Annotated in this window: 171 protein-coding genes, 1 tRNA gene and 4 pseudogenes (1 of these 176 only partly in view); 84 read left to right on the forward strand and 92 right to left on the reverse strand. The window is 61.9% G+C overall.

The features are described 5' to 3' along the window. The 8 genes from NKJ78_RS03445 to NKJ78_RS03480 all read left to right on the forward strand — a co-directional run. Nucleotides 1-824 carry the 3' portion of an ABC transporter ATP-binding protein gene (locus NKJ78_RS03445; RefSeq protein ID WP_352459380.1) on the forward strand. It extends 256 nt beyond the left edge of the window, so the window shows 824 of its 1,080 coding nt (coding positions 257-1,080); its start codon lies off the left edge, out of view; its stop codon occupies nt 822-824. Nucleotides 825-834: 10 nt separating this feature from the next. Next, nucleotides 835-1,926: an ABC transporter ATP-binding protein gene (locus tag NKJ78_RS03450; protein ID WP_023826986.1), complete on the forward strand. Its 1,092-nt coding sequence runs from the start codon at nt 835-837 to the stop codon at nt 1,924-1,926. Then, nucleotides 1,927-2,793, forward strand: a complete 867-nt coding sequence (locus NKJ78_RS03455; RefSeq protein WP_023670975.1) for a carbohydrate ABC transporter permease — start codon at nt 1,927-1,929, stop codon at nt 2,791-2,793. It begins immediately after the preceding gene. Between the two features lies 1 nt (nt 2,794). Continuing rightward, a complete protein-coding gene (locus NKJ78_RS03460) occupies nt 2,795-3,709 on the forward strand; it encodes a carbohydrate ABC transporter permease (RefSeq protein WP_352459379.1) in 915 nt (304 codons plus the stop codon). A gap of 67 nt (nt 3,710-3,776) precedes the next feature. Further along, nucleotides 3,777-4,064 carry a DUF2160 domain-containing protein gene (locus NKJ78_RS03465; RefSeq protein ID WP_023670977.1) on the forward strand — a complete coding sequence of 96 codons (288 nt, stop codon included), beginning with the start codon at nt 3,777-3,779 and terminating at the stop codon, nt 4,062-4,064. Nucleotides 4,065-4,141: 77 nt separating this feature from the next. Beyond that, nucleotides 4,142-5,869 (forward strand): ABC transporter substrate-binding protein, encoded by a 1,728-nt coding sequence (locus NKJ78_RS03470; protein ID WP_023670978.1) that lies wholly within the window; start codon nt 4,142-4,144, stop codon nt 5,867-5,869. Nucleotides 5,870-5,958: 89 nt separating this feature from the next. Further along, complete coding sequence (glpK, locus tag NKJ78_RS03475; protein ID WP_352459378.1) at nt 5,959-7,452, forward strand: glycerol kinase GlpK; 1,494 nt, start codon at nt 5,959-5,961, stop codon at nt 7,450-7,452. 22 nt (nt 7,453-7,474) lie between these two features. Next, nucleotides 7,475-7,951, forward strand: a complete 477-nt coding sequence (locus NKJ78_RS03480) for a DUF6882 domain-containing protein (protein WP_352459377.1) — start codon at nt 7,475-7,477, stop codon at nt 7,949-7,951. A gap of 90 nt (nt 7,952-8,041) precedes the next feature. On the opposite strand, the gene NKJ78_RS03485 is transcribed toward NKJ78_RS03480, so the two are convergent. Next, nucleotides 8,042-8,533, reverse strand: a complete 492-nt coding sequence (locus NKJ78_RS03485) for a BA14K family protein (protein ID WP_023684657.1) — start codon at nt 8,531-8,533, stop codon at nt 8,042-8,044. Between the two features lie 322 nt (nt 8,534-8,855). Between NKJ78_RS03485 and NKJ78_RS03490 the strand changes: the two genes are divergently transcribed. From NKJ78_RS03490 to NKJ78_RS03500, 3 genes are all read left to right on the forward strand, one after another. Continuing rightward, nucleotides 8,856-8,931, forward strand: a tRNA-Lys gene (locus tag NKJ78_RS03490). A gap of 74 nt (nt 8,932-9,005) precedes the next feature. Further along, complete coding sequence (locus NKJ78_RS03495; protein WP_352562340.1) at nt 9,006-9,374, forward strand: hypothetical protein; 369 nt, start codon at nt 9,006-9,008, stop codon at nt 9,372-9,374. 279 nt (nt 9,375-9,653) lie between these two features. Further along, a complete protein-coding gene (locus NKJ78_RS03500; RefSeq protein WP_023700773.1) occupies nt 9,654-10,310 on the forward strand; it encodes an outer membrane protein in 657 nt (218 codons plus the stop codon). 188 nt (nt 10,311-10,498) lie between these two features. Here the strand turns inward: NKJ78_RS03500 and NKJ78_RS03505 are convergent, their stop codons facing one another. Together NKJ78_RS03505 and NKJ78_RS03510 are read right to left on the reverse strand one after the other, a co-directional pair. After that, nucleotides 10,499-10,888: a hypothetical protein gene (locus NKJ78_RS03505; protein WP_155929693.1), complete on the reverse strand. Its 390-nt coding sequence runs from the start codon at nt 10,886-10,888 to the stop codon at nt 10,499-10,501. Next, nucleotides 10,885-11,325 (reverse strand): hypothetical protein, encoded by a 441-nt coding sequence (locus NKJ78_RS03510; RefSeq protein ID WP_352562341.1) that lies wholly within the window; start codon nt 11,323-11,325, stop codon nt 10,885-10,887. Before NKJ78_RS03510 ends, NKJ78_RS03505 begins: the two co-directional genes overlap by 4 nt. A gap of 93 nt (nt 11,326-11,418) precedes the next feature. On the opposite strand from NKJ78_RS03510, the gene NKJ78_RS03515 reads away from it, so the two are divergent. Further along, on the forward strand, nt 11,419-11,649 hold the full coding sequence (locus NKJ78_RS03515) for a helix-turn-helix transcriptional regulator (protein WP_352562342.1): 231 nt from the start codon (nt 11,419-11,421) through the stop codon (nt 11,647-11,649). Between the two features lie 265 nt (nt 11,650-11,914). Then, entirely contained in the window at nt 11,915-12,436 is a 522-nt protein-coding gene (locus tag NKJ78_RS03520; protein WP_352562343.1) for a hypothetical protein, read from the forward strand. Nucleotides 12,437-12,695: 259 nt separating this feature from the next. Here NKJ78_RS03520 and NKJ78_RS03525 read toward each other — a convergent pair whose 3' ends face one another. The 3 genes from NKJ78_RS03525 to NKJ78_RS03535 form a co-directional block, all read right to left on the reverse strand. Next, complete coding sequence (locus tag NKJ78_RS03525; RefSeq protein WP_352562344.1) at nt 12,696-12,995, reverse strand: type II toxin-antitoxin system HicB family antitoxin; 300 nt, start codon at nt 12,993-12,995, stop codon at nt 12,696-12,698. 34 nt (nt 12,996-13,029) lie between these two features. Further along, nucleotides 13,030-14,085, reverse strand: a complete 1,056-nt coding sequence (locus NKJ78_RS03530) for an eCIS core domain-containing protein (RefSeq protein WP_352562345.1) — start codon at nt 14,083-14,085, stop codon at nt 13,030-13,032. 465 nt (nt 14,086-14,550) lie between these two features. Beyond that, nucleotides 14,551-15,147, reverse strand: a complete 597-nt coding sequence (locus NKJ78_RS03535; protein WP_352562346.1) for a hypothetical protein — start codon at nt 15,145-15,147, stop codon at nt 14,551-14,553. Nucleotides 15,148-15,583: 436 nt separating this feature from the next. Here NKJ78_RS03535 and NKJ78_RS03540 point away from each other — a divergent pair, with 436 nt between their 5' ends. The 5 genes from NKJ78_RS03540 to NKJ78_RS03560 all read left to right on the forward strand — a co-directional run bounded on the left by NKJ78_RS03540 (nt 15,584) and on the right by NKJ78_RS03560 (nt 17,958). Continuing rightward, on the forward strand, nt 15,584-16,237 hold the full coding sequence (locus tag NKJ78_RS03540) for a hypothetical protein (protein WP_352562347.1): 654 nt from the start codon (nt 15,584-15,586) through the stop codon (nt 16,235-16,237). A gap of 9 nt (nt 16,238-16,246) precedes the next feature. Further along, nucleotides 16,247-16,582 carry a hypothetical protein gene (locus NKJ78_RS03545; protein WP_352562348.1) on the forward strand — a complete coding sequence of 112 codons (336 nt, stop codon included), beginning with the start codon at nt 16,247-16,249 and terminating at the stop codon, nt 16,580-16,582. Further along, nucleotides 16,582-16,908, forward strand: a complete 327-nt coding sequence (locus NKJ78_RS03550; protein ID WP_352562349.1) for a DUF4236 domain-containing protein — start codon at nt 16,582-16,584, stop codon at nt 16,906-16,908. Before NKJ78_RS03545 ends, NKJ78_RS03550 begins: the two co-directional genes overlap by 1 nt. Before the next feature lie 122 nt (nt 16,909-17,030). Beyond that, nucleotides 17,031-17,747 carry a thermonuclease family protein gene (locus NKJ78_RS03555; protein WP_352562375.1) on the forward strand — a complete coding sequence of 239 codons (717 nt, stop codon included), beginning with the start codon at nt 17,031-17,033 and terminating at the stop codon, nt 17,745-17,747. A 52-nt stretch (nt 17,748-17,799) separates the two neighbouring features. Then, nucleotides 17,800-17,958 carry a hypothetical protein gene (locus tag NKJ78_RS03560; RefSeq protein ID WP_352562350.1) on the forward strand — a complete coding sequence of 53 codons (159 nt, stop codon included), beginning with the start codon at nt 17,800-17,802 and terminating at the stop codon, nt 17,956-17,958. Nucleotides 17,959-17,962: 4 nt separating this feature from the next. Here the strand turns inward: NKJ78_RS03560 and NKJ78_RS03565 are convergent, their stop codons facing one another. The 7 genes from NKJ78_RS03565 to NKJ78_RS03595 form a co-directional block, all read right to left on the reverse strand. Continuing rightward, on the reverse strand, nt 17,963-18,616 hold the full coding sequence (locus tag NKJ78_RS03565; RefSeq protein ID WP_352562351.1) for a hypothetical protein: 654 nt from the start codon (nt 18,614-18,616) through the stop codon (nt 17,963-17,965). Nucleotides 18,617-18,693: 77 nt separating this feature from the next. After that, entirely contained in the window at nt 18,694-18,996 is a 303-nt protein-coding gene (locus tag NKJ78_RS03570; RefSeq protein WP_352562352.1) for a hypothetical protein, read from the reverse strand. Then, nucleotides 18,993-21,896, reverse strand: coding sequence for a phage tail tape measure protein (locus NKJ78_RS03575; protein ID WP_352562353.1), 2,904 nt, complete (start codon nt 21,894-21,896; stop codon nt 18,993-18,995). Before NKJ78_RS03575 ends, NKJ78_RS03570 begins: the two co-directional genes overlap by 4 nt. A gap of 54 nt (nt 21,897-21,950) precedes the next feature. Continuing rightward, on the reverse strand, nt 21,951-22,334 hold the full coding sequence (locus NKJ78_RS03580) for a hypothetical protein (protein ID WP_352562354.1): 384 nt from the start codon (nt 22,332-22,334) through the stop codon (nt 21,951-21,953). A gap of 55 nt (nt 22,335-22,389) precedes the next feature. Next, a complete protein-coding gene (locus NKJ78_RS03585) occupies nt 22,390-22,989 on the reverse strand; it encodes a hypothetical protein (RefSeq protein WP_352562355.1) in 600 nt (199 codons plus the stop codon). 444 nt (nt 22,990-23,433) lie between these two features. Beyond that, a complete protein-coding gene (locus NKJ78_RS03590) occupies nt 23,434-24,321 on the reverse strand; it encodes a hypothetical protein (protein WP_352562356.1) in 888 nt (295 codons plus the stop codon). Between the two features lie 99 nt (nt 24,322-24,420). Next, nucleotides 24,421-24,750, reverse strand: a complete 330-nt coding sequence (locus NKJ78_RS03595; protein WP_352562357.1) for a hypothetical protein — start codon at nt 24,748-24,750, stop codon at nt 24,421-24,423. Nucleotides 24,751-24,818: 68 nt separating this feature from the next. Here NKJ78_RS03595 and NKJ78_RS03600 point away from each other — a divergent pair, with 68 nt between their 5' ends. Next, complete coding sequence (locus NKJ78_RS03600) at nt 24,819-25,022, forward strand: hypothetical protein (RefSeq protein ID WP_352562358.1); 204 nt, start codon at nt 24,819-24,821, stop codon at nt 25,020-25,022. Between the two features lie 191 nt (nt 25,023-25,213). Here the strand turns inward: NKJ78_RS03600 and NKJ78_RS03605 are convergent, their stop codons facing one another. The 12 genes and pseudogenes from NKJ78_RS03605 to NKJ78_RS03660 all read right to left on the reverse strand — a co-directional run bounded on the left by NKJ78_RS03605 (nt 25,214) and on the right by NKJ78_RS03660 (nt 34,832). Next, nucleotides 25,214-25,621, reverse strand: coding sequence for a hypothetical protein (locus NKJ78_RS03605; RefSeq protein ID WP_352562359.1), 408 nt, complete (start codon nt 25,619-25,621; stop codon nt 25,214-25,216). Nucleotides 25,622-25,701: 80 nt separating this feature from the next. Continuing rightward, nucleotides 25,702-26,010 carry a hypothetical protein gene (locus tag NKJ78_RS03610; protein ID WP_352562360.1) on the reverse strand — a complete coding sequence of 103 codons (309 nt, stop codon included), beginning with the start codon at nt 26,008-26,010 and terminating at the stop codon, nt 25,702-25,704. A gap of 53 nt (nt 26,011-26,063) precedes the next feature. Continuing rightward, the gene (locus NKJ78_RS03615) at nt 26,064-26,252 is read right to left on the reverse strand and encodes a hypothetical protein (protein WP_352562361.1); all 189 of its coding nucleotides are present in this window, start codon (nt 26,250-26,252) and stop codon (nt 26,064-26,066) included. Beyond that, nucleotides 26,249-26,455: a DNA-binding protein gene (locus NKJ78_RS03620; RefSeq protein ID WP_156933961.1), complete on the reverse strand. Its 207-nt coding sequence runs from the start codon at nt 26,453-26,455 to the stop codon at nt 26,249-26,251. The genes NKJ78_RS03615 and NKJ78_RS03620 overlap by 4 nt, the downstream gene beginning before the upstream one ends. Nucleotides 26,456-26,532: 77 nt before the next feature. After that, complete coding sequence (locus NKJ78_RS03625) at nt 26,533-27,513, reverse strand: hypothetical protein (protein ID WP_352562362.1); 981 nt, start codon at nt 27,511-27,513, stop codon at nt 26,533-26,535. Then, nucleotides 27,510-28,733, reverse strand: coding sequence for a tyrosine-type recombinase/integrase (locus NKJ78_RS03630; RefSeq protein ID WP_352562363.1), 1,224 nt, complete (start codon nt 28,731-28,733; stop codon nt 27,510-27,512). The genes NKJ78_RS03625 and NKJ78_RS03630 overlap by 4 nt, the downstream gene beginning before the upstream one ends. Before the next feature lie 268 nt (nt 28,734-29,001). After that, nucleotides 29,002-30,063, reverse strand: a complete 1,062-nt coding sequence (locus NKJ78_RS03635; RefSeq protein ID WP_352459356.1) for an ABC transporter ATP-binding protein — start codon at nt 30,061-30,063, stop codon at nt 29,002-29,004. 38 nt (nt 30,064-30,101) lie between these two features. Next, nucleotides 30,102-30,923, reverse strand: coding sequence for a carbohydrate ABC transporter permease (locus tag NKJ78_RS03640; RefSeq protein ID WP_352562364.1), 822 nt, complete (start codon nt 30,921-30,923; stop codon nt 30,102-30,104). After that, the gene (locus tag NKJ78_RS03645; protein ID WP_023742463.1) at nt 30,924-31,862 is read right to left on the reverse strand and encodes a carbohydrate ABC transporter permease; all 939 of its coding nucleotides are present in this window, start codon (nt 31,860-31,862) and stop codon (nt 30,924-30,926) included. After that, a complete protein-coding gene (locus NKJ78_RS03650; protein ID WP_352459353.1) occupies nt 31,862-33,199 on the reverse strand; it encodes an ABC transporter substrate-binding protein in 1,338 nt (445 codons plus the stop codon). The genes NKJ78_RS03645 and NKJ78_RS03650 overlap by 1 nt, the downstream gene beginning before the upstream one ends. 66 nt (nt 33,200-33,265) lie before the next feature. Continuing rightward, nucleotides 33,266-33,925, reverse strand: coding sequence for a GntR family transcriptional regulator (locus NKJ78_RS03655; protein ID WP_352459352.1), 660 nt, complete (start codon nt 33,923-33,925; stop codon nt 33,266-33,268). A 23-nt stretch (nt 33,926-33,948) separates the two neighbouring features. Next, nucleotides 33,949-34,832 (reverse strand): annotated as a pseudogene (locus NKJ78_RS03660) (dihydrodipicolinate synthase family protein). A gap of 258 nt (nt 34,833-35,090) precedes the next feature. On the opposite strand from NKJ78_RS03660, the gene NKJ78_RS03665 reads away from it, so the two are divergent. The 4 genes from NKJ78_RS03665 to NKJ78_RS03680 all read left to right on the forward strand — a co-directional run bounded on the left by NKJ78_RS03665 (nt 35,091) and on the right by NKJ78_RS03680 (nt 38,351). Continuing rightward, nucleotides 35,091-36,233 carry a hypothetical protein gene (locus NKJ78_RS03665; protein WP_352459351.1) on the forward strand — a complete coding sequence of 381 codons (1,143 nt, stop codon included), beginning with the start codon at nt 35,091-35,093 and terminating at the stop codon, nt 36,231-36,233. 177 nt (nt 36,234-36,410) lie between these two features. Continuing rightward, nucleotides 36,411-36,644, forward strand: coding sequence for a hypothetical protein (locus tag NKJ78_RS03670; protein ID WP_352459350.1), 234 nt, complete (start codon nt 36,411-36,413; stop codon nt 36,642-36,644). Between the two features lie 250 nt (nt 36,645-36,894). Next, nucleotides 36,895-37,677, forward strand: a complete 783-nt coding sequence (locus NKJ78_RS03675) for a glycosyltransferase family 2 protein (protein WP_196813777.1) — start codon at nt 36,895-36,897, stop codon at nt 37,675-37,677. A gap of 17 nt (nt 37,678-37,694) precedes the next feature. Further along, nucleotides 37,695-38,351, forward strand: a complete 657-nt coding sequence (locus tag NKJ78_RS03680; protein WP_352459349.1) for a TVP38/TMEM64 family protein — start codon at nt 37,695-37,697, stop codon at nt 38,349-38,351. Between the two features lie 8 nt (nt 38,352-38,359). On the opposite strand, the gene NKJ78_RS03685 is transcribed toward NKJ78_RS03680, so the two are convergent. From NKJ78_RS03685 to NKJ78_RS03695, 3 genes are all read right to left on the reverse strand, one after another. After that, complete coding sequence (locus NKJ78_RS03685; protein ID WP_023688605.1) at nt 38,360-39,685, reverse strand: hypothetical protein; 1,326 nt, start codon at nt 39,683-39,685, stop codon at nt 38,360-38,362. Between the two features lie 134 nt (nt 39,686-39,819). Further along, on the reverse strand, nt 39,820-40,539 hold the full coding sequence (locus tag NKJ78_RS03690) for a Stf0 family sulfotransferase (protein WP_352459348.1): 720 nt from the start codon (nt 40,537-40,539) through the stop codon (nt 39,820-39,822). After that, nucleotides 40,536-41,849, reverse strand: a complete 1,314-nt coding sequence (locus NKJ78_RS03695) for a glycosyltransferase (protein ID WP_352562365.1) — start codon at nt 41,847-41,849, stop codon at nt 40,536-40,538. The genes NKJ78_RS03690 and NKJ78_RS03695 overlap by 4 nt, the downstream gene beginning before the upstream one ends. Nucleotides 41,850-41,897: 48 nt before the next feature. On the opposite strand from NKJ78_RS03695, the gene NKJ78_RS03700 reads away from it, so the two are divergent. Beyond that, a complete protein-coding gene (locus NKJ78_RS03700; RefSeq protein ID WP_352459346.1) occupies nt 41,898-42,806 on the forward strand; it encodes a hypothetical protein in 909 nt (302 codons plus the stop codon). An 11-nt stretch (nt 42,807-42,817) separates the two neighbouring features. Here NKJ78_RS03700 and dprA read toward each other — a convergent pair whose 3' ends face one another. From dprA to NKJ78_RS03720, 4 genes are read right to left on the reverse strand one after another with little or no spacing between them, the layout of a single operon-like run. Continuing rightward, complete coding sequence (gene dprA / locus NKJ78_RS03705) at nt 42,818-43,945, reverse strand: DNA-processing protein DprA (protein ID WP_352459345.1); 1,128 nt, start codon at nt 43,943-43,945, stop codon at nt 42,818-42,820. Next, nucleotides 43,942-44,547 carry a glycerol-3-phosphate 1-O-acyltransferase PlsY gene (plsY, locus tag NKJ78_RS03710; protein ID WP_352459344.1) on the reverse strand — a complete coding sequence of 202 codons (606 nt, stop codon included), beginning with the start codon at nt 44,545-44,547 and terminating at the stop codon, nt 43,942-43,944. Before plsY ends, dprA begins: the two co-directional genes overlap by 4 nt. A 56-nt stretch (nt 44,548-44,603) precedes the next feature. Continuing rightward, entirely contained in the window at nt 44,604-45,890 is a 1,287-nt protein-coding gene (locus tag NKJ78_RS03715) for a dihydroorotase (RefSeq protein WP_352459343.1), read from the reverse strand. Further along, entirely contained in the window at nt 45,887-46,849 is a 963-nt protein-coding gene (locus NKJ78_RS03720) for an aspartate carbamoyltransferase catalytic subunit (protein WP_352459342.1), read from the reverse strand. The genes NKJ78_RS03715 and NKJ78_RS03720 overlap by 4 nt, the downstream gene beginning before the upstream one ends. A gap of 142 nt (nt 46,850-46,991) precedes the next feature. On the opposite strand from NKJ78_RS03720, the gene NKJ78_RS03725 reads away from it, so the two are divergent. The 3 genes from NKJ78_RS03725 (at nt 46,992) to NKJ78_RS03735 (ending at nt 49,727) form a co-directional block, all read left to right on the forward strand. After that, entirely contained in the window at nt 46,992-48,674 is a 1,683-nt protein-coding gene (locus NKJ78_RS03725; RefSeq protein ID WP_502896836.1) for a DNA alkylation response protein, read from the forward strand. Between the two features lie 124 nt (nt 48,675-48,798). Beyond that, nucleotides 48,799-49,386: a hypothetical protein gene (locus NKJ78_RS03730; protein ID WP_352562366.1), complete on the forward strand. Its 588-nt coding sequence runs from the start codon at nt 48,799-48,801 to the stop codon at nt 49,384-49,386. Then, nucleotides 49,386-49,727 (forward strand): DUF6105 family protein, encoded by a 342-nt coding sequence (locus NKJ78_RS03735; protein WP_023738703.1) that lies wholly within the window; start codon nt 49,386-49,388, stop codon nt 49,725-49,727. Before NKJ78_RS03730 ends, NKJ78_RS03735 begins: the two co-directional genes overlap by 1 nt. Here the strand turns inward: NKJ78_RS03735 and ruvX are convergent. Continuing rightward, on the reverse strand, nt 49,645-50,151 hold the full coding sequence (gene ruvX / locus NKJ78_RS03740; RefSeq protein WP_023724364.1) for a Holliday junction resolvase RuvX: 507 nt from the start codon (nt 50,149-50,151) through the stop codon (nt 49,645-49,647). The genes NKJ78_RS03735 and ruvX overlap by 83 nt on opposite strands. 165 nt (nt 50,152-50,316) lie before the next feature. On the opposite strand from ruvX, the gene NKJ78_RS03745 reads away from it, so the two are divergent. The 7 genes and pseudogenes from NKJ78_RS03745 to NKJ78_RS03775 all read left to right on the forward strand — a co-directional run bounded on the left by NKJ78_RS03745 (nt 50,317) and on the right by NKJ78_RS03775 (nt 55,247). Then, nucleotides 50,317-51,024, forward strand: a complete 708-nt coding sequence (locus NKJ78_RS03745; RefSeq protein ID WP_023684673.1) for a metal-dependent hydrolase — start codon at nt 50,317-50,319, stop codon at nt 51,022-51,024. 44 nt (nt 51,025-51,068) lie between these two features. Further along, on the forward strand, nt 51,069-51,485 hold the full coding sequence (locus NKJ78_RS03750; protein WP_023670998.1) for a hypothetical protein: 417 nt from the start codon (nt 51,069-51,071) through the stop codon (nt 51,483-51,485). Between the two features lie 110 nt (nt 51,486-51,595). Continuing rightward, on the forward strand, nt 51,596-51,883 hold the full coding sequence (gene gatC, locus NKJ78_RS03755; RefSeq protein WP_023670999.1) for an Asp-tRNA(Asn)/Glu-tRNA(Gln) amidotransferase subunit GatC: 288 nt from the start codon (nt 51,596-51,598) through the stop codon (nt 51,881-51,883). A gap of 7 nt (nt 51,884-51,890) precedes the next feature. Continuing rightward, nucleotides 51,891-52,346, forward strand: a complete 456-nt coding sequence (locus NKJ78_RS03760; protein ID WP_023706217.1) for a GNAT family N-acetyltransferase — start codon at nt 51,891-51,893, stop codon at nt 52,344-52,346. Next, the gene (locus NKJ78_RS03765) at nt 52,346-53,911 is read left to right on the forward strand and encodes an amidase (protein WP_023738704.1); all 1,566 of its coding nucleotides are present in this window, start codon (nt 52,346-52,348) and stop codon (nt 53,909-53,911) included. Before NKJ78_RS03760 ends, NKJ78_RS03765 begins: the two co-directional genes overlap by 1 nt. 1 nt (nt 53,912) lies before the next feature. After that, a complete protein-coding gene (locus NKJ78_RS03770) occupies nt 53,913-54,443 on the forward strand; it encodes a hypothetical protein (protein ID WP_023671002.1) in 531 nt (176 codons plus the stop codon). Between the two features lie 7 nt (nt 54,444-54,450). Then, nucleotides 54,451-55,247 (forward strand): annotated as a pseudogene (locus NKJ78_RS03775) (YdcF family protein). Here NKJ78_RS03775 and NKJ78_RS03780 read toward each other — a convergent pair. Then, nucleotides 55,196-55,939: a DUF599 domain-containing protein gene (locus NKJ78_RS03780; RefSeq protein WP_023671004.1), complete on the reverse strand. Its 744-nt coding sequence runs from the start codon at nt 55,937-55,939 to the stop codon at nt 55,196-55,198. The pseudogene NKJ78_RS03775 and the gene NKJ78_RS03780 overlap by 52 nt on opposite strands. A gap of 272 nt (nt 55,940-56,211) precedes the next feature. Here NKJ78_RS03780 and NKJ78_RS03785 point away from each other — a divergent pair, with 272 nt between their 5' ends. The 4 genes from NKJ78_RS03785 to NKJ78_RS03800 all read left to right on the forward strand — a co-directional run bounded on the left by NKJ78_RS03785 (nt 56,212) and on the right by NKJ78_RS03800 (nt 59,663). Next, complete coding sequence (locus NKJ78_RS03785) at nt 56,212-57,615, forward strand: L-serine ammonia-lyase (RefSeq protein ID WP_023738706.1); 1,404 nt, start codon at nt 56,212-56,214, stop codon at nt 57,613-57,615. A gap of 78 nt (nt 57,616-57,693) precedes the next feature. Continuing rightward, nucleotides 57,694-58,131: a DUF1489 family protein gene (locus NKJ78_RS03790; protein WP_023671006.1), complete on the forward strand. Its 438-nt coding sequence runs from the start codon at nt 57,694-57,696 to the stop codon at nt 58,129-58,131. Between the two features lie 102 nt (nt 58,132-58,233). Then, complete coding sequence (locus NKJ78_RS03795; protein WP_352459341.1) at nt 58,234-58,965, forward strand: VWA domain-containing protein; 732 nt, start codon at nt 58,234-58,236, stop codon at nt 58,963-58,965. Then, nucleotides 58,965-59,663 carry a DnaJ domain-containing protein gene (locus tag NKJ78_RS03800; RefSeq protein WP_023730128.1) on the forward strand — a complete coding sequence of 233 codons (699 nt, stop codon included), beginning with the start codon at nt 58,965-58,967 and terminating at the stop codon, nt 59,661-59,663. Before NKJ78_RS03795 ends, NKJ78_RS03800 begins: the two co-directional genes overlap by 1 nt. Nucleotides 59,664-59,709: 46 nt before the next feature. Here the strand turns inward: NKJ78_RS03800 and NKJ78_RS03805 are convergent, their stop codons facing one another. Next, nucleotides 59,710-61,104 (reverse strand): SPOR domain-containing protein, encoded by a 1,395-nt coding sequence (locus tag NKJ78_RS03805; protein WP_373420149.1) that lies wholly within the window; start codon nt 61,102-61,104, stop codon nt 59,710-59,712. Nucleotides 61,105-61,172: 68 nt separating this feature from the next. On the opposite strand from NKJ78_RS03805, the gene NKJ78_RS03810 reads away from it, so the two are divergent. The 4 genes from NKJ78_RS03810 to clpA all read left to right on the forward strand — a co-directional run bounded on the left by NKJ78_RS03810 (nt 61,173) and on the right by clpA (nt 64,874). Further along, nucleotides 61,173-61,448, forward strand: a complete 276-nt coding sequence (locus NKJ78_RS03810; RefSeq protein ID WP_156929783.1) for a hypothetical protein — start codon at nt 61,173-61,175, stop codon at nt 61,446-61,448. Further along, nucleotides 61,445-61,774: a phasin family protein gene (locus NKJ78_RS03815; RefSeq protein ID WP_023671011.1), complete on the forward strand. Its 330-nt coding sequence runs from the start codon at nt 61,445-61,447 to the stop codon at nt 61,772-61,774. The genes NKJ78_RS03810 and NKJ78_RS03815 overlap by 4 nt, the downstream gene beginning before the upstream one ends. Before the next feature lie 277 nt (nt 61,775-62,051). Further along, nucleotides 62,052-62,378, forward strand: a complete 327-nt coding sequence (gene clpS / locus NKJ78_RS03820) for an ATP-dependent Clp protease adapter ClpS (protein WP_023671012.1) — start codon at nt 62,052-62,054, stop codon at nt 62,376-62,378. Nucleotides 62,379-62,384: 6 nt separating this feature from the next. Beyond that, nucleotides 62,385-64,874 (forward strand): ATP-dependent Clp protease ATP-binding subunit ClpA, encoded by a 2,490-nt coding sequence (gene clpA, locus NKJ78_RS03825; protein WP_023684681.1) that lies wholly within the window; start codon nt 62,385-62,387, stop codon nt 64,872-64,874. A 99-nt stretch (nt 64,875-64,973) separates the two neighbouring features. Here the strand turns inward: clpA and NKJ78_RS03830 are convergent, their stop codons facing one another. The 5 genes from NKJ78_RS03830 to NKJ78_RS03850 all read right to left on the reverse strand — a co-directional run bounded on the left by NKJ78_RS03830 (nt 64,974) and on the right by NKJ78_RS03850 (nt 69,192). Further along, nucleotides 64,974-66,116 (reverse strand): phosphatase PAP2 family protein, encoded by a 1,143-nt coding sequence (locus NKJ78_RS03830; RefSeq protein ID WP_352459340.1) that lies wholly within the window; start codon nt 66,114-66,116, stop codon nt 64,974-64,976. A 73-nt stretch (nt 66,117-66,189) separates the two neighbouring features. Then, nucleotides 66,190-66,618, reverse strand: coding sequence for an HIT family protein (locus tag NKJ78_RS03835; protein ID WP_023684683.1), 429 nt, complete (start codon nt 66,616-66,618; stop codon nt 66,190-66,192). A 96-nt stretch (nt 66,619-66,714) separates the two neighbouring features. Beyond that, the gene (locus NKJ78_RS03840; RefSeq protein WP_023738708.1) at nt 66,715-67,929 is read right to left on the reverse strand and encodes a GNAT family N-acetyltransferase; all 1,215 of its coding nucleotides are present in this window, start codon (nt 67,927-67,929) and stop codon (nt 66,715-66,717) included. Nucleotides 67,930-67,984: 55 nt separating this feature from the next. Beyond that, nucleotides 67,985-68,713, reverse strand: a complete 729-nt coding sequence (locus NKJ78_RS03845; protein WP_023738709.1) for a glycerophosphodiester phosphodiesterase — start codon at nt 68,711-68,713, stop codon at nt 67,985-67,987. A gap of 14 nt (nt 68,714-68,727) precedes the next feature. Beyond that, nucleotides 68,728-69,192: a RidA family protein gene (locus NKJ78_RS03850; RefSeq protein WP_023693441.1), complete on the reverse strand. Its 465-nt coding sequence runs from the start codon at nt 69,190-69,192 to the stop codon at nt 68,728-68,730. A 138-nt stretch (nt 69,193-69,330) separates the two neighbouring features. On the opposite strand from NKJ78_RS03850, the gene NKJ78_RS03855 reads away from it, so the two are divergent. From NKJ78_RS03855 to tsf, 6 genes are all read left to right on the forward strand, one after another. Next, nucleotides 69,331-70,161 (forward strand): cell envelope integrity EipB family protein, encoded by an 831-nt coding sequence (locus NKJ78_RS03855; RefSeq protein ID WP_023724373.1) that lies wholly within the window; start codon nt 69,331-69,333, stop codon nt 70,159-70,161. Nucleotides 70,162-70,205: 44 nt separating this feature from the next. Then, nucleotides 70,206-70,484, forward strand: coding sequence for a DUF4031 domain-containing protein (locus NKJ78_RS03860; RefSeq protein WP_023671020.1), 279 nt, complete (start codon nt 70,206-70,208; stop codon nt 70,482-70,484). 68 nt (nt 70,485-70,552) lie between these two features. Beyond that, nucleotides 70,553-70,885 carry a LysE family translocator gene (locus NKJ78_RS03865; protein WP_280790901.1) on the forward strand — a complete coding sequence of 111 codons (333 nt, stop codon included), beginning with the start codon at nt 70,553-70,555 and terminating at the stop codon, nt 70,883-70,885. Next, entirely contained in the window at nt 70,831-71,091 is a 261-nt protein-coding gene (locus tag NKJ78_RS03870; RefSeq protein ID WP_280790902.1) for a LysE family transporter, read from the forward strand. Before NKJ78_RS03865 ends, NKJ78_RS03870 begins: the two co-directional genes overlap by 55 nt. A 177-nt stretch (nt 71,092-71,268) precedes the next feature. Continuing rightward, nucleotides 71,269-72,057: a 30S ribosomal protein S2 gene (gene rpsB / locus NKJ78_RS03875; RefSeq protein ID WP_023671022.1), complete on the forward strand. Its 789-nt coding sequence runs from the start codon at nt 71,269-71,271 to the stop codon at nt 72,055-72,057. Between the two features lie 108 nt (nt 72,058-72,165). After that, entirely contained in the window at nt 72,166-73,086 is a 921-nt protein-coding gene (tsf, locus tag NKJ78_RS03880) for a translation elongation factor Ts (RefSeq protein ID WP_023684688.1), read from the forward strand. 33 nt (nt 73,087-73,119) lie between these two features. Here the strand turns inward: tsf and NKJ78_RS03885 are convergent, their stop codons facing one another. Beyond that, nucleotides 73,120-74,046 (reverse strand): LysR family transcriptional regulator, encoded by a 927-nt coding sequence (locus NKJ78_RS03885; RefSeq protein WP_023671024.1) that lies wholly within the window; start codon nt 74,044-74,046, stop codon nt 73,120-73,122. 99 nt (nt 74,047-74,145) lie between these two features. Between NKJ78_RS03885 and NKJ78_RS03890 the strand changes: the two genes are divergently transcribed. The 13 genes from NKJ78_RS03890 (at nt 74,146) to lpxB (ending at nt 87,251) form a co-directional block, all read left to right on the forward strand. Further along, nucleotides 74,146-74,673 carry a nuclear transport factor 2 family protein gene (locus NKJ78_RS03890; protein WP_023671025.1) on the forward strand — a complete coding sequence of 176 codons (528 nt, stop codon included), beginning with the start codon at nt 74,146-74,148 and terminating at the stop codon, nt 74,671-74,673. Between the two features lie 34 nt (nt 74,674-74,707). Further along, nucleotides 74,708-75,817, forward strand: a complete 1,110-nt coding sequence (locus NKJ78_RS03895) for an aldo/keto reductase (RefSeq protein ID WP_023745113.1) — start codon at nt 74,708-74,710, stop codon at nt 75,815-75,817. A 150-nt stretch (nt 75,818-75,967) separates the two neighbouring features. Beyond that, nucleotides 75,968-76,690 (forward strand): UMP kinase, encoded by a 723-nt coding sequence (pyrH, locus tag NKJ78_RS03900; protein ID WP_023671026.1) that lies wholly within the window; start codon nt 75,968-75,970, stop codon nt 76,688-76,690. A gap of 99 nt (nt 76,691-76,789) precedes the next feature. Further along, nucleotides 76,790-77,344, forward strand: a complete 555-nt coding sequence (gene frr, locus NKJ78_RS03905; RefSeq protein ID WP_023671027.1) for a ribosome recycling factor — start codon at nt 76,790-76,792, stop codon at nt 77,342-77,344. Between the two features lie 31 nt (nt 77,345-77,375). Next, nucleotides 77,376-78,098: an isoprenyl transferase gene (locus NKJ78_RS03910; RefSeq protein WP_023748403.1), complete on the forward strand. Its 723-nt coding sequence runs from the start codon at nt 77,376-77,378 to the stop codon at nt 78,096-78,098. A gap of 11 nt (nt 78,099-78,109) precedes the next feature. After that, a complete protein-coding gene (locus NKJ78_RS03915) occupies nt 78,110-78,925 on the forward strand; it encodes a phosphatidate cytidylyltransferase (protein ID WP_352459339.1) in 816 nt (271 codons plus the stop codon). 103 nt (nt 78,926-79,028) lie between these two features. Beyond that, nucleotides 79,029-80,171 carry an RIP metalloprotease RseP gene (gene rseP / locus NKJ78_RS03920; protein ID WP_023688578.1) on the forward strand — a complete coding sequence of 381 codons (1,143 nt, stop codon included), beginning with the start codon at nt 79,029-79,031 and terminating at the stop codon, nt 80,169-80,171. 217 nt (nt 80,172-80,388) lie between these two features. Further along, nucleotides 80,389-82,755 carry an outer membrane protein assembly factor BamA gene (gene bamA, locus NKJ78_RS03925; RefSeq protein WP_352459338.1) on the forward strand — a complete coding sequence of 789 codons (2,367 nt, stop codon included), beginning with the start codon at nt 80,389-80,391 and terminating at the stop codon, nt 82,753-82,755. 77 nt (nt 82,756-82,832) lie between these two features. Further along, nucleotides 82,833-83,891, forward strand: coding sequence for a UDP-3-O-(3-hydroxymyristoyl)glucosamine N-acyltransferase (gene lpxD, locus NKJ78_RS03930; protein ID WP_023684695.1), 1,059 nt, complete (start codon nt 82,833-82,835; stop codon nt 83,889-83,891). A 1-nt stretch (nt 83,892) separates the two neighbouring features. Then, on the forward strand, nt 83,893-84,345 hold the full coding sequence (gene fabZ / locus NKJ78_RS03935; RefSeq protein WP_352459337.1) for a 3-hydroxyacyl-ACP dehydratase FabZ: 453 nt from the start codon (nt 83,893-83,895) through the stop codon (nt 84,343-84,345). 15 nt (nt 84,346-84,360) lie between these two features. Beyond that, nucleotides 84,361-85,194, forward strand: a complete 834-nt coding sequence (lpxA, locus tag NKJ78_RS03940) for an acyl-ACP--UDP-N-acetylglucosamine O-acyltransferase (RefSeq protein WP_352459336.1) — start codon at nt 84,361-84,363, stop codon at nt 85,192-85,194. Further along, nucleotides 85,181-86,083: an LpxI family protein gene (locus NKJ78_RS03945; protein WP_023824869.1), complete on the forward strand. Its 903-nt coding sequence runs from the start codon at nt 85,181-85,183 to the stop codon at nt 86,081-86,083. The genes lpxA and NKJ78_RS03945 overlap by 14 nt, the downstream gene beginning before the upstream one ends. Then, complete coding sequence (gene lpxB, locus NKJ78_RS03950) at nt 86,073-87,251, forward strand: lipid-A-disaccharide synthase (RefSeq protein ID WP_352459335.1); 1,179 nt, start codon at nt 86,073-86,075, stop codon at nt 87,249-87,251. Before NKJ78_RS03945 ends, lpxB begins: the two co-directional genes overlap by 11 nt. A 129-nt stretch (nt 87,252-87,380) precedes the next feature. Here lpxB and gltA read toward each other — a convergent pair whose 3' ends face one another. Next, entirely contained in the window at nt 87,381-88,712 is a 1,332-nt protein-coding gene (gene gltA / locus NKJ78_RS03955; RefSeq protein WP_023671037.1) for a citrate synthase, read from the reverse strand. A 181-nt stretch (nt 88,713-88,893) separates the two neighbouring features. Next, complete coding sequence (gene gltX, locus NKJ78_RS03960; protein ID WP_352459334.1) at nt 88,894-90,315, reverse strand: glutamate--tRNA ligase; 1,422 nt, start codon at nt 90,313-90,315, stop codon at nt 88,894-88,896. 462 nt (nt 90,316-90,777) lie between these two features. Between gltX and arr the strand changes: the two genes are divergently transcribed. After that, nucleotides 90,778-91,194 carry an NAD(+)--rifampin ADP-ribosyltransferase gene (gene arr / locus NKJ78_RS03965; RefSeq protein WP_023696562.1) on the forward strand — a complete coding sequence of 139 codons (417 nt, stop codon included), beginning with the start codon at nt 90,778-90,780 and terminating at the stop codon, nt 91,192-91,194. Between the two features lie 106 nt (nt 91,195-91,300). Beyond that, nucleotides 91,301-93,756: pseudogene (locus NKJ78_RS03970) on the forward strand (ComEC/Rec2 family competence protein). On the opposite strand, the gene lexA reads toward NKJ78_RS03970, so the two are convergent. Together lexA and NKJ78_RS03980 are read right to left on the reverse strand one after the other, a co-directional pair. After that, nucleotides 93,750-94,532, reverse strand: a complete 783-nt coding sequence (gene lexA, locus NKJ78_RS03975) for a transcriptional repressor LexA (RefSeq protein WP_023671041.1) — start codon at nt 94,530-94,532, stop codon at nt 93,750-93,752. The pseudogene NKJ78_RS03970 and the gene lexA sit on opposite strands and share 7 nt — an antisense overlap. Before the next feature lie 205 nt (nt 94,533-94,737). Beyond that, on the reverse strand, nt 94,738-95,502 hold the full coding sequence (locus tag NKJ78_RS03980) for a GntR family transcriptional regulator (protein ID WP_023684704.1): 765 nt from the start codon (nt 95,500-95,502) through the stop codon (nt 94,738-94,740). A 168-nt stretch (nt 95,503-95,670) separates the two neighbouring features. Here NKJ78_RS03980 and kynU point away from each other — a divergent pair, with 168 nt between their 5' ends. Continuing rightward, on the forward strand, nt 95,671-96,918 hold the full coding sequence (kynU, locus tag NKJ78_RS03985; protein ID WP_023684705.1) for a kynureninase: 1,248 nt from the start codon (nt 95,671-95,673) through the stop codon (nt 96,916-96,918). Nucleotides 96,919-97,023: 105 nt separating this feature from the next. Here kynU and kynA read toward each other — a convergent pair whose 3' ends face one another. Together kynA and NKJ78_RS03995 are read right to left on the reverse strand one after the other, a co-directional pair. Further along, entirely contained in the window at nt 97,024-97,860 is an 837-nt protein-coding gene (kynA, locus tag NKJ78_RS03990; protein ID WP_031204220.1) for a tryptophan 2,3-dioxygenase, read from the reverse strand. Then, nucleotides 97,857-99,482: an AMP-binding protein gene (locus tag NKJ78_RS03995; protein ID WP_352562367.1), complete on the reverse strand. Its 1,626-nt coding sequence runs from the start codon at nt 99,480-99,482 to the stop codon at nt 97,857-97,859. The genes kynA and NKJ78_RS03995 overlap by 4 nt, the downstream gene beginning before the upstream one ends. 166 nt (nt 99,483-99,648) lie before the next feature. Here NKJ78_RS03995 and NKJ78_RS04000 point away from each other — a divergent pair, with 166 nt between their 5' ends. Beyond that, the gene (locus NKJ78_RS04000) at nt 99,649-100,479 is read left to right on the forward strand and encodes a hormone-sensitive lipase (protein ID WP_023693453.1); all 831 of its coding nucleotides are present in this window, start codon (nt 99,649-99,651) and stop codon (nt 100,477-100,479) included. 45 nt (nt 100,480-100,524) lie between these two features. On the opposite strand, the gene NKJ78_RS04005 is transcribed toward NKJ78_RS04000, so the two are convergent. From NKJ78_RS04005 to NKJ78_RS04025, 5 genes are read right to left on the reverse strand one after another with little or no spacing between them, the layout of a single operon-like run. Beyond that, a complete protein-coding gene (locus NKJ78_RS04005; protein ID WP_023693454.1) occupies nt 100,525-101,730 on the reverse strand; it encodes a molybdopterin molybdotransferase MoeA in 1,206 nt (401 codons plus the stop codon). Beyond that, nucleotides 101,731-102,213 (reverse strand): cyclic pyranopterin monophosphate synthase MoaC, encoded by a 483-nt coding sequence (gene moaC, locus NKJ78_RS04010; protein WP_023684710.1) that lies wholly within the window; start codon nt 102,211-102,213, stop codon nt 101,731-101,733. A 2-nt stretch (nt 102,214-102,215) separates the two neighbouring features. Next, nucleotides 102,216-103,028, reverse strand: coding sequence for an indole-3-glycerol phosphate synthase TrpC (gene trpC, locus NKJ78_RS04015; RefSeq protein WP_023684711.1), 813 nt, complete (start codon nt 103,026-103,028; stop codon nt 102,216-102,218). Nucleotides 103,029-103,031: 3 nt separating this feature from the next. Next, on the reverse strand, nt 103,032-104,042 hold the full coding sequence (trpD, locus tag NKJ78_RS04020) for an anthranilate phosphoribosyltransferase (protein WP_023706241.1): 1,011 nt from the start codon (nt 104,040-104,042) through the stop codon (nt 103,032-103,034). Between the two features lie 31 nt (nt 104,043-104,073). After that, entirely contained in the window at nt 104,074-105,969 is a 1,896-nt protein-coding gene (locus NKJ78_RS04025; protein ID WP_023688560.1) for a peptidylprolyl isomerase, read from the reverse strand. 147 nt (nt 105,970-106,116) lie between these two features. On the opposite strand from NKJ78_RS04025, the gene tpiA reads away from it, so the two are divergent. The 5 genes from tpiA (at nt 106,117) to NKJ78_RS04050 (ending at nt 111,254) form a co-directional block, all read left to right on the forward strand. Continuing rightward, on the forward strand, nt 106,117-106,887 hold the full coding sequence (gene tpiA / locus NKJ78_RS04030; protein WP_352459332.1) for a triose-phosphate isomerase: 771 nt from the start codon (nt 106,117-106,119) through the stop codon (nt 106,885-106,887). A 196-nt stretch (nt 106,888-107,083) separates the two neighbouring features. After that, nucleotides 107,084-107,572: a preprotein translocase subunit SecG gene (gene secG / locus NKJ78_RS04035; protein ID WP_023738726.1), complete on the forward strand. Its 489-nt coding sequence runs from the start codon at nt 107,084-107,086 to the stop codon at nt 107,570-107,572. 201 nt (nt 107,573-107,773) lie between these two features. Further along, entirely contained in the window at nt 107,774-108,892 is a 1,119-nt protein-coding gene (locus NKJ78_RS04040; RefSeq protein WP_023738727.1) for a L,D-transpeptidase, read from the forward strand. A gap of 154 nt (nt 108,893-109,046) precedes the next feature. Continuing rightward, nucleotides 109,047-110,684, forward strand: coding sequence for a CTP synthase (gene pyrG / locus NKJ78_RS04045; RefSeq protein WP_084014310.1), 1,638 nt, complete (start codon nt 109,047-109,049; stop codon nt 110,682-110,684). Between the two features lie 24 nt (nt 110,685-110,708). After that, nucleotides 110,709-111,254 (forward strand): DUF1697 domain-containing protein, encoded by a 546-nt coding sequence (locus NKJ78_RS04050; protein WP_023738729.1) that lies wholly within the window; start codon nt 110,709-110,711, stop codon nt 111,252-111,254. Nucleotides 111,255-111,378: 124 nt separating this feature from the next. Here the strand turns inward: NKJ78_RS04050 and NKJ78_RS04055 are convergent, their stop codons facing one another. From NKJ78_RS04055 to NKJ78_RS04075, 5 genes are all read right to left on the reverse strand, one after another. After that, entirely contained in the window at nt 111,379-112,836 is a 1,458-nt protein-coding gene (locus NKJ78_RS04055) for an NCS1 family nucleobase:cation symporter-1 (RefSeq protein WP_023688556.1), read from the reverse strand. Nucleotides 112,837-113,036: 200 nt separating this feature from the next. Further along, on the reverse strand, nt 113,037-113,825 hold the full coding sequence (gene otsB / locus NKJ78_RS04060) for a trehalose-phosphatase (RefSeq protein ID WP_031253400.1): 789 nt from the start codon (nt 113,823-113,825) through the stop codon (nt 113,037-113,039). After that, a complete protein-coding gene (locus tag NKJ78_RS04065) occupies nt 113,822-115,603 on the reverse strand; it encodes an alpha,alpha-trehalose-phosphate synthase (UDP-forming) (protein WP_352459331.1) in 1,782 nt (593 codons plus the stop codon). Before NKJ78_RS04065 ends, otsB begins: the two co-directional genes overlap by 4 nt. A gap of 144 nt (nt 115,604-115,747) precedes the next feature. Then, nucleotides 115,748-117,910 carry an amylo-alpha-1,6-glucosidase gene (locus tag NKJ78_RS04070; protein ID WP_023738732.1) on the reverse strand — a complete coding sequence of 721 codons (2,163 nt, stop codon included), beginning with the start codon at nt 117,908-117,910 and terminating at the stop codon, nt 115,748-115,750. A gap of 43 nt (nt 117,911-117,953) precedes the next feature. Beyond that, on the reverse strand, nt 117,954-119,015 hold the full coding sequence (locus NKJ78_RS04075; RefSeq protein WP_023738733.1) for a glycosyltransferase family 4 protein: 1,062 nt from the start codon (nt 119,013-119,015) through the stop codon (nt 117,954-117,956). On the opposite strand from NKJ78_RS04075, the gene NKJ78_RS30785 reads away from it, so the two are divergent. Together NKJ78_RS30785 and NKJ78_RS04085 are read left to right on the forward strand one after the other, a co-directional pair. Further along, nucleotides 119,001-119,507 (forward strand): DUF982 domain-containing protein, encoded by a 507-nt coding sequence (locus tag NKJ78_RS30785; RefSeq protein ID WP_373432840.1) that lies wholly within the window; start codon nt 119,001-119,003, stop codon nt 119,505-119,507. The two genes, NKJ78_RS04075 and NKJ78_RS30785, sit on opposite strands and share 15 nt — an antisense overlap. A gap of 185 nt (nt 119,508-119,692) precedes the next feature. After that, nucleotides 119,693-119,851 carry a hypothetical protein gene (locus NKJ78_RS04085; RefSeq protein ID WP_023672685.1) on the forward strand — a complete coding sequence of 53 codons (159 nt, stop codon included), beginning with the start codon at nt 119,693-119,695 and terminating at the stop codon, nt 119,849-119,851. A gap of 601 nt (nt 119,852-120,452) precedes the next feature. Here the strand turns inward: NKJ78_RS04085 and NKJ78_RS04090 are convergent. The 5 genes from NKJ78_RS04090 to NKJ78_RS04110 all read right to left on the reverse strand — a co-directional run bounded on the left by NKJ78_RS04090 (nt 120,453) and on the right by NKJ78_RS04110 (nt 125,520). After that, the gene (locus tag NKJ78_RS04090; protein WP_081726098.1) at nt 120,453-120,653 is read right to left on the reverse strand and encodes a hypothetical protein; all 201 of its coding nucleotides are present in this window, start codon (nt 120,651-120,653) and stop codon (nt 120,453-120,455) included. Between the two features lie 2 nt (nt 120,654-120,655). Then, the gene (locus NKJ78_RS04095; protein WP_023682450.1) at nt 120,656-120,841 is read right to left on the reverse strand and encodes a hypothetical protein; all 186 of its coding nucleotides are present in this window, start codon (nt 120,839-120,841) and stop codon (nt 120,656-120,658) included. Between the two features lie 685 nt (nt 120,842-121,526). Continuing rightward, a complete protein-coding gene (locus NKJ78_RS04100) occupies nt 121,527-123,041 on the reverse strand; it encodes a protein adenylyltransferase SelO (protein WP_023738734.1) in 1,515 nt (504 codons plus the stop codon). A gap of 244 nt (nt 123,042-123,285) precedes the next feature. Then, nucleotides 123,286-124,662, reverse strand: a complete 1,377-nt coding sequence (locus tag NKJ78_RS04105) for an NAD(P)/FAD-dependent oxidoreductase (RefSeq protein WP_023738735.1) — start codon at nt 124,660-124,662, stop codon at nt 123,286-123,288. A gap of 30 nt (nt 124,663-124,692) precedes the next feature. Further along, a complete protein-coding gene (locus NKJ78_RS04110; RefSeq protein WP_023738736.1) occupies nt 124,693-125,520 on the reverse strand; it encodes a DUF2243 domain-containing protein in 828 nt (275 codons plus the stop codon). Nucleotides 125,521-125,832: 312 nt separating this feature from the next. Between NKJ78_RS04110 and ctaD the strand changes: the two genes are divergently transcribed. Next, nucleotides 125,833-127,491 carry a cytochrome c oxidase subunit I gene (gene ctaD, locus NKJ78_RS04115; protein WP_023710466.1) on the forward strand — a complete coding sequence of 553 codons (1,659 nt, stop codon included), beginning with the start codon at nt 125,833-125,835 and terminating at the stop codon, nt 127,489-127,491. 103 nt (nt 127,492-127,594) lie between these two features. Here the strand turns inward: ctaD and sdhD are convergent, their stop codons facing one another. Beyond that, complete coding sequence (gene sdhD / locus NKJ78_RS04120) at nt 127,595-127,984, reverse strand: succinate dehydrogenase, hydrophobic membrane anchor protein (protein ID WP_027050929.1); 390 nt, start codon at nt 127,982-127,984, stop codon at nt 127,595-127,597. 550 nt (nt 127,985-128,534) lie between these two features. On the opposite strand from sdhD, the gene cphA reads away from it, so the two are divergent. The 3 genes from cphA to NKJ78_RS04135 are packed head-to-tail and all read left to right on the forward strand — an operon-like array spanning nt 128,535 to nt 133,140. After that, a complete protein-coding gene (gene cphA, locus NKJ78_RS04125) occupies nt 128,535-131,420 on the forward strand; it encodes a cyanophycin synthetase (protein WP_352562368.1) in 2,886 nt (961 codons plus the stop codon). Further along, nucleotides 131,420-132,319 (forward strand): isoaspartyl peptidase/L-asparaginase family protein, encoded by a 900-nt coding sequence (locus NKJ78_RS04130; protein WP_352562369.1) that lies wholly within the window; start codon nt 131,420-131,422, stop codon nt 132,317-132,319. Before cphA ends, NKJ78_RS04130 begins: the two co-directional genes overlap by 1 nt. Beyond that, the gene (locus NKJ78_RS04135) at nt 132,316-133,140 is read left to right on the forward strand and encodes a cyanophycinase (RefSeq protein ID WP_023682457.1); all 825 of its coding nucleotides are present in this window, start codon (nt 132,316-132,318) and stop codon (nt 133,138-133,140) included. Before NKJ78_RS04130 ends, NKJ78_RS04135 begins: the two co-directional genes overlap by 4 nt. A gap of 197 nt (nt 133,141-133,337) precedes the next feature. Here the strand turns inward: NKJ78_RS04135 and NKJ78_RS04140 are convergent, their stop codons facing one another. Both NKJ78_RS04140 and NKJ78_RS04145 read right to left on the reverse strand, forming a co-directional pair. After that, a complete protein-coding gene (locus tag NKJ78_RS04140) occupies nt 133,338-133,835 on the reverse strand; it encodes a hydrolase (protein WP_023682458.1) in 498 nt (165 codons plus the stop codon). A gap of 39 nt (nt 133,836-133,874) precedes the next feature. Next, nucleotides 133,875-134,045, reverse strand: a complete 171-nt coding sequence (locus NKJ78_RS04145) for a hypothetical protein (RefSeq protein WP_023672674.1) — start codon at nt 134,043-134,045, stop codon at nt 133,875-133,877. 935 nt (nt 134,046-134,980) lie between these two features. Between NKJ78_RS04145 and NKJ78_RS04150 the strand changes: the two genes are divergently transcribed. Continuing rightward, a complete protein-coding gene (locus NKJ78_RS04150; RefSeq protein WP_023682459.1) occupies nt 134,981-135,805 on the forward strand; it encodes an SIR2 family NAD-dependent protein deacylase in 825 nt (274 codons plus the stop codon). A 129-nt stretch (nt 135,806-135,934) separates the two neighbouring features. Here the strand turns inward: NKJ78_RS04150 and NKJ78_RS04155 are convergent, their stop codons facing one another. From NKJ78_RS04155 to NKJ78_RS04165, 3 genes are all read right to left on the reverse strand, one after another. Further along, nucleotides 135,935-137,002 (reverse strand): M42 family metallopeptidase, encoded by a 1,068-nt coding sequence (locus NKJ78_RS04155; protein ID WP_352459457.1) that lies wholly within the window; start codon nt 137,000-137,002, stop codon nt 135,935-135,937. Nucleotides 137,003-137,049: 47 nt separating this feature from the next. Then, nucleotides 137,050-137,478, reverse strand: coding sequence for a GFA family protein (locus NKJ78_RS04160; RefSeq protein WP_050588073.1), 429 nt, complete (start codon nt 137,476-137,478; stop codon nt 137,050-137,052). 69 nt (nt 137,479-137,547) lie between these two features. Beyond that, nucleotides 137,548-138,159, reverse strand: a complete 612-nt coding sequence (locus NKJ78_RS04165) for an ATP-dependent Clp protease proteolytic subunit (protein ID WP_023672669.1) — start codon at nt 138,157-138,159, stop codon at nt 137,548-137,550. Nucleotides 138,160-138,640: 481 nt separating this feature from the next. Between NKJ78_RS04165 and NKJ78_RS04170 the strand changes: the two genes are divergently transcribed. Then, nucleotides 138,641-140,005: a Do family serine endopeptidase gene (locus NKJ78_RS04170; protein ID WP_023706876.1), complete on the forward strand. Its 1,365-nt coding sequence runs from the start codon at nt 138,641-138,643 to the stop codon at nt 140,003-140,005. A 201-nt stretch (nt 140,006-140,206) separates the two neighbouring features. Here NKJ78_RS04170 and NKJ78_RS04175 read toward each other — a convergent pair whose 3' ends face one another. From NKJ78_RS04175 to NKJ78_RS04200, 6 genes are all read right to left on the reverse strand, one after another. After that, on the reverse strand, nt 140,207-141,172 hold the full coding sequence (locus NKJ78_RS04175) for an ABC transporter permease (protein ID WP_352459327.1): 966 nt from the start codon (nt 141,170-141,172) through the stop codon (nt 140,207-140,209). A 3-nt stretch (nt 141,173-141,175) separates the two neighbouring features. Continuing rightward, the gene (locus NKJ78_RS04180) at nt 141,176-142,180 is read right to left on the reverse strand and encodes an ABC transporter permease (RefSeq protein WP_023738744.1); all 1,005 of its coding nucleotides are present in this window, start codon (nt 142,178-142,180) and stop codon (nt 141,176-141,178) included. Next, nucleotides 142,177-143,721, reverse strand: coding sequence for a sugar ABC transporter ATP-binding protein (locus NKJ78_RS04185; protein ID WP_023738745.1), 1,545 nt, complete (start codon nt 143,719-143,721; stop codon nt 142,177-142,179). Before NKJ78_RS04185 ends, NKJ78_RS04180 begins: the two co-directional genes overlap by 4 nt. Nucleotides 143,722-143,781: 60 nt before the next feature. Next, entirely contained in the window at nt 143,782-144,762 is a 981-nt protein-coding gene (locus tag NKJ78_RS04190; RefSeq protein WP_023672664.1) for an ABC transporter substrate-binding protein, read from the reverse strand. A 103-nt stretch (nt 144,763-144,865) separates the two neighbouring features. Next, nucleotides 144,866-146,485 carry a GMC family oxidoreductase gene (locus tag NKJ78_RS04195; protein WP_023738746.1) on the reverse strand — a complete coding sequence of 540 codons (1,620 nt, stop codon included), beginning with the start codon at nt 146,483-146,485 and terminating at the stop codon, nt 144,866-144,868. Then, nucleotides 146,482-147,231, reverse strand: coding sequence for an FCD domain-containing protein (locus NKJ78_RS04200; RefSeq protein ID WP_023682469.1), 750 nt, complete (start codon nt 147,229-147,231; stop codon nt 146,482-146,484). Before NKJ78_RS04200 ends, NKJ78_RS04195 begins: the two co-directional genes overlap by 4 nt. Nucleotides 147,232-147,441: 210 nt before the next feature. On the opposite strand from NKJ78_RS04200, the gene NKJ78_RS04205 reads away from it, so the two are divergent. Together NKJ78_RS04205 and NKJ78_RS04210 are read left to right on the forward strand one after the other, a co-directional pair. Next, the gene (locus NKJ78_RS04205; RefSeq protein WP_023738747.1) at nt 147,442-148,536 is read left to right on the forward strand and encodes a mandelate racemase/muconate lactonizing enzyme family protein; all 1,095 of its coding nucleotides are present in this window, start codon (nt 147,442-147,444) and stop codon (nt 148,534-148,536) included. Between the two features lie 293 nt (nt 148,537-148,829). Then, nucleotides 148,830-149,240, forward strand: coding sequence for a hypothetical protein (locus tag NKJ78_RS04210; protein WP_023738748.1), 411 nt, complete (start codon nt 148,830-148,832; stop codon nt 149,238-149,240). A gap of 661 nt (nt 149,241-149,901) precedes the next feature. Here the strand turns inward: NKJ78_RS04210 and NKJ78_RS04215 are convergent. The 7 genes from NKJ78_RS04215 to NKJ78_RS04245 form a co-directional block, all read right to left on the reverse strand. Further along, nucleotides 149,902-150,639 carry an SDR family oxidoreductase gene (locus tag NKJ78_RS04215; protein ID WP_245260417.1) on the reverse strand — a complete coding sequence of 246 codons (738 nt, stop codon included), beginning with the start codon at nt 150,637-150,639 and terminating at the stop codon, nt 149,902-149,904. A gap of 70 nt (nt 150,640-150,709) precedes the next feature. Next, on the reverse strand, nt 150,710-151,207 hold the full coding sequence (locus tag NKJ78_RS04220) for a 2,4'-dihydroxyacetophenone dioxygenase family protein (RefSeq protein ID WP_031253402.1): 498 nt from the start codon (nt 151,205-151,207) through the stop codon (nt 150,710-150,712). Between the two features lie 203 nt (nt 151,208-151,410). Next, nucleotides 151,411-152,067 (reverse strand): NADH dehydrogenase ubiquinone Fe-S protein 4, encoded by a 657-nt coding sequence (locus tag NKJ78_RS04225; protein WP_245260418.1) that lies wholly within the window; start codon nt 152,065-152,067, stop codon nt 151,411-151,413. Between the two features lie 181 nt (nt 152,068-152,248). Next, on the reverse strand, nt 152,249-152,758 hold the full coding sequence (locus NKJ78_RS04230) for an Hsp20/alpha crystallin family protein (protein WP_352562370.1): 510 nt from the start codon (nt 152,756-152,758) through the stop codon (nt 152,249-152,251). A 74-nt stretch (nt 152,759-152,832) separates the two neighbouring features. Next, nucleotides 152,833-153,309 (reverse strand): Hsp20 family protein, encoded by a 477-nt coding sequence (locus NKJ78_RS04235; protein ID WP_023738754.1) that lies wholly within the window; start codon nt 153,307-153,309, stop codon nt 152,833-152,835. Between the two features lie 240 nt (nt 153,310-153,549). Continuing rightward, the gene (locus NKJ78_RS04240; RefSeq protein ID WP_352459325.1) at nt 153,550-153,903 is read right to left on the reverse strand and encodes a hypothetical protein; all 354 of its coding nucleotides are present in this window, start codon (nt 153,901-153,903) and stop codon (nt 153,550-153,552) included. Between the two features lie 1,281 nt (nt 153,904-155,184). Further along, nucleotides 155,185-155,361: a hypothetical protein gene (locus NKJ78_RS04245; protein ID WP_352459324.1), complete on the reverse strand. Its 177-nt coding sequence runs from the start codon at nt 155,359-155,361 to the stop codon at nt 155,185-155,187. A gap of 333 nt (nt 155,362-155,694) precedes the next feature. Here NKJ78_RS04245 and NKJ78_RS04250 point away from each other — a divergent pair, with 333 nt between their 5' ends. Next, nucleotides 155,695-155,868, forward strand: a complete 174-nt coding sequence (locus tag NKJ78_RS04250) for a hypothetical protein (protein ID WP_023672650.1) — start codon at nt 155,695-155,697, stop codon at nt 155,866-155,868. Nucleotides 155,869-156,203: 335 nt separating this feature from the next. Here the strand turns inward: NKJ78_RS04250 and NKJ78_RS04255 are convergent, their stop codons facing one another. From NKJ78_RS04255 to NKJ78_RS04270, 4 genes are all read right to left on the reverse strand, one after another. Further along, nucleotides 156,204-156,593 (reverse strand): hypothetical protein, encoded by a 390-nt coding sequence (locus NKJ78_RS04255; RefSeq protein WP_352459323.1) that lies wholly within the window; start codon nt 156,591-156,593, stop codon nt 156,204-156,206. 373 nt (nt 156,594-156,966) lie between these two features. Beyond that, complete coding sequence (locus tag NKJ78_RS04260; protein WP_023672647.1) at nt 156,967-157,215, reverse strand: hypothetical protein; 249 nt, start codon at nt 157,213-157,215, stop codon at nt 156,967-156,969. A 242-nt stretch (nt 157,216-157,457) separates the two neighbouring features. Further along, a complete protein-coding gene (locus tag NKJ78_RS04265) occupies nt 157,458-157,991 on the reverse strand; it encodes a J domain-containing protein (RefSeq protein WP_023672646.1) in 534 nt (177 codons plus the stop codon). A gap of 284 nt (nt 157,992-158,275) precedes the next feature. After that, nucleotides 158,276-158,509, reverse strand: coding sequence for a hypothetical protein (locus NKJ78_RS04270; protein WP_032894393.1), 234 nt, complete (start codon nt 158,507-158,509; stop codon nt 158,276-158,278). An 80-nt stretch (nt 158,510-158,589) separates the two neighbouring features. Here NKJ78_RS04270 and NKJ78_RS04275 point away from each other — a divergent pair, with 80 nt between their 5' ends. Further along, on the forward strand, nt 158,590-158,802 hold the full coding sequence (locus NKJ78_RS04275; protein ID WP_023672644.1) for a hypothetical protein: 213 nt from the start codon (nt 158,590-158,592) through the stop codon (nt 158,800-158,802). Nucleotides 158,803-158,813: 11 nt separating this feature from the next. Here NKJ78_RS04275 and NKJ78_RS04280 read toward each other — a convergent pair whose 3' ends face one another. Next, nucleotides 158,814-159,077 (reverse strand): hypothetical protein, encoded by a 264-nt coding sequence (locus NKJ78_RS04280; RefSeq protein WP_023822658.1) that lies wholly within the window; start codon nt 159,075-159,077, stop codon nt 158,814-158,816. Between the two features lie 73 nt (nt 159,078-159,150). Here NKJ78_RS04280 and NKJ78_RS04285 point away from each other — a divergent pair, with 73 nt between their 5' ends. Then, nucleotides 159,151-159,372 carry a DUF768 domain-containing protein gene (locus NKJ78_RS04285; protein ID WP_023673978.1) on the forward strand — a complete coding sequence of 74 codons (222 nt, stop codon included), beginning with the start codon at nt 159,151-159,153 and terminating at the stop codon, nt 159,370-159,372. Between the two features lie 360 nt (nt 159,373-159,732). On the opposite strand, the gene NKJ78_RS04290 is transcribed toward NKJ78_RS04285, so the two are convergent. Beyond that, the gene (locus tag NKJ78_RS04290; protein ID WP_352459322.1) at nt 159,733-160,038 is read right to left on the reverse strand and encodes a hypothetical protein; all 306 of its coding nucleotides are present in this window, start codon (nt 160,036-160,038) and stop codon (nt 159,733-159,735) included. Between the two features lie 283 nt (nt 160,039-160,321). Between NKJ78_RS04290 and NKJ78_RS04295 the strand changes: the two genes are divergently transcribed. Next, nucleotides 160,322-160,528, forward strand: coding sequence for a hypothetical protein (locus tag NKJ78_RS04295; protein WP_352562371.1), 207 nt, complete (start codon nt 160,322-160,324; stop codon nt 160,526-160,528). Nucleotides 160,529-160,724: 196 nt separating this feature from the next. Here NKJ78_RS04295 and NKJ78_RS04300 read toward each other — a convergent pair whose 3' ends face one another. The 5 genes and pseudogenes from NKJ78_RS04300 to NKJ78_RS04320 form a co-directional block, all read right to left on the reverse strand. Continuing rightward, on the reverse strand, nt 160,725-160,907 hold the full coding sequence (locus tag NKJ78_RS04300) for a DUF3606 domain-containing protein (protein WP_023734668.1): 183 nt from the start codon (nt 160,905-160,907) through the stop codon (nt 160,725-160,727). Between the two features lie 704 nt (nt 160,908-161,611). Further along, a complete protein-coding gene (locus tag NKJ78_RS04305) occupies nt 161,612-163,345 on the reverse strand; it encodes an SEL1-like repeat protein (protein WP_352459320.1) in 1,734 nt (577 codons plus the stop codon). A gap of 29 nt (nt 163,346-163,374) precedes the next feature. Next, nucleotides 163,375-164,781 carry an HlyD family type I secretion periplasmic adaptor subunit gene (locus tag NKJ78_RS04310; protein ID WP_352459319.1) on the reverse strand — a complete coding sequence of 469 codons (1,407 nt, stop codon included), beginning with the start codon at nt 164,779-164,781 and terminating at the stop codon, nt 163,375-163,377. Between the two features lie 40 nt (nt 164,782-164,821). Further along, nucleotides 164,822-167,116, reverse strand: a complete 2,295-nt coding sequence (locus NKJ78_RS04315; protein WP_352459318.1) for a peptidase domain-containing ABC transporter — start codon at nt 167,114-167,116, stop codon at nt 164,822-164,824. Between the two features lie 214 nt (nt 167,117-167,330). After that, nucleotides 167,331-168,526, reverse strand: a pseudogene (locus NKJ78_RS04320) (collagen-like protein); the annotation flags it as partial.

Here is a 168,526-nt window from a genome sequence, read left to right on the forward strand (position 1 = left end):
CCGCGATGACCGTCTACGAGAACATCGCCTCGCCGTTGCGCGTCGCCGGCACCGACCAGGCCAAGATCGACAAGGAAGTCCGCAACGCGGCAGGGCTTTTGAAGCTCACACCCTATCTCGACCGCACGCCGCTCAGCCTGTCCGGCGGCCAGCAGCAGCGTACGGCGCTGGCCCGCGCCATCGTCAAGAATGCCAGTCTGGTGCTGCTCGACGAGCCGCTCGCCAACCTCGACTACAAATTGCGCGAGGAGCTGCGCGCCGAACTGCCCAAGATATTTGCCGCCGCCGGCACTATTTTCGTCTACGCCACGACCGAGCCGCATGAAGCCTTGCTGCTCGGCGGCAATACGGCGACGCTGTCCGAGGGGCGGATCACCCAATTCGGGCCGACCATCGACGTCTTCCGCAAGCCGATCGACCTGGTGACGGCGAAAACCTTTGCCGATCCGCCGCTCAACACCATCGTGCTGGCCAAGAAAGGTCCCGATTTCCTGCTCGAGGGCGGCGTCAAGCTGCCGGTACCGGCCGAACTCGCCGGCATTTCCGACGCCAACTACACGATCGGCTTCCAGCCGCATCATCTGTCGCTCGAGCGGCCCAACGCTGCCGCCGTGCCGGTGCGCGCCAAGGTGACGATCACCGAGATTACCGGCTCGGAAAGCTTCATCCATCTCGATTTTGCCGATGCGCGCTGGGTCATGCTGACCCACGGCATCCGCGATTTCGAGCCCGACGCCGAGATCGAGGTGTTTATCGATCCGCGCCACATCATTGTCTTCGACAGCAACGGCAGCGCCGTCGCCGCGCCGAAGCTTGCGGCCTGAGGGGGAAGAGATGGCGCGCATCGACGTCAACCATGTCAGGCACTCCTACCTGCCCAACCCGCAGAAGGATGCCGATTTTGCGCTGCGGGAAGTGCACCACACATTCGAGGATGGCGGCGCCTATGCGCTGCTTGGGCCCTCGGGTTGCGGCAAGACCACGCTGCTCAACATCATTTCGGGACTTCTGCACCCCTCGCACGGTGAGTTGCTGTTCAACGGCAAGGACGTCACCAATCTGTCGACGCAGGAGCGCAATATTGCGCAGGTGTTCCAGTTCCCGGTCATCTACGACACCATGACCGTTTACGACAATCTTGCCTTCCCGCTGCGCAACCGCGGCGTGCCGGAGGCCGATGTCGACCGCAAGGTGCGCGAGACGCTGGAGATGATCGACCTGGCGTCGTGGGCGAAGAAGAAGGCGAGGGGCCTGACCGCCGACCAGAAGCAGAAGATCTCGCTCGGCCGCGGCCTGGTGCGCTCGGATGTCAATGCCATCCTGTTCGACGAACCGCTGACGGTCATCGATCCGCATATGAAGTGGGTGCTGCGCTCGCAATTGAAGCAACTTCACCGCCGCTTCGGCTACACCATGGTCTATGTCACCCATGACCAGACTGAAGCGCTGACCTTCGCCGACCAGGTCGTCGTCATGTATGATGGCGGTATCGTCCAGATCGGCACGCCGGCCGAATTGTTCGAGCGCCCGCGCCACACTTTCGTCGGTTATTTCATCGGCTCGCCCGGCATGAACGTCATGCCGGTGGCGATCGACGGCAAGACTGCGACCATTGGCAGCCAGCGCATCGAGCTGCCCGGCGCGCCAAAGACCGCCGCTGGGAACGCCGGCGCGATCGAACTCGGCATCCGCCCCGAATATGTCAGGCTCGGCCGCGAGGGCATGGCGGTTAAAATAAGCAAGGTCGAGGATCTCGGCCGCCACAAGGTGGTGCGCGCCAGCCTCGAAGGCCGCGAGATCGCTGCCGTCATCGGCGAGGACGAGAGCGTGCCGGCCGACCCAAAGGTTCGCTTCGATCCGGCCGGCATCAACATCTATGCCGATTCCTGGCTGGTTGAGATGGGGCGTGTCGAGATGGGGGCATAGATGGAAAAGACCTGGAACAACAAGGCCTGGTTCCTGGTGCTGCCGGTGCTGGTGCTGGTGGCGTTCTCGGCCGTCATTCCGCTGATGACGGTCGTCAACTATTCGGTGCAGGACACCTTCGGCAACAACGTCTTCTTCTGGGCAGGCACCCAGTGGTTCGAGGAACTGCTGTCGTCCAGCCGCTTCTGGGAAGCCATGGTGCGCAACCTGATCTTCTCCTTCATCATCCTGGCCATCGAAGTGCCGCTCGGCATATTCATCGCGCTCAACATGCCGAAGAAGGGCTGGGGCGTGCCGGTCTGCCTGGTGCTTATGTCGTTGCCGCTGCTCATTCCGTGGAACGTCGTCGGCACCATCTGGCAGGTCTTCGGCCGCAACGACATCGGCCTGCTCGGCTACTACGTCAACGCGCTCGGCATCGACTACAATTACGTTCAGGATCCGTTCGACGCCTGGGTCACCATCATCATCATGGACGTCTGGCACTGGACCAGCCTTGTCGTGCTGCTCTGCTATGCCGGCCTGGTTTCGATCCCGGATGCCTTCTACCAGGCGGCCAAGATCGACGGCGCCTCGCGCTGGGCGGTGTTCCGTTATATCCAGCTGCCGAAGATGCAGCGTGTGCTTTTGATCGCCGTGCTGTTGCGCTTCATGGATAGCTTCATGATCTACACCGAGCCCTTCGTCGTCACCGGCGGCGGCCCCGGCAACTCGACGACCTTCCTGTCGATCGACCTCGTCAAGACCGCGCTCGGCCAGTTCGACCTCGGTCCGGCAGCCGCCATGTCGCTGGTCTACTTCCTGATCATCCTGTTGTTGTCGTGGGTGTTCTACACAGTCATGACCAACTACGACGCGGAGCGCTGAGATGGCCGGCGCCAACGAAAGAGTCGACAGAGTGAGCGAAACCACAGCTTCGGGAAAATTGGCGAGCACGCTTTCGCAGGATCAGGTCGCCCGGCTGATGCGCAAGCGCGGCGAGGAATCGCGCTGGTGGTGGATCGTGCCGACGATCTACATCATTGTGCTTCTGCTGCCGATCTACTGGCTCATCAACATGAGCTTCAAGACCAATGCCGAGATCGTCTCCTCGCTGACGCTCTATCCGCATCAGCCTACGATCGCCAACTACGTCACCATCTTTACCGACGCCTCCTGGTATTCGGGCTACATCAATTCGATCACCTATGTGGTGATGAACATGGTGATTTCCGTGGCCGCAGCGCTGCCGGCGGCCTACGCCTTTTCGCGCTACCGCTTCCTCGGCGACAAGCATCTGTTCTTCTGGCTGTTGACCAACCGCATGGCACCGCCGGCAGTGTTCGCGCTACCGTTCTTTCAGCTCTATTCGGCCTTCGGCCTGATCGACACCCATATCGCGGTGGCTCTGGCGCACTGCCTGTTCAACGTGCCGCTGGCGGTATGGATCCTCGAAGGCTTCATGTCGGGCGTGCCCAAGGAGATCGACGAAACAGCCTATATCGACGGCTACTCGTTCCCGCGCTTCTTCGTCAGGATATTCATGCCACTGATCGCCAGCGGCATCGGTGTCGCCTGCTTCTTCTGCTTCATGTTCTCATGGGTCGAACTTTTGATCGCTCGCACGCTGACGACCACCGATGCCAAGCCCATCGCCGCCACCATGACCCGCACCGTTTCGGCCGCCGGCATGGATTGGGGCCTGCTCGCCGCAGCCGGTGTGCTGACGCTGATCCCCGGCGCGCTCGTCATCTGGTTTGTCCGCAACTACATCGCCAAGGGCTTCGCCCTGGGGAGGGTGTGATGAAACAAACGCACGGGTTCATCCTCACCACCACCGCCAAGGGCTTTGCCCTGGGGAGGGTGTCACCATGAATCTCGACCTCACCTGGATGGCGTGGACGTGGCCGACGGCGGCGTTCTTCGGCACCATTCTTCTGCTGCTGTGCGGCATGGCGTTTTGGGAATTTGCCTCGCCGGGCGGCAATCCGCGCGTCGGCATCCTGCGCTTCGAGACGACGCGCGGCGACCGTCTTTTTCTGTCGCTGCTTGGCAGCGCCTTTATCCATCTCGCTTGGCTGGGTCTTGTCGGATCCAACCTGTGGTGGGCTCTCGCTCTCTCCGTGGTCTACGCCGTCGGCGTGTTCCGCTACGTATAGAGGGGGAAACTGTTGGATCGACCGCGTGCCGGCGGCCGTTCCAGATCGCACTTGAAACCTAAATGTGGAGGAAACCTATGCGACGGCAATTTTTAACATCAACAACTGCCCTTGTCCTGTTGCTCGGGGTAGGCAACGCCTACGCCGGAATGGATGAGGCCAAGGCGTTTCTGGACAAGGAAATCGGCCCGCTGTCGACGCTCGACCGCGCCGGCCAGGAAGCAGAAATGCAGTGGTTCATCGATGCCGCGAAGCCTTTCGCCGGCATGGACATCAAGGTCGTGTCCGAAACCATCGCCACCCACCAGTATGAATCGCAGGTGCTGGCGCCGGCCTTTACCGCCATCACTGGCATCAAGATCACGCATGACGTCATCCAGGAAGGCGACGTCGTCGAGAAGATCCAGACCCAGATGCAGACCGGCCAGAACCTTTATGACGGCTGGGTCAACGATTCCGACCTGATCGGCACCCACTGGCGCTACCAGCAGGTCCGCAACCTGACCGACTGGATGGCGGGCGAGGGCAAGGACGTTACCAATCCGAACCTCGACCTGAAGGATTTTATCGGCACCTCCTTCACCACCGCGCCGGACAAGAAGCTCTATCAGCTGCCCGACCAGCAGTTCGCCAACCTCTACTGGTTCCGTTACGACTGGTTCAACGACGAGAAGAACAAGGCCGACTTCAAGGCGAAATACGGCTACGACCTCGGCGTTCCCGTCAACTGGTCGGCCTATGAGGACATCGCCGAGTTCTTCACCGGCCGCGAGATCGACGGCAAGAAGGTCTATGGCCACATGGACTACGGCAAGAAGGACCCGTCGCTCGGCTGGCGGTTCACTGATGCCTGGCTGTCGATGGCCGGCAACGGCGACAAGGGCCTGCCGAACGGCCTGCCGGTCGACGAATGGGGCATCAAGGTCAACGAGAAATCACAGCCGGTCGGCTCCTGCACGGCGCGCGGCGGCGACACCAACGGCCCGGCTGCCGTCTACTCGATCCAGAAATACCTCGACTGGCTGAAGGCCTACGCTCCGGCCGAAGCCCAAGGCATGACCTTCTCCGAATCCGGCCCGGTGCCGGCACAGGGTGCGGTCGCGCAGCAGATATTCTGGTACACCGCCTTCACCGCTTCGATGGTCGACGCCGGCGCCAAGGCGGTGCTGAACGACGACGGTACGCCGAAGTGGCGCATGGCCCCGTCGCCGCATGGCGTCTACTGGAAGGACGGCATGAAGCTCGGCTATCAGGACGTGGGTTCCTGGACGCTGATGAAGTCGACGCCGACCGACCGCGCCAAGGCCGCCTGGCTCTACGCGCAGTTCGTGACCTCGAAGACAGTCGACGTGAAGAAGAGCCATGTCGGCTTGACCTTCATCCGCGAAAGCACGATCCACGACAAGAGCTTCACCGAACGTGCGCCGAAGCTCGGTGGTCTGATCGAGTTCTACCGCTCACCGGCCCGCGTTCAGTGGTCGCCGACGGGCACCAACGTGCCCGATTATCCGAAGCTGGCACAGCTCTGGTGGCAGGCGATCGGCGATGCCTCGTCCGGCGCCAAGACGGCGCAGGAAGCCATGGACTCGCTCTGCGCCGAGCAGGAAAAAGTCATGACCCGCATCGAGAAGTCGGGCGTCCAGGGCGATATCGGCCCGAAGATGGCCGAAGAGCATGACCTCGCCTACTGGAACGCCGACGCGGTCAAGAACGGCAATCTCGCGCCTCAGCTGAAGATCGAGAACGAGAAGGAAAAGCCGATCACCATCAACTACGACGAACTGGTGAAGAGCTGGCAGAAGTAATCTTGGCGTACGCGCCAGGATCATAGTGAACGGGGAGGCGGCATCTTGCCGTCTCCCCTGTTTGTATAGGCGAGCTACCGGGAGGACTAATGACCGGATACATCCTTGCAATCGACCAGGGTACGACATCGACCAGGGCGATCCTGTTCGACGGCGCGATGAAGGTCGCCGCCAGCAAGCAGCTGGAATTCACGCAGCATTATCCTGCCTCCGGCTGGGTGGAGCATGATCCGGAAGAGATCTGGGCAAGCGTCGTCGCGACGGTCAAAGGCGCGCTGAAGGCCGCCGACCGCGAGGCCTCGGATGTGGCGGCGATCGGCATCACCAACCAGCGCGAAACCGTCGTTATCTGGGACAAGGCGACCGGCGAGCCGATCCACAATGCCATCGTCTGGCAGGACCGCCGCACCGCGCCGCTGTGCCAGAAGCTGAAGAAACACGGCCTGGAGAAAAAGTTCACCAAAAAGACCGGCCTGCTGCTCGATCCCTATTTCTCCGGCACCAAGATCGCCTGGATGCTGGACAAGGTGAACGGTGCGAGAAAGCGCGCCGAAAAGGGCGAACTGCTCGCCGGCACCATCGACAGTTTTTTGATCTGGCGGCTGACCGGCGGCAAGGTGCATGCGACAGATGCCACCAACGCCTCGCGCACGCTGGTCTACAACATCGAGAAAAATGTCTGGGACGACGAGCTGCTCTCCATCCTGCGCATCCCGGTGGCGATGCTGCCTGAGGTCAAGGATTGCGCCGACGACTACGGCGTGACGGAAAAAAGCCTGTTTGGCGCCGAAATCAAAATCCTTGGCGTGGCCGGCGATCAGCACGCAGCGACCATCGGCCAGGCCTGTTTCGAGCCAGGCATGATGAAATCGACCTATGGCACCGGCTGCTTTGCGCTGCTCAACACCGGCGCCGATCTGGTGCGCTCGAAGAACCGGCTGTTGACCACCATCGCCTATCGGCTGAACGGCAAGACTACCTATGCCTTGGAAGGCTCGATCTTCATCGCGGGTGCCGCCGTGCAATGGCTGCGCGACGGCATCAAGGTGATCGGCAAGGCCGAGCATAGCGGCGTTTTGGCGGCAACCGCCGACCCCACGCAGAACGTCTATCTGGTGCCGGCTTTCGTCGGTCTCGGCGCGCCGCATTGGGACGCCGAGGCGCGTGGCGCGATCTTCGGGCTGACCCGCAACTCTGGCCCGGCGGAGTTCGCCCGCGCGGCGCTGGAATCCGTCGCCTACCAGACGCGCGATCTCCTCGACGCCATGCGCAAGGACTGGAAGGGGGCGTCGGCCAAAACCGTGCTTCGCGTCGACGGCGGCATGGTGGCCTCCGACTGGACCATGCAGCGGCTGGCCGATATCCTCGATGCGCCGGTCGATCGCCCGACCATTCTGGAGACGACGGCGCTGGGTGCGGCGTGGCTTGCCGGCTCGAAAGCAGGCGTGTGGCCGAAGGCGAAGGATTTTGCCAGGAGCTGGGCGCTCGAGCGCCGCTTCAAGCCGGACATGGATGCCACGGTGCGCTCGGCAAAGCTCGCGGGCTGGCGCAATGCGGTGCGCCGGACGCTGAGCGCGCGGTAGTAAATCATGGCGGGGGAAGGGGATGAATCCACACTGGTATGGGGCCTGGCGCGACGAGGCTGTCGAACAATTGGATGCAAAGAATGCACGCTTGCAGCAGGAGTTCCGACTCGGCAGTTGGCCTCGCTATGACTATGATCTGACAGAAGGAAAGCTTCTGTTCTCGGACAACGGCATCACCAAGGTCGTCGCCGAAATCCAAATCGCCGGATCGACGAGTGCCAAGGCCAGCAACTGGCTCTGGGCTTGGGCAAATTCAAACCTGCCTGGCGACCTGCTTGCCGACGCAGAGCTGGTTCGGTCTTTCGGACAGGAGCATTCCGTTGATGAGCTGGCTCAACCCTATGCGATAGATTTGAACAACGACCTGGAAGTGCTCGGCTGGAAAATGACCGCAGCTGCGGTTCGAATCTGCAACGGCCTCGGCGCATACCGTTCTCCGCGTGGTGAAGGCGGAGCCCTGTATCTGATCTTCAAGAGCGTCAATTGGGCCAGCTAATCCGCCGCGCCCGTACCCAAGCAACCTACGGAAAAGCCCGCGCCGTTGCCGGCGCAGGCTTTTCTACTCAACACTTGGTACCAACTCAGCTCAATAGGGCGAATTGCACTGTTGACGCGGGCCGTAATTGGGCTGGAATGTGTTGTCCGAAGCGCGGTACGACCGATAGCGGTCGTAGCACCACTGCACATGGGCATCGCCGCGGTTGTTCTCGCTGTTGACGATCGCACCGGTGATCAAGGCGCCGGTGGCGAAGGCAGCCAGCGGGAACCAGTAGTCGCCGTGACGGCGATAGCCGCGGTGATATTCGCGATAGCCGCGATGGCCATTCCAATAGCTGCCGCCATCATTGTTGCGCGAGAACTGGCGGCCTACGCGGAAATCGCGATTGCCGGAATTGCGGTTGCCATGGCGCATCCACCGCCAGTTGTCATGACGAGAATCGCCCACATTCACGATGTCGGACGAAGTTGCTGATGACTGGGGCACGAACATCTGGGCGGCATTGGCCGGCATAGCGGCGGCCGCGGCAAACGAAATTGACAGGGTGGTCGCCAGTAGACCCGTTGCGATCTTGTTCATGATCTTCTCCTTGAAGGGTGGTTGACGTCCCTTGTGAGACGAAAACGGCCCGCTCGTGCGATGGTTCCCACCAAAACAGTAAGTTGCTGATTTGTAATGTTTCTCGAATTTGGCGCGTGAGAAAAGGCGCGTTTCGCGCGCCAACAGATCGAAGCGGCGACCACGTTGCGGGAGCGGCTCACCGGGCTGGTGACGACGCAATTTGCGGCGCGTCGGGCGATGGCCGAAACCCCGGTGGAACGGCCATCTTTTTCCGGTTGACCGGTCGCGGCACTCTCCCTATGTTCCGCGCAATTTCGAGGGCGGCCTTTAGAGCCCGCGGGAGCGCGTAGCTCAGCCGGTAGAGCAACTGACTTTTAATCAGTAGGTCTCGGGTTCGAACCCCGACGCGCTCACCAGAAACTTCAGAAAATCAAGGCTTTGCGGGAGGTGAGGGTGGTCTTTTGTGTCCGCTGAAATGCGTGTCCGCACTATGTCCGGAAAACTGGCCATTGTTTTCGTCTCTGACAGTGCCACACTCGCCTTGGTTGATGCGACATCACGAGGGGCGATCATGGGTGTGATTGAGGACGTTCGAAAAGCTCTGGCCGATATCCCTCTGTGGCGGGAACTCGGCAAGATGCCAGACCGAATGGCAGCGATGGAAGCTCGCATGGCCGCTATGGAAGATCGTCTGAAAACTCGACCAGGCGAGACCTGCCCGAAGTGCGGTGAACATACCATGCGGCTCTCGACTCTTGGCCGGGTGATCGGTGGGATCGGCAAGCAGCAGCGAACCGACCATTGGGCATGCTCAAACCCGACCTGTGACCACATGGAAGCGCGCCTTGTAAAGCTTTAGCCCGCCACCGTGAGGCAGCGGGCTTTGTGAGGACGCCGAGTTTGCCACAACCAGTGAAGCGCGCCTCTAGACGCGCGCAGTGCCACTCTCCCGGTGGCCGAAATGCCGTGGCGCTGAGGCTCCCAGCGAGCAAACCTTCATAGTCGACTGGCCGGCGATCCCTCAATTCACGTCGACGGACTCAACGGCGGCAACTTAGCCGACAGGTGTGGCTTACTAGCTACATACAAGGTTGCAGGTTTATGGCACTAAGTTCCTGACATTGTGCTGGGGATTCCGATGAAAGCCTTTCTTTTCGCTTCACTTATCGCGCTTTCGGTGACCGCGCCGGCGATCGCCGCCGACACCATTACTGCTCCTGTGGACACCCCTGAATGGACCTGGCAAGGACCTTACGCTGGTATCTTCGGCGCGGGGACGCTGGAACACTACAAGATACATGAGCCGAACATTGGTGCCGGTGCTACCCACAGCCCAGGCTCGGCAACAATCGGCGGCTTTGCGGGCTATAACTTCCAGTCCGGCACGATTGTCTACGGCCTCGAAGGCGAGCTTGGGTATCGCTTCAAAAAGAACACCTTCAACGACATTCCAGGACCAGGCGTCCTCGACGCATCCACCGGGTTGTTCGGCTCTGTAAAGGGTCGAGTCGGCATGGACATGGGCGCGTACATGCCGTTCGTCACTGCGGGTGTAACCGCGGCGAAGTTGAAGACGTTCTATCCAGGTGGTGACGCGGAGCGCGATGCCACCTTGGTAGGCGGCATCGTTGGAGCAGGTTTAGACGTCGCACTCACCCACAACGTGTTTTTGCGCGGAGAGTATGATTTCTCCTTCTTTGGCAAGAAATCGCTAGAATATTGCGGTGGCGGGTGCACACTCGAACACACGGTTCAGACGCACGACTTCCGCGTCGGCGTCGCGATGAAATTCTAGCAGTAGAGAGATCGCCCGCCAGCGTGAGCCGGCGGGCTTTTCGGGAGGCACTCTCTGGCCACAAGAAACCCGCCGCTGTGAGGGGGGCCCAGGGCGGCGGGTTCTGCACCTTGAATAGAGCGGCCATATTCCTGAGAAAGCCGCTGCACGACATAAACCCGCAGAGGCGGCTTTTGTTCCGGACAATTTTAAGAACCGGCCAGCACTTCCTGCGATTTCAGATCATCGCCCCACATCACCGTTTCGCCGTAGGTGTCTGGACAAGGCTCGGCGTCCGCGCCTTCCTCGTCGTCGGCGTTGTCTAGCTCCAGATCGCATGTGTCGCCGGCCGGCAGGTTGGGAGCGGTGCCGGACAGGAATGACTGTCCGCCATTATGCGCCCAGCCAAGCGACGGCTCCTCGTCGCCGGTTTCCTCATCGTCGCAAAAGTCGGCTTCCATCAGATCCAATGCCGTCACCAGCGACATCGCCCGGTCTAGAAGGTCGTTGAGGCGTTTCTCGACTGACTGCCTCCAAACACGCGGGTTCGTCCCCTTGGGCATGCCGTAGGGGCGTAGCGTCCTAACCAGGGCGGTCATGACACGCGCTCCTGATCGAGGAACGCCAGCGCCGATATCAGGATGGCTTCTGCCACCCGATCGATCAGCGAATGCTCTTTCAGGGCATATCGGATCGCTTCTGCAACACCCCGATTGCTCGTTGCCGGCGGTGTTGCGTGCCACAGCTTGTCATCCAGCGGCCCATAGGTTGCCGCAACGAGAGCATCCTCGTTTTCGCTCGTGATCTCGCCGTTCGGAATTGCCATGAACTCTGCCATCTTGGCATAGTATTGGGCGATGGTGTCGGCGAGCGGGTCAGGTGCCCTCGCGGGCAGCGCCAGCGCTACGGCGCCTCCTATCAATGGAAGCAAGGCAAAGGTGCCAAGCATGGTACGGCGGGAAAATCTCCCGACGATCGGCACTACGTCGGTAGCAGGCATGGCTTCGCCGGCTGCCGGAACATGGGTGTTCGGCATGGTGGTTGCTCCTTGAGCGACGTTGATGTAACGTCATGCAAATTAAATGACTTCGTGGCCAAGTCAATACAATTTGAATGAAGTTGGAGCGGGATGACGATTACTGTGGGACAGCTTAGGGCGGCGCGCGGCTTGATAGGATGGTCGCAACAGGATCTTGCCGAGAAGGCTGAGGTTGGTCGAGCGACAATCGCCGACTTCGAAGCCGGTAAGCGAACGCCCTATGCGACGACGCTCGCGCGATTGCGGGAAACGCTAATTGCTGCTGGAGTCGAGTTCATCGCCGAAAATGGCGGAGGCGCTGGCGTGAGGCTGAGGAAATGATCAAGGCGGCGTTATCTGTCGATTGCCATGTCGACGCCCATCAGTGTCTCCGACGCCGGTACCTCACAGCACATCTACGAGAGTTGCATCGGTGATGCTACGAAAGAGTTCCAGGACTTTGTTGGCCTGCAGACCGCATAGAAAGGGCTATACTTTTCGAGTGCCGCGCCCAGCTCTTGGCCCTCTTGCGCTCAATGCCACCGGCTGTCGACAAAGCCGAACTCGCCGAGAGACGTCGCCTGGACAAACGTCCGGAAAAGGGACCATGACCAGTCTGCTGGAATATCAGCGCCGGCACCGAACTTGCCTAATAAGTCCGACGCCTTCGTATTCAACGCGTTGCTGGAAAAGCACCGACGCAGCTTTGCTGAAAGCGGCGAAGGGCTCCCTTCCTCCGGGAGCCGGCTTGCGCGCGCCTGCGAGTTGCGCGATGCTGAAGCAGGGAAATAACGGGAGGGGTTTTACTGTGCCGCATAGGATGAAAACGTCTATACTCGCAGCAATTCTGATTGCCGCTTCGGGCGTATCTGCCGCCGCCGCACAGACCGATACCTCGATATGTGAAGTCCTCGCTGGACCATCGGACGAGGCGGCTGGAGGTAGCCGCAAATTTGTTCAAGCGCTCGAAGGCGTGGACTACGCCTCTGCCCGGCCACAGTTGCACGGCAGAGAGCTTGAAGCTTTCGACGCGATGGTGGCCGCCAAAGATCAGGCGCTCGGGCCGTTGAAAGAATTCACAGAACGGTTCGAGGATTTCGCGTACCTTATGCGGCGATGTGCTCGTTAAAGGTGCTCTATCGCCGTTGACGGCAACTACATGAGCCCGTGACCATATAGGTCGTCAGCGGTCCTTCGACGTTACCTCAACCCCGGCGCGAGGCCGGGGGAATCAAGTCAGCAAACATGTTTGGAAGGACGACCTGTAACGGGCGGAGAAGTGATATCGGCGAACCTTGCCCACACATCTTCATGATCGAAGCGATCTACCATTTCCCGACCACGCGCGCTCCAATTCCTGAATGCGGCTTTCGATGTGGTCGACGCTTTTAAGGCGCTGACCAGATGCGCCTTTTCACTGCGCTCGCGTGCTGCGGCCGAACTTGGCGCCGGATTTCCATGCCGCGGCGCTTCTCAATCCATTCGGCGATGGCTTCCCTGGTGTTAGCAAGCGCCTCTTCGTGCGTCTCGCCATCGGCGGCAGCCGAAGCGCTGCACAAGAACATCGCCGGGCCGCTCCTGGCGTACACAGTGAGCACTACCAAGGGGCGCTTCGTGAGGTCCATCGACCCCTGCTGAAGTCGATAAAGACCATCGGCAAGAGGGGCGCCGTTCATCCAGCCGAACATGACAGGACCGGTGAAGCCGGCGGCGTTGGTCTCATCATCCCTTTAGCCCAAGCCTATTGCAAACAAATACCTTGCGAGCCTCGGCAGAACCCTCCAGGCTTCCGACGTTTTTAGGATTGTAGTTTCCGCGCTTGGCCGGCTGCACGTAGCGTTGTGCGAAACCGTCAACATCTAAGCGGCGATATTGGATCACGTGTTCTAGCTCGTGAGCCCAGAGGCAGACATCAATCGCGTCATTTTGGCTGTCAAACACTATCACGTTGTCAAGCGTTACGGCTGCCGCACCGGAATCGAAAGCGAATTGCTGAACGTCTAGAGCTCCCCGGCTGCCGACGCGAAAACGAACGCTGTCAAGCACCGCCTTGGGATAAAAGAATTGCAGACTTTCGCGGATGCTAGCGGGGATATCTTTAACACCGGCTCTTACTGCTGACTTCTTGCTTTCGTGAATCGCAAACTCCAACGGTTCGGCTTGAAGCATCTCTGTCTGCTTCAGGCGCTCGCAGTCAGCCTTTCGCAAGACCTTCCGAGCCTCACAGAACGGATCATTCCCGTGCTGAATGCAATGCCCTGTCAACGGAGCTCGCAGAATGCATGCACGGCAACTTGCTCGTTGACGACACTCGCGATGTTTGCCTACGCCGCCAGAGAGCCTGCGAAAGAAAAAATCTTCTGGGAGCGTCCCCAACTCGACTTCCTGAGGGTCGAGACTATTGACGGGATTGAATTGCGCCTGTCCTCCGCGTACACGCGCGCACAAGTATTCTGTTTTGCCGGCTTTTTGAACAGTTCCAACCTTGAAACCTGCCGCGCCTTTCCATGCGCACAGAGAACCATTACTAACGCACAATTTTGTCTTTCCGGCTCCTGGCGTTGCACCTGGTCCCAATGAGCACTTGCTTGACTTGCAATCAGTATCAACGCTGCATGCCTTGCCATCACCGCTGAGGGCCGCCGCAGCGGTGGATTGAGCAGTCGCGGTGACCAAAGCGCAGAAGAAAAGCATCAGGAAGAAGCGCTGCATTCGACGAACACTCGGTATTCTGAAGTCGTGATATGCGCTGGATTGCAAATTCTGTTTGGCGGTCATTTGAGTGCCCCATATTTGCAGGCGTTCTCATTAACACAAATTAGTCACCGCTAAAATAAAAAATTGGGGGCGTGGAAGTCGCTGGCATGTTACTCATCCCCCCGGTGTCTCGCAGCACTCTCGATGGAGTTGCCTTCTGCTAATTGGGAGAAGGGGCCATGGATAAACTAAACATAGGGCTGATGAGGCTAAAACACTGGCGAGACAAGGCGCTGCGTGGTCGCCGCCGTCGCCTTTCGCGCAACGTTGTGTGATGGGCGCTGATCCAACGGCGATCTATGCTGAAGGCATGGGAGCGATCTTCAATGATAACGCCAACGCCCTCACAGAGCCCCGCTAGGACGTGGGGCGCGCCCTTGGGCGCCGTGCCTGAGTGCTCCTGATATCAAGGAGTGAATAGAAAGGCCCGCTGCGAGAGGAACAAGCAGCGGGCTCCTCAATGTGAGCGGCTACGATGCGTACCGCTCAGCGCCGTGAGATCAACAGGCAGAGTTCCCGAAGGTCGCGATCATAGGTGCCAGAGCTGCTAAGCACGTCTGCGCAGCGCTTCTTCATACGAGAGATCTGGCTGCTCGACATATCGGCAACAACACCCGGAAGTCCTGGTGTGCCAGGGACACCCGGCGTGCCAGGCGTGCCAGGCGTGCCCGGGACGCCGCCGATGCCAACACCGACACCGACACCACTCGTGCCGCCAACGGTCGCGCCCAGCCCAGCCGTAACGCCGCCAGTGCCGCCTACGTTGGCTCCGGCCCCGGCAGCAACACCACTGGTGCCGCCGATTGTTGCACCGGCACCTGCCTTAACGCCACTGGCGCCGCCGATTGATGCGCCAAGACCGGTATTCACGCCGCTCGCTCCACCGACTGAGGCCCCCGCGCCCGCCTTGACACCGCCACTGCCACCAATCGATGCACCGGCGCCGGCATTGATGCCCCCACCACCGCCGACCGATGCCCCGGCGCCGACACTGATTCCGCCGGCACTCGCGGGCATGCTAAGAACTGCAATCATTGCCCCATTCGCCAATGTGTTGGCGGTTCTCTTGAAAAAACTAGCCATGTCACTCTCCTTGTGGTTGCGAGCGTCCAACAGGCATTCTGCTGGTTGCTCCTACATTAAGCTCGGAGAGAGACTTCTTGATCCCCAATGCTGGGATCATCTTGGCTGACGTGGTTCCTAGTTCCCACAATAAGGAAGGACCATTTATATCAATTTTTCCTAATGTTTTATCTTATAATGTAGCCTGAGCTAATTACCCTCTTGGAACAAGCTCCGAGGACGCGGCAGGCAGTTGGCGCAGTTCAGCTTAGAACTCGCCGGGCGAAGACCCCCACGACCTCAAGCCAGGCGAGCCTACAACCTGATCAGAGTACGCGATCAGGACCGGGGATCAGCCGGCAAAAGCTTCCAGTGCAATATCGATGCCGGCAATTTCTGTCTCAGAATGGGGCGTTCGCCATGACGCTCGGTCAATTCGCTGTCTCGCATTTCGATCATGTGGATGGATAATAACGGGGTATATCTGGCGTACTGGCAAGTCTATGACCTGGAGCAGGCCGAATTTAGCAACCTTTACCAGATTTGTTCTTCACGCTTGCGCCAATTTCAACTTTCAGAGATGCTAACTCAGCCTTGGGAGGGCTGGGGGATGAAAATAAAAGCATTTTGGGCACTTTGTGCCACGGCAGCGCTGTTCGGCTGCCAAACAAGCAATCAAGCCGACTACATGCAAATAGGCTACGGGCCAAGTTTCGAGGTCGCCCATGCTCAGTGCGAAATGCATAAGGGGTCGGTCGATCAAGGCTATATTGCTATCGGTTCTCCGGGCTTTGTTGCGGGCGCCGGGATCGGCAACGCCTTGGGCAACCTGGCTGCCGAAGAACAATATATGAAGAACTGCCTCATCCTAAGCGGGTGGAAGCGCGTCCCGCATGGCCAGGGTGCCACGGCTGCAGCCGCCGTTACTGCCGGTGCGCCACTGACGCCTTATGGAATACAGCGTGCACCTGGCAGCTGGATCAACACGGCGTTGCTTGATTGGTCGGACGCAAGTCGGAAATGCGTCGCCGGCGACAAGGCCGCGTGTGGAACTCGGGCGAAGCTCGGTGCGCAACTGAGAGCCGCCGGCGTAAGCCCGGCGCCGCTCTAGGAGGGGTCAATGGAGCGGAACCTAGCGATCTGCCTTGGCATCGTTATGGCACTGAGCGGATGCGCAGCGGACTATCTCAATCACTACGACAGCGTGACGCTAGCTGCCGGAGACAGCAATCGCGCCAATAGCCTTGCCCAGACCATCGATCCGTTCAATCCGAACAGTCAGAACACGCACATTGAGGGCGACGGCGCGCGCATTGCTGGTATCGTCCAACAATATCGGGGACCGGCCAATGCCGCCCCAGCCGGGGGGAACTGTCCGAAGGATGGCAGCATAGCCGCCGATGGTTCGCGATGCGGCGGGCGCTCCGCCGAAAGCCGTCCAGGGGGAGCAATGTGATGAGCTTCCGCTTTCGTCGCAGCTTCAAGATCGCCCCAGGACTCAGGCTAAACGTTGGCAGAAAAGGCTCGAGTGTCCGGACCGGAATCAAAGGCTTTGGGTTGACGTCGGGAACAGCCGGCAGTCGTATCAGCGGCGGGATTCCCGGCACGGGGCTTAGCTTCACGAAAAGCATCAAAGGCCAAGGTTCTGTACCGGCGTTGGACGAGGATGCGGCCGAGACACCTAAACCCCGAAGTATTTTGGTCCGCTTGGTTATAGGGGCGTTCGAGGTGGTGGCAGGCATATTGCTTCTCGGCGTCCTCGCAAGATTATTGGGATACTGACGAGGTCGCAAGCGTTGGACAAATACCGATATGACAATCGATCTGATCGCTGGCTAAAGAGGACCGGTGCCAAGCATAGCCGTGCGCGCCGATGGGCGAGTGTGCCACGGCGCCTGATCTTGGTGACTGTGGTTGCCGCTGGCGCTCTGGTCGCGCAGACCGCAATCCAGCGCAGCGAAAGCTTACCGCAGATCAACGCATTCAACTGGTTCGGCTCGAAGCCGGCGCCGATCGCCGGCGTTGCATCAGTCATCGATGGCGACACGATCGAGATCCACGGGCAGCGCATTCGCTTCAATGGCATCGACGCTCCCGAGAGCAAGCAATATTGCGATGACGCCAAAGGGTTCGAATATCCTTGCGGCCGCCGGGCAGCTGAAGCGCTGGACATTTTCCTTGCGACCTCCAAGCCCGTGCAGTGCTCCTTTGTTTCCTGGGACCGCTATGGCCGCTTCGTAGGCGATTGCAGGCGTGCAGACGGCACCAGCGTGGCATCATGGATGGTCGAGCACGGCCACGCGCTGGATTGGCCCCGCTACAGCCGCGGAGCCTATGCACAGCAGCAGGCGAAGGCCGAGGCAGCTAAGATCGGGCTATGGGTCGGAAAGTTTCGGGCGCCTTGGGATTGGCGTGCTGGGCATGCTGACAAGGCACCAGCGATCAGCCAGCCTCTCGGGATCATCAATAACCAGGTGGCGCAGAGCTATTCCTGCCAGCCGCGTCGGACATGCCCGCAAATCAGTTCGTGCGAGGAAGCGAACTGGTATCTGGCCAACTGCTCTTGGGGCGGTAAGCTCGATCGCGACAAGGATGGCATCCCTTGCGAGGGCATGTGTTGAGCTCACCAAATCGGGGATTCACAGACTCCGGGTCTCGATCTAGAATCGAACCATGGAAACGATCTTCGATGACCTTTCCGCCGGCCTCAGAGCGCCCCGCCAGGACGTGTGGCGCCCTGTCCGCGCCTTCGCCCTCGATCTTTCCGGCAAGCTGTTCCTGGGCCTCGCAATCGGCCTAGGCGTTGGCATTGGAATGGCGCTGGCCGGGTAAGATCTCAAGCCGGCCTGATAGCAATGGTGAAAGCCATGCCATTGGTAGCCTTGCAGATGAACGCTTTCGGATCGCTTTTTGCAGCGGCGAGTTTTCTGCGCACCGTCGCCATGCTTACGCTGCTGGTGCTACCGCCGCTGCCGATTTGCTGCAAATCGCCGTCGTTGGCCGGAGCTCTGATCACTTGGGTGTCGGCGTTCTGACCAGATGATGAGATTCCTGCAATGAAAAGTGTCTGTGCCGACCCCCACGATGGCGCGACGGCGGGCGGGTCCTTTGAACTTGCGGCAACGAAAAGCCCCTCCGGAATGCCCCTGTAACCGGTAATACGAAACGCGACATGAGCGCTGTCTCCAGTTGTGCTCGATACGACGCTTAGCGTAGATCCTTCGGACCCATCGGCCACACGATAGTAGATGGCACCGGCACCGGCAGACGACCGGCTGTCAAGCAACGTCCACCCGGACGGTGTCGTCAGCGCGTTATTCGAATTGTGGCATCTGAAGCAAACGAGCAGCAAATCTCCGGATTGAATGCCGGCCGGGAGATCAACCGTTTTTGTCGTCGTCCCACCGGTGTAGACACTGACTGCCGTCGCGGCTGTCACTGGGAAACCGGCAGCGCCGGGACCGCCATCGGTGAGCATGTGAACAAACATCGGGTTCTCCTAAAAAGGCCACCAGGCCAACACGAGGATGGCGGTGCTTGCGGCAGTGAATGCGAGGTGATCGGCGGTCATGCGTTGCCGTCCAGTTCCTTAGCTGCAAGCTGGCGCTGCCCCATCTCTTCGATGCAGCCGGCAAGCTCGGCAAAGAACTGCTCCACCATCTGATCGGACAGCGCGAACTTGTGCGTTGAGCCGTCCGGCCGCTGGAATTGGAAAGCGAGGTGCTTCCCGTCCATCGACGTGCCGAGCCAGTAGGAATCGAATTCGACGGCTTCGAAGCTGCCGAACTGCGCCTTGAATTTGAGGCGATTCTGTTCGGCCCGGCCTTCGTGTTCCGGCGGCGGGCGCCACCATGCGAGCTTGTCGGTCATTTGCCGCGCCCCGGCTTTCGTCCTGTGCTCAGCAATCCGGCTTTGATCGCAACGCGGGTCAGGCCGGCAGCAACGGCATCGTCAGCCATTACCTCGAAGCTCCCGAAACCGGGGAAATTGAGATTGATCGATGTCTTGCCTCTGCTGCTGCCTGACGATGCGCCGCCGGCCGGAATCGGAACCATGCCGCCGGTAGCCATTCGAGGCATCGCGAGTGACCGACTGAAGCCGTCGACAACGCCGCCCATATTGAATCCGCGCACCGCTTTGAAGAAATCGCGCGGAATTGCCATCTGATTGAGCGCGTGCATGAAGCCAGGGCCATAATAGGCCGTGGCCTTGGCTTGCATGATGAATTCCTTGACGCTGGCCCATATCGGAATGCTGTCGCTGGTCGGCGTGCCAGGCCCGTTGGCGAGATACCCGCCTGCAGCGAAGCCGCCATGGGAGCCGCCGCTATCGGAAGATGAACTGGAGCCGGCAGCCGCGCGGAGAGACTGTGCGGCAGCCGCCGCTGCCCTGAGCGAGGCCAGGATGCGGGCGATTGCCGCCTCGACCTGTGCCGCCAGGGTGTTGACGATGCCGGCGAGACCGGAGAAGCCGCTTTGAAGCAAGGCACGCATTCCAGACAGGATTGCCGAGAGCTTGCCCGGAAGGGTCTCAAATGGCGCCACGATGGCTTCTGCGGCGGCTTGGGCTGCACCGGAGTCGAGATTGCCGAGCGAGCTATTGAAGCCGCTAGCGGCCTCCTGTGCGGCAGGAGCAATGGTGCTGATGGAATGGGTGATTTCGTTGCTGACGCCATCCACGGCGCCGCTGGTGCCGTCAACGCTGCTCTTCAAGCCGTCGAGAGCCTGCTTGCCATCATCGGCCGCGCGGGCCACACCGTCGACGACATTGAAAACTTGCTTCGTCAGTTCCCCACCACCGCCGCGAATAACCGTGATCTGGTGGCCGAGGTTTTCCACCTGGCCGGCGGTCGTAGCGGAAGCAGCACCGACAGCAGCAACACCTTTTGCTGCGCCGTCAGCGTTCTCACGAAGATCGATGATGTTGCCGACGACCTTGCCGGCAATCGTGTTCTGGATGTCTTCGAGTTGGCGCTCAGTCTGCGCAAGTCGGATATTCGCCCTGACAAGCGCGTCCATCGCCGGATCTATGTCGACGCCGAGGCGCTTTTCCATCGGGCCAAGCGCGCTCTGATCAGCAGAGAGCTTGGTCGCATCGAACACCGCCTGCTGATGCGCGAGCTGCGCCTTGGCGTCCGCAATTGCCGCCTTGGCGGCGTCGATATGAGCTTGGCCGAGACGCTTCAGCGCGCCCTCCGCACCCGGAACGCCGTTCTTGACCGCGGCAACTGCGGCATTCAGGTCGGCCAGGGCTTTCTGGTGGGCTGCCGTTGCGGTTGCAGCGTCGAACTGCTTGTTGCGCACCAGACCGAGTGCCAGGCGCAGCCCCTCGAATGCGGCGGCGACGATGACGATAGCGCGGCCCCATGGCGTCAAGAACAGGAAAGCATTTTTCAGTGCGAGGGCAATCCTGATCAGGTTGGCCACGCCGCCGAACACAAACCCTAAGCCCCGCCCGAGCAAGCCAAGTGCAATCAGCGCCGGGCCAATGGCCGCCGCCACCGCGCCGATCTCCGTGCCGAGCTTCAGCGTCTCCGGATTGAGCTTCGAAAGCGACGTGGTGAAGTCGGTGAGTTTGACGACCATCTTGGTGACGGATTCGAGCAATCCGGAATCGCCTATGGCAATCGACAGGGTTTCCACCGCGCTGTTGAACTTGTTCACTTCGCCGGTCAAACCCTGGACGCGGACTTCGGCCAGCTTGTTCGCGCCGACACCATTGATACTTGCGGCAAGCTCCTTGAAGCCCTTGGAACCGAGCTTCATCAGCGCGATCGCGGTGCGCAGCGCGTCCGTGCCGAAGATGGTCGAGCCCTTGTCGTTGAGGTCTTCCTGCGAGAGCTTGCCGAGCTTTGTCTGAAGCTCCTGGGCGATCTCGGCCATCGACCGCATCTTCCCCGCAGAGTCGAAGAACCGCAAATTCAATTCCTTGAAGACGCCGGCCGCTTCCTTGGATTGCGGCACCAGTCTTTGCAGGAAGGTCTTGAACGAGGTTCCGGCATCAGAGCCGCTGAAGAACAGGTTAGACGTTCCAGCTAATGCGGTGTTCATATCCTCCAGCGAAACACCTAGCGCCGACGCCACGCCGCCGGTCTGGCCGATCGCCAGCCTGTAGTCATCAAAGCCGAGCTTTGATTTGATCAGCGTGCCGGTGACGTTGTCGACAACGCCGGGAAGCTGTTTGACCTGTAGGTTGAACTGCTTGATCAAATCGCCAGCGATGCCGGCCGCTGGCACCAGTTGCCCGCCATTCGCGGCGGCGAGGTCAAGCGTCGCCTGTGCCGCGCCGCCCATAATCTGGGAATAGTCGAGGCCGATCTTCGCCAGTTCCGTCATCGCGTTGGCCGATTCGGTCGCCGAGAAGACGGACGCGTTGCCGAGTTCAATCGCCTTGGCCTTGGCCTGGTCGAATGCGTCGCCTGCCGCTCCGGTGTTGGCAACGAAGCTGTTCATCGCCGTCTGGAAATCGGCGGCCTGTTTCAGGATGCCGACACCAGCGCCGACGATCGGCAGCGTCAATGCGGTCGAAAACCCCCGGCCAACGCTCTGGATTTGTTTGCCAGCGTCCTGAAAGGATTTGGCCAGCGATTTGATCTGGACTTCGGCCTGCTTCAGGGAGCTGAAGAAACCGGGACTGAGCCCCTTGGTCTGGGCGGCAGCTGTCTGCAAGTCCTTGAACGCCTTGCGGCCGGCTGCGCCAAATTCCGCCAACTCGCGCTTGAGTTCCTTGCCGCCGTCGAGGGCGATACGCTGTTTGATTGTTGAGGCCATGCTGGCTTCCTTCTAGGGACAGGCGCGCCATCACGGCGGGCCGAATTGATGTAGCTATTTGTTGCGGCGAGCGTAGATGCCTGCAGCCAGGTCGTTGAAGCCCTCGTTCGTTTTTGCGATGGCCTTATCCCACGCCTTCGAAATGGTCGTGGCTGGTTTGCCCGGTTCGGCAGCATCGAAGGGCGCCCGCTTCATGGCTTCGGACGTTTCGAACTTGGCCCGATCTTCGGCCCGAGCCTGAGCCAGGGCAGCGGCGTATTGCTCTGGATGACGGTCTGCCAGGTCGAGATAGTGCTTCTCTTCCTGGGAAAAGAGGGCGGTGACGAAGCGTGCCTTGTAGAAAAAGCTCACCATATCGCCGGCGGTGCGAAAGCCGGTGGCGGCACCCGTGGCGAGCGCGGTTTTCCAGTGGTCGGGAAAGTGGCTTGGGATGGTCATTGGGTGTTTCTCCTTCGAATGGGACGCGGTGTCGTCACGACGCTGCGGGTTGGTTTTAAGGCTTGGCTCCCCAGCACGCCGACATTGAGCGTTCCGCCCAATCGGCGCCGCCGGGCAGGCCTTCGATGTCGTCCGATGTCCATTGACCGCCTGACCCGTCATTGCCGGTTTTGTCGACGAATTCTTTCACGTCGTCGGACCAGTCCAGGACAGGCCGAGCCGGCAACGGCAAACGAAAATCATGAGTGCGTGAGCGGTTGATATCTTGATGCACCGCGCAGGCCAGCGTCGCGGTAAGATCCTCCACCGCTATCACGGCCCTAGCCTGGTCGCGTTCTGAGGCTCCCAAGATTTTCATCGCCTCTCGGATCAAAGACGGCCATTCGGCTGTCATGACCGCCAGGCACGCTTTCACGGCCGGGTCGTATCCATCGGTGGATTTTGCCGTCCAAGTTGAGCGCCGACGTTCAGCCCGATCTGGTCGGCCGCCATGGCCGTTCTTGATGTTGGAATTCTGGCGCCGCGCCGCGTCGGCAGCCTGCCGGTCGATCATACGCCGGCCATCAGCCAGAACGACCACAGGCAATGAACCGCGCACCACAGCCCGGCTGATGGTTGACGGGTTGACGCCGATGGTGGCGGCATATGCCGACATTGTGAGGAGAGCTGCTGACATCAGATTATTTTCAACAGGTCAGAATTGCGCGGGAAGATGATTCCAGACCTTGCGCCATAAGGGGCCAGCAAATTTGCATGGTGACCATGCCCATGTTTTGGAAGGCTGTGGCTAGGGACAGTTTGGGCTGTCGCCATTCCCTCATACGTCAGCCGCCCACTGGGACCCGTTGACTTGCTGGGCATCGGTGCGGGCCGAGCAGTCGGCATACCGCCCGACCCGCGACGCAAGACCATGCTCTCTGAGGACATGGCCGCGCCTTTCGTTGAACTGCCGAGCCGGACAGTAACCGCTGTGAAACTGCCCGGCTCTTTGCCATACCCAGACTGACAGGAAGGGGCAGGCAATAGGTTGAGGCCGGGCAGCCGAAACCGTCCGGTCTCTTTGTCGTCAAGGCGAAGGATCATCTCCATGATCATAAATTCAGAAGGGGAGATATTCGGTCTTTGGCTCCCGCTGTTGCGGGTTGCCGGCCTTCATGCTGGCGATCTCGGCCAAGCGAGAGAGGATGAAACGGGACTCCATCGCGTATCCCTTGGGGGACCAGAACGGGGGATCTCCGTCCATAAGCCCCGGCAATGCAATCTCAGAGAGGGGCTGCGGCCTTGAGGCGTTGACGCGAGGCAGAGTGGTTCTGCGGATGAACCGGCGCTTCACGGCGGCATAGCCATGCATCGGGACTTGGACGATACCGTTGTCGTCTGCGCGGCAGCCTGCGAGCTTTTGCTGCATGTCATCGCTTAGGATTGAGTTGCTGCCGCTACCGTTGGCGTGGCACCATAGCTCTACCTCGTTCTCCTCAAGGATCTGCTCCGGAAGCTCAGGCAGGCAGCGCGCCATAGGCTCTGGAGGAGTGAGTGGAGCGGCATCGGCGGGCAGGTGTTCATTCGCGGCGTGGACCGTCATGTCAGCCTCAGCGACAAGGCGAAGGAGATCGGCAAAGCGGCGCCCGAGTTCGGGGTATTCCTTCCTCAGCATCTTGGCTGCGGCGTCGGCCTTGGCCTTGGCGATCCTGTAAGCGTCTGCACGTTCCGTCTCGCTCGCGTTGGCAGCGGCCTCTTCCATGCGTTTGGTCAGTTCGACCTTCGCAGCATAGGCGCGCTCGATGTCGCGGTTCGCCGAGGCAATCTTGGCCTCGATCGCCTCGACATCCTTGTCGGTTCCGTCGAGCAGGACGCGCCGGCGGTCAGCTTCTAACTGTTCAGCGGTCTTTTCGAGCCCGTCTATGTCGATGCCGTCAAGCGCTTGTCGAAGCTGGTCGACAGAATTTGGCTGACCGCGAAGCTGCTTGATGATGGTCTGCATGTTCATTGGTTCGAACCTTCATGGCTGACTGATGCAGGGAAGATCGCAAACCAAAACCGACAGACGAAGCCATTGAAAACCGACAAAACCGCCAAAGCTGACATCCTACCCAATGTTGAGCTTTGCCCGCACTTTCGTGATTGAGACGAGCCAGCGACCACCGTACTTCCAGCCGAAAGTGCGATCGCGATCACACCAGCGCCAAATCGAATCTTTGGACCGTTGAAAACGGGTTGCGGCCACTCCGATGTCGACCCACTCGATGCCTATTAAGTCGACCCGCCTCTCTGGTTCGACGATGATCGGAGCGGCGGGTTGAGGAGGCGCTGGCAAAGGAACATCCTCTCCTTGCAGGCCTCGAACATCCGCCAAGGCGCGGTCAACGTCCTGGGCGATCGCCGTGAGCCGAACAATGATGCTGGCAAGGTCGCTCATGCCGTCTCCACGAATCTTGCGAGGCTGGGGACGGTGGGAACAAACATCGCCGGCCGCCGTTTGTTGGCATGTCGATGCTGTTCCAACCTTTGGATTCGGACGGTCGCAAGCGCAGCGAGCTTTACCATGCGGCACGGTTGTCGATGCTCGAGTGTCGTGTGCTGATGCGCTTCGATAGGGTGGAAGAGGCTGCCGACAAGGTCCAGGCAGCGGCCGAGTTGTTCGCCGAGGCGGCTCGACCCGTAGGAAGCACTCAAACGTTGGGCATGTAAGCCGCTTTCTATGGAAAGTTCTTGGCCTGAAAATTTCTGAATCTTCCTTCTTTCCAAAGCGGACGGGTTTAAATTCTGTTTTTTGTTCTGTTTAGATTCAGGTCTATGTCTCAGGTCTATGTCTCGGTTTCTGTCTCTGTCTCTGTCTCTGTGTGTGTACAGGGCTGGTGACAGGGCTGTGTGCAGGGGTGTCATGATCCACCTCGCATAACTCTGGTTTGCAGGAGCCTTTCGCCAGGATTGACGCTGACGACGTTCGCGGGCTGGTCGGTGGCGAAGGTCCGCTTAGCCCATTCTGTCGCCATCAAATCGGCCTCGGCAGCTTCCCTGATATCGTCGCTGTCGATGTGGTCGATGATCTTCATTGTCCCCTTGGCGTGATCCTTGTTCGTCGGGATGTTGCCTTTGTGCTGGAACCACTTCTTGACGTAGGTTTCGGCGGTGGCCGGATCGTGCATGACGAGATCAGCCTGCACGACATCGGCCAGCGCGCGCCGGTATTGTTCGGCCTGCCAATTGAGATCGGCCAGGGCATAGCCTTCTCGGATTCGGCAGCAGCCGGCGCTGTTCTGGTGGGGACCGCAGATCAGGTAGAGCATCAAGACGCGCCCATCGCTGCTAAGCGACAGGAAGGCCTTGGAACCCCAGATGGCGGGTGAGACGGGGGCGAAGTCGCGGCTCATTCGGTGCCGCCGCTCTGCCGACGAAGACGGCCATGTTCATGGCGATGATGAAGCCGGCATAGCCAGCGCACATCCATCGGCTTGTCGTAGTCATCGTGGTGCGCCTCGGCCACCAAGTCGCCGCACTGCTCGCACGGCATCTGGATGACGAGCCCGCGCTTCAATGCCGATCGGAGGCACTGGTGCGCCCAGACCTTTTGCGGGTTGGCTTCCTTCCACCGGGCTTGTGGGCTGCCTTTGCCGTTGCTTTTACGTGCCGGTTTGCTATGGTCCGAACCGTCACTTGCCGGGAAGCTTGTTGACATTTCGGAGCCGGTTCGCGTGTCCAGCGCGGCCGGCTTTTCGCATTTCTGGTCCATCAGCCTGCCCTCGCCAGTCGAATGGCCTGGGCGATCCTGATCGCCTCGATGGCGTCTGCGGCCGAAAGACCGAAGCGGGACCGGAGTTCTGGAACAGCAGCGCGACCGCCTTGGCGTTCATACGGGCCGGCCAGGAATTCGGCGGCCTGCTGGACCGTCATGTCGGGTTCGAGATCGTTCTGCATCATGCCGCCCTCCGGCGAGGGTTCGGCTTGCGCTCCAGCGCTTCAATCCACGCCTTCACCGAAGGGACGCGGTAGAGAATGCGGCCACCGAGTTCGACATATGGAAGGCCGTCCGGCAAACGTTGCCACCGGATCAGGGTACGCTCGCTGACATGTAGCTGTGCGGCCAGGGCAGGGCGGTCGAGATAGTCATCAAGTAGGCTCATTCGCTGACACTCCTTTCGTTGAGTTGACAGCGACAACCTACGGACGGACACGCATTGGGTCGTCCGAACAACCCGTCCTAATTCTTGCCGGTTGGTCGGATTTTCTTCCTCCGCTCAAATCGCGGGATTGCGAGGCGGTTCTGCAACCGATCTGCACGTTTGGCCATGAAGTCGGCCTTGGCGAGATTGCCGGCGGCGCCGAGTTCCAGCGATCTGCGCAAATGCTCGGAAGCTCTGTCCGTAATTCGTTCCCTGAGCTTAATGGCGTTGACGGCCAATCCAATGTCATCCTTTAGGGCCGCCTTCTCAGCGTCCTCACCGGTGGCGAGTGTATAGGCAAGCCGTACAAATGCGGAGAACGGACCTGTGTCCGTGCTCGTGATCGGCTTGCCCGCCTCGACGTGCCAGAGGAAGGCCAGATGCCGGATGAACTTCTGCTTTGGGGAGCCGTAAAGCATCGCATGAAGCCCGCGCCCGCCTCCAGAGCCCTTGTCGGGTAGGTCTGGATCGCCGGTGCCGTATGTCTTGACCACTGCGCCTCTCGCAGCACCGGCGGATAGGGAAATCCGGTGCAGCAACTCCTCGATCTCGCTCTGGAGGGCCAGCACGACAAATTCATCAAGCGGCTCGCCTGATTTTTTTCCAATTGCGTCAAGCTGCTCAACTACGGTTCGGATCAATGGTGCGAGCAGACTTGCTCCTTCTGAAATATTGTCGAGGGCCGTCGCCATCTGCGCCACCCGGAAATCCGGACGAGCGGAGCCCTCAACGAAATGGTCCACGATTTCAAGAAATTTCGCCATGAATATGAGCGAGGATCCATCGTCCGCGCTACCAACTAGCATGCCTAAAATTTGGTTGAGGCGTTTGTCGTCGTCCGTCGGTTCGGAGGGCGAACTGGAACCGTGGATCTTCGCTATGGATGGATCGCGGATGAACATTGCTCGTTGCTGATCGATCGGAGCGTCGGGCTCCACGGTGATATTTCGGACATGCTCGCGCCACCTTGCGTAAATATCAGCCGCCGAAAAGCTTCCACTCGGAAAGGGCGGCTTCATTGTGCGCCGCCCTTCATGTTCACGACTTCTGCGCCGGTTCCAGTGGCCATGACGATCGAGCCAGCGCGTTCCGTGGCCGCCCGCAGGGGATCGTCCATCAAATGGCTGTAGCGTGCCGTGGTGGCCGGCTGCGAGTGCCCGAGTAAGGCGCCGATGATTGGCAGGGACAGGCCAGCGCTGGCCAGCACAGAGGCATAGGTGTGGCGGAGATCGTGAATGCGGGCTGATGGCGCAACCACAATCTTTTCACCTACGGTTTCGGCAGTGACGATGCCGGCGGCAATGCAGACCTCTTTCCACTCCGCCTTGATCTCGACGCGATGATCGGCGCCACGCCCGGGGAACACGTAAACGGCATCCTCCTTGGCTTTCTCGCGAAGCTGGGTGAGTAGCAGGCGGGCAGGGGCGGACAGCGGGACGCGGTGCATGGTCTTCTGCTTCGTGGTCGAACCCGGCTTCGTCCAGACGCCAGCGGTGAGATCGAACTGGTCCCACTTCGCCGCTTGAACCTCACCACGACGCGCGCCAGTGAGCAGCAGAAGGCGGAAGATGTTGGCGGCCTGCTGATCCTCCAGCGCGGTCAACGCCTCAGTAAGCTTCGCCAGTTCGGCCGGGGACAGGTAGCGATGGCGCTTCTGCTCATCGTTGCGCTCGATCCCCTTGGCCGGGTTGTCGGCGCGCCACCGCCATTTGATAGCGAGCCCGAACATCTTCGAGAGAACGGCCACGGTCCTGTTTGCCAGATAGGGCGCGGTCTTCGAGATCTTGCGGTGCAGGCCGTCGATGTCGGTGAACTCGACCTCGGCCACCTTCTTGTTTTTCAGCGCCGGCAAGATGTGGTTCTTGATCAGCGCCTTGTAGTCGCGGGCGGTCGAGTCCCTCTTCTTGGTGAGGTGTTCCTTTTCGAAGCGGTCGCAGAGATCGCCAACGGTCTTTGCGTCGCGGGCGGCAGCGACCTGGCCCATGGGGTCGGCGCCCACGTCGATCTGCTTCTTAAGGTTCTTTGCTTCCTCGCGGGCAGGACCGCTTTTCCAATCAGGGAAAGAGCCGATCGTGTACCGACGCTCCAGGCCGGAGCGAGTGCGATAGTTCAGGATGAACGCCCGGGCGCCGGCCTTGGTGACGCGGATGCCAAAGCCCTTCACCTCATCGTCATAGGTGATCTTGTTCCCGCCGGCAGGCGCCGGAAGGGCTTTGATGATGGCGTCAGAGAGTTTCACGTCAGGGCTCCTGTGTCCGCACTGTGTCCGTCCACTCGACGGCTCGGCATGTGCGGATATTGTCTCACAGTGTCCTGATTTGTCAAAGAGTGTCCCTTATGAATCAACAGCTTATGTGCGGACACGGCAATAGTCGAACGAAAGCAATGGCTTGATAAAACGGTAGGAAATGAACTTTTAATCAGTAGGTCTCGGGTTCGAACCCCGACGCGCTCACCAGAAATATTTCGTGCGAAAGTTGCTCCCTGTCAGCAGCCCCCGTCGCCGCCTACAATCGCCGCCCGGTCTTGACGTCGAACAGATGAGCACAGGCGCGGTCGATCTCGATGCGCATCTGCTCGCCCTGTTTCAGTGCCAGCCGCTCGCGGAAAAGGCAGGAGATTTCTTCTCCGGCGCAGTCGACCCTGGCAAAGATTTCCGAACCCGTTGCTTCCAGAAGCACGATCGTGCCGGGGATTCCTTTGGCGGTCGTCGCTCGGATGTGTTCAGGCCGGATGCCGTAGATGAGGTCGCCGCCGGGAATATCGGTCAGGTCGATGCCTTCCGGCAGCGGCAAGATCAGTCCACCGGCGCTGCGGAAAACGCCTTCCTCGACATGGCCGCGAATGAAATTCATCGCCGGCGAGCCGATGAAGCCGGCAACGAAGAGGTTGGCCGGGCGATCGTAGAGATCGAGCGGCGCGCCGATCTGCTCGACAAGGCCGTCATGCAGCACGACGATCTTGTCGGCCATGGTCATGGCCTCGATCTGGTCGTGGGTGACGTAGATGGTGGTGGTTCCCAGCCGCTGGTGCAGCGCCTTGATCTCGCCGCGCATCTGCACTCGCAATTTGGCGTCGAGATTGGACAGCGGCTCGTCGAACAGGAACACCTGCGGGTCGCGCACGATGGCGCGGCCCATGGCGACGCGCTGGCGCTGGCCGCCGGAAAGCTGACGCGGATAGCGGTCGAGCAGCTTGTCCAGGCCGAGAATGCTGGCGGCCCTGCCGACGCGACCGGCGGTGTCGGCCGGATCGGCTTTCTTGATCTTCAGGGCAAAGCCCATGTTGTCGGCCACCGTCATATGCGGATAGAGCGCGTAGTTCTGGAACACCATGGCGATGTTTCGGTCGCGCGCCCTGAGATTGTTGACGACGCGATCGCCAATGGCGATCCTGCCGCCCGAGATCGTTTCCAGTCCGGCAATCATGCGCAGCAGCGTCGACTTTCCGCAGCCCGACGGCCCGACCAGGATGACGAATTCGCCATCGGAGATGTCGACGCTGACATCGTGGATGATCTTGGCGGCTCCGAAAGCCTTCTGGACGTTGTTGATTGTTACCGATGCCATTGGATTTCTCCCGGAAATGAGTGATGTCGGGCCGTGCCTCAGCCGCCCTTGACGGCGCCTGCGGTCAGCGCTGCGACGATCTGCCTTTGCGCGAACAGGGTCAGCACCAGCACCGGCAGCGTGACCACAAGTGCTGCGGCGGCGAGCGGACCCCAGCTCACCTGCTCGTACGAAAGCATGTTGTAGACGGCGACCGGCAGCGTGCGGGTCTCGCGGCTGGCGAGCACAATGCCGAAGACGAAATTGTTCCATGAGAAGATGATCGACAGGATGAAGGCGACGACAATGCCCGGCTTGGCGATGGGCAAGGCGACCAGCCGGAACACCTGCCAGGAACTGGCGCCATCGATGTTGGCCGCTTTTTCCAGCTCCATCGGCGTGGTCTCGAAATAGCCGATCATCACCCAGACCACGATCGGCACCGTCACCACCAGATGGATGATGATCTGCGGCCACAGCGTGCCGAGAATGCCGACCCACTGGAACAGCAGGAACAGCGGAATGAGATAGGAAAGCCCCGGCGTCATGCGGGCGATCATGATGACCACCGCCGAGCGCTCGGCCTTGAGTCGCGCGATGCCATAGCCCGCCGGCACGCCGATCAGCAGCGCCAGCAACGTTGCCGTGCCCGTCACCAGAACCGAATTCCAGAAATAGAGCAGGAAATTGTTCTCCTCGAATACCTTCACATAGTTCGACCAGGCGAGATGTTCCGGGATCAGGATCGGCGGGTATGCACCGTTGTCGATCTCGAATTTCAGCGACAGCGAGATCATCCAGAGGAAGAACAGGATCGCCGGCGAGACGAAGACCAGAGCCGCGAAGAACAGCCCGATTCGGTTGAGCAGCCGTGAACTCATCTATTTGCCCTCCACCCCGATCCAATGGGAGCGCTGGCGCAGCATCAGCAGGATGAAGGACAGCGCGACGATGACGATGAAGAACACCACGGCCATGGCCGAGCCATAGCCGATGTCGTAGTAGGAGAAGGCGGTGTTGTAGAGATAGATGTTGATGGTTTCCGAGGCCGTGCCCGGTCCGCCCTGGGTCATGGCGTAGATGATGTCAAAACTCTTCAACGCATCGATGGTGCGGATGATCATCGCGATCATCAGGAACGGCGCGATCATCGGCAAGGTGAGATAGCGGAATTGCTGCCAGGCGTTGGCGCCGTCGATCTCGGCGCTCTCGAAGGGCTCGCGCGGCACGGAGGCCAAGCCGCCCAGCACGATCAGCATCACCAGCGGCGTCCACTGCCAGGTCTCGACCGCAACCAGCGACGGGATGACTGTCCTGGCGTTAAAGATCCATTCCTGCGCCGGAATGCCGACCAGCGACAACAGATAGTTGAGCACGCCGAGCTGGGGATGGAACATCATCGTCCAGACCAGCGCCACGGCGACCGGGGTCGCCATCATCGGCATGACGAAGACGCCACGCAACAGCCCGCGCAGCGGAAATTTGGCGTCGAAGATCAGCGCGGCAAGAGTGCCGAGGAACATCGGCGCCGCGACCGAAAGCGCCGTGTAGGTCAGCGTATGGAAAAGCGATTCCCAGAAGCGTTGGTCGACTGCCAGCCGCAGGTAGTTTTCCATCCCGGCAAAGCTTCGCGCCTGGCCGAGGGTCCAGCGGTTGACGCTCATCCACAGTGTGAAGGCCCAAGGAAAGACGATCACGGCGCCGACGACGACGAGCGCCGGGACGACGAAAGGCCAGTAGTTGGGAGCCAGCCGGATGGTCTGGCTCCCTTCGATGGCTTGCGTCGTCACCCCGGTGCGTTCTGGGGTGATGGCGGACATCAGCCTTGCTCGCTCCGGTCGAGCACCGGCTGGAACTGCTCGGTGGCCTTCTTCAGTTCCTCCGCCGGATCGGCGCCGGCGATCAGATTGGTCAGCGCCACGCCATAGATGTCGCGGAACTCGGTGACCGGAATGATGACCGGCAGCGACAGCCGGCTGACATTGCCCGAGCCGACCACGGCATCGAGCCAACTCGCCGGCATGGTGACGCCTTCGCGCACCTTGGGATCTTCCAGCACCGACTTGCGGAACGGCACGCCGGCACCCGCCTGCAGCAGGCGCGCGCCCATGGCGGGCGAAATCGCCCACTGGCAGAAGAGGTAGGCGGCCTCCTTCTTCTCGCTGGTGGCCGTCACGCCGAGGCCGTCGCCAAAGGTGCCGGCGGCATGCGCCTTGGGCCCTTTGGGCATGACGCCGTAGCCAACCTTGCCGACCACTCGTGACTTTTCCGGATTTTCCATTGGCGGGGCAAAGCCGACGCCATCGAACCACATCCCGATCTTGCCTTGCAGGAAGGCGGACTGGGCTTCGGCCCAGTTGAATCCGGTGACGCCTGGAGGCGCCGACTTGGTCATCAGCCGCTGGTAGAGGCTGGCCGCCTCGACCGCCTCGGGCGAGGTCGTGCGCAGCTTGCCCTTGTCGTCGAGCGGCGTCATGTCGTAGCCTAGCATAAGCGACGTCCACACCGGCGTGTTGGCGTTCTTGAGGCCGCGGGCGACAAATCCATAGGTGTTGGTCGACGGGTCGGTCAGCGCTTCGGCGGCCACCACCAATTGCTCGAAGGTTTCAGGGTATTTGAGGCCCTTGGCCTCGAACAATTCCTTGTTCCAGTAGACGATCCAGTAGTCGACTGAGAACGGTAGCGAGCGCAGCACGCCCTGGCCGTCCTTGGCAAACAGCATGCCGGCATCGGCGAAATCGGTTTCCACCAGCGCAGGATCGGTCAGGGTCGAGTCAGCGAGATAGCATGATATGTCGGCCAGCCAGCCGCCCTTTTCGAACTGCCGCTTCTGCACGTGGTAGCTCAGATGCACGACATCGAAGCTCGGCTTGCCGGAGCTGAGTTCGATCACCGTCTTCTGGCGCTGCTGCTGTTCCGGCGTCGCTTCGGCATTGACCTTGATCCCGGTCAGTTCCTCGAACTCGGCGATGTATTTTATCAGCGTGTCGCTGCGCGGGCTTTTCACCAGATTGACGTCAAGCGTCGTTCCCGCAAAGCGCTTCCAGTCGACACCGGCGGCAAAGCTTGGGCGAACACCGGCAAAGCCGGCGGCGGCAAGGGCGGCGGTTCCCTGGAGGAGTTGCCTCCTGGTTGGGTTGAACAGATTGGACGACATTTTCTTCCTCCCGGTTGTTGTCGTTGTCGATTGCGCCGCAGCGACCGCGGCGCGGCTCATGCTTCCTCAGATTTGCAGCGCCAGCCGGCGCGCCTTATCGATATGCTGGCTAATGGCCTCGACCGCCTTGCCAGGGTCGCGGCTCTGCATCGCATCGATCACCGCCAGGTGCTCGCGCATGACCGGCACGACGCGCCCGTCGATACGGAACCGTTCCTGGTGGATCAGGCGGATCTTCACCGAATTGACCAGATAGGCCTTGGCGATGATCTCGTTGCCCAGCGCATCGATGAACGTGTCGTGCATGGCCCAGTCGATGGTCTGCGCCTTGGCCTCCATCTCCGGCGTCGGGGTCTGCTCCAGCGCCCGGGCAAGCATGTCCTCATGCTCGCGCCGCAAGCGGGCAAGCTCGGCGTCGGAGGCGCTGACCGTAAACAGCGCCACCGCTTCACGCTCCATGAACAGGCGGAACTGAAAGGCCTCGCGGATCAGCCTGATGTCTATATGGGCGATCTGCATGCCGCGCTGCGGAATGGTCGTCAGCAGTCCTTCCGCCTCGAGACGCGGCACGATCTCGCGAATGGCGCCGAGCGGCAGTCCGGTGAAGGCAACCAGCTCACGCTGCGACACGAACTGGCCTGGCTTGAAGTCGCGCGCCAGCAAATGCCGCGTGAAGCTGGCATAGGCCTTCTCCCTGAGGGTGGTCGGTTCGTTGCCGTCTTCCATATCGGCGCGCTTCTCTTTGCCGGTCAGGCCGGTTCCCTGGCAAACAAGCTGTCATAGGCTGCGGCAAGCTGCTGCTGCCCTTGCAACGCGATCGGCTCCAGCGGCGGACGGACCGCCAGCCAGCGCTCGTCGCCGGTCTTGCGCGCCACCATCACCTTTACCGCCGGGGTGACCGGATGTTTGAGCAATTCGAGCACAAAACTCTCGACGCGAGGATCGTCGCGCCCGTCCTCGGCCATGGCGCGGATTTCGCCCGGGACGAAATTGGCCATGCCCGAGATTGCGCCTTGAGCACCCATTCGCACCGCACGCGCCAGATGCCTTCATCGCCGATCAGGATCACCAGATCGCCATGGGCGGCAAGCAGCGCCTCGCTGTAGCTCCAATTTCCACCGGAATCCTTCACTCCGGCGACCACGTCGGGAAAAGCAGTGCGCAACCGGCCGATCAGGCCAAGCGAAAGCTGCACCATGGTAACCGAAGGGATGTTGTAGAGCAGCACGTCACGGGCGAGGGGGTCGAGCGCGGCAAAGACGGCGGAAAACCAGCCGAAAAGGCCGTCGTCGCCGACATTCTTGAAGTAGCTTGGCGGGGCCAGCAGAATGTTTCGGGCGCCGCGCTGCAAGGCATGCTGTGCCTGTTCGGCGGCGTCTTCGGCGGCGTCGACCAGCACGCCGGCAACGAGTTGATGCGGCAGGATTCCAGCAGCCAGCATGGCTTCGGTCACCGACCGCCGCTCCGTCGTGCCCACCGATGCGCCTTCCCCTGTGGTGCCGAAAAGCGTCACGCTGCCGCAACCCTGCGCCAGGCAACTTTCGGCCTGAGCGATCATGGGGGCGGTGGCGATCTGCCCGCGGGCATCGAAAGGCGTGGCGAGAGCGGCCGAAAGGCCAAAGCGTGATGTCACCGGAAGGTCTCCGAAGCGGGTATGGATGCTGTGCTAGCACACTAACATGTTAGTCGTAAATTGGGGCGGTGCGCTTTTTTAACAGCGGAGGGCCCCCACCTTTTTTATCGAGAGGTTCACGGGTTCAAGCCATGGCGGATCGAGACCATTGGCGAAACAGCAGGATGGCCCAGTGTTCGGGCGCGGAGCGGCAGCTCCAACCTTGTCCCCATCCCAGTCGATGGCTAAACTCAGCCTTTCCCAGGGGAGGGTTCTGACATGACACTTCAGCTTTCGGCGGATGCTGTCGCTCCTAAGGCGGCGGCGCCTCAAAAGTACCTCTTCGGCCCGGTCGCCGATTTCCTCATGCTGGGCGGCAGCGCCTTTCTCATCCTGCCGGTGCTGTTTCTCGTTCCGCTCGAATATGAAGGTCCGGTGGCCGCAACGATGGTCTTCGTGGCCTATCTCGTGAACTATCCCCACTTCGCCCACTCCTACCAGCTCTTCTACCGCACTTTCGGGCGCAAGGTGACGGGCGACGGCTACGACAGGAGCTTGCAGCTCCGCTACATCTTCGCGGGCATTGTCGTGCCCCTGGTCATGGCCGGGTTCTTTGCCTATGGGGCCGCGGCGGCGAACACGCGCCTGCTCGGCTATGCCACCAACGCCATGTTCTTTTTTGTCGGTTGGCACTACGTCAAGCAGGGCTACGGCATGCTGATGGTGGATGCGGTGCTGAAGCGCAAATTCTTCGACGACCGCGACAAGAAGGTGCTGCTGGTCAACTCCTATGCCGTGTGGATTCTGGCATGGCTGCAGACGAATACGGCGGTCACCCAGGGCAAATATTATGGCCTGGACTATTACACATTCGCGGCCCCTTCCTGGGTCACCAACATCGCCATGCTGGCGGCCGTTGCGTCGACGACGGCCACGCTCTTGATGCTGGTCAATCGTTGGCGGAAGAACGGCGGCGGCCTGCCCTATAACGGTTTGGTGGCCTATGTGGCGTCGCTCTATCTCTGGATCTTGATTGCGCGCGTAAACCCGCTTTGGCTGCTGATCGTGCCCGCGCTCCACTCGCTGCAGTATCTCGCCGTGGTCTGGCGCTACCAGACGAACGTCGAGCGAGACAGTTCCGATGCCGAAGGCGATCCGCAGCCGAAAATCCTGTCCTTTCTTGGCCCCCTCTACAGGTTTCGGCTCCTCGGCTTCATCGTCGGCGGCACGGCCCTTGGCTATCTCGGCTTCTGGCTGATCCCATCCGCGCTGACGGCTTTGATTCCCTATGACAGGCAAGTGCTGGGGTCATCGCTGTTCTTCTTCATCGTGCTCATCTTCATCAATGTGCACCATTATTTTCTGGACAATGTGATGTGGCGCCGTGGCAATCCGGAGGTATCGAAGTATCTGTTCCGCTGACTGATGCGCAGACTGTCGAGCCCGGTTTTCGTCAGCTGTCGAGTATGCCATTGCGAGCGTGATCGTCAGTGCAACGGAGAGCCCTGGAATGGCGGAGTGCTTTTCCGAGAGCCGCCTGGAAAAATACCCTGCGGTGGCATCTGTACCGGCGTTGGCGCCGCCGGCGTGCCATCGATCATGAAGATGGACATTGAGAGCAGCGAAGCCGAATGCCTCGAAGCATCCCGCGAAGCTGGGCTGCAAGATGCTATCGGCGCCATTCTGGTTGAAACGCACGACCGGGTGTCGCCAGACATAGCGCGTCGGGTGGAGCGCATTCGCCAGCGCATCGCGCAGGAAACATCCGAAACATCAAATGGATCTGACTGCGCGCCGTCGTTGCCCGGCAACCGACGGCCCCAGTTTGCTTGATCGGCTAACTTTAGGACAACCCGGCTAGGGAAAGCGCCTTGCGCCGGACCCGCTTTGCCAGCAGGCGCGCGAGTTCTGCCGTCGACTGGATTGGCGGCTCGACATAAACCGGGACCTCAACGGGGACCTCGACCACCACGGTCTCTCGTTCCGGCGTCGTTTGGTGCGGACGGAAACATTGCGTGGCGTTTTTGCCGCACGTGGATCGGGAAATGCTAGGCCGGCTTGCGCTATAGGACGTTTTCCGGCAATGGAAACGCAACATCGGGGCGTTAGCGTAGAAATGATTGATGGATTGCGTGTGGCGGTGATCATGCCCGCCTATAATGCGTCGGCTACACTGGAGAAGACCTACTTCGCCTTGCCGATGCAATTGATCGACGACGTTATTCTCACGGACGATCTCTCGAAGGACGATACTGTCGGCATTTCGCGACAGCTCGGCATTCACACAATCGAGCATTCGATCAACAAGGGCTACGGTGGCAATCAGAAGACTTGTTACGATGCGGCGCTGCAGCGCGATGCCGATATCGTCGTGATGCTTCATCCCGATTATCAATATTCGCCCAGGTTGGTGCCGGCCATTGCCTCGATGGTCGCCTCTGGCGAGTATGATTACGTCTTTGGTTCGCGCATCTTGGGCAAGGGTGCCCTGCGCGGCGGCATGCCGGTCTATAAATATATCGCCAATCGCTTTCTGACCCTGGTTCAAAACATTCTGATCGGTCAGAAAATGTCGGAGTTTCACACTGGCTTTCGGTGCTGGAGCCGGAAAGCGTTGACCGAGATTCCTTATCACCGGTGCTCGGACGACTTTGTGTTCGACAATGAGATGGTCTGCCAGGCCGTCTATCTCGGCCTGCGTGGTGGCGAGATGTCCTGTCCGACGAGATACTTCCCGGAGGCGTCGTCGATCAACTTTCGGCGTAGCGTCGTCTATGGCCTGGGTGTCTTGAAAACCGCGGCGAAGTTTCGCCTCAGCAAACTGGGCATTCGACAAGATCCGTTATTCGTCGGGAGCAATATCTGATGAGGCGCCGGACACGAATGGCCCTCGGTGTGGCGGGCCTTGCGATGGTTCTCGTCCCCGCGGCGCTGTCGGGCTATCTCGACGATATCTTGCGGATCGCCAAAGCGAGCGTTCAGCAGACAGGGTTGTTTGGTTTCGTTGCGCTGGTCGTGATGCAGTTTCTAGTGGCCGCCACCGGCATATTGCCGGCGTCCCTGCTCGGCATCGCAGGCGGAGCGGTTTACGGATTCGCCGGTGGCTCGGCAATGGCGCTCGTCGGGACTTTGGCCGGCGGCATCGTCGGCTACTACATAGGCCGAAAGGGTCTCCAAAACGTTCCTTTTACCAACACGAAAATTGTTGGCGGCCTCGACAAGGTCAAACAGTTCCTTGCCGCTGACGGCTGGCGATCGGTTTTTCTGATCCGCCTGTCACCGGTCGTTCCCTTTGCCGCCACAAGCATTGCGCTGGGCGCGAGTGGAATTCGCCTCGCCGACTACGTGATAGGAACCGCAGCGTCGCTTCCCGCCCTTTTTGGTTATGTCTATGTCGGTTCATTGCTCGGCAATGCGGCGTCTCTCGAATCGCCTGAGTTTCACCAGGTCTTTTTGCTGATGCTGGCGGGAGGTGTTATTGCTGGCGCGACTTTGGTCGGCAGGTTCGTCATGTACCATCACAATTCCGAAACAACCTGATGTGCTTGTTAGCAGTGGTATTCTCCACAGTCCGGTAGCTGTACTCCGCCTGCTCCGGGGTAATTTACAAGCGTTTGCGACGGTGACGTGAGATGGGTCGTTGCCTGCGAGGACCAACTGGTGTGGGACGGTGTGAAGAACAAGCCGTCGACCATGGCGTTGTAGTCTCGATTTGCGAGGACCGCGCATAGGCAAATAGCAACCGCCGCGACCCTTGTAACCAACCTCCACGAAGACGCCCAAATCGCCAGAACGATTAGAAGTGTTGCGACTGGCGCGAAGTAATACCTGAAGCCAGATCCTGATTGGAGCAGTGACTCGGCACCTCCGACGGCGAGAATCGCAGTAGCCGAAAATTGCAGCGCAACGATCGGGACGAGCAGCAGGATGGGCTGGCGGCGGGCGAGGAAAACTGCAGCTCCAAGCACGCCAAGGAACACGATGGCAGCTGCTATCAGTTCAAGCGTACCCGGTGTCAAGTTGCTGAAAAACAAGGCCGGCCAAAGGATCGCACCACCCACCTTGAGCAGGAACAGGTCTGGCAAGCTTGCAAAACCGAGGAACGTGAACGGCCGTACGGCCAAGCCGGTATTCGTTGCCGGCAACAGTGCGCAGCCGATCTGCGTCGCCAATCCAGGAATAGACCAAACCAGAGGTCGGACAAGATAAGGCTGCCGTAGCACAAAGCCGGCAGCCGCCCATATGATCAGCGCGAAAGCTGCGGGGGTTCCTGTGAACGGCAGCACTAGAAGAAGACCGATATGAACGCGATTGAGCGGCTGTTTGAACGCCAACGACCCAAAAACAAGCGCGGCATAAACAGGTCCCCAGCCTTTGATGTGCAGTGCCGTTCCGAATGTTTCCGATGCGGTGACGCAATAGAGCGCGGTCGCAACCGCCAACAGGATTCCGGTTCGCCACGATATCGATTGCGTTGTGCCGGCGACAACAAATGGAAACAGCAAAGCCACCAGAAGACCGGAGCCGGTGTCAACGACCGGCCACCACTGAAGTCCGGCCGACACCGCAACGGCTGAAGATAGGTTTGCCGCTAGATCGTAGTAATTGCTTGCCGGGTTGAACAGAGCGGCTAACGGACCGTTCGCATAGGCATAGCCGAAGTACAGAGGGCCAATTTCAGCCCAAACCCTGTAGAAGGTAAGCAACGCCGGGGCTCTTGCCGCGACCAGGATCGCAAACAGTATCCCTGCGACGATGGTACACTCGGTCTTGCCCCTGGGGGATAACGAATCGTCTGCCCGGACATAAAGGAAGCTCAACCCTGCAAAGGCGAGAAACTCAACCAAAGTAAATGCATTGAACGGTGTCGACATCTGCCCCCCGGCTGGATGGCGTGGCGCCCCACGCGGTCTGGGGCGGTGATACAGACGGGATGGCGAAGAGTAAATGGCTACTTTTGCTACCCGCTCAGCGGCGCTCCAGACAGCCCGAAACGAATTCTGCGGAGCTAGATCAAGTCCAGGATGTTCGGGTCGCCGCGCTCTGCCCGGAAGCGGTCTGCCCGTTCGAGGTTTGATGCATCCCTTTGCAGCTCAACGGTCACGTTGCCGGGGTCCAGCCTGGAGGGCGGCTTCAGGCCCATCAGCTCGGCGACCTGACTGACGGCGTGGCGAGGGTCCTCGATCATTGTCTCGTATTCGAACCGCAAGGGCTCGATACCGGTGCGCGCAAAGAACATCTCCCAGCGGGCTCGTTCACGAGCAAGGGCGTTGAGCTGGCTCTGGATCAGTCCAGCGTCGAAGACCGGCTTCTGGGCCATCGGTTGGCTCGATCGGTATTGTCCCGTCTGCAGCGCGCGTGCCCAGGAAATCGCTTGGCCAAGCAAGTCGCGTCTGGTGAGCAGCACGAAGCGAAGATTGGGAAGGGCATCGACCCAGTTCACCTCGCCCGAAATCCAGTCGTGCTGGTGGGCAAATAACTTCAAGCCGTAGATGCCGTTGGGAGTGGCGCCCATGGTAAGGATCTTCCAGACCTGGCCGGCGATATCCTTGGGGTAGTCCGGGTCATCGAAATAGCGCCGCCCGCCCCAATTGAAATATTCCAGCGGATGTCCGAGCAGGCCCGTGCCGCTCAGATGCTGGCACAGGAAATTGCTGCCGGATCGTGGCGAGGTGCAGATGCTGTAGCCACTCAATTTATCGCGGTCCAAGCCGTCGAGCCCTGTCAATGTCCGACCCCTTTACGCGCCCGAAGGAGAAGCTTTCTGATGAACAGGGGGATCATACCGTTGTACAGCCGCTTTATCTCGTCCACAAAATTTGAAAGGTTCGAAAGCTGTTCCTCCACCCGGCTCAGCACAGCCGGGTTGTCGCCCAGCGCGGCGGCGCGCGAGACAGCCTCGTCCAGAACAAGCTGCTGGGTTCTGGCGATCTGTTCGCCAAGCTTCTCCAAAACTCGCGAGTTTGCGTGGGACTGAGCCAGAAGCGTCGCCAATTCGGGCGCATCCGGCCAGCCGTGCAATTCTTTCACGATGTGAAACCATCTTCGGCGTGGATGCGAGACCCCGATCTCTTCGATCCACACGGCGGTCGCAAGCGCGCGCTCATCGGGATTCAGCCCCCTGTCGGATCGCAGCACCTGATCATAGATGCGCACATGTTCCTCGACAAAATACGCGTCGCCGGCCGCCTTCCGAAAATAGGTGGACACCGCCGCGGCATCGTTCGCATCGAAACCGGATATCGCGCCCAGAAGATTTTCGACCGTGGTCGGCTTGGTCAAAAGCCCAACGCCCAGATTGAAGCGACGCCATGCCTCCATGTTTGCGCTGCTGAGCAATCCCGCAAAACCGCGCGCGTCGCAAACCACGACGGAACAGCCGACCGCAGCTGCCTCGATGGCCATCCGGGCGGTTGCGAACACGAGGTCGTAACCAAGCAGATCCTGTTCCAGCTGCTGCGAAAACCGCCCGGTGGCTGGACCTAGCTCATCCAGCTGGATGCCACTTCTCGCACAGGCCTCACGAACCGCCGCCTGGTGCTCGAAATTCTTGGTCAGCAGCAGGCCTCGCGCGGGTCTGGCGGGGAGCGGTGGGCGCTGTTTGAAGCGATTGAGATCGACCGCGTTGTAGACAAGGCTCATCTGGTCGGCCGGTATGCCCCTCGACAGGCATTTGGCTCGGCACGCCTCGTCGACCGCAATCCAATGGCGTATCTGGGGATGCAGCATCGGCGCTTCGACTTCAAAGAAGGCGCTGTGACAGGAAAATACCGCTGGCACGTCGGGAAACCTGGCGAGCGCAGTCAGGCAGGGCGTCAGATGCTGGGCGTGAATGACATCGGGCCTTTCGACGATCTCGGCAATCCGATCGACGACATGATGCCCGCGCCGACGCATTCTATCGGCCATGTCGCCCAGAGTGGGAGCCAGCAGCATGGTCTGATGGCCGGCGCCGCGAAGCCCGTCGGCCAACAGTTCGACGACCGCTTCCGATCCGCTGTTTCGCGACAGGGAGAGATTGGTGATAAGAATTCGCAACGGGCGATTCCTTGCTTGCGCACTACATCTGATATGAGAGAAAGGCGCATGAGTTTCTGGCAGCGTCTTAAGTTGAAGCCGCTGACCAAACAAGCTTCGTCAGCATTGTCGCGGCCAAGGTTTGCGCCTGAATTTGTCCCCAGGCCATTCGGCTCGATCGGACCAGAAACTGGATTGGAGCCATTGTTGCCTGAAAAGTCAGGAGAAAAACTGGAAAACGTGCTGATTCTCGCTCACCCCGGGCACGAACTCAGGATCCACCATTGGCTCGAGATCGCCAAACCAAGGGTCTATCTTCTGACCGACGGATCAGGCGGCAAGGAAACATCGCGAACCCGCTATTCGCGCGATCTGGTCGAAGCTGCGGGCGCGACACGCGGCGCGGTGTTTGGGGAAATTCCGGATGGCGCCTGGTACGAAGCGCTGCTGGCCGGGAACCATGATTTCCTGATCGACATGTTTTCGAGAGTGCGCGCCGATCTAACGACCGCAAAGAGTGTCCAGATCGTATCGGATGCGGTCGACGGCTATAATCCCATACATGATCTTGCCTTTGCGTTTGGCCAGGCCCTCTGCCGAGGACTGCGAAAGACGGCACAGGTCGGCAAACAGCTTTGTTCCGCTGCGGTTCCAAATGTGGCGGGACGTGTCGAATCGGCAATTCAGCTTTCCCCGGCCGCGCGGGCGCGGAAGATAGCGGCTGTTGAAAACTATAGTCCCCTCGCCGATGAAGCGCGTCGGATACTCGAGAGGGATCCGCAATGCTTCGACAGGGAAAATCTGATGTCCCAGGATTTTGACTGGAATTCCTCCTGGACACCGGAGTGGGAGCGCATTGGTAAACAGCGCGTTGCCGATGGCCGCTACCGCCAATGCATTACATACAGGGATAATGTCCAGCCCGCCGCGCGGCGCCTCATGTCTGAAAGTGCTGCGGTATTTGCGGCCGCAAACTAAGTCTCAGGCTTTCACGAAACCAGTGAGACATTGCCGCCGGCATGGCGCTCGATGCGGCCGGCAAGGTCGAGTTCCAGCAGCACCATGGAGACTTGCGCGGCGTTGAGGCCGGTGTGGCGGATGATCTCGTCCACGCCCACCGGCGTTGGGCCCAGCATCTCGAGCACGCCGCTGCGTTCGTCCTCACCGGGCGGGGGTGTTGCCGAAAAATCGGGTGCCTTTTCTGGCGGCGCAATGCTTCGCGTTCGCGTGCCGGCCAAGGGTGCAATCGCACCGGAAACATCGGCCGCCTCGGTGACCAGGGTGGCGCCGTCCTTGAGCAGCCCGTTGGAGCCGGCGCAGCGCGGATCGAGCGGCGAACCCGGCACGGCAAAGACCAGCCGGCCCATCTCGCCGGCCAGGCGCGCGCTGATCAGCGAGCCGGAGCGTTGCGCCGCTTCGATCACCACCAGTCCGAGGGCGGCGCCCGCGACAAGCCGGTTGCGGCGCGGAAAATCCTGCGCCCGCGGCTGCCAGCCGAACGGCATTTCCGAAATAACGGCGCCGCCACGCTCGGCAATGTCTTCGCACAAGCTGATATTTTCGGGCGGGTAGGGGACATCGAGCCCACCGGCCAGCACGCCGACTGTGCCAGTGGAAAGACTGCCTTGGTGTGCGGCCGTGTCGATGCCGCGCGCCAGGCCGGAAACGATGACGTAGCCGTCGCGGCCAAGATCCGCCGCCAGCATGCGCGCCATCTTGATGCCGGCGAGCGACGCGTTGCGGGCGCCGACGATGGCCACCGCCGGCAGGCGAAAGACGGCTGCCTCGCCCTTCACGGCAATCAGTGGCGGCGGATTGTCCATGTTTTTCAGCATCGGCGGGTAGTCGGCCTCGCCGATGCCGACGAAGCGGGCGCCGTTTTCACTGGCTGCGTCGAGTTCCGCTTCGGCTTCCTCCACGGAAGGAATGCGCATGATCCTTTTGGCTCCGCCCGAAATCATCAGCTCGGGCAGCATCTCCAACGCCGCCTCCGCCGAACCAAAGCGGTTGATCAATTCGCGAAACGAGGCCGGGCCGACATTTTGTGTGCGGATCAGCCGCAGCCAGCTCAGCCGCTGCCGGTCGCTGAGGCGCGGCCCGGCGGCGGGCTTGCTCAACCCTTGGCTCCGATCTTGCCTTCGGTGCCGGCAAGAAGGCGCGAAATGTTGGCGCGATGTTTGAAGATGACAATCAGGCTCATCACCAGGAACAGCCCGGCGGTCTCAGGTGTGCTCCAGAAATAAAGCGCGATCGGCACGATGACCGCCGCCGTCAGCGCTGCCAGCGAGGAATAGCGAAACAGAAAAGCCATCGCCAGCCAGACGACGATAAAAATCAGCGCCACATGCCAGCCGAGCGCGATCAGCACGCCGAGATAGGTCGCCACGCCCTTGCCGCCCTTGAAACCGAGCCAGACCGGAAACAGATGGCCAAGGAAGGCGCCAAGGCCCCCCCAGAGTCCAAGGCCGGCCCACAGTCCGTAGTCGTGTCCAAAATGGCGCGCGATCATCACCGCCGCCGTACCCTTCAACGCGTCGAGCACCAGCGTCGCGGCGGCGAGGCCCTTGTTGCCGGTGCGCAGAACGTTGGTAGCGCCGATATTGCCGGAGCCGATTTTGCGCACATCGCCGAGGCCGGCCGCGCGGGTGATCAAGAGGCCGAAGGGAATCGAGCCGAGGAGATAGCCGAACAGCAATGCCAGGATAACGTTATAACTCATTGTTTGTCCCCGCATTTCCCCAGCAACATATCGGTCTGCGACGTGGCGCGATCGCTCTAGCTCGAAAACACTGTGCGGCCCGCCACCAGCGTTTGCAAGACCATGCCTTGCAGCCGCGCACCTTCGAAGCAGGTGTTTTTCGAGCGCGAGCGGATGCCGCTTTCACTCACGATCCAGGGTTCTTCAAGGTCGATCAGCGCAAGATCGGCCGGCGCTCCCGGCTTCAGCGTGCCGCCCGGCAGGCCGAACAGCCTTGCTGGTGCGGTGGACAGTGTTTCGACCAGCCGAAGTAGCGGCACGTCGCCATTGTGGTAGAGCCGAAGCGCTGCTCCAAGCAGCGTCTCCAACCCGATCGCGCCGGCAGCTGCATCGGCGAAGGGAAGGCGCTTGGTGTCGACATCCTGCGGGTCGTGCGAGGAGACGATGATGTCGATCGTGCCGTCCTTGACCGCCTCGATCATGGCCAGCCGGTCTTCCTCCGCGCGCAAAGGCGGCGTCAGCCGGAAGAAGGTGCGGTATTCCCCGACATCGTTCTCGTTCAGCGACAGATTGTGGATCGCTACGCCCGCCGTGACATTGGCCTTGTCGGCTTTCGCGCGCGTCATCGCTTGCGCTGCCATCGCCGTCGAGATCTTGGCCGCGTGGTAGGCGCCGCGCGTCAGCCGTGCCAGCGCCAGGTCGCGCTCCAGGGGGATGGACTCGGCCTCGCGCGGAATGCCGGCAAGGCCGAGCCAGCTAGCATACAGGCCTTCATTCATCACGCCTGCCGAAGCGAGGTCGCCATCCTGTGTCTCATGTGCGATGACGCCACCGAAATCGCGGGCATAGGTGAGAGCCCGGCGCATCACCAGTGCGCTGGATATTGTGTGCCGCCCATCGGTGAAGGCGACCGCACCGGCCTCGCGCAACAGGCCGAATTCGGTCATCTCGCGACCGGCGAGGCCTTTGGTGATCGCCGCCGCCGGAAAGATGTTGACGCTTGCCGTGTCCCGGGCGGTGCGCAGCACGAATTCGACCAGCGCGACATTGTCGATCACCGGGTCGGTGTCGGGCATCATAACGACGGAGGTGACGCCGCCGGCCGCCGCCGCAACGCTGGCCGAAGCGATGGTCTCGCGATGTTCGCCGCCCGGTTCGCCGATGAAGACGCGCGCGTCGATCAGGCCGGGAATGATCGCCTTGCCGGAGAAGTCGACCACGGTGGCTCCCGCCGGCAGGCCCTGGTTCAGGGCAGCCTTGCCGGCGGCAACGATCTTTTTCCCTTCGACGATGACGGTGCCGACCTCGTCGATGCCGCGTGACGGGTCGACGATGCGGGCGCGCTCAAAGACCGTCGTGCTCATGCGCTCCGGCCCTCGTTGCGGCGCGGGTCGAGCAGCGCTTCCATCACCGCCATACGCACGGCGACACCCATCTCGACCTGTTCCTGGATGACGCTTTGCGGCCCGTCGGCGATTTCGGACGCAATCTCGACGCCGCGGTTCATCGGCCCGGGATGCATGACCAGCGCGCCGTCCTTGGCGGCCTTCAGTTTTTCGGCATCGAGGCCGAAATAGCGGAAATATTCGCGCACCGAAGGCACGAAGGCGCCTTCCATCCGCTCACGCTGCAGGCGCAGCATCATCACCACGTCGGCGCCCTTGAGGCCCTCGGCCATCGAGCGCGAGACGATGACGCCCATTTTCTCGATGCCGGACGGCAGCAGCGTCGACGGCGCCACGACCCGCACCTGCGCGCCAAGCGCGTTCAAGAGCATGATGTTGGAACGCGCGACGCGCGAATGCAGGATGTCGCCGCAGATCGCTACGATCAGTTTCGACAGCGGCCCCTTGGCGCGGCGGATGGTCAGCGCGTCGAGCAGCGCCTGCGTCGGGTGTTCATGCGCGCCGTCGCCGGCATTGACCACCGAGCAGCCGACCTTCTGCGCCAAAAGGGCGGCGGCGCCCGCAGACTGGTGGCGGATGATCAGGATGTCGGGCCGCATGGCGTTCAGCGTCATCGCCGTGTCGATCAGCGTCTCGCCCTTCTTCACCGAAGAGCTCGCCACCGACATGTTCATGACGTCGGCGCCGAGCCGTTTCCCGGCCAGTTCGAACGACGACTGCGTGCGCGTCGAGGCTTCGTAGAAGAGGTTGATCTGGGTGCGGCCGCGCAGCGTCGAGGTCTTCTTTTCGGACTGCCGCGAAATGGCAACGGCGCGATTGGCCCGGTCGAGCAGGAGCTCGATATCACCGGGGGAAAGATCGCGGATGCCCAGAAGATGGCGGTGAGGATAAAGCGGCAGGGACGAAGCGTCGGTCATCTCAAGGCGCTGCTATAGGGGGGAGAATTCCTTGCCGCAAGCGCCAGCTTGGGATTGCGGCCTTTCTCCCCGGTATTTTCGTCGCGCGCGCCGCCTGGCTTGGGCTATATCTAGCCGATTGCTTCGGATTCGAAGCCTTGTGATGATAAGGCCTTTCTACCGTTGGAAGGCCCTTCTACTTTCAGAAGGATTGGGCGTGACCGACGACGTGACCAACCAGCCGCCGCCGCTGACGGGCGGCAACGCCTGGCGGGGCGATCCGTTGCTGATCCAGCTTGCCGAGCGTTTTTCCGATCCGGTGCGCAAGGACCTCGATGGGCTTGGCCGGTTCGTCCTGACGCAGGAGGCGCAGGAGCTGGCGCGCCTCGCCAATGTCGAGACGCCGAAGCTCCGCACGCATGACCGTCAGGGCCGGCGCATCGACCTCGTCGAATTCCATCCGGCCTATCATGCGCTGATGCGCCGCTCGGTTGCCGGCGGCCTGCATTCCTCGATCTGGGAAAACGGCGATAGCGAGATCGGCCGTCGCCATCAGGTGCGCGCCGCGCGTTTCTACCTGACCGCCGAACTCGAGACCGGGCATCTCTGCCCCATCACCATGACCAGCGCTTCGCTGGCCGCCCTGATGGCCAGCCCAAAGCTGTTTCGCGAATGGGCGCCGCGCGTGACGACGCGCAAATACGACCAGAGCCAGAAGCCGCCGGTCGACAAGGCCGGGCTGACGCTCGGCATGGGCATGACCGAAAAGCAGGGCGGCACCGACGTGCGCGCCAACACCACACGGGCCGAACGCGCCGGCAGCGGCTTTTATCGCCTCACCGGCCACAAATGGTTCATGTCGGCGCCGATGTCGGACGCTTTTCTCGTGCTTGGACAGGCACCGGAAGGGCTTTCCTGTTTTCTCGTCCCGCGCATCCTCGGCGACGGTTCCGGCAACGGCTTCCGCTTTCAGCGGCTGAAGGACAAGCTCGGCAACCGCTCCAACGCCTCATCGGAGGTAGAGTTCGTCAACGCCATCGGCGAGATGGTCGGCGAGCCCGGCGCCGGCATAAAGACGATCATGGACATGGTCACGCTGACCCGGCTCGACTGCGCCGTCGCCTCGTCGGCAATCATGCGAGCGGGTCTGGCTGAGGCCGTGCATCACGCCCGTCACCGCCAGGTGGCCGGCTCGACGCTGATCGAACAGCCGCTGATGCAGCGCGTGCTGGCGGACATGGCGCTCGATGTCGCCGCCGCCACGGCACTCTCGTTCCGACTGGCGCGCTCCTTCGACGAGGCTGCCGGCGACCGCGGCGAGGCTGCTTTTGCCCGCGCCATGACCCCGGTGGTCAAATACTGGGTCTGCAAGATCGCGCCGCCACTGCTCTATGAGGCGATGGAGTGCCTCGGCGGCAATGGCTATGTCGAGGAAGCGCCGCTCGCCCGCTACTACCGCGAAGCCCCGGTCAATGCGATCTGGGAGGGCTCAGGCAATGTCATGGCGCTCGACGTGCTGCGCGTGCTCGGCCGCGCGCCCGGCCTGTTCGAGGAGGTGCTGGCCGGCATCGACCGCGATCTCGGCGCCGGCGGACGCGGAACCATTGGCGTGCTCAAGGCGGCCATGCAGGTCGCCGGCACCGATGAGGGGTCGGCCCGCCTGCTGACCGAACAACTGGCGCTGTCGGCGGCAGCTGCGGAATTGCGCCGGCTGGGGGCAGGGCGGATTGCGGACGCCTTCGTCGAGACGCGGCTCGCCGGCCAGTGGCGCAACACCTATGGCATGCTCGATTCGCGCCACGATGCGCGCATGATCATCGACACGCTCTATCCGCCGGTGAATTGAGGGCCTTCCGCCAGGCCTTGAACGAATTTGCCTGCCTGTGGACAGCCGTTAACCTTAACGAATGGTTTCCGTTGCAGCCGCAGGCCGCAGACCCCACTGTCTTTGTCACCAAAGCAGGAATGCCATGCGGCACATTTTGACGTCCTTTCTGGCCTTGCACTGGGCGCTGGTTTTCGCCCTGCTGGCGTTCATCTGTGTCGATGGAAACCGCGGCGTTGCGGGCGCTCTGGGCGTGCTCGGCGTCGTCGTGGAAAACACTCGTCTGGCCGATCTCGACAATGCTGCCGTCGTGGCGCCGCTGGCCATCGCCTTGCTGGTCGTGGCGGTGCTGTTTTGCTGGGTCTTCGTCGAGAGCCTAGTTAACGCCGCAGCGAGCCCGGACGGAGCCGACAGTGTGGCGCGGACCGCCTTCATTTCGGCATCCGCGGTGTTGTCGCTGATCCTGATCGGCGGCGCAGCGCGAGGCCTCAACGGCCTGTTTTTGGTTGTCGCCGTGCAATTGGCGGCACTTCTGGCCTCCTATGTCGCCATGCTGGCAGAGCGGAGGTCGGTCTTCGCCGTCATGGTTTCGCGGGAGGCAGAGAGCCGCGCCACCGCCCATGCCATGGCCAAGGGTGCCGCGCACGGCTCCTTGCTGTCGCGCATTTCCGGCCGTCCGGACATTGGTCCCAGCGGTCCCAGAGGCGGTTCCAGCCGCAGGGACGGTCACTGATGCGCACGCTGTTCGCATTGTGGGCCGCGCCACTCGCTCTGTTCTGGGGCTGGTTCTTCCTGTCGCTCAACGACATCAATTTCGGCTACGTCATGCTCAGCCGGCAGCTGCATGATTTCGTGTTCCAGCTCTACGGGCAGATGCTGGGCATCGATCCGGCGATCATTCCGGGCATGGTGGCAAGGGCCTGCGTCTTTGACGGCTTCCTGCTGATGGCATTGTGGGCGTTTCGCCGCCGCCGCAACATCACGGCCTGGGTCAGGCGGCAGGCGGGGAATCCGGCTCCGTCCGATCGCGTGGGTCAAGCGACTGGAGCCGGTCCAGAACTCCCTGCAGAATAAAGGCCGCAGCCGCCGAATCGATCTTGCCGGCGCGCTTTCGGCGCGAGAAATCCATCTCGATCAGCGTCCGCTCCGCCGCCACCGTCGACAGCCGCTCGTCCCACAGCACGAAGGGCAGGTCGGTTATGCCTGCCATGTTGCGCACGAAGGCGCGCGACTTCTGGGCGCGGGGACCTTCCGAGCCGTCCATGTTGATAGGAAGGCCGAGTACAAACGCGCCGACATTATCCTTCTGCAGCTGGGCGAGCAGCGCTGCCGCATCCAGCGAAAACTTTTTACGCAGGATGACAGGGCGCGGATGGGCAAAGGACAGGCCGCGGTCGGAAACGGCGACACCGATCGTCTTGTCGCCGAGGTCGAGTCCGGCCAGCGTCCTGCCGCCCTCCAGCCGTGCCGGCAGATCCTCGATTGCTATGATGCCCAACGGCTTTCCCCAACCAGTTTTACCGTGACCCAGTCTAACCGTGACCCAGACTTGCCGTCACAAAGAGCGCGACACGTTCTTTTGAACCGCGAGCACACTATGTCACTTTAATTTTGCTGCCGGCGTTCTATCTTCCGGCGCAACCAAAATCGAGGAACACGATCGATGAAATTGACCTGGTACGGACATTCCGCCTTCCGCGTCGAGACATCAGGCGCGACCATCCTGATCGACCCCTATCTCGTCGGCAACCCATCATGGACGAGCGGCTGGGAGGGGCCGGCGGAAGGCGTCACCCATGTGCTTCTGACCCACGGCCACAGTGACCATGTCAGCGGCGCGGTGGAGGTGCTGAAGAAGAGCGGCGCCCAGCTGGTCGCCAATTACGAGATCTGCATGTACCTGGTCGGCAAGGGCGTCGACGGCAAGAAGATCAATCCCGGCAATCATGGCGGCACCGTCGATTGCGGTGCCTTCACCACCACATTCGTGCAGGCACTGCATTCCTCGTCGTTTGGGCTCGATGGCGGCCAGAACGTCTACCTCGGCAATCCCAACGGGCTGGTCCTGCATTTCCCGGAGGACAAGACGCTCTACCATATGGGCGACACCGACATCTTCTCCGATATGGCGCTGATCGAGGAATTGCATGAGCCGAAGATCGGCCTCGTGCCGGTCGGCGACCGCTTCACCATGGGCGGCGCGGTGGCGGCCCTGGCCTGCCGGCGCTTCTTCCACTTCGACACCGTCGTGCCATGCCACTTCGGCACCTTCCCGATCATCGACGCGACGGCGGAGAAGTTCGTGGCCGGCCTCGAAGGATCAGGTGTCGACGTAGCCTTGCCAGCCATCGGCCAAACGATCACACTATAGAGCGATCGTTGAAACGATCCCTTGTCGCAAAGGGGAATTAAACCATGGGTTTGAGAGAGACTCTTTGCGTTTCGATGCTGGTCGCTGCGTCGCCCGCATCCGCCGCCGAGGACTTCATCAAGGGCGTTTACCTCCAGACCCAGGAGCTTTGCGCGCAAGCCAAAAAGGACACGCTGCAGACGCTGATCGACACCGGCAATGTCATCTTGTCGGCGGACGGCCTGCAAAGCGTCGAGTATAATTGCGAGTTCGTCCAGGTCACCAAGGCGACGCGCTCGCCGAGCTGGGCGGTCACTGCCATCTGCCAGGAGCCGGGCTTTCTCTTTCCCGATATACTGTCGATCACGCAGATGAACGCGACCCAAATCGACATCGTCTCGGTGCGCCCGACCGCCGACGAAGGCGAGCAGGCCGGCAATGGCGGCAGCTATTATCTGTGCGAGGGTGTATCGCTGCCCTAGGCTGAAATGCCGCCCTGGCATGAACGGGCTTTATCCCCAAGCACGATCGATGTTGCGCGGCACGCGCCACGCCGCTATAGCGCCATCTGGTTTTCCCAAAGGCTAAAGACATGTCCGTTGATCTGCAAACTGTGAAGCGCGTCGCGCGTCTCGCCCGCATTGCGGTGAGCGAGGAGGATGCCGAGCGCATGACCGGCGAGCTGAACGCCATTCTGGGCTTTGTCGAGCAGCTGAACGAGGTTGATGTCTCCGGCGTCGAGCCGATGACATCGGTGACGCCGATGGAGATGAAGAAGCGCCAAGACATCGTCACCGACGGCAACAAGGCCGCCGATATCGTCGCCAATGCGCCGGCCACTGACGAGAATTTCTTCCTCGTGCCGAAGGTCGTGGAGTAGGCGGCCGATGGCAATCGAGATCGCGATCGAAACGCCGCTGCAGGACGATGTCCGCGCTTTGGTCGAGGAGCTCAACGCGACGCTGCTCGAACTGACGCCGCCGGAGCATTGCTACCATCTGACGGTCGAGCAGATGGCTGGCGACGACACCACCGTGTTCATCGCCCGCGACGACGGGCAAGCCATCGGTTGCGGCGCGCTGAAGCGCCATGACGCCCGCGTCGGTGAGGTCAAGCGCATGTACACGCGGCCCTCGCATCGCGGCAGGAAGATCGGCGCCAAGATCGTCGAGCATGTCGAAACGCTGGCGCGCAGCGAAGGGCTGAAGCGCCTGGTGCTTGAAACCGGCGACCGCCATCCCGCCGCCTGGACCGTCTATGAACGCGCCGGCTTCTCGCGCTGCGGGCCGGTGCTGGATTATCCCGATTCCGAGTGGTCGGTGTTTTACGAAAAGAGCCTTTGATGAGCGAACTGACCCATCTGACAATTTCGCAGGCGCGCGCCAAGCTGCGCGCCAAGGAGATTTCGGCCGTCGAAATCACCGAGGCCTATCTCGGTGCCATCGAGCGCGCCAATCCGGTGCTCAATGCCTACATCGTCGTCACCGGCGACAAGGCGCGCGATATGGCCAAAGCTTCCGACGCCAGGCTCGCCAAGGGCCAGGGCGGTGCGCTGGAAGGCGTCCCGCTCGGCATCAAGGACCTGTTCGGCACCGAAGGTATCCACACCCAGGCCTGCAGCCATGTGCTGGACGGCTTCAAGCCGCGCTACGAATCGACCGTCACCGCCAATCTGTGGGCAGACGGCGCCGTCATGCTGGGCAAGCTTAACATGGACGAGTTCGCCATGGGCTCGTCCAACGAGACCTCCTATTACGGCCCTGTCGTCAATCCGTGGCGGCGTTCGCGCCTCGACACGGTGGTGATGCCGACCACGCATCAGGGCGATGGCGGTTTCGTTTCGGCCGGCGGCACCAAGACCGCGCGCACGCTGGACAATGCCCAACTGGTGCCGGGGGGCTCGTCGGGGGGCTCGGCTTCCGCCGTCTCGGCTTTCCTGTGCGCCGGCGCCACCGCCACCGACACCGGCGGCTCGATCCGCCAGCCAGCCGCCTTCACCGGCACCGTCGGCATCAAGCCGACCTATGGCCGCTGCTCGCGCTGGGGCATCGTCGCCTTCGCTTCGTCGCTCGATCAGGCGGGCCCGATCGCCCGGGACGTGCGCGATGCCGCGATCATGCTGAAGTCCATGGCCTCGGTCGACGCCAAGGACACCACTTCCGTCGACCGGCCGGTGCCGGATTACGAGGCGGCGATCGGCAAACCGATCAGGGGCATGAAGGTCGGCATTCCCCGGGAATACCGCGTCGACGGCATGCCGGAAGAGATCGAGGCGCTGTGGCAGAAGGGCATTGCCTGGCTCAGGGATGCCGGCGCCGAGATCGTCGACATCTCGCTGCCGCACACCAAATACGCTTTGCCGGCTTATTATATCGTTGCGCCCGCCGAAGCGTCATCCAATCTGGCGCGCTATGACGGCGTCCGCTACGGCCTGCGCGTGCCGGGCCAGGACATTGTCGACATGTACGAAAAGACCCGAGCCGCCGGGTTCGGTCGGGAGGTCAAGCGTCGCATCATGATCGGCACCTATGTGCTGTCGGCAGGCTATTACGATGCCTACTATCTGCAGGCGCAGAAGGTGCGCAATTTGATCAAGCGTGACTTCGAGACGGTTTTTGCCGACGGCGTCGACGTCATCCTGACGCCGGCGACGCCGTCGGCCGCCTTCGGCATCGCTGACGAGGACATGGCCGCCGATCCGGTGAAAATGTACCTCAACGACATTTTCACGGTGACCGTGAACATGGCCGGACTGCCGGGCATTGCCGTGCCTGCCGGCCTCGATGCCAAGGGCCTGCCGCTCGGCCTGCAGCTGATTGGCCGTCCCTTCGACGAGGAAACCCTGTTCCAGACAGCCGCCGCCATCGAGCAGGCGGCGGGAACCTTCCAGCCGGAGAAGTGGTGGTAGCATGCCGCCTCCGTCTCGCATTTCCATCGTCGAGACGGGAAACGAACTGCTGATCACGAACCCGCCACGCACCTCGGATTTCAGGACAGTCTTTGTCCTGATCGGGGCCGCGATCGTCGCCTACACCGGCTACATGGGATTGACGGATATGTCGTCCGCAACGCTCACCAGCGGGACGCTCGGCCTGCTGTCCTTCGTGGCGGTCATTGCCCTCTTCACCTATTTCCTGGGCAAGGATTTCATCTGGCGGGTGTTCGGCAGGGAAACCCTGCGGCTGACCGACACCGCAGCCGTTCGCTCGGTGAGGGGTTCTTTGCGAAATCGGTGGTCACTGCCTTTGAAAGGGCATCTTAGGGTCGAAATCCTCGACCATACCTATCCCACGGACGAAGTGGGACTGTCGGAAGTCATCAGCTTGACCAACGCGAACGGCGTCCTTGTTTTCGGCAGGGAGTTAAGCCGCCTCGAAGCGGAAGCGGTAGCGAGTGCGGTCGAGCACTTCACCGGCCGTCACAATTTGAGCTGGAGATAGGCAGGCAATGTTCTTCTATCTCTCCAAGGTATTCTGGTTCTTCGTCCAACCACTCAACCTGGCGACCTTCCTGCTGCTTGCCGGCTTGCTCGCGGCGCTGATCGGCCGCCGGCGATTGGCGGCGACGGGCAGTGTGTTCGCCTTCCTGATTCTGGCGCTGTCGGCCTGGACGTCGCTTGGCGCCATGATGCTCAATCCGCTCGAAGAGCGCTTCCCAAAGCCGCCGCTGCCGCGGAAGGTCGACGGCATTGTCGTGCTCGGCGGCGGCTTCGAGGGCGCCATCAACTTGGCGCGCGGCGGCTATGAGCTGAATTCCGGCGGCGACCGCATGGTCGAGGCGGCGATCCTTGCCCGGCGCTTTCCCGAGGCGAAAGTGGTTATCTCGGGCGGCACCGGTGAACTGTTCATCGATGGCGAGGGCGATGCGGCCACCGCGCCGCGCCTGCTCGGTGCGCTTGGCGTCGACGCGGATCGCCTGATGCTCGAGAACAAATCCCGCAACACCTATGAGAATGCCGTCTTCACCAAGGAACTAGTAACGCCGAAACCGGGCGAGACCTGGCTGCTGGTGACCTCCGCCTTCCACATGCCGCGCGCCAAGGCACTGTTCGACAAGGCCGGCTTTCAGCCGGTCCCGTGGCTGTCGACTATCGCACCTCGGGCAATGAAGGCTTTGGCCTGTTTCGCGACAACGCACCCGATTCGCTGCAGACCACGACCATGGCGATCCGCGAATGGATCGGGCTCGCCGCCTATTGGCTATCGGGCCGGATCGACCAGCTTTTCCCCGGCCCGGGCGGCTGACCGATCACCGCTTGCCTTGCGGCGGAAAAGAACTGACGCCGCACCAGCACCGCCAGAAGCAGCAGAGTCGACAGCACGAACACGATCGGGTCGACGAACCAGCCGAGATAGCCGATCGAGAAGAACACCGCGCGCAGCCCTGAATTGAAGTGCTTGCCGGCAAGCATGTTCATGCGCGCCGCGCGCCACACCGCCGTTTCGCTGACCGGGTTGCGTGACGCCTCGCCATAGGGGATCGGCACCGCGCCGATCAGGATCGTGCAGTAGTTGAAGAGACGGTAGGCCCAGCCGAACTTGAAGAAGGCGAAGGCCAGGATCAGCACCAGGCCAAAGACCTTGATCTGGAAGGCGGAGCGCGATGAGGTCGCGTTCAACGGCAGGTCGTTCAGCACGGCAAGGACCTGATCCGAGGCGCCAAGCAGCGCGAAACAGCCACCGAGCGCAATCAGCGAACTGGAGGCGAAAAAGGCGGTGCCTTGCTGCAGGCCGCTCATGATGGCGGTGTCGACGATGCGGATTTCGCGCTCGGCCATGGTGCGCATCCAGGCCTCGCGCTGCACGTTCATGGCCATCGTCAACGACACCCGGCTGACCAGTCTGCCGTCGGACGCCAGCGTATGCAGCAACCATGCGAGCAGGAAAAAAGCCAGCGCCGCCAGATCAGCCGTCGACAGATGGAAGGAATCGCCCATGCCCCCTTTTACCACAGGCAAAGCGGTCAGTTCGATGCTCCAATGCATGCCGCCCAGAGGTGAGCTGCGGTTCTGGGACAACGACATGCATTGAAACAAGAACTTAAAGCGCGTCGCATGAATCCGTTTCAGCGCGACGCGCTTTCAGCCGGTGATGTCGCTGCCGGAGCAAACAAGGTCGGCAGGTGCAGCGCCGCAATCCGCAAAACAGCACAAACATCATGGAAAGTCCTATATGTAGGTCTTGATCCCATTCCCGGAGACGGCGCAGCGTGTTTCTTTCGGTTTTCGACCTGTTCAAGATCGGCATCGGACCGTCGAGTTCGCACACGATGGGACCGATGACAGCGGCGCGGCGGTTTCTCGACGAGATCGCCGGAGACGACTGGCCGCGCCCGGCCGGCGCGAAAGTTGATCGTCTGGGCGCCAGCCTGCACGGTTCGCTCGCCTATACCGGTATCGGCCATGGCTCGGATCGCGCCGTTGTCCTCGGCCTTGCTGGCCTGACACCGCAGACGGTCGATCCCGATCAGGCCGAAGGCATCGCCACGCGCATCGCCGCCGAGAAGCGGATATCGCCACACGGCCATCCCTCCTATCGCTTCGACCCGGCGACGGATCTGGTGCTCGACCGCAAGACGCCGCTCACCGGCCACGCCAACGGCATGGCCTTCTACGCTTACGATGCCGGCGACCGGCTGCTGCTCAAGCGCATCTACTATTCCATCGGCGGCGGCTTCGTGGTGTCCGAGGAAGAGCTGCAGCGGATGAAGGTGAAGGGCTCGGTGACCACAGAAGGCAAGAAGGTGCCCTATCCCTTCAAGAATGCCGTCGAGATGCTGAAGATGGCAGGCAAAAGCGGCCTGTCTATCGCCGACATGAAGCGCATCAATGAAGAGACGCATATGTCGCGCGAGGAGCTCGACAGCGGCCTTGATGCGATCTGGGGCGCCATGAAGGGCTGCATCGACCGCGGCCTGTCGCAGGACGGCATCATGCCGGGCGGGCTGAAAGTGCGCCGTCGTGCCCGCATGCTGCACGACAAGCTGCAGGAGCAATGGCAGCAGAACAAGCCCAACCCTTTGCTGGCCAATGACTGGCTGTCGATCTACGCCATGGCGGTGAACGAAGAGAACGCGGCCGGTGGACGCGTCGTCACCGCGCCCACCAATGGTGCGGCCGGCACATTGCCGGCGGTGCTGCGTTACTGGCTGCATTTCCACCCCGAGGCCGACCAGCCGAGCATCCGCGACTTCCTGCTCACGGCCGCCGCCGTCGGCGGCATCATCAAGACCAATGCCTCGATCTCCGGCGCCGAGGTCGGCTGCCAGGGCGAGGTCGGTTCGGCCTCGGCGATGGCTGCCGCGGGTCTCTGCGCCGTCATGGGCGGCACGCCCGAGCAGGTCGAGAACGCCGCCGAAATCGCGCTCGAACATCATCTCGGCATGACTTGCGATCCAGTCGGCGGTCTGGTCCAGGTGCCTTGCATCGAGCGCAACGCGCTCGGCGCCGTCAAGGCGGTCACCGCCGCCTCTCTGGCGATCAAAGGCGACGGCGTCCATTTCGTGCCGCTCGACGCCGCGATCGAAACAATGCGCCAGACGGGCCTCGACATGAACGAGAAGTACAAGGAAACCAGCCTTGGTGGGCTCGCCGTCAATGTCGTGGAATGCTGACCGTGCAACGCCACTGGCACTGTGGAGAAGTCGGGCAGGGCCGTTGACGCAATCGCGCGCCGGACTAAACCTTAAGCGATGGCACTCAATCTCCTAAAACTGTGCGTCGGTTGCGACAGCGTCGAGGACCTCGAAGAATGGATCGCCTTCCGCCTCGATGAGCGCCGCCGCGCCGGCGAACCCGCCGAGCACTGGCACACCACCCGCATGGTGCCGACGCGCGGCGCCGAGGTCACCGATGGCGGTTCGCTTTATTGGGTGATCAAGGGCAGCGTGCAATGCCGCCAGTTGATCACTGATATCAGGCCCTTTACCGACGACGAAGGCATCGGCCGTTGCCGCCTGATGCTCGACCTCGACGTCGTCCGCACCGACTGGCAGCCGCGCCGCGCCTTCCAGGGCTGGCGTTATCTCAAACCGTCGGATGCGCCCGCCGATATCGGCAAGGGCAAGGCCGGAATGGTCGAGATGCCGCCGAAACTGAAGCGCGAGCTCGCCGATCTGGGCTTGTTGTAAGGCCACGGCGCGGCCGCTTCTCCCAGAGCGTCGAGCGCTGGCCCTCCATCTTGTCCAAGGCTGGACTTGCAAGGGGCCCGACAACGCCACATCTTGATTCTTATGAGCGACAAGAAGCAGCGCGTGCCCGCAAGGGCCGATCCTGCGCCGGTCAAGCCTCAATCCAATGCCGGCGAGATCGACGCCTTCATCCGTCAGGCCCGGACGCTTGCCGCGTCCGCGACCGGCTGCGGGCGGCTGATCCTTGCGCTCGACGCAACGATGAGCCGCCAGCCGACCTGGGATGTCGCCGCCAAGCTGCAGGGCGAGATGTTCGACGCCGTCGGCAAGGCCGGCACCCTCAGTGTCCAACTGGCCTATTTTCGCGGGTTGGGCGAGTGCCGCTCGTCGGCTTTTGTCGCCGACACCAATGCCCTGAAGCAGCTGATGACGCGGATCGACTGCCGTGCCGGCCACACCCAGATCGGCAAGGTGCTGGCGCATGCGCTGAAGGAAACGGCGGCGGCCAAGGTCAATGCTCTGGTCTATATCGGCGACGCCATGGAAGAGGATATCGACGACCTGGCGCAGAAGGCCGGCAGCCTCGGTCTGCACGGCGTTCCCGTCTTCGTCTTCCAGGAAGGCCATGATCCCGGCGCAGAAAAGGCGTTCAAGGAGATTGCGCGGCTGTCCAAAGGGGCTTGGTTCCGATTTGATCGGCGGGCTGCCGCGACCTTGGCCGGGCTGCTTTCGGCGGTTGCCGTCTATGCGACGGGTGGATTGAAGGCGCTCGAGGCAAGGGACAGGCCGGGAGATCGGCTGCTGATCGAGCATCTCAGGGGCGGCGGGAATTGATGGGCGCTATCATTGCACTTGTTGCACTGTTTCTGGTGCTGCTCGGCGCGGCGACGATCTTTGTCCGTGCCGATGCGCAAAAACTGGCAAGCGGCATGCGCACGCTCGGGCCGGTGCTTCTGGCGCTGGTTGGCCTTGCCGTGCTGGTGGTCGGGCGCGAAGGCATTGCCGGCCTCATCCTGGCCGCGGCCCTTGCCTGGTACGGTTCGATGCGAATGAAGCGGCCGTCGGTCGGGCCGGCGCCCGGCAAGCGCTCGACGGTGCGGACCGCCGCACTGGAAATGGAGCTTGATCACGATACGGGCGGGCTTGAAGGCCTGGTTCTGGCCGGCCGCCATGAAGGCAAGATGCTGGGCGCGATGGGCTTGGCCGAGCTGCAGCAGCTTTACCGCGAACTCCCCGGCGACCCGGAGAGCCGCCAGCTCCTAGAGACGTATCTTGACGGCCGTTTTCCCGTCTGGCGCAACGACGCTGAGGCGAACGGTGGCGAAGGGCTGGGTGTTGCGCCAGGTGCGGGCGCCATGACTAAGGAGGAGGCCTACAAGATCCTTGGTCTTGAAGCGGGGGCCGCCGCGGCGGATGTCCGCAAGGCGCACCGCCGCCTGATGCAGCGCCTGCACCCCGACATCGGCGGCACGTCTTTCCTGGCGGCGCGGATCAACGAAGCCAAGGACGTCTTGCTCTCCAATCACAACTAGTCTCCTTCGACGCAGTAAATTTCCGGGAGATGGTTCCGACGCCGCCCTACTGTTGGACGGCGTAGCAGGCGATTTTCTTTTTCTTCAGGGCATTGCAGGCATTCCAGGCCGCGTCCTTCGAGCGGAAGCCGCCGAACCGGGCGCGGTAATAGGTCTCGCCATCCTTTTCGAAGGCGACGGTGAAACCGGAAGCAGCCCCAAGAACTTTGGGCGCCAGCTTGGCGGTCTTGTCGAGGAAAGCCTGGGCTTCGGACTGCTTGGGCGACGACGCCACCTGCACCGCCCAACCAGCCGGCACCGAGGCCGTGTTGACCGGGTCGACCGCCTGTGGGGATACAGGCGTGGGTTCGGCATAGGCAGCCACAATCTGCGCAGTTTCGACCTTCGGCGCCGTCACGATGACGGTCTTGACCTTCCTGGTCTTGACGACGGGGGCGGGCTCTTCGACCGCGGCCACCGTCTGTTCGTCGGCAGACTGGCCTTCAGCAGACTGCTCGTCAGCGGATGTCGGATCGTCATTGGACGCTACGGCATCGTCTTCAACGATCGGCTTGCCATCCGGCGTCGGCGCGTCATGCTTGGGCAGGAAGACCTTGGCCAGCGCCTTGACCGGATTGTCGCCGCCGGCCTTGGCGACCAGGGCGCCGCCGCCGCGGGTCGATGCGCGCGGCATGTAGGCGTTGATCAGGCCGGCCATCTGGTTGTCGCGGCTGCGCCCCGAAGTGCCGCCCATGACGACGGCGACGAGGCGGCGGTTGCCATCCGAAACCGACGAGACGAGGTTGAAGCCGGAGGCGCGGGTATAGCCGGTCTTGATGCCGTCGACGCCCTTGATGCGGCCGAGCAGACGGTTGTGGCCATTGATGCGCTGGCGGCCGTAAAGGAAGGAGCGCTGCGAGAAATAGCCGTAATACTGCGGATAATGTTCCCTGAGCGCTATGCCAAGCATCGCCATGTCGTGGGCGGTTGTGAACTGGCCTGGATCGGGCAGGCCGTTGGCATTGCGAAACACGGTGCCGTCCATGCCGAGCGCGCGCGCCTTGGCGGTCATCATGCGGGCGAAATTGCTTTCGCTGCCGCCGAGCAGTTCGCCGAGCGCGGTCGCCGAATCATTGGCCGACTTGGTCACCATCGACAGGATGGCGGTCTCGACCGAAACCGCTCCGCCCGCCTTGACGCCGAGCTTGGTCGGCGGTTCGGCCGCCGCTTTGGCCGAGAACGGCACGGGCGTGTTCCTGCTGATCCGGCCCTTCGCCATGGCCTCGAAGGTCAGATAGAGCGTCATCATCTTGGTCAGCGACGCCGGGTAGCGCCGGCCGTTGGCATCGGACGAATAAAGCACCTTGCCGGTCTTGGCGTCGACGACGATCGCCGAAGACCTGGCGGCCATCGAGGACGCGGCATCCGCAACGACAAATGACATCGCCAAAGCGAGGATCATGATCGTTTTGAGGGAAGATGCGGATTTTGAACCGAAGACCGACAACGCCTGACGCACTGATAGTTCCTTTGAAACTCATTGCCATGGAGGCGGCAAAGGGATCCGACCTCACTTGTCGTCAAACTATCGCGGCCAGCGTTACCAATCCGTTTATGGTAACCGGCGCGTTCACCATTTTCCTCGGGCTTGAGCTTTTCTTTATTCGAATTTTAGCTGTTGCCGGCGCAGCGCGGCCTGATGCCGCTGAAATCTTGACTTTTGTGCAGCGCACAATATATTCTCGTGCATTGCACAACCGCGCTCAGGCAAGGGCGCTTCAAAACGCCAAGGGAAACGTCAAATGACCCAGACCTACGAGGACTTCTCGAAATACGGCAAGGAGTTTGCCGATACCGGATTGAAGAGCTTCACCTCGCTCTCCAAGGGCGCGCAGGCGATCGCCACTGAAGCTGGCGAATACACCAAGAAGAGCTTCGAAGCCGGCAGCGCCGCGGTCGAAAAGCTGTTCTCCGCCAAGTCGCTGGAAAAGGCGGTCGAGATCCAGTCCGACTTCGCCAAGCAGAGCTATGAGAGCTTCGTTGCCGAGGCGACCAAGTTCGGCGATCTCTATGCCGATCTCGCCAAGGAGGCTTACAAGCCCTTCGAATCGATTGTCGCCAAGGCGAAGTAATTTCGCTCGAGAATACCAGGCACGGCCTTTCGGGCTTGCAAAACAGACCCGGTCGCGGATGCGCGGCCGGGTTTTTTCATGCCGGTTTCAATTCCGGGGCTTTGGCGGTTCACGATTTTGAAAATCGCCTCGGTTTGCCCACCTAGCCATATTGTCAGCTAACAAGAAGGGCTTAAAATCGTCCATCGAACACCTACATATCGAACTCGCCATGGGGATTCGAAAGAGGCAGGATTACGTGACTTCAGGTTTGACTGCCACGACAAGCGTGGTGCGGATGCAAAGTGACGGCGACGGCAATGAGGCCGGTCGCGGCACAGCCGTCATTACGCGCACCAAGACCAAGACCAAGAAGCCCAGCCTTTACAGGGTCCTCATCCTCAACGACGACTATACGCCCATGGAGTTCGTGGTTCACGTCCTGGAGCGTTTTTTTCAAAAGGACCGCGAAGCCGCCACACGCATCATGCTTCATGTTCACAATCATGGGGTGGGCGAGTGCGGGGTCTATACATTCGAGGTGGCCGAGACCAAAGTGTCTCAGGTCATGGATTTCGCCCGACAGAATCAGCATCCGCTGCAATGCGTGATGGAGAAGAAGTGAGGTAACATGCCGGCTTTCTCCCAAGGCCTGGAAAAGGCGCTTCACCAGGCGCTGACGCTCGCCAATGAGCGGCACCATGAATATGCAACCCTAGAACATCTGCTGCTCGCCCTCATCGACGACACCGAGGCGGCCGCCGTTATGCGCGCCTGCAACGTCGATCTCGACGAGCTGAAGCACACCGTTCTGACCTATATCGACACCGAACTCGACAATCTGGTCACCGGTTACGATGAGGATTCCAAGCCGACCGCCGGCTTCCAGCGCGTCATCCAGCGCGCCGTGATCCATGTGCAGTCATCCGGCCGCGAGGAAGTGTCCGGCGCCAACGTGCTCGTCGCCATCTTTGCCGAGCGCGAGAGCCATGCCGCTTATTTCCTGCAGGAACAGCAGATGACCCGCTACGACGCGGTCAACTACATCTCGCACGGCATCGCCAAGCGCCCCGGCGCATCGGAGACGCGCTCGCCGCGCGGCGCCGATGACGAGCAGGGCGGCCAGAACGGCGCCGAGCCGCAGGAGGAAGGCGGCAAGAAGAAGCAGCAGCAGGATGCGCTGACTGCCTATTGCGTCAACCTCAACAACAAAGCCAAGGCCGGCAAGATCGATCCGCTGATCGGCCGCGAGAGCGAAATCAACCGCACCATCCAGGTGCTGTGCCGCCGCTCCAAGAACAACCCGCTCTATGTCGGCGATCCCGGCGTCGGCAAGACGGCGATTGCCGAAGGTCTGGCCAAGCGCATCGTCGAAGGCGATGTGCCCGAAGTGCTGCAGGACGCCACCATTTTCGCGCTCGACATGGGCACGCTTCTGGCCGGCACGCGCTACCGTGGCGATTTCGAAGAGCGGCTGAAGCAGGTCGTCAAGGAGCTCGAGGATTATCCGGGCGCCGTGCTGTTCATCGACGAGATCCACACCGTCATCGGCGCCGGTGCGACGTCCGGCGGCGCGATGGATGCGTCGAACCTGTTGAAGCCGGCGCTGTCTTCGGGTGCCATCCGCTGCATCGGCTCGACCACTTACAAGGAGTTCCGCCAGTTCTTCGAGAAGGACCGCGCTCTGGTGCGGCGCTTCCAGAAGATCGACGTCAACGAGCCGACCATCGAGGACGCCATCGAGATCATGAAGGGCCTCAAGCCCTATTATGAGGAATTCCACAAGGTGAAGTTCACCAACGAGGCGATCAAGGCTTCGGTGGAACTGTCGGCCCGCTACATCAACGACCGCAAGCTGCCGGACAAGGCGATCGACGTGATCGACGAGACCGGCGCCTCGCAGATGCTGGTGCCGGAAGCCAAGCGCAAGAAGACGATCGGCATCAAGGAGATCGAAGCCACGATCGCCACGATGGCCCGCATCCCGCCGAAGACGGTTTCGGCCGACGACGAGAAGGTGCTGCAAGGCCTCGACATCGAGCTGAAGCGCGTCGTCTATGGCCAGGACACCGCCATCACCGCGCTGACCTCGGCGATCAAGCTGGCGCGTGCCGGCCTGCGCGAACCGGAAAAGCCGATCGGCTCCTACCTGTTCTCAGGCCCGACCGGCGTCGGCAAGACCGAAGTCGCCAAGCAGTTGGCTGCCTCGCTCGGCGTCGAGCTGATCCGCTTCGACATGTCGGAATATATGGAACGCCACACCGTCTCGCGGTTGATCGGCGCGCCTCCCGGCTATGTCGGCTTCGACCAGGGCGGCTTGTTGACCGACGGGGTCGACCAGCATCCGCACTGCGTGCTCTTGCTGGATGAAGTCGAGAAGGCGCATCCGGACCTGTTCAACATCCTGTTGCAGGTCATGGACCACGGCAAGCTGACCGACCACAACGGCAAGCAGATCGACTTCCGCAATGTCATCCTTATCATGACCACCAATGCAGGCGCATCCGATGCGCAGCGCGCGGCGATCGGTTTCGGATCGACCAAGCGCGAAGGCGACGATGTCGAGGCCATCAACCGGTTGTTCACGCCGGAGTTCCGCAACCGTCTCGATGCGATCATCCCGTTCGGTTCGCTGCCGGTGCCGGTCATCCATCAGGTGGTGCAGAAGTTCGTCATGCAGCTCGAGGCCCAGCTCTCCGAGCGGGGCGTCACCTTCGACCTGTCGTCCGACGCGATCGCCTGGCTGGCCGACAAGGGCTATGATGAGCGCATGGGTGCGCGGCCGCTCGGCCGGGTCATCCAGGAGCACATCAAGAAGCCGTTGGCCGACGAGGTGCTGTTCGGCAAGCTCAAGAAGGGCGGCACGGTGCGCGTCACCGTCGAGAAGAAGGAAACCGGCGAAACCGGCCTGAAGCTCGAATCACTGGCCGACGAAGCCCCGGTGCAGCCGAAGCAGGAGCCGGAAGAGACGCCGAAAGCCCGCAAGGCGGTGGCCAAGAAGCCCGTCGCCAAGAAGGCGGTGGCGCAGAAGCCTCAGCCCAAGGGCAAGGACGAGCCTGAGCCCAAGGGCAAGGATGGCGGCAAGCGCAGCCTGGTGCCGCAACTGCCGCGCAAGAGCTGAAAGGTTCGCCTATGAAGGGCCCGGTGACGGGCCCTTTTTTCATTGGCTGGCCGGTTTGCCGACACAGCGCCCCTGCTTTTCAGGGCAGATGTTGTTAGGTCAGGCGGCGACGCCCTCGGGTGCAAACTTGCCCAGGAAGTACCCGCACGCCTTCCAGATGGCGATCGAAATCAGAACGCTCGCATAGCCATCCACGGCATAATGCCAGCCAAGGACGACCGAGCCGACCATGATGATTGCGGCGAATGCCCACATCAAAAGGCCGGCCAACCGTGAGCGGCGTGTTGCATAAAGCGCGAAAAGCACCGCCATCGCTACATGCATGGACGGGAAGGCGGATATGCCGAGACTGCCTGGCGTCGCCCCGATATAGCCGCTCCACACAATGTCCTGCGTGCTGAGCGCCCAGATCGGATAGATGCGATCGGCGGCGGCGAGTGCTTGCATCAGGGAATGATAGTCGCTGCCCAGCCCCAGTCGCTCGTAAAAGCACGGCCCTGCCGAAGACAGGCCCATCGCCAGGAAAAAACCCGCCAGTATCCACACGAGCATGAAGCTCATCAGGAACTGGTGACGCAGCTTCGTGTCCCTGCGCGTGATGCAAGCGATGAAGACCGAGGCGATAAGGACGACGAACCAGGAATTGTAAGCCAGGTTGAACGATCTTACGGCGAGCGGCGACTGGACGATAAACCATAGCCATTCATGGGGCGCTCGGCCGAAATGCAGCACCCGGTCGGCCTGAGCCAATGCGTGATCCCATGCGAATGGCGAAAGGATCGCGACCGCGCCTTTCAACACACCGAAAGCGGATATGAGCGCAATGCACGCGGCCAGACCATTCAGGCTGTTGGCGTTGCGCTCGGCGTCGCCGAAGACGCCGCCGATCGATCGCAGGAAAGTGCCGAGCGGCTCAGGATCCCGCTTGATGAGTGCAAGGTGAAAAAAGCTGCCGAGTGCGAAGGCGCAGCCACCGATCCAGAAAGCGAAAAGAAGGTATTGGGAATAGTCTTCCAGCACGCCGAAATCCGGCATGTTTCCGGTGCGCAGGCCGACCGCGGCTGCCAAAGGCAGGGCAGCGATGGCCATCGCGTGCAGCAGGCGGTGTCGCCGGTACGCGTCCGCCAAGGTGCGCAGAAAGGCCCGCCCGGCAGCTGCTTTTACCAACGGCTCTGATGTCGCAACCGAATGTTCCACGATTTTGAAAACCCAAACGCATCCCGGTACGGAGCACGTTATCACGGCGTGGTTTGATATTTTCCTAACCGACGTGGTGGATTGTGGCTGAGCGCATCGCCCTGAGGCGCGCGCCACCTCAACCGTTCAGCGCTGCTCGGATCTTCGCCGCGTTCTCCGTCAGCACTTCGGGCTTCTCCATCTGCCCCGTATGCGGCTTGAGCGCGATGCCTTCGAACCGCGGGATGACATGGACATGTAGGTGGTAGACGGTCTGGCCGGACGCCGGTTCGTTGAACTGCAGGATGGTGACCCCGTCAGCGCCGAAAGCCTTTTTGACCGCCAGCGCGACCGTTTGGACCGTGGTGAACAGCCGGCCGAGCGTCGCGGGATCGGCATCGAGCAGATTGCGCGACGGTGCTTTGGGCACCACCAGCGTGTGACCGGGGCCTTGCGGCATCACATCCATGAAGGCGACCACGGCATCATCCTCGTAGATGCGGTGCGAGGGGATTTCGCCGCGCAGGATCTTTGCGAAGATATTGCTGGGGTCGTAGGCCTCGGTCATGGCGGCGCTCCGGGAGTATGCTCCCGGTGTAGCGAAGCTGTCCCGGACCGGCAAGATGGTCAGGTAAGATGGTCAGGCGAGGGCAGGCGCGGATCGCTATTCCTCAAGATCCTTGCGGAACGGCGTATGCTCTTCCAGAATTTCGCCCATCCGCTCGACCTCGCGCCGCTCACGCCGGAGATAATCGGCCACAGCATTGCGCAGGCCGGCATGTGCGATGTAGTGCGCCGAATGCATGGTCACGGGACGATAGCCGCGCGCCAGTTTGTGCTCACCCTGCGCGCCGGCCTCGATCACCTTCAGCTTGCGCTCGATGGCGAAGTCGATGGCCTGATGGTAGCAGACTTCGAAATGCAGGAACGGGTGGTCCTCGATGCAGCCCCAATTGCGGCCGTAGAGCGCATCGGAGCCGATGAAGTTGATGGCGCCGGCGACATAGCGGCCATTGCGCTTGGCCATGACCAACAGGATGTCCTGGGACATGCGCTCCCCGATCAGCGAGAAGAACTTGCGGTTGAGATAGGGCCGGCCCCATTTGCGGCTGCCGGTATCCATGTAGAAGGCGAAGAAATCGTCCCAGGCCTTTTCGGTCAGGTCCTTGCCGGTGAGCCGGTCGATCGAGATATTGTTGGCGAGCGCCTCGCGGCGCTCCTTCTTCATCGCCTTGCGCTTGCGCGATGCCAGCGTGGCGAGAAAGTCGTCATAGGTCGAAAAGCCTTCGTTGAAGAAATGGAACTGCTGGTCGGTGCGGTGCAGGAAGCCGGCTGCTTCCAGCGTTGCAACGTCGCTTTCATTGGCGAAGGTGACATGCGCGGAGGACACGCCGAGCTTTTCCGTCACCGCCTTCAGGCCCGCTGCGAGACCGGCCTTCACAATGGCGCTGTCCTCGCCCTTGCTGACCAGCAGGCGAGGGCCGGTGACCGGAGAGAACGGCACGGCGCATTGCAGTTTCGGATAGTAGTTGCCGCCGGCGCGTTCGAACGCATCGGACCAGCCGTGGTCGAAGACATATTCGCCCTGGCTGTGCGATTTGAGATAGCAGGGCACGGCGCCCAGCAATCTGCCTTGGGCATTTTCCAGTCTGAGATGATGACCTTGCCAGCCGGTACGCCGCACGGCGCAGCCGGAATCTTCAAGCGCGCTCAGAAAAGCATATGAAACGAGAGGGTTATAGCCATTTTCTGTGTCGCTGCGGGTTGTGCCGGTAAAGCCGTTCCACTCGTCGCAGGTGAAGGCATTGATGCCGGCGGCGACGCGGATGGAAAACTCCGCATTCGCCGTTTGCCCGTCGCCTTCATCACCCTGATCCATGGGGCTTATTTAAGCTCTGTCGGGGCCGCTACAAGTCACGTTTCAGGCACTTCCATCAGGCGACATTGACCAGATCGGGTTCGAACCCTTCGAACGTCATCTGGTCGGCGTATTTGAAAGTGAGATCCACCGCCGGCTGGTCATGCACCGTCCAGGTGATGACAGGCATTTTAAGCCTTTCGCGCACGAAGCTGACGAACGGGTTCGGCAGATCGCCCGCGGCATAGGAGGTGAAGGCGAGGTCATGCGCCAGCATGGCGAAATGCGCCTCGATCAACTGGTTGTCCTTGCCATAGGCCGTGAGCCCGCCCGGAATTCCTGGCGCATCCCTGGGGAAATCGCGGACCAGCCAGTGGTCGAACGACATGATCGCCGCCTTGGCCTTGTAGCGCTCCAGCATCTTGCCGACGCTTGCCACCAAGCCCTCGTCGTAACCGGGCACACCCTTCAGTTCGACAACCATCGGCACACGGCCGTCGACCAAGTCGAGCGCTTCTTGCAGTGTCGGCACATGGTCCTTGGTGCCGCCGATCCTGAGCGCCGCCAGTTCCGCTGCCGTGCGCTGCCAGACGAAGCCGTCCTGGCCGGTCAACCGCCTGAGATCGCCGTCATGAATGATGACGGGGACGCGGTCGGACGACAAATGCACGTCGCATTCGATCGCATAGCCGCGCTCGGCGGCAGCAGCGAAGGCCGACAGCGTGTTTTCCCAGCGCGTCTTGTTCATGTCGTGAAAGCCGCGATGCGCCACCGGGCGGGCGGTCAGCCAGGAAAGGTCGGTCATTGTCTTGGTCCTGCTCATGCGACCTCGAAGACGGCTTCGATTTCCACTGCGGCATTAAGCGGCAGACAGGCGGTGCCGACGGCGGAGCGGGCATGCTTGCCGCGCTCGCCAAGGGCTGCGACCAGGAAATCGGAGGCGCCGTTGGCGACCAGATGCTGCTCGACGAAATCCGGCACTGATGCAACAAAGACGGTGATCTTGACCAGCCGCTGGATTTTTTCGAGATCGCCAAGTGCTGCTTTTGCCTGCGCCAAGATGTTGATTGCACAGTACTTTGCGCCTTCCTTGCCGGTTGCGGTATCGACGTCGCGGCCGAGCAGGCCGCTTGCCTGCAGCTTGCCGTCCTTGAGCGGCAACTGCCCGGCGGTGAACAAAAGATTGCCGGACCTGCAATAGGGCACATAGTTCGCGGCGGGCGCTGCGGCGGCAGGTATCGTCACGCCGAGATCGCTTAGCCGCTTTTCGATTGTTTCACTCATGGTATTTCCCTATTGCTTGGAGACGCCGCGCTGGCCGAGCCGAAATTGCTATTTTTGCCTCGCTTCCGCCACGACTTTTTTTAAGCTGGACCATCTTTACCTGCGGCCTGCCATCAGCTGCGACGATCGGAGCCCCTTATGCGCGCAACGCGCCTTGCCTTCCACGCCGTTCTCTTTCCGGTGCTGTTCTCGATGGCTCCAGCCTTTGCCGTGCCGGCGCTGCAGGCGCATCGCGCCGTCTACGATCTTACCCTCGACAAGGCGTCGGACCGCTCGGGTATCACCGGCATTTCCGGCCGCATGGTCTATGAGTTCAACGGCTCGCCCTGCGAGGGCTATACGGTAAAATTCCGTTTCGTCACCCAGATCGCCACCGGCGACAACACCAGGCTGACCGACCAGCAGACGACCACGTTCGAGGACGCCGAAGGCAAGACCTTCTCGTTCGTGACCAAATCCTTCGTCGACCAGAACCTCGACAAGGAGGTCAAGGGCACCGCCACGAAAGAGACCAAGGGCCTCAAAGTCGACATTGACAAGCCCGAGAAGAACAGCCTGGAACTTGCCACCACCCAGTTCCCGACCCAGCATCTGGTCGAACTGATCGGCAAGGCCGAGAAGGGCGAGAATTTCTACGAAACCAGCCTGTTCGACGGTTCGGAGGATGCCAACAAGGTGATGACCACCACCGTCATCGTCGGCAAGAAGGCCGAGGGCGACAAGGCCGACCCCGAAGCGCCGGCGCTGGCCAAGCTTGCCGGCGACAAATACTGGCCGGTCGACATCGCCTATTTCGACGAGACCGACAAATCGGGCGAAGAGGTGCCGGAATACCGCATCAGCTTCAAGCTGCACGAGAACGGCATCACCCGCGACCTCACAATGGACTATGGCGAGTTCTCGATGACCGGAAAGCTGGTCAACCTGTCGCTGTTCGATCAGACCAAGCCTTGCCCCGTCTCGAAATAGCAACAATGCGGCGCTGGCCACGGCAGGCTTGATGGCAGTTCCCGATGGCGGTCTATGTCGATGCGGCAATCTGGAAATGGGCCGGCCATCGCTGGTGCCACCTGATGGCCGACGATACGGACGAACTGCATCGTTTCGCCGCCGAACTTGGCGTCAAGCGTTCGTCCTACCAAGGGCCGCCCAGGACATCGGCGCCGCACTATGACATAACCGGCTTCGAGCGCGACCGGGCGGTGCGGCTCGGCGCCATCGAATGCAGCCGCGAGGAGATCGTTGCGATCTTCAGGCGCGTACGGGTACCCAACGGAAAGGGCCGGTCGTGACGCTAACGGCATTCCTGGCTTATTGCCTTGCCATCACACTTGCCGCCGCCACGCCGGGACGACCGGCGATGTTCACGGTGATCACCAACGGCGTGGCACGCGGCTTCCTGCGTGCGTTCGTCGCCGGAATGGGCATTGCCGCCGGTGATGCCGTGCTGGTCACCTTGGCACTGCTCGGGCTGGTGGCGCTGGCCCAGACCTTCGAATGGGTGTTTCTCCTGTTGAAATACGCCGGTGCGGCCTACCTGATTTTCCTCGGCATCAAGATGTGGCGGGCCGCGGCCGCGCAATCGGCCGCGCAAGGAATCCCCCAAACCGGATTGTCGCGTTCCTGCTTGGCGCCTCCGTGGCGCTCGGCAACCCGAAGGCGATCCTGTTCCACGCCTCGATCATGCCGCTGATCCTCAACCTCGACACCATGACGTTTGCCGACGGCCTGCTGGTGGTGGCAGTCGTCGTCGGCGCCAATATTCTCACCATGGGCATCTACGCCGCGCTGGCGGGCAGGGCATCCGGCTGGTTCAGGACGCCCGGACGCATGCGGCTGATGAACCGGTTCGCCGGCAGCGCCATGATCGGGACCGGAGCGCTGATTGCCGCGCGCTGAGCGATGAAGCACCTCACCGCTTGCGTTTGCAGCGCTTCCCCTCTATATGCGCGCTCATTCCACACACGGACTTTGGTGTCTGCCCGGGAGAAATCCGGCTGAAACCTCCGGTGGCGTTCGAGGACAAAGTCCAAAAATGCCTGTGTCCGTGGAGGCTAACCGGAAAAGGAACTAAGAATGGCACTGCCTGATTTCAGCATGCGCCAGCTTTTGGAAGCTGGCATTCACTTCGGCCACCAGACCCACCGCTGGAACCCGAAGATGGCGCCTTACATCTACGGCGCCCGCAACAACATCCACATCATCGACCTGTCGCAGACGGTGCCTTTGCTGCACCAGGCTCTGAAGCAGGTTTCCGACACCGTTGCCAAGGGCGGTCGCGTGCTGTTCGTCGGCACCAAGCGCCAGGCTTCGGATATCGTCGCTGACGCGGCGCAGCGTTCGGCCCAGTATTATGTCAATTCGCGTTGGCTCGGCGGCATGCTGACCAACTGGAAGACGATCTCGAATTCGATCCAGCGCCTGCGCAAGCTCGACGAGATGCTGGCCGGTGAGGCCCAGGGCCTGACCAAGAAGGAACGCCTGAACCTCGACCGCGAGCGCGAGAAGCTCGACAAGGCGCTCGGCGGTATCAAGGACATGGGCTCGACCCCCGACCTGATGTTCGTCATCGACACCAACAAGGAAGCGATCGCCATTCTCGAGGCCAAGCGCCTCGGCATTCCGGTCGTTGCCATCATCGATTCGAACTGCGATCCGGACAAGATCGACTTCCCGATCCCCGGTAATGACGACGCGGCGCGCGCCATCCAGCTCTATTGCGACCTGATCGCCAAGGCTGCCATCGACGGCATCGCCCGCCAGCAGGGCGCGCTCGGCGTCGACATCGGCGCCTCGGTCGAAGCTCCGGTCGAACCGGCGCTTGATCCGGCTCCGGCCCCGGCTGCGGACGCTCCGGAAGCTTGACAATCGAAGGTCGGTTGCGGCCTTCATCATTCTCATATTTGGCACGCTAGACGGACGCATCACCGAGTACCGGTGGTGCGTCGGTGCATTTAAAACAAAGAGGCGACAATGAGCATTTCGGCTGCACAGGTCAAAGAACTCCGCGACTTGACCGGCGCGGGCATGATGGACTGCAAGGCGGCGTTGACCGAGACCAACGGCAACATCGAAGAGGCCGTCGACTGGCTGCGCAAGAAGGGCATTTCCAAGGCCGACAAGAAGGCTGGCCGTACTGCCGCCGAAGGCCTGATCGGCGTCGACTCCGGCGTCCGCGAGGCCGCCATCGTCGAGGTTAACTCCGAGACCGATTTCGTGGCCCGCAACGAGCAGTTCCAGGAGATCGTTCGCAATGTCGCCAAGGTCGCGCTTGCTTATGGCACGACGGAGGCTGTCTCTGCCGCAAAGTATCCTGGTTCGGACAAGTCGGTCACTGACACCATCAAGGACGCCGTTGGCACCATTGGCGAGAACATGAGCTTCCGCCGTTCGGCCAAGCTCACCGTCCCGCACGGTGCTGTCGCAACCTACGTGCACAATGCGGTTGCCGATGGTCTTGGCAAGCTCGGCGTTCTGGTCGCGATCGAGACCACGGGCAATGAGCATGCCGCCAACGCCTTTGGCCGCCAGGTCGCCATGCATGTCGCCGCCACCAACCCGCTGGCTTTGACCGCCGAGCAGATCGATCCGGCAGCGGTCGAGCGCGAGAAGGCGATCTTCGCCGACCAGGCGCGCCAGTCCGGCAAGCCGGAAGCGATCATCGAAAAGATGGTCGAAGGCCGCCTGCGCAAGTTCTACGAGGAAGTCGTGCTCCTCAAGCAGGCCTTCGTGCTCAATCCCGACATCACTGTCGAGCAGGCGCTGAAGGATGCCGAGAAGGACATCGGCGCTCCGGCCAAGATCTCCGCCTATCTGCGCTTTGCGCTGGGCGAAGGCATCGAAAAGGAAGAGACCGATTTCGCGGCGGAAGTCGCGGCGGCGGTGAAGAAGTAGTTTTAAAAATAGCCCCGAAAAGGGCTTCTCAGCTCAGGCAACTCGGCCGGGCGTCCGCAAGGATGCTCGGCCAATTTCTTGTGCGGTGTCGATGAAGGCCCTGAGCTTTGGCGCCATCGACGCCCTGCGCGGGAAGTAGAGGAAGAGGCCGGGCTCCTCGATCGCCGTTTGCGGCAGGATCTGAACGAGGCGGCCGGCGGCCAATTCCGCGCGCACCAGCGGCTCGAACACATAGGTCAGCCCGACGCCGGCAAGCGCAAGGTCGATCGCGGCCAGCGAATCGGTGACGATGACCGTACCCTTCGTCTCGGCCACGACATCCTTGCCGTCCTCAGTCAGGTCCCAGCGATAGAGTGCGCCGGAGCGCACAAGCCGGTAGCCGATGCAATTGTGGTCCGAAAGATCCGCCACACCGCGCGGACGGCCATGCCGGCCGACATAGGCGGGGGAGGCGACGATCACGGCGTTGAATGGCGGCGTCAGCCGGACCGTGACCATGTCCTGTGCGATCATCTCGCCCAGCCGGATGCCGGCATCAAAACCCTCGCCGACAATGTCCACCAGCCCCTGGTCGGTGAGCAATTCGATGGTCACATCAGGATAGCGTTCAGCCATCGCGGCGGCCACGGGAGTGACGGCAAGTGGAACGGCGATGTTGGGAACGTTCAACCTGAGCAAGCCGGAGGGCCGGCCCTTGATGGCTCGGATGCGGTCCATCCGGTCGGCGATATCCTGGAGGGCAGGGGCTGCTGTGTCCACCAGCGCCTTGCCGGCTTCCGTCAGCGAGACGCTGCGCGTGGTGCGCGCAAACAGCGGCTGGCCGATCCGCTCCTCCACGAGGCGCACCGCATGGCTGACGGCGGATGGGGACATGCCCAGTTCGGCCGCAGCTAGCGCAAAGCCGCCGCGTCGGGCAACGGCGACGATGACAGGCAAATGACTGAGCAGATCCCGGTCCATTCATGCATGATATCGCATAGTCCTTGCGAACACTTCAATCTTCTCGATGCCGACAGGCTGACCCATATTGCCATCACCGATGCACAAAGGAGAAGAGAGATGGATGCCTTGAAACACGCTACCTTCGCCGCAGGCCTTGCCCTAGCGCCGGTCGATGCCGGCGGCGCCGAGCCGTCCGGTTGGCGCGCGCTCGCCGACGAACGCGCCGTCATCCGCATCGCCGATGCCATCGACCGTGCCGTCGATGCGCAGGACTGGAAGCTTGCCCGCTCCTATTTCGCCGACCGTGTCACCGTCGACTTCAGCAGCCTGTCAGGACAGCCTGCCGCCACCATCCCCTCCGACAATCTGATCGGTACCTGGGCCGGCAACCTCAGGGGCAGCAAGACCAGCCTGCATCTGCGCACCAATCACCAGGTGATCTTTGAGGCGGACGCGGCGACCGTCTCTTCGAACGGCTATGCCTGGAACCGGATGGAAGGCAATGGCGACCCGCTGTGGGAAGTCTGGGGCACCTACGAGCACCATCTGGTTCGCTCCGGGACCGGCTGGAAAGTCGACGGCTTCGTTTTCCGCGCCACGCATGAGCGCGGCAATCCCTGGGTCAAGATGACGCCTGGCCAGTGAGCCGGCGTCAAGAAATCAGGATAGGAAAAACACCATGACCATGAGCTATTACACACTGGGCAACAGCGGCCTGCGCGTCAGCCGGCTGGCACTGGGCACCATGACCTTTGGCACCGAATGGGGCTGGGGCGCGGACAGGGAAACCGCGCGCGCCATGGCCGACGCCTATGTCGAGGCCGGCGGCAATTTCTTCGACACCGCCGACCTCTACACCGGCGGCACAGCCGAAACCTGGCTCGGCGAATTCATCGCCGAGCGAGGCTTGCGCGACAGAGCGGTGATCGCCACGAAATTCACCTTCAACGCGGAGCCCGGCAATCCGAACGCCGGTGGCAATGGCCGCAAGAACATCTTGCGCGCCGTGGACGCCTCGCTGAAGCGGTTGGGCACTGACTATATCGACCTCTACCTCCTCCATGTCTGGGACGGGCTGACGCCGGCCGAGGAGGTCATGCGCACGATGGATGATCTCGTGCGTGCGGGCAAAATTCGCCATGTCGGCCTGTCCGATGTGCCGGCCTGGTATGCTGCCCGCGCGCAGACGATCGCCGAGTGGCGCGGCTACGAGCCGGTGTCGGCCCTGCAGCTTGAATATTCGCTGGCGGAGCGTTCGATCGAAAATGAGTTCGTGCCCTTCGGCACCCGCCATGGCGCAGGAATCATGGTGTGGAGCCCGCTGGCTAGCGGGCTGCTCAGCGGCAAGTACCGGCCGACGCAGGAAGGCCATGCCGGCCGGCTCGACGGCTTTCGCAACACCACTCATCCGGGGTTCCAGAAGTTCACCGAGCGCAACTGGGCGATCGTGGCGGAGCTCGAAAAAGTTGCCGCCGAACTCGGACGCAGCATGGCGCAGGTCGCGCTCAACTGGGTGGCAACGCAACCGGGCATCGCCACCGTGATTCTTGGCGCCACCAAGCTGGCGCAGTTGCAGGACAATCTGGCGGCGTTGGATTTCACTTTACCCGCCGAGCTTCGCGCGCGGCTGGATACGGTCAGCAAGACACCGCCGCCATTCCCGTACGCCTATTTCGGTTCCGACATACAAGCCCGGGTTACCGGCGGCGCCGTGACCGGCGACAAGCCGTTGGGTTATGCGCCGCCGCTGCTGGTCGAGGGCGACGCCGTCAGCATCACCAGCAACTGACGGGCCGCGACGGGAAGGCGCAATTGGGCGAGGGGCGCCGCCGGTGCACCCGGCGGCCGTGGGGTATCGGTACGGGGGCTCGCGCCCCCGGCGGCGCCCGCGCGAGGGGGGGCTGCCCAGGCTGCCACACGCAACAATGACGAGGTCCAGATGACGGCAAAGCCCCTCTATCGACGTGTCCTGCTGAAAGCGTCGGGCGAAGCGTTGATGGGCGAGCAGCATTTCGGCATCGATGTCTCGGTGGTCGACCGAATCGCCGCCGACATCGCCGAAGCCCGCGCACTTGGCATCGAGGTCGGCGTCGTCATTGGCGGCGGCAATATCTTTCGCGGCGTGGCGGTGGCATCCAAGGGCGGCGACCGCGTCACCGGCGACCACATGGGCATGCTGGCCACCGTCATCAACTCGCTGGCGCTGCGCACCTCGCTGAACAAGATCGGCGTCGATGCCGTCGTGCTGTCGGCCATCGCCATGCCCGAACTTTGCGAGAGTTTTTCCCAGCGCCAGGCCACCGCCTATATGAACCAGGGCAAGGTCGTCATTTTCGCCGGCGGCACCGGCAATCCGTTCTTCACCACCGATTCGGCCGCGGCCTTGCGCGCCGCCGAGATCGGCGCCGACGCGTTGTTCAAGGGCACCCAGGTCGACGGCGTCTATTCGGCCGATCCCAAGAAGGATCCGAATGCGACCCGCTTCGAGCGCATCAGCCATGCCGAAGTCATCAACAAGGGCCTTTCGATCATGGATACCGCCGCAATTGCACTTGCGCGCGAAAACAACATCCCGATAATCGTCTATTCGATCCACGAAAAAGGTGGTTTCGGCGATATTCTGCGGGGCGGCGGCCGTTGCACGATCGTCGCCGACGAGTAATCCGGAGTATACTCTCCTAAAAAGGGATCAGTTTTCGAAAGAGGGTCCGTTATAGGCCCTAAGCAGTGAACCCGGATCAAACGGGTCGAGGAGACTAAGATGAGTGGTGAGTTCGACGACCTCAAGCGGCGCATGGATGGCGCGATCGCCGCCTTCAAGCACGATCTGGCTTCGCTGCGCACCGGCCGTGCCTCCAGCAATCTGCTCGACGCCATCCAGGTCCAGGCCTACGGCACCACCATGCCCATCAACCAGGTAGCGAACGTGTCGGTGCCGGAGCCGCGCATGATTTCGGTTTCGGTCTGGGACAAGTCGATGGTCGGCGCGGTCGATCGTGCCATCAGAGAATCCAATCTCGGCTTTAATCCGATCGTCGACGGCACCAATCTCAGGATTCCGCTGCCCGAGCTCAACGAGCAGCGCCGCAAGGAACTGGTCAAGATCTCGCATGGCTACGCCGAGAACGCCCGCGTTGCGGTGCGCCATGTCCGTCGCGACGGCATGGACTTCTTGAAGAAGGCGGAAAAGGACGGCGATATCAGCGAGGACGATCAGCGCAAGCGCTCCGATCAGGTCCAGAAGCTGACTGACGAAACGATCAGCACCATCGATCACCTGCTTTCCGATAAGGAAGCTGAAATCATGCAGGTTTAGGGTCGGCCCACACCGGCCCGAAAGCGAGACAATGGCAACGCCCGCGCATGTCGCGATCATCATGGATGGAAACGGACGCTGGGCCAAGGCGCGCGGCATGCCGCGGCTTGCCGGCCATCGCGCCGGCGTCGAAGCGCTGCGCAAGACGGTGCGCGCCGCGCCCGGTCTCGGCATTTCCTTCCTGACCGTCTACGCCTTTTCATCGGAAAACTGGTCGCGGCCCAAGGCCGAAGTCAGCGACCTGATGGGGCTTTTGAAGCTGTTCATCCGCCGCGATCTGGCCGAACTGCACCAGAACGGCGTGCGCGTCAGGATCATCGGTGACAGGGCGGGGCTGCAGCCGGACATCAGGGGCCTGCTCGAAGAGGCCGAATCGCTGACTGCGCGCAATGAATCGCTGACCTTGGTCATCGCCTTCAACTATGGCGGGCGCGACGAGATCGTGCGCACGGCACGCAAGCTCGCAGCCGCAGTGGCGCGCGGCGAGATCGACGCAGAGGCGATCACGGCAGACACTTTTGCCGGCGCCCTGGACACCGCAGGCATTCCCGATCCGGAGCTGGTCATCCGCACCAGTGGCGAGCTTCGGCTGTCGAACTTCCTTCTGTGGCAGGCAGCCTACAGCGAACTGGTTTTTCTGCCTTGCTACTGGCCTGACTTCAGCCGCGAACACCTGGCCGACGCATTGCGCGATTTTGCTGGCCGCGAGCGCCGTTTTGGCGGGCTTGCCGCTCAAGATGTCGCTGCCTCGTGATCGGCGGCGGGATGAACAATCTTCAGCTTCGCATCGTCTCGGCGCTGGTGCTGGCCGCAATAGCGCTTGGCCTGACCTGGTTGGGAGGGCTGTGGTTCCGCCTGCTTTGCGCCGGGATATCGGCGGTCATCTTCTATGAATGGGCGCGCATGTCGCGCCCCTTGGCCGGTGCGACCCTCGGCTTCATTCCCGAAGCGCTGCTTCTGGTTTTCGTCGTCGCCCTGGTTGCAGGCGTGCCGGCATCGTGGCTTCTGTCTCTTGTCCTGGCCATGGTTGTGGTCGCTGCTGTCGGCGCCCGTATGCGTGGAGCGGCGCAATGGGATGCAGCCGGTCTTGCCTACGCGGCTTTGTCCGGCTTATCGCTGGCGCTGCTGCGCGGCGGCGACCATCCCGGCCTGCTCGCAATCTTGTTTCTGTTCGCCGTGGTCTGGGCGACCGACATCTTTGCCTATTTCGTCGGCCGCTCCGTCGGTGGGCCCAAGCTCGCGCCATCGATATCCCCCGGCAAGACGCAGAGCGGCGCACTTGGCGGCGCTGTCGGCGGCGTGGCCGCCGGCGTGCTTCTGGCTGCCGCCGCCGGGGCCGGCAATCTTGGCGTCCTCGCCTTGGTTGCGCTGGTGCTGTCGATTGTTGCCCAGGCTGGCGATCTCTTCGAATCCTGGGTCAAGCGCCGCCACGGCCGCAAGGATTCAAGCGCGTTGATACCCGGGCATGGCGGTGTCATGGACAGGGTGGACGGGCTTGTCGCGGCGGCTTTTGCCCTATACGTGATCGGCTGGATTTCGGCGGGCGCCGATCATCCGGCGCAGGGGCTGTTTCCGGCTTGAGTGATATTTCACGGCGAAGAAATGGCGCACGCCACGGATTCGCCTGGATTGATGTCACAGTCGCGGCGACACCTTTCGCCGCGGGTGAATTTGAGGGCATGACTTGAACGAAATTCTTCACGCGTTTTTCAGCACGGAAGGCTTTGTCCTCGGCACGCTGGTGCCGTTTCTGTTCGTGCTGACCGTGGTCGTCTTCATTCACGAAATGGGCCATTACCTGGTCGGCCGCTGGTGCGGCATTGGCGTGAAGGCCTTTTCGATCGGCTTCGGCCCCGAACTTCTCGGCTTCAACGACAGCCACGGCACGCGCTGGAAGCTCTGCGCCATACCGCTCGGCGGTTATGTCAAATTCGTCGGCGACATGAGCGCCACGTCGAGCCAGCCGAGTTCGGAAGATCTGGAAACGCTGACTGACGCTGAACGCAAGGTCGCCTTCCACACGCAACCCATCTGGAAACGCGCCGCCACGGTGGTGGCCGGACCGCTGTTCAACTTCCTTTTGACCATTGCCGTCTTTGCCGTGCTGTTTTCCCTCTACGGCCGCCCTGTGTTTGAGCCGATGGTGGCGGCGGTCACCGCCGGCAGTCCAGCCGAAAGGGCCGGCATTTTGCCAGGCGACCGATTCGTCGCCGTCGACGGCAGCAAGGTTGAGACCTTCGCCGACGTCCAACGCCTGGTCTCAGGCCGCGGCGGCGACGCCATCACCTTCACCATGTTGCGCGACGGCAAGGAGGTCACCGTCGTCGCGACGCCGGAGCCGATGGAGCAGCTGGACGCACTGGGCAACAAGGTCAAGGTGGCCGTCATCGGCGTCGTCAACAACAAGGATGTCGGCCAGCCCAGGCTGATCACCTACAGCCCTGTCGGAGCAGTCGGCGCCGCGGTCGAGGAGACGGGGCACGTCATTCAGCGCACCGGCCAGTTCCTGCAGCGATTCGTTGTCGGCCGCGAAGACAAATGCCAGCTGGGCGGCCCGATCAAGATCGCCAAGATGTCGGGGCAGGCGGCAAAGCTGGGCTTCCTATGGCTGGTGCAACTCGTCGCCGGGCTGTCGGTCGGGATCGGAATTCTGAACCTTTTGCCGATTCCCCCCCTCGACGGCGGCCACCTCCTGTTCTACGCACTCGAAGCCGTTTTCCGGCGTCCGGTATCGGAGCGGATGATGGAAATGGGATACCGGGCCGGCCTATTTCTGGTGCTGGGATTTATGGGCTTCGTCTTCTGGAACGATCTGTTTGGGTGCTGAAATCATGAAGAAATTTGGCTTCAGCACCGGCAATGTTGAGACGCCGTTTACCATGCACGGGGGTATGCGTGACGCGAAAGCCACGCATCAGGGTTAAGTAATTACAAATTAACCAGAAGCCTTGCGTGTAGGGAAAATCCGGTTAATACGGTAGGAGAAATTACCGCACGTCCGGTTTTCTCGCCGTGGGGACTTCGAGAAAAGGTACAAAAGCCCGATGAAGGCAGCATCCAAATTTTTGAGCGCCGCGTCCGCGGTGGCTATGTCCGCCGCTCTGGTTGTACCAGGTGCGCTCGCCGTGCAGTTCGTTGCCACATCTGCGGCGCAGGCAGCCGTTGTCTCGAGAGTCGAGGTCAGCGGCAACCAGCGTGTCGACGCCGACACCATCCGCAACTACATCACGATCAAGCCGGGCAAGGCGTTTTCCAGCGCCGATATCGACGATGCGGTCAAGGCGCTGTTCGGCACCGGGCTGTTCTCGGACGTGCAGATCAATCAGGTCGGTTCGACGCTGGTGGTCAAGGTTGCCGAATATCAGGTCGTCAACCAGGTTCTGTTCCAGGGCAACAAGAAGCTCAAGGACAATGCGCTGGCAGTCGCCGTGCAGTTGAAGCCGCGCGGGACGTTCTCGCAGGCAACGCTGGACTCCGATGTCGAGGCGGTGAAGGCTGCCTACAGGCGGATTGGCCGCGATGACGCCACTGTCACGACGCAGATCATGGATCTCGGCGACAACCGGGTGAACGTGGTCTTCAACATCAACGAAGGCGGCCGCACCAAGATCGCCGCCGTCAATTTCGTCGGCAACAGCGCCTATTCGAGCCGCCGCCTGTCCGACGTCATCGCCACCAAGCGCTCGAGCTTCCTGTCCTTCGTGCTGCGTGACGACGTCTATGACGAGGACAAGCTGCGCGCCGACCAGGAATCGCTGCGCCGCTTCTATTACAATCACGGCTATGCCGACTTCCAGGTGGTCTCAGCTGTCGGCGAGCTCGACGACACGACCAACCAGTACACCGTTACCATCACCGTCCAGGAAGGCGACCGCTATACGTTCGGCGACGTCAGCGTCGAGAGCACCATTCCCGAAGTCGACTCGAAGGCGCTGGAATCGGTGGTTCAGACGCACAAGGGCGACGTCTACAACGCCAAGGATGTCGAGGACACCATCATCGCGCTGACCGAGAAGGTGGCGGGTTCTGGTTATGCCTTCGCCCAGGTGACGCCGCGCGGCGACCGTAACTTCGAGAATCACACCATTTCGGTCGTCTACACGATCGACCAGGGCACCAAGGCCTATGTCGAGCGCATCGAAATCCGCGGCAACGACCGCACGCGCGACTATGTCATTCGGCGCGAATTCGATGTCAGCGAAGGCGACGCCTTCAACCAGGTTCTCATTCAGCGCGCGAAGAAGCGGCTGGAAGCGCTGGATTATTTTGAGAAAGTCGACATTTCGACTGTTCCGGGTTCCGAGCCTGACCAGGTCGTGCTTGTGGTCGACGTGGTCGAGAAGTCGACTGGTGAGTTCTCGATCGGCGCCGGTTATTCGACCGGTGGCGAGACTGCCGGTCCGTCCGTCGAGGGATCGGTTGCGGAGCGCAACTTCCTCGGTCGCGGCCAGTACATCAAGGTCTCGGCCGGCGGCGGCAAGAATTCGCGCGACTACAGCCTGTCCTTCACCGAGCCCTATTTCCTCGGGCGCCGTATCGCCGCCGGTTTCGATATCTTCCAGCAGACGCGAAATTATTCGGACTACGACAGCGAGACGCTGGGTGCGACGGTTCGCTTCGGCCTGCCGATCACCGATAATATCTCGACGCAGCTAGCGTACAATATCGCGCAGGAAAAGTATAAATATGATGATGACTGCTTGACCAGCGGCACCTATGATCCCTCGAAATGCGACGTTTCTGCCGCAATTCGAGAGGGTATTGATGAAAGCCCTTGGATCAAATCGTCCGTCAGTCTCGGCTTGGTCTACAACACCATAGACGACATGAAGAGCCCGCATGAAGGCATCTACGCCACCACGACTGTGGAAGTGGCCGGCCTTGGTGGCGATGCCAAATTCGTCAAGGTTACCGGTCGCGGCACCGTCTACCAGACTCTATCAGAACAGTTGGATCTGGTCGGCCTGATCTCCGGCGGTGCTGGCCATATCGCGGGCTATGGCGATAATGGACTGCGTATCTTCGATCAGTTCAAGAGCAGCGACCGCATGATCCGCGGCTTCGAGTATGGTGGCATTGGCCCTGTGGATATTGCAACAGGTGACCACCTCGGCGGCACCACCTATTTCAATGCTTCGGCGGAAGCTCAGTTCCCGATACCGGTCATTCCGGAAAGCTTTGGCGTGCGTGGCGCTGTGTTTGCTGATGCCGCCACACTGTACGGCAGCAAGATTGATACTCCTGGCGTCACTCAGGCCTCGGTTGATATGAAGTTGCGCGCGTCGGTTGGTGTCGGCTTGTTGTGGTCATCGCCCTTCGGCCCGATCCGCATCGACTACGCGATGCCCGTCAAGAAGGAAAAGACCGACGACGTGCAGGAATTCAACTTCGGCATGTCGAGCCGCTTCTGATCTTGCGGTAACGATGCTTCCGGGCCGTTGGGGTCCGGAAGAGAATTGATCCGACCTAGCTGGATATTGCTTCTGGAATGACCGATCCGGTGTTCTTCGCGCCATCACGCCGGTATACGGCTGGCGAAGTCGCGAATCTGACCGGCGCATCGCTTGTCGATTCCGATTTTGCCCACATATCGATCGATGCGTTGGCGCCAGCCAATGAAGGCGGCGAGGGTGCGCTCGTCTTCGTCGACGGCAAGCGCAATTTCGCGCTGATGCAGTCGCTGAAGGCGGCGGCCGTGTTTTGTCCCGCCGAGTTCGCGGGCAAGGCGCCGGCCGGCATCGCGGTTCTGGTTCATCCGCGCCCGCAGCAGGCCTTCGCCATGATCGGCCGGCTGCTGTTCCCGACGGCGGCTACGCCGGGACCGATGACCAGCGAAACCGGGGTCTCGCCGCAAGCTCATGTCGATGCCTCGGCGCATATCGAGGCCGGGGCGATCATCGAGGCCGGAGCGGTCATCGGCCCCCGCGCTTCCATCGGCAGCGGAACGGTCATTGCCCCCCACGCCGTTATCGGCCCCTCCTGCCAGATCGGCCGTGACGGCTACATTGGGCCGGGTGTCAGTGTTCAGTATGCGCTGATCGGCAACCGCGTCATCATTCATGGCGGCGCCAGGATAGGCCAGGACGGCTTCGGCTTTGTCGGCGGCGCCAAAGGCCCTGAGCGTGTGCCGCAGGTCGGCCGCGTCATCATCCAGGACGATGTCGAAATCGGCTCGAACACGACCGTCGATCGCGGCGCCATGTCGGATACGGTCATCGGTCAGGGCACCAAGATCGACAATCTGGTGCAGATCGCCCATAACGTTCGCATCGGCCGCAATTGCATTATTGCCGGGCTCTCTGGTATTTCCGGCTCCGTCACTGTCGGCGACGGTGTCACCATGGGCGGCGGCGTTGGCCTTGCCGATCATTTGACCATCGGATCAGGGGCCAAGCTTGCTGCAAGAAGCGGGTTCATGAGCAACGTGCCGGCGGGCGAGATCTGGGGAGGCTATCCGGCGCAGCCGATGGCGGAAGCCATGCGCGAGATCGCCATGCTGAGGAAGCTCGCCAGGACGCGCAAGCAGGGCGAAGGGGGAAGTAGCTGAGATGGTGCCGGCGACGCTCGAAGCGGTCGATATATTGGGTTTGATGAAGCTTTTGCCGCATCGCTATCCCTTCCTGATGATCGATCGCATCATCGAAATCGACGGCAATGATTCTGCCATCGGCATCAAGAACGTGACCATCAATGAGCCGCATTTCCAGGGCCATTTCCCGGATCAGCCGGTGATGCCGGGCGTGCTCATCGTCGAGGCCATGGCGCAGACCGCCGGCGCGATCTGCATCCGTAACCTCAACACGGAAAAGCCGTCGCTGGTCTATTTCCTGACCATCGATAATGCGAAATTCCGCAAACCGGTCGTCCCGGGCGACCAGTTGAAAATCCACGTCAAGAAAATCAAGATGCGCGGCAACCTGCTCAAATTCGCCTGCGAGGCCATGGTGGAGGGCACAAAGGCCGCCGAAGCCGAGATCGCGGCAATGATGGTTACCGGCTGACGGTTCGAAATGCTCATGAAAATACAGACTTCAATCCACCCCTCGGCCGTCATCGAGGCCGGCGCTCAGATCGGCGAAGGCGCCGCAATAGGACCTTTCTGCTATGTCGGCGCTGACGCCGTGATCGGTGACCGCGTCGAACTGGTCAGCCATGTCTCGGTGCTGGGCGCGACAACCATTGGCGCCGCGACCAAGGTCTATCCAATGGCGACACTGGGCGGACCGCCGCAGAACACCAAGCACAAGGGCGGCCGCACCACTTTGGTCATCGGCCAGAACTGCACGATCCGCGAAGGCGTGACCATGCATCTCGGCACCGATTCCAGCCGCGGCGAGACGACCGTCGGCGACAACGGCAATTTCCTTGCCTATGCCCACATTGCCCATGATTGCGTCGTCGGTAAAAACGCCACCTTCGCCAATGGCGCGACCCTGGGCGGCCATTGCGAGGTCGGTGACAGCGTCTATATTGGCGGCCTCAGCGCCGTTCATCAGTTCGTGCGTGTTGGTGACAACGCCTTTCTCGGCGGCTGCTCGGCTTTTGTCGGCGATGTCATTCCCTACGCCATTGCGGTGGGCAATCGCGCCAGCCTGCGTGGACTCAACATCATCGGCCTGAAGCGCGCCGGGTTGCCGCGCGCCGAAATCTACCTGCTGCGCAAGGCTTACAAGACCATCTTCGACCGCTCCCGCACTGTCGGCGAGAACATCGAATTCGCCAAGGCCGAGTTTGAGTCGTCGCCGACGGCCATGAAAATCATCGATTTCATCACCAGTCGCGGCAAGCGGCATTTTGCCGTCCCGTCGCTTAAGGGTGGCGACGGCGACGATGCCGATGACGAAGGCTGAGGCCACTTCAACGGGCCTCGATCTTGCGCCGGACGCCAGGGTCGGCATCATTGCCGGCGGCGGTAGCTTGCCGGTCGAAGTTGCCGCCGGCCTGGCGGAGGCCGGACATCCGCCCGTCATCATCCTGGTCGAAGGTCAGGCCGACCGTCAGTCCGACCTCACAATCTATGAGCATGAAAGCCTTGCGCTGGAAGACATCGGCTCGCTGGTTGCGTTGCTGAGGCGCCGGCGGATCACCCATCTTGTGCTTGCCGGCGAGATCAGGCGCAGGCCGCGGTTGGTCGACATGCGTCCGAACCTTGGGCTACTGGCACTTATACCCTCGCTCGCCATGGCGCTTGCCCGCGGCGATGACGGGCTGTTGAAGATATTGACCCGCGGCCTGGAGGCACGGGGCGTCAAGGTTGTCGGTGCGCATGAAGTCGTGCCCCGGCTCGTCGCGGCCGAAGGGCCGCTGACCAAAGCAGTGCCGCGAAAGTCCGACTGGCGCGATATCGAGGCGGCACACGCGGCGGCAAAGGCCATCGGCGCGCTCGACATTGGTCAGGCGGCAATTGCCATCGGTGGCCGCACTGTTGCCCTGGAAGGCGTCGAGGGCACCCACGGACTGCTCGAGCGGACGCAGCAGTTGCGCGGCCATGGCAGGCTGGCCGGCAAGACGCGCGGTGTCCTGGTCAAATGCGCCAAGCCTGGCCAGGAATTGCGTGCCGATCTGCCATCTATTGGCCCCCAGACCGTCGAGGCGGCGCATGCCGCGGGGCTCGCCGGCATTGCCGTCGAAGCCGGCCGTTCGCTCATCCTCGAAGGCCCCGCCGTTCTCGCGCGCGCCAATGCGCTCGGCCTGTTCGTGTTCGGCCTGCCGGCTGCGGAGTCTGTCCATGGCAGCTGAGAAGCCGCTGAAGATTGCCATCGTCGCCGGCGAAGAATCCGGCGACCTGCTGGGCGCCGACATCGTGCAGGCGCTGAAGCGCATGACCGGGCGCGAGGTGCAACTCGTCGGCACTGGCGGGCGGCATCTGCAGGCGCTCGGACTGGCGCCGCTGTTCGACGGCGCCGAGATCGCGCTGATGGGGCTCAGCGCCATCCTGCGTGACTTGCCGCGCCTGATGCGGCGGATCAGCCAGACCGCAAGTGCTGTCGCCGCCGAAAAACCCGACTGTCTGATCACCATCGACAGCCCCGATTTCTCGCTGCGCGTCGCCAAAAAGATCCGCGCCGCCGATCCGTCGATCCCGATCGTCCATTATGTCTGCCCGAGCGTCTGGGCGTGGCGGCCGGGTAGGGCGGCAGCGATGAAGCCCTATGTCGACCACATACTGTGCATCCTGCCTTTCGAGGTAAAGGAGCTCAGCCGTCTCGGCGGCCCGCCTGGCACTTACGTCGGACATCGCCTCACGCATGATCCAGGCGTGCAGGGCGCGGCCAGGGCGCAAGCCCAGCCGCGCGGTCTCTCGGCCGATCGCGTCAAGACGCTGCTCGTCCTGCCGGGGTCGCGGCGCGGCGAGGTCAGCCGGCTTATCGGTCCGTTCGGCGAGACGGTGTCGGCGCTGCGCGCGCGCGGCCACCGGCTGCGGCTGTTGCTGCCGACGGTGCCGCACGTCGCCGAACTGGTCAAGACATCGGTGGCGCGCTGGGACCAGGAGCCGGAAATCATCCTCGATCCCGAGCGCAAATGGCAGGCCTTCGGCAAGGCCGATGCGGCGCTGATTGCGTCTGGAACGGTGTCACTGGAACTGGCGTTGTCGGGTGTACCGATGATCTCTTGCTACAAGTTCGATCCGATCATGCTGATGGCGCAGAGCCTGATCACGGTGTGGAGCGCTGCTTTGCCCAACCTTATTGCCGACCGGCCGGTCGTGCCGGAAAGCTACAACCAGTATGTGCGGCCGCACTATCTGGCGCGGCAGCTCGAGGCACTGTTCTCAGACACCGCCTACCGCGCTTGGCAAAAGGACGGCTTTGGCGAGGTTGCCAGACGCATGGCCACCGACAGGCCCTCCGGCGACATCGCCGCCGATGTCGTTCTTCGCCACATCGGGAGAGCGAATAGGCCTTAGTGAATGGTGAATAGTGAATAGTGAATAGTGAATAGTGAATAGTGAATAGGATTAACGCGCTCTCGCCTATAATCAAGCTGCTACTTACTACCTGCTATTCACTACTTACCATTCACCATTCACTCTCTTTCACCTTTTCGCAATCGGCACGTAGTCGCGTTCCGGCGCGCCGGTGTAGAGCTGGCGCGGACGGCCGATCTTCTGGTGGGGATCCTCGATCATTTCCTTCCACTGCGCGATCCAGCCGACGGTGCGCGCGACCGCGAACAGCACGGTGAACATGGTGGTGGGGAAGCCCAGCGCCTTCAGCGTGATGCCGGAATAGAAATCGACGTTCGGATAGAGCTTCTTCTCGATGAAGTAGGAATCCGTCAGCGCGATCTTTTCCAGCTCCATGGCGATGTCGAGCAGCGGATCGTCCTTGATGCCGAGTTCGCCGAGCACCTCATGCGCCGTCTTCTGCATGATCTTCGCGCGAGGATCGTAGTTCTTGTATACGCGGTGGCCGAAGCCCATCAGCCGGAACGGATCGTTCTTGTCCTTGGCGCGGGCGATGAATTCCGGGATGTGGTCGACATGGCCGATCTCGCCCAGCATGTTGAGCGCGGCCTCGTTGGCGCCGCCATGCGCCGGGCCCCACAGGCAGGCGATGCCGGCGGCGATGCAGGCGAACGGATTGGCGCCCGACGAGCCTGCAAGCCGCACGGTCGAGGTCGAGGCGTTCTGTTCGTGGTCGGCATGCAGAATGAAGATGCGCTCCATGGCGCGCGCCAGCACCGGATTGATCTTGTATTCCTCGCACGGCACCGCAAAGCACATATGCAGGAAGTTGGCGGCGAAGTTCAGCTCGTTCTTCGGGTAAATGAAGGGCTGGCCGATATGGTATTTGTAGGCCATGGCCGCAATCGTCGGCATCTTGGCGATCAGCCGCATCGAGGCGACCATGCGCTGATACGGATCCGAAATGTCGGTGGAGTCGTGATAGAAGGCCGACAGCGCGCCGACCACGCCGCACATCACAGCCATCGGATGCGCGTCGCGGCGAAAGCCGGTGAAGAAGCGCGACATCTGCTCGTGCACCATGGTGTGGCGCGTTACCCGGTAGTCGAAATCGTCCTTCTGCGCCTTGGTCGGCAGTTCGCCGTAGAGCAGGAGGTAGCAGACTTCGAGGAAGTCGCCATGCTCGGCCAGCTGGTCGATGGGATAGCCGCGGTGAAGCAGGATGCCGGCATCGCCGTCGATGAAGGTTATCGCCGACTCGCAGCTCGCCGTCGAAGTGAAGCCGGGATCGTAGGTGAAGGCGCCGGTGGTGTTGTAGAGCGCACCGATGTCGATGACGTCGGGCCCGACCGACCCGCTTCGCACCTTGAATTCATGCGTCTTGCCGGCCAGTTCGAGCGTGGCAGTCGACGGGTGCGTCGTCTTGCTGCCGGTTTCCAGTCTTGTCGCAGCTTCGCTCATTCTCAAACTCCTTCATGTTCCTCATGCCGGCAAGGCAATTCCTGCAAACGACACGTCGAAATCACCGGAATGCGCGAACTCGCCACCGCATTTTGGGAGGTGCGTGCCTGATTGGGCCAAGGCCTAATGTTGCACTGCGAAACCCGCCTTTCAATGCCAATCTTTTTGGGCCAGCTCGCTCCTAATCGATTTGATCCGCAATCCGGGCCAGGCTTTCCTCGCGGCCAAGCACGGCAAGCACGTCGAACACGCCGGGCGAGGTGCTACGGCCGGTCAGGGCCGCCCGGAGCGGTTGGGCCACGGCGCCGAGCTTGTGGCCGCCGGCCGTTGCGAACTCGCGCACCGCGGCTTCAGCCGCGGCAGCCGACCAATCGCCCGAAACAGTCTGCAAAGCGGCATGTGCGCCGCGCAGGATCGCGCGCGCGTCGGCACTGAGCAGTGCTGCCGCCTTCTCGTCGATCGGCAGCGGCCGCTCGACGAACAGGAAGGCCGCGCCATCGGCCAGTTCCACCAGCGTCTTGGCGCGCTCTTTCAGGCCCGGCAAGGCGGCCAGCAGCTGCGCCTTCCTGGCGTCGTCGAGACGGGCGGCGATAGCAGATCCGCTTTCCAGGTATGGCAGAGTGGCGACGAAAATGTCGAACAGCTCGGTATCGGCCATCTTGCGCATATGCGCGCCGTTGATTGACTCGAGCTTGGCGAAGTCGAAGCGCGCCGCACCCTTGTTGACATCGCCGATGTCGAACCACGAAATCATGTCCTTGATCGACATGATCTCGTCGTCGCCATGGCTCCAGCCGAGCCGCGCCAGATAGTTGAGCAGTGCCTCGGGCAGATAGCCCATGGCGCGATAAGCCTCGACACCGAGTGCGCCGTGCCGCTTCGACAGCTTGGCGCCGTCGGCGCCGTGGATCAGCGGGATATGCGACATCGACGGGACGTCCCAGCCCATGGCGTTGTAGATCACCGTCTGGCGCGCGGCGTTGGTCAGATGGTCGTCGCCACGGATGATGTGAGTGACGCCCATGTCATGGTCGTCGACGACGACGGCATGCATGTAGGTCGGATTGCCGTCCGAGCGCAGAATGATGAAATCGTCGAGGTCCTTGTTGGGGAAGCGCACCTCGCCCTGCACACGGTCGTGCACCACGGTTTCGCCCTCGGTCGGCGCCTTGATGCGGATGGCGCCCTTGGCGCCGGGAGCCTCCGAGGGGGCACGATCGCGCCACTGGCCGTTGTAGCGCGGCGGCAGACCCTTGGCGCGTGCGGCCTCGCGCATCGCCTCGAGCTCGGCAGGCGTCTCGTAGCTGTAATAGGCCTTGCCCAGGCGCACCAGCTCCTCGGCCACCTCACGGTGGCGCGGCGCGCGCTCGAACTGCGATATGGCCTCACCGTCCCAGGAAAGGCCGAGCCAGGTCAGCCCATCCAGAATGGCCTGTGTCGCCGCCTCGTTGAAGCGTTCGCGGTCGGTGTCCTCGATGCGCAGCACCATCGTGCCGCCGGTGTGCCTGGCGTACAGCCAGTTGAACAGCGCCGTGCGCGCGCCGCCGATATGCAGATAGCCGGTGGGCGAGGGGGCAAAACGGGTGACGACCGTGTCGGACATGGAATTCTCGGGAACCTTGGAAAGCGGGGCGTGATCGCGCGGACTTTCGCGCTTTGCGCGTTCATGTAGCATAGGGGGTCTGGGGCGCAAGGGGCAGACCCGATGGCTGGACGTGGCCGGGGCACGTCGGCAATTATCGGTTGCGTCAACTGGCGCTGGAGCCTTGTAGCACCAAATCTGTTCGCACCTCCGCGCAACCTCGTTTGGCAGCAGCGTCAATGTCTGGGTTTCATTCGGCTGCAGCGTCCGTCACAGTGCCTGGAACATCGCTGCGACGGTGGTGCCCCCTCTGACGAGCGGACATTTCTTCACGGAGGCGGCACTGCCCGACTACAACGCCGCCGTGACAGCGTTGGCTTGGTCACGCATATTGACCTTTCTGCAATCATTATCGTGAACACCGCAACCTGTGTGCAGTCCGGTCTCGCCACTAAGGAGGCATGATTGAAAGAAGGACTACCGATGACCAGAAACGCCGACCATACGGAGGGTGATCCGTTCTACCATGGTACCCGGGCGGATTTGAAACCCGGGGATCTGCTGAGCGTCGGCCACCCTTCCAATTTCAGAGGTAAACCACTGTCATGGATCTATTTCACCCAGACACTGGAAGCCGCCATCTGGGGAGCAGAGCTTGCAACGGGTGACGGTCGTCAAAGGATTTACATCGTAAAGCCGACGGGGTTTTTTATGGATGACCCTAACCTGACCGATAAAAAATTTCCCGGTAATCCGACGAAATCCTACCGCTCCCGTGATCCGTTACTCATCCTGGGGGAGCTCGCTGAATGGCAGGGTCATACACCCGAACAATTGAAGGCAATGCACGATGGGCTTGCTCGCCTGAGGGCGGAGGGCCGAGATATGATTGAGGATTGAGCGTCCTTGGCGGGTCAATTCCGGCGCGGTGGACGCGACCGCACGGACTTTCGCGCTTTGCGCGTTCATGTAGCATAGGAGGTCTGGGGCGCAAGGGGCAGACCCGATGGCTGGACGTGGCCGGGGCACGAAGGAAGGCGAAGGCGCCGAGGCAAGCGTCAGCGAACGCTCGCTGTTTGCCGATAGTCCCTATGCCGAGCCGCTGCCCCTCGCGCTGCCTGAGCCGCATCCCGGCGTCGCTCCTGCGCTGCCCGGTCACGCGTTGCCGGCGCAAGTCACAGCGCCCGGATCTATCGCCCGTCTGCGCAGACGGCTTCGCCGTCCGTCATGGCCCGCGCTCCGCCGCAGCCTTGCCGTGGCCGCCAACACGGAGCTCGACCGGGGCGTCGCCTTCCTGCTGGTGCCGGTTTTCCTGGCGGCCGGCGTCATCATTTATTTCTCGCTGGCCGGCGAGCCCGGCTTTGCGCAGCCAATCGCCATTGTGGTGCTGGCGACATGTTGCGCTGTCGCCACGCGACCTCGGCCGAGGACGCATCTGTTCTGCATGGCCGCGATGCTGTGCGCGCTCGGCGTCGTCGCCGCCAAAGTCGAGACCTGGCGCGCCGGAACGCAGATGCTCGGCTCCGAGATCCAGACACGGCTGACCGGCCGCGTCGTCAGTCTCGAACAGATGGAGAGCGGGCGCATCAGGCTGACGCTTGACGTGGTTTCGACCGCTTACCCCAAGCTGCGCTACGCCCCGGAGCGGGTCAGGCTCTCGGCGCGGACCGTTCCCGCCGATATGACCGCCGGCTCCCTGATCACCGGCTATGCCAGGCTGTTGCCGCCGACCGGTCCGGTGCGGCCGGAGAGCTACGATTTCTCCTTCGACAGCTATTTCACCGGTATCGGCGGCAGCGGCTTCTTTCTCGGCAATCCGAAAACCATTGCTACGCAGGGACCGCCGCCGCTGACCGCGCGGCTTTCCTCGGCAATCGAGAACGCGCGCGAAAACATTGCCGACCATATCAGGGGCAAGATCGGCGGCGCCGAAGGCGAGATTGCCGCGGCGCTGATTGTCGGCGTGCGCGCCGGCATCCCGGACGAGGTCAACGAAGCGATGCGGCGCACCGGCATCTACCACATCATCTCCATCTCCGGCCTGCATATGGCGCTGGTTGCCGGCACCATCATGGCGTTGCTGCGCGGCGCCTTTGCGCTGTTTCCGGATTTCTCCTCGCGCCGGCCGGTGAAGAAATATGCAGCAGTGGCAGCACTCGTCTCCATCGCCGCCTATCTCGTCATTTCAGGCATCGTGGTGGCTGCCGAGCGCAGTTTCATCATGCTGGCGGTCATGCTTGTCGCCGTGCTGTTTGATCGCGCCGCACTCACCATGCGCAATCTGGCGATCTCCGCCATGGCCGTCATCCTGGTGTCGCCGCACGAGGTGGTCGGTCCCAGCTTCCAGATGTCGTTTGCCGCCACTGCCGCCCTTGTCGGCGCCTATGCCGGCTGGGCCGATTACCGCGCCGACAAGGTGAGAACGCCACCGGCAAAGCGCTCCTTCGTCGGCTTCCTGTCGCGAAAATTCGCGCTGGCCATGGGCGGCCTCGCCATGACCTCGATCATCGCCGGCAGTGCAACCTTGCTGTTCGCCATCTGGCATTTTCAGCGTGTGTCGCCGCTCAGCCTGATCGCCAATCTGGCCGTGATGCCGATTGTATCGTTGATCGTCATGCCGTTTGCCGTGCTCAGCGCGCTGGCGATGCCGTTCGGCGCCGACGGACCGTTCCTCTATGTGATGGGCAAAGGCCTGACGGCGATGATCGCTATATCGGCCTGGATTTCCGAGCGCTCGCCGGTCGACGCCGTCGGGCTGATCTCCATCCGCTCGGTGCTGTTAGTGGCGGTCGCCCTCGTCATCGCCACCATGGCCACCACCTGGCTCAGGTTGGCGGCCGTGCCTTTCGCGCTGGCCGGCCTGTTGACGGTGCCGCAGGTGCTTACGCCAGACGTGCTCATATCCGAGGATGCGCATCTGGTGGCCATGCCGATCGGTGGCGGCGAACTCGCCCTCAACCGCGAACGCTCCAACGAATTCACCACGGACAATTGGAAACGGGCGCTGCGGGCCGAAACCATTATCCCACCTGAGATTTTCGAGGCAACAGATACGCGGTTCGATCTCGATCCGCTCGATCTGACGCCCGGCTCGCCCTTCTATTGCACCGGCGATCTCTGTATCGCCCGGCACCCTTCCGGAGCCATTGTAGCGCTTGCGAAAGACCGCAAGACGGCGCGGCCGGCCTGTGCCTTCGCGAGCCTGATCGTCATCGATGACGCCACCGCCTACAATCCGTGCCGCGACCCGCTGGTGCTGGTCGTGACGAAGAAACAGCTGGCCCGCGACGGCAGCGCCGCCGTCTTCTTCGATCCGCAATCGGCAGCTGCAGCGCCAACCATCCGCTCGCCGTCGACAAGCCGTATCGCCCCTGGCACGAGCAACGCCGCTTCTCCCGCGAAGCGCGCGGCCTGCCGCCTTACAACCAGCGTGAAAAGTACAAACCCAAGCCGGCTCAGTAGCGCCGGATCAATCCGACAAGCTTGCCCTGCACCTTCACCCTGTCCGGTCCAAAAATGCGGGTCTCGTAGGCCGGGTTGGCGGCTTCCAGGGCGATCGAGGCGCCCTTGCGGCGGAAGCGTTTCAGGGTCGCTTCCTCATCGTCGACCAACGCCACCACGATCTCGCCGGGGCTGGCTGTGTCGGCATTGCGGATGATGACCGTGTCGCCATCGAAAATGCCGGCCTCGATCATCGAATCGCCCTTGACCTCGAGCGCGTAGTGTTCGCCGCCCATGATCATATCGGGCGGCACCGAGATCGAATGGGTCTGATGCTGGATGGCGTCGATCGGCACGCCGGCGGCGATGCGTCCCATAACCGGGATTGAAATCGCGGAAACGGCATCGTCATTGCCGGCCGACATCGAACGCGACGGCGAGCCCGGCTTGATCTGGCGGCCGAGACCGCCTTGGCCCAACGCGCCTTGTCCTTGGCCGCCTTGCCCTTGGCCGGTTTGACCAAGACTGCCCTGAATGATGCTCGGCGAAAACTTCCTCGCCGCATTGAGGCCTGGTGCGATCGAGTCGGGCAGCCGCAGCACTTCCAGCGCGCGCGCCCGGTTCGGCAGCCGGCGAATGAAACCGCGCTCCTCAAGCGCCGTGATCAGGCGGTGGATGCCGGACTTGGAGGCGAGGTCGAGCGCTTCCTTCATCTCGTCGAAGGACGGCGGGATTCCGCTCTCCTTCAGGCGTTCATGGATGAACATCAGAAGCTCATGTTGTTTGCGCGTCAGCATCGCGGCCCCCAAGGGTTCTGAAACCAGAATCAGAAAAAACAAACCCAGAACAAACACTATCTGTTCCAGTTGTGTTCCGCAACCTTTTAAAGTTTAATGAATGTGTTGACGTTTTGTTCAGCGTAACGTTCGGCGCTGCGAGCGCCGCCTGCGCCCAGTTGCCAGCAACGGGGTGAAACGAAGACAAAGTGCCCTGCGTCGTCGGCTACGATCGCCGCTTCCTTTTCGGACGGGGCTGCGCAGCATCCGCGCGGGGTTCTCTCTGGGCATAGACCCGCAGCGTGTAGCCGATGTGAGCGGTCATCAGAGTTTTCGCACGTTCGACGTCGCGATCGAGGGCCGCTTCCATCAGGGCGGTATGGTGTTCGATCGCCACGGCGTCGCGCAGGGCCGCCACGGCCTTCCGGTGTCCGTCCGTGCGGCCGGCGGCGGCGCGCAGCGTCGGGGCCAGACCCAGAAAGCGGTGATGGCGATGCAATTGGTCGGAAATCGTTGCATTGAAGCGCAGCAGCCAGCTGGATGTCGCGGCACTGAGCAGCGCCGCATGGAAGGCATCGTGTTTTTCGTACCACGCGTCGACCGCATCATCCGATGGATCGTCGAGAACAGACCCGCACCGTGAGAGACGATAGTGGGCGGCAACGACCGCGTCTTCCCACTCACGGTCGCCCTTCTCGATCGATTCCACCAGCAGGGGCAGTTCGACCACCAGCCGCGCACGCGCCAAATCCTCGAGCTCCGCCCGAGAGACGGGAGCGACCGCAAACCCGCGGTTGCTGATGGCGGTCACAAGCCGTTCCGCCTCCAGCCGCGACAGCGCCTCGCGCAACGGCGTCCAGCCGATGCCGTAGGTGTTGCGCAGCGTGCTCAGCTTCAACGGCGCGGCAGGCGCCAGCCGGGTCGCAAGAATATCGCGCCTGAGCAGGCGATAGGCCACTTCCGTCTTCGAGGTCTGCTCGTCATCCAGCATCGTGATCCATCAGACATAAACGCTCGGGCGGATCATTATATATCAAAGCCTTTCAGTGGGTGAATTATATATAATGTTTGACAGTTCAAGGGCGACCACTCAAGATCGCCGGCATGTTTGGGCGGCAGGCTCCGCCGCGCGCGTTTGTCCATGGAGGGGCGCCGGATCATGAGCACGACACCCGATCTCGCTACAATCGAAGCAATGGATGCCGCCGATCCGCTGCGCTCCATGCGTGAACGCTTTGTCTTGCCGCAAGGCGTGATTTATCTCGACGGCAATTCCCTGGGCGCCGCGTCAGCGGTCGTCTTCAGCGAACTGCAGCAGGCCGCCACGCAGGAATGGGCGCACGACCTCATTCGCGCCTGGAACACCGCCGGCTGGTTCAACATGCCGGTGGAACTCGGAGATCAGCTCGGGCGACTGATCGGCGCGGCTGATGGGCAGACGGTGGTCTGCGACACAACCTCGATCAACATCTACAAGCTGCTGCACGCAGCGCTCGGCATGCGGCCGGATCGGTCGGTCATCGTTGCCGAGGGCGACAGTTTCCCGACCGACCTCTACATGGCCGAAGGCGTCGCCTCGACCCGGCCGGGAACGCGGCTGCGGCTGGAGGGCGTCGACGCGGCCGCAATCGAGGAGCTGATCGACGACAGCGTTGCCGTCATCCTGGTCAACCACGTCAACTACAAATCCGGCCAGTTGCGCGACATGGCGGCGCTGACGCGCAAGGCACATGACGCCGGCGCGCTGATCATCTGGGATCTCTGCCACACGGCCGGCGCCTTGCCGGTCGAACTTGACCGTGCCAATGCCGATTTCGCCGTCGGCTGCACCTACAAATACCTCAATGGCGGCCCGGGCTCGCCAGCCTTCATCTACGCGGCCGAGCGCCACCATGACGATGCCCACCAGCCGCTCAGCGGCTGGTGGGGCCATGCGCGGCCCTTTGCCTTCGAGCAGGGCTTTGCCGTCGGCAGCGGCATTCGCCGCTTCCTGTGCGGAACGCAGCCGGTGCTGTCGATGCGGGCGCTCAAGGGCGCGCTCGATATCTGGAACGACGTCGATATGGCGGCGGTGCGCAGAAAAAGCATCGCGCTGACCGACCTGTTTATCCAGCTCGTCGAAGCCAGATGCGGCGCCTACCGGCTTGAACTGGAAAGTCCTCGCGACGGCAGCCAGCGCGGCAGCCAGGTGTCGTTCCTCCATCCGCATGGCTATCAGGTGATGCGCGCGCTGATCGAGCGCGGCGTGATCGGCGATTTCCGGGCGCCGTCGACCATCCGTTTCGGCTTCACGCCGCTCTATGTCGGATATGGCGATGTCTGGCAGGCGGTCGAAGTCCTGGAGGATATTCTGCGCACCGGCGCCTGGCAGGACGCCCGCTTCGCGGTGAAGACCGCGGTTACGTGAGAAACCAGAGCAATTTCAGGAAAAGTGTGAAGCGGTTTTCCGTCCGAAATTGCGTCAATCAAAGAGCTAGAGCATTTCGCCGTTTCCGTTAAACGGTGAAATGCTCTAGAGCCGGGTGCGGACCGTCCAGAGCTCCGGAAACAGCACGACCTCCAGCATCTTCTTCAGATAGGAGGCGCCTGAGGTGCCGCCGGTGCCGCGCTTCAAGCCGATGATGCGCTCGACCGTTGTGACGTGGTTGAAGCGCCAGCGGCGGAAGTAATCCTCGAAGTCGACCAGCTTCTCGGCCAGTTCGTAGAGCATCCAGTAGCGCTGCGGGTCGCGGTAGACGGTTTGCCAGGCAGCCAGCACGTCTTCGTTCTCACCGCGCGTCTCGCGCCAGTCCGTGCGCCCGGCATCGGCGCCGATGTCGAAGCCATTGCGCGCCAAAAGCAGAAGCGCCTCGTCGTAGAGCGACGGCGTGGCCAGGATCGCTTCCAGCCTGTCCGTAAGGTCGCGCCGGTGCTTGTGCGGCCCGAGCATGGCTAGGTTGCGGTTGCCGGCCATGAACTCGATGGCGCGGTACTGCCAGGACTGGAAGCCCGAGGATTGGCCGAGCGCGTCGCGAAACTCGGTGTATTCGCTGGGCGTCATCGTGCGCAGCACGTCCCAGGCATTGTTGAGCTGCTCGAAGATGCGCGCGACACGCGACAGCATCTTGAAGCTCGGTTCGAGGCGGTCGGCGCGGATCGAGAGGATCGCGGCGCCGATCTCGTGGAGGGCCAGTTTCATCCACAATTCGGATGTCTGATGCTGGATGATGAACAGCATCTCGTCATGGGCAGAAGACAGCGGCGCCTGCGTATCGAGCACCTTGTCCAGCTGCAGATAGTCGCTGTAGGACATCCGCTCCTTGAACGACATCTGCGCGCCATCGGACGCCGGATCGTGCGGCTTAATCAATTGATCTTCTCCGCGCGCAACCGGAAGCGCTGGATCTTGCCGGTCTGGGTTTTGGGCAAGGCGTCGATGAACTTCACCGAACGCGGATATTTGTAGGGCGCGATCGTTGCTTTGACGTGGTCCTGCAGGCGTTTGACGGTCAATGCGTCCGGCGAAACACCTTGCACAAGCACGATATGCGCCTCGACGATCTGGCCGCGTTCACCGTCCTCGGCGCCGGTCACCGCGCATTCGGCGACGTCGGGATGCGAGAGCAGCGCCGCTTCGACCTCGGGGCCGGCGATGTTGTAGCCGGCGCTGACGATCATGTCGTCGGAACGCGCGGCGAAGTGGAAGAAGCCATCCTCGTCCTGCGTGAACGTATCGCCGGTGAGATTCCAGCCGTCGCGGACATAGTCCTTTTGCCTGGCATCGGCCATGTAGCGGCAGCCGGTCGGGCCGCGCACCGCCAGCCGGCCAGTAGAGCCGCGCGGCAACTCCCGCATCTCGTCATCGACGATGCGTGCCTGATAGCCGCCGACGGGTTTGCCGGTGGAGGCCGGCTTCATGTCGTCGAAGCGGTTGGAGATGAAGATATGCAGCATCTCGGTGGCGCCGATCCCATCGAGGATCGGCTTGCCGGTCTTCTCAGTCCATTCCTCGAAGACAGGCGCCGGCAGCGTCTCGCCCGCCGAAACCGCGACGCGCAGCGAGGACAAGTCAGCGCCTTGATCCATGGCCTTGAGCATGGCCCGATAGGCGGTTGGAGCGGTGAAGGAAATGGTCGCTTTGTAGGTCTCGATGATGTGGATCATGTTGGGTGGCGTCGCCTGTTCCAGCAGCGTCGCCGCGGCGCCGAAGCGCAGCGGGAAGATGGCGAGCCCGCCAAGACCGAAGGTAAAGGCAAGGGGCGGGGAGCCGACGAAGATGTCGTCGGGCGTCACCTCCAGGATTTCGCGGGCATAGGCGTCGGCGACGATCAGCAGGTCGCGGTGGAAATGCATCGTCGCCTTCGGCACGCCGGTGGTGCCGGAGGTGAAGCCGAGCAGCGCGACATCGTCGCGGCCGGTGTTGACGGCAGTGAAGGTGACCGGCTTGTCGAGGGCGGCTCGGTCGAGTTCCGCGTCATGGTTGGCCGTGCCGTCGAAGCCAATGACCTGCTTGAGATACGCATTGCCCTTGGCGCAGGCGGTCATCTCGTCCATCAGCCTTGTATCGCAAAGCGCAACCGTGATTTCCGCCTTGTCGACGATCTTGGCGAGTTCGCCGGCGCGCAGCATCGGCATGGTGTTGACGACCACCGCGCCAACCTTGGTGGCGGCCAGCCAGCAGGCGACCATGGCCGGGTTGTTGGCCGAGCGGATCAGCACCCGGTTGCCCGGCTTGACGCCATAATTCTCGACCAGGGCATGGGCGAGCCTGTTGGTCCAGTCGGACAGTTCCTTGTAGGTGCGGCGGCGGCCATTGCCGATCAGCGCGGTGTGGTCGCCGAACCCTTTTTCGACCAGCCTGTCGGCCAATTCGACGCCGGCATTTATGTGGTCGGGATAGTCGAAGCCGTCGAGCAAAAACTCCGGCCATTGCTCCGGCGGCGGCAGGTTGTCACGCGTGAATGTGTCGATATGCGCTGATGGCCCAAGCATTTTCGGCTGCCCCTGTCTGCCTCGCGCCCATGGCTGAACAAGGCGCAGGATCGCACCAGTCGAAATTTGTTTCAAGCCTAAAATGTTTTTAGGTCGCAGCATTGACGCCGCCCTGTTCGGCGGCCATTCCTGTCGACTGAACTGAAGCCATCCGGGAGGGATGCAGATGCTCGAACATCGTGTTGCCGATTGGGACAATGCCTACGCCAACGGCGACAACATTGCCGGCAGCAATCGCTGGCCGGCCGCATGGGACACACCGGCACAGGCTTTTCGCGACACAATGTCGGCGTCCGGTCGGGCCAAGCTCGACATCGCCTATGGCGACAGCCCGCGCAACAGGCTCGATCTGTTCCTTCCCGATGTCATGCCCAAAGGGCTCGTCGTCTTCATCCATGGCGGTTACTGGAAGGCGTTCGACAACAAGCCATGGTCGCATCTGGCCAACGGCGCGGTTGCCAATGGCTTTGCCGTGGCAATGCCGACTTACACGCTTTGTCCCGACATACGCATTTCCGGCATCGTCAGGGAAATCGCGGCGGCGATCGGCAAGGCGGCGACGATGGTCGGCGGGCCGGTGATCCTGACCGGGCATTCCGCCGGCGGCCATCTCGCCTCCAGGATGGTGACGACAACGACGCCTCTGGCCGCCGATGTGGCCGGCCGCATACGCAATGTCGTCTCGATCTCCGGGGTTCATGATCTGCGGCCGATCATGCGGACGGGGATGAACGCGACACTGGCCATCGATGAAGCGGAAGCACTGGCCGAAAGCCCGGTTCTGCTGCGCCCCATGCAGGGCGCGCGCATCACCTGCTGGGCCGGCGGCGGCGAGCGGGCGGAGTTCCTGCGCCAGAATGCGCTGCTTGCCAACATCTGGATCGGCCTCGGCGCCACGACCAGCACAGTGGTCGAGCCGGACCGGCATCATTTCAGCATCGTCGACGGGCTTGCCGATCCGACACATCCGCTGACGCGGACATTGCTGGCGGAGTAACAACCAGTCTTATCTCCTGGAATTAACGGCTTGGATCCGCGACCTTCAGCGCAACATCAGAACGCTGCAAGCAGCGCCTGCTTCTGCCGCCGGAGCGAAGGGCTCGCGCACGATCAGGCCGGTGGCGTCGGCCAGCATTCTCAGCATCGAGGAATCCTGGATGCCGAACGGCGTCGCCACCAATGCGCCGGCTTCTTCCCGGACCACGGCGCGCACATAGTCTTGCCTTAGATCATTGGCCGGCATCGCGGCGCCAAGCTGAGCCTGGCGGATGTCCTGCCGGTGGGGACGGCCGCCGAGCTGCGCCAACAGCGGCTTCAGGAACAATTGCGAGCAGACCAGGCTCGCCACCGGATTGCCGGGCAGGCCGATGCACCTGATATCGCCCAGCCGCCCGAACATCAGCGGCTTGCCCGGGCGCATGGCGAGCTTCCAGAAGTCGAGGTTCATGCCTTCGCCGGTCAGCACGTCATGGACGAGATCATGGTCGCCGACCGAGGCGCCGCCGAGCGTGACGATGACGTCGGCTTTCGCATCGACCGCCTTTTTCACCAGCGCCGCGATCGCTTCCTTGCGATCGGCCGCTATACCGAGATCGAGCGCGCGAGCGCCGACCGACTGCGCCACAGCAGCGACGCCATAGGCGTTGGACGAGATGATCTGGTCGGGGCCAGGTTCGCTACCCGGTGGCAGCAATTCGTCGCCGGTGGCGATGATGGCGACCAGCGGCCGTTGCACCACGTTCAACCGGGGATGATTGGCCGACGCCGCCAGCGACAATGCAGCCGGATCGAGCACGCGGCCTTTCTCCAGCAGCACGTCGCCTTGGGCAAAATCCAGTCCAAGGCGGCGGATGTTACGGTTCTTCGCCGTCGGTTCGGTGACCTCGATCCGGCCACCGCCGAGATCGCGGACATTCTCCTGGATGACGATGGTGTCTGCGCCTTCCGGCAGCGGCGCGCCGGTGAAGATGCGCACAGCTTCCGCCTTACCTACAGCGCCGTCAAAGCCTCGCCCTGCAGGCGCCTTGCCGATCACCGAAAGCCTCGCCGGGAGGGTCGCCACATCCCGCGCCCGTGCGGCATAGCCGTCCATGGCAGATGCATTGAAAGGCGGCTGGGTACGCAGCGCCACGACCGGCTCCGCCAGCACCCGGCCGGCCGAATCCGCCAGCGCGACGCTTTCACCGGGCAACGCCACAGCGCCGTCGAGTAGGCGTTGAAGCGCCTCGGCGACCGGAACCAGCGCCATTTACGAACCCGCCTTGTAGTCGCCGGACTTGCCGCCGGTCTTTTCCACCAGCTTTATACCGGAAATCACCATGGCGCGGTCGACCGCCTTGGCCATGTCGTAAATGGTCAGGCACGCGACAGATGCCGCGGTCAGCGCCTCCATCTCGACCCCGGTCTTGCCGGTGACGCGGGCGAGCGCGGTGACCCTGAGGCCGGGCAGCGTGGTGTCCGGTTCGATGTCGACCGACACCTTGGTCAAAAGCAGCGGATGGCAGAGTGGGATCAGCTCATGCGTCTTCTTGGCAGCCATGATGCCGGCAATGCGCGCGGTACCCAGCACATCGCCCTTCTTGGCGTCGCCGTCGAGGATCATCTTCAGGGTTTCGGCCCGCATCGAGACAAAGCCCTCGGCGACCGCCGTGCGCGTCGTCTCCGCCTTCTCGCCGACATCGACCATGTTGGCCTCGCCCTTGGCGCCGAGATGGGTGAGGGCGGCTGCCATCCTCAGATGGCCTCTGCTTTCGCCTTGCCTGTCAAAAGCAGCCGCGTTGCCGCAGCGACATCCTCTTGCCGCATCAGGCTCTCGCCGACGAGGAAGGTGCTGATGCCGGTCTTTTGCATCCTGAAGCAATCGTCGTGGGTGAAAATTCCGCTCTCGCTGACCAGCAATCGGCCGCCCGGCACCATCGATGCCAGCCGTTCCGAGGTCTCGAGGCTGGTCTCGAATGTTCTGAGATTGCGGTTGTTGATGCCGATCAGCTGCGACGAGAGTTTTACCGCGCGCTGCGTCTCGGCCTCGTCATGCACCTCGATCAGCGCGTCCATGCCGAGTTCGAACGCGGTCGCTTCCAATTCGCTCGCCAAGGCATCATCGACGCTGGCCATGATGATCAGGATGGCATCGGCGCCCCATGCGCGAGCCTCGTAGACCTGGTAAGGGTCGAACAGGAAATCCTTGCGCAGCGCGGGCAGGGACACTGCCTTCCGTGCATTGGTGAGAAATTCCGGCGCGCCCTGGAAGGATGGCGCATCGGTCAGCACCGAAAGACAGGCGGCACCGCCTTTCTCATAGGCCTGCGCCAGTGCGGGCGGGTCGAAATCGGCACGGATCAAGCCTTTGGATGGGCTTGCCTTTTTGATCTCGGCGATCAGGCCGAAGCTGCCCGATCTGCGCTTCGCCTCAAGCGCCCTCCGAAAGCCACGCGGTGCGTCGGCATCCTTGGCTCGCGCCTTGATCTCGGCCAACGGTATCCGCGCCTTCGCCGCCGCGATCTCGTCGCGCTTGTAGGCCTCGATCTTGCGCAGAATGTCAGCCACGGCTCATCCGTTCGAAATCTCGACCAGCCTGTCGAGCACGCCCAGCGCCCGGCCGCTGTCGATGGCCTGTGTGGCCGCGGCCATGCCGTCGGCAAGCGTCGTCGCCTTGCCGGCCACCACCATGCCGGCGCCGGCGTTCATCAGCACCGTATCGCGATAGGCCCCGGCAGCACCTCTCAGCATGTCGCGCAACGCCGTGGCATTGTAGGCGGCGTCGCCGCCGCGCAACTCGTCCTTGGTGTGGCGCTGCAGGCCGACGGCTTCCGGGGTGAGCCTGAAATGGCGGATCTCGCCGCCGGCCAGTTCCGCCACCTGCGTTTCGCCGGTGGTGGTGATTTCGTCATAGCCATCCCCATGGACCACCCAGGCATGCTCGGTGCCCAACGCCTTCAATGTCTCGGCCACCGGCACGATCCATTCCGGCAGGAACACGCCGACCATCTGCCTGCTGACGCCAGCCGGATTGGACAGCGGTCCGAGCAGGTTGAAGATGGTACGCGTGCCGAGCTCGACGCGGGTCGGGCCGACATGCTTCATCGCAGGGTGGTGCGCCGGCGCGAACATGAAGCCGACGCCGGCCTCCTGGATGCAGCGGCCGATCACCTCTGGCAGGATATCGATCTTGACGCCGAGCGCGACCAGCACATCGGCAGCGCCCGTCAGCGACGACAGGCCGCGATTGCCGTGCTTGGCGACCGGCACGCCGCAGCCGGCAATGACGAAGGCCGAAGCGGTCGAGATGTTGACTGAATGCGAATTGTCGCCGCCCGTGCCGACAATGTCGATGGCGCCTTCAGGAGCTTCGACGCGCAGCATCTTGGCACGCATGGTGGCGACGGCGCCGGAAATCTCGCTCACGGTCTCCCCGCGCACGCGCAACGCCATCAGGAAGCCGCCGATCTGGCCCGGCGTCGCGTCGCCAGACATGATGATGTCGAAAGCTTCGCGCGCTTCCTCGAAGGTAAGCCCGGTTCCCGTGGCGACCTTGGCGATATGGGTCTTCAGGGCGCTCATTGGGCCAAGACGTTCATTGGGCTAAGGCCATTCATTGGGCGAGGGCTTGGGAAACGGCGGCCTGGTCGACGCTGACGGCGTACTGCGTCTGCAACTGCGCCACCAACTGGTCGAGCAGATCGTCGGACATGCCTTGCGTGAAGGATTTTTGCGCATCGTCGGGTACCGAGCTGGCGTCGGCTCCGGCCGGCTCGAACACTTCGGCGACCTTGAACAGGATCTGGCCGTCGCCGGTGGGCGAGGGGATCAGCCCGGTGCCGCCTTCGCCGACCCCGAACATCGCAGCAGCACCCTCCTTGCCGAAATCGACATCGTCGGCCTCGCGCTTCACGCCGCGCTTGGTCTGCTTTTCAAGCTTCAGTTCGCCGGCGATGACGTCGAGTGTGGTGCCAGCCTTGAGGCGCTTGTCGAGTTCGTCTGCTTTCGCGGTCAGCCGCTTGGTCGTTTCCTCTGTCGTCCAGTCCGCCACCACGCGCTGGCGGACTTCGTCCAGCGTGCGGTCGCGAGCCGGCGTGATCGATGTCAGTTCATAGAACACGAAGCCGTTGTTAGGCGTGGTCAGGGCTTGATTCTCGGTGTTGGGCTCGGCCTCGAACACCGCCTTGATCAGGTCCGGCGATGCCGGCAGGTCCTTGATGATGGTGCCGTCCGGCTTGAGGCCGGTGCGGTCTATGGCCTCGACGGTGACGTCCTTGAGCTTCAGTTTGGCGGCGGCTTCGGCCAGCGTGCTGCCGGCGGCGCGGGTGTCTTCGTAGTTGTCGTGCACGTCGAGCAGGATGCGGCTTGCTTCGCCGAGCGCCAGATCCTTTCGGATCTGGTCTGACACTTCCGCCAGCGGCTTCACCGTTTCCGGTTTGATCTCGGTGACGCGCAAAAGCACCGGACCGAACGCGCCCTGGACGACCGGGCTGACTTCGTTGACGGCAAGCGCGAATGCGGCATCGGCGACCGCCTTGTCGGTGATCTTATCCTTGGAGAGCGTGCCGAGCAGCGTGTCGGCCGGGGTCTTGCCCTGCGCGGTGACGATCTTGTCGAAAGTGGCGCCCGTCTTCAGCGAATCGGATGCCGCCTTGGCGGCGTCCGCGGAAGGAAACACCAGCTGTTCGATGGTGCGCATTTCCGGCGTGGTGTAGCGGCCCTTGTTCTTGTTGTAGTCGTCGCTGACCTGCTGGTCCGTTACGGCGCTGACATCCATGATGTCTTCGGGCTCGAGCCGGACATAGGAGAATTTGCGGTATTCTGGCGCCGCGTAGGTTTTCTTGTTGGCCTCGAAATAAGCCTGAAGCACGCTGTCGGATGGCGCCTCGATCGGCTCCACCAACGCCTTTGGCAAGATCAGATAGTCGATGGTGCGGTCTTCGCCGCGATAGAGCGCAACTGCCTTGAAGAAGGTATCCGGAGCCTTGAGCCCGTCCGAAACCGCTTCGACGATCTGCTGGCGCACCGCCACCTGAGCCCGGTTCTTCAGATAATCCTCCGGCCGCATTCCCAGTTCGCGCAGCCGGGATTCGAACAGCCGGCGGTCGAACTGGCCATTCGGGCCCTGGAAGGCGGGTTCCTGCCGCGTCAGTTCGGCCAGCCTGTCCTTGGAGAAGCCAAGCCCGAGCTTGCGCGCCTGTTCGTCGAGGACGGCGCCGGACACCAACTGAGCCAGCACCTGGTTGTCGATGCCATAGGCCTTGGCCTGGTCGCGGCTGATGCGCTGGCCGATCTGCTGCTGCAGCATGGCGATCTGGCGATCATAGGCGAGGCGGTACTCGGTGATCGACACGGTGGTGCTGCCGGCGGTGATCACCGCATGATGGCCAGCCAGGAAGCCGCCCGTCATCCGCGTGGTGACGCCCCAGGCAAGGAAACTCAACACCAGCAGCGACAGCAGGGCTTTCGCGACCCAGGTCCCTGCCGCGCTTCTCAATATACCAAGCATTGTTACTTCCGATTTTTGCGCAGTTTTGCGTGCGCCCGAGTCTGAAACAAGCGCAATAGCGCCCTTCCGGCTCACTGTCGATTGCTTTGTGGCCTGATTTTGATAGGGAGGGCGAGACCCCAATGTCGCCCGGAGAACCAGATCCCCATGACGCCAGGAATTCGACCGCTCGTTGCCGGCAACTGGAAAATGAACGGCACCAGCGCTTCGCTGAACGAGCTCAGGATGATCGGCAACGGCTTCATGAGCGGGCTCGACGCCGAGACCGAAGCATTGGTCTGCGTACCGGCGACCTTGCTGTCGCGCGCCGTCGAAATCCTGTCGCGCACGCCGGTGCGGGCCGGTGGCGAGGACTGCCACATCAAGGAAAGCGGCGCCTTCACCGGCTGTGTCTCAGCCGAGATGCTGAAGGATGCGGGCGCCAGCCACGTCATTGTCGGCCATTCCGAGTGCCGCGAACAGCGCAGCGAGGACGATGCCATCGTCCTCGCCAAGGCCTCGGCGGCGTGGCGGGCAGGGCTCGTCGCCATTATCTGCATCGGCGAGACCAAGGCGGAGCGCGAAGCGGGCACAGCACTCGACGTGTTGTCGCGCCAGATCGCCGGCTCGGTGCCACCGAGCGCAACGCCCGCCAACACCGTTATCGCCTACGAGCCGGTATGGGCTATCGGCACCGGCCTGACGCCGACCGCCGAAGACGTGGCGGAGGCGCACGCGCATATCCGCCAAAAACTGGCGGAAGCGCTCGGCGCAGCCGTGGCCGGCAAGATGCGCATCCTCTATGGCGGCTCGGTCAAGGCGTCCAACGCGGTCGAACTGCTGGGCGTCAAAAACGTCGATGGCGCGCTGGTTGGCGGCGCCAGCTTGAAGGCGTCCGACTTTCTCGCCATCGCCGAGGCATACCAGAATATCGCGTAGGCCCCGGAATCTCGTTGCCGACCAGTTCCGTCATCGACTTATGAACGCAGCAGTTCGGCGGGAATCGTTGCAAAGGGCGCATTGCTTCCCATATTCCGGCCACGGGCTTGGAAATGCCGTTAAAGCATTGTATGGAGCCGCCTCCAAATCACCGGCCCTGATCGCCAGGGAGCGGCAGGGCTTGCCAGGATAAAATATGGAAACCGTACTGATCGTCATCCACCTCATGGTCGTGCTCGCCCTTGTCGGCGTGGTGCTGCTGCAACGCTCCGAAGGCGGTGGTCTCGGCATTGGCGGCGGTTCCGGTTTCATGACCGCGCGTGGCGCCGCCAATGCGCTGACGCGGGCGACGGCGATCCTGGCCGCGGCCTTCTTCGTGACGTCGCTGACACTCTCGATCGTTGCCCGCTATGGCGAAAAACCGATCGACATTCTCGACCGCGTGCCGGCCGACAGCGGCAACGGCGTGCTCAATCAGTTGCCCGGCACGACGGCGCCGACGCCGCCTTCGGGCAACAACGCACCGGCCGCGCCCGCGGCCAACGGCGCCACCACCACGCCGCCCGCCACCACGGCCCCGGCGACGGCTCCATCTCCGGCGACGCCACCTGCAACCGATTCGGCTGCGCCGCCGGCTACCAATGGCGTTACCTTCCCGGTGACACCGCAGGTTCCGAACCAGTAGTCGGTAGCGTCAGATGCCGCGATCTGTTGTTGTTTCAACACAGTCGCGGCAAATGGCACACGATCACGAAGATTCGACCGCACCCCGTGCTTGAGGCCCGTACGCCACTTCGATTATAGATTGCCGGCGGCACTTTCTGCGCCCTTGGGGGGCGCCGGGCGACGCCGTGGGCAACAAGCATTGAACGATCGGATCTTCGCCATGCAGCTTCGCAGCTTCATTTTCATGGGGTTTTGTGCCGTATTCGGCATGAGCTCCGCGGTCTTCGCCGGCACTCCGGCAATGACCTCACCGCAGGCGGTTGGCAAAACCGCTGTCATCAACGTCGCCGCCAAGAGCGATGCGACGCAGCTGAAGCTTCTCAAGAAGAAGAAAAACCCGAGCCCGGATGATCTGGCTCAGATCAGCAAGCTCGAAGACAAGATCGCCGCCGAGAGGGATCTCGCCCGCGTCAAGGCGCTCGAGGCCCGCAAGCTGGCGATGCGCGATGCGGCGAAAGCCAGGGCCGATGCCCAGCGCCAGGCGTTCCTGGCAAGCAAGGGCAAGCCGGTCGTGGTTGCCGACGCCAAGCCAGGCAAGAAGACCACCAAGATCATCGCTCCGGTTGACCCGATCGCGCCGATCGAGCCGATCGAATCGGCTGAACCGCTTCCGGCCGAAGCGATGAATATCGCGCTGACCGGCAACAATGGCGAATTGCGCAGCGAGGCCCCGGGCCAGAAGCCGACGAGTGGCGGGCTGTTCGCCGGCCTGTTCGGCGGCACGTCCTCTGCCTCGTCGATTGCCTATCTCCCCGAGACGCGCGCTCTCGACCAGGCTCTCGCCAAGCGGCAAGCCAAGAAACAGTTCAAGGTGAAGCCGGAATTCGTGCCGCAGGACGTCGAATTCAGCGGCTACGAGCCGGGTACGATCGTCATCGATACCAGCGCGCGCCGCCTCTACCTCGTCGAATCGGCTTTCACCGCCCGCCGCTATGCGATCGCGGTCGGCCGCGAAGGCCTGCAGTTCAAGGGCAAGGTTGCCGTTGGCGACAAGCAGGAATGGCCGCGCTGGATCCCGACGCTCGACATGCAGAAGCGCGAACCCAAGCATTATGGCCAGTACAAGGACGGCATGCCCGGCGGCGGCCAGAACCCGCTCGGCGCCCGCGCCATCTATCTCTACGACGGCAAGAAGGACACGCATCTGCGCATCCACGGCACCATCGCGCCGCAGTCGATCGGAACCAGCGCCTCCAATGGCTGCTTCCGCATGATCAACGAGCACGTCATGGACCTCTACAGCCGCGTCAGGGTCGGCACCAAGGTCGTCATCATCTGACGCTTTCACAAACCTGCCGAAAGGGCCGGCTTTTGCCGGCCCTTTTGTTTTGACCAAAACACCAGTCTCGAACCTCGGGACTATCGCGCCTTCTCTGGAAAAAGCCTCAGCGGCGGTTTTTTCTCTGGCGGAATCAATTCGGCCGCGTTAAGCGATGACTCCCATGGCGCGATATGTATTCATCACAGGCGGCGTGGTTTCCTCACTTGGAAAAGGCATCGCTGCAGCGGCCCTTGGGGCTCTCTTGCAGGCGCGAGGCTATCGCGCACGCATCAAAAAGCTCGATCCCTATCTCAATGTCGATCCCGGAACGATGTCGCCTTACCAGCATGGCGAGGTTTTCGTCACCGATGACGGCGCCGAGACCGATCTCGATCTTGGCCATTACGAGCGCTTCACCGGCCGCTCGGCCAACCAGCAGGACAACATCACCACCGGCCGCATCTACAAGAACATTATCGAGCGCGAACGGCGCGGTGACTATCTCGGCGCCACCGTGCAGGTCATTCCGCATGTCACCGACGAGATCAAGAATTTCGTGCTCGACGGCAATGACGACTATGATTTCGTGCTGTGCGAGATCGGCGGCACGGTTGGCGATATCGAGGCGATGCCGTTTCTCGAGGCGATCCGCCAGCTCGGCAACGATCTGCCGCGCAACAACGCCGTCTATGTCCACCTGACCTTGATGCCTTACATCCCCACGGCCGGCGAGCTGAAGACCAAGCCGACCCAGCATTCGGTCAAGGAACTGCGCGGCATCGGCATCGCGCCCGATATCCTGCTGGTCCGCGCCGACCGCGCCATCCCCAAGGAAGAGCGCAGAAAACTGTCGCTGTTCTGCAATGTGCGCGAGAGCGCCGTCATCCAGGCGCTCGACGTGCCCCACATCTATGACGTGCCGATGGCTTACCACAGGGAAGGGCTCGATTCGGAAGTGCTGGCCGCCTTCGGTATCGATCCGGCTCCGAAGCCGCGTATGGAGCCCTGGCAGGCCGTGTCCAACCGCATCCACAATCCGGAGGGCGAGGTGACGATTGCCATCGTCGGCAAATACACCGGCCTCAAGGATGCCTACAAATCGCTGATCGAGGCTTTGTCGCATGGCGGCATGGCCAACCGCGTCAAGGTCAAGCTCGACTGGATCGAGAGCGAGATTTTCGAGAAGGAAGACCCCACGCCGTGGCTGGAAAAGGTGCATGGCATCCTGGTGCCCGGCGGCTTCGGCGAGCGCGGCTCGGAAGGCAAGATCCTGGCGGCGAAATTCGCCCGCGAGCGCAAGGTGCCGTATTTCGGCATCTGCTTCGGCATGCAGATGGCCTGCATCGAGGCAGCGCGCTCGCTGGCCGGCGTCGAACACGCCTCGTCGACCGAATTCGGTCCGACCGACGAGCCGGTCGTCGGCCTGATGACCGAATGGCTGAAAGGCAACATGCTGGAGAAGCGCCGCGAAACGGGCGATCTCGGCGGCACCATGCGGCTTGGCGCCTATCAGGCTGAACTCGCCGAGGGTTCGAAGATCGCCGACATCTATGGCGACACCCAGATTTCCGAGCGCCATCGCCACCGCTACGAGGTCAATATCGACTACAAGGAGCGGCTCGAAGATTGCGGCCTGGTGTTTGCCGGCATGTCGCCCGACGGCGTGCTGCCGGAAACGGTCGAATACCCCGACCATCCCTGGTTCATCGGCGTCCAGTACCATCCGGAGCTGAAGAGCCGGCCGCTTGAGCCGCATCCCCTGTTCGCCAGCTTCATCTCGGCCGCGGTGGACCAGTCGCGACTGGTGTAGGGCCACGGTGAGGTTTCGCAGTTGATGCAGACCTATGTTGCGCTGCTCTACAGCATTATCCTCGGCGAAGGCCGCCGGGTCGTCATGGCCGACCTCAAGGCGATGGCTGAACAGCTTGGGCTGAAGAACCCGCGCACCCTGGTGGCGACCGGCAATCTGGTCTTCGAGACACGGGCGACTGGCATCGCCAAGCTGGAACAGCGGTTGGAAACGGCCTTCGAAAAAACCTTCGGCCGCAATGTCGTCATCATCGTGCGCACTGCCGAGGATTGGCTGAAACTTGCCGCCGGCAACCCATTCCCGGCCGACTCTGCCGAGGCAGGCGATCAGGTGGCCGTGCGGGTGATGCGCGAGCCAGCACCAGCGGATGGTGTGGCCGCGCTCCAGGCCTATGCCGCCGAGGACGAGAAGGTGGCTTCGGTCGACGGTGACATCTGGGTCGTCTTTTCGCGCCAGCGACCAAGCTCGCGGCTGCTCGCTGCCATGAACCACAAGCGCATGGGCATCGGCACCGCACGCAACTGGAACACGGTGCGGAGGTTGGCTGAGATGGTAGGGAGTAGGGAGTAGGGAGTAGGGAGTAGGGAGTAGGGAGTAGGGAGTAGGGAGTAGGGAGTAGGGAGTAGGGAGTAGGGAGTAGGGGTTATACTATTCCCTACTGACTACTACTACTGACTACTCCCTATCTCTCATTTCACGCCTTCGCCGTCCTGGCCCCTGCGCCAAGGGCGGCGGTGCGAAGGACGTAGTAGATGACCCCTGCAATGCCGACGCCGAAAAACCAGCCATAAACGCCCCACCATGCCGGCAGCAGGTTGGTGAAGTTCGGCAGGACCGAGGAGAAGATGGCGCCGATGCCGGCTGCTATGAAGGCGTTGACGTGCCAGCCGCCCTGGAAGCGGAACTCGCCATCTTCGCGGTACAGTGCCTCGACGTCGACCTCGCCCTTCCGGATCAGATAGTAGTCGACCATCATCACCCCGAAGATCGGCCCCATCGTCGCGCCGATGACGTTGACGAAAGACGCGGCACTGCCTTCCCACGGCGCGAAGGGATAGAGCACCAGCGCGATCACAGCTGCGATATAGCCGCCCTTCTTGAAGTCGATCTGCCGGGGAAAGACATTGGAGAAGTCGAAGGCCGGCGAGACGAAGTTTGCCACCACATTGATGCCGAGCGTCGCCACGGCAAAAGTCAGGGCTGCAAGCGCTGCCAGGAACCAGCTGTCGAATTTCGCCGAGATCTGGTCGGGATGCAGAAGCACTTCGCCATACACGTCGAAGGCAGCGATGGTGGTCACGCCGGCGACCAGCGAGAACAGGATGAGATTGATCGGCAGGCCCCAGATGTTGCCCTTGCGCAGCGATGCCTTGTCTGGGGCATAGCGGGCGAAATCGCAGAAATTGAGATAGAGCGCCGAGAAATAGGTGACCCAGATCGCCGCCACCGCAAACAGCGACGTCCAGGAGCCAGGGGTTCCGGGTACGCCGGCATCCTTTGTCTTGTCGAGCAGCACATCCATCGGGATGTCGCTGGTGAAGGCAAATCTCCCGGATTTTACACAGAGATAGATCGCCAGGATCAACATCATCACCCACACCGCCGGTCCAGCCCAATCCTGGAAGCGGCGCACCGTTTCCATGCCGTTCTGGATGATCAGCAATTGCAGTGCCCAGATGACCACAAAACAGATCACTTCCAGACCCGTGTGGCCGAGGAAATGCGTGTTGGCGTTGAAATCAGCGAACCATTGCGAGCGGATCAGCAACGCCACGATCGCGCCCGATGCCGCTGCCGTCTGCGCGCCGTACCAGAAGCAGGCGACGATGGCGCGCACCAGGGCCGGAATGTTGGCGCCCCAGATGCCGAAGGACGCGCGCGCCAGCACGGGGTAGGGCACGCCGGTCTTCACGCCGGCATAGCCGACCATGTTCATCAGCGCGTAGATGATCAGCGAACCGATGCCGATGGCGATGATGAAATTGACGAAGCCGCCGCAAAACAGGAACAGGCTTGCGGCGAGATAGTAGCCCCAGAGGCTGTGGACGTCCGACGTCCAGACGTTGAAGATCGAGAACGGCCCCCAGTTTCGGACTTTGGCCGGAGCCAAATCCTCATTGTATAGATCGGGTGATGCGCCTTGTATGGTCATTGCGATGTCCTCCCCTTGATGCCGCACGCGCCCTCACGCGTCGACTGCGCAGGTTATGCCTGACGCAGGGGAACCGGCAAGCAATCCATTTGCCGGCTTTGGCCTTAAAGATATTCAATGAGAACAGCGCTTATCGATCGGCTTTTGGCGAAGGTCGGCGCAATCGCGGCGATCTTGATTCGACCCGCAGACGGCAGCGATCAGGACGCTTTGCGGTTGAGGGCCGGTGATGCGTCGAAATTGGCGGCAAGCCAAGCTATCGCGCAGGTGACATCATCGAGCCTGTATTGGGCCACGGTCGGCCCACGCGGCTTGACCCGGATCGAGATGCCGCCGGCCTCGTTGATCGCCTCGAAACCGTTTTCGTCGGCGGTGTCGTCGCCGAGAAAGACCGGCCGCCGTCCGGCAAAGGGCGGGATTGCCATGAAACGCCGCACGGCAGCGCCCTTGGCTGCTTCGAGCGGCATGAGTTCGACGCCGGCGTTGCCCGGGATAACCCGATAGCCCTTGGGAAGCTCGGTCAATGCCTGTTCGACAAGATGCGTTGCCCTGGCCAGCAGATGCGGCGCCGCACGCGTATGGATGGCGAGGATCGGACCCTTGCGCTCGATATGAACAAGGCCGTCATCCAGTTCGGCTTCGATGGCGTCGGCAAGGGCAGCTATATCGGCGGGAGCATCGGCGGTAACGACCGGGCCGTCCGGCGTCAGCCGGTGTTCCAGCCCATAGAGACCGGCAACACGCAGCTTCAACGGATGAAACAGGCGGTCGGCGCCCTCGACCGAGCGGCCGGTGATAAAGGCGACGGCGCCGTGCAGCCGTTTGTCGACGGCGCCGAGGAGGTTGCGCAGTTCGTCGCTCACGGACACGGCGTCGGGGTGCGCGGCGTGCTCCAGCAACGTGCCGTCGATGTCGAGGAAAAGCGCCCATTGTCCTTCCGGCAGGTCGGGTGCGGTTGGCAGGCCCGGTGCTTTCGACAGGCTATTCATGACGCCACCTTCCGCATGCGGTCGAACAGCGAGACGATGTTGGTGTCGGTGTTTGCGGGCCGCTCGGCGACACTTGTCGCTCTTTCGAGGTCGCCGCGTTTGCGCAGGCGCGCCGCATCGAGCAGCATGCTGCCGGCCCAGCGAAAGACATTGTTGTCGCGCACTATTTCCCGCATCGGGCGCATGCGCTCGCGTTGTTCGTCCGGTGACATGGTCAGCGCCTGCAGCAACACCTGGCTCATCATCGCCGCGTCGTAAGGATTGACGATCAGTGCTTCCAGCAGTTCGCGCGACGCGCCGGCAAACGTGCTGAGCAACAGCACGCCCTGTTCGTCGTCACGCGCGGCGACGAATTCCTTGGCTACGAGGTTCATGCCGTCATGCAGGCTGGTGACCATGCAGATGTCGGCGGCGCGATAGATCTCATAGATCTGTTGCTGCGAATGGTGTTCAGCCACCATGACCACGGGCTTGTAGCCGTCATGACCGTAGCGCTGGTTGAGCTCGTTGGCATAACGCAGGCATTCATCGTGCAATTGCTGGTAGGCCGGCAACGTGCCGCGGCTTGGGGCAGCAATCTGCAGGAACACTACCTTGCCGATCCACTCGGGGTGGCGCGTAAACAATTCGTCCAGCGCATGGAAGCGGTCGAGGATGCCCTTGGTGTAGTCCAGGCGCTCGACGCCGACGCACAGCTTGACGTCCGCCGACAGGCCGAACCGCTCACGCAGGCGGGCGCGGCTTTCCTCGACCGGTGGCAGTTTGGCCAGGAGTTCGGCCGGCCATTCGATGGAGATGGGATAGGCGTGCACCAGTGTCGTCCGCCCGCCATACGAGATCGCGGCGTCGGCGCGCTCGATCCGGCTTTCCAGGAACCTGTCTACGCTTTCAGTGAAATTATTGGCATGAAACTGGGTGTGAAAGCCGATGATCGAGCTCCCGAGCAGTCCATCAAGAACGCGTTCGCGCCATGGGCAGATGCTGAACACTTCGGAGTTCGGCCACGGGATGTGCCAGAAGGTGATGATGATCGCCTCCGGCAGGCGCTCGCGGATCATGCGCGGCAGGAGCGCGAAATGGTAATCCTGAACCAGCACGATCGGCCGCTCATTGCGCGCCTCGGCAACCACCATATCGGCGAATTTGCGGTTGACGGCCTCATAGGCCTCCCAGTCCGAGGCACGGAAGACCGGCCGTGTGAAGGCGATATGGCAGAGCGGCCAAAGCCCTTCATTGGCAAAGCCGAGATAATAGCCCTGGTATTCGTCGTCGCTCAGCCACACGCGGCGCAGCGTATAGGACGGATTGTCCGGCGGCACCTGAACCCGATCGTTGCTGTCGACCGTCAGACGATCCGCAGTTCCGCCGCCATAGGCGATCCAGGTGCCGCTGCAGGCGCGGGTGATAGGCTCAAGCGCCGACACCAGGCCGCTGGCCGGCACCAGAAGCTCGACGCCGTCGTCCTTGATGTTGTGGATATAGGGTTCTCGGTTCGAGACGACGATGACCTGCGCGTCCGGCAGGTCGTCGGCAAGTATCTTGCGCAAGGTGTCGGGCGACCAGTTCACCAGCGCCGCGTCGGGAGATTGTCCGTTCTTCTCGAACTCCCGCAAGACCTTGCGCGTCGCTTCCGATGCGACGTCCTCGCCGGCAGTCGGTGCAACCGTCAAGCTATGGCTACGACGTTGCCTGGAGATCGATAACATAACGGCTAGAATCGAAAGGCCAAGGCTTGCAAGGATCAAGACCCAGAGCAGGGCCATGCCATAATCAGTCATTCCAATTCCAACTCAATTTTGGCCGTCAGGGCCTTTTTCTTCATGGTTCCATTTGAGTGTTCGCAGCCGACGATCGCCCGTGAGAACCTGTGTTTTTCGCAACGCACAAACCCTGGGTTCGGTTCCCGTTGAAGCCCGTTCAGATCATGTCCGCACGATCAGCGGAACCAGCCCTTCATGGCGGTCGGCGAGAAAGGCGACGACGCGGTCGCCGACGCGCTGGAAGGTAAGATCGACCCTCTTTTCGCCGACACCCAGATGCCTGAGCGTCAGCGTATCGATGCCGATCGGCAAACGGGGTCGAGTGACGTGGATTTCGCCGTTCCAGCCGTCGATTTCCAGACCGAGGCACGCCTGCATCAGCATGAAGGCCGAGCCTGCCGACCACGCTTGCGGCAGGCAGGCGACGGGGTAGGCGATCGGCGCTTCGCCCGGCGAGCGGGTGAAACCGCAGAACAGTTCCGGCAGTCGCATGTTGAAATGCACTGCCGATTCGAACGTACCGCTCATCAGCCGCACCACGCTGTCACGCTCGCCGAACCGCGCCAGGCCGGCGCCGCACATCGCCGTGTCATGCGGCCAGATGGAACCATTGTGGTACGACATCGGGTTGAACAGCACAGCATCGTCGGAAAGCGTTCGCACCCCCCAGCCGGAGTGGAAGGAAGCCGAAAGCAACTGGTCGGCGACCATCTTAGCCCGCGCCGGTTCGGGCAGGCCGACATAGAGCAGGTGTCCGGCATTCGAGGTGCGCACCTTGCACGGCTCTCCGGCGCCGTCGATCGCCAGCGCATAGAAGCCGAGATCGTCCAGCCAGAAATCACGCTCGACGGCGATCCGCATCTCTTCGGCGCGATTTTCCCAGTGCTCGGCCTGCGCGAACTCGCCCCGGCGGCGGGCGAGAGCGGCAAGGCCCCTGAAGGCGGCGAAGACATAACCCTGCACTTCGACCAGCGCGATCGGCCCCTTGGGAATGCGCCCGTCGGCGTGGAAGACGGAGTCGAAGCTGTCCTTCCAGCCCTGGTTCGCAAGGCCGGATTCGGCAGCGCGCTGATAGGTGACGAAGCCGGTTGCGCGGCTCGCCTCTTCCGTCCACTTGGCGGCGGCGCAGAGAGACGGCCACAGGCTGGCGATGAAGTCCATGTCGCCGGTGCGTTCGGCATAGGCGCAGGCGAGGTGGATGTAGAGCGGCGTGGTATCGACGCCGCCATAGTAGCGGCCGAAAGGCAGTTCCTGCAGCGCCACCATCTCGCCCTTGCGCGTCTCGTGCATGATCTTGCCGGGCTGCGAGTCGCTGAAAGGCGATGTCTCGGTCGCCTGGTGCTGGGCGAGGAAGGCAAGCACGCCGCGCGCCAGGCCGGGGTTGAGCCATAGCATCTGCAGCGCCGAGATGACGCCGTCACGGCCGAAGGCCGTCGAAAACCAGGGGATGCCGGCATAGGGGTAGGGGCCGGTCGACAACTCGGTGGTCAGCAAGGCGACATCCGCGCGGGCGCGTTCGACCCAATCGTTGAAGACGCGACCCGAACTGTGCACCGTCGCGCCATGGCGGCGCTTGGCCCGCATGCCGAAACGGGCGCGCGCCGCGGCCGCCCGGAAGCGGTCGCGGTCGGGCGTTTCGGTCAGTTCCGCGCCGATCTCGACGTAAAGCATCTTGCTGCTGCGCTTGGTCACTGCGATGAGGAAATCCGCGCGCTCGGCGCTCAACTGGTCTGGCGGCTGCGAGAACGAGATCGCCGACACCCGCGCCAGCCCGTCCAGTCCGTCATAGCGCAGCAGCACCGAGGCAGGCTCGATCTCCGCTGCATGCGCCATTCCGCGCTTCGGCCGGGTCGAACCGCGGACCTCGAACATGTCCCGGAAATCGGCGGCAAAATGCAGCGAGACGCGGATTGCCGAATGCTCCTGGCTGTAGTTGGAAAGGGTGATGCGCTCGAACAGCCGGTCCTGCCACAACAGCCTGACGCGCTCGATATGGATGGCGCCCTGCGGGATGTCGCGGCCACCGACGCTTTGCATCGGCAAATTGGTCATATTGCTGGTGAACAGCACATTGTCCTGGCTGAGGGAGGCGCCGAGCAGCGATGTCTGCCGGCCGCCGACGGTGAGCCTGAACTCCGACAGCACCCGGGTGTCGTCACGGAAGAAACCGTCGCCCGCACCCCTGATATCGCCGTAGGCATCGGCCACGGCAAAACAGTCGCCTTGCTTTAGGGCAAACAGCCGGTGCGGCTCGCGCGGCGCGGTTTCGTCCAGGGAGGCAAGGGCCACGGCAGGGTCGAGCTTGCGCTCGTCAAGTTCGGTCATCAGTCACAAATCTCTGTTTCGGGCTCGGAACGTCCGCCGTCGTTCACGACGCTTTCGATTCAGCCGGGGCGCCGATGAGACGCGCATAGGCAGTGAGATAGTCGCGCGCCATCCTGTTGGCGGAGAACCGACTTTCGAAGACGGCGCGCACCTTTCGCCGGTCGAGTTGCAGCAAGGCCGGCACCGCGGCGACCGCGGCGTCGAGAGAATCGACGACAAATCCGGTAACGCCATGGTCGATGACTTCCGGCAACGCACCGCAGTTCCAGCCGATGGTTGGCGTACCGCACGCCATCGCCTCGATCGCGGCAAGGCCGAACGGCTCGGGCCAGTCTATCGGAAACAGCAGACCAGCGGCATTGCCGAGGAATTCAGTCTTCTCACTCTCGGCGATCTCGCCGACATAGTCGATGCGGTCGCCATCGATCAACGGCTCGATCGTCTCATGGAAATAGGCGCGATCATCGTCGCCGATCTTGGCCGCCAGCTTGAGTTTCATGCCCGAGCGCAAGGCGATGTCGATGGCCCGGTCCGGCCGCTTGTCGCGCGAAAGCCGGCCGAGAAAGGCGAGGTATGGTTCGCCTGCCGCCGTCTCGAAGGTCGGCTGATAGAGACCCGTCGGCAGCCCGTGATGGATGGTGGCCAGCCAATTGGCATTCGCAAGCCCGGTCTTCTGGCTATGCGAGATCGAGATCAGCGGAAAGCGCGGAAAACGCTCATAGGCTGGCGCCAGATCGACATAATCGAGCCGGCCATGAGGCGTCGTCACCGTCTTGTCCGGCATGGTCTCGAAGAACGAGAAATGCAGGAGATGGCTGAGGTGAAAATGAATGATATCAAAGTCGTGGGCTCGGTTCCTCACATCGGCAAGCATCGCAAGATGCGCCGCCGTGTCCGATTTCAGCGGGCGCGGATCGAGGCGTAGCGCGCGTTCGCGACCTGGTATCAGTCTGGCCGACGTCCGGCTGTCGCCGCTGGCGAACAGCGTCACCTCATGGCCGAGTTCGACCAGCCCTTCGGTCAGATAGGAAACGATGCGCTCGGTGCCGCCATAGAGAAGGGGTGGCACCGATTCGTGCAAAGGGGCGACATGGGCTATGCGCATGGTTTGAACGTGTCCCTCAAGGCAATCACGAGAGCGAAATGCATCAGCCGGCCTAACGTTCCGGACAAAAGCGGGCGTCGGCAACCCAAGCCCACCAGCGCAGATTTTTTTGCAATAAGCGGAACAAACGCGCCATCCGCGAATTTAGTAGGGTTGGTTCGCGCTGCGGCCGACCAGGGAGAGAACAAAATGGACCGCTTGCATTTCTTTACGCCCGTGCGCATTGCGCGCGGGCAGGGACACCCCGTCGAGGAAGTCGATAGCGTTGCCGAAGCGATGGTCTTTTTGCAGAAATGGCCATTGGGACGGCGTGGGCCTGTGTATCAGTGCGCCGTGAATTGCTGCTCCGCGGCCCTGTCGGGCAGAATGTCGGCCGAAGCAGCCAGGAAGGCGTTTACGGGCTTTGCCCGCATCACCCGGCTGCTCGATGATGACATGGCCCTGCCGATGGGCGGCGAAAGCATGGCGGAAGTCCACGCGCTGAGGCGCTAGGCGCCGGTCCAGCCATTTGGCTATTGAACACCCGGGCTTTGGCGGCGCGGGCATCATCTTTTCCGCACCGGAGTATTCCGGCGCGGACCTTCACCTCATGGGCCACACTGTGCTTTCATGCGGCGTTTCGCATGACCGGTGGGTGACGACCATCCACAGGCGGCCCGAACGTGGAGGGGTAGACAATGCCGAGACTGATCCTGGGAACACTCGGCGCTATCGTCATCGCCCTCATCTGGGCGGTCTTTGCCAGTTTGATGGGCGCGCCATCGATCGTGATCACGGTCGGCGCGGTCGCCATTGGGGCCGGCGTCTACACCTACGTCGACCGACGCTCGACTTGACGCGTCCCCGGTCTGCCGCGCGCTCGACCAATTGCACGCCGGTGTTTGACGCGCGCGGCAGCCGCGGCGGGCATTCTTCAAGGATGAGCTTGCTGGCCGCATAGAGAGCCAAGGCGCAGACAGGGCGCCACACGTCGGACCGGGCTCCGCGAGAACTTGGGAGAGATCGTCAAAGATCTTTCAATCCGGCCAATGTAGATCGAAACGGCGAATCTGTGGATTTCCGGTGGAACATCGTCGCCTCGAAACACTTCGGGCGTTGCACTGCCCCATCAGTGCACGTTCCCTTGTTCTGTTGGAACTGGCCGGCTGCCGAAAGGTGGCCGGCTTTTTTGTATATAAGCGGAACCTGAAATTACGGGGCTTGTTCTGCATGCGGCAGCGAGCCCCTCGCTGCTGGTCGAGGGCCGTAACCCTTGGCCGGGCCCGCATCGCTCCGCCAGTGGTGCGGGCCCACGGCCTCCGGTTTTTCCGGGCGTCTCGACTCGCTGATCCTCACCCTGGTCCGGCTAATGCATGTCACTCAAAAAAAGGCTCGGTTGTGAGACAATGACATGCACACGCGGCGCGCTTTAGCACAATCATTCACAAAGCCGTGGGTTCAACTGTTGCTACCCTTCTTGGCTGGATTGTGCGAATGATGACTGTCCTTTTCACCGCCACCCCCTGAAACTCGGCTTTTGGATCGACGGTCTTCATCCGCCGGGGGCTTGTTGATCTGTAAGGGTTTTCTGGCGTTCTCGTGCGATGCGCCTGGCCCGCCCTGCCGGATCGTGTTCGGGTGTTTCTTCGATGTGGACATGATCACCGATCCTGCTGACGGCCCTGATGAGTGGTGTTGACCTTGGTGTTGGCTTGCTGCCCTTGGCGCTCCGGATCCGGCGCTCCGTGAGTGCCGTGCTGGGCATCATCGTGGCTAATCTGTCGCCCTTCTCCTCGACCCTTCTGGCTCTGGTTCTCAGGCGGCACGGGCGGCATTTTGCTCGACATCTGCATCTCCTTGGTTGGTCTCGTGACTCCAAACCGTGATCGTGGGGGGAAGTTCCGTCTGCTTCGTCAGCACCTGTGATTTCGGTGCCGACGGAATCTGACTCCCAACGCGGATTTCAACGAACGGCAGGGCCTGCGTTGCTTGTCGAGGACAGGCAATCTCTGGGCAGGCCCGCGTCGCCCCGCCAGTGATGCGGGCCTGCAATATAAACCTCAAGACTGGGCTGCTATCGCAGTTTATTGCGAGCTTCCGGCGACTTGCGTAGCGGGCTTCAGTGGCTTTCAGGAGAGCAGCGTGTTGTATCCGGTCGATTTCGAGCGACCGAAATACAGTGCTTGACCACGTTGCTGACATGATCGGTGATGGTGTCGCGCCTGGATCGCGGCAGCAGCCTCAGGTCCGCTCTCCCTGCAGCTGATGGCAGCTAAAACGACGTCAAAAGACCTAAGTCTCTTTGATCGCCCTCGCTGCTCGCACGAGCGATGACCAGTCAGCTCCCATGGCTGCGACAAGGTCTCGAGCATCTTCGTCTGATATTCCGGTACGGTCTACGAGCTTCCGTGCCAGCAATTCGAATGCCAATTCTATGATCGTCATAGCTCAGCCCTTACGAGAGTACCCGTGACGATAGCTTGCAAATGGGTCTTCCGCATTTGCACATGTTAAGCGACCATCACGAATGTCTCAGGTACCGCAGAATGTCTGCAGGACGCGCTCATCCGGGCGTGGCGGCTCAGCATAGCGTTCCATTCCCGGCTGCTCATCGAAGGGACGGCTGACGACCGTCAAGATCTCCTCGAACGGTGTGAAGTCGCCGCCCAACGCCGCCTGGATCATCGCCTCGATGCGATGATTGCGGGGGATGAATTTGGGATTGACGGATTGCATGGCTGCCCGGCGCGTGGCCGTGTCGGCTGCTTCGCTTGCAATGCGCTGGCGCCACCGCGCCGACCAGGCATCGAATGAGCCTGGATCCTTAAACAACTGCCGCGCCGTGCCTTGGCCGTCCGCAGCGTCGAGGTCATCGCCCAGGCGCCGGAAGCCGAGCGTAAAATCCGCTTCGCCGCGAGCCAGCACATCCAGAAAGTCGGCAGCGAGCTGCAAGTCGCCTTCCGCTTCGGTCAGCAGTCCGAGTTTTCTGCGGAAGCCGCGCTGCAACACAGCCTCATAGGAGGCCTGGAACGACCTCAGCACCTCTTCCGCTTCAGACACTGCTTCATTCTCGTCCGTGCTCATGAGCGGCAGCAGGGTCTCGGCAAAGCGCGCAAGGTTCCATGTGGCGACACGAGGCTGGTTGGCATAGGCATAGCGACCGGCGCGGTCTATCGAACTGAACACCGCGCTGGGGTCGTAAGCGTCCATGAAGGCGCATGGGCCATAGTCGATCGTCTCGCCCGAGATCGACATGTTGTCGGTGTTCATGACGCCATGGATGAAGCCGACCAGCATCCAGCGCGCCACCAGGTCCGCCTGTGCGGCGACAACGGCCTCCAGCAAAGCCCGGTACGGCCGTGCTTCCCCCGCCAGCTGTGGGAAGTGACGCTGAATGGCATAGTCGGCCAGTATCTTGAGCGCCTCGGTGTCGTGGCGCGCGGCGAAATATTGGAACGTGCCGATCCTGATATGGCTTGCCGCCACCCGTGTCAGGACGGCGCCGGGCAGCCGGACCTCGCGATAGACCGGGTCGCCGGTGAGCACCGCCGCAAGGCTTCGCGTCGTCGGAATGCCGAGCGCCCCCATCGCTTCGCTGACGACATATTCGCGCAGGACAGGGCCGAGTGCGGCGCGGCCGTCGCCGTTGCGCGAGAACCGCGTTGGTCCCGATCCTTTCAGCTGGATGTCACGGCGAACGCCGTTGACGTCCACCACTTCGCCAAGCAGCAGGGCGCGCCCGTCGCCAAGCTGAGGCACGAAGTTTCCGAACTGGTGGCCCGCATAGGCCAGGGCGATTGCTTGCAACCCTTCCGGAAATCTGTTGCCGGCAAGCATCGCCACTCCATCCGGGCTGGTAAGCTGGTCGGCATCGAGCCCGAGTTCCTCCGCGAGGTGCCGGTTGAACCGGATCAGCCGCGGTTCGGACACCGGCTTCGGATCTGTTTGCGCGAAGAAGCGCTCCGGCAATTGCGCATAGCTGTTGCTCAGGGCGGGAAGCCCCGTCTGAATGACCGGGGGTTGTTCAGCAGTCGCAGGTGACGTCATGACGAGCTGTCTCTGAAGAGGAGGGGTTCAACAGATCCCGTTTCGAGGAGCCTGTGTTCATTTGAGCATATAGGGATGCAACGTCGCTGGTGCCATCCGGATCCCATCATGCCGGCACCGGATACAAGCTGGGAACCACCCGCCTCGATTATCGAGGTTCGGGCTGCAGTGGGACGACGGGCCGTGGCGGAATCCAGAGCTGATCCCCGCATCGCCACTGTCTCCGAACTGAGCACCCGGCAATCTAGTCAGTGCGGGCGGGCAATGCCGGGGCGGCGTCTGCCTTGGGTGGCAGCGGCTCTCTCGGGGCCGCTCCCGGCGACGATGTTGAACCCGGTTCGACTCGTTCCTCGGCGATGAGTCGGGCGCCACGCTCATAGGTCAGGTAGCGCCAGAGCCACTGGATCGAGACCTGAACGCGGTGCTGAAAACCGACGAGCAGATAAACATGGATGAGCGCCCAGGCAGACCAGGCGAACCAGCCTTTCAGTTTCAGCCTGCCCGATTCGAACACGGCAGCGTGGCGGCCGACAATGGCCGTGTTGCCTCGATTGCTGAAGACAAAAGCGGGCAGCGTGTCGCCAGCATCTATCCGGCGTGCCAGTGCCTTGCCGAGGTACTCGCCCTGCTGCTTGGCGACCTGGGCAAGACCCGGCAATGGCTGGCCGTTCCCATCGAGGACCAGTGCGACGTCGCCAAGCGCGAAGACATCGGGATGGCCGACGACCTGCAGGTCGGATTCGACCTTCACCCGACCGCCGCGGTCAAGCCCGACACCAAGCTGGGCGACCAGCGGAGAAGCCGCCACCCCGGCGGCCCAGAGCGTCAAGGCCACCGGGATCACCTGGCCGCCGACGGTGAGCTGATGCGCTTCGATAGCCTCGACCCGGTTGCCGAGCGCGACCTCGACGCCCAGGCTTTCAAGGCGCAGACGTGCATATCTGGAAAGCTCCGGGGCGAATCCGGCGAGCAGACGCTCGCCGGCTTCTACCAGTATGATCCTTGTCTTCTCGGGCCGGATGTTGCGGAAGTCGCGCGCCAGTGTGTGCCGGCTGAGTTCGGCGATCGAGCCCGCCAGTTCGACACCGGTCGGGCCGCCGCCGATAATGGCGATCGTCATCAGCCGGGATTGCTCGACTGGATCGGTGGTCCGTTCCGCGTGCTCGAACGATAGCAGCAGCCGTGACCGGATCGTGCGCGCGTCCTCGATGGTCTTCAAACCGGGACAAACCCGAGCCCAGCTCTCCTGGCCGAAATAGAATGGCTGCGAACCAGTGGCCAAGACCAGGATGTCGTAGGGGACCGTGGTCCCATCGGCCAGCACCAGTATCCTGGCCTCGGTGCCGATCTCGGTGACATCGCCGAAGAGGACCTGAACCGAGGGATAGCGGCCCAGGATCTTGCGGATGGGCTCGGCGATATCAGGCGCCGACAAGGCGGCGGTTGCAACCTGATAGAGCAAGGGCTGGAACAGGTGGTGATTGTGGCGGTCGATGATCGTCACCCCGATTTCCGCCTTGCCAAGCGCCTTGGCAACCTCCAGGCCGGCAAAGCCTCCGCCGACCACGACGATGCGCGGTGTCAGGCTCCGGCCGTGGCTGCTCTCGGTGGCGAACTGCATGCTTGATACTCCCCTATCCCTGTCCGGAAGTCATAGCCTGGCAGGAGTGCCTCGCTGCTGGCTGGAGCTACTGCTCATTCCGGCGGCATCGGTCCAGGCGAGGCATCCGGCAATGACAGGCGTCGTGCTGACCACAAGGGCGCCGCGCGCGTGAAGGGATACCAACCCGCGCCATGAGACGCGGTCGACCGCCCAGATGGTGCCGCTGGCGTCGACCCATTTGAGATGGGCGTCGGCGACTTCAACCGCCCGCATCATCGCCGCCGGTTCCATCCCGGCCCGAAAGACGATGATGGAATTGGCGGCACCGTTGAAGAACGGGCCGGCGCCGGCTGCCAATCCCGCGAGCAGGACGATGCTGGTCAGCGCTGCCGAAGCACCGCGTGCCGGTCCGCCGCGGTTGGGCAGCACCAGCACCAACACAAGCGGCACGATGCCGAAGATGACCAGCCACGCGATATCCCAGGCGAGCGGCAAGTCGCTGTTCATCTTGATCCGGTGCAGACCCAGCAGCCAGTGAAACACGACAGCATCGACGACATGCCAGACGCCGAACCCTGCGAAGGCGAGCCGCAGGATCTCCGTGGTGGTCCCGGGCCGCGCGCCCGCCGCCCTCGCGGCCACCAGCAGCACCGTGCCGGCGACGGCGAGCACATACATGAAAAGATGGAAGAGGCCGTCGGCCATGATCTGGAAGCGCAGGTCGGAACCCGCCGGATCGGCGACGCCCGAGAGAAGATGATGCCATTGCAGGATCTGATGCAGGACGATGCCGTCGAAGAAACCGCCGAGCGCGAAGCCGAGCAGCAGCCAGCCGGCTCGCGTCCTCGGGTCGAGTGTCGCGGTGATCGCGTCCATGTCAGGACCACCGGCTCCAGGCCGGGGCGTTCAGTTGCCTGCGCACCGACATGTCCGGCGGCATGGGGTCATGGAGACCATGACGCGCCTCGAGCCAGAAGGCGGATATCAGCCCACCAACCACCGTCGTCAGAACCAGTGTCGCAGCAATTATCGCCAGCATGGACGTCGATCCTCAGCCGCGCAGGGTCGGCCGCGCGGAACCTAACAGCGGCTTCCGTGGAATGTTCCTGGCTGTCGGTTCGGTGGAGGGAACAATCAAGTTCCAGCACGGTTCGATGCTGGCGACGGACGGCTCAAGCGGAGAAGGTCATGAACGAATATACGGCGGCAGATCCGGGCGGTCTCGACGGCCATCAGCCGAGCGGCATCACCCGATGGCTGTTTTCGACCAACCACAAGGACATCGGCACACTCTATCTGGTCTTCGCTTTCATCGCGGGGGTGATCGGCATGCTCTTGTCGGTGAGCATGCGAATCGAGCTGCAGCAACCCGGGATCCAGTTTTTCCCCGGACTGGCGTCGATGATCTACGGTTACCAGGGCGACGCGGCGATCGACGCCGGCAAGCAGCTTTACAACGTCTTCACCACGGCCCACGCGCTGATCATGATCTTCTACACTGTGATGCCCGCCCTGATCGGCGGCTTCGCCAACTGGATGGTTCCGATCATGATCGGCGCCCCCGACATGGCCTTCCCGCGCATGAACAACATCTCGTTCTGGCTGCTGCCGCCGGCATTGATGTTGCTTTTATTGTCGATCTTCATGCCCAGCGTCCCCGGCGGCTATGGCCCTGGGACCGGCTGGTTCCTGTACCCGCCGCTGTCGACCTCCGGCCATCCCGGTCCCGCCGTGGATCTGGTCATCCTGTCTCTGCACATTGCGGGCGCCTCCTCGATCCTGGGAGCCATCAACTTCATCACCACCATCTTCAACATGCGCGCGCCGGGGATGACCCTGCACAAGATGCCCCTGTTCGTGTGGTCGATCCTCATCACCGCCTTCCTGCTGCTGCTGGCTCTGCCGGTGCTGGCCGGCGCCATCACCATGCTCCTGACTGATCGCAATTTCGGAACCACGTTCTTCGCGCCGGACGGCGGAGGCGACCCGCTGCTGTACCAGCATCTCTTCTGGTTCTTCGGCCACCCGGAAGTCTACATCATGATCCTGCCGGCGTTCGGCATCGTCAGCCAGGTGATCTCGACCTTCTCGCGAAAGCCGATCTTCGGGTATCTCGGGATGGTCTACGCAATCGTGGCGATCGGGGTGATCGGCTTCGTCGTCTGGGCCCACCATATGTACACCAGCGGGATAGGCCTCGACACGCAGCGCTACTTCACCTTCGCCACGATGGTGATCGCAGTGCCGACCGGGATAAAAGTGTTCTCCTGGATTGCAACCATGTGGGGCGGCTCGGTCGGCCTGCGGACGCCGATGCTCTGGGCCCTCGGCTTCATATTCCTGTTCACCGTAGGCGGGGTGACGGGCGTTCAACTCGCAAATGCCGGCCTCGACCGTGAACTGCACGACACATACTTCGTCGTCGCGCATTTCCACTACATACTTTCACTGGGAGCGATCTTCGGCATCTTCGCGGGCTGGTATTACTGGTTTCCGAAAATGACGGGATATCTCTACAATCCGCTTCTGGCTGGGGTCCATTTCTGGACGACCTTCGTCGGCGTGAACCTCGTCTTCTTCCCCCATCACTTCCTTGGATTGGCGGGCATGCCGCGTCGCTATGTCGACTATCCCGACGCATTCGCCGGCTGGAACATGGTGTCCTCGTATGGATCGTACCTGTCGGCCGCGAGTGTCGTGATTTTCCTCTTCGGCATCTTGGAAGCTTTCTACCGGCAAAGAGCCGCCGGCATGAACCCATGGGGGCCAGGAGCTACCACATTGGAGTGGGAGCTGACCTCTCCACCCCCTTTCCATCAATGGGACAGGCTGCCGCAAATCAGATGAGGCCGGGTTGTCGAACTCCTGTGCGCAAGCCAGCCCGGTTCGCCGCTGAGGCGAACTTCAGCCTGCCGGTGGCAGACGTTGGCTGCAGCTGAGAACCGGATCGCTATCTGAAGCTGATTAACAGCACAGCGAACAAGCTTGCGAGCGCGACTGCCCAGCAGAATAACCAATTGGCGATCAGAAGAAGCGATTTGAGCACGGTGGCATGGCAGTAATCTTCGATGATCGATTGCATTCCAAGCCGCATGTGAACGCAGCTTACGAGAATGAAGCCAATAAGGGCTGGCGCGACATAGATCGATCCTACGACGCTGAGGACGGCGTCTCGAGGCTCACCGACCAGCATTATAACGACCGCGACGATGTAAATGACAAGGATCAACAGGGCAGCAGATGTCAGCCGCTCCAGCATGAACGTTTCGGTTCCGTGTTTCGCCGATCCAAGGCCCCGCACTCGAGCTAGCGGAGTTCTGATTGAGGGTCTGTCAGCCATGGCGTTTCCCCAAAATTACTTGGTTGACTTGCGGGCAACTCAAGCTGTTGCTGTTTCGATGCCCGGGCCGTCGGTGCCGACGGATAGTGGGCAAGCACGGTCTCCAGTCGAGCAAGGCGGGCTTTGTGGGCGTTCAGTTCGTATCCTGAACGCCATCCAATTTGCCTGGGTCTGCCATCTCTGCATAGCTCGCTTTCAAGCAGCGAGATACGAAGGCGGACCGCGTCGATCTCCTTGACGAGCGCGGCCTTCACCGATTTTCGACTCTGCATGGCTGTAGTTCCGGTGCAAGGATGGTTCCAAACCTGACGCGTCTGGAAATGTTCCCGGGTGCCGAAGGCGTGCTGAAGATTAATGCCTCAGTGCTTGACCCGCACAATGGGTCGCCATGAGCTAAAGCCGGGCACTAGCTCAACGGCCGCGATGTGCCCGGCGAATGCTTGTGAAAACGAGCGAACGCCTGGCCCGCCTCGTCCCGAGAGATAAGTAGCCCCTCAGAACAGCGACCGCACGTGGCCGAGATGACCAGAGGGTGTTCTTGGGCCAACATATGTTATCGGCCACTTTTGTTTCTCTCTCCTGCAAAAATATTTGGGCTGAAAGGCCGGGAACTAACCGATCCTCCGGATGTTGCGGAGTTAGTCAGGAGAAACGGACTATGTCGGACAAAGAAATTCATCGGGGCGCCTCGCGTTTTCGCCCTATCCGCGTCGTGGACGCCCGCGTGTTTCGCGGGCCGCACCTCTATAGCATGACGCCAATGGTCCAGATTCGGATCGACCTCGGAGCCCTTGAGGCGTTCCCGACAGACAAACTGCCCGGGTTTTCCGAACAAATCGTCCGACTGTTGCCCGGCCTTGCGGGCCATGGCTGCAGCTATGGCGCCGCCGGCGGCTTCGTCCGCCGCATGCAGGAAGGAACCTGGCTCGGCCACGTCGTCGAGCATGTCGCCCTGGAACTGCAGAGCATGCTCGGTCACCGGGTGACACGAGGAAAGACACGGTCGGTCAAAGGCAGTCCCGGCACTTATAATGTCATGTTCGCCTACAAGGACGAGCTTGTCGGGCTGCTCGCCGGGCGCGTCGCGCTCGAACTGGTGGACAGCCTGCTGCCGGCCAATCTGCATGGTGTCGAGGGGCTCGGCGACATTGCGGAAACGCAGGGGCCATTCGAGTTCGCAGCCAGGCTGCAGCAGCTCAAGCTTCTGGCCGCCGAGCGTGCCTTGGGGCCTACGACTGCTTCCTTGGTGCGCGAGGCCGAGAGGCGAGGCATTCCGGCGGCGCGGATCGACGACAGCAGCCTCGTGCTGTTTGGTCACGGAAAGCATCAGAAGCGCATCCGCGCCAGTTGCAGTGACCTCACTTCCGAGATTGCGACCGAGATCGCCTCGGATAAGGACCTGACCAAATTCCTGCTGCAACAGGCCGGCCTGCCGGTGCCACGCGGGGAGCTGGTGCGATCGGCGCAGGACGCGGTCGCGGCAGCCGCACGGCTGGGCTACCCCGTGGTCACCAAACCACTCGATGGCAATCATGGAAGCGGCGTCAACATCGGTCTGGCAACAGAAGACGACGTCCGCTGGGGTTTCGAACAGGCGCGAGAACACAGCCGCAGCGTTATCGTCGAGCAGCATTTCGTCGGCTCGGATCACAGGATCCTGGTAATCGGCGGAAAGGTGGTGGCGCTTGCCGAGAGGGTTCCGGCCCATGTGGTCGGCGATGGCCGGAGTTCTGTCGCCGAGCTCGTCGAGGAGACGAACCGCGACCCGCGGAGGGGAGAGGGCCATTCCTCGGTATTGACCCGCATCGAAATCGACGAATGCGTCGAGCATTTCCTGTCAAAATCGCAGCTCGCCCTGGCGAGCGTTCCAGCGCCGGGCCAAATGGTGCTCTTGCGGCCCACCGCCAATCTCTCCACCGGTGGGACCGCGATCGACCGGACGGAAGAAATCCATCCCGAAAACGCGCTGATCGCCAGGCGGGCGGCACAGATCGTCGGTCTCGACATTGCCGGGATCGACTTCGTCTGTCCCGACATCTCACGGCCGGTGAGCGAAACCGGCGGCGGCATCATAGAGGTGAATGCCGGTCCTGGCTTTCGCATGCATCTCGAACCCTCGTCGGGGCGCGCCCGCAACGTCGCACGGCCCGTGCTCGATCTTCTCTTCAAAGGCGGCAAGGACGGCCGGATTCCGATCTTCGCGATCACGGGAACCAACGGCAAGTCGACCACTGCCCGGATGCTGGCGCACATCCTGCAGGCGAATGGCGCAACCGTCGGGCTCACCTCCACCACCGGCGTCTACTTGAACGGCGAGCGGATCATGACAGGGGACTGCTCCGGTCCGCAGAGCGCCAGGATCGTGCTGCGCGAGCCGGGTGTCGATGTCGCGGTGCTGGAATGTGCGCGCGGCGGCATCCTGCGCGAAGGGCTTGCCTTCGATGCATGCGATGTTGGCGCCGTTCTGAACGTCCACGGCGATCATCTCGGGCTGAGGGGCATCGACACGATCGAGGACCTGGCGGAGGTGAAATCGGTCGTGGTCGAGTCCGTCCGCCGCGGGGGATGGAGCATTCTCAATGCCGACGACGTCCATACGTCCGCAATGTCGCGAGATGCCGGCGGCAGGATCTGCTACTTCTCGCTGGCGAGCAGGAGCGAGTGGCCCGGTTTCTTGCGCAGCCACCTGGCGGAAGGCGGCCGCGCCGTGACGCGGGAGCCCAGCAGCGACGGCTGGGACATTTTCATCCACGAGGATGGGGAATCGATGTTCTTGATGAGCGTCGACGAAATTCCCGCGACCTTCGAGGGTTCGGCCGAATTCAACGTTGCCAACAGCCTGGCAGCCGTCGCCATGGCGCATTGCCACGACGTTCCGGCGGCAACGATCCGGGCGGCGCTGGCCGAGTTTGGCACCTCGTTCGAGCAATCTCCCGGTCGCCTCAACGTCTTCGACGGACATGGTTTCCGCACCATCGTCGACTATGCGCACAATCCGGAGGGGCTGAAGGCGCTCGGAAAGCTCGTTTCCCACATGAGGCGCGGCTATCAGCGCACGATCGGCCTGGTCGCCATACCGGGCGACCGCCGCGATTGCGACATACGCGAGATGGGCGCGATCGCTTCGCGGATATTCGACGTCATCGTCTTCAAGGAGGATGAGCAGGAGCTGCGCGGCCGAGCCCCCGGAGCGATCGCCGGCTTGCTGCGGGAAGGTGCCTTGAACGCCGGCTGCGCCCCAGGCCGCATTCACGCCGTCTGTCCCGAGAAGGAGGCCGTCGACGTGTGTCTCAGGCTTGCACGGGAAAACGACCTTGTCGTGCTGACCGTCGACGACGTTGAAGCCGTGTGGCGGCAGGTAACCGGCTTCGGAGGCGCGACGCCTTCGAGGGGAGGGCCCGATCAGACCCATATTCGCCATCTGAGGGCTGGCTGATGTGGTCGCTGATCCTGCACGGCGGCGCCAAGGAGATCGATCCGCAAGAGGAGGAGGCGCATCGCAACGGATGCATCGAGGCACTCGAGGCAGGTCGGGCCGTCCTGGCCGGCGGCGGAACGGCGGTCGATGCCGTGGAAGCGGCCGGTCGCATCCTCGAGGCGGACCCGACGTTCAATGCGGGATATGGAAGTGCCCTCAATTCGGACGGCGAGGTCGAGATGTGCGCTGGCCTGATGGAGGGCAGGGACTTCAATGTGGGTGCCGTCGCAGTGATGAAGGGCGTGCGCCATCCAATCAGTGTCGCGAAGGCAATGCTGCATGAGGAGCCGATCCTGCTGGCGTCGGAGGGGGCCCGGCGTTTCGCCGCCGACAAGCAGCTGGAGCTTTGCGATCCGGCGGATTTGATCACGCCGCAGCAGCGCGACGCCTCCAGCAAGTCGGAGGCGAAGGATACGATCGGTGTGGTTGCCCTGGATCAGTACGGGGACATCGCCGTGGGCACTTCGACCGGCGGACTGGACGGCAGTGCTCCGGGTCGTGTGGGGGATTCTCCGCAACCCGGTTGCGGCTACTATGCCGACAACCGGTTGGGAGCCGTCGCCTTCTCGGGAGACGGTGAGCATATTGCGCGAAAGGCTCTCGCGGCCCGTGTCATGCAGTCACTCTCGGCGCGGCAGGCATTGTCCTCGGGACAGGCTGAAGGCGGCCTGGAGCAGGTGCTGAATCCCGCGCTCAAGGAAGTCGAGGCGATCGGCGGCGAAGCCGGAGCCATCGTGCTTACCGCGACCGGCGTGTCTGGATGGGCGCATAACAGCAGGGAGTTCGCAGTCGCTTTCATGACCAGCGAGGACAACCACCCGCACGTTTTCCTGCGCAAGAAAGACGTGGGCAAATGACCGACAAGAAGAAAAAACGATCCTCGAACGGTAAAGCTGGAACGCTCGTCATCATCGGCGGCCACGAGGACCATGATGGCGATCGTGTCATCTTGAAGGAGGTAGCGAGCCTGGTTCCGAACGGCCGCCTGGTGCTTGCCACCATCGCGTCTCATGAGCCGGATGGCTATCTCGAGAAGTATCAGAGGTCCTTCGGTGAGCTGGGCATCAAGGATGTCATCGAACTCTACGTCAACGACCGCCTCGAGGCAGCTCATGAAAAGAAAATAAGTGCGCTCGCAAACGTGAGCGCGGTGTTCTTCTCCGGCGGCGACCAACTCCGGATCACCAGCCAGATCGGCGACACGCCCATCGACGAGCGGGTGCACGAAATCTATGAAGCCGGCGGCGTCATTGCCGGCACCTCCGCGGGCGCGTCGGTCATGAGCGACACGATGATGGTGAAGGGGCCGAACGCAGCCTCCTTTCGGATCGGCCACATTCGGATGGCGCCGGGACTGGGCCTGCTGCCGAATGTAATTATCGACCAGCACTTTGCGGAACGGGGCCGCATTGGGCGGCTCATCGGGGCGGTGTCGCAGAACCCGCGCGTCCTCGGCATCGGCATCGATGAAGACACTGCGATCGTGGTGAAGGGCGAGATGTTCAAGGTCATCGGCAGCGGCGCTGTCTATCTGGTCGATGCAGCCGGCGTGACGCATTCCAACATCGCGGAAGGTGAGCCTGATGCCGCCCTTTCCATCCATGATCTTAGGGTTCACGTGCTGAGCTCAGGCGACGGGTTCGATCTCGCGCTGCGACGGCCGGTAGGGCTTCCGTAAGACTTCGCCACACTCAAGCTGATGGTGCGGCGCGGTCCGCGTACCGCGAAAACCGCATATATGAAGCAGTTCTCCTATTTGAAGTCGCCCAACCAGAATTGTCGCATTGTTGCGGGTCCGGCAGGATTACAGACGGCCTCTCGTCGGCTCCAATCCCGCTAAGCTGAAGACCTTCGCTCGCCCGGCGTTCTGTCGGGCTAACCCCGCCGGCGACTGGCCTGAATGGCAGCAAAGGTTACCGGACGAAACCCCCATGCGTCGACGCCGACATCATGCTGGCGCGTCATCGGCTTCAGACGACCGTGCGAATGACCGTGCAGGTTTACCGACCTCTTGCCGATCTGGTTCCAGGTGCGAAAAGGATAGTGGCACAGAACCAGCAAGCTGCCCTCGACAAGAAGCTCCATGTAGTGGTGCACGCTCGCCCAGGCCGGGTCGCCAATGGTGGCGGCGCCATCATTGTTGCCAATTATCAGGTGCTTGGACCCGTTAAGAGACGACAGCAGTGAAGACACGGTCTCGGCTGGACCCTTGGCGAAATCGCCGAGGTGCCAGACCTCGTCGTTCGGGCCAACCGTTTCGTTCCAAAACGCAACCAGCGCCTGGTCATGATCGACCAACGAGGCGAAGGGACGCCGGTCGAGGCGCAGAATGCGCGGATCGTTGAAATGCGTATCGGAAGTGAAGAAGATCATGCGCCGCGGCCGGCTGCGACGCGCGACCGGCGATCGCGTCTAACTGCCGGAGCGCTCTTCGGCTTCATCATCGATCCCGATCGGGGCTTCCCTAAGCATCTTGAGTGCCTCTTCCTTCGTAAGGCCGCACTTGCGCGCGAAGTAGAGCGCCTCGATCGCCTTTTCGCGATCCGCCGTGGATTTTGCGTGCTGTTTGGGCTTTTTGCCCATCGTTCTCTGCCACCTTCCGAGGCCACCAAACCATCACAGTGCCGCGTTGTTCCCGTGCATCGGCTGACCTGCCGGACTGCGCGAATGCCGATGTCGCCGGCATCCCGCGAGCCCCGGACAGCGCGTATATCAGCCGGCTCGCGACAACGGCGGAGCGACTCCAACCCCGACAGCGTGAATTCAAACGAAAGCCCGCGCCGTGGGAGGGGCCGGCGCGGGCGATCGGGCTACCGATCTTGCAGCGCGGGGGTCGACCGCTGCATGGCTCGAACTGTGCAAGCGAGCATTTGTTCCGGGCCGCATGCAAAGCATCGGCGTTTCATTGCAATTCTGGGGGACACAACCAGCATTTCGCTTCAGTCCGCCGCCGATGTGGGAGGATGAATACCGCCTTGCGCTAATTCGTCCGCCCTGGACACGAAACCAACCGCGCATTGAGCGCGTAGCTTCGGCGATTTAAAAACACCTGCACTGGAATATTTCCGGGCGCATGGAACATCTCCGGCCGCTGATGTTTAGGCCGGAATGACGATGATCTCTGTTCTTACAATGATTTACTCTCTCGCCATCTTTATCGGCGCGAAGCGGCGCAACCTCTTGGTGAATGCGAAACTCGATAGAGTTTTGCGCAATATGGCTGGCGCAGAACTGAATCAACGTGGCCAGTAAACCGCAACACCGCCGGTTCCAGTTCACAGCCAGTGTCCTCGCGGCCGCTACCTCGGTTCGGGTGGCAAGCGGCTCGGCAGGACTGCAAGGGCCGCCCCCTCTGGGCTGGCTGGTGCGTGGTCGATCCGATTTCGTCGATGAGGGCGGAGCACGATGCTCCCGCAGTGCGCCGTGCTGGCTCGAATTGCGGGGCCGCGTCCACGATCCGCTCACGGGGCACGCACCTTTAGGTCCGGCCCACGCGAGTGGCTTCGGAGGACCTATCCATGAACGATGATGATCCTATAAATTCGCTCGCCAATGCAATTCGTCATCGCAGCGCAATTTTGTTTGTGGGGGCGGGGGTATCGATCAGCGTCGGACTTCCGTCTTGGGAGAAGCTCATCGAGCGAATGGCAAAGGAGCTCGGCGTCGACGATGAATTTTCCACGCGACGCGATCGTTTTCAGACCTTGGCCGAATACTATCGGATCAAGCATGGCAGCATCGGACCACTTCGCAGTTGGATGGACAGAAACTGGTCTGTCGCCAAGGAACGGATCGAGAAATCGGAATTGCACCGTCTCATCGTGACGCTCGATTTTCCCGTCATCTATACGACGAACTATGACCGGAACCTGGAACTCGCTTTTGAAATCCACGGTCGAGAGTACGTGAAAGTGGCCAACGCACGGCACGTTGCGCAGGCCCGTCGAGGCATAACGCACATCGTGAAATTTCACGGCGACTTTGACGAGGACTCTTCCCTTGTCCTCACCGAAACCGACTATCTTGACCGCCTGTCCTTCAATTCTCCCCTTGATGTCCGCTTTCGCTCCGACGCTCTCGGCAGCACGATCCTGTTCATTGGCTATAGCCTCTCCGATCCAAACATCCGGCTGCTGTTGCACCGGCTTTGGCAAACCTGGCACCGGTCTGGATATGAGAAAGATCGTCCCCCTTCGTTCATCTTCATGCCCAGCCGCAACCCTGTGGAGGAGGCCGTGCTTGGGCGCTGGGGTATTTCGGTGCTCGTTGGCGCAGGTGATGATCCTGAAGCCGGTCTGACGGATTTCCTCAGGCGTTTGGTGGAAGCGGTCGCGGTGACCTGAGGCGCGCTCCCCAGTGGACCGTGGTTGGGTTTTCGCAGGTGCGCGGTGACCGACGAACCGGGCGGTGGCCGACAGGCGCCAGATCGGCGACTGTTGGAGCCACGACTTCCACAATCAATCCCGCAGCGATCATCTTGGCGTGAAGTCGATCTCCGGCGTGAATTGCCGGCAATATGCACAAACCAGGTCAATCGTCGTTTGCACATCATCCAGGCAAACAACTTCGGACGGGGTATGCATGTAACGCAAAGGCACGGAGAGCACCCCACTTGCCACGCCGCCTCGGTTCTGCTGCATGACACGCGCGTCGGTAGGGCTTGAGCTGCCCACCGCCTGAAGCTGAAAAGGTAGGCCCTCTTTCTCGGCCACCGACTTCAGCAGTTTGAACACCACCGGGTTGGTGTTCGCGCCTTGAGTGATTGCCGGCCCTTTCCCAAGGTCCAGTTTGCCCTGATCCTCGGCGCGAGCGCGCGGATAGTCCATTGCCACGCCCATATCAATTGCGAGGCCGGTTCGAGGCGCGATATTGAACGCTGAGGTCATCGCGCCTCGGGAACCAATTTCCTCTTGAACCGTACCCAGGATATAGAGGCCCACGCCGGGGTGAACGCCTCCCTCCTCGGAGAGGCAGCGCAGGACCTCGGCGCCGATGAGGAGGCCAACCTTGTTGTCGAACGCTCGTCCGACAGCAAGGTTGCCTTGTAGCGCCGCAAACTCGCCGTGGATAGTGACCGCGCTGCCGACCTCTACGACCTTCAACGCTTCCTCTCGCGAACTCGCGCCGATATCGATCCACAGTTCCATCAGCGAGGGAGTTTGAGACGTGTCAGAGGCTTTGAAGGTCTGGATTGCCTTGCGACCCACGACGCCCAGGATCGGCTCCTTGCCGTGCACCCAGACACGCTGGCCGATTTCAGTGGCAACGTCCGTTCCACCTATGGTGCTGAAGAAAAGAAAGCCGTCATCGTCGATGTAATGGACGATGAAGCCGACCTCATCCATGTGCCCGGCATACATGAAGCGCATAGACGCCTCAGGATTGATGATCGCCGTGACATTGCCCATGACGTCCGTCGTCAACCTGTGGGCATACGGACGAACATACTCGCGGAAAAGCTCCGCTACGGGTTGCTCAAAGCCGCTCGGCGACGGGGTCGCCACAATTTCCTTCAAGAACTTGAGTGATTCATCGCGCATCAAGCTGACTTTCACGGTTCAAGGGGTGGAGGGCCATTCGAGCATGGTCACACTCGTCGGGCTTCGCGCCAATTTTGGCCTTCTTCGGTGCGATCGCCCGCGAATTGGTCAGCCCAAGGCAGGTTGTGGAGCCAGGCTTCGCGCCGGGGGGTCCAAAGCTCGTATGTCGGGAGAAGGTCGTTTGGCGCATCGTCGAGAGTGCCGATCATGATCTCGGCTTCGTCGTCGCGGAGATTCACCACGCGCGACCCGCATGCCGGACAAAAACCTCTGCCGTTGAACGCCGCAAGCTCGCCCTTGCACTGGTAAGCCGACCGTGGCCACACGGCAAAGGCACTGTAGGTGCTGCCGCTGGTTCGCTTGCAATCCTGGCAATGACACAAGCCAACGCGCAACGGCGCGCCGGCAACAACATACCTCACAGACCCGCAAAGACAGCCGCCGGTCCGCTCTATCTTGTCAACCTCGTCGTTCATGGTCGCCGCCGACATGAGTGAGGGGAAACGTGTTGGACTCCGCTCTGCCGTTTCCATCGAGGCATCAAGTTAATGGGCAATGTCTTCAACAAGGCCTAGCTCCAAAGCTCTTGCTGCCATCAGGTAGCAGCTGTTCAGGGCATGGTCGCGCAGCTCTTCCAGCGATGTTCGAGAACCTTGGACGAGATCGGCGAACCCTTCATTCTCGAGTCGCTCTGCCGTTTCCAACAGCGCAAGTTGTTCGCGAACGATCTGAAGACAGCTTCGAATTGGTCCATTCAGAACCAAGTCTTTCTCAAGCCTTCTTTCATGAATCAGCAGGACTGCTTGCGGGCAAAGGAACCTGCAGGCTTTCGGGAAAGCGGCAAGGACCGTTACCCCGGCAGAGTAAACCGTATTCTTGCCAATGATGTAGCCGTTGCGGCCCGAGTGTTTCAGAAAAAGTTTGAACTCTAGAGCTAGACGTCGCGCGCCGTCGGCGTCGCCTCCGGGCGTGTCGATTTCAACGTAGAGATCGTCTTCCCCGGAACGCACGGCTTTCAAATCGTCCAAGGCTTTGGTGACGACAGTGTCATCAATCAAGCCGTGTATACGCAAGTTTGGATCGAACAAAAGCCGGTGAAGGTCTGGAGCGGGCGGCGGGGAGACGGTGTGTTCGGCTGACTGGGGCAACAGGTCCATATAGGCATCCTCATTATGGGGGCCGAACTTAGTTGGTACCCTTTTGTTCCCTTGAGGGAGTTCGAGCGGTGGTGATCACAGCCGCGTCTCTCGGCGGCTGTGGAGCTCCCTCTTTCATTGCAGATCCTTTTCGCACCAGGCCCGGTAGAGGCACCTCAGCCGCTAGGTTGGCTCCATGGGCATATCGGGCATTTGCCGGAGCTGACGCAGTCGCTTTGCTGATTTCTGCCACGTCCGGGACCAGTCCTGTGGACGGTTGAACTCGACGGCCTCAATGGTTCCCGGCTGCTGCCTTCCGGACCCCCGCGGTCGGGCTATTTTTCCTGGCCGTGCCATTTTTCCGGGGGGCTGAAACAAACAGCTTTGTTGGCAGTTCTAGCGTCCGGAGCACCGGCTCCGCGCGGCGCGGCCGAGCGGCCGGGGCTGTCCGGCAGGAGGTCCAGCAATGTCTCACGATATGCAAAGACGATTTGCAACGCGCTTGATCGCGGTTGCGCTGATGCTCTCGGCCAGTGGCGTGGCGCCTGTCCTGGCCCAGGATACCCCGACCGACTTCACAGCGATCATCCAGCAGAAATTGCCGGCCGTGGTCGCGATCACGACCCGGGAGGTTGTCCAGGACCAGACGACGGCGGGCGACTTTACAAGTCCGTTCGACGGCCAGGGCCTCGGACCCGTTCAGCCGCAGGTGAGGGAGGCGCTTGGCTCCGGATTTGTGATCAGTGCTGACGGCTACATCGTCACCAACAACCATGTCGTTGCCGATGCGACAGAGATCCATGTCGTATTTTCCGACAAGGAAACGGCGCCGGCGCAATTGGTCGGCCGTGACCCCGCCACCGATATAGCGGTGCTGAAGGTCGACCCGCGGCCCAACATGACCACGACCAAATGGGGTGACTCGGATGCAATGCAGCCGGGCGCATGGACAATCGCGATCGGCAGTCCCTTTGGGCTCGGAGGGACTGTCACTGTCGGCGTTCTTTCGGCCCGCTCGCGAGACATTCAAGCCGGGCCGTACGACGATTTTCTCCAGACGGACGCGTCGATCAATCGAGGCAACTCGGGCGGTCCGCTGTTCAATGCACGTGGCGAGGTGATCGGCGTCAACACCGCCATCGTCTCGCCGTCGGGCGGCAGCATCGGGATCGGATTTGCGGTGCCATCGCGCACCGCCCAGAGCATCGCCGACCAGTTGATTAGAACCGGCCGGATCGAGCGTGGCTTCATCGGGGTCCGCCTGCAGGACATCACGCCGTCGCTGGCTGAGGCCCTCGGGATGAAGGATGACAAGGGCGCGCTGGTTGCTTCGGTCGAGCCCGGCAGCCCGGCGGAGAAAGCCGGCTTGAAGCCGGGTGACGTGATCACCCGGTTCAACGGCAAGGGCATTGAGGGTGTCCATGACCTCACGCTTGCGACGGCTAGCCAGAAGCCTGGCAGCAAGGCCACTCTGACACGGAGTAACGGCGGCAAGGACCAGGAGATCGCGCTTGTCATCGGTGAGCGCAAGGATGCGGAGGTGAAGACCGGCGCTGTTCCCGACAAGAAGTCGGCGGCAGAAGGCCTCGGCCTATCGCTCAGCCCGATTCCGGATCAGGCGCGTCAGCAGCTCGGCATCAAATCAGGAACGACCGGCGTCTTCGTCGTGGAAGTGGTTCCCGATGGCCTTGCCGCCCGGAGCGGATTGCAGCCGGGCGATGTCATCATATCGGCCAACAATCGCCGGGTGACGGAGCCTTCGGACATCGTCGAGGAGTGGGCGAACTCTCGCCGGCAGAGCAAGCCCATCCTGTTTCGGCTGGAAAGGCAGGGGCAGTCCGTGTTCGTGGCGGTCGCCGGGAAATGACCGTCTCCAGGACGACCATGTGATTGCACCACGATCCGCTTGCGGATCCCGCTCCAAGGGTGTCGGACCCCAGGTGCACCGGGGAAGCATCGCCGCAGAAAGTCTGCGGGATGCGCTCATTGGGCCGGGTGCGCAACGCGCACTGATTCTGCAGCGCCAGAGCTCTTTTGAGCTCATCGTGCTCGAAGGCGCTCGCCATCCTCAGGCAGTTTCGCGCCTTGCCGTAAGCCGTGCCTGGAGAAGGACGACGACGAGCAAAAACAGCCCGCGGATCACCGACTGCCAGTAGGCTGACAGCGAAATCCAACCCATGCCGTTTTCGAAGTTCAGGACGTTGAAAAGGATCCCGAGCAACAGCACGCCGGCCAGCGTGGTCAACACCGAGCCCGAGCCGCCGGTCAGCAGCGTCCCGCCCACGACCACGGCTGCGATGGCAAACAGCTCCCAGCCGACGCCCTCGATCGGCTGGCCTGCGCCGAACTGAGAAGCGAGGACGACGCCGGCGAGCCCGGCCAGGCACCCGCTTGCGACATAGACGAGAAATTTGACGCGGTCAGTGCGCAGCCCCATCAGCCGCGAGGCATCCTCGCCACCGCCGATGGCCAGCACCGTCCGTCCCGTGCTGGTGTAGTTCAGGACCACTGAGCCGACGGCATAGGCAACCAGGGCGATGACTGCCGGAATCGGGAAAATCCAGAAATTCCCTTGGCCGATGGCGGTGAAACCCGAATCGTAAGACACCGAAACGGTCTGGTTGCCGGCCAGAAGCAGCGCCGAGCCGCTTGCGGCCAGCATGGTCGCAAGCGTGGCGATGAATGGCATCAGGTTGCCGCGCGTAACCAGGAGCGCGTTGATCAGCCCGGCTGCCAGGCCGGCGCCAACGCCCGCTGCAAGGCCTGCCACGATGCCGTGCGGGCTCGCCAGGGCCGACGCGACGCTGCCCAAGGCGGCGACGGAGCCGACGGACAGGTCTATGCCGCCGGTCATGATCACGAAGCACATGCCGAGCGCGACGAGCCCGAACATCGAGTTGTAGCGCAGAACGCTCATCACGTTGAAGAGGCCGAGGAAGCGGTCGTAGCGCAGGAATCCGAACAGGACGAGGGCTGCAAGCGCGATGACGACACCGTAAGTGCCGATGATGCGAACCAGTCTGGCGCTGTTCATGGATTACACCCGGTGTTGCTGCTGCAGCCAGACGGCGAATGCGATGATGCCGGCCTTGACGACGAGCGCAGCGGCGTCGGGCACGCCATTGGCGAGCAGCGTGTAGCGCACCAACTGGATGGTCAGTGCGCCCAGCAGGGTGCCGATGATTGTGGCCTTTCCGCCACTCAACAGCGTGCCGCCCACCGCGACCGCCGCGATGGCGTCGAGTTCCATGCCCAGCCCCACGAGATTGGCGTCGCTGGAGGAGTTGATCGCAATGACGACGAGACCGGCTAGCCCCGCGCACAGGCCGCTGATCGCATAGACAACGAGCTTGATCCTCGATACGGCGATGCCGGCGAGTTCAGAGGCCTTTTCATTGCCGCCGACCGCCAGGATGCTTCGCCCGAACACTGTGCGGTGAAGGGCCCAAGCGGCCGCCGCAACCAGCACGGCCATGATGATGACCTGCGCGGGAATGCCGAGCGGGCGGGCAAGTCCGATCCACTGGAATTGCGGCACGCGGAAGGTCTGCAGATTGCCGTTGGTCATGACCTGCGCGATCCCGCGCCCGGCGATGAACAGCACGAGCGTTGCGACGATCGGTTGGATGCGGAAGCGCGAGACCAACCAGCCGTTGAACAACCCGAACAGGCCGGCGACGAAGATCGAGGCAACCATCGCGACGGCTACCGCCAGATAGATGTTTCCGACCGGGAAGATCGTGCCCATGAAGATCATCGGCGCCAATGCGCCGGAGATCGCCATCAGCGAACCAACCGACAGGTCGATGCCGCCGGTGGCGATCACCAGGGTCATCCCCACCGCGACGATCACAATCGTGCAGACCTGGGTTAGGTTGACGTTGAGTGTCTGCAGCGTCGCGAAATTGCGCGTATAGGCAAGGTTGAAGACCACCAGCAGCACAAGCGCGATCACCGTGCCGTAGCGCGCCAGGAAACCGAACACATCAAAGCGGCGGTTTCCAGCGTCGTTGGCTGCGGATGGTGTGGCCAGATCGCTCACGCTGCCTCCTTCGCCGCGCCGCCATGCGCCATCGCCGCGAGCACGTCCTCCTCGTCGGCTGCCTGGCCTTCCAGTTCGGCCACCCTCACTCCTTCGCGCAGCACGAATATGCGGTCGGCTCCTTCCATCACTTCCTCGAGTTCCGAGGAGATCATCAGCACGCCGAGCCCGTCATCGGCAAGCTTGCGGATGAGGCGCTGGATCTCGGCCTTGGCCCCGACATCGATGCCGCGCGTCGGCTCATCGAGAATGAGCAGCTTCGGGTTCATTGCCAGCCAGCGGGCAAGCAGCACCTTTTGCTGGTTGCCGCCCGACAACTCGCGGACCTTCTGGTTAGGCCCCGAGCATTTGATGTCGAGTTCACGAATGAAGCGCTCGACGATCTCCTTCTGCCGGGCCTCGTTCAGGATGCCATTGCGGCTGATTTTCGGCAGCAGTGCCAGTGTTATGTTCTCCGCGACGGTCATTTCCGGCACGATGCCCTCGGCCTTGCGGTCCTCAGTGCAGAAGCCCATCCCTGCGGCGATGGCATCAGCGGCACGTGCGGGGTGGTAGGACGCGCCCTCCATCGTCATCTCGCCTGCGCTCCGGCGGTCGGCGCCGAATACGAGGCGGGCTGTTTCGGTGCGGCCGGCGCCGAGCAAGCCGGCAAAGCCGGCGATCTCGCCGCGGCGCAGGTCGAAGCTCACGTCACGCACCAACTGGCCGGCCGCCAGCCCTTGCGCGGTAAACAGCACATCACCGATCCTCGACCGATCGCGTTCGCCGAACGCGGTCGCATGGCCTTCGACGGCTGCGACGTCGCGGCCGAGCATGGCCGCGACCAGCTCCAGCTTGCCGATGTCGCTCATCGCCGCGCTTCGCACCGTGCGGCCGTCACGCATGATCGTGACCCGGTCGCAGACCTCGTACAACTCGTCGAGCTTGTGGCTGACGAACAGAACGGAGACGCCGTCGGCCTTGAGCTGACGGATAACGCTGAACAAGACCGAGACTTCACGCTCGTCTAGCGAGGAGGTCGGCTCATCCATGATCACGAGGCGGGCGGAAAAGCCGATGGCGCGGGCGATCGCCACCATCTGCTGCGTGGCGGTGTTGAAATCGCTGAGCGGGCGGCGCACGTCGATGCCGATCGAGAAGCGGCTGAGCAGGCGCTCGGCTTCCGCATGCATCGCGCTCCAGTCGAGCAGGCCGCGGCGGCGCTTCTCGCGTCCAAGGCAGATGTTCTCGGTCACCGAGCGCAGCGGTACGAGATTGATCTCCTGGTAGATGGTGCTGATGCCGCTGACCTGCGCCTGATGCGGAGACCCAACTTCGAACGGCTTCCGTTCGAACAGCACCTGCCCCGCATCCCGGCGGTAATAGCCGGTGAGCACCTTGATAAGTGTCGATTTGCCCGCACCGTTCTGGCCGATGAGTGCGTGGATCTCGCCCGGAAGAACCTGGAGCGAGGCATCGGCCAGGGCAGGGATGCCGGCAAAACGCTTCTGGATGTTACGCATGTCCAGGAGCAGCGCGGCTTGGTCCGGCTGAGCGGTCATCGTCAAACTCCCAAACCCTACCCGCCGAAGCGGGTAGGGCAACTGGAAAGAAAGTGGATATCAGAACGCAATATCGAAGTCTTTCTTCGCGTTCGTGGCGTCGAAGAAGGCATCCTCGTTCTTGATGAACGGCGGGATCTTCTTGCCGGCCGCATAGTCGGCCATCGTAGCGAAGGCCTTCGGCCCGAACAGCGGGCTGCAAGCGCAGATAGCGCCGATCTTGCCGTCAATGATCGCCTGGACGCCTTCCTTCTCGCCGTCGATCGACAAGATCAGCACATCCTTGCCCGGGGTCTTGCCGGCTGCTTCCAAAGCGGCGATGGCGCCCAGCGCCATCTCATCATTATGCGCGTAGATGATATCCGCATCAGGGTGCGCCTGAAGCAGCGTCTCGGCGACCTGCCGGCCCTTGTCACGGGCGAAGTCGCCGGACTGCGACGCCAGGATGGTGAACTGCGAGTGCTTGGCGATGAAATCGTCGAAGCCTTTCTTGCGGTCGGTAGCGGCCGAGGCTCCGGTCGTGCCTTCCAGCTCGATGATCTTCGACTTGCCATTGGCGTTCTTGACCAGCCATTCGCCGACGCGGGTCGCCTCCTCGATGAAATCCGAACCGATGAAGCAGACATAATCCTCGCCCGGCTTGGCCATGGTGTGATCAACGTCGCGGTCGACCAGAAACACCGGTATACCGGCATCGCGCGCGGCAAGAATGACCGGCACCAGCGGCTTGTCTTCGCGGGGCGGCAGGAAGATTGCGTCGACGCCCTGCGCGATCATCGAGTTCACGTCGGAGGCCTGCTTGGCCGACGAACCGGCGGCATCCGTGTAGACCAGCTGATGGCCAAGCTTGGCGGCTTCGTCCTGCATGCTCTTGGTCTCGGCAAGACGCCACGGATTGTTGCTTTCCGTCTGGGCGAAACCGACCTTGTACTTGTCCTTCTTGGCGAGCGGCGGGAGCGCCGCGAAGGCGCGTGAGCCGAGTGTCAGCGCGACCGCGCCGGCGGCGGAGCCAACCAGTAGTTTTCGACGGGTAATGATCATGCTCTTTCCTCCTTTATCGTCGCTTTCAGCGACTGTGTAATTTCCTCACGATATCGGCCCAGACGGCTTCGGCGATGACGCCGTCGGGAAGCTGGATCAGGCGCTATGCCGCCTCCAAAATGAAGTCGGCGCAGCGGTCGCCCAGCATCATGGCGGGCGCCGCCGTATTGCCGGCATTGATGTTGGGGCAGGCCGACATGTCGGCAACCCGCAGATTGTCTATTCCGCGCACGCGCAGCGCCGCGTCCAGCACCGCCATCCGGTCGCTGTCCGAGCCCATCCGGCATGTCCCGGCCGGGTGGTAGTTGGTCTTCACAAAGCGCTTGCAATGCTTTGTCATGGCTTCGTCGCTGAGATCATCCTGGCCTGGCACGGCAATGGCCTTGACCCGATCGGCGAGCGGCTTGGTCTGAAAAGCCTGCAGGAAATAACGCTGGCCGGAGATCATTTCCCGCATGTCGTCGGGATGTTTAAGGAGGTTCGGCGAAACGATCGGCATGTCCTTCGGATCCGCCGAACGCAGCCTCACGAAACCGCGCGACTTTGGCTTCACCACCACTGTCGTCACGGTAAGCCCATAGGTGTTCTCGACCAAGGTCAGGATATCGCGGTCCAGATAGACGTGCGGTACGCAGAAGGCCTGGATCGTCGGTTCGCCCTCGGGATCGGCCGGATTGACGAAGGCTCCGGCCTCCACCCCCGCTGACAGGATCGTGCCGGTGCCGAAGAGCTTGAAATGCAGGCCGTTCCTGATCATCCGCCAGCCTTGGCCCTGCCTGAAATAGCCGTATGGGCCGTTTGCGATGGCGATGATCGGCACCTCCGGATGGTCGATCAGGTTTTCGCCGACCCCAGGCAGGTCGGCGACGCAGGAAATGCCGTGCCCGGCAAGCGCCTCGGCGGGGCCGATGCCGGACAGCATGAGCAATTTTGGCGAGACGAGGGCACCGGACGAGACGATCACGTCGGCATCCGCATGGACGGTATGCTCGGCGCCCGACGCATCCGAATAGACGACGCCGGTGACCCGACCTTTTTCGATCAGCAGCCGGCTGACTGTGCAATTGAGTTTCAGCGTCAGCTTGGGATCATTCGTCAGCGGCTCGATGAAGGCATAGGCGGCGCTGCTTCGCTTTCCCCGCCGGTTCATGAACTGGTAGAAGCCGACCCCGCGCTGCGACGGTCCGTTGAAGTCATGGTTGTACGGCAATCCAAGGCCTTGGACGGCCTGGACGAACCAACGGGAAACATCATCGATGTGGCCTGGATCCGAGACCAGCAGCGGACCTTCGCTGCCATGCAGTTCGCCGCCGAGGCGGTTGTTTCCCTCCATGCCGGTGAAATGCGGCAGCACCGCCTGCCAGTTCCAGCGTACGCCGGCATTGTTGCCGCGCAGCAGCTCGTCCCACTCCTCATAATCGGCCGAGCGGCCTCGCATGTAGACCTGGGCGTTGACCGAGGTGCCGCCGCCCAGCACGTTGCCTTGCGAGATTTCATGGACGCGCCCGTCGAGATGGGCCTGCGGCTCGGTGCGGTGATAGCGCATGAATTTCGAGCCGTTGATCATCTTGAAGATGCCGGGCGGCATGTCGAGCAAGGGGTGATGATGGGAATGGCCGGCCTCCAGCAGCAGGGTTCGCCGTCCCGCTTTGACAAGCCTTGCCGCCGCGACGCAGCCGGCTGCTCCGCCGCCCACCACGATATGGTCGTAGGACTGCGTCATGCTTCCGGCGCCTCACGGCTTTCGAATGTTCCGCGGACATACTCCCAGGCCGCCGAGAGGTGGTTGAGCAGCGCCCGCTCGGCGCCGTCAGGATCTCGCTCAATGATGGCCGTGCAGATTTCACGATGGCTGAGGAAATTCACGCGGTTGCGCTCGGGCGACCGTGGCATGCGCATCCAATGCGGCGACAGCCAGGCGGTAAATGCCTTGTGCACGACAGGCAGCACCGGGTTGCGCGCGATGTCATAGAGCGCTGCGTGGAACGCCACGTCCGTCGCATAGAATTTCTCGGAATCCGGGATGGCCGCCTCATTCATCGCCAGCGCCGCCCTCAGGGCTGTGACGTCATCCTTGCGGGCATGGATGGCGGCGTTGCGCGCCAGCGACGCCTCGAGGAAGACGCGCATGTCGTAGAGGTTCTTCACGCCCGCCTGGTCGCTCAGCAGATGTCCTACAATGCCGTCGAGGGCGCCGAGCGCGGCATCCAGGCCGGGCCGGCGCGCCACGGGTCGGAACCGCGGACGCGCTTCCACCAGGCCGCGGCTGGCCAGGCGCGCAATCGCCTCACGCACAACGCCCCGGCCCACACCATACTCGATCATCAGTTCGCGCTCGGCCGGCAGGTAGCTGCCGTCGCCAAGCCTTCCGGACGTGATGTCGGCCTCTATGCCGGCCACCATCGCGTCGGCCGCGCGGGCGGCGAGAATAGCCGCGGGCATCTCAGGACGCTCTTCCGTATCCAGCAAGCCTTTTCCTCCCAGATGGTCCTGTTATTAGAAGGTAAATCGGACCAAAGCACAAGCGGATTGATGCTTTTGTAGGACCAAAAATGACGGATTGGCTTCAGAACCGCTGAAAGACCAGCCACATTACCGCTGAAAGATCAGCCACATTGTTGCCAGTCAGCGCTGCCGGTGCAATTATGGTCCGATGAAAAAACGTGAATGGAGCGCAGCATGAGCCGCACCGAAATCAAGGAAGTCGAGACCCGGCTGTTTCGGGTCCCACTGCGTGAGGTGATGACCGATGCCAAGCACGGCGCGCACACGCATTTCGAGCTGGTCACCGTCACGCTGAGGCTTGCCGACGGCACCGAGGGCACAGGCTACACCTACACCGGCGGCAGGGGCGGCTATGCGATCAAGGCAATGATCGATCACGACCTCGCGCCGTTCCTCAAGGCTCGCGACGCAATACAGATCGACACGATCTACGACGGCATGCTCTGGCACATCCACTATGTCGGGCGCGGCGGCATCGCTTCTTTCGCGATCTCGGCGATCGACATCGCATTATGGGACCTCAAGGGCCGGCGTAGCGGCCTGCCGCTTTGGCAGATGGCGGGCGGGGCCGGGAAGAGCGCCAAGGCCTATCGCGGCGGCATCGACCTAAACTTCACCCTCGATCAGCTTTTGGCCAGCATCGATTCCTATCTCAATGCCGGCTTTACCGGGGTGAAGATCAAGGTCGGCAAGGACGACCTTGCCGAGGATGTGGCCCGGGTGAAGGCAGTTCGCGAGCGCATCGGCCCTCATGTCACCTTTATGGTTGACGCCAACTACGCGCTCGACGTCCCGCGAGCGATCGAGGCAGCGAGAGCATTCGCCGCCTACGATCTGCTGTGGTTCGAGGAGCCCATCATACCCGACGACTATGAGGGCTACGCCAGCATTGCCAAGGCGACCGGAATGCCCCTGGCAATGGGAGAAAACCTGCATGTCATCGAGGAGTTCGAGCATGCCTTCGCTTGGTCGAATCTCGCCTACATCCAACCCGACGCCTCCAACTGCGGCGGGGTCACCGGCTGGCTGCGCGTGGCAGCGCTCTCACACAAGGCTGGCATTCCGGTCTGCAGTCACGGGATGCAGGAACTTCATGTCAGCCTCGTTGCAGGTCAGACAAATGCCGGCTGGGTGGAGGCGCATAGTTTTGATATTGACCATTATACCACTGAGCCGCTGAGGCTTCAGGGTGGTTTGGCGATAGCACCCGACGAGCCTGGAGTGGGCGTTGTCTTCGACTGGCGGAAATTGGCGGATTTTCGCCAATAGCGCCCCCTGAACGGCGGCACGGCCGCATGCATTTTGTCCAGATCCTGCTTCCTCGTTCCGGCAACGCGGAGAGCGCTTCGCCGAGGAAGACTTCGACCGTCTGAAGAACGAACTCGCCGCCGCCGCAGCCAGCGGGCATACCACTTATCGGATGCCCCACTTACATTTGTAATTGCAGCGACGCTTGACCGGCTTTAACTCACGCGATCATAGCAGCGACACGACAAATGCAGGCGGCCACCCGAAAACGGGCAGAAGCTGCAAGCATTGGGTGCGCCTGCAGGGAGGCGGCGATGGTTGCAACGCGTACGGACACTGCACATCCGGTTATGGAGGACTTCATTCTATCACGGCACCGCTCACCGGTCCGCGAAGTTGGATTTTACGAGGCTATGAGTCAAACCCGACAAGCGATCGCCACATCGCGCGAGGTGCTGAGGCGCTTTCGCGAACGTCAGGGCGACGACACTCCTCGAGCAAAGAATACAGACCGTGGTCCTGTCGCCGTGTCAGCCTTCGATGCCGACATCATACGCGCTGCATGCCGAGATCTGATCGCGGAGATGAACGTGCCCGAGTGTCAATGGCGCGAGCTGGCGCGAAGTCTGGTGCGCGAATTCGTGGCCTGCGAGCAGACCGAAGCCGGTTTGGTGGATTGGATCGTCCGCCGGCCAGCGATGACGGAGACGGACGAGGCCGGCTGACCGGAGCCAACTGGCGGGGCGGCGAATGAGCCAGGAGTCAGTCGACCGCAATTAACGCGAGCAAACAGGTCTCCCGGCGACTTGTTGCGCGGGAACTGCGGTGATCCGAGGATCGGAAATTTTGGCGAGCGGCTTGGACACTTCTGATCCTCCTCGTCTGTAGCGTCGCGCTCGTGTTCGCATTTGAAGCATGTAGCGAGGACTGGCCGATGGCGTGACCTTTGGTTGAGTGGAGACGAATGCGTCCAGCCTACTGTCCAAGGCACGGCGACGGCCATGTCGCGTTGCTCCCGGCCTTCGCACACAAGGAGCCCAGGCCGGATGCCAACCAGGCTGCATTAGGCCAGTGGGAACAAATTGCGCGGGCCGAGCTTGGGCTAGCGTCGTACAGAGGTGCAAGTATGCAAGATAATTTTGACCGAGCTTCATCCGTCGCGGAGGTTGCGGAATCCTTCGTGAGATCCCGGAGGCCGTTCTCTGTCGTATCGACCCGGGATGCGGTCACGATTGTCAGGAAACAGGCAGCTTTTTGCGAGCATACGGATGGCGAGCTTGCGGAGTTGGTGGCGGCAATTGCGGTCAGGCATGGTCGACTGGTCGCGTTCGATCTTGATCTCGACGACACAGGCTTGGAGATCGGTCGCGCAGCATAGCCAACGCCTCACGCAATGAGATAGCCACCGTCAACCGGCAGAATTGCCCCAGTGATGAACCCCGCGAGCGGAGAACACAGGAACAAGGCGGGGCCAGTCAGGTCGCCCGGCGTACCCCAGCGACCCATCGGAGTGCGTTTCATCAATTCCGCGTTGCGAGCTGGATCGGCCCGTGGCGCGGCGGTCATGGCGGTCTCGATCCAGCCAGGCGCCAATGCGTTTACGCGGATGGCATCCCCGGCATAGGCGATGGCGAGCGACTTGGTAAGTTGCACGATGGCGCCCTTGGATGCGGCGTAAGCCGGCGCATGAGCCGCGCCGAAAAACGCGAACATCGAGGCGATGTTGACGATGGCGCCCCCGTTCGAGAGTGCCCCTCGGAACGCGCTCGCACTCCGCATGGAGCCGGTGAGATTGATATCGACCACCGTTTCGAAACCCTGGACAGTGAATTCGGCGGCGCGCAGGTTTACCCCTGCGCAATTTACGAGCGCTGCAACGGATGTGAACTGACTGGAATATCCTTCGACCGCAGTCATGTCCCGGACGTCGAGTACTGAATACGAGACGGCGGTGCCGTATGCACGAGCGGCCGCCACCTCGGCGGCCGTGGCCCCCGTCGCGTGGACGATTGCCCCGGCCCCGGCGAACGCCATGGCGATGCCCTTTCCGATGCCTGTCGTGCCTCCGGTAATGACGACGATCTTGCCCGCGAAGAAGGGCATGGCCCATATGGAATCGGTCACCAAAATCTCCTCGTTTCGCCTCTGTGGCGGAGCGCGAACTCATCGCAGCGGAAGACAAACGGGCGGATGCCTACCGCACGAATTGATCGACGAAATCCTCACCGAGACCCACGCTCGCATAGTGGTTTCTGCACATGTCGATCTTGGTGAAAACGTCCTCGAAACCAATCTGCTTGTTGTCCTTGTCCAGGTAAACCATGCAGCCGGAGATGTTGAAGAAGGTGATCATCTCGGGCACGTCGCTTGGAACCGTGAGCGTGTGGATTTCACCGGGCGGCTCGAAAACGTAAGATCCCGTCTCTGCCACCCAGTCGTGTTCAAGATAGTGCCAACGCCCCTTGATCACATAGCCATGCACGGGGGCCGGATGCAGATGACGGCTTAATATCCCGGCCCGGCGTACGCGGAGCAGATTGCACCACTGGCCTTGCATTGTGTTGAGCATAAGTGGTCGGAACCACACGCCCTTAGCCTGTGGGACCCAGACACGCTCGTCTTCGGGGACGGCAGCGATCGCGATCTCTTTCGGTGCCAGGGGATGGGCGGAGCCGTTGAAGGATTGATACATAGGAACCTCTGTCGCCAATTCATTGGAGTCCATATCAGCGCGATCCTAACAACTGGGCCGCGTTCTGCCGAGGCGCAATCGGGCGCCCACGCATTGGGAAAGTTGTCGGCGCGCGCCCGCCCGCTGCCGCGACCGCAAGCGGGAAGGGTTTCGGGATGGTCCGTTGGGCGTCGAAGACGATCAGTGGGTTCCTTCTTGCCTTATCATGCGGCTATCCGGGAGTGCACCGGGCTGGTCCTGGTCTGGAAGCCCCGGTTTCGGACTTCCAAGGCCAGCAAGGCGAGTTCGACCTCGTCCAATCGCGACGGGCGTGCATTTTCCGGCATGCCTTCGGCGGTGGCCAGGTCGATCAGATACTCGTTCCAGGCCCAGTTCTTGAGCACGGCGCGTTTCTCGTCGGGTGCGAGCACCGGGTCGTCCACGACCTCCATCGGAGAGGCGTAGAGTGTCTCGGGCTCCGAAAGCGCCGTCTGTATGTTCGCTGCCTGTGCACCGGCGCCATAGCCGTGACTTGCCTGGAGCCAAGCCAACTGCAGCCGCTGCCAAACCAGGTCGGAAAAGGCCTGTTCCTCCTCCGATACATGTTGTCTCCTGATCTTGGCCGGGGAAGCAGGAGGTGCCGCCTGCACCACGTAATTGAGGCTTTGACGCTCGGCATAACGGATCGCCGCTTCCAGCGTCGGAAAGTTCAGTTCAACCTGGGTCAGGGTGTCCCGGCCACCGGTATAGCCCATCAGCGGCTCGATGAACGGGGCTGTGCGGCGTTCGAAGACCAATCGCCAGTCCTTGCGGGGCTTTGCCGAGGTCATGGCCGAGCGGCAGGGCTGGTAGATCCGCGCCGTTGCGCCGTCCGGAAACACTGACCGTCCCATTGACAAAGCCGGCCCGTCTAGACGAGGCCGATTGTCATTGTCCGGCCAGACGGACGTCTTGGTTAGGTTTCTGTTGTCGCTGCTTTGAACTGTCTCCATTGCCTGTCCCTCCCGTTATGAAGGGTCGCACGGGCAGCGGCCGTAAGGGCCGCCACCCATACTGCATCCGTCAGTTCTTCCCGTTGATTGCGATCCGCTTGGCCTTCGCCTGCGCCCGCTCGGTCTTGGGCAACGTCACGGTCAGCACCCCGTTGTTGAAGGCGGCGTTGACCTTGTCTTCTTCAACCTCGTAGCCGAGCGGAATGAGGCGCTCGAAGCGACTGTAGAAGCGCTCGGAGAACTGCCGGTCCTTGTCCTCGGTCTCGGAACGCTTCTCGCCTTTAAGCTTGAGCGCCCCATTTTCCAGCAGGACTTCTATGTCGCTCTCGTCCAGGCCAGGTATTTCCGCCGTGACGCGGACTTCCTTGTCCGTGTCGGAGATTTCGACACTCGGCCAACTGGCGGCGAAAGAGGGACCGAAGGCCGGCAGTCTGGCGCCAAAGCTGCGGAAGGCGTCATCGAACAGCCGGTTTACCTCCCGGTGGAGGGAGACGAAGGGGTCTCGATCTCCATCAGGGAAGAGACTGGGCGCCGAGTTTCCGTTGCCCCGGCCCCATGGGATCAAGTCACGTACGCTCATTGTCTTTCTCCTTTCGTAGGTCTCTGAGCCGGGCGGGACGCCCGGCTCAAGCGAAAGCCTTCATGGTGGATTGCTCAGGCGGCCAGCTTGTCGGTCTCGACCTTGGGAGCCTCGATCTTCGGCATGGGAGCCCCGCTGGAGATTTCGATCTTGCGCGGTTTCATCTCCTCGGGAACCTCGCGCTTGAGATCGATGCTCAGCAGCCCGTTCTCAAGGCTGGCGCCCTCGACTTTGACATGATCGGCCAGTTCGAACCGACGCTCGAAAGCGCGCCCGTTGATGCCGCGGTAGAGATACGGGCCGTTCTCATCGCCGGATTGCGACCCGCTCACAACCAGCATGTTGGGCTGGTAGGTGACGGTCAGCTGGTCCTGCGGGAAACCGGCGACCGCCATCGTGATGCGATACTGATCATCATCAACCTTGGCGATATCGTAGGGCGGCCAGTTGTCGAACGAGGCCACACGACTCGCACTTTCAAGCATGTCGACCATGCGGTCGAAGCCGATGCTGGACCGGTATAGAGGGGTAAAATCGAGGTTTGTCTTCATAGCCACATCCTCCTTTGAGCAACATGGACAACAGAAGGCGCCAAGAGCCTTGCCGCCTCCTGGTGTTGCCGGCCCCATTAGGCTGCCGGCGACCATCAATTTAGAATCGCGACTTACACTTTCAAGAGCAAGAATAGGAAAATTTTCATCGGCAATCTGGGCGAACGCACCAATGCCACCCCTTCCGCCGGCGGGGTCACTCGCCGACGGGTCCATGGTGCAAGAACAACTACGTCGCCCTTAAATCCGATCGACGAATGGTACGAACGCGGCCACTGCCGCGCTGTCACTGCAGTCAGGACCGGCACGCTCATCCGATTGATCCAACTGTTGCAACGCATCCATGATCGTGTCGAAGCTGACCGGTTCACCCGCTCGCGGCAGCATGCGAAGCGCTGGCACGGATTCTACGGCGCAGGCATCCGATGCCCATGACGAAAGAATGGCGCGCTTGTCCTGAGCGTCCAGGGCAACGTCGGCCAAAACGTCGTGGGGCTGTTTGAAATGCCGCGCCGGATGCAGCAAGCGGTCCAGAAAAACGTCGGGGGCCACGGGTTCAATCGATGCAAAATAGGTCGAAATGGGTCCTTCCATGGATGGTCCTCGGCTTCAGACAATCTCATGCGTGTTTGAGTCTGGCGGCTCTCGCCATTCCCGCCGGCGAAATTTTGGAACGTCTCAAGCAAGTTTCAATGGCTCGGCACGGGTCACATTGCCGTCGTCAACGCCTTGGAACCATTTTATCGGGCCGGTCAAACAATCGGCGAGAATCTCAATTCTGACGTCGGGCGAACTCGAAGGCCGAATCCGGCAGGAGAAACAGTCATGTCTTACCCTCTCCAGGACCTTGTGCATTGGCTTGATCACTGAGCCCTGATGCTCTCGACCGGCCGCCTTGTTCCGGCCATCGCACAGGAAATTCCGAACGACTTCAGCGCAATCGTGTGTCAGAGACTGCCAGCGGCTGTCGCGATCACGACCAGGCAGATCATCCAGGATCAAACGACGCTCAACGACTTCCCCAGGTGATGTTGATACCGAGAGTCATCGTCCGGCACCCTGGGCGGCTCGACCACGACCGAAGCGAACGAGCCGTTCGCGATCGAGGGTGGCGGAGCATAGCGAGGGCTGCGGCCTTGGAGCGGCGAGGGGACTTGCCTACATCGCACATGTCGTCGATATGAAGGTCGATGAGTTCGCCGAAGGCTTCAGGCGCGCTAACAGGGCTTCGGCGTCTCACTGCGATCGACTTGGTGTCGGTGCCCTGGCGCCGCGCAACGTCGCGTTGCAGGAAGGTCTCGCTGACGCAGCGTGTGCGGTAGTTTCTAAGGTTCTGATGTTAAACAGATGCTGAAATATCAAGAGCATAGACTGGCCGTGGCCCCTATGATGGATGGCATAGATAGATCAACAAAATCAAATATTTATGAGGGTTCGTGTGCAAATACTGCACACGCAAGTTCCGCTTCTCTTCTTTTTTCGTTCCTACGAGGGAGCTGCCGAAAGGCCTTTTCGGACCCTCTTTTGCCGACGATACTATCCGCTCCAATGCGAATAAGCATCAGTGGAGGCACACCACAAACCCTGGCCGACGTTGAAGTCAAAACGTCCGGGGCGGCCTTCTTCTTGTCAGGGTCGATCGCCGGCAGTGGCGCAGTCGGCTCATGGAGCGGGGGCGACAGCAATTCATGACGAGATTGCTTTGACCAACGATCGGCCTGTTGCGACCGACGCATGGTCGACACCCACAACAGAGAACGATGCGACCAGAGATTTCACAGTCACCCTGTCCGGCTCTATCATCAAGGCCGTGGGCATCTCGTTCCAGTAAGGATCAGCCGGCGATTCGCCATTCCAAGGCCAAGCTAAGGGCACCTAGTGGGCCATATCGCGCAGAGGCTTCTTGCGCTTCGGCGGCACATAGGCCTGCACCAGCCTGACCTTGTCGATGTCGACCGTGACCGGCGGTCCTAGGATAATTGTCACCTTGCCGCCTTCCTCGTCGACATAGGTGACGTTGCCGACGAGTTCGATCTGCTGCCCGCGCTTCACCTTCGTCGTGCGATCGAGGATCGAAGGGGGAAGTTGTAGCTGGGTATGCTGACGCTGACGTGGTCCTCGTCGACCCGCCTGCGCACTGCGGCCGTTATCGCCACCTCGTCGCCGATGCCTATTCCCCGAGCCATGACAGGATTCTGAGCGGACAGCTTTTTAGTCAAGATGTAGCTAATATACGGCGCAGCCCTTGGCGGACTGACGGGCGCCACGGCCGAATTTGCCTATTTCCCAGCCGGCCAGGCCTGGCGCGTAGGCTGACTACCAAGTTATATACGCTCATGCTAATATGAGGGCACCACACCTTTATGAAGTAGGCAAAGGTGGAGCATGGTCAACGAGTCGGTGACAACCTACGTTGTGAGCGTGTTTGAAGCGCCGAACTGGCGCACGGTGCTTACGACCAACGACAAGGCTAAAGCCTTGGCCTGGGCGAGAGAGATCGGCGAAAACGTGCAGGTCGAGGAGATCACGCCGGAGCCAAAGGGTGCTAGCGCTGAGTAAAACGGCTGGTTGCTGCTGGGCGGCTGGCCGGAAGGACCGTTATCCTACCGGAATTGATCAAGCGCGACCGTGACGAGTGCTGCCTTGCCTTGCAGGCGGCTCACGTCGCGTTTGCCATGACAGGGGAGCCGGATTTGCAGCCACGCCTAGGCCGATACCGAGGCCGAGGAACAGCTTACCTGCCGCATCGATGGCGAAGGCGGGAGCAGGGCGCCACACGTCCTGGCTAGGCTCTCTGAGGGCGCTGGCGATATCATCGAAGATCGCTTCCTTGACCAGATTCTAGATCCAAATCGCGAATATGTGCGGCGGGTTTCTCGCAACAAAAACGGGCGCTACTTCTTCGTGATCCAATCCAGCAAGCCGGCTTCGATCTGCTCACACCCGACATATTCGCGTACCAAGCATTCAGCGACAACGCGCCACTGACACTCGGGCACGTCTGCATCCCTGACTAGATTTTGAAATGCGGAGCGGAGAACGTCGGCATCGAACCCCGATACGCGCATCGGCGCGAGATCGTCCTCGTCTTCGAGCACCTGGGCCATATCTTCGCGGTAGCGTTGGCGAAGGCGCTTGAGCAGTTCGCGCGACTCTTGGATGGCTTGCCGGGTGTGGTCGATGTGGCTGCGGAACGCAGCTGTTCCGGTCATCGACCGGCTCTGCAACTGAAAGCTGGTTTCCATCACCCCACGTGCGGTTTCTAAATGCTTTATTAGATCCATCGCGGCCTCACTTCCGGCGAAGGGAGTTATTTACTCTCTTTTTAGCGAAGGAGGTTCAAAGGTACGGTTTCGTACAGGGGAGGCCCCGGCCTAATCAGCCAACATTGAGCGTGGTCGGCGCTGTCGGGGGCAACGTTACAGTTGGGTGACGTGACGGTGCCGACCACACTGGAGAGTGGCATTAACCACACCCCGATCCTACCCGCAGAATGACAGCGCAGCAATTAAGCCTGATGGTCTAATCCGCGCTGCAACCATAACCCGATTTAAACTCGGTCCCTTCCCGAGTGCCCGTATGAGTTTGAGCTGTGAAGCACCTGCGCGGCGAGGAGGACCTCCGCCACGCCTCACTGCAGGACTTCCGCGAGGAGAACTAGCCCGGAGGCTTCTCCCGCGGCTGTGCCGGTCCTGTCATGTTCGGCTGGATGAATGGCGCCCTCTTGCCGGTAATGGTCTCAATCGACTTCAACAGCGGTCGATGGACCTCACGTAGAGCTTGGTAGTGCTCGCTGTGATACGCCAGGAGCGGCCCGACGATGCTCTTGTGCAGCGCTTCGGCTGCCGCGATGAAGCGCTCGATTTCAGCCCGGGAAAGCTGTTCGGAAGGTTTGGTTCTGGCCATTGGCGATCTCCGCTTGAGGGGGTCGCCGCAACGAGGACTACAATCCTACATGCCGGACTGCCTCACAATAGGGCTCGCTGGCCTACTTCGAGGGAAGCGATAGGACCAGCGTCAGCATGATCCTCATTGCCCCCGTCCGCAAGCGGCCACCGAAGACCCTATTTCCTCAGCCTATCTGGTCTCGGCAAAATGACGCGCGAAGCTCCCCTGGAGCCTTGCGGAATCTTCGGCAGATACCCTCTCTAGTCTCTACTCAGGAGCCGAATGCTGGTATCGCGACGCAGTTCGGAATCGGCGCGATCGACGCCTTCAACCGTGATCGCGATTGTCCCGTTCTCAATTCTTGCAATCCATCCCTTTGCCTTCATGTACCAGAGATGAAACTCCAGATGCTCTGGTGGACAGCCTAACAACCGTTCGATTTCGACGTCGCCAATGCCCGGATTGCCGACATCCTGGCGGCGCTTCACATAGAGCAGCGAAAGCAGTTTGGCCTGGACCAAAGCATCCTTCTCGACCCCTTTGGGGTCGCTTGCCTCCTCGACCAATTTAAGCCGCTCACCGGCATGCTCTCGATAGGAGATATCGTACTGGGCGCGCTTAACGGGATCCCTCAAGACGTTGTGTGCTTCTACTATTTCGCTGAAGCGGGCTTCGTTACCAGTTTGCTGATTGTCGGGATGATAGCGCATCGCAAAGTAGCGGAATATTCGCTCAAGTGTCTCCGAGTTGGCGTTTGGGCTGATCTCCAAGAGTTCGTAGTAATCGACGAACAATGCGCTGCTCCCTCAAACATCGCTCGACAGCCGCGGGGGCCGACCGCCTACATGGCGATGCAGTGCCCTCACTCGTCGAGTTCATATACGGACAATACATTGCGCCCGGGGTCAAGATGAGCGGGAGCTAGTGGACGTCAGCCAAGGCGGCTCCCGCGCGGGGTGCAACGAAAATGGCCGGGGCCGCAGTGGGAGATTGCCTGATCAGCGCCGGCCGGAGTTCGGGGTAGAACTCAATGCCGAAGCCGCCTGCGCAGCCAAGGTTGGGGTTTGACCGCGCCGTCCTATAATGGGACAGCGCGGTCAGGCGGTTTCGTCATCACGCGCAATTGCATCTGGTCGATCGTTGCGACGATGGCAGCCGCCAGCGCTTCCGCCTCATCCATGAGCCCCGGCCCATAGAGACCGTTCACCGCTTCCTCGCTAGGCAGCACGCCGGGCGGGCAGTGGTCCTCGATTGTGCGCCGGATGAGCGTCAACGCTGCCCGGCATTCGTCGGCTTCGATCTTCATAACCATTGAAACATGCGTTTGAGCTAAAATGTTCCGGAACCGATTTCGGGCTCGCGGCTTGAGACGGTGAGGGAAGAACACTAGTCATGCCCATCAGACGAAAAGCCGTGGATGCCGGGATCCTTAAGCCTGCCGAATTGGCCTTGCTAGGGCGCGTTTTCGAGCAGCTTAAACTCGTCGACGACCAATCACCCGATGCGCAGGGCCGGTTGGCCTCTCGGATCATTGCCAACTACATGGCCGGGATAAAAGATGAGGCCGAACTTCTCTCGCTTTCGAAGCAGCCGTTAGGGCGGTAAGGTCGGGAAAGCTAGAGCTTCACCAGCCGCACAACATCAAGCGCGACCGTCACCACCGGGCCACCCAGGCTGACCGTTACGGCGTCCTTTTCGACCCGTGTGACGCTGCCGATCAGTTCGACGGTCTGACCTTTGACCACCTTCGTGGTGCTATCCCGAACGGAATGCGGAAATCCGTAGGTCGGTATCGACACGCTGATCCTGTCGTCAGTGACGCGTCGAATAATGGTGGCGTCGATCGCCACCTCATCGCCGATCTTGAGACCACTAGCCATGCACTGGAGTCTGGTGCGGCCGTCTCAGGGGTCAAGTAGCGGAACCTAATATGCGCTTTGAACTTATCGGCTGATGAGCACACGCGGCATCAACTTTCTCGATCGGTGGATGGCAGAGCACCTGCCCAACGCAATGACTGATGATCCAGTGGCGGTTAGCGACCTCGCTGACGAAATGATGAAATCTGCGGAGCGTGAGGGAATCGGTGCCGACGAGATCAAGGAGGAGGTCGGCAGCGTCTATGAGGTGATCTTGGAGGCGATGCACCACCGGGAAGGCAGCTTGGCCGAATAACCCTTGCCGTCCACGTCCAGTGAGGAATAGAATCCTTCGTTGCGGCGACCCCCTTCAACGGAGATCGCCATGCCCAAAAGACTCTCGCCGACAACCTGGCCGGGCATCCCATGTGCTGCAAGTCGGCCAAACTGACGGCATCAACCCGAAGCCGGCGGTCGCGGCCGGCAGCCTTGCAATCCGAGCAGGCGAATAGCCCTCATCTGTTCGGCCGATGTGCCGGGCAAAGGAAGGCGCCAATTTGCAAATGTGATCCTCCCCGGGTCACACCGCCGAACAGCCCCTTCAGCTAGTCCCTAAGTGGGCTGTTCTAAGAGCTCCACCGGCTGATTCCGGTGGGGCATCTTGCTTATCCAGGCCTCAGCCAGGCGGCGCGTCAATATTTGATTTTTCTCGATCCCATAGGGCCAAGCCCATCCGACACACGTCTCGCAACGTCCCTGACCAAATCTGGATCGCACTCGGCTCATGCGCCGCGTATGCCGCGAAGAATTCCATCGACTGTGCGACCTGATAGATCTCGCGGAAGTTCTGGGACATCAGTTCGTCATTATCGTCGAATGGATTCAACATGACATGTTCCATTCGCTCTACGGCGTCCGGGAACCTCGCGACGTAGGCTTTTAGGAATTCCTCGATCTCTTCGTCGCGGAAATGCTTGCCCATTGTCTCCTCACGAAAAGGCGCCAGCGTAACGGCATACAGGCGCTCATGCCGAGAGGCACGCGGCCACACCCACCATGTCCCGCTGCCTGTAGCGCCAGACACCGTGATGAATGATGACGGCGCTGACCTTCCTCGATCTGGAGCGCGTGTCATGACCGCCCTTCGCGTTCTAAAGCCCATGGGATGCCCGCAGGGAACCGACGCGGCATATGGCGCCAGTCCGTAGAAAAGCGCCTGAACGACCTCCTAGACCGTGCCATGAGCCTGATAACGGCACTGTCTCATGCAGGCTGATTGCGATCTGGAGGAAACGGCAGACGATGAGCCGTCGCTTGGCTGCCTTGATGATCTAGAGCTGGACAACGTCGACGACGAGGAAGGCGCGGACGCAGAGCCATGCCCGGACACCCACGGTGAAACCGTGATTTGGGGCGAGGATCTGAAATCTCAGGAAGTGCTGGTGGAGAGCGGCCCTAAGATGAAATACTAGCACCATGTAGTCCTCGACAGGCTGGTTCTTAGAATTGTGTGGAACAAGGAGCCGCCTCTGCGGGTTTATGTCGTGCGCGGTCTTCTCCGGAAAGTGGCCGCTCTATTCAAGGTGAAGAAACCCGCCGCCCTGGGCCTCCTCTCAGCGGCGGGTTTCTCTATTCCGGCGGGTTTTTTTGTTGTCATGTCGCGTTTCTTTACCTGAGCTTTTCAGCGGCGGCGTTTGCCTTGTCCCTGTTGCCCTTGGTTTCCTTGATTATTTTCAAGGCCATATCCTTTGTGATTGCGTGCTTCCGGGCGAAGTAGTTCACCTCGTAAGGCTCGCTGGTGGACACCCTGGCCCGATCTTGCTTTCCCCGATTTGATTTGTTGTCAGCCATAGCTCTCTCCATGTCGCGTCCAAGTCCACGGACCTGCCGATAGTTGCAGGAAAGAATTGGCGCCGCAATCGGCTATGGGTGGCGCGCGCCTTCATTGGCGAACATGACGGGAACAATCCGCCTTTCCGTGTTGCAGTCATGTTGCAATCACAACAAGGTACAGGACGGGACCTGCCCGGTATACAAGGGTTTGCGCGTTACAGAGCGGGAAAACCGATGCAACACGGTTCGGTCGCGGCCTTGTTCGCTAACTTCATGATTTGCCTGATCAATTGTTTGGCTGGGGTTCTTGGAAGCTTTTCGAACTTTCTGTCATGCTCCTCCAGCCGAATTGCGCGTGCTTATGAAAGAGATTGGGACGTCCGGTCACGCTGTGGGACAAACGTGATCATCAGAAACGTTCGCTCGCCATCGGGGGTTCGAGTCGGGGGAACGATACATCGTGAGACCCACTATCGAAAAAGCGTTCTTCTGCTATCGACGATGTTCAGTTCAAGCGCAAAGGCCGCCTAAAATCGTCCTAGGACGAAGCGTAGAGTGCGCCCACTGAAAGTGGGCTGGGTCCGCTGCAGGCTGCAGGTACCTGACGAAGATCCGAAATACGCTCAGCGGTCCATTTGGCGGGATGAATAATACCAAAAGGGCGTGATTCGGAAGGTAATCCCGCTGCTGTGCCCGATTGTTGCTGGGCAAACTTGGCAAGTTCAACCAGATGCGAATTCCGCGAGTTCGTCGGCCGCTTCACTGATACCGCAGGCAGCCGCGCGCTCGAGCCACAGTCTACCTGCCACCGGGTCAGGCTCACCGGCGTGGCCGTTGATAAGATAGCGCGCGAGCATGAGTTGAGCTTGGCTATGCCCGAGCTCCGCGGCGGCGGCGAACCATTTCTGCGCCGCGATCTGGTCGACCGGGAGGCCCTGGCCGGCTCCGTACAGCGCGCCAAGCGCAAACATCGCGCCGGCGTGACCGTCGCCGGCGGCCCGCTCGAACAGCTGCATTGCAGCCTTTGGCTCACGCGTGCCTCCGCGCCCATTGAGCAGCATCTCGGCGAGCGCCACGCGTGCGTCGAGCACGCCGGCGTCGGCTGCCCGCGCAAACCACACGCGGGCCTGCGTTGGGTCGGCTGCCACGCCGCGTCCATCCTGGAGGAGGCGGGCATACATATATTGCGCCTCGGCGACGCCCTCGGCGGCTCGCCTCAGCCAGTGTGCCGCTTGCCCCTCGTCCTGCCGAACGCCGACGCCCTTGGCGAAACAGAGCCCAAGGTTGAATGCCGCGATGAGGTCGCCCAATGACGCGGCTGCCTCGAACCATCCGGCAACGCTTGCACCGTCGTCTGTCTGGCCGGCTCCTCCAAGGACAAGATTGGCGAGGTCGATCTGTGCTTCCTGATTGCCCCCATTTGCAGAAGTACGCAGCAAGCGGGTCCCCTCTTCGACGTCCTCGGCCACTCCGTTTCCAGTCAGATAGAGAGAGGCCAAAGCGCGGGCGGCAGCCTGGTGATCCGCTTCGGCAGCCCGTCGATACCAGTTTGCGGCTTCTGCAAAATCCGGCGGCTGCGTCTTCACATAGCGATCGCCGAGGAGATAGGCGGCCTCGACATTGCCGGCCAGGGCGGCACGCCGCATCCACGCCTCTCCAGCGGCGATATCATGGTCTACGAGTCCACCATCGATCAGTGCCAATCCCAACCTGAACTGGGCTGAGGGAAGGCCCTTCTCCGCGGCGGCCTGATAAAGCTTCGCGGCTGCAGCCATGTCGCGGACCACGCCGAGCCCGTGCTCGCTCAAGACCGCGAGAAGATAGGTTGCGGTCGGTAGGCCAGCATCCGCCGCGCGTCTTACCTCGTCTGCGATCCTGACCCGATCTTCGGGCCTGCCGCGCCGGGCCAGCGACAGGGCAAGGCCGAGACATCCTTCGGCGCAGCCGGCAGAAGCCGACTTCTCGTACCACCCGTGCGCTGCATCTGCATTGCGCAACGGTTCTGGGCCGCTGGTCAGGATATAACCGAGGATCGCCTGTCCCGTGGCTGAGCCCGCCTCGGCCGCCTTCGTGGCAAAACCGAACGCAGCTGTGAAGTCCGGTTCGCTCGCGGAATCCCGTTTGAACAAGTACTCCGATGCGGCGCCCTTGCCGTCGGCTTCCGCCGTCACCAGCCCGGTCACGTAGAGAGCGGCGAGGAGCGCCTGCGCATCGGTGTTGCCGTGGCTGGCTGCCCGCAGCAGCCATCGCGCGCCTTCCATGCGGCTCGGCGGTACACCCGAGCCTTCCAGATAGCAACGCGCGACCCGGTACTCGGCGTCAACGATCCCCGCGCGCGCCGCTGCCGCCATGAGCGGAAAGGCTTCAGCGGCCTTGCCGCTGTCAGCCAGCTGGATCGCCCGGCGCAACGCTGCCGCCGGGAAGGCCAGACCAGTGAACCGATCCAGGATTGTCATAGATCCGAGCCTCTGATTCCTAGAGTACTCTAAGGCTCCCGCATTGCCTCCTGGCCGATCGGGAGCATCACACCGAGAATGTACTTGAGTATCGTGCGCCGGCCGACCTTTACGTCGGCGGTCACCGGCATGCCGGGGCTGACGGTGAAACCGGCGGGCACGCCGTGGAGGGCGATCTGGTCGATGGAAATCCGCGCGCGATAGAACGGCTCGGCGTCAGAAGGCAGCATGGCCAGAGAGCTGTTCGGATCGCGCGCTTGCTCTTGCGCCGAGAAGGAATCGGGGCTGAGTCCTCGCACAGTGCCATGAGCGAGGCCGTATTGCGAATAGGGGAAGGTGTCGAACTTGATGATCACTGGGTCGCCGACATGCACAAAACCGCTGCTCCTGCCAACGATGTTTGTCTCGATCTCGAGCGGCGCATCGGCCGGCACCAGCGTGATAAAGCGTTCCCCTGACTGCATGACCGAGCCGACCGAGACCTTTGCCACCGACTGGACGATGGCGTCCGATAGGCTCTTCAACTCGACTAGCTGTTTTCGAAGCTTTGCCTTGTTCAGGAGTTCGCGGGCGTCCGAGATCCGCGAACTCGCCTCCGACAGGCTCTGCGAGACATCAGCTCGCCAGCCCTGGATGTAACCGTCGCGCTCGGCGGCCACCGCTGCTTGCTGACGCTTGGCGGCTTCCGCCGTCTGCTCCGCATTGCCGAGTGCCCGGGACATTTCTGCCCGGTTGTCCTCGGCAAGGAGTGTATTGAGGCGGCTCCCCACCTGCCTTGCCTCGAGCTGCTTGCGCATCAGTTCGATCGAAGCCGCGACCGTGAGCCGCTGGCGGTAGCCGTCGGCATCCGATTGCGATCGCGAAATCACCGAACTGAGTTCGTCGCGTTGGCGTTCGAAATTCTCCACCTTGGCGTCGTAGACCGCTTTGCGGTGCTCGTATATCGACATCTGCAGGGTCCAACTCGGGTCGAGGCCGTTGTAGGTGAACGCCTGGCCGTTGGCCTCTGCCTTCAACCGCGCCACCTCTGCTTCAAGCGTCGAGACCTGCATCGCCAGTGCCGCCAGGTCGGCTGAGGCAAAGGTCGCATCGAGGCGGGCGAGCAATTGGCCGGCCTGGACACGCTGTCCCTCCCGTACTTCGATCGAGCGGACAATCGCTGTCTCGAGCGGCTGCACGACGATGTTGGGCGATTGCGAGACCACCAGCCCTCTGGTCGTTACGACCTGATCGACCGGTATCAGCCCTGCCAGGGCGATCAGCGCAATGACCAGGCTCGAAACGATCCAGACGATGCCGCGCGCCGCCCGCGGGATAGGCGCATTGGCGACGGCCGTCGACGGCCACTGGAACTCGAGTATGGCTGGCGTCGTCGGATCCCTGGTTTCCGTCCGATGCCACCGGGTGGGTAGGGCGGTGAGAGAGGTGCTGCTCATGGTTTACCGACCTGATGCGAATGTGAGCCGCGCGACATGGTCAAACCAACCGCGGCGGAACGGCGACCGGGCGGCCGTGGCGACCGTCGAGGTGCCGGTTCTGCTGCGACCACAATTGGCGATAGAGCACGCATCGTTCGAGCAGGGTCGCGTGCGGCGCGACGTCGAGGACCTTGCCCTGATCCATGACCAGGATGTTGTCGCACTCGGTCAGCGAGGAGAGCCGGTGCGAAACGATGATCATCGTGCGCCCGCTGGCGATGCGCATGAGGTTGGCGCTGACCACCGCCTCGCTCTCCGGGTCGAGTGCGCTGGTCGCTTCGTCGAGGATGAGGATGCTCGGATCGTGGATGAGGGCGCGCGCGATCGCCAGCCGCTGCTTTTGACCGCCCGACAGATTAGGCGAACCTTCTTCGATGTAGGTGTCGTAGCCATTCGGCATCCGCTCGATGAATTCCTGGGCGCCGGCGAGGTGCGCCGCACGCATGGCGTCGGAAAGCGTCAGGCCCGGACGCCCGGCGATGATGTTGTCGCGGATCGATCCACGGAACAGAAAGTTGTCCTGGAGGACCACGCCGAGGCCTTGGCGAAGATGGCGCAGGTTGATTTCCTTGAGATCGACGCCGTCAAGCTTGAGGAACCCGCTGTAGTCGCGATTGATCCCCTGCAGGAGGCGCGCAATCGTCGATTTTCCCGAACCGCTGCGGCCGACAATGCCAAACATGGTGCCGGCTGGAATGTGGAAGCTGATACGATCGAGCGCCGGTGTCTTGGTAGCGATATAGCTGAAGGTCAGGTCGCTGAACGCGACCTCGCCGACGAGCCTCGGTCTCAGGCCGGTGGAATTCGAACTGCTCTCCAGCGGCCGGTTGAGGACCGACGCCGCCTCGCCTATCGCTGCACCGACCTCCTCGTAGTCTTCAACCAGTCGCGCCAGGCCGACCAGCGGCTGCGCCACGCGTTGGGAGATCATCATGAACGCGAACAGGCCGCCGACCATGTAGCCCGAGCGGTCGTTCATCGCGAGATAGGCGCCGATCAGCATGGTGCCGAGCACCATTACTCGTTCGATGGGCGTAACCAGGGTCTGTGGCCAGCTTGCGAGCTGTCCGAAGGCGAGACGCGCCTTTCCCGCCTCGGCTATCCGCTCGTCCCAGAGCGCCTTGCGCTGCGGCTCGAGGCCGAGCGCCTTCACCGTCTTGATGCCGACGACAGTCTCGCCGAGTGCCGCCGACTTCCAGGTTTCGGCGTCGACCACCCGCTGGTATCTGCGGCGCAGTGGCTTAAGGAAGGCGAGGATGATCAGCATGATCACGACCGCGCAGGCCAGCACGATCCAGGCGAGCGCGGCGTTGATGTAGAACATGACCGGCACCAGCACGCAGAGCGTGATCATATCCAGGAACGTGCTGAGGAGTTTTCCGGTCAGGAACTCGCGGATACGGTAGACTTGGGCGAGGTGATACATCGTCTCGCCGGCCGGATGACGCTCGAAATAGTCGAGCGGCAGGCGCAATAGCCGGCTGAAGACGTGCAGCTGCAGCTTGGTGTCCAGACGGGCGCCGACGACATTGATGATCAATCGACGCGCATGGCCAAGCAGCGTCTCGTAGGCGAAGGCCACGGCGATCACCGCCGACAGGAGCACCAACGTCGAGATGCTGTTGAACTGCAGCACTTTGTTGACCACCGTCATGACGATAAGCGGCGGCAAAATGGTAAGGATGCTCAGCGTAAACGAGGCGATGGTGACATCGCGCAGGGCGCGGTTTTCGAGGCGCACCAGCTCGGCGAGCCAGCGAAAGGTGAAGGGCGCGTCGGCCGCGACATAGGATCGTGACGCGCGCAGCAGCAGGGCCTCGCCCGTCCACACCTGCGACAGCCGCAGCTCGTCGACGGCGATGGCTTCACCATCGTCGGGTGCATCCGCGCTTTTCAGGAACACGATGTTTCGCTCGGCGCTCGCTCCGGTAAGCAGAGCCGCCCCGCCATCGTTGAACAACAAGACCACTGGTCCGGCTTCCTGGAAGCGTAGAAGATGAGACCATCGGATGCGCACGGCGCGCGACCACATGCCGGCGTCCTGCGCCCACTGCGAGAGATCGGCGGGCGCCGGAACCGCGCTCGGGGCCCTGAATTCGTTCGGGTCGAGCTCGACACCGTGATAGCGGGCGGCCCGCAGCATCGCCTTGAGGCGTGGCCCGATCTTGTCGAGTTCGGCGGGGCCGCCAGGAACCCGCGCTAAGGGACTCTCGCCGCCCGCCGCCTCGCTCTGCGCGGTACCGGCGTGGAGCGGTGCCGGCGGGTTTTCGGCGTTGGCGGGGATGTTCACCATGCGCCTGTCTTCCGGTACGCGAGCGAACTCGACAATACCCGGGCCGAAGTGCCTCTGCCGAGGGTTCCGATCATGCCCGTTTGTACTCCGAATTGATCCGCCGTGCGACTCTCGTGGCAATCCGTGTCCGGGGATGATTAACGCGCGAACCTCGCTGTCCAGCGACGTTCGCGCGCATTCCCCTTCTTCGGAGGTCTCTCGTCAAGCTTCTTGCTCACTCATGTGGCTTCAGAAGATCCTTCAGGGTCGTCTTGGCCGTGTGGTCGGTGTTGGCGGATCCGGTACCATGCTTGGCCGTATCCAAGGTCTGGTCCGTACTCGCGCCGGACGGCTTGTTCAGGTTCTGACCAAATCCCTTGATCGTGTTGAGGACATTCAGGAGATCGGTCTTCACTGAGCCGGCCGCAAGGCCGATCAGCTGGTGTAGCGAGGGCTTCCCGTCGCTGCCAGTCGAGCTCGACTGCAGGAATTGCCCGGTGTCCTTGAGGCCGAGCGAGTCGGAGCTGACGTTGGCGGTCTTCTGGGTCGTCATCGCCGGAGTTGTGGTCGTCGCAACAACCGAGTCGTGGTGACCACTCGAGGGTCCAGTCGGCCCGGTTGCACCGGTGGCACCTGTCGCGCCCTTGGGTCCGGTGTCGCCCTTCGGTCCGGTCGCTCCGGTCGAACCGGTTGCGCCAGTGGCACCTGTCGCGCCCTTGGGTCCGGTGTCGCCCTTCGGTCCGGTCGCTCCGGTCGAACCGGTTGCTCCTGTTGCGCCGGTCGCGCCCTTGGGTCCGGTGTCGCCCTTCGGTCCGGTCGCTCCGGTCGAACCGGTTGCGCCAGTGGCACCTGTCGCGCCCTTGGGTCCGGTATCGCCCTTCGGCCCGGTCGCTCCGGTCGAACCGGTTGCTCCTGTTGCGCCAGTCGCTCCCTTTGGCCCGGTCGCTCCAGTCGAACCTGTGGCGCCAGTCGCACCCGTAGCGCCCTTCGGCCCGGTCGCGCCCGTGGCACCTGTGGCTCCGGCTGCTCCGGTCGAGCCTGTGGCTCCAGCTGCTCCGGTCGCACCTGTGGCTCCGGCTGTTCCGGTGGCACCTGTGGCTCCGGCCGCACCAGTCGCACCCGTGGCACCGGCTGCTCCGGTGGCACCTGTGGCTCCGGCTGTTCCGGTGGCACCCGTGGCTCCGGCCGTTCCAGTCGAGCCTGTGGCTCCGGCTGCTCCAGTCGAACCTGTTGCTCCGGTCTCACCTGTCGAACCGGTTGCTCCGGTCGCGCCGGTTTCACCTGTCGAACCTGTTGCTCCGGTCTCACCCGTCGAACCGGTTGCACCCGTGGCGCCGGTTTCACCCGTCGAACCGGTTGCTCCGGTCGCGCCGGTTTCACCTGTCGAACCTGTTGCTCCGGTCTCACCCGTCGAACCGGTTGCACCCGTGG

It is taken from the genome of Mesorhizobium sp. M0037 (assembly GCF_040323635.1).
GTDB lineage: Bacteria > Pseudomonadota > Alphaproteobacteria > Rhizobiales > Rhizobiaceae > Mesorhizobium.

Excerpts from the sequence above, each read along its gene's own strand:
- NKJ78_RS03790 (WP_023671006.1), top strand. The coding sequence starts at position 57,694 with ATGGCACTCAATCTCCTAAAACTGTGCGTCGGTTGCGACAGCGTCGAG.
- NKJ78_RS03745 (WP_023684673.1), top strand. The coding sequence starts at position 50,317 with ATGAAATTGACCTGGTACGGACATTCCGCCTTCCGCGTCGAGACATCA.
- NKJ78_RS04305 (WP_352459320.1), bottom strand. The coding sequence starts at position 163,345 with ATGACAATCCTGGATCGGTTCACTGGTCTGGCCTTCCCGGCGGCAGCG.
- NKJ78_RS04175 (WP_352459327.1), bottom strand. The coding sequence starts at position 141,172 with ATGAACAGCGCCAGACTGGTTCGCATCATCGGCACTTACGGTGTCGTC.
- lexA (WP_023671041.1), bottom strand. The coding sequence starts at position 94,532 with ATGCTGACGCGCAAACAACATGAGCTTCTGATGTTCATCCATGAACGC.
- NKJ78_RS03585 (WP_352562355.1), bottom strand. The coding sequence starts at position 22,989 with ATGTCGGCATATGCCGCCACCATCGGCGTCAACCCGTCAACCATCAGC.
- NKJ78_RS04295 (WP_352562371.1), top strand. The coding sequence starts at position 160,322 with ATGCAGGCTGATTGCGATCTGGAGGAAACGGCAGACGATGAGCCGTCG.
- NKJ78_RS04185 (WP_023738745.1), bottom strand. The coding sequence starts at position 143,721 with ATGACCGCTCAGCCGGACCAAGCCGCGCTGCTCCTGGACATGCGTAAC.
- NKJ78_RS04050 (WP_023738729.1), top strand. The coding sequence starts at position 110,709 with ATGCAGACCTATGTTGCGCTGCTCTACAGCATTATCCTCGGCGAAGGC.
- NKJ78_RS04280 (WP_023822658.1), bottom strand. The coding sequence starts at position 159,077 with ATGGCTAGTGGTCTCAAGATCGGCGATGAGGTGGCGATCGACGCCACC.
- NKJ78_RS04285 (WP_023673978.1), top strand. The coding sequence starts at position 159,151 with ATGAGCACACGCGGCATCAACTTTCTCGATCGGTGGATGGCAGAGCAC.
- NKJ78_RS03545 (WP_352562348.1), top strand. The coding sequence starts at position 16,247 with ATGGAGCGGAACCTAGCGATCTGCCTTGGCATCGTTATGGCACTGAGC.
- gatC (WP_023670999.1), top strand. The coding sequence starts at position 51,596 with ATGTCCGTTGATCTGCAAACTGTGAAGCGCGTCGCGCGTCTCGCCCGC.
- NKJ78_RS03535 (WP_352562346.1), bottom strand. The coding sequence starts at position 15,147 with ATGGCTAGTTTTTTCAAGAGAACCGCCAACACATTGGCGAATGGGGCA.
- cphA (WP_352562368.1), top strand. The coding sequence starts at position 128,535 with ATGTTATCGGCCACTTTTGTTTCTCTCTCCTGCAAAAATATTTGGGCT.
- NKJ78_RS03500 (WP_023700773.1), top strand. The coding sequence starts at position 9,654 with ATGAAAGCCTTTCTTTTCGCTTCACTTATCGCGCTTTCGGTGACCGCG.
- NKJ78_RS03455 (WP_023670975.1), top strand. The coding sequence starts at position 1,927 with ATGGAAAAGACCTGGAACAACAAGGCCTGGTTCCTGGTGCTGCCGGTG.
- NKJ78_RS03515 (WP_352562342.1), top strand. The coding sequence starts at position 11,419 with ATGACGATTACTGTGGGACAGCTTAGGGCGGCGCGCGGCTTGATAGGA.
- NKJ78_RS03735 (WP_023738703.1), top strand. The coding sequence starts at position 49,386 with ATGCGCACGCTGTTCGCATTGTGGGCCGCGCCACTCGCTCTGTTCTGG.
- NKJ78_RS04220 (WP_031253402.1), bottom strand. The coding sequence starts at position 151,207 with ATGTATCAATCCTTCAACGGCTCCGCCCATCCCCTGGCACCGAAAGAG.
- NKJ78_RS03770 (WP_023671002.1), top strand. The coding sequence starts at position 53,913 with ATGCCGCCTCCGTCTCGCATTTCCATCGTCGAGACGGGAAACGAACTG.
- NKJ78_RS04270 (WP_032894393.1), bottom strand. The coding sequence starts at position 158,509 with ATGGTTATGAAGATCGAAGCCGACGAATGCCGGGCAGCGTTGACGCTC.
- NKJ78_RS04205 (WP_023738747.1), top strand. The coding sequence starts at position 147,442 with ATGAGCCGCACCGAAATCAAGGAAGTCGAGACCCGGCTGTTTCGGGTC.
- NKJ78_RS04135 (WP_023682457.1), top strand. The coding sequence starts at position 132,316 with ATGACCGACAAGAAGAAAAAACGATCCTCGAACGGTAAAGCTGGAACG.
- NKJ78_RS04300 (WP_023734668.1), bottom strand. The coding sequence starts at position 160,907 with ATGGCTGACAACAAATCAAATCGGGGAAAGCAAGATCGGGCCAGGGTG.
- NKJ78_RS04250 (WP_023672650.1), top strand. The coding sequence starts at position 155,695 with ATGGTCAACGAGTCGGTGACAACCTACGTTGTGAGCGTGTTTGAAGCG.
- NKJ78_RS03780 (WP_023671004.1), bottom strand. The coding sequence starts at position 55,939 with ATGGGCGATTCCTTCCATCTGTCGACGGCTGATCTGGCGGCGCTGGCT.
- NKJ78_RS03625 (WP_352562362.1), bottom strand. The coding sequence starts at position 27,513 with ATGAAGCCGCCCTTTCCGAGTGGAAGCTTTTCGGCGGCTGATATTTAC.
- NKJ78_RS04150 (WP_023682459.1), top strand. The coding sequence starts at position 134,981 with ATGAACGATGATGATCCTATAAATTCGCTCGCCAATGCAATTCGTCAT.
- NKJ78_RS03865 (WP_280790901.1), top strand. The coding sequence starts at position 70,553 with ATGTTCACGGTGATCACCAACGGCGTGGCACGCGGCTTCCTGCGTGCG.
- NKJ78_RS04065 (WP_352459331.1), bottom strand. The coding sequence starts at position 115,603 with ATGACTGATTATGGCATGGCCCTGCTCTGGGTCTTGATCCTTGCAAGC.
- otsB (WP_031253400.1), bottom strand. The coding sequence starts at position 113,825 with ATGAATAGCCTGTCGAAAGCACCGGGCCTGCCAACCGCACCCGACCTG.
- NKJ78_RS03760 (WP_023706217.1), top strand. The coding sequence starts at position 51,891 with ATGGCAATCGAGATCGCGATCGAAACGCCGCTGCAGGACGATGTCCGC.
- glpK (WP_352459378.1), top strand. The coding sequence starts at position 5,959 with ATGACCGGATACATCCTTGCAATCGACCAGGGTACGACATCGACCAGG.
- NKJ78_RS03850 (WP_023693441.1), bottom strand. The coding sequence starts at position 69,192 with ATGAGTGAAACAATCGAAAAGCGGCTAAGCGATCTCGGCGTGACGATA.
- NKJ78_RS03805 (WP_373420149.1), bottom strand. The coding sequence starts at position 61,104 with ATGATCCTCGCTTTGGCGATGTCATTTGTCGTTGCGGATGCCGCGTCC.
- NKJ78_RS03765 (WP_023738704.1), top strand. The coding sequence starts at position 52,346 with ATGAGCGAACTGACCCATCTGACAATTTCGCAGGCGCGCGCCAAGCTG.
- NKJ78_RS03570 (WP_352562352.1), bottom strand. The coding sequence starts at position 18,996 with ATGACCGACAAGCTCGCATGGTGGCGCCCGCCGCCGGAACACGAAGGC.
- NKJ78_RS03890 (WP_023671025.1), top strand. The coding sequence starts at position 74,146 with ATGGATGCCTTGAAACACGCTACCTTCGCCGCAGGCCTTGCCCTAGCG.
- NKJ78_RS03450 (WP_023826986.1), top strand. The coding sequence starts at position 835 with ATGGCGCGCATCGACGTCAACCATGTCAGGCACTCCTACCTGCCCAAC.
- NKJ78_RS04240 (WP_352459325.1), bottom strand. The coding sequence starts at position 153,903 with ATGGAAGGACCCATTTCGACCTATTTTGCATCGATTGAACCCGTGGCC.
- gltX (WP_352459334.1), bottom strand. The coding sequence starts at position 90,315 with ATGTCCGACACGGTCGTCACCCGTTTTGCCCCCTCGCCCACCGGCTAT.
- NKJ78_RS04260 (WP_023672647.1), bottom strand. The coding sequence starts at position 157,215 with ATGGCCAGAACCAAACCTTCCGAACAGCTTTCCCGGGCTGAAATCGAG.
- gltA (WP_023671037.1), bottom strand. The coding sequence starts at position 88,712 with ATGAGCGAAGCTGCGACAAGACTGGAAACCGGCAGCAAGACGACGCAC.
- NKJ78_RS03495 (WP_352562340.1), top strand. The coding sequence starts at position 9,006 with ATGTCCGGAAAACTGGCCATTGTTTTCGTCTCTGACAGTGCCACACTC.
- NKJ78_RS03550 (WP_352562349.1), top strand. The coding sequence starts at position 16,582 with ATGAGCTTCCGCTTTCGTCGCAGCTTCAAGATCGCCCCAGGACTCAGG.
- NKJ78_RS03800 (WP_023730128.1), top strand. The coding sequence starts at position 58,965 with ATGGGCGCTATCATTGCACTTGTTGCACTGTTTCTGGTGCTGCTCGGC.
- tpiA (WP_352459332.1), top strand. The coding sequence starts at position 106,117 with ATGACGCCAGGAATTCGACCGCTCGTTGCCGGCAACTGGAAAATGAAC.
- NKJ78_RS04100 (WP_023738734.1), bottom strand. The coding sequence starts at position 123,041 with ATGACGTCACCTGCGACTGCTGAACAACCCCCGGTCATTCAGACGGGG.
- ctaD (WP_023710466.1), top strand. The coding sequence starts at position 125,833 with ATGAACGAATATACGGCGGCAGATCCGGGCGGTCTCGACGGCCATCAG.
- NKJ78_RS03580 (WP_352562354.1), bottom strand. The coding sequence starts at position 22,334 with ATGACCATCCCAAGCCACTTTCCCGACCACTGGAAAACCGCGCTCGCC.
- lpxB (WP_352459335.1), top strand. The coding sequence starts at position 86,073 with ATGGCAGCTGAGAAGCCGCTGAAGATTGCCATCGTCGCCGGCGAAGAA.
- clpA (WP_023684681.1), top strand. The coding sequence starts at position 62,385 with ATGCCGGCTTTCTCCCAAGGCCTGGAAAAGGCGCTTCACCAGGCGCTG.
- NKJ78_RS04230 (WP_352562370.1), bottom strand. The coding sequence starts at position 152,758 with ATGAGCGTACGTGACTTGATCCCATGGGGCCGGGGCAACGGAAACTCG.
- secG (WP_023738726.1), top strand. The coding sequence starts at position 107,084 with ATGGAAACCGTACTGATCGTCATCCACCTCATGGTCGTGCTCGCCCTT.
- NKJ78_RS04070 (WP_023738732.1), bottom strand. The coding sequence starts at position 117,910 with ATGACCGAACTTGACGAGCGCAAGCTCGACCCTGCCGTGGCCCTTGCC.
- pyrH (WP_023671026.1), top strand. The coding sequence starts at position 75,968 with ATGACGGCAAAGCCCCTCTATCGACGTGTCCTGCTGAAAGCGTCGGGC.
- NKJ78_RS03620 (WP_156933961.1), bottom strand. The coding sequence starts at position 26,455 with ATGAGCCTACTTGATGACTATCTCGACCGCCCTGCCCTGGCCGCACAG.
- NKJ78_RS04290 (WP_352459322.1), bottom strand. The coding sequence starts at position 160,038 with ATGGGCAAGCATTTCCGCGACGAAGAGATCGAGGAATTCCTAAAAGCC.
- NKJ78_RS03995 (WP_352562367.1), bottom strand. The coding sequence starts at position 99,482 with ATGCTTGGGCCATCAGCGCATATCGACACATTCACGCGTGACAACCTG.
- NKJ78_RS04140 (WP_023682458.1), bottom strand. The coding sequence starts at position 133,835 with ATGATCTTCTTCACTTCCGATACGCATTTCAACGATCCGCGCATTCTG.
- sdhD (WP_027050929.1), bottom strand. The coding sequence starts at position 127,984 with ATGGCTGACAGACCCTCAATCAGAACTCCGCTAGCTCGAGTGCGGGGC.
- NKJ78_RS04000 (WP_023693453.1), top strand. The coding sequence starts at position 99,649 with ATGCTCGAACATCGTGTTGCCGATTGGGACAATGCCTACGCCAACGGC.
- NKJ78_RS03815 (WP_023671011.1), top strand. The coding sequence starts at position 61,445 with ATGACCCAGACCTACGAGGACTTCTCGAAATACGGCAAGGAGTTTGCC.
- NKJ78_RS04090 (WP_081726098.1), bottom strand. The coding sequence starts at position 120,653 with ATGTCCACATCGAAGAAACACCCGAACACGATCCGGCAGGGCGGGCCA.
- NKJ78_RS04255 (WP_352459323.1), bottom strand. The coding sequence starts at position 156,593 with ATGGATCTAATAAAGCATTTAGAAACCGCACGTGGGGTGATGGAAACC.
- NKJ78_RS03675 (WP_196813777.1), top strand. The coding sequence starts at position 36,895 with ATGGAAACGCAACATCGGGGCGTTAGCGTAGAAATGATTGATGGATTG.
- NKJ78_RS03565 (WP_352562351.1), bottom strand. The coding sequence starts at position 18,616 with ATGTTTGTTCACATGCTCACCGATGGCGGTCCCGGCGCTGCCGGTTTC.
- NKJ78_RS03855 (WP_023724373.1), top strand. The coding sequence starts at position 69,331 with ATGCGCGCAACGCGCCTTGCCTTCCACGCCGTTCTCTTTCCGGTGCTG.
- NKJ78_RS04235 (WP_023738754.1), bottom strand. The coding sequence starts at position 153,309 with ATGAAGACAAACCTCGATTTTACCCCTCTATACCGGTCCAGCATCGGC.
- lpxA (WP_352459336.1), top strand. The coding sequence starts at position 84,361 with ATGAAAATACAGACTTCAATCCACCCCTCGGCCGTCATCGAGGCCGGC.
- NKJ78_RS03595 (WP_352562357.1), bottom strand. The coding sequence starts at position 24,750 with ATGAGCGACCTTGCCAGCATCATTGTTCGGCTCACGGCGATCGCCCAG.
- NKJ78_RS04075 (WP_023738733.1), bottom strand. The coding sequence starts at position 119,015 with ATGCGCATAGCCCATGTCGCCCCTTTGCACGAATCGGTGCCACCCCTT.
- NKJ78_RS03605 (WP_352562359.1), bottom strand. The coding sequence starts at position 25,621 with ATGCTCTACCTGATCTGCGGTCCCCACCAGAACAGCGCCGGCTGCTGC.
- NKJ78_RS03540 (WP_352562347.1), top strand. The coding sequence starts at position 15,584 with ATGTGGATGGATAATAACGGGGTATATCTGGCGTACTGGCAAGTCTAT.
- lpxD (WP_023684695.1), top strand. The coding sequence starts at position 82,833 with ATGACCGATCCGGTGTTCTTCGCGCCATCACGCCGGTATACGGCTGGC.
- kynU (WP_023684705.1), top strand. The coding sequence starts at position 95,671 with ATGAGCACGACACCCGATCTCGCTACAATCGAAGCAATGGATGCCGCC.
- NKJ78_RS03835 (WP_023684683.1), bottom strand. The coding sequence starts at position 66,618 with ATGACCGAGGCCTACGACCCCAGCAATATCTTCGCAAAGATCCTGCGC.
- NKJ78_RS03510 (WP_352562341.1), bottom strand. The coding sequence starts at position 11,325 with ATGCCGAACACCCATGTTCCGGCAGCCGGCGAAGCCATGCCTGCTACC.
- NKJ78_RS03480 (WP_352459377.1), top strand. The coding sequence starts at position 7,475 with ATGAATCCACACTGGTATGGGGCCTGGCGCGACGAGGCTGTCGAACAA.
- NKJ78_RS03505 (WP_155929693.1), bottom strand. The coding sequence starts at position 10,888 with ATGACCGCCCTGGTTAGGACGCTACGCCCCTACGGCATGCCCAAGGGG.
- NKJ78_RS04085 (WP_023672685.1), top strand. The coding sequence starts at position 119,693 with ATGCCGAGACTGATCCTGGGAACACTCGGCGCTATCGTCATCGCCCTC.
- NKJ78_RS30785 (WP_373432840.1), top strand. The coding sequence starts at position 119,001 with ATGGGCTATGCGCATGGTTTGAACGTGTCCCTCAAGGCAATCACGAGA.
- NKJ78_RS03485 (WP_023684657.1), bottom strand. The coding sequence starts at position 8,533 with ATGAACAAGATCGCAACGGGTCTACTGGCGACCACCCTGTCAATTTCG.
- NKJ78_RS03910 (WP_023748403.1), top strand. The coding sequence starts at position 77,376 with ATGGCAACGCCCGCGCATGTCGCGATCATCATGGATGGAAACGGACGC.
- NKJ78_RS03945 (WP_023824869.1), top strand. The coding sequence starts at position 85,181 with ATGACGAAGGCTGAGGCCACTTCAACGGGCCTCGATCTTGCGCCGGAC.
- NKJ78_RS04095 (WP_023682450.1), bottom strand. The coding sequence starts at position 120,841 with ATGTCGAGCAAAATGCCGCCCGTGCCGCCTGAGAACCAGAGCCAGAAG.
- NKJ78_RS03560 (WP_352562350.1), top strand. The coding sequence starts at position 17,800 with ATGGAAACGATCTTCGATGACCTTTCCGCCGGCCTCAGAGCGCCCCGC.
- NKJ78_RS04315 (WP_352459318.1), bottom strand. The coding sequence starts at position 167,116 with ATGGTGAACATCCCCGCCAACGCCGAAAACCCGCCGGCACCGCTCCAC.
- NKJ78_RS03845 (WP_023738709.1), bottom strand. The coding sequence starts at position 68,713 with ATGACCGACCTTTCCTGGCTGACCGCCCGCCCGGTGGCGCATCGCGGC.
- NKJ78_RS03460 (WP_352459379.1), top strand. The coding sequence starts at position 2,795 with ATGGCCGGCGCCAACGAAAGAGTCGACAGAGTGAGCGAAACCACAGCT.
- NKJ78_RS03600 (WP_352562358.1), top strand. The coding sequence starts at position 24,819 with ATGTCGATGCTGTTCCAACCTTTGGATTCGGACGGTCGCAAGCGCAGC.
- NKJ78_RS03520 (WP_352562343.1), top strand. The coding sequence starts at position 11,915 with ATGACCAGTCTGCTGGAATATCAGCGCCGGCACCGAACTTGCCTAATA.
- NKJ78_RS03680 (WP_352459349.1), top strand. The coding sequence starts at position 37,695 with ATGGCCCTCGGTGTGGCGGGCCTTGCGATGGTTCTCGTCCCCGCGGCG.
- NKJ78_RS03465 (WP_023670977.1), top strand. The coding sequence starts at position 3,777 with ATGAATCTCGACCTCACCTGGATGGCGTGGACGTGGCCGACGGCGGCG.
- fabZ (WP_352459337.1), top strand. The coding sequence starts at position 83,893 with ATGGTGCCGGCGACGCTCGAAGCGGTCGATATATTGGGTTTGATGAAG.
- NKJ78_RS03615 (WP_352562361.1), bottom strand. The coding sequence starts at position 26,252 with ATGATGCAGAACGATCTCGAACCCGACATGACGGTCCAGCAGGCCGCC.
- NKJ78_RS04110 (WP_023738736.1), bottom strand. The coding sequence starts at position 125,520 with ATGGACGCGATCACCGCGACACTCGACCCGAGGACGCGAGCCGGCTGG.
- NKJ78_RS04160 (WP_050588073.1), bottom strand. The coding sequence starts at position 137,478 with ATGAACGACGAGGTTGACAAGATAGAGCGGACCGGCGGCTGTCTTTGC.
- NKJ78_RS03645 (WP_023742463.1), bottom strand. The coding sequence starts at position 31,862 with ATGTCCGCCATCACCCCAGAACGCACCGGGGTGACGACGCAAGCCATC.
- pyrG (WP_084014310.1), top strand. The coding sequence starts at position 109,047 with ATGACTCCCATGGCGCGATATGTATTCATCACAGGCGGCGTGGTTTCC.
- NKJ78_RS03670 (WP_352459350.1), top strand. The coding sequence starts at position 36,411 with ATGAAGATGGACATTGAGAGCAGCGAAGCCGAATGCCTCGAAGCATCC.
- NKJ78_RS03860 (WP_023671020.1), top strand. The coding sequence starts at position 70,206 with ATGGCGGTCTATGTCGATGCGGCAATCTGGAAATGGGCCGGCCATCGC.
- NKJ78_RS03895 (WP_023745113.1), top strand. The coding sequence starts at position 74,708 with ATGACCATGAGCTATTACACACTGGGCAACAGCGGCCTGCGCGTCAGC.
- NKJ78_RS04165 (WP_023672669.1), bottom strand. The coding sequence starts at position 138,159 with ATGGACCTGTTGCCCCAGTCAGCCGAACACACCGTCTCCCCGCCGCCC.
- NKJ78_RS03650 (WP_352459353.1), bottom strand. The coding sequence starts at position 33,199 with ATGTCGTCCAATCTGTTCAACCCAACCAGGAGGCAACTCCTCCAGGGA.
- NKJ78_RS03590 (WP_352562356.1), bottom strand. The coding sequence starts at position 24,321 with ATGAACATGCAGACCATCATCAAGCAGCTTCGCGGTCAGCCAAATTCT.
- bamA (WP_352459338.1), top strand. The coding sequence starts at position 80,389 with ATGAAGGCAGCATCCAAATTTTTGAGCGCCGCGTCCGCGGTGGCTATG.
- tsf (WP_023684688.1), top strand. The coding sequence starts at position 72,166 with ATGAGCATTTCGGCTGCACAGGTCAAAGAACTCCGCGACTTGACCGGC.
- NKJ78_RS04310 (WP_352459319.1), bottom strand. The coding sequence starts at position 164,781 with ATGAGCAGCACCTCTCTCACCGCCCTACCCACCCGGTGGCATCGGACG.
- plsY (WP_352459344.1), bottom strand. The coding sequence starts at position 44,547 with ATGAGTTATAACGTTATCCTGGCATTGCTGTTCGGCTATCTCCTCGGC.
- NKJ78_RS03885 (WP_023671024.1), bottom strand. The coding sequence starts at position 74,046 with ATGGACCGGGATCTGCTCAGTCATTTGCCTGTCATCGTCGCCGTTGCC.
- rpsB (WP_023671022.1), top strand. The coding sequence starts at position 71,269 with ATGGCACTGCCTGATTTCAGCATGCGCCAGCTTTTGGAAGCTGGCATT.
- NKJ78_RS03525 (WP_352562344.1), bottom strand. The coding sequence starts at position 12,995 with ATGTTCGGCTGGATGAACGGCGCCCCTCTTGCCGATGGTCTTTATCGA.
- NKJ78_RS03665 (WP_352459351.1), top strand. The coding sequence starts at position 35,091 with ATGACACTTCAGCTTTCGGCGGATGCTGTCGCTCCTAAGGCGGCGGCG.
- NKJ78_RS03750 (WP_023670998.1), top strand. The coding sequence starts at position 51,069 with ATGGGTTTGAGAGAGACTCTTTGCGTTTCGATGCTGGTCGCTGCGTCG.
- NKJ78_RS03720 (WP_352459342.1), bottom strand. The coding sequence starts at position 46,849 with ATGACCGACGCTTCGTCCCTGCCGCTTTATCCTCACCGCCATCTTCTG.
- NKJ78_RS04130 (WP_352562369.1), top strand. The coding sequence starts at position 131,420 with ATGTGGTCGCTGATCCTGCACGGCGGCGCCAAGGAGATCGATCCGCAA.
- trpD (WP_023706241.1), bottom strand. The coding sequence starts at position 104,042 with ATGAGCGCCCTGAAGACCCATATCGCCAAGGTCGCCACGGGAACCGGG.
- NKJ78_RS04025 (WP_023688560.1), bottom strand. The coding sequence starts at position 105,969 with ATGCTTGGTATATTGAGAAGCGCGGCAGGGACCTGGGTCGCGAAAGCC.
- NKJ78_RS04155 (WP_352459457.1), bottom strand. The coding sequence starts at position 137,002 with ATGCGCGATGAATCACTCAAGTTCTTGAAGGAAATTGTGGCGACCCCG.
- NKJ78_RS04210 (WP_023738748.1), top strand. The coding sequence starts at position 148,830 with ATGGTTGCAACGCGTACGGACACTGCACATCCGGTTATGGAGGACTTC.
- NKJ78_RS03685 (WP_023688605.1), bottom strand. The coding sequence starts at position 39,685 with ATGTCGACACCGTTCAATGCATTTACTTTGGTTGAGTTTCTCGCCTTT.
- NKJ78_RS03640 (WP_352562364.1), bottom strand. The coding sequence starts at position 30,923 with ATGAGTTCACGGCTGCTCAACCGAATCGGGCTGTTCTTCGCGGCTCTG.
- clpS (WP_023671012.1), top strand. The coding sequence starts at position 62,052 with ATGCAAAGTGACGGCGACGGCAATGAGGCCGGTCGCGGCACAGCCGTC.
- moaC (WP_023684710.1), bottom strand. The coding sequence starts at position 102,213 with ATGGCAGCCGCCCTCACCCATCTCGGCGCCAAGGGCGAGGCCAACATG.
- NKJ78_RS03715 (WP_352459343.1), bottom strand. The coding sequence starts at position 45,890 with ATGAGCACGACGGTCTTTGAGCGCGCCCGCATCGTCGACCCGTCACGC.
- NKJ78_RS03635 (WP_352459356.1), bottom strand. The coding sequence starts at position 30,063 with ATGGCATCGGTAACAATCAACAACGTCCAGAAGGCTTTCGGAGCCGCC.
- NKJ78_RS03915 (WP_352459339.1), top strand. The coding sequence starts at position 78,110 with ATGAACAATCTTCAGCTTCGCATCGTCTCGGCGCTGGTGCTGGCCGCA.
- NKJ78_RS04145 (WP_023672674.1), bottom strand. The coding sequence starts at position 134,045 with ATGGGCAAAAAGCCCAAACAGCACGCAAAATCCACGGCGGATCGCGAA.
- NKJ78_RS03730 (WP_352562366.1), top strand. The coding sequence starts at position 48,799 with ATGCGGCACATTTTGACGTCCTTTCTGGCCTTGCACTGGGCGCTGGTT.
- NKJ78_RS03840 (WP_023738708.1), bottom strand. The coding sequence starts at position 67,929 with ATGGATCAGGGTGATGAAGGCGACGGGCAAACGGCGAATGCGGAGTTT.
- NKJ78_RS03655 (WP_352459352.1), bottom strand. The coding sequence starts at position 33,925 with ATGGAAGACGGCAACGAACCGACCACCCTCAGGGAGAAGGCCTATGCC.
- NKJ78_RS04105 (WP_023738735.1), bottom strand. The coding sequence starts at position 124,662 with ATGCAGTTCGCCACCGAGAGCAGCCACGGCCGGAGCCTGACACCGCGC.
- NKJ78_RS03725 (WP_502896836.1), top strand. The coding sequence starts at position 46,992 with ATGATAAGGCCTTTCTACCGTTGGAAGGCCCTTCTACTTTCAGAAGGA.
- NKJ78_RS03795 (WP_352459341.1), top strand. The coding sequence starts at position 58,234 with ATGAGCGACAAGAAGCAGCGCGTGCCCGCAAGGGCCGATCCTGCGCCG.
- NKJ78_RS04055 (WP_023688556.1), bottom strand. The coding sequence starts at position 112,836 with ATGACCATACAAGGCGCATCACCCGATCTATACAATGAGGATTTGGCT.
- arr (WP_023696562.1), top strand. The coding sequence starts at position 90,778 with ATGACCAGAAACGCCGACCATACGGAGGGTGATCCGTTCTACCATGGT.
- NKJ78_RS03575 (WP_352562353.1), bottom strand. The coding sequence starts at position 21,896 with ATGGCCTCAACAATCAAACAGCGTATCGCCCTCGACGGCGGCAAGGAA.
- NKJ78_RS04005 (WP_023693454.1), bottom strand. The coding sequence starts at position 101,730 with ATGGCGCTGGTTCCGGTCGCCGAGGCGCTTCAACGCCTACTCGACGGC.
- NKJ78_RS03610 (WP_352562360.1), bottom strand. The coding sequence starts at position 26,010 with ATGTCAACAAGCTTCCCGGCAAGTGACGGTTCGGACCATAGCAAACCG.
- NKJ78_RS03470 (WP_023670978.1), top strand. The coding sequence starts at position 4,142 with ATGCGACGGCAATTTTTAACATCAACAACTGCCCTTGTCCTGTTGCTC.
- frr (WP_023671027.1), top strand. The coding sequence starts at position 76,790 with ATGAGTGGTGAGTTCGACGACCTCAAGCGGCGCATGGATGGCGCGATC.
- NKJ78_RS03700 (WP_352459346.1), top strand. The coding sequence starts at position 41,898 with ATGAGTTTCTGGCAGCGTCTTAAGTTGAAGCCGCTGACCAAACAAGCT.
- NKJ78_RS03530 (WP_352562345.1), bottom strand. The coding sequence starts at position 14,085 with ATGACCGCCAAACAGAATTTGCAATCCAGCGCATATCACGACTTCAGA.
- NKJ78_RS04190 (WP_023672664.1), bottom strand. The coding sequence starts at position 144,762 with ATGATCATTACCCGTCGAAAACTACTGGTTGGCTCCGCCGCCGGCGCG.
- NKJ78_RS04275 (WP_023672644.1), top strand. The coding sequence starts at position 158,590 with ATGCCCATCAGACGAAAAGCCGTGGATGCCGGGATCCTTAAGCCTGCC.
- NKJ78_RS03980 (WP_023684704.1), bottom strand. The coding sequence starts at position 95,502 with ATGCTGGATGACGAGCAGACCTCGAAGACGGAAGTGGCCTATCGCCTG.
- NKJ78_RS04040 (WP_023738727.1), top strand. The coding sequence starts at position 107,774 with ATGCAGCTTCGCAGCTTCATTTTCATGGGGTTTTGTGCCGTATTCGGC.
- NKJ78_RS04195 (WP_023738746.1), bottom strand. The coding sequence starts at position 146,485 with ATGACGCAGTCCTACGACCATATCGTGGTGGGCGGCGGAGCAGCCGGC.